The following is a 229,143-nucleotide window of genomic DNA, read 5'->3' on the forward strand; positions in this document are numbered from 1 at the left end:
GATGATCTCCGAGACCTGCATGACGTCGAGCAGGGCGGCGACACGCGGCATCACGTTCTTGAAGCGCGAGGTCGCCGGCGCGACGATCGCGTCATAGCCGGAAGCCAGCGACACGACCAGCGCGGCCAGCGGCTCGGCGAGATCGTGCGCGTAGAGGTCGCCATCGGCGAGCAGCACCTTCTTGACGCCGGCAAGCTTGGCGGCGGCATCCGCCGCGGTCTTGGCGTTCTGGCCGGCCACCAGCACCTCGACGTCCGCGCCGAGCGCGGCAGCCGCGGTGAGGGCCTTGTTGGTCGCATCCTTCAACGACGCATTGTCGTGTTCGGCAATCAGAAGCGTCGTCATCAGAGCACCCCGGCTTCGTTCTTGAGTTTCGACACCAGCTCGGCGACGTCCTTGACCTTGACGCCCGCCTTGCGGCCTGCCGGTTCAGTCGTCTTGAGAACCTCGAGACGCGCTGCGACATCGACGCCGTAATCGGCGACGGTCTTCTCCGCGATCGGCTTCTTCTTGGCCTTCATGATGTTCGGCAGCGAGGCATAGCGCGGCTCGTTGAGGCGGAGATCGGTGGTGACGATCGCCGGTCCCTTCAGCTTCACCGTCTGCAGGCCGCCGTCGACCTCGCGGGTGACCTTGAAGTCGCTTCCTTCGACCTCGAGCTTGGAGGCGAAGGTCGCCTGCGACCAGCCGAGCAGCGCAGCCAGCATCTGGCCGGTCTGGTTCGAATCGTCGTCGATCGCCTGCTTGCCGAGGATGATAAGGCCCGGCTGCTCTTCTTCGGCGACCTTCTTCAGGATCTTGGCGACCGCGAGCGGCTCGAGCGTGCCTTCGGCCTTCACCAGGAAGCCGCGATCGGCGCCCATGGCAAGACCGGTGCGGATCGTCTCCGACGCCTGCGCCGGTCCAATGGAGACCACCACGACTTCGGTCGCCTTGCCGGCTTCCTTGAGGCGCAACGCTTCCTCGACCGCGATTTCGTCGAACGGATTCATCGACATCTTGACGTTGGCGAGTTCAACGCCCGATCCATCGCCCTTGACGCGGACCTTGACGTTGTAATCGACCACCCGCTTTACCGGCACCAAGACCTTCATCGAGTAGCCTCCATTTGGAAAGCTTCGATAAGTTCCATAAAAGAACTTGTCAAGGGGACACTCGCTCCGCGAGCAGGGCGGTTCGGCGCCGGATCGCATGCACATCGTGCAGCTTATTCATTTCTGACTAGGCGCTGCTCGCAATACGCGGCTCGACCAGGTGGCAGGAAACCCAACTACTTCTCACCCTAAGTTCATCTTCGGAAGATAGATCCCTTCGTCATGCGCGATGAGTGGATTCAAGCTTCCGAGGAACCCACGAGGTGGACGTTGGAGCAGCGAACTTTGTATCCGGATCGGTCTAACCAGGAGACCAGAGAGAGATCTCAAAACTTCGGCTCGGTCATCGCCGCATTTGGATCTGACGACCTCGGGAGAATGGCCGACACATTGGCGATCGGCATCGCCATCGAGATGGAGCCGGCAACATGGGAACGCATCCGGACACCCGCCGAGTCTGCGCGATCAGCGGTCCTGAACATTCCGGGCGTCCCGGCCTCCATTGAGATCGAGCCGTCAGGGAGGCTGCGTCCGCTTCGCCAGCACGGCGTCCCGGTAGGTGAAGATATCGACAAGCTCATGATTTCTGAAGGCTTGCGGAGCCGGCTACATGGTCTCAGAGCGAAAAGCGGAGATATCGCTTTAGATCTGCTCGCGCCATTCATTCTTCCGGGGCGCTTTCCGTCTAGGGCAGAGTTCCAGTCCGTATTCAGATGGGCGCCTCTCATCGAATTGTTGGCATATGCGTTGGCAACGCGTTATCTGACGGCTCTGGAAGACCTACGTGAGCGCGCGAGGGCTGACGCCAATTCCGGGTTCGGTGCCGGTAAATGCTACTGCGCAATAGCTCATGTTATTGCTCATTTCGTTCTGATGAGCAGCGACGCTCCTGAATACCGGTTGGCTGAAGCGGCCAGATCATCGACGTTGAACGGATGGTCTCCTAGCTTGGGATTAACGCGAGCGCGCACGGTATGGTCGGCGGCGGCCGGAGCGAAGTTGGCGGTCGCGTTCGGACCGACTGCCTTGGAATGTTATCTCAGGACGTTGGCCACCGCGCATCACGCCTTTCGGATCTTTGACGCTCTCTTTGGCTTGACTGCTATCGCGCTCGGCCATGATCACGCGCGTGAAGAGGTACTGCAGGCTATTACACGTCACGCGCAGATGGTCGGCGACCGCTCTGTCGACGACATCGATTGCGTGACGCTTGCTTTTCGATCCGCGATCGAAGTGTTGAAATGGCGCACCGGCGAACACTCGCCTGTAGCCGCGCTCGATCGCCTTGGCTGGAGCCGTGATCACGAGGGAGATGGCCTTGCTTCGCCGCCGGCCTTCCGTCTCGATCCAACCGAGACCGCGCCGAATGGCATGATGCTCGGCTTCAGCGCGCTTCCAGCGATCTTAAGGGCCTCCCCGGCTCAGCATTATCCAAGATCGAAAGCGAGAGTTTACCGGCTCAAGCTCCGTGAAACGGAGATGCTGCAGATTGCGAGACGAGGCTGGCTTCTGCAACCCACCGAATAACCGATAAAAAAGCCGGCTGCTTTCGCAGCCGGCTTAAGTAGTCCGAGCCAGATCTCGCCGTCTCCTGGACCGGACCGGGAGATGCGGCAATAAGACATCGAGATGACGGCTAAGTCAATTCTAAAAAAGAACTATTGAGCTCGAACCTCCGGCGAGTAGGCCGACCCCCGCGAGGGCATTATGGCTCCGGCTTGCGACCATGTTTTGTCATTTCGGGAAGCAGGCGCCGAAGGCCTTCAGGAGTTTGAGAGGACCCTTCAATCGAATCTTTCTCTGTGCGAGCGCCAGCACCACCGAGAGCTGACCATTCAACGTCTTCAGCCAAGCCGCTGAGTCCGCCTGAATGCGCAAGTCCGGGCTCCCAATGAGGCCGTCGGTAACGGTCAGCTTCTGATTTTTGATAACCACCGTGGCCTCCTTGGGCTCTTGGCCTGTGAAGACGAAGTGGTAGGTGGCATTCAAGCCCTTAGCCCTGTTACGCTGGAAGGTAAGCCCCATTCCGAAGAGAAATGCGCCGATACTCGAGGCCCGGGCACTAGAGCGTACGAACCGAAGCGTCTTGTGCGGGAACATCTTCGCGGCGTGACTTGCAGCATCGGAATCCCGGACGACATAGAGCGGCTCGACTTTGTCCTGTAACGGTTTGACGATCGTTTCCACGTGGGCTTTGCGGTCTGACAAGTAGCCGGCCATGATGTCTTCACCGGCAGGACAAACCGCAACGCAATAGGCAGCATTGTAGTTGGGGCCGTACGACAGGCTCTGCCAGCGCTTTACTGTTTCTGCCAGCGGTTGGCGTTCACGGTAGTCCTTGGCGGACTTCGCGTCCGCGATGTCCTCGATCCATTGCGCGAATCCCCCCATGAACTGCTGGTAGTTGTGGTTGAGACAGGAAGAAAAATCGAAATATCCATCTGGCTTGATCGCGCCGACCGGACAAGCGACGACGCAGAGCCTGCACTCGAAGCAGGGATTGTAGTCGAGTGGTTTCGACGGCGCTTCTATGTCGAGATCGACCAGCACGGTGCCCAGAAGGATGAAGCTGCCGAATTTTGGATGGATGACGCTGCGATGGATGCCGCGCTTTCCAACGCCGGCAGCTTCGGCAATCAGCTTGTGCGAGACGACCCATCCCCGTTCCGGGTATTTATCGAACTCCATGGGGAATGCCATCGGAGGATTCATCGCCGAGATGCCCATGTCTTCCAGCCGTCGAACCAGCTCGCGCGCGATATCATCGACCTCGTGAGAAATCTTGTGGAACTCGTTGTTGGACGCCGAACGCGCGGGCGAACGGATGGGAGAACGATTCATCCTGCTCACGATACTCACCGCCAATCGCGCCCCCGCGAATGCCCGTCGCGCGTGAACCGCTTCGTCCTTTACGAGGGGGTCATCGAGGCTGACGATGCCGCAATCATCTGCACCACATTCCATGACCAATGCCTTCAAAGCTTCTAGGCTAAGGGATGTGGGCGGTGCCGGAGGGTTGAGGCGGATGCGTTCGGCGATCGGGTGATCTTTAAGGCCCGCCATGCTGGTCTCCTTGATTTGAAGGATGCGTCTGCCCGCGCGGTGAAGGAAAACTATTAAGGGCATATGAGACTATCATTGGTGATGCAGGCACGTAAACTGCCATTTCAACGAGGTTTGCTTGGCGATTTGATGCTAATGGTCTGGAGCACCGACCCTGCCACCAAGGAAACCTGAACTTGGCACGACGTTCGATTCCGATAAGCGATTTTCCTCAGAACTGCACTTGCAGCCAGCTCAGGCGGGCGGCGCGACGTGTATCTCGCTATTACGATCTCTGGCTTGCCGGTACCGGGCTCAAGTCAACCCAGTATAGCCTGCTGGGCTTCCTCGCTTCGGAAGGTCCGATGACGATGGCCAACCTTGCTGACATCATGACCATGGATCGAGCGACTGTTGGCCACAATCTCCGGCCCCTGGAGCGCGATGGGTTTCTCAAGATAAGGGTGAGCGATCAGGATCGGCGGGTGCGGGAAGTTGCAATCACGGCTCGCGGACAGGAGACGTTGTTCGCGGCGCATCCGGCCTGGCAAAAGGCGAGAGCGGGATTCGAAGCGGCGTTTGGGGTGCGCGAGGCCGGACACCTCCGTGAACTCATGGCGCGAGTGATCGATGCTCCGCTGCCGGAAGTTGGTTCGAAACAAACAATGTCCGGTTCTTCTGGACGACGGAGACATCGGAAGGTTAGCTGATGGGTATTCCGTGGAACGGCTCTGCCGACGCGCCGGCCGGTGCATCCGACTAGATAGGATTGCCCGGTTCACGATCGGTTTCCGCGCACTCTAGAGGAGCGCGTTGTGGGCATATGCGAGGCTGAGGGCGATCCAGCCTTCGGCATTGGCCCTTGGTACGCGACCCCCGGATATCCTCGACGATTGGCGATGTCCCGAATGCGGAGCACTGAGGGTCGCTTTCACTTCGAAGTTGAGTCTGCGGGGACGAATGGCGCTAAGGTCACCTCGGTTCACGCTGCCCATGTGCGTCGGACTATTCACCTGTGACGAAATGCAATTCGAATTTGAATTGGCGGAAGGACCCGTAAAGCACTAGTCATTATCAGTAAAATCAATAGCGAAGGCGAAACACGGATTCTCGCCTGGTCCATGGTTCGCCGAACTCGTGGGTGGACTGCCAGTTGTCAATTTGCCAGCAATGGCTCGGACGCTCACATGAATACCGATCGCCGAAACGAAATGCCGCCTGGCTTCATTAGACGAAGTTGGACCGCCGTTGCCGTCTTCCTGCGGGGTTTCGAGTCAGACTACACGGAGACCGACTACATTCTTGAGCGTATCTCCCGGCTTGAGCGCGATCTTGCCGAGTTCAAGCGAAGTCTTTCCGAGAAGGACGCCGCCACATTGCAGGGCGGCCTCTCGTTGAAAAAATTGCAAGGCGAGTCCTGAAAAGTTTCACGTCCCATCGACGGCAATGCGAGCAATGCAAAGACGAACGTCGAGTGGAACACGCAGCTAAAATGGGCAGCGTCATTAGATCGAAGACGGTTTCGTTTCCATCAGGAAGCGCGAGCGCGCGATGCCTGTCGAGTTAAGGCATCAGAGTCTGCCAGCCGAAGCGCCGCGAGAGACAAGTAGATCACTCTCCGCGTCTTTCGAAACTACAGGAGCCATTCGAAATGCAGTTGATCGTCAACAGTATGCGCTACGATCTGGATGTCGAACCGGAAATGCCGCTCCTTTGGGTACTCCGAGACGAGCTCGGCATCACAGGGCCGAAGTACGGGTGCGGGGCGGGGCTTTGCGGTGCATGCACCGTTCATATCGAGGGCGAGGCGGTTCGCTCCTGCTCGATCAACGCTGGTGAAGTACGCGGTAGCATCACGACAATCGAGGGCCTGGGCACTCCCGCAAACCCGCACATTGTTCAGCAGGCTTGGATCGAGCACCAGGTTGCACAGTGCGGCTATTGTCAGTCCGGCCAAATGATGACTGCAGCCGCTTTTCTGTCGAAAACTCCTGATCCGTCAGACTCCCAAATCGCTGACGCCATGGACGGAAATCTCTGCCGATGCGGAACCTACACACGCATCCACAGCGCCGTCAGAACGGCAGCCCAGATGGTGAGGGGGAAATAGCGTGGCGCGGCTCAAGACAATTGCAAGACGCACGTTCCTAATCGGCTCCGCTGCGATCGCCGGTGGCGTCGCCTTCGGCTATTACCGATTGCGCCAGGATCCTCCCAATCCGCTGCTCAAGGGTCTCAAGGCCGGGGAAGCCGCGATCACTCCCTACGTCCGCGTCGACGCAAAGGGCGTTACGCTCATCACTCCGCGCGCCGACAAGGGCCAAGGCTCGTATTCCATCCAGGCTCATCTGATTGCCGAAGAGCTCGACGTGGATCCGCACAAGGTTCGCCTCGATCCCGGTCCACCAAGTCCGGCCTACTTCAACAGCCGGGTGATGGACGACAGCCTGCCGTTCTCTACCATCGACGATGGCATGATGGCGCGCGGGGCGCGGGGAGGGGGCGAAGTGTTGAGCCGCGTTCTCGGTATGCAGATCACGGGGGGCTCGTCCACTGTACCCGACGGCTATCAAAAACTCCGCATGGCGGGCGCGGTCGCGCGCGAGACTTTGAAGGAGGCGGCGGCCAGAAGGTCGGGGGTGTCACGGTCGCAATTGAAGACCAAGGATGGTCAGGTGATCTTGCCCGATGGCAAGTCCCTCACTTACGCGGAACTAGCCGTTGAGGCAGCGCAGCTTGCACCGGTTACGGATGTCACGCTCCGGCCGGAACAGGAGTGGCGCTACATCGGCAAGAAGATGCGCCGGATCGATATCGTCGCCAAGTCCACAGGTACTCAACAGTACGGCATCGATATTCGTCCGGACCGGATCGTGTACGCCACCCTCCGCACCAACCCCGGCATGGGAGGCACGATCAAGCGATATGATGCCTCCAGCGCGGAGAAGATGAGAGGCGTCAAAAAGATCGTCCCGATCAAGGATGGTGTGGGCGTGATCGCCGATAATACCTGGAGAGCCTTTCAAGCTGCGGCCGCTATCAAGATCGAATGGAACGATCCTCCTTATCCGGCCGACTCGGCTGGAATGTGGAAGGTGCTGGAGAATTCATTCTCCAAAGACCAGCAGGACAGCCGGCTTCGCAATGACGGAGACGTCGACAAGGCGTTGGCTGGCTCGTCCAAGCCGATTGAGGCGGAGTATCGGACTCCATATCTGGCCCACGCGCCGCTCGAGCCCATGAATGCGGTCGTACTCTACACGAAAGAGCGGCTCGACATCTGGACGGGAACGCAGATCCCGGTCTTCCTTCAGGGGCATGCGGCAAAGCTGACGCGACTGCCGGAAGAGAAGATCTACGTGCACGCTCAGCCGATGGGCGGCAGCTTTGGGGCACGACTCGACGACACCTATGCGTTGCAGGCCATCGAACTCGCGATGGCCATGGAAGGCGTCCCAGTCAAGATGATCTGGAGCCGTGAAGAGAACATGGCGCACGACTATCCGCGCCCCATTCAGCTCTCGCGCGCAAAAGGGACGGTTCGCGATGGCATGGTCGAGAGCATGAGCATCGATGTGGCTGGCCAATCGATGGGAGCCTCCTGGTTTAACCGGTTGCAAGCGCCCGTTCCTCCCGGGCCCGATACTTCCAGCGTCAACGGCATCTGGGATCAACCTTTCGCCATACCGAACTTCCGCGTGACGGGCTATCGGGCGAAGGAAATGGTGCCAGTCAGCCCGTGGCGATCCGTTGGAGCCTCCGGCAATGGCTTCCACCATGCTTCCTTCCTGGACGAATTGATCCATGCCGCGGGTGCGGATCCGATGGCCGAACTCATTCGTCTCTGCAATCATGAGCCTTCCAAGAAAGTACTGCATGCCCTGCAAGAAATTTCCGATTGGAAAGGCTCGCGTATTGGCGACCAGCGAGCTCGCGGCGTAGCGTTGATACTGGCCTTCGGCGTGCCAATGGCTCAAATCGTCGAGGTGAGCGACACTCCTCAGGGTATCAAAATCGATAAGGTATTTGCCGTTTGCGATGTAGGGCGCGTTCTGGATCCGGTCAATTTCGAAGCGCAGATGCGGGGGGGCATCATCTGGGCCTTGGGCCATGCCATGAACTGCGAGCTGACCTACGAAAACTTTGCGCCGATCCAGACCAACTTTCATCTATTCGAGGCCATGAGATTCCATCAGGTGCCGCAAATCGTCGTCAAGGGATTGGAGCTTGGGGGTGACGTGCGTGGAATCGGCGAACCGCCAGTCCCACCGGCCGCACCTGCTCTCGCCAACGCAATTTTCGCTCTTACTGGAAAGCGCGTGCGCGAACTGCCACTAAACAAGAGCGTCACGTTCGCGTGACACCCCAATTCATGAGCGAGTCTGGGCGTCGGCCACCAGCGCGCCCCGAGGGGGCGTGCACGGTGGGTTATCACCGCTATAGATCGCGCTTAGCCCCATTGTCGTAAGCACGTTAAGGAGTTCCCATGCACCTCACGGGAGGATGTGCCTGTCAAAGCATCCGCTACGAATGCACCGAGGCACCGATCGTGCAGTTGCTTTGTCACTGCCGCGCCTGCCAATACGCAACTGGGAGCGCATTTGCAGCGATCATGATGGTGGCCGCCGATAAATTCAGCTTCCTCAAAGATGAGCCATCTTGTCACGAGGTCATTGGCGGTACCGGGCGCAAATTTCGCCGTGGCTTCTGTCCAAAGTGCGGCAGTCCTGTGACCTTGCATTGGACGGAAGTGCCGACCGTTCAGATGATTCAAGTTGGCAGTCTCGATGATCCATCTCGATTTGAACCACAGACTGAGATTTGGCTTTCGAGCGGCTATTCTTGGCACTCCACCAATCCGCAAGCGGAGAAGTTCAAAAAGGGTACAATAACCATCCTGGATCGCCTCGATGCTTATTTCGCAATCCGCGGGCGTGCTGAATGGTGGAATGACAGAGTATGACCCCGGCCGGGAGGGATAAATGTCCTAACGAAGGCTGGTTCCGCATCGTGGCGAGCCAAGCCGTTGTGTCAGTAGGATGGTAAGGAGTCGAAGGTGCTCTGTCTAGGGCCGGCGTTGGAAGCGGCGACGGACAATGCAGTGTTCTAAAGCGACGGTTGCGACTTCCTGCGCTGCTCGGTCTCGCGGTTGCGCGATACGATCGCAACGCTCCCGCATCATTGACTTGGCGACGGATTCCCGGCCTCAGCGTACCAGACGCTCCACCGCGATCGCGGTCGCTTCGCCGCCGCCGATGCAGAGCGCTGCGACACCGCGCTTGAGGTTCTGTGCCTCGAGCGCATGCAGCAGCGTCACGATCAGCCGTGCGCCGGTGGCGCCGATGGGATGGCCGAGCGCGCAGGCCCCGCCATTGATGTTCAGCTTGTCCCGGGGAATGCCGAGATCGCGCTGCGCCGCCATCGCCACCACGGCGAAGGCCTCGTTGATCTCGAACAGATCGACATCGCCGGCGCTCCAGCCGACCTTGTCGAGCAGCTTGCGGATCGCCGGGATCGGGGCCGTCGTGAACCACTGCGGCTCCTGGCTATGGGTGGCGTGGCCCTTGATCTCGGCGATGGCGGGCAAGCCGTTACGATCCGCGAGCGAGCGCTTGGTCAGCACGAGCGCAGCAGCGCCGTCGGCATTGGCGGAGGAGGCCGCCGGCGTGATGGCGCCGTTGGCGCGGAACACCGGCTTCAGGCCCGGGATCTTGGCGGGATCGACCTTCAGCGGATGCTCGTCATTGGCGATGACGCGGGGCCCCGCCTTCTCGGTCAGCGTGATTGGCGCGATCTCAGCCTTGAACGCTCCGCCCTCGACCGCCTTACGGGCGCGGCTCAGCGTCTCCATCGCATAGGCGTCCTGGTCCTTGCGGGTGAACTGGTAGGCTTCTGAGGTCGCCTCCCCGAAATCGCCCATGGAGCGGCCGGTCTCGTAGGCGTCCTCGAGACCGTCCATCATCATGTGGTCGATAATGCGATCGTGGCCGGCGCGATAGCCGCCGCGTGCCTTCGCCAGCAGATATGGCGCGTTGCTCATGCTCTCCATGCCGCCGGAGACGACGATTTCGGCCGAGCCGGCGCGAATGATGTCGTGGGCCAGCATGGTCGCCTTCATGCCGGAACCGCAGACCTTGTTGACGGTAGTGGCGCCGGTGGCGTCCGGCAGGCCCGCACTACGCGCCGCCTGGCGCGCCGGTGCCTGGCCCTGGCCGGCCGCGAGCACGCAGCCCATGAAGACCTCGTCGACCTTCTCCGGGGCGAGCTTCGCGCGTTCCAGCGCCGCATTGATCACATGCGATCCGAGCTTGTGCGCGGCCAGCGCCGACAGTTCGCCCATGAAGCGGCCAAGCGGGGTGCGGGCAGCGGAGAGGATGACGACGGGATCGGCGATTTCGGCCATGAAGATGCTCCTCGCTACTCAATGTTGACTGACGGTCATCATATGATGTGTCGAACGAATTGCAATGCACCTGTCCTCGGCGCTCTCAACACCTCTTAAGGCTGCATGCGCCCCCTCCGGCGGCGGCATTTCACCCTTGAATAGGGTCGGCACAAGATTGATGTGGCCCGCTTGGGAAGCGCACTGTCAACTCGTCAGAAAGAACGCGGCCTTGGCGACGAGGTCGGAGTTTGCCGCGTCTGGAGGAGACAAATGAGCGATCAAAAGCGCCCATCGGGCCGGATCCGCACAGAAGTGCATGGTCGCATCCTCAAGATCATCATCGACAATCCAGCGAAGAAGAACTCGTTCACACCCGCCATGATGGTGGAAATGTCGAATGCCATGACGCTGCTGGACAGAAACGACGATTATTGGGCGGGCGTCGTTTGCGCAGAAGGAGCCGACTTCACGTCAGGTCTCGACATGCCCAAGTTCTTCGGCCCGAACGCCGAGAAAATTGATACTTCGCCGAGCAACATCGATGCATTTGCGCTCAAGGGGCGATGCTGCAAGCCGATCGTGACAGCAGTGCAGGGCATCGTCTATACGATCGGCATCGAAATGATGCTCGCCGGAGATATCGTTGTCGCAGCTTCGGACAGCAGGTTCTGCCAGATGGAGGCAAAGCGTGGAATTGCGCCTCTCGGCGGCGCTCACTTCCGATTCCTGACGCGCGCAGGTTGGGGCGACGCAATGTATCACCTCTTCCTCTGCGACGAGTTCGATGCTGAGCGGGCGCATGCGATTGGCCTCGTGCAGGAAGTTGTCAAGCCTGGAAGCCAGATCGATCGGGCCATGGACCTGGCACAGATGATCGCGAAGAATGCACCCCTAGGAGTACAGGTCACAAAACGAGCCGCATTGAAGTATGTCGAAGCGGCCGAGCGAGATGCGATCGACTACATCCCGAAGATCAAGGACCGCGTCCTCGGTAGCGAGGATATGATGGAAGGCATCCAATCCTTCATCGAACGTCGTCCAGCCGTTTTCCGCGGAAAATAATAAGCGCGGGCGAGGGAGGTTGAAAAGCCCTTTAGAACAAGTTGCAGCGCAACGATGATCGATGCTCGTGAGACTTTCGGTGGAACTTGGCCTTTTCAACCTCACTTCTTCGAAGGAGGCGGTTTCCGGATGCATTATGTCGACGAGGGAAGTGGCGATCCTATCGTCTGCCTGCACGGTGAGCCGACGTGGGGCTATCTCTATCGTCGCTTTATCCCGCCGCTCGCGGCTTCACATAGGGTGATCGTTCCCGACCATATGGGTTTCGGCAAGAGCGAGACGCCTCCAGATCGGGAGTATTCGCTGAGAGCGCACGTCGAGAACTTCACCAAATTGGTTGAAGCGCTCGATCTTACGAACATCACGCTCGTGATCCAGGACTGGGGCGGGCTGATCGGTTCAGCGTTCGCGCTACGCAATCCCGATCGCATCAAGCGGCTGTTTTTGCTCAATACAGTTACTGGCTACGGCAATGTTTCTCCGGGGCTGACGCCGTGGTTGCAGTTCGTCCTCAATCATCACAGGGCTGGAACGCTCTCGGAAGTGCTCGGGCACCTGGACGTCAACATCCTCAGCGTCATGAAGACTCAAGGCCTGGAGAATCTCTCCGTCGTCAATGCCGATTGGCTTGCGGCCTACGGGTCACCATTTACGACAAAGCAAGAGTGCCTTGGAGCGATCGCTTTTCCGCTCGATGCTCTTCTCGGCGTAATCCGGCCGTACCTCGAGGAGGGCTGTCCTCTCATTGACAATCTGAAGTCCAAGCCGGCCATGCTCGCAGTCGGGATAAAGGACCGCGCCATCGCGCCGCACACGCAGATCGCTGATTTCAGCGCGATTTGGCCGGGGAGGCCGATCATAAAAATCCCGAACGCGGGACACTTTAGTCAGGAAGACGCGCCCGATACCGTGATTGCGCTGATCGAGCTCTTCATTGCCAGTACCTGACGACTTGCTCAAGTGTCGGCCGTTCAGTTCTAGGCAGTAAGTTCGATTATAGAAGTAACTTGCTGGCTCGGTGCGTGGCGGCATCGCGGCCAGATTGACCCACGAATCAGCTTCAGGAGATCGTGTCGCAGATGCCAAATCACAGGAATGCTTGACGAGTTCTAAAAAAGAACGGTATATGTTCGGTCAGACCTCAAGCCGTCACTTGGTCGGCGCTGATCCGGCGACCGGCAGGCGAGCGTGCAAAGTAGAAGGTCAAGCAACACACTGGCGTGCCCCGACAGGCGCGTGGGGAGGACGATCGATGATAGCGAAATGGAAAATCGCGATAGCTCTAGCTGTGCTCTTGGGCAGCCCCGCGTCCGCGGCGGAAGAGCCCGGCATTTCCGAAACTGAAATCAAGATCGGAGGGGTTTTCCCCTTCAGCGGACCGGCGTCGTCGATCGGACTCGTGGGCAAGGGCCTTATCGCCTATATCCAATCCCTGAACGACCGTGGCGGCGTAAACGGCCGCAAGATCAACTACATCGCCTACGATGACTCATACAGTCCGCCCAAGGCGGTGGAGCACGTGCGCAAGCTGGTCGAGAGCGACGAAGTGTCTTTCGTGTTCGGCCAACTCGGTACGCCCGGCATCTCGGCCACGGCCAAGTATCTCAGGGCGAAAGGGGTACCCAGCCTCGCAATCGTCAGCGGCTCATCCAAGTTCACGGACGTCGCGAACTATCCGCTGACGACGACTGGTCTCGTCAGTTACGATACCGAAGGGAAGATCTACGCCAAGTACCTGACCAAGGCGCTTCCCAACGCAAAGTACGCGATTCTCTACCAGAACGACGACCTCGGTAAGGACTACGTCAACGCCTTCAAGACATATCTCGGGGTCGAGTACGATCGAAAGGTCGTGACCGCCTCATACGAGGTAACCGAACCGACGATCGACTCCCAGATCACGAATCTCAAAAGTTCGGGCGCCGAGGCTCTCGTGATCGCTGGGACACCGAAGTTTGCAGCGCAGGCGATCAGGCAAGCCTCGGTGATCGGATGGAAGGCGACCATCATCATCAACTTTCCTTCTGCATCTGTTGGTGGCACGCTCGCGCCGGCCGGTCTCGACAAGTCGGTTGGCGTGATCGCCGGCACAACCTACAAAGACGTCGGAGACGAGACGTGGAAGAACGATCCCGGCATGCAAGCCTTTAAGAGCTTCTTCGAGAAGTATCTGTCCGGCGCCGACATCACCAACGGAAGTTATTTGGTCGGATACCAGCAGGGAATTCTGCTCGAGCAGATACTCAAGCAATGCGGCAACGACCTGTCCCGCAAGAATATCCTGGCGCAGGCAAAGAACCTCAGGAACGTCATAGTCCCCGTCGCATTGCCAGGAATCGACGTCAACACTAGCGAAAACTCGAACATGATGTGGACGCAAATGCGGCTGCAGCGCTGGACCGGAACGACCTATCAGTTGTTTGGCGACGTGCTTGACGCGAAGTCCGATTAGTCGATCGCGCAGAACATTGGAAAACGGCGCGTGATTGGATGCGCCGCCGACCTCCTAAGCCAAGTCGTCCGTACGAGACCGCAAGATTGTCGGCAAATCAGAAGCCTAATCACACCCGAGTGTGCGGGACGGCGCTACTGCCATGGGATCTTCTTCAATGTCAATGAACGCACCTGTATTCGCACCCAAAGAGGTCTCTCTGCAGCGTCGGAGCGACGGTACGCTTATCTTGAGCTCGCCGATCGAGCTGGGGGAGTGCGACTGGCGTATCACTGACTTCCTGCCGAGATGGGCGAAAGCCGCACCCAACCGCATTTTCTTGGCTCAACGCAATCCAGCCGGCGGATGGGACGAGATCACATATAGCCAGGCCTGGTCCCTGGTCCAGGCGGTTGGTCAAAGCCTGATCGAAATAGATGCGAAGCCTTCAGACAGCCTCGCCATCCTCTCCGGAAATTCCATAGAGAACGCGGTGATGTCTTTCGCCGCAATGTCCATCGGCATGGTTTCTGCACCAATCTCGCCGAACTACACGTTGATGCCCGGAGGCCTAGCACGGCTGAAGGATATCGCAGAGGTGCTGCGTCCGAAGTTCGTGTTCGTTCAAAATGGACGCGATTTCTCGGCTGCCCGATCCATTCCGGAACTGAAAGCCGCAAGCTGGATCAGCGTCGACGGTGCTCCCGAAACGGTGCGCTATTCCGACCTAACTGAGAAGAGGAGCAGCTATGAAGGCTTCGAGCGCGCGTCCCGCTCTGCATCTTGCGATTCCGTCGCGAAGGTCCTCTTCACGTCGGGCTCGACGGGCCTCCCCAAGGGTGTCCTGAATACTCACCGCATGATGGCGAGCGCTCTACAAATGGGCAGCTTGCTGGTAGCCCCGTCCGAAGCGCCTGTCCAGGTCGAGTGGATGCCATGGCATCACACCATGGGAAGCAACGTAATCCTCCACGGCATACTCAAGAATGGCGGGACGCTCTACATCGACGACGGCCGGCCGTTGCCGCAGCTCTTTCACAAGACGCTCCTCAATCTCCAGGAGGTTTCACCGACCGCGATGTTCAACGTGCCGGCCGGATATAATTTCCTTTGCGACGCGATCGAGAAAGATTCCGAGCTTGGCGCGCATATTTTGAAGCGGCTGGATAGGATAAGTTACGCCGGCGCAGCCATCTCGCAGAACACGCTCGAGCGCCTATATCGGTTGACGTCATCGATCACCGGCCGACGAATTCCTGTCATGTCCGGCTATGGTACGACGGAAACCGCTCCAACGATCAGTACGACCCATTGGGCTACCGATCGACCCGGGGAAATCGGCCTACCGGCGCCCGGTTTGCAGCTCAAGCTGCTTCCCGTTTCCGATACCTACGAGGTGCGGGTCAAAGGTCCCAACGTCACGCCGGGTTATCTCGGTCGGCCGGATTTGACGGAGCAAGCCTTCGACGAAGAAGGCTTCTATCGCATCGGTGACACAGTGTCGTTCATGGACCCCGAGAAACCGGAATCGGGACTTCGCTTTACGGGTAGGATTTCGGAAAACTTCAAGCTCGCGAACGGGACCTGGGTATCGATCGGGAGCATGCGCGCCGCGATCTTGGCAGCTACCCGCGGCGTGCTAACGGATGTGGTGATTGCGGGCGAAAACAGAGAATACTGCGGTTTGCTTTGCTGGCTGAACCCGACGGAGGCGGCGCGGATCTCTTCGCAGCCGTCTTCCGACCTGGCCAGCGATCCCGTCGTCGTGCAGTTCCTCAAGGACCGGCTTCAAGAATACAACCGGACGGTTGGCAGCAGCGAAAATGCTCATTCGTTCCTACTGCTCAAGGAGCCGCCGTCGATTGCCGCCGGAGAAATCACCGACAAGGCATACGTCAATCAACGCGCCGTCTTGAAGTGCCGGTCGGACCAGGTCGAAACTCTCTACTGCTCCACTCCGACCCCAGGCGTGATCCGGGTTTGAGCCCTCACTCATCGAGCACCGAACCGGTGGGCATGGAGGCTGATCGCAGTGAAGCGGTCGGCTCCTCGGCAGCCGCCTGGCGGGCTCCATAGGACAGGGGCGATCAGGCTGCTTTGCGGCGCGCTTTGGGTTTTGGGGCCGGTGCTTCCTTTTGCGCGAGGGGGCGGCTGGCACCCGGGCCAGGATGCGTATGGACCTCTTTGGCCAAAACCGGCTCGCCACACTCGGAGCAAACCATGACGGGGTCGAAGTCCTTACCGCAATTGCGATGCTGATGCAGAAGCGGCCGGCCGCGTACATCGACCATGTGAGTGTCGCCCCAATGGACGATCGCCATCATAATCGGATAGAGATCGAGGCCTTTCTGGGTCAGGATGTACTCGTGACGCTTCGGCGATTCCTGGTAGGGGACTCGGCGGAGAATGCCTTGCCGGACAAGCTTCTTCAGCCGTTCGGCAAGCAGATGCCGCGTGATACCCAGCGCGGACTGGAATCCCTCGAAGCGGCGGGTACGCAGGAAGCATTCGCGCAGGATAAGCAGCGTCCATCGGTCGCCGATGACTCCGATAGTTCTGGCCATCGAACATGGCTCTTCCTCAAGTTCTTTCCACTTCATCCACGGTCTCCAATAACTCCAGCATTCTCCTACGAATCTGCGGAGAAGCGACAAGTCATACCATTCTAGATAGGTACTGATCCCCAAACAATAGCTCCCCGGCAAAATCGACCAAATCGCCGCAGTATCAGTTTGACAGTTCAAAAAAAGAACTGTAAATCTTTCTCACAATCTTCGAATTTGTCCGGAGGAGGCCGATATGACCCCGAAAGTAGAGTTCCTGTTCGATTTCGGTAGCCCGAACGCCTATTTGGCCGAGGTCGCGATCCCAAGCATCGAACAGCGCACCGGGGTGAAATTCGAGTACGTCCCGATCCTTCTTGGCGGCATCTACAAGGCCACCGGAAACATGTCGCCCTTCGATTCTCTGCGTGGAATCAAGAACAAGCCGGAGTACCAGGCGCTCGAGACGCAGCGGTTTATTCGCCGCCATAACGTGACGAAATTTCGCACGAACCTCTTCTTCCCGGTCAATACCCTCATGTTGATGCGCTGTGCGGTTGCTGCGCAGTTCGAGGGGGTATTCGAGTCCTATTTCCGGGCGGCCTATCATCATATGTGGGAAGAGCCGAAGAAGATGGATGACCCTGAGGTTTTCCGGAGCGCGTTCATCTCTTCGGGCATCGATATCGATCGCGTGGCAAAGCGCGCACAGGATGACGACGTGAAGAAGAAGCTCATCGAGCTGACGAACGACGCTGTGAGCCGGGGCGCGTTCGGCTCGCCGACTTTCTTCGTCGGCAAGGAAATGTTCTTCGGAAAGGACCAGTTGCGGGACGTGGAGGAGTCCATTGTCGAACAATCCGCCGGGGCTATATCCAAGGCTAAGTGATATTTGGATCGAAGTCTGGCGATCATGAATGAGATTCGCCGCTGACCGTGCTCGGCAGTCAGGCTGGTATTCCAGTTACAGTTTGAGGTCGGAGCGTTGCTCGCGTTGCGACCTCGAAGCGCCAACGTCAAATATCAATTGACGAGTTCTAAAAAAGAACGCTATGTACTTTCCATGATGCCGAGAGCGCGTCGATGACGTGGTTCGGCGGGCTCACGGCAAATAGTTCGCGAGCGACGTATAACCTCACAGGGAGCACGCCCGTGCAGAAAAGAAACGCAACCGCTGCTGTCATCGGCGCCGGCGATTTCATCGGCGGCGAGATCGCCAAGAAATTTGCAGCAGAAGGCTTCACGGTCTTCGCCGGCCGTCGCAACGGCGAAAAGCTGGCTCCACTCGTCAAGGACATCGAGGCAGCCGGCGGAGAGATCCACGCCCGTTCGCTCGACGCTCGCAAGGAAGACGAGATCGTCTCCTTCCTGAATGATGCAGACAAGCACGCGCCGCTGGAAGTCTGCATCTTCAACATCGGTGCGAACGTCAACTTCCCAATTCTCGAAACCACTGAGCGCGTTTTCCGCAAGGTCTGGGAAATGGCCTGCTATTCCGGCTTCCTGGCCGGCCGTGAGGCGGCTCGGCTAATGGTGCCGCGCGGGGCTGGCAATATCTTCTTTACTGGAGCGACCGCCTCACTCCGCGGCGGCAGCGGTTATGCCGCCTTTGCGAGCGCCAAATTTGGTCTTCGCGCGGTCGCGCAAGCAATGGCCCGCGAGCTTGGCCCGAAGAATATCCACGTCGCGCATCTGATCATCGATTCCGGCGTGGATACCGAATGGGTTCGGCAGCGGCGGCTGGAGGCGCTCGGGCCCAACGCGCTGGATGATCCGGATGCGTTGATGCCGCCGTCCTCCGTCGCCGCATCCTATTGGCAGCTCTATCAGCAGCCGAAAAGCGCATGGACGTTCGAGCTGGAGATTCGTCCCTTCGGCGAGAAGTGGTGAGGAGCAAATAGGATGGAGCTGGCGCTTTCTCCTGAAGATGCAGCATTTCGTGACGAGGTGCGCGCCTTCATCGCGGAAAACTATCCGGCGGAAATGCGCGTTCCGAACCCGGAGACCGACCTGACGAAAGAGCAATCGCTGCTCTGGCATCGCATTCTGCACAAGAAGGGTTGGATCGCGCCTCTCTGGCCCAAGGAGTACGGCGGGCCCGGCTGGTCGATCACCCGCCGCTTCATCTTCGAACAGGAGACCAGCCGCGCCGGCACGCTGCCGCCATTGGCATTCAGCGTCACCATGGTCGGTCCGGTGATCTATACGTTCGGCAATGAGGCCCAGAAGAAGAAGTTTCTTCCGCGTATTCTGTCGGGCGAAGACTGGTGGTGCCAGGGCTATTCCGAGCCGGGCTCCGGCTCGGACCTCGCAACCGTCCGTACCAAGGCCGTGCGCGACGGCGATCACTATATCGTCAATGGCCACAAGACGTGGACCACACTCGCTCAGCACGCGGACTGGATCTTCTGCTTGGTGCGGACCGATCCGAATGCGAAGCCACAATCCGGCATCTCCTTCCTGCTGATCGACATGAAGTCGCCGGGCGTCACCGTGCGGCCGATCATCACCATCGACGGGAGCCACGAGGTCAACGACGTTTTTCTGGAGAACGTTCGTGTCCCAGCCGAAAACCTGATCGGCGAGGAAAACAAGGGGTGGACCTACGCCAAGTTCCTTCTCGGCAACGAACGAACCAGCATGGCCGGCATCGGTCGGTCAACGCGCTACATCAACAAACTGAAGCAAATCGTTGAAGCCGAGGTCCCGTCCGACGATCCGATGCATCTCGACTTCCAGCGCGAGATCGCCCTCGTCGAACTCGACGTACTGGCGCTCGAGGCGACCGAGCTGCGTGTCGTGGCTCAGATGGCGCGCGGCATCGATCCTGGACCGGCCGCATCGTTGTTCAAGATCCGCGGCACCGAGATTTTCCAGAGGATCACCGAATTGACCCATCGCGCGATCGGCAGTTGCGGGCTCGCGCTTCGGGAGCAGCCGGTCAGCGCCAATCACTTCATGCCCGGTCACGAGTACGGGCACACAGCTGCGGAAAAGTACCTGAACTCTCGCAAGCTCAGCATCTACGGCGGGTCGAACGAGATTCAGCGCAACATCATCGCAAAAGCTGTGCTTGGTCTCTAGCCAGAGTATCGAGAGGGTCGGATGGACATTCAGTTTACGGAAGAGCAGGAACTGCTGCGATCCAGCATCCAGCGCCTGCTGCGCGATCAGTATGATTTTGAGGCGCGCCGCAAGATAGTCGCCGACGAACAAGGTTTTAGTCACAGGCAATGGGCGGCGTTTGCCGAACTCGGCCTGCTGGCTGCACCGTTCGCGGAAGATGCGGGTGGTCTCGGCGGCGGCCCGCTGTCGACCATGATCATCGCGCATGAATTCGGGCGCCATCTCGTCGTCGAGCCGTTCGTCGAAACGGTGGTGCTGGCCGGCGGCCTGATCGAACGACTAGGCGATACCGTGCAGAAGCAAGCCTTCATCCCCGACATCGTCGACGGCAAGAAGATATGGACGCTGGCCTGGACAGAGAAGGGTGGCCGGTTCGATCTCGCAGACGTGACGACGACCGCGCGACGTGAGAGCGATGACTATGTCCTGAGCGGCGGAAAGACGGCGGTGATTGCGGCGCCCTGGGCCGATTACCTTGTCGTTTCCGCGCGCACCTCGGGGAGCCGAAAGGACCACGGTGGCGTCAGTCTGTTTGTGGTCGACCGCCGCGCCGCCGGCGTTGATCTGCAGAGCTTCAAAACGATCGACGGCCGTCGCGCCGCCGAGATCAGTCTGCGCAATGTCCGCGGACAGTTGCTTGGCAAGGAAGGCGAGGGCTTAGCAGCGCTGGAGGCGTGCCGCGATCGCGCCATCGGTGCGCTCTGCGCAGAAGCGGTCGGCGCCATGGGAGAGCTGAATTCCGCCACACTGGAATACTCGAAGACGCGCAAGCAGTTCGGTACCACCATCGGTTCATTCCAGGTGCTGCAGCACCGGATGGTCGACATGTTCATCGCCCATCAGGAGGCGCTCTCCCTGATGCAGCATCTCAATCTCAGCATCAGCGGCGGAGAAGCCGGGCTCTCGCGGCTCGCTTCCGGCGCCAAGACGAAGATCGGCTATGCGGCCAAGTTCGTCGCCGACCAGGCTGTGCAGCTGCATGGCGGCATGGGCATGACCGACGAGCTCAATGTCGGCCACTATTTCAAGCGCATCTCTTCCATCAACATCCAGTTCGGCGACCCCGCGTTCCACGTCCTACGCTATGCACGCTTTGGCGCGGCCGCGTGAGAAAAGAGGCAAAATATGACGACTGAAGCAGTAATCATTTCGACCGCGCGTACCGCCGTCGGCAAAGCCTACCGTGGATCCCTCAACAACACGGAGGGGCCGACCATGGCCGGTCACGTCATGGCCGAGGCGGTGAAGCGCGCCGGCATCGCGCCGGGCGAGGTCGAAGACGTGGTGATGGGCTGCGCCATGCAGCAAGGCACCATGGTGATGAACGTGGCCCGTAAGGGGGCGATCCGCGCGGGCATGCCGGTGACTGTCGCCGGGACGACGATTGATCGGCAATGCGCCTCAGGCCTGCAGGCGATCGCCGTGGCGGCACGTTCCGTGATGCTTGATGGCGTTGACATCGCGATCGGCGGCGGCATCGAATCGATCAGCCTGGTGCAGAACGAGCACATGAACAAGTTTCACATGGTCGACGATGAATTGATGGCCATGAAGCCGGACATATACATGTCGATGCTCGAGACCGCAGAGACCGTCGCCGAGCGCTACAAGATCGGCCGCGACAAGCAGGATGAATACAGCCTCGAGAGCCAGCGCCGTGTCGGAGCTGCTCTGCAGAGCGGCCGGTTCGACGAGGAGATCGTTCCGATCACGACGAAAATGGCGCTCGTCAACAAGGAGACCAAGCAGGTCTCCTATGAACAGGTGACCCTCACCAAGGATGAGGGCCCGCGTCCCGATACGACCGCCGAAGGCCTCGCCAAGATCAAGCCGGTGTTCGAGGGCAAAACCATCAGCGCAGGCAATGCGAGCCAGCTTTCGGACGGTGCTTCGGCATGCGTGATCATGAGCGATAAGATCGCGGCCAAGAAGGGGCTCAAACCGCTCGGTATCTTCCGGGGCTTCGTTGCCGCGGGCGTCGAGCCGGACGAGATGGGAATTGGCCCGGTCGTGGCGATCCCCCGCCTGCTGAAGCGTCACAATCTGAAGATCGACGACATCGATCTCTGGGAGCTCAACGAGGCTTATGCCGTTCAGGTGATCTATTGCCGCGACAAGCTCGGCATCGACCCGAACAAGCTCAACGTCAATGGAGGCTCGATTGCGATGGGGCACCCCTATGGCATGACCGGCGCGCGCCTCACTGGCCACCTTCTGATCGAGGGACGGCGCCGAAAGGCAAAGTACGGCGTCGTAACCATGTGCATCGGTGGCGGCATGGGCGCGGCGGGCCTTTTCGAAATCATCCATTGAACGGAACTGCGGGAGATCATCGTGAAGACAGCGATTACTGAACTGTTCGGTATCGAACATCCGATTATTCAGGGCGGGATGCACTACGTCGGGTTCGCCGAACTCGCAGCAGCCGTGTCGAACGCCGGCGGCCTCGGCCTCATTACCGGCCTGACCCAGAAGACGCCCGAGCTGCTCGCCAAGGAGATCGCGCGCTGTCGCGACATGACGGACAAGCCGTTCGGCGTCAATCTCACCTTCCTGCCGAGCTTCACCGCGCCGCCCTATCCCGAGTATATCGCCGCGATCAAGGAAGGTGGCGTCAAGGCGGTCGAGACTGCTGGCCGTAGCCCGGAAGAGTACATGCCGGCGCTGAAGGCCGCCGGCATCAAGGTGATCCACAAATGCACCTCGGTGCGGCATTCGCTGAAGGCCGAGAAGATCGGCTGCGACGCGGTCAGTGTCGATGGCTTCGAGTGCGGCGGTCATCCCGGTGAGGACGACATTCCCAATATGATCCTGCTGCCTCGTGCGGCCGATGAGCTCAAGATCCCGTTCGTCGCGTCGGGCGGCATGGCGGATGCGCGCAGCCTCGTCGCGGCTCTTTCCATGGGGGCGGCGGGCATGAACATGGGCACCCGCTTCGTCGCCACCAAGGAGGCGCCCGTCCACGACAACGTGAAGCAAGCACTGGTCAAGGCGACCGAGCTCGACACCGTTCTCGTCATGCGCGCGCTGCGCAACACCGAGCGCGTGTTGAAGAACAAGGGCGTCACCGAGCTGATCGAGATCGAGCGCGAGAAGGGCGCGAGCCTGAAGATCGAGGATATTCTCGACCAGGTTGCCGGCGTTTACCCGAAGGTGATGTTGGAGGGCGCCATGGATGCTGGCGCCTGGAGCTGCGGCATGGTGGTCGGGCTGATCAACGATATTCCGACCGTCAAGGAGTTGATCGATCGCATCATGGATGGCGCCGAACGCATCATCCGGCAGCGGCTGACGGGCTTCCTCGACGGTGTGAGCGCGGGTTCCGTCCCGGCACGCGCGATCGCCTGACGCTTCTGAGGAAGTAAAGGGTTAGATTAGATGGACGGGACGCTCAATATCGTGAGCGTCCTGTCACCCTTTATCTTGTTCCATGTTCTTCCGTCACGCCGACCGCTGAAAGACGTGCAAGCCTGAGAGACAAACTCCGGATGCGCGGGGCACTTGACCCTAGAGATGACGGACGCGGAGTTTACCCCCGAACCGCCAAATGACGCATCGGATAGTGCTCGTAGTGGCCGGCGCCGTTCTTCACGATGGGATCCTGCGCGGTAATCGCTTCGATGCTCTCATCGTCGGCGACCTGGTAGAGCGACACGCCATAGCCGCCATTCGGATCCATAACTGGACCGTGCGCGACGACTATTCCTTTGGCGAGCAGATCGTCCAAGAAAGCTCCATGCTGCTTCATCCACTTTGCTTCGTCGGCCGTCATCGTCGTCAGAAAATCGGCGCGCGGCGGAATGAATTTACAGAGGTAAGCCTTCATGTCGGGCTCCAAGCCAAAGATTGGCGACGTCCTTCGATGTGTGGATAGTTACCAGGACCTGCGGCCGAATTGGGCATTGTCGCTATCAAGCAGCAAGTCGCTCTCGTTAGATATACATAACTTCCCGATTGGACCAGCCCAACACAAGTCTCTTGCATCGGGACCTGTCATATCGGTGCTGTTCAATCCATCGGTGGACCGGCCGCAAGGATATCATTCAAAGGCGTTTGCGATCTCAGCCGCCTCCTAACCCTTCGTCGAATAAAAGTCCGCGTGGCGCAGAACGAAATCGTAAACGGTAAGCGGTGGCTTGCCCGTGATCATTTCGACATCCGATGTCAATCTGTCGTATCGATTCTGCTGTTTGAGGAGAGCCATCGTCGCCAGATGGGAAAGCGCATGGGGAGGCAATTTTCCGCTGTCCTCCAACTGCTTGCGCCAAGGCTCCCAGGGAACGTTGACATAAGTGATCGGGCTTCCCAGGGCCCTGGAGAACTCTTCGGCAACTCCGTTCATGTCCTGTGACTTGGGCCCGGTCAGTTCATAGATCTTGCCGATATGCGGGGCTGGATCTTCGAGGATGGTTGCGATCACCCGCGCAACGTCTTCACTTGCGATCGGCGACGTCTTCCCGTTTCCGAAAGGCAGACGAATTTGCCCATGATCGCGGATGGAGATCGCGGAAAGTCGAAGGAAGAAGGTGTCCAGGAATGCCGTGGGGCGGACATGTACGACCGGTAGGCCGGACCAATTCAATGCCTGTTCCGCGAGCCAGTGCAGCTTTTGCTGTGGGCTGTCGGTGGTCGAATTAATGCTCATCTGCGATACGGTCATCTGAGAGATGTTCACGAACGCACTGACCTTGTGGTGTTTCGCGACGGCCGCGGCGTTCACGGTCGCCTCCAGATATGAAGGTGAAACGGCCATACCAAAGTAGACCCGCTCGCAACCTTCGATCGCTCGATGCATCGCATGCAGGTCGAGAAGATCGCCAACGACGATCTCAACCCCCAAATTAGCCAGCTTGGCCGATCGAGCGTCCTCACTGCGGACGAGGGCTCGTACTTTCGAGCCCCTTTCGGCCAGCAGCTTGCAGGCAACATGGCCAATGGTTCCGGCGGCGCCGGTGATCAAGATGGGGGACTGCATGGGTACTCCTCGTGTTGCTGCGGCAAGCTCAGGACGAGTGCGCAACTCGATGTTCCAACGACAGCAATTGTTGCAATTCGCCGGACTGGAACATTTCCGTGACGATGTCACAGCCGCCAACGAATTCGCCGCGCACGTAGAGTTGCGGAATCGTTGGCCAGTCCGAATACGCCTTGATTCCCTGCCGCAACTCATCGGACTGGTAGATGTCGTGCGATTTGTACGTAGCGCCCAGATGATCGAGGATACGAACAACCTGCGCCGAGAATCCGCAGGCCGGCGAACTCGGCGATCCCTTCATGAATAGCACGATATCGTTCGCATTGACCTCGCTGCTTATGAACTCCGCGATCGTCATCCGTCTTCTCCTGCCGTCTGCCCGTCCAAAATCGATATAATCTGGGGAGAACGAAAAGCGCGCCGGCGACATGCGCTTTACGATCAACGTGTGTGGTCAGCCTGGAGTGATCTCTCGCGAATCCGGCTAAGCCTCCCGAAACGACCAAGGGATGTCACTTTAGTTTTAATAGAAAGTCAATATCAAAAAGGAACTATGGTATTGCGGTTTCGGCGCTAATATCGTCGCTCGGACAACCGAGGCGTGGCGCACATGGCGGACAGGTCGAGGCTGCAAAGGCAGTCCCTACAGGGAGGAGTAAACGTGGACCGTTTTTGGCTGGGGAATTATCCTGTCGGAGTTCCGGCGGATATCGACGCTGATCAATTTCCGTCATTGATCGAGATGTTCGAAGAGAGCTTTGCGAAATTTGGAGATCGTAAAGCGGCGATCTGCATGGACAAGGCAATCACCTACCGCGAGCTCGACGAGATGTCGGCTGCAATCGGGGCTTACCTGCAGAGCAAAGGCCTGGCGAAGGGGAGTCGGGTTGCTGTGATGATGCCGAACGTCCTCCAAAATCCGATCGCTGGCGTGGCAGCCTTGCGTGCAGGCTGCGCGGTCGTAAACGTGAATCCTCTCTACACGCCTCGAGAACTCGAGCATCAGTTGAACGATTCGGGCGCGGAGGCGATTTTCATCCTAGAGAACTTTGCTGCGACCTTGGAGAAGGTGCTGCCAAGAACGAACGTAAGGCACATCGTCATCTGTTCGATGGGAGAGTTGCTCGGTCCGAAGGGTCTTTTCGTAAACTTTGTCGTTCGCAAGGTGAAGAAGATGGTCCCTGCCTATGCGCTGCCGAACTCCGTCTCGTTCAACGCGGCACTGTCGGCGGGTCGAATGACGAAGCTGAGGAGACCTGATATCGGTCCGCACGACGTTGCGTTCCTGCAATACACAGGAGGCACCACCGGCGTCTCGAAAGGAGCGACCTTGCTCCATCACAATATGGTGGCCAACGTTCTTCAGATTTGCGCCTGGAGCGAGCCTGCCTTCCGCAGCGTTCCCGCAAGACAGGCTTTGCTGACGGTTTGCGCGCTGCCGCTGTATCATATCTTCGCGCTTACCGTTTGCTTCTTGTTCTCCGTGCGAGTCGGCGGCGTCAATCTTCTGATCGTAAACCCGCGGGACATCGATGGCTTCGTCAAGGAGCTCCGCAAATACAAGATTCACAGTTTCCCGGCCGTCAACACGCTGTTCAACGGGCTCCTGCGGCATCCCGACTTCAAGAACGTGGATTTTTCACAGTTGCGGATGGCAATCGGCGGAGGAATGGCAACGCAAAAGGCTGTCGCGGACAAGTGGCTTGCGGTGACTGGCTGTGTCCTTTCCGAAGGCTACGGGCTTTCCGAGACCTCACCGACGCTGACGGCCACGTTGCCGACCATGACGGAGTTCTCCGGCACGATCGGTTTGCCGCTTCCATCGACCTATATCTCGATCCGTGACGACGACGGAAACGAGGTCCCGATCGGTGAAGCCGGCGAGATCTGCGGAAAAGGACCTCAGGTGATGTCCGGCTACTGGAATAGGCCCGATGAGACCGTCCGGGTAATGACTCCTGACGGGTTCTTCCGAACCGGTGACATCGGCGTCATGTCGGTCGACGGATTCACCAAGATCGTGGACCGTAAGAAGGATATGATCATCGTTTCCGGCTTCAACGTGTATCCGAGCGAGGTGGAAGCGGTGATATCGAGCCACGCGGGGGTGCTGGAGTGTGCCGCAATCGGCGTGCCGGACGTGAAATCGACCGAGGCGGTGAAAGTTTTTGTTGTTCGTGCCGACCCCCAGCTGACGGCGGAGGAACTCGTCAGATTTGCCGGGACCCAGTTGACAGCATACAAGGTACCGAAGCTGATCGAGTTCAGGTCTGAACTGCCGAAGAGCAATGTCGGGAAGATCTTGCGCCGCGAGCTGAGGGATGAAGTGCAGGTCAGCGGCGGGCCGCAGATTTCATAACAGCACGCGCGAAGAATCGCACGGGGACAAAGAGGACGAACAATCGTTGGGCGCGGTCGGGATCGCAAGCCCCTGGCCCGCGACGTTGGAGCTGCAGCCGTGCCTGCGAGCCTAATCATGCGAGGTGGGGCCCGCAGATCATGGCACTCGGCGCAGTTTCAATTCCGGTAATATTGACTATATTTGGACAAGTTAAGGATTCTGGGACCTCATTTTGGATGGCAAGAAAGAGCCTCGACGTAACTTGTCCGGTAGCCCGAACGCTCGACATCGTCGGCGCGCGGTGGACGCTGCTCATCATCAGGGACTTGCTTCCCGGCACCATGCGCTTTCAGGATCTTCAGGAGCGTCTGCCCCGCATGGCTCCCAATGTGCTCTCCGATCGCTTGAAGGTACTTGAGGAACACGGCCTCGTACGCCGCGAATTTTATAGCGATCATCCTCCCAGGGCTGCCTATACCCTGACAGATCCGGGTCGCGAGCTCGGCGTCATCGTGTTGGCTCTCGGTCGATGGGGCCTGCGGCACCTCGGCGGGAAATTGAGCCCCGGTCTGCAGCACGATGAGTGCTTTCGTCACCTGCAGCAGGCCTCCCAGGCCTTGATCCGCCGTCCGGTGCAACGCGTGAAATCCGCTGGCAAGTCGGCGGCGAAGACACCGAGAGGCGCAAGGGATTAAGGCGCCAGCCACCGTGCGAGTCGCCCGGGATGTAACTTCAGAAAGAATTCGTCGCGGTCAGGCTTTACCGCCGGCGTCGAGGAGCCGGGGCGATCGCTCCAAAGACCATCTGAAGCTCTTCGGAGCGCGTCCGAGCAGATGTTCGAGCTCGCCGGTGACGGCCTCATACCGTCCAGTCGCGGCCAGGTCGCATCGGTGCAATAGGGGTTCAAGCTCATGCTGAAGTAGACCCGGCGGCAGCCCTCCAGGGGCTGCCGGAACATCAGCGACGTTGAGCATCTCCCACAAACACGTTGGCGCCCAGCTGCCGAAGAGCTTGCGCCCTCGTCGTCCTTATGTAGGAAGGGCACGCACCGGATACTTCTTCTCGATGAGCAAATTGATCATCGTTTTGCTGATGGAGCCAACGTCTCCGCCGGCGCCGGTAACTTTGGACATCGACGCTTCCTTTTGGAGGATGTGACTGGGCGTTCTTTGAACCGAAAGGCAGGCGCGCGCGGCCCCTTGAGGCCATCAGCTCCTGAGAAAAGGCAGAATGTGGCCCAAAACCACCTCGGGTTTTTCAAGATGCAGGAAATGGCCGACACCGGGCATGACGACGCGTTCGAAGCCTTTCGTGAATGCTGCAGCCATGTCTTCGCTAAGCCGCGCCGACATGCAGCCGTCGTCCTCCCCGTGCAGATAGAGGGTTGGGACAGCGATCGGGCCGTTCGCGCGAGCTTCGAGGGCCTGGGCTTCCGCTTCGGGGGCCGGGGTAAACAATTGCCTGTAGTAGGCGAGCGTCTGGGGCACGACTCCAGGCTGTCTGAACGTGTCGATCAACGCCGTGCGATCCGAAGCCGGCATCTTGTAGCCGGGCGACCACTCCCGCCAAAGCCGATCGAGGAAGGCGAAGTCGTTGAGCTGAACGGCCGGCTCGGCAAAACGCGTATGGAAGAAGAACATGTACCAGCTTCGTCGCTGTTGATCACCGTCGGCCACGAACGCCTGCGGCAAGCCTTTCCCATAGGGGACCGCTAACCCTACAAGCTTGTGGATCCGCGACGCATCGAGACTTGCGGCGGAGTAGGCCGCCCGTGCTCCGAAATCGTGACCGATGACATAGGCCTGTTCGAAGCCCAAGGCTTCGATAAGGGCGAGGACGTCCTGCCCAATCGCAGCGGCCCGGTAGGATCCGTCGGGCGCAGCGCCCCCGGCCCAAAATCCGCGCAGCGCCGGAGCAACGGCCCGATATCCCTCCCGCGCGAGACGGCCCAAGACGTAAACCCAGCTTTGCGAATGATCTGGAAATCCGTGCAGGCATAGCACCAGTGGCCCATCGCCGGCTTCGAGGACCGGAAACTCCAGCCCGTTGGCCCGAACAACTCGCTTGCGGATTTCCGCCGGCTCAAACTTCTGGCCCGTTTGCACCGGAGCACCGGGGCGGTCGGGCCAAGGTGCAGCAGTCTTTGTCATGGTCAGGCCTCGCGAAATATGAATGATATCTATCATCCAGAGCTGGAGGTACGTAATTCAGTATTGAATAGGCATGGCAGCAGGTTTGCCGTATTGGGCTGTATCGGCTTGATTTACAATGAGCTGGAGTCGCGATTGGACCGGTGATGGCCCACACGGGCGCGGGAGTCTTGGCCGCAAATGATCGATTGGCCAGTCGCTCGTTGATGGCGAGACATTATGCGATACGAGAAAGGTCATAGAGCCGGAACGTCGGCTCGTATCGTTGAGCGCGCTTCGGCTCATATCCGCGAGCGGGGAATCGAAAGCATTAAGGTCGCAGGGCTCATGAAGTCTGCCGGTCTGACGCACGGCGGCTTCTATCTCCATTTCAAATCTCGTCGTGATCTGATCGAAAGAGCTTTCGCCCGGGCCATGGACGGATCGGTGCAGCAATGGCGGAAGGCGGCCGATCGCTCGAATCCCGGCGAACGTCTTTTGAGCATCGTCGACTACTACCTCACGGACCGACACCGTGACGATATCGCAAACGGTTGCGCGCTTCCCGCGCTTGGTGCCGAGGTCACGCGGGCCGGCGTAGGCATCAAAAGGGCTTTTTCAAGTGGCCTGAGAGAGATGATCGACGTTCTGTCGGAGGACGTGAACGGACCATCGAAGCGAGAAGCGATAGCCATTGTGTCCGAGATCGTGGGTGCCTTGCTGTTGGCACGGGCGGTGGATCAACCGGAACTCTCCTCGGAGATAATGAGCGTAGCTCGCGAATACGTCCTGGGCAAAGAGGTGCAGGTCCTCGGAACCGCGAAGGGGCAGGGTAAAGCCTCGGCACGAACTAAGAGCCCGAATGCGAAGAGGCCGCTGAAGCGCGAGAAATCGAAGCATCTGGCGTGAAGAAGATCCACAAGGCCTGTGTTGCGGAGTCGGCGAATTCGGCACTGTGCAAATACGCCGGGTAGACTTGGACAGAACTCGCTTTAGATTAAACGCCCAGCTTCCGTGAATCAGTCTCCAATGCCTTGGCCACGGCCTTCAGCCATTTGTGGACAGCTTTGATTTTTTCGGACGAGCCGTCGACCTTCCGATGAGTGAAGTAGAAGTCCCTCAGCGCTATGCCTTTCGAGCCCCATTGCGCCATGACTGTAAGGGCGCCGCTGCTTACCAGCGGTGCGACCAAGGGAAAAGGCGCCAGTACTACGCCAATCGAGGACCTGGCCATCTGTATCGCCGTCAAGAGGCTGTCGCCGACTAGGTCCGGTTCCTTGGTAGCGACTTGCGGTTCGTACTCCTCGAACCATCTTCGCCAAAGGTCTGGCGCCGTAGCGAACTTTATCAATGGCAGCTTCGTCAGATCTTCCGGATGTTGGATTGGGGCGAAGCGATCCAAGAGCTTCGGGTCCACGCATGGGGCGGCCCGGGATCTAAGCAGCCTATGGTAGGTCAGAGTGCCGAACGGGGGCTCGCCGAATTGGACTGCGGCGTCGATATTGTCTCTCTCGAAATCGACCAGCGTATTCTTGGCCTCAAGCCTGAGATCGAGTCCCGGATTATCAATACGGAATTTCTCAAGGTAGGGCAGCGCCGCAAACATCGCGAATGTCGGCGTCACGCTGACACGGACAATAGGGCCGCGCTTTTGATCTTCCAGGAGGTCGCCGGCGCGAAAAAGTTCGTCGAAGGAGCTAAGCACAGCGCTGGCATAAATCGCGCCGCTTTCGGTGAATTCGATGCTCCGGCCGCTGCGCCGGACGAGTTGAACGCCAAAGTGCCCCTCCAGCGTACGAATTTGGTGGCTGATCGCAGAAGGCGTGAGGTTCAGGCTTTCCGAAGCAAGCTTAACGCTGCCTGACCGCGCGAGAGCCTCGAACGCACGAAGGCTTGCCAAAGGAGGAAGGGCTGATTGGGTTTTCGACATTTCTGCAGTGAGCCAGATTCAACGATCCACAATCGATTTCAATTGTCTTTGCGCTGCTTGCTGCCAGTCTAGTAGCAGCAGCGGATACCCGATAGCTGAACCTAAACCCTTATCAGCGCGGCGTCGAACAATTCCCGTCACTGTGCCGCGGACCTTGCGCGGTATATTGAATACGAAGGCAACACGATGAACGAGCATCACCTGCAGGACCAACACGCTGGAGCCGTAACGAAGATGCGTGCGGGGCTGCCACAGCCTCCCGTCTTCAAGACACTGGCTGAAGAGAGGCAGCACAGGAAGGAGCGACTGGCTGCGGGACTGAGGCTCTTTGCGAAGTTCGGTTTCGACGAGGGGGTCGCGGGCCACATCACCGTGCGTGACCCGGAGTTCACTGACACGTTCTGGGTGAATGGCTTCGGGATGAGCTTCGCTTTGATAAAGGCGTCGGATCTCATTCGGGTCAATCACAAAGGCGACGTCGTCGAGGGCGATCAACCGGTCAATGCGGCTGCTTTCGCGATTCACGCAAGTGTTCATGCGGCTCGTCCCGATTCGATCGGTGCGGCGCATTCACACTCAACGTATGGCCGGGCGTTCTCAACGTTGGCGCGGAAACTGGAGCCGATCACGCAGGACGCCTGCGCGTTCTACAACGACCATGCTCTCTACGAAGATTACGGTGGCGTGGCAGTCGAAGTGGACGAAGGCCAGCAAATCGCCAAGGCGCTGGGGTCGCACAAGGCGGCTATCTTGCAGAACCATGGATTGTTGACCGTGGGACAGAGCGTGGATGAGGCGGTCTGGTGGTTCATCACGATGGAGCGGTCGTGCCAGGTTCAGCTGCTGGCCGAGGCGGCGGCGGCGCGAACCGGCCAGGCTCTCAAGGTCATTCCCGAAGCATCAGCAAAACAGGCTTTCGCCATCCTCGGTGCTCCAAGGACAGGGTGGTTTCAATTCCAGACCCTGTATTCGAAGATCGTAAAAGAACAGCCGGATCTGCTCAACTGAGATGCCGGCCAGCAATAGTCTTGTTCGGAGGGATCGCATGAACGTCCAAACTTCCCCTGGAAAAGTCGGCCAGAATGCTCTGGTCGCGGAAGAGCGGCTGGTCCGTGAGGATCTCGCTGCGCTGTATCATGTGTTTTTTGATCTAGGCTGGTGCGAACACATCTACAATCACATCACGGCTCGCGTGCCGGGTCCCGACAAGCACTTTCTGATCAATTCATTCGGGCTGGCGTACAACGAAGTCACAGCTTCCAATCTCATCAAGATCGATCTTGATGGGAAAAAAGTTGCGGACGTTGCGGGTCGTGTCAACGCGCCGGGCTTCACGATCCATTCCTCGGTTCATGCCGCGCGCGATGACGCCCATTTCATTGCTCACACGCACACGACGGCCGGTGTAGCCGTTGCGTGCACGGAAGAGGGGCTCTCGCCTCACACCTTTTACGGTGCGATGCTCTACGGGCAAATTGCGTATCACGATTTCGAGGGCATTTCGACGGATCTCGGCGAGCGCGAGCGCCTCGTCAAATCGCTCGGCAACAAGAACTACATGATCCTGAGGCATCACGGTCTTCTGACCTGCGGTAGGACTGCCGCGGAGGCGCTGTTCCGAATGACGATCCTGCAACGCGCCTGCGAGGTGCAGCTCGCAGCTGCAACGTTCGGGAAGGGCTGGCGGCCTTTGCCAGAAGAGATACTGCACCGTACGACGCGTCAGATGCAGAGCGAGGTTGCGAAGGGCTTCGACGAGAAAACCTCCTTTGGGCAAGATTCGTTCGAGGCTTATCGCCGCGCACTGGACGCAAAGGGTTCGCGTTACAGGGATTAAGAGCGGCACCTGCGCGGTTCGCCGGCTGCGGCCGGCTTCTCGCACCGCGAGAATCAGACGGCAGTCATTATCCGACACGCCTAACGCGATCTCCCGCGCGAGAGGACCATCGGATATTGGCTGAAGACAGCCGGGACTGGCCAAAGCCGTGTCTCAAAATGTGCGCAACCCGCCGCCAGTTGCGGGGCGCCGAACGGAAACGCCATTTGACGCCGAGCGCGTCTCATTGTGGGGAAGTACGATGTGGCAGAAGAGAGTCGTTCTCGCGATGCTGATGCTTGCAACCGCGCCGGTGTCGCTTGCGCAGAAGGCGGTAGCCGAGGATCCAGTCGGGGTTACTGCATCGGAGATCAGGGTCGGCGCGACGTTTCCTTTCAGTGGTCCTGCCTCGGCCCTCGGCAATGTAGGCAAGGCATTGATGGCCTATGTCGAGTTCATCAATGACAAGGGCGGCGTTAACGGTCGCAAGATCAAACTGATAGCGCTCGACGATGCGTATTCGCCGAGCAAATCTGTCGAACAGACCCGCAAGTTGGTGGAAAGCGAGGAGGTCGCATTTCTGTTCAGCCCGCTTGGAACCGCAAGCATTTCTGCGAACGTGAAATACGCCAACACCAAAAAGGTGCCGCACCTCTTTGTCCTCTCAGGCGCCAACAAATTCACCAATCATGCCGAGTATCCTTACACCACGACCGGCCTTCCGAGCTACGACACCGAGGGTAAGGTGTACGCGAAATTCATAACTGAAAAGATGCCGGGTTCGCGCATCGCCATACTCTATCAGAATGATGACCTGGGGAAAGATTTTGTCGGCGCGTTCCGCTCCTACATGAATGACGATTTCGACAAACTTGTCGTGACAAAATCCTACGAAGCGGCTGATCCGACCGTCGACTCTCAGGTCGTGTCGCTCAAGAGCTCGGGAGCAGAAGCGTTCTTTATCGCCGGGTCGCCCAAGTTCACCGCGCAGGCCCTCCGTAGAAGCCGCGAGATCGGCTGGAGTCCGCTGACGGTCATTGTCAATTCAACCACCTCCGTTGCTGGTACTCTTGCGGCGGCGGGACTCGACAACGCCAGGGGGGTGGTATCAAGCACGTTCCTGAAGGATCCGATGGACCCAACATGGGAGCAGGATCCCGGGGTAAAAAGCTATCGCGCGTTTCTCGCCAAGTACATCCCTGCCGCTGATGTCGCGGAGACGCTTTATGTTGCCGGTGTCGTCCAGGGTGAAATACTCCAGAAGATTCTCGAGCAGTGTGGCAATGACCTGACGCGCGAAAACATAATGAAGCAGGCGCTAAACTTGAGAAACTTCTCTCCTTCGTTAGCTCTCCCAGGCAGCGCCATCAACACCAGCATGAACAATAACCAGGCGTGGAGATCGCTTCAGTTCGAGAGTTTCAACGGCAAAAGCTGGGTTCCCTTCGGAAAGCCCGTCGGCGCCGCGGACTAGGCGCGCCCGTCGGCATCCCACTGAGCCCCTGCTTTCGGCGCTGACGATGCGAGCGCTCGGATCCTGCCTCGGCCCTAGACGACGATCCTTCACCTTCAAGAGGAGATGAATTTTGCGGATACTGGTAATCGGAGCCGGAGCTCTGGGCGGATATTTTGGCGCGAGGCTTCTGGCAGCAGGGCGCGACGTCACGTTCCTGGTAAGGCCCAAACGCGCGGAGGCGCTCGCGAGAGCCGGGCTGGTGATCAAGAGCAAGGTTGGCGATCTGCATCTACCCGCGCCTCCGACCGTCACGTCCGAACGGCTCAACGGCCAATATGATCTCATCATTGTGAGCTGCAAGGCCTACGATCTCGACGGCGCGATGGAGTCGTTTGCCCCCGCGGTGGGCAAAAGCTCGATCATCATACCTCTGCTGAATGGCTTGCGTCATCTCGACGTGCTGAACGCCCGGTTCGATGAGAAGAGCGTGTTCGGCGGTCAGTGTGCCATCTCAGCGGCGCTTTCTGCCGACGGCGCGATTTTGCACATGACGGATCTGCACACGCTAAGCTTTGGCGAGCAGACGAAGACGCGATCTGAACGTCGGGCCGAGATCGTCGATGCGTTGTCGGGTGCCGGCTTCGACGCTGAGCATAGCGACAACATTCTGCAGGCCATGTGGGAAAAGTGGGTGATGATCGCCACCACCGCCGGCTCGACATGCTTGATGCGCGCGTCGATTGGGGACATCGTAGCTGCCGGCGCATCCGGCGTGGTGATGCGGTTGCTCGACGAGGCCAGCGCGATCGCGGCCAAGCAGGGGTTTGAACCACGTCCAGCCTACATAGAGCGCGTGCGTTCCATTCTCACAACGCCTGGCTCTCCACTCATGGCCTCCATGGTGCGCGATATAGAGCGCGGAGCCCGGACCGAGGGCGATCATATTCTCGGTGATCTGCTTGGCCGCGTCCCCGCAGGCGAGCTCCCGATTCTCCTAAGCACCGCCTATGCCCATGTGAAGGCGTACGAAGCGCGTCAGGTTCGCGAGGCCGCTTCTCGATAACGATGCGATCGGGGGACGGGGCTGAAAGGATGCAGTTGTTGCGGCTAAGACAGCGCGGATTGTCCCGGGCGATTTGGAGCAGCCATGCCAATAACGAATGTCCAGGATTTTCGACGGCTGGCAAAAGGCCGCATTCCTCGCGCGATATTCGAGTATGGCGATGGTGGATCATACGATGAAGTCACGTTGCGCGCCAACAGGGACGATCTGGAGACCCTGCGCTTTCGACAACGCGTCATGATGGACGTGTCCGGACGTTCGCTTCGGACGCGGATTGTCGGCGAAGATCGGAGTATGCCGCTCATCATTGCGCCGACGGGCCTCGGCGGGCTCTTCTATGCCGACGGTGAAATACATGGTGCTCTGGCGGCCGAGGAAGCCGGAATTCCGTTTTGCCTGAGCACCATGTCGATCTGTTCCATTGAGGACGTTCGCAGCGCTGTCCGTGACCCGTTCTGGTTTCAACTCTATGTCATGCGGGACCGCGGCTTTACGCGCTCTCTGCTGGAGCGCGCTGCCGCTGCAAAATGTTCGGCGCTTGTTTTGACCGTCGACCTTCAGGTCGGTGGCCAGCGGCACCGGGACATCAAGAATGGCTTGAGTGTTCCTCCAAGAGTGACGCTACGAAATGCGTTCGATGTCGCTTCAAAGCCGCAATGGGCATTGAGCGTGCTCATGGGAAAGCGGCGATCATTCGGAAACCTGCAAAGCGCTCCGTCCAGCAAGGACGGCTTGGCCTCGCTGGCCCGGTGGGTGTCCGACCAGTTTGATCCGTCGTTGACGTGGGATGACGTAGGCTGGATTCGCAGCATGTGGTCGGGGAAGCTGATCATCAAGGGAGTGCTTGACGAATACGACGCGCGCCAGGCCGTATCGTGTGGCGCGGATGCGATTGTTGTGTCCAACCACGGCGGCCGGCAACTCGATGGCACGGATTCGTCGATCGGTGCGCTGCCTTCCATCGTCGATGCGGTCGGAGGCACGACCGAGGTCATGTTCGACGGCGGTATTCGGTCGGGCCAGGACATACTCAAGGCGCTGGCGCTCGGAGCTCGCGCCTGCATGATCGGGCGGGCATATCTCTATGCTCTGGCATGCGGCGGAAAGAGGCAGGTTACGTCCATGCTTGAGATTCTCCGCAAGGAACTCGACACGACGATGGCTCTGACCGGCGTACAGGACGTAACGACGGTGACATCCGACATCCTTCTCCGCCGCAGGGACGGCAGCTTCGTCGGGGAGCGCTGAGCGCGTATCTTCGCCACCAGCGCAGCGGTGGTTCTAAAAAGTGGCACCGGCAAGGAGAGGTCGGCGTGGCTGATTATGGCGACTACCAGTTTGAAATCTATCGTTCGGGCTCGCACGGGGTGCTGCCGAAACTTCCGGTCGATTTTCGTGAGCTCGAGCGCCGGGCTCATGCCGCAATGCCACCGTGGGTCGTATCCTATGTGGCGGGTGGCTGCGGGAACGAGCATACGCAGAATGTCAACGTAGCTGCTTTTGAACGCTGGGGTTTGATCCCACGCATGTTCGTAGGTGCTGCGAAGCGCGACCTGTCGGTTAATCTCTTTGGAATGCAGCTTCCGACACCGTTATTTCTGTGCCCGATTGGCGTCATTGGTTTGTGCGCACAGGATGGGCGCGGTGATATTGCGACGGCAACGGCCGCATGCAGGCTTGGCGTGCCCATGATTGCATCGACCTTGAGCAACGCTCCGCTCGAACAGGTTGCTGCGGAACTCGGCGAGACGACTGGCTTATTTCAGCTCTATACGCCTACCGATCGTGCGCTTGCCGAGAGCCTGGTTCACCGGGCTGAGGTCGCCGGCTTCAAGGGGATCGTTGTGACGTTGGACACGTGGGTGACCGGGTGGCGTCCACGCGATCTCAATCAGGCCAATTTCCCTCAGCTCCGTGGGCATGCCCTCGCCAACTATTTTTCGGACCCTGTATTTCGCGGCAGTCTCGCAAAGCCGCCCGAGAGCGACGTTGCCGCTGCTATCATGAAGTGGGGGACGATCTTCGGACATCCTCTGACCTGGGATGATCTTCCGTGGTTGCGCTCGCTGACGAAACTGCCCTTGATCGTGAAGGGCATTTGTCATCCCGACGACGCGCGACGTGCCATCGACGTTGGCGTCGATGGCATCTATTGTTCAAACCACGGCGGCCGCCAGGCAAACGGCGGCATCGCGGCGGTGGACCTGCTGCCCGGCATCGTTAGAGCCTCCGGCAACACACCCGTTCTTTTTGACTCGGGAATTCGCTCAGGCACGGATGTTGTCAAGGCTCTGGCCTTGGGCGCCACCGCCGTCGGCATCGGCCGGCCGTATGCCTATGGGCTCGCGCTCGACGGCGTCGAGGGCATCGTTCACGTGCTGCGATGCATCTTGGCCGAGGCGGACTTGCTGATGGCCGTCGATGGATACCCTCGCATCGCCGATCTTCTGCCGTCGGCGCTCGTGCCGGTCGGCTGATTAGCCCGCGAGGGACTTCAGGAGGGCCGTCTGAGTAGCATCTGGAGCTTCCTCGCACATGAAGTGACCTGCCTCGACGGCTTCTCCCGTGACCTGCGTCGCCCAATGTTTCCAGACGATCAGCGGCTGGGCGCCCGAAGCGGCGATGCCACGGCTTCCCCAGATGACATGAACGGGCGTTGTAATCTTCCTCCCGGCATCAAGATCGCTCTTGTCATGGTCGAAGTCTGCATAGGCGCCGGCGCGGTAGTCTTCGCAAAGGCCATGCACGCGTTCCGGATCGCGCAACGCGCTGAGATAGTGTTCTACGGCCCGGGAATCGAAACCCTCCGCGAACACGGGGCCGAAGTATCCGTCCGGGTCTCGCGAGATCAGCGTCTCGGGTAAAGGATGAGGCTGAGCGAGAAACGTCCAGTGATAGATGCGAAGCGCCGAAAGACGGCTGAGATTCGTCCAGTAATTGTAAGTAGGCAATATGTCGAGGACGACAAGTCGCGAAAGGCGCTCGGGATGATCGAGCGCCAAACGATAGCCGACGCGTCCTCCCCGGTCATGGCCTACTAAAGAGAAGTGCGAGTGGCCGAGACTTTCCATCACCTCGACCATCGTTCGGGCCATTGCTCGTTTCGTGTAAGGCGTATGGTTTGCGTCGGTCTTGGGAACGTCTGACACGCCGTATCCCGGAAGATCAGCGATGACGAGCGAAAACCGTTCTGCGAGTGTCGGCGCCAAATGATGCCACATCACATGGGTTTGAGGAAATCCATGCAACAGCAGAAGAGGCGGCCCTTTACCGCCAACCCGCGCAAAGATGCGCCCTGATCCTGTTTCGGCATACACCGAATCAAACCCGGGAAACAAATCAATGGGAGCAGTCATCGTTACTCCGTCCTTAGAGATAAGAGTGGCTCCTGGGTATGCGGGACAAGGCTTGCATAGACTTAGCGCAAGCCGAATCTTTGCCGATCGCACGCACCTCAGCCATAAAGATCGCGTAAACCGGTTCGGTTAAGCGGCCATTCGCAGCAGATCGACAATATCCGCTTCGCTCTTGAACGGCCGCGGATTGGTCTGGACGAAGCGGTGATTGATCGCAATCTTGCTGATCTTCTCGAACTTGTCTTCACCGACGCCGACGTCGGCCAGACGCGTAGGCAGTCCGAGGGCTTTCACGAAACCGGCAAAGGCATCTCCAGCTTCCATATCAGGGCTGCCGAGGGCGGCTGCCAGGCGCTTCTGCGCATCCTCTGTAAAGGACTTATTGTACCGAAGCAGGCTAGGCATGATGACGGGCGTACAGTAATAGTGAGGAACATCGAAAGTGCCGCCAAGCACGTGCCCGATGCCGTGGCTTGCCCCCATCGGAACGCGTGCTTGCAGACCGAAGGCGGCCAGCCATGAGCCTTGTTGCGATTGACGTCGCGCTTCCATGTCATTCGGGTGCTGCAAGGTGCGGAGCATACCCTCGCGCAAAAGACGGATGCCCGCCAGGACCACTTCATCCGCCAATGGCGTGCCCGCCGGCGAGCACAGGGCTTCGATGCCGTGATCCATCGAGCGTGTCCCGGAGCCCATCCATAGGTTCATGGGCGTATGAAGGCTGAGGTCGGGATCAAGGATGACCGCCACGGGTGACATCTGTGGGTGGAAGAATATCTGCTTCAGCTTGGTGCGCTCGTCCGTGACGAGCGCACCGGCATTGTACTCGCCGCCATTCAGCGTCGACGGCACTGCGATCTGCCGCACTGTGGGCGCACGGAATGGAGAGATGGGCACGCCAGGCCCCATAACGAACGGGTCGAAGCCTGCCTCATCGAAAATGTTGTGTTCCATGGCCATGATGACGATCTTCGCGAGGTCGACCGCAGAACCTCCGCCCACAGCTACCACCAGATCAGCATGCGCCTCCTTCGCTTGACGCGCGACCTCTGCGGCCTGTCTACGGGTGGTGTGCTGCGCGATCCCGTCGAAGGTTGTTACATGCTTGTTGCCGAGCGCGCGGCGGATCTTTTCGATCTCGTCGGTCTTGGTATTCAAGGTGCGGCTCACCAGGAGGAAAACGCGATTGGCAATCAGCCGCACCGCTTCATCGTTCAAAGCCTCGGCTGCGGACTTGCCGTACACCACACGATCGATGTCAGGAAAGTTGTGTATCCCAACCTTGCGCATTTGTTTCCCCACGACAGTTTTTGAATATAAGTCACTTTAGTATTAATAGTTACGAGGCGCAACGGCCATCTTTTCTGGCACCCAATCGAGCTCGGTTCTTCCGGTCGTCGGCGTCATCCTGACGGAAGGCAACCATTCTGACGCGCGTGCGCAAGGTCGATCGGCCAACCCGCGCTTCGAGAAAGCCGGGCTTGGCCAGAACATGCAGCTTCTCAGTTCGCTGCCATAGAAGGCCGCTCGTCCGGTCGAGGATGGCGAGCGCAGCTCCCACCGCGACTTGAAATAGCGACGATGCACTGTTCGAGCGTATCGAAACTGCATTTCCGTATGGCTGACGAATAGTCCTGGAGACAGTATCCAGAGGCGTCTGTTGAGACGGCCGGCGCGACGCTCAGGTAGTCTGCGCCAGCGAGCCCGACGAGGGCCATCGAAAGGAGGGTGAATAGCTTGCTCAAAAGTCGTCTCCACTCAGGCAGTCATTTTTCTTGCGCGACGGGGGACGGCGCGCTTTCGCAGGCCGCCTCGCAGAATCCGGCCTTTCGGTGATTCATGAGTCTGCGAGACCCCTATTCGGCAGCCATTGCCGGTTGTGCATGCGCTTCTTCCGTCGTCTCCGCATGCGTCCCATCTGCGGCCGGCTTGATCCGGAACCAGGTGGCATAGAGCGCCGGCAGAAACAGCAGGATCAGAACCGTTCCGACCGCGGTGCCACCGATCAGCGTGTAGGCCATCGAGCCCCAGAAGACGGAATGCGTGAGCGGGATGAAGGCCAGGACGGCAGCAAGCGCCGTGAGGATCACGGGCCTCGTGCGTTGCACCGTGGCCTCAATGACGGCATGATAGTCGTCAAGTCCGGCGGCAAGGTTCTCCTTGATCTGTTCGGTCAGAATCAGAGTGTTGCGCATCAGGATGCCCGCCAGTCCGATCAGGCCCAGAATCGCGTTGAAGCCGAACGGCTGGTTGAAGAGGAGCAATGCCGGCACGACACCGACGAGGCCGAGCGGTCCGGTCAGGACAACCATCGCCATCGTCGAGAACGATCGCACCTGCAGCATGACGACGATCAGCATGGCAGCGATCATGACCGGGAAGATTTTGCCCAACGCAGTATTGGCCTTGGTTGCCTCCTCGATCGATCCGCCCAGCTCGATACGATAGCCGGCCGGAAGGGATGCGATCAGCGGCTGGAGGGCCGTCTTGATCTCCTTGGAGACCTCCGGAGGCTGGGTCGCCTCGTTGATATCCGAGCGTATCGTGACGACAGGGGTGCGATCGCGGCGCTTCATAATCGGCTCTTCAAGCCGGATTTCCGAATGGCCGACTTGGTCGAGCGGAATTGAACGGCCGTCCCGGCTCATCAACGAGAAATCCGCCAGACGCGCCGGATCCAGCCGCTCGCCACCGGCGCTGCGTGCCACGATCGGGACATTGCGGATGTCCTCGCGAACCTGCGTCACGGCGATGCCGGTGAGCAGGAACTGGAGTTGACGTCCCACCTCCGCCGGAGAGAGGCTGATGAGGTTCAGTCGATCCTGATCCGGTATGAAGCGCAGCACGGGCGTGCGATTACCCCAATCGCGATTTGCCTGCCGCACATCGGGAACGCCACGCATGATTTCGAGGGCCTTCTGAGAGATGGCGTACAATTGTGTCGGATCCGGTCCCATCACACGAAACTCCACCGGGAACGGCGTATAGGGTCCGAACACGAGCTGGGTGACGCGCACATTGGCCTCAGGCGCGAGCCCCAGTGACACGGTCTGGCGGAGCCGGTGCTTCAACGCCTCGCGTGCCTGTGCGTCAGGCGTCAGGACGACGATCTTCGCGAAGGCCGGATCGGGCAGCTCGGGCGCCATCGCGAAGAAGAAGCGGGGCGCGCCCTGACCGACATAACTTGTGATGATCTTGGCCTCGGATTGATCGTGCAGCCAGCCCTCGATTTTTTCGACGGTGGCCGTCGTTGTCTCGATGCTGGTGCCTTCCGGCAGGCGAACCTCCACCAGCACTTCCGGGCGATCGGAGGTCGGGAAGAACTGCTGCTTGACGCCACCCATGCCGACTACGGAAAGCGCGAAGGCGATGCCGACGATGCTGCAGGTCAGGAATTTATGCCGGACGGCGAGGGTGATGAGGCCTCGCAGGCGCTGATAGTTGGGCGTGCCGTAAATCGCTTGATGGCCGCCTTCGACCGGCTTGATGGCGGGCAGCATCTTGACGCCGAGGTACGGCGTGAAGATCACAGCGACGATCCAGGAGACGATGAGGGCGAACCCCACGACCCAGAAGATGTTGCCGGCGTATTCGCCCGCGGTCGAGCGCGCAAAACCAACCGGCAGGAAGCCCGCGATCGTCACGAGCGTTCCGGACAGCATCGGCGCCGCGGTGTGGCTCCACGCATAGGCCGCCGCCGAGATGCGGTCCATGCCCTCTTCCATCTTCACCACCATCACCTCGATCGCGATGATGGCGTCGTCGACGAGCAGACCGAGCGCGAGGATCAAAGCGCCGAGAGTGATGCGGTCGAAGAACCGGCCGGTTTCAAGCATGATAAGGAACACGACGGCGAGCGTCAGGGGCACGGCCGCCGCCACGACGATGCCGACGCGCCAGCCGAGGCTGAGCAGGCTCACCAGCAGCACCACGCCTAGCGCCATCGCGAACTTCATCATGAATTCGTCGACCGCCGAGGTGATGTTGACAGCCTGGTCGCTGACCTTGGCGAGGCTCATCCCGAGCGGCAGTGTCCCGGCAATCGCTGCGGACCTCTCCTCCAGCGCCTTGCCGAGAGCCAGACCATTCCAGCCCTCCTGCATCACCGCCGCGAGCATGATGGTGGGCTCGCCCTGGTGCCTGATGATATAGGTGGGTGGATCCTCGTAGCCGCGGCGCACCTCGGCAATGTCGGACAGCTTCAGCGTCCGCCCGGCAGCGACGATCGGGGTGTCGGCGATCGCCTGGACGCTGTCATAGGCGCCATCGACCCGGATGAAGACTTGCGGTCCCTTGGTGTCAATCGAGCCCGCCGGGGTCAAAGTGTTCTGCCGCTGCAACGCGGCAACGATATCCGTTGCCGATACGCCGAGCGTTGCCAGCTTGACGTAGGAAAACTCGACGAAGATCTGTTCGGGACGCTCGCCGAGGATATTGATCTTCTTGACGCCGGGCACGTGAAGAAGATCCTGGCGGATGGTCTCGGCTTGCCTGGCGAGTTCGCGCATCGGCATGCCCTTGGCCTTGAGGGCATAAAGGGCGAAGCTCACGTCGGAATATTCGTCGTTGACGAAGGGGCCGAGCACGCCAGAGGGCAGCTTGCGCGCTTCATCTCCCAGCTTCTTGCGGGCCTGGTAGAATTCTTCCTGCACGCTCGATGGCGGCGTGCTGTCTTTCAGCGTCACGGTCATGTAGGCGTAACCAGGCCGCGTCGTCGTCTCCACCCGATCGTACCAGGTCAGTTCTTGAATCCGCTTCTCCAGGGGGTCGGCGACCTGGTCCTGCATCTCCCGGGCGGTCGCGCCCGGCCAAACCGTCGTGACCGTCAGGGTCTTGATGGTGAAGGATGGATCCTCGGCCCGCCCGAGCATGAAGAAGGCATAGGCGCCAGCGGCTGCCAGCAGGAGGATGAAGAACAGGGTGACAGCCCGTTCGCGAACGGCGAGGGCGGAGAGATTGAAGCTCATCACTTGCTCCCGCTGTCCGAGGCGGTCCTGACGCGAGCGCCCTCGTGCAGAAGATGAGCGCCCAGGGAAACAATCTGGTCACCAGACTTCGATCCGGAGATAACGGCCGTTTCGCTGGTCACGCGCAAAAGCTTGACGGGCTGCAGGCGTACGGTCGAGGTCGCGCTGTCGAAGACCCACACGCCCGTCGTTCTGCCGTCGTCGAGCACGGCTCCCAGCGGCACCTGGACTTCCGGCTGATGATCCTGGCTTGCAAGCCGAATGGTGACCGTCGCGCCAAGCGGCGCCGCGGCGGCATCGCCATCGAGCACGTAGCGGGCCTCATAAGTGCGGGTCTGGGGATCGGCGGAATCCGACAACTGGCGCAGGTGCGCGGTAAAGCGGCGCCCATCGCTCCCATACAAGCTCGCCTCGGCGAGTGATCCGATCGCCGGCCGGGTCGTTTCGGGAAGCGCCACCACAGCTTCGCGAGGGCCGGACTGCGCAAGCCGAACGACCGTTTGGCCGGCGGACACCACTTGGCCGGGCTCACCAAGTGTTTGGGTGACTGTTCCGTCCGCGTCCGCCACCAGGATGGAATAGGTCGCCTGGTTTTCGGCCACTCCTGCTTCGGCTTCGGCCGCGGCGAGTTGCGCCTTGGCGGTGTCCGATGCGGCCTTCGCCTGCTCGTAGCGTTGCTTTGACGTCCATCCGTCGTTCACCAGATTGGCGTAGCGCCGCTCGTCGGCGTCGGTCTGAACGACAACCGCACGCGCAGCGACGACCGCGTTGCGCTTTGCTGCGACCGCCAGACGCAGATCGGTTTCGTCGATCCGCATCAGCGGCTGGCCGGATTTGACCTGCTCGCCGACATTCACGAGTCGTTCGACGATCTTTCCGGCCACGCGAAACCCGAGATTGCTTTCCACGCGCGCGCCGACGGTCCCGGTGAAACCACGTTCAGATCCGCTGACCCGCGTGGCCGTCACCAGGCGGACCATCGGGGGCTCCTGCCTCGGATCGCTGACCGCGGAGGCTTCATGAGAGGGAATCGCAAGAGCAACGAAGGTCGCCACCCCCGCTGGGACCAGAATTCCGGCCAGCACTGCAACACCCCTCATCATGACCGTCTCCTTCGGATTTTAGATTTCATACGACATCTATATGGAAGTTAGATTTCAATCGCAATCTAATTTTAAGGGATAACGGGAACGTGATCCCGGAAACCGGGATCTTCGCTGTGCGGCGGTCAATCCGGCCGCCCGGATTGATAGATTGCAGTTGAACTCTATATTGGATATAGAAGTCGAACGAAATCCAAATGGAGACCTACGATGCGAGTGAGTCGCACTCAGGCGGCCGAGAACCGCCAAACGGTGATCAATGTGGCCAGTCGACTGTTCAGGGAGCGCGGCTTTGATGGCATCGGTCTCAAGGATCTGATGAAGGGGGCGGGACTCACCCAAGGCGCTTTCTACAAGCAGTTCGCCTCAAAGGAGGATCTGGCGGTGGAGGCGTCCAGGCGCGCATTGGAAAGCGCGTCCGGCCGATGGTCAGACGCGGCCGCGGCACATCCTGACGATCCACTCGGAGCGGTGATTGCGTTCTACCTCAGTGGCGACCATTGCGAAGAGAAGATGGATGGCTGTCCGATCGTGGCGCTCGGCTCGGATGCCGCCCGACAGGGCCCCGAGGTCAAGGCGGAATTCGAAGCGGGAATCAAAGCGCATCTCGACGTACTGGACCGCTTTCTCGCCGAAACTGGCGACGAGGCCTCCCGCAGCAAGGCGATGGCCATTCTCGCGACGATGGTCGGCGCGGTGACGCTATCGCGCGTGATCAACGACCCCAGTCTGGCTCAGGGCGTTCTGGATGCAGCGGCGAAACAGGTTCGAGACGCCGCTGCCGCTTGAAAGGATGGGCCGGTGTTCGGATTGAGAATTCGCCCGATCCCATTCGCTGACCAAACTAGAGAGAGTGCGATATCGAAAGAAGCAACGGACAACTTCGCCGGAAAATGGGCGCTGGTCACGGGCGCGTCTAGTGGCCTCGGCCTTGAATTCGCGGATCTCCTGGCGGCGCAGAAGGTCAATCTCGTATTGGCGGCCCGACGGCTTAAGCCGATGGAAAAGCTTGCCTCCGATCTTCGCAGCAAATACGGGGTGGACGTGCTGGTCGAGGCGATCAATCTTGCCGGGCGCGGCGCGGCAAGCCGCCTGAAAAGCAGTCTCGAGGCGAGGTCGGTGATGATCGACATCTTGGTGAACAATGCCGGATTCGGCTTGCACGGCGATTTTTTGGAGACGCCGATTGAGCAGACTGCGAACATGATCCAGCTCAACATCACCACGCTCACAGAGCTCACCCATCTTTTCGGCCGCGACATGGCTCAGCGGCGATCCGGACATATCCTTCTCATCGCCAGCCTTCTGGCCTTACAGGCCGTTCCCAGCTATGCGGCCTATGCGGCGACCAAGGCTTATGTGCTGGCCTTTGGCGAGGCTCTGCATGACGAACTCCGCCCGCATGGTGTGGTCGTTACTAGTCTCTGCCCAGGGCACACCGCGACGGGATTCGATGCGGCAGCCGGCGCAACCGCAACGGCCATGCTGCGCCTCCTCACCATGAAGCCGCGTCCGGTCGCCGCGAGCGGCATTCGGGCGCTCATGCAAGGAAAGGCCATGGTGATTGCCGGCCTGTCGAACAAGATGGCTGCCTTTTCAAATCGTCTGGCGCCGCGATCCATGCAAAGGGCCACGATGAAGAGAATAATGGACGCCTAACGCCTGGAGCGACTGCATGTAGGCACTTATCGATCCGTGTTCTACGCACGTGTTTTCGAAGAGCGCCGCCGAACGGGTTCGTTAGACCCCGCACACGCCCCCGACCAGCGCAGTCGAATCATCCGGAAGATCAATCGATCCCACTCCAAAAATTCCAAAACAGAACTTCTGTCATAGTGTCTCCGAAAATACTTCTATTACCAAAGCTCACAGAAGCATCATTGACGGTTCTTATTTGAAACTGTATAAAGATTTGGCTCTAGCGGGGATCGCTGGGAGCAAGACTCGTGGGGAGCTGTAAGCACTCCTTGGCAAAATGAGCCATCCAAGAATTCGCCGAAGCGGGGGGAATGATGTTCGTCGATAGGCGCACTTCGAGTCGCAACTGCGAGATCGATCGCGCGCACCGAAAATCGCTGCGATAGCGAGCCTGGAGCGCAAATGGCGATCGACGTTCTTTTCCGGCCTTTCACGTACAAGGGGCTGAACCTACCAAATCGCGTCGTCATGGCGCCGATGACCCGATCGTTCTCTCCAAATGGCATTGTTACCGAAGACGTTGCGCAGTACTACCGCCGCCGGGCCGAAGGCGCGGTCGGACTTATCATTTCCGAGGGGACGGGGGTTGATCGCCCCGCCTCTTTGAACGACCCGAACGTCCCTCGGTTTCACGGCGCACAGGAGCTCGCCGGCTGGCGTCGCGTCGTGGATGAAGTCCACGATGCCGGTGGACTGATGGCGCCTCAGCTTTGGCACGTGGGCGCCGTCCGCACGCGCGAAAAGAACTGGCAGCCTCCAGGCGCCTACGACAGCCCTTCGGGACTTTCGCGACCTGACAAGAGTCCGGGCGTTCCGATGAGCGACGAGGACATTGCGGACGCCATTCGGGCTTTCGCGGATGCCGCTCTTGCCGCCAAGCGCTCGAATTTCGATGCTGTCGAGCTGCATGGAGCGCACGGCTATCTGATCGACCAGTTTTTCTGGGAAGGGACCAATCGCAGGGAAGATGCGTATGGCGGCAGAAACCTTCCCGGGAGGGCGCGTTTTGCCGCCGATATCGTGCGCGCGGTGCGTAAGTCGGTCGGCCCTGAGTTTCCGATATTGCTTCGGATCAGCCAGTGGAAGCAGCAGGACTTCGCCGTGAAGCTTACCAGCACGCCGAACGAATTAGAGGCGTGGTTGATGCCTCTGCGTGAAGCCGGCGTTGACATTCTTCACTGCTCGCAACGGCGCTTCTGGGAGGCGGAGTTCGAGGGCTCGGATCTGAACTTCGCCGGGTGGGCAAAAAAGGTGACGGGCTTGCCAACGATTTCGGTCGGCTCAGTCGGGCTGACGGGTGAGTTCATCGCCGCATACGGCGGAGAGCGTTCGCGGCCGGCATCCCTGGACGAACTGGTCCGTCGTCTGGACCGAGAGGAATTCGATCTCGTGGCCGTCGGCCGGGCGCTTCTTCAGGACCCGCAATGGCTTTTGAAGGTGCGTGACGGACGAGCCGATGAGCTGATGGCTTTCGATCGGTCTGCCTTTGCGACCTTGAGCTGAACGTCGAAACACGTTGATGGCTGTGTAGAGCAGGCAAGGATTGGAGGAGATGCGCAAGCTGCGGCATCGAATCCCAAAAAATAATGACGCAATCAGGAGGGGAAAATGCACGAGAAGCGGAGGGGATCGGATAGCCGTTGTCGTTGCGACGCGTGGTCGCCCACCAAGTCGCTGAACGGCAAAGGCGAGACGAGCTGATGCAGGCGCATTTCGGGCAGGGGACATCGCCCCTGCTCGCCGTTCGCGACGTCAGCGTCGTGTTCGGCGGCATCATCGCGCTCAACGGCGTGTCCTTTGACATGCACAAGGGCCAGATCCTCGGATTGATCGGCCCCAACGGCGCCGGCAAGACCACGCTGTTCAACTGCCTCTCCCGCCTCTACCAGCCGTCGTCCGGCGACATCCTGATGGAAGGCACGAGCATCCTGAAGCGGCCGCCTCACCGGATCGCGGAGATCGGCATCGGCCGCACCTTCCAGAACGTGGCGCTGTTTCCGAACCTCTCGGTGATGGACAATGTCCGCGTCGGCACCCATGCCCGCACCTCCAGCGACATCATCAGTGACTCGCTGCGCCTCGCCTGGATTCGCCGCAGCGAGAGCAGCGTGAACAAGAAGGTGCACGAGATCCTCGCCTATCTCGATCTCGAGGAGGTCGCTCACACCACCGTCTCCGGCCTGCCCTTCGGCACGCAGAAGCGCGTCGAATTGGCGCGGGCGCTGGCAGCGGACCCGAAGATCCTGCTGCTCGACGAGCCCGCCGGCGGTCTCAACCATGAAGAGGTGTACATCCTCGGCGACCTCATTCGCCGCATCCGCGACGACCGCGGCATGACGGTGCTGCTGGTCGAGCATCACATGGGCCTCGTGATGTCGATCGCCGACCACGTCGTCGCGCTGAACTTCGGCAAGAAGCTCGCGGAAGGCACGCCCGCCCAGGTGCAGGCGGACCCCGATGTCATCAAGGCCTATCTCGGGAGCAAGGACCAATGACGACGCTGCTCAACGTCAAGGACCTGCGCGCCTATTACGGTCAGGTCCAGGCGCTCCATGGCCTCTCCTTCTCGCTCAACGAAGGCTCGCTGACGACGCTGCTGGGCGCCAACGGCGCCGGCAAGACCACGACGCTGCGCGCGATCTGCAACATGGTGCGCTCCACCGGCGGCATCGAGTTCGACGGCAAGCCGCTGAACAACAAATCAACCGAAAGCATCGTCCGCTTCGGCATCGCCCATGTGCCGCAGGGCCGCGGCACCTTCTCCACCATGACGGTGGAGGAGAATCTCCAGCTCGGGGCCATCACCCGCAAGGACAATGCCGGCATCATCTCCGACATCGAGCGCATGTATGCGCACTTCCCAGTCTTGAAGCAGCGGCATACCCAGCAGGCCGGCACGCTCTCCGGCGGCGAGCAGCAGATGCTCGCGGTTGCGCGCGCGCTGATGCTACGACCGCGGCTGATGCTGCTGGACGAGCCGTCCTTTGGCCTGGCGCCACTCGTCGTGCGCGACCTGTTCGGCATCCTCGGCAAGATCAATCGCGAGGACAAGGTGTCGATCCTGGTGGTCGAACAGAACGCCCAGCTCGCGCTCGAGCTCGCCGACCAGGCCTATGTGATCGAGACCGGCCGCATCGTGATGTCGGGCAATGCCAAGGACATCGCGAACAACGAAGAAATCCGCAAATCCTATCTGGGTTACTGAGGTGGGATGATGGCAACGACCTATCCGCGCGCGCCGTACACCTCTCCCCAGCGGGGAGAGGTCGGATTGCTTCGGCGCGCAATTGCGCGCCTGAGCAATCCGGGTGAGGGGCCGCAGCTCCAACGAGAGACCGTAACCCCTCACCCGCGCCTTCGGCGCGACCTCTCCCAAAGGGAGAGGTGGACCGCCGATGCCGACGCAGTTCTATCCAAATTGGGCAAGGTTTAGGGAGCCGGCACGATGGAGCTTTTTACCAACCAGGTGCTGGCCGGCATTGCCACCGGTGCGATCTACGCCTGTATGGCGCTCGCCGTGGTCATGATCTACCAGGCGATCGACCATCTCAATTTCGCGCAGGGCGAGATGGCGATGTTCTCGACCTTCATCTCCTGGCAGCTGATGCAATGGGGCGTGCCCTATTGGGGCGCCTTCGTCATCACACTGGTGCTGGCCTTCATCGGCGGCATCGCGATCGAACGCATCCTGTTCAAGCCGCTTGCGAAGGCGCCTGTCCTGACCAACGTCGCCGGCTTCATCGCGCTGTTTGCGATCATCAACTCGTCGGCCGGCCTGATCTGGGACTTCACCATCAAGCAATATCCGACCCCGTTCGGCTCCGCGCCGTTCCTCGGCAGCCAGCTGATCTCGACCCACCAAGCCGGCATGATCGGCGTCACCCTGCTGCTGCTGCTCGGCCTCTATTTCTTCTTCCAGTACACCCTCATCGGCCTTGCGATGCGGGCAGCCGCCTCCGTGCCTGAATCGGCGCGCCTGGTCGGCATCAACACGAGCTGGATGATTGCGCTCGGCTGGGGCATGGCCACCGCGATCGGCGCGATCGCCGGCATGCTGATTGCCCCGGTCGTGTTCCTCGAGCCCAACATGATGGGCGGCGTGCTGATCTACGGCTTTGCCGCAGCCGTGCTCGGCGGTTTGACCAGCCCGTTCGGCGCCGTGGTCGGCGGCTTCCTGGTCGGCATCTTCGAGAACCTCGCCGGCACCTACATCCCCGGCGTCGGCAACGAGCTGAAACTCCCGATCGCGCTCGCGCTGATCATCTCCGTCCTGGTCGTCAAACCCGCTGGTCTGTTCGGCCGGCACATCGTCAAGCGAGTTTGATCATGAGCGCTGCTGAAGAAGTCGTTGAAGGCCACCAGGCGGTCGAGGCCGTTCCGAAGCGGGCCATGACGCTCGGCATGGGCACTTCGCTGGTAGTGCTCGCGGCGCTCATCATCGCGCCCGTCTTCGTCAAGAACTTCATCATCTTTCAGATGACGATGCTGCTGATCTACGGGCTCGCGGTGCTGGCGCTGAACATCCTGACCGGCGGAAGCGGCCAGTTCTCGCTTGGCCAGAGCGCGTTCTACGCGGTCGGCGCCTATACGACCGCGGTGCTGATGGAGCACTTCAACGTCAATTACGCGCTGACCTTGCCGATCGCCGGCGTGGTCTGCTTCGGCTTCGGCTTCCTGTTCGGGCAGCCCGCGCTGCGGCTCTCGGGCGTCTATCTCGCGCTCGCGACTTTCGCGCTCGCCACCGCCATGCCGCAGCTTTTGAAGCTGAACTTTCTCGAGCACTGGACCGGCGGCGTGCAGGGCCTCGTCGTCACCAAGCCGGACGCGCCGTTCGGCCTGAAGATGTCGCAGGACATGTGGCTGTACTATTTCACGCTCGTGGTCGTGATCGGGATCTACATCCTCGCGGTGAACCTGCTGCGCTCGCGCTCGGGCCGCGCCTTCATGGCGATCCGCGACAACGAGATCGCGGCCTCTGCCATGGGCGTCGACGTCGCGCTCTACAAGACGCTCGCCTTCGGCGTCTCGGCCGCCATCACCGGTGTCGCCGGCTCGCTCGGCGCCATCGCGGTGCAGTTCGTCGCGCCCGACAGCTACACCATCACGCTCGCAATCTCGCTGTTCCTCGGCATGGTCGTCGGCGGCGTCGGCTGGCTGCCCGGCTCGTTCGTCGGTGCGACCTTCATCATCTTCGTGCCGAACATGGCCGAGAGTATCTCCAAGGGCCTCTCCGGCGCGGTGTTCGGCGTGCTGCTGTTCCTCGTCATCTATCTCGTGCCGCATGGCGCAAGGCAGATCGCACTTCATGTTAAAAGAAAGTCTTGGCAACGAAAGAATGACCAGGACGGACCAACGGGGTGATTAATCACAAGCAATTGAAATTCGTCACGGTCTAATGCTCTCTTGAAACTCCGGAGTAGGAAATGGTCGAAGTCAGTCGATTGTCTCGAATTCGCAGCGGGGCGAGATGAAGAAGGCCGAGCGCCAGCGGAAGACGTTCTGAAGAATTGACGGCTTAGGCTAGAATAGGATTTGCGCGATCCATGACATTCATTCTTTCGCCGATTGCCGGCGTCCGGTTTGCGGGACAACGTGAGCCATTCTACATTCAAGAATTTCATAATGATAACTTCAAAGAAGCAGTTACCGGAATGCGGCATAATTGGGTGTGGCGAGTGCTTGATGGGTATGGCGCGAGTGCCGGGCTACTTCGATTTTGAATCATCGCCATGAGATGGCAGCCGCGAGCGGGCTTCAATACGCGGGGGCGACAAGTTTTTTCATGCACCTCTGGATTTCGGCCAACTATGCCGGCGACCGACTCTTTTTTCCGAATGTCGTAAGGGCTATCGGCCAGGCTCACATCATCGCCCGATGACGATCCGGGTATGCTGCTGGGGCTTCGGATATTTTCAACATGATGTGATACGGTCGGAACGGGACGCCCTCCACAGATCACCAAGCGAGAACAGTTTCACTCCAACACCATCGGACAGTGGGTGAACGCCGGCAGGCCGGAGGTGCATGACCGATTGGACGCATTGACCTGGTACTTCATGGCCCACGGCGTCACCGACCCGGTCGTCGCCGCTCACAAGGCAGCCATCGCGATCGGGACCGTGGTGAAACGGGAGGCCCTCGTCATGGCGTTCAGCGACACCTTTGCCGTGGTGGGATTCGCGCTGCTGGTGGCGATCGCCATCCTGCTGACTCGCAAGGTCGCTAACGTGGCTGGTGTCGCCCCACTGATCGGACCCGTAGGCAGCTTGCCAAGTCCGAAAGCATCGCGGGCAGTCCTACCCACGGTCGGAGCCCAACAGGCTACGCAGGGCTCTGAGAGCGCTCTTGACCCCGGCCACAACGGGGCAGGCTTGCGGCCCGCAGGAAGGTCATGAGCCCCGTCTTTTGTCCGGGCTCACCTCCATATGTTCTACCAGCTCCCAAGCCGCCGTGGGCCTCGCGCTTCACCGGACATCGGGCATTCTCCCATTTTCGTCGCCATTTGCGATCCCCTCCATGATGGTCCGAAATGCAGCGTCCAGCGGCTCCAGCCCAACCTTTTCGGCCAGCAACAAGCCGTCGATCGATAACATCGTAATTCCGTGAAGAAGCGACCAGCACGCCGTTGCTTGATCGCGGACCGCCCGTCGACGGAATGCACCCTCTGACTGACCGCGCTGCAGGACATCCGTGACCGTATCGAGCACGCCGATTGCATTCTCACTGAGGTGAACGTCGCTCCGGTTGACGCCCTCCGCGCCGAACATCAGTCGATAAAGGGCGGGATTGTCGGTACCGAAATCGACATAGGCGCGCGCCATGGGCAACAGCGCCGCGCGCGGGTCCCCTCCAGCGTTTGACCTTGCCTTAATCAACGCGATGCGCAGCTGATCGAATCCGATCATTGCCAGTGCCGTCAGCAGCGCCGCCTTGTCAGGGAAGTGCTTGTACGGGGCCGCGTGGCTGACACCCGCACGCCGCGCGATCTCCCGCAATGTGAACTGCCAGTTCTGCTCTTCTCGCATCACCCCCAGGGCGGTCTCGATGAGGGTGCGGCGAAGGTCGCCATGATGATACCGACGTTCAGGCGCTGCCTCTGTCACGTTGATGTTTTCCCTGTAAACATATGTTGACACCGCCAACTTTGGGGATTAGATGAAGGCCATGTTTCTCGTGCCTACATTGGGATCACCATGAATACAACGCCAAAAATCGCCAATGCCGAACAGCTCAGGCTGTTGCTTGAAGCGCAGCGCTCCGCATTCTTGCGGGATGGTTCTCCTTCACTCGCCCAACGTCGTGCCGATCTCAGCAAGCTGAGACAGGCACTGATCGATCGTCGTGACGCCATCCAGGCGGCCCTCGATTTCGATTTTGGCCATCGTTCCCGGCATGAGACGGCGATCATGGAAATCTTGGGCGTTGTCGGCGGAATCGATTATCTACGCAGCAACCTGCGCCGGTTCATGCGGCCTGAGCGGCGACACATGCCCCTCCACATGCAATTCGGCAAGGCTTGGATCGAGTATCAGCCGCTCGGTGTGGTCGGCGTCATCTCGCCGTGGAACTACCCCGTCAACCTGTCGCTGATGCCGGTGGTCACCGCCATCGCCGCGGGTAACCGCGTCATGCTCAAACCATCGAAATTCACCCCTGCGACCAACGCCGTGCTCGCGTCGATGCTCAGCGAGCTGTTCGCCGAAGAACAAGTCGCCATTGTCAACGGCGACGGCTCCGCATTCTCCGCCCTGCCGTTCGATCACCTCGTCTTCACCGGAAGCCCCGCGGTGGGACGGGCGGTGATGAAGGCGGCGAGCGAGAACCTCGTCCCCGTCACCCTCGAACTCGGCGGCAAGTCTCCGACCATCGTCGCCAAGGGCAGTGTGCAGGACCGCACTGTGTCCGCCATCGTCTGGGGGAAGCTCCTTAGCGGCGGGCAGACCTGCATCGCTCCCGACTACGCCTTGGTGCAGGAATCCGAGGTCGACACCTTCATCGCAAGCTATGACAAACTGGTGAAGGCCGCTTACCCCGATGGCCCGACCAGCGAGGACTACACCTCGATTGTCAACGACCAGCAATATTCGACGCTGATCGACTTGATCGACGACGCGCGCGCCCACGGTGCACGGATCGTGGAGGTCGGACACCGGCCCGGCGACGCTGCCCGTCGTCTTCACACCCTTGCACCGACCATCGTGCTTGGCGTCACCGACGAGATGAAGATCGCGCACGAGGAGATCTTCGGTCCCATCCTGCCGATCTTCGGCTACGGCAATATCGAGGACGCCATCGACTACGTGAACGCACGGCCCCGACCACTCGCACTCTACTATTTCGGCGACGACGACGCTGACCGACGCAAGGTGCTCGACCGCACGACGTCGGGCAACGTCACGATCAACGACACCATCATGCATGTCGCGCAGGATGATCTGCCGTTCGGTGGCGTTGGCGTCAGCGGTATCGGCGCATATCACGGCATCGAAGGCTTCAAGCGTTTGAGCCACGCCAAGGGCATCTACGAGCAGCACCGATGGAATTTCGTGAAACTCCTCCGCCCGCCATTCGGGAAGCTGGCGGATCGCGTTCTGAGTGTCATGTTGCGGTGACACGCTCGAATATCTTCACTCGCCCTTGACCCCAAGGCGATCGGCCCTCGGGGTATGCCCAGACAATTGATAGGAAAACAAATGCAACATACGGCTGATTCGAAAACAAAAATCTCGGTTGCGAAAAACTTGGATGGCGTCTCCGGTAAACGCGCCCTGATCACTGGCGCATCAAGCGGCCTTGGCCTCGAATTTGCCGAACTGCTGGCGGCGCAGAAGGTCAATCTCGTGCTCGCAGCCCGGCGACGAGAGCCGATGGAAAAGCTCGCCGCCGAACTTCGCCGGAAGCATGGCGTCGATATCGTCATCGAACCAATCGATCTTGCCGCTCCCGGCGCTGCTGCCCGTTTGAAAAGCAGCCTGGACGAGAAGTCGATACAGATCGATATCCTGGTCAACAATGCCGGGTACGGGTTGCACGGCGCGTTTTTGGAAACGCCGATCGAGCGCACCACCGATATGATTCAGCTCAACATCACAGCGATCACCGAACTAAGCTATACCTTCGGGCGCGACATGGCAGCCAGGGGATCCGGCCAGATCCTTCTTATTGCGAGTCTCTTGGGACTGCAGCCCGTTCCCTCCTTTGCTGCCTACGCAGCCACAAAGTCCTATGTGTTGGCCTTTGGAGAAGCCCTGCATGACGAACTTCGTCCGAAAGGTGTGGTCGTCACCAGTCTTTGCCCAGGGCACACCGAAACGGGATTCGACGCAGCGGCCGGCGCTCCAGTCTCGCCAATGCTACGCCTTCTGACGATGAAGCCCCGTCCAGTCGCCGAAAGCGGTCTCCGAGCGCTTTCGCGGGGGAAAGCGTCCGTGGTCGCCGGGGTCTTGAACAAGCTCATTGCGTTCTCAAACCGCCTGACGCCGCGTGCGATGCAGCGGGCCACCATGAAAGCAATTCTGGATCCATAGACTTGGTAACGGTGGCCGCTCCACCGTCCGCCATCGCCAGCAGATCATCGCGACACCAGAGCAGAGCAGTTTCAAAAACCGAGCGCACCATGGACGAACCAGTTCCTGTTCGAGAAACTCAAACCCAGTACGAGACGCTGCCCAAAGAGCGGCAGCCAGCTTCTAAGTCCGCAGGGCGCGTTCCGGCCATCATCGTTGCGACCGTCGCTGCAGCCGTCATCACTCTCTCGATCTACTATCTGTTGCGACCGGTACCGCTGCTCGTGCAAGGTGAGGTCGATGCGACGCGGCTTGATATTGCTGCGCGCGTGGACGGGCGTGCCAAAGAAATAGCTGTGGAGCGCGGCCAGAATGTCCCTGCGGGGGCCGTACTGGTGCGCATCGACAATCCTGAAACGATAGCCAAACAAGCACAAATGACAGCCGCTAAGGTTGTCGCTGATACTCAGCTTGCCAACATTCTCGTCGGGACCCGGGTAGAAGTCCTTGCTGCCAAGAAAGCCGCGCTCGAGCGCGCGCAGGCGGCACAGGTGCTGGCGCAAAAGACGTTCGACCGCGTCCAGACTTTGACCGGGCAGGGCAATGCACCGCAGGCGCGCCTCGACCAGGCCACCGACAATCTGCATGAAAGCGAACGGGCCGTCGATCAAGCCAACTCGTCATACAATCAGGCGGTCAACGGCTACACCCGGGAGGAACGCGAGATTGCCAGGGCCAATGTCGAAAAGGCAAAGGCAGATATTCAGGCCGTGCAATCCATCGTCGACCAGATGACCGTGTACGCTCCCGTCGCATCACAAGTGTATCAGCGCAATGTGGAGCCGGGTGAATATGTGTCGCCAGGGGTGCCACTGCTCACTCTGATCGATTTGGCCGACGTTTGGATTCATTTTGATCTTCGCGAGGACCTCGTGAAAACCGTGAAGGTCGGTGATCGCTTCGATGTGCGAATTCCAGCCCTCGGTGACCGCCTCGTAACCGTCGAAGTCAAGCTGATCGCGACAAAGGGGGAATACGCGAGCTGGCGCGCCACCCGGGCCACGGGTGACTTCGATTTGCGGACATTTGCGATCCGGGCTTATCCAGTCACCTCGGTCCCGGAACTGCGGCCGGGCATGAGCGCCTATCTTGACTGGCGGTCGCGCCAATGACGGCCGCGCCGAGACCCGGATTCCTGCTAGTCGTAAGGCGTGAATGCCAATGGTTGCTCAGGGATCGTGTGGCGCTGATATTGATCCTCGGCGTGCCGCTGTTTGCGTTCATTGTCCTCACCACGGTCTTCAGTCATCCGGTGATCCGCGGGCTTGGAGTCTCGATCGTCGACGAGGATCGATCAGACGCGTCGCGAGCTCTGGTGGAGTACGTCGCGGCATCCCCGAGCCTGCACATCGTCGATCGCTCTGGTGATCTTTCGATGGCAGCGAGAGATATCCGGTCTGGGAACGCCATCGCCGCCATCTACATTCCGGCGAATTTCGAGCGCGACCTTAAGGCCGACCGCCGACCAAAAGTCGTCGGGTTCTACAACCAGCAGTTCCTGACCGCTGCGGGCACTGCAGCATCGGGCCTCAGCGATACGCTGTCTGCGGCTGTGGCTGCTGCCGCTCAAGGCAACCGGGCCGCGCCTGCGCCCGTCAGCGTCGGATCGTTGAGTGGCGAGACGATCGCGCTCGTCAATCCGCAAAAGAACTACGCGCAGTTCCTGCTCCGCGCCTTGCTGCCGACTATCATTCACGTGGTGATCACGCTCGCTGCGGGCTATTCGGTGGGCAGTGAGTTTCGTCGGCGAGATACGCGAGCCTGGCTTGAAAGCGCCGGGGGCAATCCGGTCATCGCGCTTGTCGGCAAGCTCGCGCCTTTGTTTGTGATCTTTCTCTTCATCATGCTGTCAGAGGTATTTGTTCTGGAAGGGATTTTGCAGATTCCCTTCAGGGGCGACCTGCCGATGACCGTTGCCGCCGGATCCTTGCTGACCGTCGGCTGCTTGGCCCTGGGAGCACTGCTGCAACTTCTGACGCTCGATCTTGCAACGGGGCTTGGTATCGCGGGTGTCATTGTCTCGCCCGCATTCGGTTACGCAGGAGTAGGCTTTCCGATCCTCGCAATGAACGCGTTCGCCCAGGTCTGGAGCGCGATCCTGCCGCTACGCTGGTACATGGCGGTCTTGTTGGGGCAGGCAGCGCGCGGGCTGCCCGTCCAGGACTCGGCACGTCCGCTTGCCATGCTCGGTGGACTGGCCGCGATTTATGTCGCGCTGGCATTGCTACGCATGAGCGCGCTGCAACGGCAGCAACGATTTGCGGCCGTCGTCCCTCCCGAGGCAGAGGAGATCGCGACTTCGCCTTGCGGGGTTGGCGGCGCCTTCGTGGCTGAATGGCGACGCGTGCTCGGCACCCGAGCCGCGTTCAGCCTGCTTTTCATTGCACCGCTGCTCTACGGCGCCTACTATCCGCAGCCCTATCTCAACCAGATCCTTCGAAAGCTTCCAATCGCGGTCGTGGACAACGACATGACCGAGCTGAGTAGGCGGATCGTCGAGACCCTGGATGCGAGCGGAGCATTGAGTGTTGCGCAGCGCGCGCGTACACTGGCCGAGGCGCGAGCTGCAATTGACAGCGGCAAAGCGTTGGCGGCCGTCGAAATCCCGCCGGGCACCGAGCGGGATGTGCTCAAGGGCATATCCGCTCATGTTCCGATCTATGCGGATGCGACCTACCTCTTCTTGTTCAGGTCGACCTCGAGTGGTGTCTCCACGGCCATCGGCGCATTGACCTCCGAGCTCGTCGCGCGGGGCGTGCGGTCCGACGGAAGCTTTGCGAAAGTCAAGTTGGCAAGTGTGAGCCCGGCCGACGTCCTGCTGCAGCCGGTCTTCAATCCGGTGGGGGGGTATGCGAGCTACATCGTTCCGGCCGCCTTTATCCTGATCTTGCAGCAGACGCTTCTGATCGGCGCGGCGATGCTGACGGGCGCCGCCTTGACGCAAGGCGGTAGTGCATTTGCGGGCGTGTTCGGCCGCGGCATTGCTCACGTGACGCTTTGCCTGCCTGCGGTCGCGCTCTATCTGATCGTGTTGCCGCGGTTCTACGGCTTTTCGACGCTGGGTGATCTGGGGCAGCTGTTCGCCTTGGCCTCGGTGTTCCTACTGGCTACGAGCTTTCTGGGACAGGCGGTCGGAGCCTGGTTCACGCGTCCGGAAAATGCGACCATCATTCTGCTCGCGACCAGCCTGCCCCAATTTTTTACCACCGGATTCGCATGGCCACGCGAAGCAATCCCAGCTGCAACCACAGCACTGGGGCGCGTTTTCCCGGCGGATTTCGCCATCGATGGGCTCGTCCGCAGCAACCAGCTGGGCGCCAGCGTCTGGGAGGTCTCTCGCGATTGGATGGGACTTTGGTGTCTGGTTCTCGTCTATTTCGTGTTGGCTGTCATCTCGGCGTTTGCCGTGAAACGGAGGCTGGTTCATGGGCAGGCCTGAGCGCATTGCGGCCGTTGCGGTCGGAGTCACCCTCGTTGCGGGCGTTCTGATCTGTTCCTCGCGAAGCTGGGGAGCGGAGGCTCCAATTGTCGGAGTCGTTCGCGCCACCGAGGTTCGCGTAGAGCCGGAGGTGACTGGTCAGCTCGCCTCCATTGCCGTTGCGACGGGCGCCCATGTGCACGCCGGCGATATCGTGGCCAGGCTTTCGGCGATCGAATTGATAGCGCAAGTCGAGCAGGCGCGCGCCGCATTCGCGGAAGCAGCGGCCTCCCGCAACAATACTTATGCCGGCGTACGCCGTGAGCAGATTGACTGGTTGCAGGACGAAATCAACAAGGCGAAAGCACGCCTGGAATATTCGGAAGTGCAGCTTACGAGGGCCGCCACGCTGGCGCGTCAAAGCTTCGAGACGCAGCAGGCGCTCGATCAATCCGAAAACGATGCGGCCGCTGCGCGCGCCGACGTTGAAGAGGCGCAGGCCAACTATGATGCTGCGGTCGCCGGCCCCACCAAGGAGGAGCGCGCCATTGCGGACGCGCACGTCAAGGCGGCAGCCGCAGCTCTTGCGGTGCTTGAACGACATCTGGACAAGACCATTCTGCGCGCGCCCGCCGACGGCACTGTGGGCGTCATCGCTGCCGAGGTCGGCGAGAACGTGCGTGCCGGTCAACCGATCCTCATGATCGAGGCGATCGGCAAGCAATGGCTATCGTTCAATGTGCGCGAAGATGACCTTCGCGGGTTAACCGTCGGCGAAAAGGTTCATTTCGCGCGTCACGGCGGCGCCCGACCCACCAAAGGCCTCGTTACCGAGTTGCGGCCGCTCGGCGCATTTGCAACCTGGCAGGCGGAGAGGGTCACTGGCGATCACGACCGCAATACTCTGCGCCTGCGGCTCGACCCGCAGGAGAATCCTTCAGGGCTCGAGCCTGGTATGACGGTCTGGATTGAGCGTTGACGAAGCTGGTACGTACCCGTTCGCCGCCGCCGAATACTCCGTCCAATCGTCCGGGCGCTACGATATGAGTTCAAAATAGGAATTGATCCGCAGGCCGATGGATTGCCCTAGCTGGACGAAATAAATTGCATTCAGCTGATGAATGCCTTCTTCCATCCGAATATGATCGAGCACTGCGTTGATGCGGCGAAGGCATTGAAGCAAACATGCGCGAACGAATTCGCTTCATTCTAAAAGCTCCTGGCAAGTCCGAGCAGGCAGCGTGCGGTATTCAGGCGTGACGCATGGGTTCTCCCGTGAGTAAATCCAGGTACGCTGCCGTCTTTGACAAGATAGAACCTTGGATGGCGGATCGGGCTGCAGCGCGGTGCTGCTACTCTTAGGCTTCCTACATTGAGGCTTGAGAGGCAGGCGCGATCGGGCCATTGGCTGGGAGAGAAGACCGTTGGTGCCCACGTGCTGAGATGAAACAGCTTGTACATAAACGAGCATTCATTGCGGGGAACGGACCACCTCGCCTCCGAGTTGCGCCACGACCCAATCTGCAAAAGCTCGCACCGCCGATCTCTGTCGGCTGGCGCGCGGATAGATCAAGCGGTGACCGACATAGCGGATATCGTTGGCGCATCCCGCCAATGGAGCCACCAATCGCCCGCTCGCCAGTTCGCGTTCGGCCAGAAGAGTTGATTCTAACGCCACGCCCAAACCTTCGGCAGCCGTCGCGATCGCAAGAAAGCTGCGATCGAATCTCATGCCGTGGAGCGCGGGGGCTTCCAATCCGTTGGCAGTGAACCATTGGTGCCACTGCACCTGCTTCACATCAGAGCGGATCAGTGTCTGATCGAGGAGATCGGCAGGCTTCCCGATCGACTTTGCGAGCGCAGGGGAGCAGAGTGGGGTGACCGTCTCCTCGGGGAGAGGGACAATTTCGACGCCTTCCGCGCGCGGCGGACCGTAGACGATATCGATATCGAAATCATCGTTGCTGAAGCGCGCATAATCCGTGCTTGCGGCGAGCCGAACTTCCAGCTTCGGATACTTTGCGAGAAACTGCGCGAGCCGCGGTGCCAGCCATTGCGCGGCAAAGCTCGGCGCGGAATGAACGCGTACTAATTGCGGTCCGCGCGCGGCAACTTCCTCCAGTCCGCGGCGGAGCTGATCGAACGCCGCTCCCGTGTGACGCATCAGATTCTCGCCCGCCGGCGTGAGCCGCACGGAGCGCGCGCTGCGCTCGAACAGAACGGTCCGAAGCGTGCCTTCGAGCTTTCGGATCGCATGACTGACCGCACTCGGCGTCAGGTGAAGCTCATTCGCAGCATCGCGAAACGATCCGGTGCGGGCAGCGGCTTCAAAAGCGCGAATTGCGGAAATGGGGATGTTCGACAACATACCATAAGTGAACCAGATTCATCGATCCGTGACAACTGTGCGCTTGTCCATTGGGCTTCCCCGGGTCATTCCTGATCCGGCCAAGAAAGAACAATTACGGGAGGAATCGATGCTGCTCACCGGTAAGACGGCCATCATTTCGGGCGCGGCCTCGCCGCGCGGGATCGGGCTTGCCACGGCCCGGCGGTTTGCCGCCGAGGGGGCCCGGGTCGCGATCCTGGACATCGACGCTGGCGCGGCAGCCGAAGCTGCAGCGTCGCTGGGAAAAGCCCACATCGGACTCCGCTGCGACGTCGCCGACAAATCGTCTTGCGAACAGGCGGTCGCTCGCGCGCTCGAAGCGTTCGCAAGCGTGGATATACTCATCAACAATGCCGGCATCACCCAACCGGTCAAGCTCCTCGACATTTCGGCGGCCGATTGGGATCGCATCCAGGACGTCAATCTGAAAGGGGTTCTATTCCTCTCCCAGGCCGTGATCCCCCATATGCGCGGACGGAAATCCGGGTCGATTGCCTGCATGTCGTCGGTCTCGGCCCAGCGGGGCGGTGGAATCTTTGGCGGCCCACACTATTCGGCTGCCAAAGCCGGCGTGCTGGGTCTAGCCAAGGCCATGGCCCGTGAATTCGGTCCGGACGGCATCCGCGTCAATTGCGTCACGCCCGGACTGATCGGCACCGATATCACCGCCGGCAAGCTGACCGACGAGATGAGGGCGAAAATCCTGGAAGGTATTCCGCTTAATCGTCTCGGCACGGCAGAAGACGTCGCAGGCATCTACACCTTCCTGGCCTCGGATCTATCTGCCTACGTCACTGGCGCGGTGATCGACGTCAATGGCGGCATGCTCATCCACTGAGGCGAGACAAGGTCTAGATCAATGGAAACCTCTACCAAGACGCTGACTAATGCGCCGACCCTCGCGGATCGGGCCTACAACGTTCGCCGCAATGCACTGCGCATGGGCGAAGTCCAGGGCCAGGGCTATATCGCGCAGGCGCTTGATATCTCCGACGTTCTCGCTGTGGCTTACTTTCACGCGATGCGCTACCGGCCTGACGATCCGTCATGGGAGGGGCGTGACCGCTTCCTGCTCTCCAACGGGCACTACGCGATCGCACTCTACGCGGCCTTGATCGAGGCGGGGATCGTTCCCGAAGAAGAACTTGAAACCTACGGAAGCGATGAGAGCCGCTTGCCAATGTCGGGCATGGCCTCTTACACGCCCGGAATGGAAATGTCGGGCGGCTCGCTCGGACTTGGGCTCAGCATTGCGGTCGGCATGGGCCTGGGACTGAAGCGCAAGAAATCCGACGCGCGGGTATACACCTTGTTCTCCGACGGGGAGCTCGATGAGGGCTCGGTTTGGGAAGCCATCCAGTCGGCGGGCCACTACAAGCTCGACAATCTGATCGGCATCGTCGACGTCAACAATCAACAGGCGGACGGTCCTTCAACGCAGGTGATGGCGTTCGAGCCGCTGGTCGATAAGCTTCAGGCTTTCGGCTGGTTCGTGCAGCGCGTCGATGGCAACGATCTCGGAGCAGTCGTTGCCGCGTTCGACGCCGCCAAGTCTCATCCCGAGCCAAAGCCCCGGATGATCGTCGCCGACACGCTGATGGGCAAGGGTGTTCCCTTCCTGGAGCAGCGCGAGAAGAACCATTTCATCCGCGTCGAGCAGCACGAATGGCAGCTTGCGCTGGCTGCGCTGGAATCCGGGAGGCAGGCATGAAGACCGTCAGATCAGCATCCCAGGCGGGCAAGCCGCGCCTGACCACCTCGGCCATGATCGCTTCGATCGCGTCTGAGGGGCAGAAGACGAAACCGGCACCGTTTGGGCACGCGCTCGTCGAACTCGCGCGCAGCCGCCCCGATGTGGTCGGCATGACGGCCGACCTCGGTAAGTACACCGATCTGCACATCTTCGCGAAGGAATTTCCGGACCGCTATTACCAGATGGGCATGGCCGAGCAGCTTTTGTTCGGCGCGGCCTCCGGTCTTGCCGCTGAAGGCTTCATGCCGTTCGCAACCACCTACGCGGTGTTCGCTTCGCGCCGCGCCTACGACTTCATCCACCAGACCATCGCGGAGGAAGACCGCAATGTGAAGATCGTCTGTGCATTGCCCGGCCTGACGTCGGGCTATGGTCCGAGCCATCAGGCCGCGGAGGATATCGCCCTGTTCCGCGCGATGCCCAACATGACGGTCATCGATCCCTGCGATGCCTATGAAATCGAGCAGCTGGTGCCCGCGATCGCGGCGCATCAGGGGCCGGTCTACATGCGCCTGCTGCGGGGTCAGGTGCCGGTCGTGCTGGACGAATACGACTACAAGTTCGAGCTCGGCAAGGCCAAGCTGATCCGTGACGGGAAGGACGTCCTGATCATCTCATCCGGCATCATGACCATGCGCGCGCTCGAGGCCGTGCAGGCCCTAACAAACGACCACATCGAGGCGGCAGTGCTCCACGTTCCGACCATCAAGCCGCTCGACGCCGAGACGATCCTGCGTGAAGCCGGCAAATCAGGCCGCCTGGTCGTCGTGGCCGAAAACCACACGACGATCGGCGGTCTGGGCGAGGCGGTCGCCGCACTCCTAATGCGTTCAGGGGTCCATCCGCCTTTCCGCCAGATTGCATTGCCGGACGAATTTCTTGACGCCGGCGCACTCCCGACGCTGCACGACCGCTACGGCATTTCCGCCGCCGAGGTCGCAAGGCAGATCAAGCAGTGGCTTTAGCGCACCGGCACTAAGCGCCAGTCAGGCCAAATCAGAGTGAATAGTTCCACCCGCTGCATGTTGCGGCGGGCGAGCGATGGCTGTTGCCCGAATGCGGGCGGTCGAAGAGCCGGACAGCTGAAACCAGCGCAGGCTCATGCAGCCGGCACAACGTCAAATACAGGATCAGGAGGAAAACATGACTGCCTCGAAGCCCGGAGACATCAGCCGCCGTTCGCTTTTGCTCGCCGCAAGCGCCGTGCCTCTCTGCGGGATTCTGACCCGTCCCGCGTCTGCCGCCGAGTTCGTCTACAAGTTCGCCACCGGCCAGGATCCGACCCATCCGGTGAATATCCGCGCGCAGGAGGCGATCGACCGAATCCGCGAAGCAACCAGCGGCCGGCTGGAGATCCGGCTGTTTCCGGCGAATCAGCTCGGTTCCGACACCGAGCTCCTGACCCAGGTTCGCAGCGGCGGCGTCGAGTTCTTCAATCAATCGTCCTCGATCCTTGCCACCCTGGTGCCCAGCGCCGGCATCGTGAACACGGGCTTCGCGTTTGCCGACTACGACAGCGTATGGAAGGCAATGGACGGTGACCTCGGCACCTATATCCGGGCCCAGATTGCCAAGACGCCGATCATGGCGGTGTCGAAGGCCTGGGACAATGGCTTTCGCCAGGTGACCTCGTCAGGCCGCGAGATCCGCACCCCGGATGATCTGAAGAATTTCCAGATCCGCGTCCCGCCCGCGCCGCTGCTCACCTCGCTCTTCAAGGCGCTCGGCGCCGGGCCGACGCCGATCAACTTCAACGAGGTTTACTCCGCGCTGCAGACCAAGGTCGTCGACGGCCAGGAGAATCCGTTGCCAATCATCGCGACCGCGCGGCTCTATGAGGTGCAGAGCACGTGCAGCCTGACGGGGCACGTCTGGGACGGCTACTGGATCCTCGGTAACAAGCGCGCCTTCGAGCGCCTGCCCAAGGACGTGCAGGAGATCGTGACGCGCGAGCTCGATCGCTCCGCGGTCGATCAGCGCGCCGACATCGCAAAGCTCAGCCAGTCGCTGCGCAACGATCTCTCGGCCAAGGGTCTCAAATTCATTGACGTCGATCGCGCCGCCTTCCGCCAGGCCCTGTCCAAAACCAGCTTCTACGCCGACTGGAAAGCCAAGTTTGGCGAGGAGGCATGGTCGCAGCTCGAAAAAGCGGCGGGCCGGCTATCATGACTAGCGTGAGCCATCCGCCCCACGTCGATGCTGGTGTCGCGGCCAGCGCCCCGCAGGCAGGCCGGCGCAGTTGGGTGAAAACCGCGAACACGGTGCTTGGTCATGTCGTGGCGGTCCCGGCAGCACTGCTCGTGCTGGCGGAGATCGCTGTGCTGTCTGCCGGCATCGTGGGGCGATACGTCTTCCGCTCGCCGATCATCTGGTCCGACGAGCTTGCCGGCATTCTCTTCCTCTGGCTCGCCATGTTCGGTTCCGTGATCGCGTTCCAGCGCGGCGAACACATGCGGATGACGGCCATCGTCGGCGTTCTCAGTGCGGAAGTTCGCGCGTTCCTGGATGTCGTCGCGGCCGCAGCATCGCTGGCATTTCTTGCGCTCGTTGTCTGGCCGGCCTATGAATTTGCCGCGGACGAGGCGTTCGTCACGACGCCGGCGCTCGAGATCGTCAACAGCTGGCGCGCGGCGGCGCTACCGATCGGCATCGGCTTGATGCTGATCGCAGCAGTTCTCCGGCTGATCCGCATCGCGAGCCTGCGCAACCTGCTGGTTTCGGTTGCGATCGTCGCAGGCATCCTCGCGACGTTCGTTCTGCTCGCTCCTGTCTTGAAGCCGCTCGGAAATCTGAATCTTCTGATCTTCTTCGTATTCGTTGTCGGCGCAATGGTCTTTGCGGCCGTCCCGATCGCCTTCGCATTCGGTCTCGCCACCGTCGGCTATCTCGCTCTCACAACTACCACGCCCGACGTGGTTATGGTCGGACGAATGGACGAGGGCATGAGCCACCTGATCCTGCTCGCCGTGCCCCTTTTCGTCTTTCTCGGACTTCTGATCGAGATGACGGGCATGGCGCGGGCCATGGTCAGCTTCCTGGCGAGCCTCTTGGGCCACGTACGTGGCGGCCTGCACTATGTGCTGGTGGGAGCGATGTATCTGGTCTCGGGCATCTCGGGCTCCAAGGCGGCGGATATGGCGGCGGTCGCTCCGGTGTTGTTTCCCGAGATGCGACAGCGGGGGGCCAAACCTGGCGATCTCGTCGCGCTCCTGGCCGCAACCGGCGCGCAGACCGAGACGATTCCGCCCTCGCTAGTCCTGATCACGATCGGCTCGGTCACCGGCGTGTCGATTTCGGCGCTCTTCACTGGTGGGTTGCTCCCGGGCGTGGTGCTCGCGGTCATGCTCGCGGCCGTGGTGTGGTGGCGATACCGCCGCGAGGACCTGTCTCACGTCAAACGGGCTACCGCCCGGCAAATCGGGCGGGCCTTTGTCATCGCGATACCTGCTATCGCACTGCCGTTCGTGATCCGCACGGCGGTGGTCGAGGGCGTTGCGACGGCAACGGAAGTATCGACGATCGGCATCCTGTACTCGGTTTGCGCAGGTCTGTTCATCTACCGTCAGTTCGATTGGCGTCGCATCTATCCGATGCTGGTCGAGACAGCCTCGCTGTCAGGGGCGATTCTGCTTATCATCGGCGCGGCGACAGGCATGGCCTGGGCGCTGACCCAGTCGGGATTTTCTGCCTCTCTGGCCAAATTCATGACCAGCCTTCCCGGCGGGGTCCCTATCTTCCTGGCGGTCACAATCGTGACCTTCGTGATCCTGGGCAGCGTGCTGGAGGGGATTCCGGCCATCGTCCTGTTCGGCCCGCTGCTGTTCCCGATCGCGCGGCAGGTCGGGGTGCACGATGTCCACTACGCAATGGTGGTCGTCCTCGCCATGGGCATCGGACTGTTCGCGCCGCCATTCGGGGTCGGTTACTACGCGGCCTGTGCCATCAGCCGCATCAACCCGGATGAGGGTATGAAACCGATCGTGGGCTATATGATCGCGCTCCTGATCGGCACGCTGATCGTTGCCGCCGTGCCCTGGCTCTCGATCGGCTTCCTTTGATGTATTGGCGAGAAGCCTTAGGAGGTTCTGCCGCGTCGGCCCTGCCGCTTCTCACGGTGCGGCTTCTCTGCAGTCGTAACTCTCTGCCGCGCTCCTATTGCCCCCGACATAGTGTGGATAGTTGGGGTAACGGCACATCGGACGGGACGCCTTCAGAGCAAAGGGCGGCGTGGCTTCCTTCACCGTCTGGATCAGCGCGTCGGCCGGCGCGATGCCGTCGGCGGCCCAATGGTCGAGTGGGTCGAGCAAGTCGACCGTGGTTGGGATCGCGGTGCCGTCCGGTACGGTTGCACCATGGCCGGTGTGGGTCGAGCCAGGCGAAAGATAGAGGCGCGCCGAGGCGTCGACAGTGGCCTGACCGAGCTTGGCCACGACCGACTTGAAATAATCGATACCGGCGAGCGGGCTCTGCGCAAGGTCGGCCAGATTCTCGCGCATGATCAGCTTGCCGCCATGGGCGAAGAACGCCGACAAATCAGGATTCGTGGAATCGAGCAGCTTCGAGACCTCCTCGACGCGGGCACGAAACTTTTCGGGACGATAGCTTCGCACGTCGAACTTGTTATCTCGCGCAATTATGAAACGCACGGCATTCGCGCTGTAGATCCACTGTTGCGAGGCCGTAGCGACATCAACGGGGTCGGTCGGCGGCGCCGCACCGACAACCCACCGCTCCATGGTCGATCTTTCGGGGTCAGGTGTAGTCTCGTTGCCATAAAGCCACTGCGGATAAGCAGTGATGCCGTTCGCCATCGGAAACGGGAAGGGATGCGGCGCATGCACCGCCTCGATGGAAGCAATCTGCTGGTCCGACAGGCAGGTGTCACCCGTATCTGTTCCGCCGGAGCAGCGCAATGCGGCCAGATTCACCTTGGGTTGGCAGGCGAATGAGTTGCTGACGATGCCGTCGCGCAGGCCATCGAGTTCGTCGCAAGCCTCCATCACGAACTTCGCCAGCGTCTTGGTCTTCGCCGGATTGAGCCAGCCGCCCTCGAACTGCGGCAGGACGTTCGGGATGTAGGACTGGAACAGCATGGACAACTGCACTACCGGCACGACGCTGACGACGCCGTCATAATCGACCGGAAAGCGCTGGGCCATGGTGAGTCCTTCGCGGCCACCTTCCGAACCACCGAAGTAGTAGATCCTCGTCGGCCGCTTGCGATAGAGCAGTTCGCTCAGCACTACGGCGACGTCGCGCACCTTCTTGTATGATGCATAAGCATAGTTGGTTAGCATCTCGTCGTTGAGAGCGAACTTACCGATCGAGTCGCGAGGAAAGCTCGAAGCTTGATGGCCGGAATCGGTGCCGACCGTCGCATAGCCACGCGCAAGCGGTAGGAGATCGTCGGGCGCTGCATCGCGGAGGGGCGCCAGGCCGGTGATCAAGCTTCCATTGTAGCCGCCGCCGCCATATTGCAATAGCTTGCCGTTCCAGGCGGCCGGCAGATTGAGCTCGAAATTGATCAGCTGCGCCGTCGGATCAACCGGGGCGATGGTGCCGAGTACCTTGCAAAAGTCGGGCGACTTCGCCTGCGCTGCTGCCGGCACGAAGCTTACAGAGGCGACGCTGGCGTTCCCGCTGGGAAGACCGATCAATGTGGCTGGAATGGTGCGATCGGCGAGTCCTATGCAGCCGTCCTGAAATGCCTCGCCGGCCACCGAAGGTTCGCCGGTCAGCAGCACAAGGAGCGGGCCAAGCGCCAGCCTGAAAGCAGCGGCCGATCGGAGCCGCCTTGCGCGAGCAGGGTGGCCGTTGCTTCTGCATATCATGAGTTCACTTCCTAGCGGTTTTTCTGTTTCGTGAAGCCGGACGCACTCGAAAATCTCCCGCGAAGATGCCAACCTGTCAAATGTCTGAGATGGGCTCAAAATGGTGTTTTTGTCGGACCGCTCAAAGCGTGGCGGTAATGGCGAATTGAATTCTTGAGGCCGCTGCGTCGAGCAGTACTCTGTGGATTGCGCCTAATGCCGTCGATCCACCACACGACTTGGCGTACAAAGCCGTTCGGAGGCACTTGCGCTGCGGGAGCCCTCCCTTAGGCGAACCTTGGCAAATGCAATGGCAGCCCATCGCAAGACATGTCGATCTCCTCGACCTGGCCCTTGCCGACCTCAGTGACGCGTAGCTTCCTGCCTTCGAGCGCAAAGGCACAGTTCGTAGGCTGCGGTCCGTCCAGGATCAGGCGATCGACAACCTCACCCCGCCGGTTTAGCACCGTAACGTTCTTCTGGTTGTAGACCGTGCAATAGAGCCGGCAGTCGGTTCCGAAGGCCATCCCGTCCGGCCCTTTGAAGTCCGGATTGGAATCCGGCTGCAGCACGTTGCCGAAGACGACGCGTTTCGGCACTGTCTCGCCAAGCACGTCATATCGGTAGATCTCGCCGGTAAACGATGCGTTGGCGTAGAGGTGGTTGTCAGGACCGAAGGCAATGCCGTTGGTGAAGCGTATTTTGCGATCGAGCACCCGGAGCACCTTCATGGCTGCCGGATCGATCTCGTACACACGGCCGTCCCAGTCGAGATCCATATAACCATGGACGAAGGCCTGACCGTTGATGAAATCCTCGGCGGCCATTCCGGAGTCGGTCATGTAGAGCAGTCCGTTCGGACCAAAGCAGAGGTCGTTCGGAAACAGAAAGCGATCCGCGCCTTCGCCCTGCATGCGCCGGATCTCGTTGCCGCTTTCGTCAATGCAAATCAGCGCCCGGAGGCCCGCTTCCGCGATCCAGATGCGGCCGTGGCCGTCGGTCGTCAGTCCATTCGGACGGCCACCCGTGGTTCGGATGAGGCGGCGATTGCCGCGAGGATCGAGCCGCGTGACGCAAAGGGTCGACGCGGACATCTCCGTGACATACATCGAGCCGTCGGGCAAGCACACCGGACCCTCCGGCGCGCCAATTCCGGTTGCAAACAGTCTCGACGCCATTCATCCCTCCTGTTCTCGAATCTTGCTCTCGTTATGCGATGACCAGGCCGCTGGCCGGATCAATCAACACCACGCGATTGAGGTCGATGGCGAGATCGATCCGCTCGCCATGGCTGCTGACGTCGTGCGCCTGCAGCTCGGCAACGGCATCGACGCCGCCGATCCTGATGGTGGTGAAGGTGCGTGTCCCCGTTGGCTGAATGAGATCGGCAGTGGCCGAATAGGAGACCACGCCATCGCGCAACGGCCCGCCGGCCCGACTGAAGTGCTGGGGCCGAATGCCGACGAGAATGTCTCGCCCATCCATACTGGCCAGAGGCCTCGCCTTCGCGCTCGGAAGCGTCAGTTCACCGCCGGACTGAAACACCACGGCTGCCTCGGGACCGTTTGTCTTGAGGGTTGCCGGGATGAGGTTGATCGAGGGAGAGCCGAGAAAGCCGGCGACGAACCCTGTGCGCGGCTGCTCGAAGAGCTCGAGCGGAGCGCCCTGCTGCTCGATTTTTCCGTCACGCAGCAGCACGATGCGGTCGGCCAGCGTCATCGCCTCGACCTGGTCATGGGTAACGTAGATCATGGTCGTCGTGATCTCGTGATGCAGGCGTTTGATCTCGGTGCGCATCTCGTCGCGCAACTGAGCGTCGAGATTCGAGAGCGGTTCGTCGAACAGGAACAGGTCGGCCTTGCGGACGATGGCGCGGCCGATGGCGACGCGCTGACGCTGTCCACCGGAGAGCTGCCGCGGATAGCGCTGCAGAAAATTGCCGATGCCGAGCATCTCGGCGGCTTCACTAACCCGCTTCCTGATCTCGATCTCGGGAGTCTTGCGGGCGCGCAGACCGAAGGCGATGTTCTCGCTGACGGTCAGATAGGGGTAGAGCGCATAGTTCTGAAACACCATCGCGATATTGCGCTCGCGCGGGCGCAGATCGTTGACCACCGCGCCTCCGATGGTGATCGCCCCACCATCCGGATCCTCGAGGCCGGCGATGGTTCGCAAGAGAGTGCTCTTGCCGCAGCCGGACGGCCCCACCAGCACAGCGAATTCGCCATCGGCGATGGTGAGATCAATCCCCCGGACCGCATGCACGTTGCCGTAATATTTGTGTACTCCGGACAGCTTGACGTCAGCCACTCCGCTCTCCCTAACCCTTGACTGCGCCCAGCGAGACGCCGCGCACGAGATAGCGCTGCATCACCGAGACTGCGACGAAGATCGGCAACGTCCCCAGGACCGACATCGCCGCGATCTTTGCCCAGAAATTCGATTGGCCGCCGAAATAGTGCGTCAGCATGACCGGAAAGGTGATGACCTCGGTGCGCGTGAGCACGAGCGCGAACAGAAAGTCGTTCCAGGCGAACACGAAGGTGAAGACCGACGTCGCCATCAGGCCGGGGCGAACCATCGGGAAAACGACCTTCCAGATCACCTCCCATCGATTGAGGCCATCAACCAGCGCGCTCTCCTCGAGCTCCAGCGGAACGTCGACGATGTAGCCGCGCATCATCCAGATCACGTAGGGGAGATTGAATGCGGTGTAGAGGAGGATCAGCCCGAAATAGCCGTCGACGAGGCCGAAATACACGTAGATCAGGAAGATCGGGAAGACGACAGCGATCGGCGGGATCATGCGCTGGGAGATGATCCACATCGCGAGGTTCTCGCCGCCGGTGCCGAACCTGGCGAGGCTGTAGGCGCAGAGCGTCCCGAGAACGATTGCGACGCCGGAGCTGACGCCGGCGACAATCACGCTGTTCAGGATCGCCAGGACGTCGCCATCCCTGAACAGGACATAATAGTTCGAGAATTGGATCTGCCCGGGAATCCACAACGGCGGAACGTGATAGATCTCGTCCGGTGTCTTGAACGAAATCATGAACAACCAATAGACCGGAAACAGGAACAGCAGAGTCACGATGCCGGCGCCGAGATAGCGGACGGCAAGAATGCGGGCTTTTCTGGCCGGAAGCCTGCCGATCCTCATCGCGCGAGCTCCATGCGCTTAAGGACCAGGGTCGTGATCAGCGTCAGCAGCGCAATCACCAGGAAAGAAATCGCGGCCGTGTAGCTGGTCTCGAATTGCGAGAAGCCCTGCACATAGGTGTAGAGCGAGATGGTCTCGGTCATCGAGCCCGGCCCGCCTTCGGTGAGGGCCCAGATAATGTCGAAGATGCGGACGAGATCGAGGCCGCGGATCAGGCAGGCGACGGCGATCACCGGCGCGATCGCCGGCAGAACGATCGCGCGAAGCACGCGCAGGTACGACGCCCCATCGATCTCCGCGGCCTCGAGCTGCGACTGGTCCACATTCGACAGCGCGGCGAGCAGCAGCAGGAACATAAACGGCGACCACTGCCAGACCTCGCAGATGATGATCGCCGGATAGACGTAGGAGGGATTGACGGTCCAAAGGATCCGCACCGGCTCACCGGCGAAGAAACTCAGAATCTGGCCAATCGGGCCGAAGCGGACGTCGAACATCAGACGCCAGGTCGCGCCCGCGACGATCGGCGAGATCACCGTCGGGAGCACCAGCAGCGCGACGAAGATCTGCCGACCTGGCATGCGATCGATGAAGAGCTGCGCCATTAGGAAGCCGACCAGCAGCTCCAAGGGGAGGGCGATCGCGGTGATGATGGTGGTGTGACCGAGCGAAGCCCAGAGGCGGGTATCCCTGAACAGCTCCGCATAGTTCAAGAGGCCAACGAAGGAGGTGTCGTTCTCGGTCATCGTGATGCGCTGGAAGCTCACGATCAGCGAGTAGATCAGAGGAAACAGGCCGACCAGGAGAAGGATCAGAATAGCCGGGGCGACGATGAGATAAGGCAGGCGATCCTCGAGCATGCGCCCGAAGCGGCTGGGGCGGCGTTGCTCGGCAGCTTTGAAACTTGCGGAAAGCGTCATCATCAGTCCGGGAAGCAGCTGCACGGGAGGGCGATGCCTCCCGCGCGGCGTCCAAAAGCAACTATTGCGGGTAGGCGCCGGGCTTTGCGGCCCAGACCTTGTAGACGGCTTTCTGGTTCTCGATGCCGACCTTCTCGGTGATCGCGTCGAATTGTTGCGCCATGCGATCGAGAATGGCCTTGGGATCTTCGCCGGCCCACAGGCTCGAAATCGCCTTGGTCATCGCCTCGTCGTACTTGTCCTGCTGCAGCAGCGAGAGATCGAGCAGGCCCTTCTCGCCGGATGTCTTGATCGTATCGAGATAGGCTGGAGCGTCAGGCCAGAGCGCGCGGTATTTCTCGCTCGCGTAGTGCGAGAGGCGGAACGGATCGCGCAGCGTATAGGGAAGCTGGACGCGCTCGAGGCTGGTCTTCTTGCTGTTCAGCCACTGGATGAAGAGATACGCAGCCTCCTTGTTCTTGCTGGTGGCCGAAACCGACAAGTCGAAGCCGACGCCGAGCTCGGGACGACCGAGAGGCGTGAGCGCGTAGCCGACCTTGCCGGCGACCTGCGATTTCGGCACCCACTTCAAAGCTTCCTCGCCCGAGCCATAGCCCGCGGCCCATCGGCCGTAGGGCGGCCAGGAGATCGTCATGGCGGTCGTGCCCTGAAGGAACGCAGCGAGATTGTCGACGAAATTCCACTGCTCGACGCCCGGAGGCATGAACTTGTTTTCCGCCAGCATCTGCTTGAACACCTTGAGGCCGACCTCGCCATTCACCGCGGCCTTCATGGTGTCGGCATTGAAGAACTTGCCGCCCTCCATGCGGAAGCGCTCCTGGAACATGTATTGCGGATAGGGCGCGGTGCGGAAGAATCCGGCGCCGTAGACCTTCGGCGCCATCTTGTCGGTGATGAACTGGCCGATCTCGTCGAACTGTTTCCAGTCCGTTGGCGGCGCAAGCTCGTAGCCGAACTTGGCCTTGAACGCGTCCTTCATCTTCGGATCGTCGAAGATGTCCTTCCGGTAATAGAGCAACATCACGTCGCCATCGTCCGGGAAGCCATAGATCTTCCCGTCATACTGCATCTGGTTGTCACGGTAGGCGGCCGCGACGTCCTGCAACTCGTCGCGATAACCGAACTTGTCGACATACTTGTCGAGAGGTTCGAGCGCGCCTGCGCGCGCCAAGTCAGGCATCCAGGACGGAATAACGTTCAGTGCGTCATAGGCGCCGGCGCCGGATTTAAAATCCTGCATGATCTTGGTGAACATCTGGTCGGTCGGCACCTCGACCACCTTCACCTTGATGCCGGTGAGCTTCTCCCATTGCGGGCCCGAATAGTTCAACGGATCGAGCGATTGGAGGCCGGCTTCCCAGACGATGCTGATGGTCGTGCCCGCGTACTTCTTCGCGGCTTCGACCGCGGTGTCGGCCGCATCCTTGTCGGCGGCCTGCGCCGCGGCAGTAGTCAGCGCAAGGAGCGCGGCCGCGCCGGCAACTCTTCTGAAGTTCATCCCTTCCTCCTCCTCTTTCAAGCGTTCGAAGACCACAAGTCAGCTTTGGAGCGCTCGTCCCGTAATTCTTCGCCACTCACTCAGCGTGGACGGCCAGGGGTCGTACCAGCACGGACGGGCGGCCGAACAAATCGATCGAATCTATTTGAGGGTTGCCGCGCAGACGCGTCGCCAAGTCGAAGGCCGTCCTGCCAGAAATTCGTTGCGCGATTTGGCTTCGTTGAAGCGCACATCCTCCCCAAAACGCTCAAGAGCTCTCATTTTGGTGATAATCTTCGTTGTGCGGGAACTGCTCGACAAATGAGAAGTTTGCAAGCATCGGTGAGCTGTGTTCACCTGTGCGTCGCTGCCTTTCAGGTCTGGTCCACTCCGCTACCGCAATCTTTCTCGCGCGGCCGATGCAGCTCAGAGGTGTTGGGCGTCTACCCATCTCGGGCATACAAACTAGATTCGGCCATCGCTTCAGTGCAGGGGGCGCTCACTCTCACCGGAGATGAAAAGCACCCACCCGATTGGCAGTTCGACGTTCAACCCTCCACCTCAGTCCGGATAGAGCCCACCCGCCGCTCGGAACGCCTTCAAGAGCGCTTCGGACCACATCGCCATGGCCTTGGCCTTCTCCGGGATGCGCTGCGCCTGGAAATATCAGCGCTTTCCGATGCTCCCGACGCGGTCGAGCTCGTCTCTGCGATCGTCTGGGATCTCGTGGCCGATCACCAGCGATGCCGTGCCCGGCGGCAGGTCCGTGTGGTCGAGGATATGAAGTCGCCGAGTGTGGAACGAATGATGTGCATGGAAATGGCGGGATACCGCGCAGAACATCCCGATGGTTGCCCTGGCGAAGGCCTCTCATGCTGTGCAGGTGATTTGCGAGTGCGGATCCCGAGACGGGACTGTCGCCATTGCTCATCACCCGGGAGGCGAACACTCCTTGCTCGCGCGCTTGATCTTATTCTTCTTACGTTCTTTCGCCGCCTTTTTCCAGTCACGCATGCAGCAGTCGATGATATGGAGGCACAACGGCGGCATTGGCAGCGTGAACTCGTTCTGCGCCTTAATGACGTCGGCCTGCCAGGTGGCGAGCCCCCAGCCAGCTTCGCCGTTCGGATCCCGATAATGCACGTCATCGAGCGCGATCCACGTGGCCGAGCCGCCGCGGTGCCCCGTCAATGCCTTCCAACACAAGCCCCAGCGCCTAGAAGGAGACACGCGCGTTCCCGGCACGAGAGGCGCAGAAGCGCTGGTGTTGCCAAGGTCGTCAACGTGATGTCGTTCGTCGTCGACGACGGCCTTTCGGAAGCGGCCAAAGGAGTTGCCGCCGGGATCTGCGCCCACATGCAGGAATTGGTAGACCTGCATGATGTTTCGATGTCGGGCCGCCTTGGTATCGAGGACGATCTTTTGCAGGATCTCAGCGACAAGGGTGCGCATCCTTCCTTTGGCACGCGCGACCGCAAACTTCGCGGGCCCGACCGGGGCGCAAGCCGCCTGGGATGTGACGATCGGCTTTGTCGCCGTCGTCCCGCGGACTGCAGCTCAAAGAGCTGTATTATATCCCGCGGGGGGGCAGGTTTGCCTAGGGCCAGTTCGCGGCTTGCAGCACTGTTAGAGCAGCATTGCGGCTGCTAGTGGTGGTTCGGAGTCATCCAATCAATTTCTGAAATGCGGCCAGATCCTCAGGAAGCAGGCAGACGCATTGCGCCGGCGAGTTGGACTGAACCTCTCCGTTCACACGTTCCCGGCGACAAGAACACTCTGTCGTTCACCATCTTCCCGAATACCGATCCAGCGCGGTGAATTCCTGCCGCTCGATGTCGATGTCGCGCTGATAGATCTCGGCTCTGAGGAAGCGTAGCTCTGCCTCCAAGTCCTCCTCGTCGATGTCCAGGTACCAGGACTTCGGACGGCCGTCGGCACCGTCGCTCCAACGGTAATTGCGGCGTTTCAGGATGTCCTTTAGCTGGAAGGGGGACTGCAACGCCCAGATCCGCACGGTCTTGCGACGCGCCTGCTCGAGCAGAACGGACAACACCGTGGCGGACGCGCGCGGCAAGGTTTGGCTGAGCAACGCCACGAGTGCGTCGCAGTCGTCGGTCGCCCGATGGGCGTCGTAGAACAGGCCGCATCGCGCCAGAAGGTGCTCGAGCTTCGCTCCGGAGAAGCCGTGCTCCTTCCAGGGGAGGCCGGTTGCGGTGCAGGCCCAAGGCTTGTGCACGAAAATCGGCCAGAACCGTTCGGCAATTCTCCGGTCGAACGAAGCGTTGTGCGCAGCAATTATTTGAGCGTTTTCGACGAATCGAACGACCGCCTCTGCGTCGATAATTTTGCCATCCACCATGGCGTCGGTGATGCCGGTCAGCTCGACGATCTCCGGAGCGATCGGGTGGGAGGGTTGCTGGAATGCCTGGAAGACATCGACGACGCCGAGAACGCGGTCGTCGGCCGAATAGGCGAATTTGACCATGGCGAGTTCGATGACCTCGTCGCGCGCGACGTCGAGACCGGTCGTTTCGACGTCGATGGCGATGCCGATCCTCACGCAACCGTCTGGCCGCAGGTTCGCGGGATACGGCACGAGGCGGCGCAGCACCCTGTAGCGGCCCGTCGCTTCGAGCTGCTTCGCCAGTTCTTCGTTCATACCGGTCGGTATCGTCTCTTCTTTTCGGTTGTACATCGTCTGGTTACCGGATCGCGGGATCGGAGACCGTGGCGTCGCCGTCCTGGATTGACGACGCGGAGGTCCGCGGGAGGACGCTTGCCACGAAAGCGGACTCAAGCGGGTGCCTTGCGACGATGGCATCGATCTCGCCGCGATCGAGATAGCCCGCGGAAAAAAGCGCCTGAGCCAGTGCGTCCAGCGAACGCCGATTGCGTTCGAGGAGGGCGAGCGTTTTTGCGTAAGCTCTCTTCAGGGTCTCGTTGGTAGCCGATCGGAGAGGCTCCGTCATGAGCAGATAACCGTCGTTGAGATCGTCTTCGGCGAGCGTCACGAGGCCAAGGCATCCGAAGCCATATGACGTTTCCATCCGCAACGCGAGGTTGGTCGCTCTGGCAAGATCGCTCCGAGCGGAAGGCCCGCCGGAGCCGGTCGTCGTTTCGGCGAACTTCAACTGCTCGGCCGCGCGGCCGGCGAGGATAGTCGCGAGCAGATCCTCGAGGTGCGCCCGGGTCGGCACCTGCGGCTTGGCCGCCGACGTCTCGGCGTAGCCGCCGTTGCCGTCGATCGAGAGCGATTTCGGCATGCCGATCCCCAGGGCCATATGTGCGATGGCATGGCCGCTCTCGTGATAGGCAACGCGCCAGCGTAGATCGTCGGGCCAGTCGGGCTCTCCGTCCCGAACCGCATCGACGAGGTCCTTTACGGTCAAAGCTCGCTTATCCTTGCGCGCCGCCTCCCGGGCGATGCGAACCCACTTCTCCACGTCGGCGCCGGTGCGTCCACGCGCGGCAAGGGCGGCTTCACGCAGGTCTGCGCCGGCGCAGTCCGATCCGAGATGCGTGCGGAAGATGCCGACCAGACCCGGCATATCCGGCAATCCGATCTCGATGTGATGGTCGAGCCTTCCTGCGCGGACCAACGCGGGGTCCAGACGCGCCGGATCGTTGCAGGAGGCGATCAAGAAGACGCCTTCCGTCTGTTCGAACCCATCGATCATTTCCAGGACGGTGTTCACGATCGCCGTCCACCACGCATCGTGGTCACGACCTCCGCGTGCGGGTATTGAGTTGCACTCGTCAAGATAGATGATGCACGGCTTACGCCGCGCGGCCTCGAAGAAGGTCTCGCGGATCGCGGCGGTGACGTCGCCGAGGTGCCCGGTCTTATGTGCCTGCCAGGCGGCATAGGACGTCGCTATGAAGCTCACGTTCCCGGAAAGCTCCCGGCACAGCGCGCGGGCCAGCGAAGTCTTGCCAGTGCCGGGCGGCCCGCTGAGCAGCAGCCCACGGGGGCATTGGTGCCAAGGCCTCGTCCCGGCGAGATACTCGCGCATCGTCTCCGCCACCTGCATGCAATAGACCTTCGCCTGTCCGAGCCCGGAAAGCTCGGACAACCGCGGACCGGCGTCGATCGGGATCTCGACGAGACGCTGCAGGCGAGCCAGCGAGCGTTCCGCGGACAAGTCCTCCCGCACCGCGATCGCGAGGTCGTTGACGCCGATGCGCCGGCTCGTGGACTCGTCGATCGAGGCTGGCCGATTGCCGGTCACGGCCTCGATGACGCCGGCCACCACGTCGGCGTCGATAGGGGGAACGACGATGCGGTGTTCGGCGATCCGCAGCAGCGCACGAGGCAGCCGATCGCCGGGCCGCGCGATCCCGATCACCGCGCATCGCAGCCTCATCGCGGCCGCGACCGCCTCGTCGTCCTGCGTGGTGACCTTCGATTTGCCGCTATCTGTGAACACGACGACGGAGCTGGTCGCCGGCGAGGAGCGAAAGCGGTCGGCTAGATCGTCGCCGTCGATGAGGGTCGCATCGCTCGCCAACAGCATGCGCAGCATGCTCCTGATCGGCTTCACCAGATCCGGATCGGCCACCTGAATGATGGCGACCATATCGGGCGCCGTCAGCTTGGCGAGGATGTCACGCGAGTTTTCGAACGCACGCCCGAGCAGGATGGCCGACGCCGCTGCATCGGGGGATGGAGGGCGCGATTTCGTGCGGCGACGGGCGTGGTCGCGGTCTTCGTCGGGCAATTGACTTTCGTCGTCCTCGACCGCCGGGAGTTCGCCGGCGAGCCGGGAGAAACCGGCACCGTTGCGCAGTTGATCGAGAAAGGTCTCGGCGAGGGGACGAGAGGAAGCGGCGAGGGATTGCAGGCTCATGCCGGATCCTCGCACGTGCCGGAATTGGCCTTGTTGCTGGGCGCATCGGCCGCGAGCCAGGCGTCTTCGTCGAGGTGCTCGCCCGAGAGCAACTTGGCAGCGAAGGCTCCGCTCCTGCACCGGAATCCGAGTTGCAGCGTCATCTTGTCCTTGGCGCCCGGGACTGCGCCGACCCATTTCTCGGCCTCCATCAGCTCGCGCCGCCTCCGATGATCGTCCGAGAGACCGCCCCGCGTCCGCCGCGCGTAGTCGGCGCCCGGCAACACGTAGAAGCTGCCATTCCACCGGTAGGCGTCCGCCTTCAGTTCACGATGCGAGAGGCGGAAGCGATCGCCTTCGCGCGGTACGGCGATGGCTTCCGTCTCGCTCATCACCACCATCTCGTCGAGGTCCGCGGTCACCGACAGCCTGTGCCGGATGGTCGTAGGAGTGCGCCGGGCATCGTCGATGCAGGTGAAGCCGGCCGCGTGCAGCAGCATCTCCGCATGGCCAACGAGCTGCTCTGCCTCGGCGCGTACACGAAGGCCGCCTCCATAGGGCCTTGCCGAGTTGAGGAGCTTGATATTCAGGTCGGTGCAGATTTGGATGAAGCGGGCTTCGATGTACGACGCCATGACCTTGTCGAGCGTCCCCCCGTCGGCGGTCAGGATGTAGATCTGCGTCGTGCCCTTGATCTCCGGGGGAAGCCTGTCGCCCCACCTGCGCTCCTTGTCGCTGTGGCCGAAATACGGCGGCTGGTTGGAACCCGGCGCAGGGTCAGCGATCGCGTAGACGACGTAGGCGGCCGGATCCAGGAACGCGCGGAGGCGGCCGGCGTCGGTATAGGGGCCGGCGAACAGCGACAGCCGCGACCCCCAGGACTCGATTCGACGCAGGCCAGCGGGGGGGCCGTCCAGATAGATCGTCGTGGCGGCGAACGGACGCTCGAGAGCGTAGGGCGCAGGATCGTTTCGCCCGGAGACGGCGATCTCGTTGGGGAAAGAAGACTGTACGGGCGGTTTCACCGGATCGGCCTCGTCTTGCTGGAGTGGATGTTCGTCATTGATAGATGTCACTTAAGTGACACGTGACACATATGGCTATGTGCCACATAAGTGTCAAGTGACACATAAGGGACATTTGCTTCCGCGCTCGCTCATTAGCCTTCAGCCGGTGTATGGTTAACTCGCAATTCGATTCGGAGCGGGCCGTGGCCGACAAGATTCCCTCCGGGCGCATGATAAGAGCCGCCCGTGGGCTATTGGGGATGGAGCAGAGGGATCTGGCCAGCGAGGCCGGCGTCGACCGGCGCACGATCGCGCGGCTCGAGGCCGAAACCGACCCTCCGAGCAATCCTTTGCGGATCTGGACTTATGAGCAGGTGCGCGACGTTCTGAAGAAGCGCGGCATCATGTTCCTGCATCCGAACAAGTCCCACGGCGAAGGCGTGGCGCTGAAGAACTGAATTTCTGCCGATTAGGCCGGTGGTTGAGCCTGTTTCTTGGCCTTGCCCTCTCGCATGGTTTCGCGCCAGTCCAGCTTGATGACCTGTCGGACGTTCCGGACCTCAGCGGGATCGGCCGTCGGCACCACCCTCTTGCAGGAAGCCGCATTGGCGCGGGCGTAATGAGTGCTCGCCGTCTCGTCGCTTACGTGCCCGGAAAGCGCTGCGATGATGGCCAGGGCCTCCAGCCGTTCGGCTGGGCTTTGACCTTTTCGAACGTAGAAGGCCTTCCAGGCGGCGATGGCGACGTGGCGGGCCGAGTACAAGGTCGGCCACTCGTTGCGGCGGGGCCACAGCGCTCGCGTGATCTCCCAAAGGGCGTGACCGATCGTGTTAAGACGGCGATCGTAGCCGACGTCCCGGGCGATCTCGATCCAGGCGAGGATGTCCTGCACGACTTCGGGCTCCAACTCTTCCCAATACAAGGTCCGGACCGGTCCGTGGGCGCGGCCGTTCGTGGCCTTGGCGTTCTCGACGACGAGCATCCATCGATAGCCGTCGCGGGTGGACTTGCCGAAGCGAGCGCGAGGCCATTCGCAGGGGCGCAGGCCCGTTGTCACCCCTGCCTTGAAGTATAGGACCAGGTCGATCGCGCCCTCCGTCTGCTTGGCCAACGCTGCGTGTCTGATCCGCATCAGGTCCTTCTCGGTCGGCGACTTGTCCTTGGTGCGCGACGTCACCGGCTTCTTCTCCTTCTCGGGAGCCGGCTTCTCATGCTTGAGCCGCTCGATCTCGGTCTTGATTTCCTTGGCGACGGTCTCGCCGACGAGAATGGCTCTGTTCTCCAGCGTGCTGACGACGGCGCTGCGGACGACGCGCCACGAGTTTGCGAGATAATCGCCCTTCTTGCTGATGACGAAATCGACGAGCATGGTCGGCGTCAGGTCGATGGTGTCCGCCCGCTGTCCCGTCGCCTTCGCGAGTTCGCGTTGCGCCGCCGCCGCGAGCTGCCGGCAGCGACGCGCGTAGGCCTTCTTGGTGCCGGGAGATTGTGTCGGCGAGGAAGAGTCTTTCGGCTTCGACATGTTCACCTACCAGTGCAGCCGGTCGCGCACGGCGGCGGCATGACGACGGAGCGCGCCGAGGCGCAGAAGAAGGGGAGCGAGCCCGAGGCGATGCTCGAGCTCGCCGAGGAAGATCAGCGCGTAGAGGCGGCGCCGCGGAAGCAGGCAGGTCACCGCGGCGTGCGGAGGCCGGCGATGGAGGCGGTAGTGCTTCCTGATTCGAGCTTCGGCCCGGCGCTGCAGCGCCGGCGCCTGGGATTCGATCGCGGCCAGACGCTGCAGAAATCTAGCTCGTCGGGTCCGCATCCGTGCCCGCCAGAACCTGCAGCATCTCGCTCTCGGCCTTCATCCAGAACGCCGCCACGTGCGCCTGGAAGGCGCGCACCAGGCAGCGGTTCTCGCTTCCGAACCGCCGCCTCAGCGCGGCCGGCTCCATGTTGATGACCTCGTGCATGGTCAGGCCCGCAGCCTGACAGGCCTGCCAGCTCTCGCCGGCGACCGCCGGCACCTTGATGACAGGCAGGTCTTTCGCCGCTTTCATGAGATCCCTGAAGACGCGCTTCTCTTCGGTTCCGTCCACGAAGCCGAAGGCGCCGTTACGGCGGTTGAGCGCCAGCGCGATGTGGAGGCCGGGCGCGATGTCCTGGGTCAATTCGATCAGTTCGCGCGCCTGAGCCATCCGGTCGGTCAGGGCCGTCGTGGTCACCACGCTGAGACCCTGCATGCCCAGATCCGAGAGCTGAGCATCGAACTGCGTCGCCGCGTAGATCTGGGCACGCAACTGGGAAAGGCCGCCGCCCCAGTCCAGAACGATCACCTGACGTGCCTCGTCGAGAGCTGCCTGCTCCATGATCTCGAAAACCGGCCGAAGCACGGCTGCCTCCGCACCTGCGAGCCTTGCAGCCGCTGCGAAATTCTCCGTGTCGATGTGGACGACGTCGCCCGACTGTCGCGACCGGGCCGCCTTGGATTCGATGCGGATGAACCTGATCGGGATGCCGAACTGGGCGAGCAGCTGCTTCGTGAAATCCGCCAGCGTCGACTTGCCGACGTGGGAGGCGACCGAGACGAACTCGATGAAGCGATACGCGGGTACGAACTCGGTGACGGCGGTCGATGTCTTTGGGGCGTCGAGAGTGATTGTGTCGGGCATTTAGTCCTCCATGGCGCGAGCGAGAAAGTCGATCTGCCGATCTCGGTGGTCGGAGCGGCGGACTGCGGGCGGCTCGGGGCCCGAAGAGGAGACCTGCGTGCCAACTACCAGGTCGGCGTCGCTCGGCATGACGGCCCGCGGCGGCGCGGTTTGGCTTGCGGCGACGAGGTCGGGCTCGGGATCACCGTCATCGTCGTGCCGGCCCCGGAGTTTCGAAATGGGAGATCGACCGAGGGCGCGAACGGGAGGCGGCGTTCGGGTGCGGGGCGGTGAGGAGCGAGAGTTGCCCTTGCCCTTGGACTTGGGCTTGACGCCGGCCCGGCTGATTGCCGACGACAGCGTGGCCGCGGTCAGTGATGCGCCGCCCGGCCCCGTAATGCCGCAAAGGCGGAGGACCTCGACCAGGTCGGCGTGGGTGGCGTGGTAGTCGCGCCGAAGCCGAACCAGCAGCACCAAATGATCGTCGACGATCTGCTGGGTCTGAGCGCGGCCGAACGGACCGCGGCCGATTTCTCGGATCTCATCGAGTTCCTGCCGGATGTCCGGGGGCAGGGCGTCGAGGCATTCCCGAAGCTCCGGCTCGGTCATGATCCCACCTCGCCGAAACGGTCCGTCGGCCCGTGCACGACAGGGCGGCGCAGGCGCGGGCCCCCTTGATTCGCATTTGCACGCAATCTGCACGCAGCGCCGTCCATCGCCGCGGATTTCGGAAAACCGTGGGGGTGTGCAGTCGTGTTAAGTCGTTGAAAGTGCGTGCAGTGGTGGAAGAGCCGGTGCGTTCGGGACGCAGGGGTCGCAGGTTCGAATCCTGCCACTCCGACCAAATTTCATTGAGGTTTTTCGTCGGATTTCGACCCTCGGTCAAGTTGACCACCGTTTCGGCCACTGAAACGTGCTGGGCCCTTTTGACTGATCGCGGACGATTTTGAGAGAAAGCTTATCAGTCTGCCGTGGGGAACCAATCGCTGGAAGTTTTCGAGGGTTAAACATACGCGCCGACTCGACATCCCTCGGCCCAATCGCCTGTTTCTGACTTTGCTCTTGTTGCCTCAGTTCAGCTTGGGCTAGTTCGCCTCGCTCCATGATGGAGCTTCTACCAGGCCTTGTGATTGGTCGGCTGACCTGAAACACCAGCTTGGTTCTTTTTGCAGAGCCGTTGTGCGCCGTTTGAGTCTGGCGGTCGCCGGCTGCTCACCGTTCAGTATCACTGATCGTGGGTTCGACTCCCGCTCTCTCCGTGCGCAAAACTGCGATTTCATGCGTTCCTGTGCGCTTGAATTAGCCTTGTACCGAATACTTGTTCGGTTTGAGGGATGCTGCCAGTCAAAAGAATCCAGCCGCCCGGTACGCGAGATGCCGCGGCGCTCGCGTGCGGGGCAAAGAAGGCTTCGCTGGCTTCGTTCTCCATCCGGCCAGAAGCCGAGGACGGGCATCTATGCACTCTCGCGCATTGTGATCTGAATGGGCAGAATGAGGTTGCGCGGCTCCCTCGCGCTGGTTCGATCCGCGAGCGCGTCAAGCACCGCTTGTGCGGTACGTTGACCGATCGCATGTGCATCGATGCTCACCGTCGTGATGCCGGGATGTGACACGCGCGCCACCTCGAAGTCGCCGAACCCTGCGACCGCAAGGGTTTCCGGGACAGAAATCGCCCTGGACCGGCACGCCATGATCACGCCGAAGGCGAGCGGGTCGGACACGCAGATGATCAAGTCGCTGTCCGGCCATTCTGACAGCACCAGGTCCAATCCGGCCGCGCCGTCCGACATGGTCGCTGGCGGCCGTATGATGTTCGAGAGCCGCGGCTCCAGTCCCAATTCCGCTATGGCAGCGAGATAACCCGCGCGGCGGGCTGCGCCGCGCGTGCCCTCGTCGTCTCGTTCTCCCAGAAAGACGATCCGGCGATAACCTTTCTCCGCCAGCGCCCGCACGAAATCATGCATCGCTTGCGTATTCGAGAACCCGACGCTTCTCCCGATCGGTTTCTTCGGCAGGTCCCACATCTCGAAGACTGGGATTTTGGCCCGGTGGAGCATGGCACGCGTTGCCTTTGTGTGCCCGTCATTCGTCAGCACGATCGCCTCAGGCTTTCTGCGCAGCATCGCCGTCACGAGCGCTTCTTCCTTAACGGCATCGTAGTTGGTGTATCCGAGCAGAAGCTGCAATCCTCTCGCTTCGAACTCGGTCGACAGCGCCTGCGCCGTCTCGCTGAAATGAGGATTGTTGAGCGAGGGGATCAGCGCGGCGACGAAACGGGACCGTCGCGAGGACAGGCTGCCAGCGGTCTGATCGGGCACGTAGCCGAGAGCTGCGACGGCCTTGAGAACGGCAGCGCGCGTGTCGGGCGCCACGGACGTGTCCCGTCGCAGCGCACGCGAGACCGTCATGCTGGAGACGCCGAGTGCGTTCGCCACGTCCCGCATGCGCATAGAATCCTGGTGCCGCTCGGCTTTTCCGCCTCCGTCCATGTCGCGTTCACAGCCTCTTGCGCGGCGCATCTGCGCACTGTATACAGTGTTATCGATAACAATATGAGGATGCCCCTTTTCGCGGGCGAACTCAAGGACCGAGGAAATGCCGAGCATCCAAATCAAGGGTCTTCAAAAGCGCTTCGGCGCGCTGTCCGTGATCGATGGCCTTGATCTCGATATGGCCGACAAGGAATTCACGGTGCTCGTCGGTCCGTCCGGATGCGGCAAGTCGACGACGCTGCGCATGGTCGCCGGACTGGAGGATGCCTCCGGGGGCGAGATCTGGATCGGCAATCGTGAGGTCAGCCGGCTCGATCCGAAAGATCGCGACATCGCCATGGTCTTCCAGGACTACGCCCTGTACCCGCACATGGACGTCGCGAGGAACATGTCGTTCGCGCTGCGTCTTGCGCGCTACCCGAAAGCCGAGATCGATGCGCGGGTGACGCGCGTCGCCGAGCTGCTGTCGATCTCGCATTTGCTGTCGCGCAAGCCCCGCGAACTCTCCGGAGGCCAGCGTCAGCGCGTGGCGATGGGGCGCGCGCTGGTCAAGGACGCATCGGTTTTCCTGTTCGACGAGCCGCTGTCCAATCTCGACGCCAAGCTCCGCAGTCAGATGCGCGCCGAGCTCGCGTTGATGCGCAAGCGGGTCGAGAAGAACATGATTTACGTGACCCACGACCAGATCGAGGCCATGACACTTGGTGACCGCATCGTGGTGATGCACGGCGGCAAGATCCAGCAGCAGGGTTCGCCGTCCGATCTCTATCGGCGGCCCGCCAATCTCTTTGTCGCGGGCTTCATCGGCTCGCCGCCCATGAACGTGCTGCGGGGCGAACTGTCCGAGGCAGGCGGCCGTCTTTGCGTCCGCGGCAGCGGGTTCGATCTGGCGCTGCCGGACCAGCGTGGTGCGGCCTTGGCCGGGCGGCGCGATCGCGCGGTGATCGTCGGCTTGCGACCGTCCTCCATTCGTAGCGGTGCGACCCAGGATGGCGCCTCCAGCCTCTCGGTGAATATCCGGCTTGCCGAGTATGTCGGCGCTCACTCCGTCCTGATTGCCGATTGCGGCGGCGAAGCCGTCACCATCGAGGTCAATTCCGAGTCGCCCTTTGCGAGCGAGGGCGCCGCGCAGTTCTGGGTCGAACCCGAGAGCATTCACCTGTTCGACCCGGTGACGGAAGCCGCCATCTGAATTCAAAAAATAGATTTACGAGGGAGCAATCATGATCACGCGACGCGACGGACTGAAGGGAATGACGGCGGCAGCCCTGTCCACGGCGCTGTGGCCATCGGCAAGCCGAGCCAATCCCTATACGCGCTTCAAGGGAACGACCCTCGTCGTCAACTTCCCGGCGCATCCGCATTATGATGCCGTGAAGAAGGTGCTTCCGCAATTCACGGCCGAAACCGGCATCAAGGTCGAGCTCGACGAGTTGCAGTACATGCGGATGCATGACAAGCAACTGCTGGAGATGTCGAAGCCCGGCGGCGGTGACTACGATCTGATCGCCTATGTCGTGTTCTGGAAGTCGGAGTACGCCAACAAGGGGCTCATCGAGGAACTCGGACCTCTGTTCCAGAAAGAAGGCCTCGCGCTTCCGGACTACGACTTCTCGGATTTGATACCCGGCTATGTCGAGAATATCGGGCTCGTCGGTGGTCCGAAGGGCTATCTCGCCGGCCCCGGTGCCAAGCTCTATGGCGTTCCCTTCGGAGCCGAGACCTCCGTGCTCGGTTATCGCAAGGACATCTTCGAGAAGCACGGGCTCAAGGTGCCCGAGAACTATAGCGAGCTGGAGACACTGCTGACGAAGATTCCCGAGCTCGAAAAGGGCATGGGGGCCTTGTCATCCCGAGGCCAAACCGGGGCCATGGTGACCCATGCCTACGCGCTTCACCTCAATCCGCTGGGCAGCCGCTTCTTCGATAGCAACTGGCAGCCCACCTTCAACAACCCGCGCGGCGTTCAGGCGGCCACACTCCTGAAAAAGATCATCGACACCGGCCCCGAGGGCGGCGCTTCGTTCGGTTTCGATGACATGAAGAACGCCTTTCTTCAGGGGCGCTCGGCGATGTTTCTCGATTCGATCGCGGTCGCGGGCGAGGCTGATGACCCCGCGAAGTCGAAGATCGCGGGCAAGGTCGGTTGGGCGGTCCACCCCTATGGGGTCCGCCGCTCGTCGCAATCCGGCGGCTTCGGGATCGCGATCCCGAAGAACGCGGCCAACAAGGAAGCTGCGTTTCTGCTGATGCAATGGCTGACGTCGAAGAAAGCCGACCAGGCGATTGCCGCGGCAGGCGGCTCGCCCTCGCGCATGTCGACCTACCGCGACGCTGATCTTCAGGCGCGCTATCCGCAATACAAAGTCTTCGCAGAGGCGCTTCTCTACGCCGATCCCGACTGGCGGCCCATCATCAACGAATGGAATGAGCTCGCCGGCTCGGTGATCGGGGTGGCGCTCGGCGACATCGTCACCGGCCAGAAATCGCCTCAGGCCGCGCTCGACGACATCGTGCCGCGGGTGAAGGCCATCATGGAGCGCGGCGGCTACTACGCGTCAAACGGATCCAGGTGATGCAATTGTCTGACGGCTTCGAAGGGAAGTTGATGCCGGCCGGCGCAACCGCGGGGGCGGCCGTTCCAACGCCATTGCGCGGAACGGCCAAATATCTGCCGCTCCGAAAGGCGCTCAATCGCGCCGCCCCTTACGTCTTCATCGCACCGGCCGCAATCATCACAACGCTGGCGCTTGCCTATCCAATGCTCCAGTCCGTATGGCTCTCGTTTCGTGACTGGTCGCTCGGGACGCCGCTCGGCCAATCGCGTTTCGTTGGCCTCGCCAATTACGAGTGGTTGCTGCACGATCCGAATTTCTGGGCGTCGGCGGCGGTGACGTTGACCTTCGCCTTTGCCGTCGTGGTCGTGGAGGTCCTCCTGGGCGTGATGCTCGCCATCCTGCTGGACCGCGAGCTCCGCTTCGTGTCGCTGTTCCGGACGATCTTCATCCTGCCGATGATGGTGGCGCCGATCGTCGTCGGACTGGTCTGGCGTTACATGTACAACGAGCAGTTCGGGACATTCGCGCACCTGCTGAAGGCGCTCGGGTTCGCGCCGGTGCCGTGGCTGTCCTCCCCGAAGCTTGCCCTGATCTCCGTGATCATCGCCGACGTCTGGCAATGGACTCCCTTCATCTTCATCCTATCGCTAGCCGCTCTGCAGTCGCTGCCGGCGTCCGCCCTCGAAGCGGCACGGATCGACGGCGCGACCCATTGGCAGATGGTCTGGCATATCAAGGTGCCGCTGATGATGCCGGTGATTGCCGTGGCCGCTCTGCTGCGCCTCATCGACGCCTTCAAGGTGCTGGAGGTGATCTACATTCTGACCGAAGGTGGTCCAGGCCTGTCGACCGAGATCATGTCGCTTCACATCTACAAGACCGCTTTCGTCAGCCAGCAACTCGGCCAGGCTGCAGCGCTGTCGAACATGCTGCTTCTGATCGTGCTGGCGTTGACCGTGATCTTCGCTGCGCTCACCGCTGTACGACAGCGTCGCGAGAAGCTGGCGGCGGCTCGCCGATGAAGGATTAACGGGAAACATGTCCATGACTTCGTCCTCGATCCGCCGTGCGACGCCGGCCAGCTACGCGATCGTGTTCGTATTGGCACTGGTCGCGCTCGGTCCGATCCTGGTGATGCTGACGACCTCGCTGAAGCTCAAGACCCAGATCTTTGGCGAGGGGGCTTCGTTCTTCTTCATGCCGACCTTGCAGAATTATGATGCGGTCCTGTCGGACGGCCAGAACGTCAGATACCTGACGAACTCGCTGATCGTCGCCTGCGTCTCGACGATCCTGACGCTCGGTTTCGGTTGCACGGCAGCGTACGCCATCGTGCGGTTTCGCTTTCTTGGCCGCGACGTCGCATCGACGGCGACCTTGCTGATGCGCATGGTGCCGCCGGCTGTTCTGACGGTGCCGGTCTTCACCATCTGGACCTATCAGTACGGCCTGAACAACACGCTCACCGGCGTGATCCTGGTTTATACCGGTCTCAATCTTCCATTCGTGATCTGGATCTTGCAGAGCTTTCTCGTCCAGGTGCCGCGACAGCTCGAAGAGGCGGCGAGGATGGACGGCGCCAATCCGTATCAGATCTTCTTCATGGTGGTGCTGCCGCTGATCAAGCCGGGCCTTGCTGCGGCTGCGATCTTCACATTCCGGATTGCCTGGAATGAATTCATCCTGGGCCTGGTGCTGACCAATCGCTTTACCCGGACGATGCCCGTCAAGGTGTCGCTCTTCATCAATGAGCACAATATCGAGTGGGGACAGATCATGGCGGTCGGGGCGTTGATCGCGATTCCTCCGCTCGTCTTTACCTTCATGGCGTCGCGACAGATCATTACGGGCATGACCGCCGGAGCGGTGAAGGGTTAGGGCCATGGTCGAATGGCTGCTGGCTCCCATCGACGCCGGCCGGGCACATCTCGTCGATGGCGCGCTCGCCTGGCATGGCCGGTTCATGGTCGCGGCGTGGGGCCTTCTCCTGCCGCTCGGCGTTCTCGTGGCGCGCTTCTTCAAGGTCCTGCCATGGCAGGACTGGCCGCGAGAAACCGACAATCGACTCTGGTGGCATGCGCATCTCTGGCTGCAATACTCCGGCGGAATATTGATGCTGGCCGGATTGAGCACCTTGATGGTCGGTCATGGTTGGCACGGCATCGCCCATCCGCACGCGTTGCTTGGCTACCTTGTGCTGGCTTTGGGGGCTGTTCAATTCGCCGCCGGCTGGCTGCGGGGCTCGAAGGGCGGGCCGACGGCCGCAATTCTCCGCGGTGATCACTATGACATGACATCGCGTCGGCGAATTTTCGAGTATCTTCACAAGAGCCTCGGCTACATCGCTCTCTTGCTGGCCTGCGCCGCCATCCTGTCCGGTCTCTGGCTGGCGAATGCGCCGCGATGGATGTGGTTGGTGATCCTTGGCTGGTGGGCATTGTTGGGGACGATGTTTGTGATCCTGCAGAGACAGGGGCGCGCCATAGACACCTATCAGGCGATCTGGGGGCCGGATCTCGACCATCCCGGCAACCTCGCTCGGCCGATCGGCTGGAGCGTGCGACGCTTGCCGCTCACCAATCCACCGGAGAATCAAGGTTGATGCTCGATTTCATCTCCCATGATCCGCGCTTCAATGCGCTCGTGATCGGCCATGCGAAGCTAGAGAAACTGTGGACGGGCTGCCGCTGGGCGGAAGGCCCCGCCTACTTCCCGGCGGGCCGTTACCTCGTCTGGTCCGATATCCCGAACAACCGGATGATGCGTTTCGACGAGACGGATGGCTCGGTCTCCGCTTTCCGGCAGCCCTCCAACAATTCCAATGGCAACACGACGGATCGGGAAGGGCGGCTCGTCACCTGCGAGCATCTGACGCGACGCGTGACGCGCACCGAGCACGATGGCTCCATCACGGTGCTCGCCGACCAATGGCAGGACAGGCGGCTCAACTCTCCCAACGATGTGGTCGTGAAGTCCGACGGATCGATCTGGTTCACCGATCCGAGCTACGGGATCGAGAGCGACTATGAAGGCGAGGCGGCGGAGGCGGAGCAGGAGGGCTGCTTCGTCTACCGTATCGACCCGCGAAGCGGAGCGGTGGATGCGGTCATCCGCGATCGGGTGCGGCCGAACGGCCTGGCTTTCGCGCCGGACGAGCGACAACTCTTTGTCGTCGACACCGGCGCTTCTCACGTGCCCGGGCTGCCGGTCACGATCCATGCCTATTCCGTGGATGGCGAAGGACGCAGCCTCGGGCCGCCGCGCCTGTTTGCGACCTGTCCTGAGGGCTTCTTCGACGGCTTCCGCGTCGATAGTGCGGGCAATGTCTGGACGTCCGCTGGGACCAATGTGTTCTGCTATGCGCCGGATGGTACCCATCTGGGCACGATCCCGGTCGGCGAGATCGTCGCCAACGTTTGCTTCGGCGGGCCAAAGCGCAATCGGCTCTACATCTGTGGTCAGACCTCGCTGTACGCCATCTATCTGAAGGTGCGCGGAGCAGTGTGATGTCCGAAACCCTCGCAATCGTCGAAAAGAGCGCGCATCGGCTGGCGTTTTATGATCTCGCGGAAGGTCGGCTGGTCGACACGATCGACCTGCCTGAATTCCCGCATGAGATCGCGCTCAGTCCCGATGGCCGCACTGGCTTCATCGGTCATTACGGCGCTTGGAACTCCGCGGATCCGCGCCGCGGAGGCTCTGAGGTGTTCGTGATCGACCTACGCGAGCGGCGGCTGGCACATACCATCGACTTGCGTCCGTTTCGCCGGCTGCACGGCCTGCAATGCGACGCCCGCGGCCGCCTGTTCGTGCTGGCCGAAGCCGACGACATGCTGTGCGTGGTGGAAAATCCACAAACCGATGCGCGGCCGGACCGCGCCGTTCGAACCGGCGGCGTGAAGGGTCATCTGGTCGCTGTCACGCGCGACGGCGAGACGGCGTTCTGCTCCAACCTGCTGTCGCATTCGATCACAAAGGTGGCGCCGTTCAGCGCGGAGACTGTGCCGGTGGCGATCGAGCCCGGCCTGAGGCCCGAAGGATTGTGCCTGTCCGCGGACGAGAAACGCCTCTATGTGCTCAACCGCGGCGATGGCTCGCTCGTCGAGATCGACACCGCAACGTGCAAGATCGTGCGGAAAACCTCGATCCGCGGGGAGGGCACCCGAATCTATCGCAACGGTGCCGAGCGGCTGCTGCTGGCGAGCTATATTGACGAGAGCATTTCGATCCTGGAACGGGCGACGTTGCGCGAGATCGGCTATTTGCGCCTTGGCGGCCGGGCCACCGCGGCCTCGCTCCATCCCGAGCGGCGCGAAGCCTACGTATCGCTGGAAAACGATCAACTCGTTCGCGTCGATCTCGTCAACTTCACGGAGATCGGCCGCTTTGCCACCGGGCGCGAGCCGGATCTGTCGGTACTGGTCCGATGCTGACGCGCGGCGCGGGTGAAGGGCGGTGGGCGAGCCGCCATCCTACAGCGTGTCTTTGACCCGCAACAGCGTCTGATCCATGTGGCGGCCCATCACCTCGGCAAGCGCATTCCCGTCACGTTCCGTGAGCGCCTTGATCATCTCCTCATGTTCGGCAACGGCGCCGGCCCATTTCGTGGGCTCCTGATTGCCGAGATAGCGGATGCGCTTCAATCTCGCCTGGATCAGCCCGTGCAGATCGGCAATGACCGGATTGCCACCAAGCCGCACCAGCTCGGAATGAATCTCCTGATTGAGCTTGTAGTAGCTGAGACGATCGCGCTTCCTGTACTCCTGCACCATGGTCTTGTGCACCTTCACGAGCGCCTTGATCTCCGCATCGGTCGCATTCGTGCACGCGGCCCTGGCGGCGGACATCTCGAACAGCTTGATGGTCTCCAGCATGTTCGCGACGTCGGTGCGGGTGAAGCGCCGGACCACCGCGCCCTTGCTCGTGACCAACTCGATCAGTCCTTCGCCGGCGAGCGTCTTGATTGCTTCGCGCAGCGGCGTGCGCGAGACGCCGAGACGCGCGCCAAGCTCGGTCTCGTTGATCCGCGTGCCGGCCTCCAGCACACCTTCGATGATCATGTCGCGCAAGCGAGGAAGCACTTCGCCGTGGAGCGTGCGCTTGTGAATCGGCTCCACGTGATCAGTGGTCTGTTGGGCCATGGCTAAACTCGATGGATTTGATTCAGCGATCCCGCGTTAGACCCCGGGATGCAGAAAACCTCAAGGGAAACACGCATTTAGTCCACTATATACTGTGCTCAGGGGGTGGGACATGGATTTGTCATCAGACGTATTGCCACACCTGTCATCTTATGCTTATTCTACATAGAAAGTACTGCATACAGTATAAACTGTGGGGAGGATAGGTATGTCAGGCCGCGGGAGCGGCGCGGACACCGCGCTCATACGCTTCGATGGCATCGTCAAGCGGTTCGGCGGCACGCTCGCGCTGCGCGGCGTGACGCTCGATCTCCGCCCGGGCGAGATCCTGGCGCTGCTCGGCGAGAACGGCGCCGGCAAATCCACCCTCATCAAGACACTGGCCGGCATCGTCGAGCCGACTGAAGGGGCCATCCACTATCGCGGCGCGCCCTATCGCCATCGGCCGCCGAAATTCGGCGAGCGCCAGCCGGTTGCGTTCATCCATCAGGACCTCGGTCTGATCGATTGGATGACCATCGCCGAGAACATCTCGCTTGCGCTCGGCTATCCCCGGCGCCGTGGTTGCATCGACTGGCGTGCCGCCGAGCGGGCGACCGCCGAAGCGCTGGCGCAGGTGGATTGCCCGCTCGACCCGACCATGCGCGTGCGTGACCTGACGCGCACGGAGAAATCGCTGGTGGCGATCGCGCGCGCCCTTGCCGTGAAATCCGACGTGTTGGTGCTGGACGAGCCGTCGGCATCGTTGCCGGCCGACGAGGTGCATCGGCTGTTCGCGGCGTTGCGCCCGCTGAAGGCGCGCGGCGTCGGCATGATCTACGTCTCGCACCGCCTCGACGAGGTGTTCGAGATCGCCGACCGCATCGCGGTGCTGCGCGATGGGTCGCTGGTCGGCGAGCGCAACGTTGCGGAGACGACCCCGGAGGAACTGGTCTCGCTGATCGTCGGCAAGACCCTCGAGCGTTTCCAGGGATCGCCGCGCTCCGGCGAGCGCGTGACGCGCCTTGCGGCGCGTGGCCTCGCGGTCGAGGGCGCAGGTCCCGTCGATTTCACCATCGCCACCTCGGAAATCGTCGGTCTCGTCGGCTTGCGCGGCGCCGGTCACGAGCGGATCGGCCGCGCGTTGTTCGGCGCCATGGCGCATCACGGTGACATTCTGCTCGACGGCGAGCCGTTGGCGCTGAACGAGCCCGCGGATGCGATGCGCGCCGGCATCGGCCTGATCGCCCGCGACCGTGTCGACGAGTCGACCGCGGCCGGGCTCTCGATCCGCGAGAACACCTTCCTCAATCCGCTGGCGATGGGCCGGAAGCTGTCGTCGCTGCTGACGCCGCGCCAGGAAGCGCGCAACGCCTATGAGATTGGCGTGCGCGTCGGCCTGCGGCCGAATGCGCCGGATCTCGCCATCGAAGCGCTGTCGGGCGGCAACCAGCAGAAAGTCGTGGTGGGGCGCTGGCTCACCATCGGCGGCAAGGTGCTGATCGCCGAGGATCCGACCGCCGGCGTCGATGTCGGGGCGAAGGCCGAGATCTACCGGCTGCTCGACGAGGCGCTCGCGACCGGGCTGTGCGTCGTCGTCGTCTCCACCGATTTCGAGGAGGTCGCGCGGCTTTGCCACCGCGCCCTGGTGTTCTCGCGCGGCCAGATCGTTGCCGAGCTTGCGGACGGCGACATCACCATCGAGCGGCTGATTCACGCCGCCTCGGTTTCCGCGCACGCAGCTTGAGGGAGAAGGAAGTGGCGTCATCAATCAAATCCACGGCGCTGGAGCCGACCCGTTTCGAACTGGCGAAGGCCACCCGGCTCGAGCAAGTCAAGCGCCTCGCGCCGGTCTACGGCCTCGTCATCCTGGCGGTGCTGCTTGCGATCCTGTTCTCGATCCTGCTGCCCGCGACCTTTCCGACGATGATCAATCTGCGCTCGATCATCGGCGACAAGGCGATCATTGCCATCCTGTCGCTCGCGGTGATGATCCCGATGGTCACCGGCAAGATCGACCTCACCGTCGGTTACGGCATCGTGCTGTGGCACATCCTCGCCATCTCGCTGCAGACCCAGTTCGGCTTTCCGTGGCCGCTCGCCGTGCTGACCGTGCTGCTGCTCGGTGCCTGCGTCGGCTTTCTCAACGGCGTGTTGGTCGAGATCGCCCAGATCGATTCGTTCATCGCGACGCTTGGTACCGGCACCATTCTCTATGCCGGCGCGATGTGGCACTCGCAGGGACGGCAGGTGGTCGGGGTCGCGGCCGACGGCTTCTATGCCCTCGCCGGATCGTTTTTTCTCGATCTGCCGGTCACGGGCTACTACGTGCTCGGTCTTTCGCTGACGCTCTGGATTGTGCTCGAGTACCTGCCGATCGGCCGCTACTTCTATGCCATCGGCGCCAATCCGAAGGCGGCTGCGCTCAACGGCATTCCGGTGCGCCGTTTCACCGTCGTTGCGTTCGTGTCCTCGGGCCTGCTCACCGCGTTCGCCGGCGTGCTGCTGGCATCGCGGCTGCGCATCGGCCAGGCGAGCGTTGGCCTCGAATACCTGCTGCCGGCGCTGGTCGGCGCGTTCCTTGGATCGACGACGATCAAGCCTGGCCGCGTCAACGTCTGGGGCACCATCGTCGGCGTCGCGATCCTCGCTATCGGCATCTCGGGTATCCAGCAGTTCGGCGCGTCGTTCTTCGTCGAACCACTGTTCAACGGCGTCACCTTGCTGGTCGCTATCGGCATTGCCGGCTACGCGCAGCGGCGGCGTGGTGCCGGGTCCGCGCGCGTGCCAGTGCAAGACCCTTCGACACGTTCCACTACAACAACCAGGGGAGAATGAAACATGACGAAGACGATATTGCTGGCGAGCGTCTGCGTGCTCGCCATCACGGCGACGGCAGTCCGTGCCGATGACTACGTGGACATGGCGACGAAGAAGGCCGCGGCGGCGACGGGCCGCGCCGACAAGTGGGACGGGCCGACGACGGGTCCGAAGGCTGCGCCGGGCAAGACCATCGTGTTCGTCGCCGGCGATCTCAAAAATGGCGGCATTCTCGGCGCCTCGGAGGGCGTCAAGGAAGCGGCGAAGGCGGCGGGCTGGAAAGTCACCGTCATCGACGGGCAGGGAACGGTGTCCGCACGTACCGCCGCGATGAACCAGGCGCTGACGCTCAAGCCCGACGGCATTGTCGTCGGCGGCTTCGACACCAAGGAGCAACAGGTCGCATTCGACGCGGCGGCGAAAGCCGGCGCCATCGTCGTCGGTTGGCATTCCGGTACCAAGCCGGGGCCGGAGCCGGAAGCCGGCATCTACGCCAACGTGACGACGTCGCCGCAGGACGTGTCGGAGACCGCGGCGTACCAGGCGATTGCCGATTCCGGCGGCAAGGCCGGCGTCATCATCTTCACCGACACGCAGTATGAGATCGCCGTGTTCAAGGCGCGGGCCATGGAGGCGGCCATCAAGAAATGCGGCGGCTGCACCGTGCTCGAATTCGTCGATTCCCCGATCGCCGAAAGTTCGCAGCGCATGCCGCAGCTGACGACGACGCTGCTGCAGAAGTACGGCGCGAAATGGACCCACTCGCTCGCCATCAACGATCTGTATTTCGATTTCATGGGACCCTCGCTCGCGGGTGCAGGCATGAAGGGCGACGGCGCGCCCAAGGCGATCTCTGCGGGTGACGGTTCGGAATCGGCATTCCAGCGCATCCGCGCCAAGCAGTATCAGGCCGGCACCGTGCCCGAGCCGCTCAACGAGCAGGGCTGGCAACTGGTCGATGAGCTCAATCGCGCGTTCAACAAGCAGCCATGGTCGGGGTTCGTCTCCGGGATCCATCTGGTGACGGCGAGCAACATCGCCTACGACGGCGGCCCAAAGAACGTCTTCGATCCCGACAACGGCTATCGCGATCACTACAAGACGATCTGGGGTGTGAAGTAGGACAGGAGGGCGCCCCGGATTTCGTCCGGGGCGTCCTTCCGGCGGCGCGGGATTCGCGAAACCTGGCTTGAACAAGCCCTTCACGCCCCAGACTCCGCCTCGTCAAACTGTATACTGCATGTAGCATACTTGACGGACGGCCTGCGTCTGGCTACACGTCGGGACATGCTTTCGAATGTGAGGACTCAAATGGACGTCGCCACTGCACCGAGCCCACTTCGCCCCCGTATCGCGCTTGCGATGGGCGACCCGGCCGGCATCGCCCCGGAGCTGACCGCGCGGTTGCTCGCAGATCGCGAGGTCACCTCCGCGGCGCAGCTCCTCGTCATCGGCGATCGTCGCGTGCTGGACGAGGGCGCGCGTGTCGCCGGCGTGACCCCCGATCTCGTCCATGCCATTAGCGAGGACAGCATTCCCGCGGTACACGAGCGGCCGGTGCTGCTCGACCTCGGCCATCTCGATCCAAAGAAAGTTCCGGTCGGTCAGATCTCGATGGCCGGCGGAAGCTTCGCGCTCCAGAACTTCAAAAGCGCGCTGAAGCTGGCGAGCGCGGGGCGCGTTGACGTCGTCACCTTCACTCCCTTCAACAAGGCGGCGATGCGGCTGGTGCATCCGGGCTACGAAGACGAGATCGTGTTCGTCACCGAGATGCTGGACTTCAAGGGCGTTGCCAGCGAATTCAACATCCTTCCGCAGCTGTGGAATGCCCGCGTCACGTCCCACGTCCCGATCTCCGGGGTTGCGTCCCTGATCACCGGCGAGGGCATTCTGCGTGGATTGCGCCTGACCAACGAGGCGATGAAGGACGGTGGATTCGCAGCGCCTCGAATTGCAGTCGCCGGTCTCAACCCGCATGCGGGGGATGGCGGCAATTTCGGTCGCGAGGAGATCGACGTGATCGAACCGATCCTCGCCGTCGCGCGCAGCGAAGGCATCAACTGCCACGGACCGCTGCCGCCCGACACGGTCTTTGTGCGGGCCCGCAAGGGTGAGTTCGACGCCGTCCTGACCATGTACCACGACCAGGGCCAGATCGCGATGAAGCTGATCGGCTTCGATCAGGGCGTCACGCTGCTCGGAGGCTTCCCGTTTCCGCTGCTCACGCCGGCGCATGGCTCGGCCTACGACATCGCCGGCAAGGGTCTCGCCGACCCCGGCGCGAGCCGTGCCGCGCTGTTGCTCGCGGCGCGCATGGGCGCACAGCGCCGGCGCGCGGCGGTCGCTGCCTGACGCGGAACAGCGGCGTCCGCCGCAGTTCGACTCCGTTACATCGTCCCAGAGGACATCGAGCCATGAGTGAAGCCAAACCGGCGGTCGCCTTTCTCGGCATCGGGCTGATGGGCGGGCCGCAGGCGCGCAACCTCCTGAAAGCCGGCTTTGCCGTTACGGCCTGGAATCGGTCGATCGCGAAAGCCGAGGCACTGATCCCGCATGGCGCGCGCGTCGCGGCGTCGGCGGCAGATGCGGTGCGCGAGGCCGATATCGTCGTGATTATGCTGGAGAACGGTCTGGTCGTGGCGGGCGTGCTGTTCGAGCAAGGCGTCATGCAGGCACTCAAGCCGGGATCGGTCGTGATCGATATGAGTTCGATCAAGCCGGCGGAAGCCAAGGAGCATGCGCTCAAGCTCGCCGAACGGGGCGTTGCGCATCTCGATGCGCCGGTGTCGGGCGGCACGATCGGCGCCGAGCAGGGGACGCTCGCGATCATGGCCGGCGGCGACGCGGGCGCCTTTGCAAAGGCTGAATTCGTGCTGCGTGCGATGGGCCGCCCGGTCCATGTCGGGCCCGCCGGCGCCGGCCAGTTCGCCAAGCTCGCCAACCAGGTGATCGTCGGCGTCACCATCGGCGCTGTCGCCGAAGCCCTGATGCTGGCGCAGCAGGGGGGCGCCGATCCGGCCAAGGTGCGCGAAGCCTTGCGCGGCGGCTTTGCGGAAAGCCGTATTCTCGACCTGCACGCGCAACGCATGATCGAGCGTGATTTCGTCACCAAGGGCCGGTCGGTGACGCATCTGAAGGACCTCGACAATGCGCTCGATGCGGCGAGTCGCCTCGATATCGCGGCGGTCCCCTTTACCGCGCTGACGGCCGATCTGTTTCGCGGCCTGTTGGCCAATGCCGGCGATCTCGATCACAGCGGCCTGATCGTCGAGCTTGAACGGCGCAACGGCATCGCCGCCTGATCGCTGCTGCTTCGCTGGAGACGATGATGACCTCGAAAACCACCCGCCGCAGCCAGGCCTGGTTCGGCCGGCAAGACAAGATGGGCTTCTACTATCGCTCGTTCCTGAAGAACAGCGGTGCGCCGCAGGATCAGTTCGACGGCCGCCCGGTGATCGGCATCTGCAACACCTGGTCCGAGCTCAATCCCTGCAACGCGCATTTCCGGACCATCGCGGAGCATGTCCGCCTCGGCGTACTCGATGCTGGCGGCTTTCCGCTCGAGTTTCCCGTCTCCTCGCTCGGCGAAGTGACGATGCGGCCGACCGCGATGCTGTTCCGCAACCTCGCCTCAATGGATGTGGAAGAGGGCATCCGCGCGCATCCACTGGACGGTGTGGTGCTGCTGATGGGCTGTGACAAGACCACGCCGGCACTGCTGATGGGGGCGGCCAGCGCCGACCTGCCGACCATCGGCGTGTCGGGTGGCCCGCAACTGCGCGGCATGTACCAGGGCCGCGCCATCGGCTCCGGCACCAACATCATCTCCATGAGCGAGCAGTTGCGCGCCGGCGAGATCACGCTCGAGGAGTTTCATGAGGCCGAGAGCGCGATGAACCGCTCCAGCGGCCACTGCATGACCATGGGCACCGCCTCCAGCATGGCCTCGATGGTGGAGGCGCTCGGTGTCGGCCTGCCGGGCAATGCCGCGATCCCCGCGGTCGACGCACGCCGCAACAACCTCGCGCGTATGGCAGGGCGGCGCATCGTCAGCATGGTCGAGGAAGACCTGGTGCTGTCGAAGATCCTGATGCGGCCGGCGTTCGAGAACGCCATCCGCACGCTGGCTGCGATCGGCGGGTCGACCAATGCGGTGGTGCATCTGCTCGCCATCGCGGGCCGCATCGGCGTCGAACTCACGCTGGACGATTTCGACCACCTCGGACGTGACGTGCATTGCCTCGTCGATTTGATGCCGTCGGGACGCTTCCTGATGGAAGACTTCTACTACGCCGGCGGCTTGCCGGCGGTGCTGCGCGCGCTCGGCGAGAAGGGGATCCTGCACAAGGACGCGCCGACGGTGAACGGGACGACGATCTGGGACAATGTGAAGGACGCGCCCTGCTGGAACCGCGAGGTGATCACTCCGTTCGAGGCGCCGTTCAAGCCCGATGCCGGCATCGCCATCCTGCGCGGCAACCTCGCGCCCGACGGTGCCGTGATCAAGCCGTCGGCGGCGTCGCCCGAGCTGATGAAGCACACCGGTCGCGCCGTTGTGTTTGAATCGATCGAGGACCTGCACCACCGGATCGACGATGACGATCTCGACATCGATGCGAGCTGTATCATGGTGCTCAAGCATTGCGGACCGAAGGGTTATCCCGGCATGGCAGAGGTCGGCAACATGCCGCTGCCGCGCAAGCTGCTGCGCCAGGGCGTACGCGACATGGTCCGGATCTCCGATGCGCGCATGTCCGGCACCGCCTACGGCACGGTGGTGCTGCATGTCGCGCCGGAGGCCTCTGCTGGCGGCCCGCTGGCGCTGGTTGAGAACGGCGATCTGATCATGCTCGACGTTGTCGCGCGGCAGCTGCATCTGCACGTCGACGAGGCGACGTTGCGCGCCCGCCGTGCGGCCTGGACGCCGCCGGCGCCCCATGCCGATCGCGGTTATGCAAAACTCTACATCGATCATGTGCTGCAGGCCGACCGTGGCGCCGACCTGGACTTCCTGGTCGGCAAATCCGGCTCGCCGGTACCGCGCGACAATCACTAGTTCTTCGGAAACGCCCCATGATAACCACAACACAACGACCCTATCGCGGTGTCTTTCCGGTCGCGCCAACCATCTTTGACGAGCGCGGCAATCTGGATCTCGATGGTCAGCGTCGCTGCATCGACTTCATGATCGACGCCGGCTCAAACGGCATCTGCATCCTGGCGAATTTCTCCGAGCAGTTCCTGCTGACCGACGCCGAGCGCGACAGCGTGATGCATGCGGTGCTCGAGCACGTCGCCGGCCGGGTGCCGGTCATCGTCACGACGACGCATTTCAGCTCGGTGGTGTGCGCCTCGCGCAGTCGGCAAGCCGAGGAGGCCGGCGCCGCCATGGTGATGGTGATGCCGCCCTATCATGGCGCCACGTTCCGTGTGCCTGAGGCCAGCATCTACGAGTTCTATCGAACGGTCTCGGATGCGATCCGGATTCCCATCATGATCCAGGATGCGCCGGTCGCAGGTACGCCGCTGTCGGTCGACCTGCTGGCGCGGATGGCGAAGGAACTCGCCAATGTCAGCTACTTCAAGATCGAGGTGCCGATGGCCGCCGCCAAGCTCCGCAGCCTGATCGCCGCGGGCGGCAGCGTCGTCGAGGGACCATGGGACGGTGAAGAGGCGATCACGCTGATGGCCGATCTCGATGCCGGGGCGACCGGCGCCATGACCGGCGGTGGCTATCCCGATGGCATCCGCCAGATCGTCGATCCCTATCTCGCCGGCCGCCGCGAGGAGGCCACGGCGGCGTATGCGCGCTGGCTGCCGCTGATCAATTACGAGAACCGCCAGAGCGGGCTGAACGCGTGCAAGGTGTTGATGCAGGAGGGCGGCGTGATCCGTTCGGAAGCGGTGCGCCATCCGCTGCAGCCTCTGCACCCGGCCACCCGCGCCGGCCTCATTGAAATCGCCCGCCAGCTCGATCCCCTCGTGCTGCGTTGGGGCCATTGATCCCGCAAGGAACCGGACATGTCTGAACTGCACAAGAACTTCATCGGCGACGAATGGGTCGGCGGCAGCAAGGTCACGCGCAACATCAACCCTTCTGATACCAACGATGTGGTCGGCGAATACGCCCAGGCCGATGCGGCGCAGGCGGCGCACGCCATCGCTGCGGCCAAGGCCGCCGCGCCCGGCTGGTCGCGCTCCACGCCGCAGGAACGTCATGACGCCCTGAAGAAGATTTCCGACGAGATCATGGCGCGCAAGGAGGAACTCGGCGAGCTGCTGGCGCGCGAGGAGGGCAAGACGCGGCCTGAAGGCATCGGCGAGGTCGCCCGCGCCGGCCAGATCTTCGATTTCTTCGCCGGCGAGGCGCTGCGGCTGGTCGGCGAGAAGGTGCCGAGTGTGCGGCCCGGTATCGACGTCGAGATGACCCGTGAGGCCGTCGGCGTCGTCGGCATCATCTCGCCGTGGAATTTCCCGATCGCAATCCCCGCCTGGAAGATCGCGCCGGCGCTGTGCTACGGCAATGCCGTCGTGTTCAAGCCGGCCGATCTGGTGCCGGGCTCCGCGCATGCGCTCGCCGAGATCATCGCGCGCTCGGGATTGCCGAAGGGCGTGTTCAACCTGGTGATGGGCCGCGGCTCCGTGGTCGGCGAGGCGTTCCTCGCCAGCCGCGACGTCGACGCGATCACGTTCACCGGCTCGGTCTCGACCGGCCGCAAGGTGGCGAGCGCCTGTGTGGCGCGGATGGCCAAGTTCCAGCTCGAGATGGGCGGCAAGAATCCGCTGGTGGTGCTCGACGACGCCGACCTCAAGATCGCTGTCGAATGCGCAGTCAATGGCGCCTTCTTCTCCACCGGCCAGCGCTGCACTGCTTCGTCGCGGCTGATCGTCACGCAAGGCATCCACGATCGCTTCGTCGATGCCATGGTCGAGCGCATGAAGAGCCTCGTGGTCGACGATGCCTGCAAGGCTGGTACCCATATCGGGCCGGTGGTCGATCAGAACCAACTCGACCAGGACCTCTCCTACATCAACATCGGGCGTGACGAGGGCGCCAAGCTCGTGCAGGGCGGTGAACTGGTCAGTCGCGAGACGCCGGGCTTCTATCTCACGCCGGTGCTGTTCACCGAAGCTCACAACAACATGCGCATCTCGCGCGAAGAGATCTTCGGACCGGTCGCGTCGGTGATCCGGGTCAAGGACTACGAGGAGGCGCTGGCGGCCGCAAACGACACCGAGTTCGGTCTCGCTTCGGGCATCTGCACCACCAGCCTGAAATACGCCACCCACTACAAGCGCAATGCAGAGGCTGGCATGGTGATGGTCAACCTGCCGACGGCGGGCGTCGACTATCACGTGCCGTTCGGCGGCCGCAAGGGATCGAGCTACGGTCCGCGCGAGCAGGGCCGGTATGCGGCCGAGTTCTACACGACGGTGAAGACGGCCTACACGGCACCGTAGAGCATCGAGACCATTCGAGAATGCTGCTCGATGCTGCCACCACCGAATGCGCCGCGATGCCGGGAGGCAAAACCCCATTTCCGGCGTAGCTCAAATGGCAGGTTTGGCCTGGCCGGCGCATGCCGCGTTGCCCACGTTGTCGGGGATCCCAGGAGCCATATTCCAGGCTGGATGAGAGCAACTGAAAGCCTCGAGCCATGAATTTGTCGTCTGCCGGATAACCGCGGGTTATTCACCCGGATGATGATGGTCCATTCAACTTTCAATTGGACTGGGAAAGCGGTCTTGCGCACTTATGACGCCGGGACCGTTGGCGCATGCGGCGCGGTCTCGCAGTAGCTCCTTGGGGCCGTCATATGAAGCTCGCTTTGCTGAGGTTTTCCGTCAAAACCTGCGTCGAAAATCCGTCGACATATCCCGCCTGACGCGCAGCTCGACCTGGCGCGGCGAGATCCGTGATCATCGGTCCGGCGCTGACGATGCGATCTGGCCGCCTCGAAGGTCCGCGGCGTGACTAGATCGTCCAGTCGCCACATCGATGACAGGCAAACGAGTGCCGCATTTGACGGCAAGCAGATCGTAATTTTGTAGCGCCAATGGGGATGGAACAATGACGGTGGAGGCGGGACGCGAACCAATCGCCCTTGAGCACGGGCGTGATGCGCTTCAGGCTACCCTGGAGAAAGCAAAGTGGCGGATCGTCCCGTTCCTGTTTCTGTGCTTTGTGGTCAATTATGTTGACCGGTCGAATGTGGGGTTGGCGAAGCTTCATTTTCAGAACGAGTTGGGATTCAGCGATGCCGTTTATGGCCTTGGCGTCTCGTTCTTCTTCGTTGGCTTCCTGCTTTTCGAGGTCCCCAGCAATCTTCTGCTCGCCCGGATCGGCGCCCGCAAGACGCTCTCTCGCATCATGGTTCTTTGGGGCCTTGCGTCGATAGCGCTGATGATCGTCAAGACGCCATTTGAATTCTATCTGGCGAGATTCCTTGTCGGCGTCTTTGAAGCAGGCTTCGTGCCGGGCGTCCTCTACTATTTGTCTCAGTGGTTTCCCAGCACTCAGCGCGCGCGCATTACGTCCATGTTCATGGTCGCGCTGCCCATTTCAGGCATCATGAGCAATCCCTTGTCTGGTTGGCTGATGAGCAGCATGAACGGCTTTCATGGTCTCGCCGGCTGGCAATGGCTGTTTCTTGTCGAGGGCTTGCCTTCGGTGATCCTCGGTAGCTTTGCCTTCCTCTATCTGTCCGACACGCCCGAGACTTCGAGCTGGCTTGACGATAAGGAGAAGCGTGACTTGGCCGGCGTGATGGAGCGGGACCGGAATTCAATCCCGAGAACCGATCACAGCTTCGTTCAGAGCCTGCGGGACGTCCGCATCTATGGATTTGCGTTCTGCGTGTTCACGCAGTTCTGCGTGGTTATCGTCTTCGCGTACTGGGGACCCACCATCCTGAGGGGATCGGGTGTCAAAGACGTTACCCAACTCGGTCTCCTGAACACCATCCCGTTCCTCGTCAGCATGGCTCTCATGCTGCTCGCCGGTTGGCATTCTGATCGCAAGATGGAGCGGCCCCGACATGCAGCTTGTGGGCAGGCGCTAACCGTGGCGGGTTTGATATTGTTACCGGTGAGTTACGGCAGTCCCACGCTGACCATTGCATGCCTTGCTGCGCTCGCGTCAGGTCACTACGTGTTTTGGTCCGTCTTCTGGACGATCCCGCCAACGTACCTGTCGCGGTCGGCCGCTCCGGGGGGCATTGCGCTCATCAACAGCTTGGGCGCAACCGGTGGGTTCTTTGCTTCCAACTTTCTGGGCTGGATCGAGACATCGACGGGAACGCTGACCTTGGGTTTCTACTCGATTGCCGTGCTGGCTGCGCTAGGCGCGCTCACCCTTTTGCTCGTAGCTCCGAAACTTGAGGGACGGCGGGTTGGCCGCTAACGAATTCGAGCTTGGATAGGTTTGCCGGCATATCGCAATGCCCATCATGCGCACGATATGCTGGATGACCTATCTTTTCTGACCAGCAGGTTTTGCACCGTGATGCTCCCGTGCAGGCGGTTTGGTCCTGGGTTCGTTCGCCTTGCGGGAAGGAGGCGTCGAAGGCGGCGGCACAGCCAGACTGGCCGGCACTTTCGCGGACTCGCGCAACATATCGACGAACGCCTCGGCGGCAGGGGAGAGAGAGCGGCCGTCCCGGGTGATGACGGCGACGGAACGCAGAATTTGAGGGTTTTGGAGCGGCCGGACGCCAATAGATGGATCGGTCAGCACTTCAACGCATTCGGGCAGGATGGCTACGCCCAAGCCGACCCGAACCAGAGCCAGTGCAGTCCCTGCATAGGCGACCTCGTAGGCCGGCGCCAACGAGTGGCCGGCTTGAGAAAAGCCATCCTCGGTCAAATCGCGGAAGATGCTGTCGCGGTTGAGCGAGATCACCGGCAGGCCGATGAGGTCGCGCCAGTTGAGTTGCGCCAACTCACCGATCGGATGGCCCCGCGGATAGACGGCCACCAGCGGCTCCTGGAACAGCGGCTTCCATTGCAGCCCAGGCTCCCACTCGCGGAAACTGCCTACGCCGAGATCGGCTCCGCCGCTTCGGACTTGCATCAAGACCTGTTCAGGCAAGGAATCTTTCAGGTGCACCGCGATGGTCGGAAAGCGGGTCTTGAATTCGGCGATTACCTCGACGAGGAAAGTGGTCGCGAGAATGTAAGGGGCGGCAATTACGACCTTGCCGCGTTGCTTTGCGCCCAGGTCCGCCACATTGGCGAGCGTCGCATCGAGATCGTCCAGCAGCCGTTCGGCGCTGCTCATCAGCTCCAGTCCGGCCGCGGTCAACTCGACCTTCCGGGTGGAGCGCTCGATCAGCTGGACCTGCAGGTTTTCCTCGAGCTGACGGATGAGCAGACTTAGCGCGGATTGGGTCAGGTGCAGACGCTCTGCCGCTTTCGTGAAGCTCTTCAGCTGAGTCACGAAGACGAAGGCACGCAGCTGGCGCACGGTCACATTCATTGGGAAAGTTCATAAATCCAGCAGATAAACTCGTTTGCACTATAGGTTCGCTCTGCGCCACACACAACGCCGATGCCTTCGGAAGATCGGCCGCCATTCTCAGGTCTTCCCGTCGCACACAACAGAACGAAACGGTCGGGGAGAGTGACGTGGTTGCGCGGGCAAGCGAAGCTGAGTGCATTCCGGATTACACAGCGCAGGTGGAGGATGTCGCCTTCGCCAAGGTGGCCTGGAGGCTGCTTCCGATACTTGTCGTTGCGTTCACCTTGAATTTCCTCGACCGCACCAACGTCGGTGTGGCGGCACTGACGATGAACGAAGACGTCGGATTGAGCGCCTCGCAATTCGGCCTCGGCTCCGGGCTGTTCTTCCTGGGCTATTGCCTGTTCGACGTGCCCAGCAATTTGCTGCTGTATCGTTTCGGCGCTCGGATCTGGCTCTCACGCATCATGTTGACGTGGGGTATTGTGTCCGCCGCAACCATCTTCGTCACCGGGCCGTACAGCTTCTATCTTGTTCGTTTTCTGCTTGGCATTGCCGAGGCAGGATTTTTCCCTGGGGTGGCGTTCTATCTCTCCGCCTGGTTTCCCAAGGCCAGCCGCGCGAAGATCCTGACCTGGTTCCTGGTCGCCATTCCTGCCTCATCGCTGATCGGCAGTCCGTTGTCGGGCTTGCTGCTGGAAATGGACGGCGTCGCCGGGCTGGCCGGCTGGAAATGGCTGCTCGTCATCGAGGCATTGCCGACAATCGTGGTCGGTCTGCTTCTCCTGAAGGCGCTGGCGGACGGACCGGAGAAAGCCAAGTGGCTGACCGGCGCGGAACGATTGGCAATCGTGAGGCGCTTGGACAACGAGCGATCCGAGCAGGCACATCATTCTCTTCACAGGCTGATGCCGGCTCTCAGAGATATCAGGGTGCTCTTGCTTGCCGGGGTTTTCCTCGCGCTTTCGATCGGCTCGTTCGGTGTTCAGATCTGGCTACCCCTGATCATCAAGCATGAGCAGCAGCATTTCTCCAACCTGATGATCGGCTTCATCAGCGCGATTCCGTTCCTGTTCGCTACCGCCGCGATGGTGATCTGGGCCGTCATCGGCAGCCGCCGCGGCAGCATGGCGGGCAATGTGATCATCACTTGCGTGTTGGCTTCGATCGGATTCGCGGGCGCGCTGATCCCGGGTTCGTTCCTGCTCTCCATGACCGGAATCACGATCGCCCTGATCGGGATGAACGCCTCCCGTGGTTTCTTCTGGGCGATCCCGTCGCAGTTCTTGACCGGCGTCGCAGCCGCCGGCGGCATCGCCTTCATCAACATGGTTGGCGTTGCGGGCGGCTTCATCGGACCGTGGCTGATGGGATCGCTGAAAGATCTCACCGGCTCCTTCGAGGTCGGCCTGGCGGGGCTGGGTGGCTCTCTGCTGATCGCGGCGATGCTGGTCGTCGTGCTGAAACGGCGATTGCAGAGCGACTAGCCGAGGGTGCAATCGTTGATGAGTTTACCCAATCATTCGATTGGAATTACTCGTTTGTATCAAGGTTCGCGGGCGCTTCTAATGAGCACAAAGGCGCAGCAGCCGGCACGAGGAAACGACATGGACCGACGTCAGTGTTTTGCGGCGATGCTGCTTGCAGCGACTGCCGCCATCGCGCCCGCAGCCTGGGCGCAGGACAGCTACCCCTCGCGCCTGGTCAAGGTGGTCGTCGGCTTTCCGGCCGGAAGTGCCACCGATGTTGCAGCCCGTGCCGTCGCCGAAGCGCTGGCCCGCCGGCTCGGCCAGCCCTTCATCATCGACAACCGGCCCGGCGCAGCAAGCAACATCGCGGCCAAGGCCGTTGCGACGTCTGCTCCCGACGGCCACACGCTGTTCGTGGGAACGGTCGCGAACACCATCAATGCGGCATTCCCCAACACCGGTTTCCCCGACCCGGCGAAGGATTTTGTCGCGGTCACCCTGATCGGCAGCATGCCGAACGTGCTGGTGGTGAACCCCTCGCTCGGCGTTGCATCGGTCGACCAGCTGGTTCGTGCGGCGAAAGCGAAGCCGGGTCAGATCACGTTCGCCTCCTCGGGCCACGGCACGTCGCCCCATTTGTCGGGTGAGCTGTTCTCCTCCATGGCCGGCATCAAGATGCTGCACGTGCCGTACCGCGGCAGCACCCCGGCCGTGACGGACCTGCTCGGCGGTCAGGTGCAGGTGATGTTCTCGCCGGTCTCCAGCGTGTTGCCGCATGTTCGTGCGGGGACTTTGAAGGCGCTGGCGACGACGGGCGCGAAGCGGACCGCACTCGCACCCGATTTGCCGACCTTGCAAGAGCTGGGCTTCAAGGACTTCGAAAGCTCGGTGTGGTTCGGTTTCCTCCTGCCCGCGGGAGCGCCGTCTGGCGTGGTCGCGAAGCTCCAGGCCGCTACGCATGCTGCGCTCGGCCAACCGGATGTCCAGAACTTTTTCGGCACCCAGGGGATCGAGGTCATCACGTCCACGCCCGACGAGTTCGCTCAATACATCCGCAGCGAAACGGACAAATGGCGCAACGTCATCCAGACCGCTGGCATCACCCGCGAATAACCGTTCAACGAAGGAGATTTCATATGGCCACGCTGCGAGCCGCGGAGTGCCGCGAGTTCATCCAGGCCGTCACCGAAAAGGCAGCCGAAATGGGCGTTCCGATCTCGGTCGCGATCGTTGGGCCCGAGGGGCACCTGATTGCCCTGGAGCGCATGGACGACGCCGGCTTCATCACACCCGACACGGCGCGCGCCAAGGCGTTCACCGTCGCCGCCTTCCGATCGATGAGTCCGCGCTTCTCCGACGGGGTTGTCATCCAGCAGTGGTTCAAGGAACGCAACCCTCAGATGCTGATGAACGCTGCGGTATTTACCAATGGCCAGGTCGTCGCCTCAGGCGGCTGTGCGCCGGTTTTCAAGGGCTCCAAGATGGTCGGTGCCTACGGCATTAGTGGTGCCACTGGCGACCAGGACGAAGAGATCGGTCAGTACGCGCGCGCGAAGGTGGGTTGGGCCCACAAGCCCGAACACGACACCACTCCCGAGAGCGTCAAGCGGCATGTCAACGAGATCTACGCCAAGGTGGGTCTCGGCGACCGTTCCCTTTGACCATCGCGAAAGACAACGCCATGTCCACATCTTCCATCGATATAGCCGGCGCAGCGCGCTCCCTGCGCGACGCTGCGCGCACGGGAATTGCCATTGCTCCGCTGCGCGAGACATTCCCACAGATAACGGCGGCCGACGCCTATGCGGTTCAGCGCATGAACACCGAGCATCGCGTGAGCGAGCAGGGGGCGCGCATCGTCGGCTGCAAGATCGGGCTGACGGCGAGAGCGGTGCAGGCGCAGCTTGGCGTCGATCAGCCCGACTTCGGAATGCTGTTTGACGATATGGGGTTCGGTGACGCAGAGCCGGTGTCGATGCGAGGACTGCAGCAGCCCAGGATCGAGGCGGAGGTCGCGTTCGTTCTTGGGCGTGACCTGGACATGGAGAAGCCGGGCCACGCAGACGTTATCCAGGCCATCGATCATTTGCTGCCTGCCCTCGAGATCGTCGGCAGCCGCATCGCAAACTGGAACATCCGCTTTGTCGACACGGTGGCGGACAACGCCTCTTCCAGCGCTTACGTGCTTGGGAGCATGCCGAAGAGGTTGTCTGACGTTGATCTCCGGCTGTGTGGCATGGTGATGACGCGGCGCGGCGAGCCCGTGTCCGTCGGCGCCGGCGCGGCGTGCATGGGCAACCCGCTCAATGCAGTGGTCTGGCTTGCCCGCACGATGGCTGCTCTGGGGCAACCGCTTCGCGCCGGTCACCTGGTGCTTTCCGGCGCGCTGGGACCCATGGTCGCCGTCAGCGCAGGCGACGTCTTCGAAACGCACATCAATGGTTTGGGCTGCGTTAAAGCTGTGTTTGAGGCTGATCTGGCGGGAAGGCAACTCACATGATCCGGGTGGACGAATTGGCCGAGCGGCTGGACAGTGCCGCGCGCGACTCTCGTGAGGTCGCGCAGATCGACCCCGAAGGAAAGATGTCGCTGGAGGATGCTTACGCGATCCAGCGTACGTCCATCCAACGGCGCGTGTCCCGCGGCGCGCGACGCGCCGGCGTGAAGATGGGATTCACGAGCCGTGCCAAGATGGTCCAGATGGGCATTGGCGACGTCATCTGGGGCCGTCTGACCGACGATATGCAGATCGAGGAAGGCATGGCAACCTCGTTCGCCCGCTTCGTGCATCCGCGCGCAGAGCCGGAAATCGCGTTCGTGCTGAAGAAGCCGCTGGCGGGCCATGTCACTGCCGCTGAAGCGCTCGCCAGCGTAGAAGCGGTCGCGCCTGCGCTCGAGGTCATCGATTCCCGTTATCAGGACTTCAAGTTCACGCTGCCCGACGTGATCGCCGACAACGCATCATCCAGCGGTTTCGTTGTTGGGCCGTGGTGCAACCCGCGCGACGACTTCAGCAATCTCGGCCTCACCATGAGCATCGACGGCCGTGTCGTCCAGGTGGGATCGACGGCGGCGATCCTTGGTCATCCGCTTCGCTCGCTGGTCGCCGCTGCACGCCTGTCTGAGGCTGCCGGCGAGCCGCTACAGGCGGGCTGGGTGGTGATGGCCGGCGGCGCGACGCCGGCGGAGTGGCTGCAACCGGGCCAGTATATCTCCATCGAGATGGAGAGGCTGGGCAGCGCCGGCTTCCATATGCAGGCGTGAGCGACGCCCGTCACAAGATCGCAAGTCATGGACATGAGCAGCATATGAACGACAAAGTCAAAGCCGCGATCATCGGGTCCGGCAACATCGGCACCGATCTGATGATCAAGCTGATGCGGCACGCCAAACATCTCGAAATGGGTGCGATGGTAGGCGTGGATCCCCAGTCGGACGGTCTCGCGCGTGCCAGGCGCCTCAACGTTCCGACCACCGCCGACGGTATCGACGGACTACTCAAGTTGAACGCGTTCGAGGACATCGATGTCGTCTTTGACGCCACTTCGGCGGGCGCTCACCGACATCACAATGAGGTGCTGCAGCGTCTGGGCGCCCAGGTGATCGACCTCACCCCCGCGGCCATCGGCCCTTACGTGATTCCGGCGATCAACCTGGAGGCCGAGAACGCCTCCAACATGAACATGGTGACCTGCGGCGGACAGGCCACGATCCCGATCGTCGCCGCCGTGTCGCGCGTTGCAAAAGTTCATTACGCGGAGATCGTGGCGTCGATTTCGAGCAAGTCGGCCGGGCCGGGCACGCGCGCCAATATCGATGAGTTCACCGAAACGACGCGCGCGGCGATCGAAAAACTCGGCGGTGCCGAACGCGGCAAAGCCGTCATCGTGCTGAACCCCGCTGAACCGCCGCTCATGATGCGCAACACGGTGTTCGTGCTCTCCGAACTCGCGGAGCCGGCCGCGATCGAGGCCAGCATCGTCGAGATGGTCGCGCGCGTGCAGACCTATGTGCCGGGCTATCGGCTCAAGCAGCAGGTGCAGTTCGATATCATCCCGCCGGCTGAGCCGTTCAACGTGCCGAAGCTTGGGCCTCGGCATGGGTTGAAGATTTCCGTATTCCTCGAGGTCGAGGGTGCGGCACACTACCTGCCTTCCTACGCCGGCAACCTGGACATCATGACTTCGGCGGCCCTGGCCTGCGGCGACATGATGGCGCGCCGGCGCATTGAGGCGGGCATTGCACGCGGGTTGAAGCAAACGGCGTGAGTCCGGGCGAACCATCGAGGAGTATCGGCATGAGCAAGAAGCTCTATATCTCGGACGTGACGCTGCGCGACGGCAGCCACGCGATCGGCCATCAGTACAGCATCGCGCAGGTGAAGGCGATCTCCGCAGCGCTGGATGCCGCCGGTGTCGACAGCATCGAGGTGGCGCACGGCGACGGCCTCGAAGGGTCCAGCTTCAATTACGGTTTTGGAGCGCACACTGACGTTGAGTGGATCTCGGCCGTCGCTGAAACCGTCAAGAAGGCAAAGGTTGCCACGCTGCTCCTGCCCGGCATCGGAACCACCCACGATCTGAGCCGGGCCTATGACGCCGGCGCGCGCGTTGTGCGCGTAGCGACGCACTGCACCGAAGCAGACGTGTCACGTCAGCATCTGGAATATGCGCGCGAGTTGGGCATGGACCCGGTGGGCTTTCTGATGATGAGCCACATGACGACGCCGCAGAAGCTCGCAGAGCAGGCCAGGCTGATGGAGAGCTATGGCGCGACTTGCGTCTATGTCGTCGACTCGGGCGGAGCACTCAATCCGAACGACGTGCGGGACCGCTTTCGGGCATTCAAGGAGGTGCTGAAGCCCGAAACACAGACGGGCATCCACGCTCATCACAACCTCAGCCTGGGCGTCGCCAATTCGATCGCTGCTGTGGAGGAAGGGGCTGACCGCGTCGACGCCAGCCTGGCCGGCATGGGCGCCGGAGCGGGGAACGCGCCACTAGAAGTGTTCATCGCCGCGGCCGAGCGCATGGGCTGGAATCACGGCACGGACCTGTATGCCCTGATGGATGCGGCAGACGACCTTGTGCGGCCCCTGCAGGACCGGCCGGTGCGCGTCGACCGTGAGACGCTGTCGCTCGGATACGCCGGCGTGTACTCGAGCTTCCTGCGTCACGCGGAAACCGCAGCACGCAAGTACGGACTGAACACGGTCGACATCCTGGTCGAGCTAGGCAAACGCAAAATGGTCGGCGGTCAGGAGGACATGATCGTCGATGTGGCACTGGATCTGCTGAAGTCCGTCCAACATGAACGCACGCAGCAGAGCCTCTGATTCATGGGGCGGCCTGAGCGTCCTGTATTGAAGCTGGCGAATCAAACACCCCGGAGGAAACCAAGATGCACCTGTTGTCGCGCGCGCTAGTCTATCTTGGCGTCCTCGTCGCAGTTTGCGCTACGGCCGAGACCGCGTCGGCCGCATCTCTTGGCGGGCCGCTGAACCTGGCCGACGAAGGCATGTTCTTCGTCAACGGAACGGCTGTGCCCTCTTCGCATCCGGGCGCCTCCCCGGCGGGGCCTTCGAAGCCCGGCATGGTGACGGTCAACCAGATGTACGTGCACTATCGGATCCCGGCCCAACTCGCCAGCCCGACGCCGATCGTGCTCGTGCATGGCGGCGGGCTGACCGGCATGAGCTACGAGACCACTCCGGATGGCCGCGAGGGCTGGGCGACCTACCTGGCACGCAAAGGCTACGCGGTTTACGTCGTGGATACACCCGGCCGCGGTCGCTCGGGGTTCAACGCAACGGCGATCAACCAGGCAAAGGCCGAGTCCAGCGTCGCTCCACTGCCGAACAACGTGCTCATGGTGACAAGCGAGCTTGCGTGGCCGCTCTTTCGCTTCGGGCCGGCATACGGCACGGCGTATCCGGACACCCAGTTCCCGATCGAGGCGTTCGGCGCCTTCGGCTCGCAAGGTGTTCCGTTCGGAGAAGCGACGCTCGAAGGAGGTACGATGGCAACCGCCCCTCAAGCTCTTGCAGCGCTCCTCGACAAGATCGGTCCGGCCGTGGTTGTCGTTCATTCTCTCGCCGGCCCCTTTGCGGATGCGCTCGTCGCGATGCGACCGCGTCTGGTCAAGGCCGTCGTCAACATCGAAGGTGCACAGGCCATCGTCCCCACCGAGACCCAGATCGAGGCCTACCGAGGCATTCCGGTCCTCGAGCTGTTCGGCGATCACCTGGACTCTCCTGTGTTCACCGGCCGCCCTCGCTACGAAGGCCGCAAGGCCGTCGTGGAGCGCATCAACAAGCAGCAGGAAGGCAGGGCCACGCTCGTCCGGCTTCCCGACGTGGGTATCAAGGGCAATTCCCACATGATGATGCAGGACAAAAACAATCTTCAGGTAGCGGATTTTGTGCTCGGCTGGATCGCGAGCAACGCCGAGTGATGTCTGGAATCGGCCCCGTGGCCCGTGGGATCATGTGAAAAATCCCATCACGCGATCATATGAGTTGCGCAGATGAGCTCGCATGGCTTCTGCAGCAGCCTCCGGGTCACGACGCTCGATGGCGTCGATGATGGCATCGTGCTGAGCGAAGGAAAAATAGTCGCCGGGCGGCCCCGGCAATCGGACGCCGAGCTTGTCGACGACCGACGCGCGCACACTGTCGACGATGCGCTGTAGAACGGAGATCAGCCTGTTTCCGGAAGCGCGTGCGATGAGTTCGTGTAACTGCGCGTTTCTCGCCCTGTAGTCGGCCCAACCATCCGAAGCGCGGATGTCCTGTGCCACGGATCTCATTTCCTCGATCTGCTCCTGACTTGCGTTGATGGCGGCCAGGCGTGCTGCTTCGGGCTCAACGGCAAGGCGAGCTTCCATCGCATCGCGCGGACTCGTCACGCGTCTCAGCGCGGAGACGTCCGGCATCGCGTCGGCAAGCTGCGGCCTGACGAAGGTGCCGCTTCCTACCTTGCGTATCAGCCTGCCCTCGAGCTCGAGCCGGGCGAGAACTTTTCTCACCTCGTTACGGCTTACCGCCCAATCCTTGGCGAGTTGGCGTTCAGCCGGAAGCCGACCTCCTGGGGCGCTCGCCAGATATTGCTCAAGTTGGTCGATCATCTGCGCTCCTTCGCAACCAATTACGACCATTCATCACATCAGTGTCAATTGACAGTCAGGATAGGTTCGATACCAATTCCAACCATAAGCGACGTATATGCGCCAAAGATAGCAAATTGGTCAACCAATTGCGATGGGAGCGTCGGAGGAAGAATGACCGAGTTCGATCGAGCGCTCCGGCGGAGAACAATCATCAAATCGGTGACCACGACTTTCGTTGTCGGAGCGCTGGCCAATACGCTGTCGGCCGCACGGTCGTCCGCGGATGATGCCGCTGCGGCAGCGATCTGGAGCAGCGAATATTGGGCGAGGAAGGGCGACATTCCTCTCTGGATGTTCCGAAAGCGACTGGGGGCGCCGAAAGCAGGCGAAGCACCGCGTCCGGTCCTCTTCTTCGTGCATGGGTCGTCGGTGAGTTCGCGGGCCTTCGATCTGACTGTCCCGGGTAGGGGCGAGTACTCGGTCATGAACGAATTCGCCCGATATGGTTTCGACTGCTGGACCATGGACCACGAGAACTACGGCAAGTCAGGACGGACGTCCGGAAACTCCGACATCGCGAGCGGGGTTGAAGATCTCAAGGCCGCAATGGATGTCGTGTCCCGCGAAACCGGGCTTATGAAGTGCCATGTCCTCGGAGAGTCCTCGGGCGCATTGAGGGCGGGAGCCTATGCGATGGTCGCGCCCGAGCGCGTCGATCGTCTGGTCCTGACCGCCTTTACCTACAAGGGGGTGGGGGCACCGACATTGGTCGAACGCGCCAAACGCCTCGACTATCTGCGTTCGCACAATCTGCGCAAGCGCGATCGGGACGAGATCTTTTCGATCGCCACGAGAGACAAGCCCGGCACCAGCGATCCTGCTGTGATCGAAGCGCTCGCCGACGTCGAGCTGCAATTCGGGGATCAGATTCCGACGGGTACCTACCTGGATATGGTCACCAAATTGCCGGTGGTGCAGCCCGAGAAGGTGCTGGCGCCCGTGCTGCTGGTGCGCGGCGAGTACGATGGCATTTCCTCACTCGCCGATCTCCAGGATTTCTTCGGCCGGCTGCCGAACGGCGATCGCCAGATTGCGATCGTTCCCGGTGCCGCCCATTCGGTGACATTGGCGATCAACCGGACGGCATTCTGGCACATCGCGCGCGCATTCCTGACCATGCCGACACCGCATGCGACCTAGCCGAGCTGCAGGTCGCGTCCCCTCCGTTCTGCGTTCAATTTGTGAAGGACAACACATGAGCAGCAATCTGACCCCGGAAGAACTCGCCGCGTTGATGCCTTCAGAACTCTGCCAGTACCCAACGCCGATCCCGACCCAGATCGTCTCCAGCGACGAATTCTATCCCGACCCGCAGAACGAACGGCAGCGCGAGGTCGAGGCGCGGCTGCTCGCAATGGCCGACGATCTCGGCGGCAAGCAGGGGCTGGACCGCCGCCGCTTCTTCCAGACCGCGGCCGGCATGGCGGCCTCGTTTGTGGCGATGAACCAGGTCTATGGCCCGCTGTTCGACGTGACGCCGGCGGAAGCCGCGACGCCCGCGATGGCGCAGGAGCGCGCCAATGGATTGAAAGACCAGTTCATCATGGACATGCACACGCATTTCCTGCGCGACGACACCCGCATCATGGGCTTCGTGGAGATGCGTAAAGCCGTGGGCAAGGCCGGCTGGAACAAGCAGCTCTCCGACCACGAGCAGACCATCGAGGACCTCAAGTTCAACAACTACAAGAAGGAGATGTTTCTCGACTCCGACACCAAGATCGCGCTGATCTCGTCGGCCCCGTCAGATATCGAGCAGGACTGGTTCCTGACCAATGAGCAGATGGCCGACGCACGCAAGAAAGTGAACGATGAAGCGGGCTCCCGACGCTTGTTCTGTCATGCCATCTTCACGCCCGGCCAGCCCGGCTGGCTCGACAAGCTCGATGCGGCGCTGGCGCTGAAGCCCGAGTCCTGCAAGGGCTACACGATCGGCGACAACACGCACAAGGAGATCAGCCGCTACCCCTGGCGCATGGACGACGAGAAAGTTGCCTACAAGGGCTATGAGAAGATGGTGAAGGCGGGCATCAAGAATGTCTGCGTCCACAAGGGCCTGTTTCCGCCGGGGATCGAGAAGCAGTATCCGAATTTGCGCGGCTTCGCCGACGTCTCCGATGTCGGCCAGGCGGCAAAGGACTGGCCGCAGCTCAACTTCGTGATCTATCACTCGGCCTATCGTCATGTCGGCGGCGATCCAAAGGTCGCGCTCGCCGAGTTCGAGCGCACCGGCCGCATCGCCTGGACCTCTGACCTCGCCGACATCCCGGCGCAATATGGCGTCAGCAACGTCTATGGCGACGTCGGGCAATTGTTCGCCACCACGCTGGTGGCAGAGCCCAATGTCTGCGCGGCGCTGATGGGCACGTTGATCAAGGGCCTCGGCGTCGATCACATCTGCTGGGGCACCGACGCGCTGTGGACCGGCGCACCGCAATGGCAGATCGAGGGATTGCGGCGGCTGGAGATCCCCGAAGCGATGCAGAAGAAGTTCGGCTACGCGCCGCTCGGCGCTGCCGATGGCCCGGTGAAGACCGCGATCTTCGGCGACAACAATGCCCGGCTGTACAACATCCAGCCCAAGCGCGCAATGCTGGAACTGAAGGGCGACCGTTTTGCGGCGATGAAGGCGGAGTACGAGAGAAACGGGCCGGAGCCGTCGAACATGCGTTACGGCTATGTGGTGCCGGGCAAGCCGATCGATCATGCGGTGTTCGCTTAGCGATTGTGCTGCGCCGGTCGGGTATGGGCAGCTCATGGTCCGCGCGACGCTGGCCGCCGGGACGCCGAGCACGCCCGACTCGGTGTCCATTACCGATCACGAGGCCGCGGCAGCTCTTCGTCTCATCGCAGGGCCCGGCGCGAAGGCCGAAGCCTTGCCGTGGAAGCATGCGCGGCTTGCGCTGATCTCGCTCTCGGACCTCTCGAACCCGATGCTTGGCCTGCTCGAGTCGGGAGCGCGCTTGAACGTCGTGCCTCTGACCAGTGCGACGGTCATGCTTGGGACCACGGTCGTGGCGATCGCGCTGCTCAAGAGCTTCGCCGAAAGCTTCAAAAAAGGTCACGGTGGCGTCGCGTGCGGTGACGATCGCGTTACCGCCGTCGGCGCAGCAGGCTATGGCGCAGCGAGGAAGAACAGCAATTGAAGGACCAGGGTCGATGCCGATAGGTGCCGCCGCCATCCGATGATCCGCAATGTCGGGGATCGTCGCGCAAGCTGCGATCACCGGCTTGTGGTTCGACTGGCGTCGCCATTGCGGCAATATGTCCTGGTCGCGCCATTCAATTCCGTCTCTTGATCGCGGACGTTGCGAGAGCAGCGCGACGAGAGCAAGAGGGCATCGGTCTTTCGATGCGGCGCGGCCGCATCTTCGGCGCCCTCCAAAAGAAAACTCACGGAAACGCAACAGGCAGGTCTCGCGGAGCGATCCGCGTAACGGTCTCGACCGGAGTCGGGATAGTCGTGCCGTCGTGCCTTTGGGCATGCGCCACAGCTTCCCACCCGTGACCGCTGCGCCTGGAAGCTTGTTTTATCAGTGATGGCAGAACGCCCGGCTGGTCTTACCAACCAAACTCGCGGGCGCGGAGTGTCCATGGGGATTGTTCGTTTTGCGCTGAGATTTCCGCACACGTTCTATGTAGTCGCGGCGCTGGTCCTGTTTCTGGGCGTGGTCAGCGTGCGGCAAATGCCGACGGATATCTTTCCGGAGATCAACATTCCGGTGGTGACGGTGATCTGGAGCTACACCGGCCTGAGCACGCCCGAGATGGAGCAGCGCGTCACCACCTACAGCCAGTATTCGATCTCTTCCAACGTCAACGGCATCAAGAACATCGAGGCGCAGACGCTGGCCGGCCTGTCGGTGCAGAAGATCTACTTCCAGCCCGACGTCAATCTCGACCTCGCCATCTCGCAGATCGTCTCGGCGACCAATTCGATCCGCGCGCTGATGCCGCCCGGCATCCAGCCACCCGTCGTGGTGCAGTTCAACGCCTCGAGCGTCCCCGTGCTGCAGATCAGCCTGAGCTCGGATACTTTGAGCGAACAACAGCTCTACGACTACGGCATCTACCGCATCCGCCAGCAACTCGCGCCAATCGCCGGGATCACGCTGCCGACGCCGGCCGGCGGCAAGTACCGACAGATCATGGTGGACGTCGATCCCGACAAGCTGACCGCCAAGGGACTGACGCCACTCGACGTGGTCAACGCCGTCAATGCGCAGAACCTGACCTTGCCGGCCGGCACCGCCAAGTTCGGAAGCACCCAATATGTCGTCCGCACCAACGCGACGCCGGGCTCGATCGACGATCTCAACAATATCCCGATCAAGGTGGTGAACGGGGCAACCATCTTCGTGAAGGACGTCGGTCAAGTGCATGACGGCTGGCTGGTGCAGCAGAACGTCGTGCGCGAGAACGGGCGGCGCTCGGTGCTGCTCTCCATCATCAAGAACGGCAATGCCTCGACCTTGAGCGTGGTCAATGCCGTGCACAAGGCGCTGCAGGCGGCGCGCGCCGCTGCGCCTCCCGGCATGGAGATCAACGAGCTGTTCGACCAGTCGGTGTTCGTGAAGGACTCTGTCGAGGGTGTGCTGCGCGAAGGCGCGATCGCGGCCGCGCTGACCGCGCTGATGATCCTCTTGTTCCTGGGCTCGTGGCGGTCGACCGTCGTGGTCATGGTCTCGATCCCGCTGTCGATCCTGGCCTCGCTGATCGTGCTCTATTTCATGGGGGAGACGCTGAACACCATGACGCTTGGCGGCCTCGCGCTCGCGGTGGGCATCCTGGTCGACGACTCGACCGTCACGCTCGAGAACACCCACCGCCTGCTCACCGAAGAAGGCCTGCCGCTGCCGCAGGCGACGTTGCACGGCGCGGCGGGGATCGCGGTGCCAACGCTGGTCTCGACGCTCGCGATCTCCTGCGTGTTCACCTCAGTCGTGTTCCTGGAGGGGCCGGCAAAATACCTGTTCACGCCACTCGGGCTTGCGGTGGTGTTCGCCATGCTCGCCTCCTATGGCTTCTCCCGGACGCTGACGCCGATCATCATCGGCCTGCTGCTCAAGGGCGAGCATCACGGCCCGTCCGACGGCTCGCCGAAAGGTTTCTTCGCGCGCTTCCATGCCGGTTTCGAGCGCGGCTTCGAGGCGATGCGGCATTCCTATTCGCGCTCGCTGCGGGAGCTCCTGACTCATCCCTTCATCCTGCCGGCTGGCATGGTGGCGGTGCTGGCGCTCGGCATCGTGCTCTATCCGATGGTCGGTCGCGAGTTCTTCCCGGTCATCGACGGCGGCCAGATCCAGCTCCATGTCCGCGCCCCCGCCGGCAGCCGGATCGAGAACACCGAGCGCGTCTTCCAGGACGTCGAGAACAAGATCCGCGAGGTCATCCCCGACAGCGAGCGAGAGCTCGTCGTCGACAATATCGGCCTGCCGGCGCGGTCCTATAACCTCGCCTTCAGCGACGGCTCGACCATCGGCGTCAATGACGGCGCGATACTGATCTCGTTGAAGGAGGGCCACCGGCCTACGCCGGAATATGTGCGCAAGCTGCGCGAGGTGCTGCCGGCGTCATTCCCTGGCGTGACCTTCTACTTCCAGGCCGCCGATATCGTCACGCAGATCCTCAATTTCGGCCTGCCGGCGCAGATCGACGTCCGCACCGTCGGCTACGACCGCGCCAACAATCTGCGTGCCGCAAGGGAGTTGCGCGGGCGCATTGCTGCGATCGCCGGCGTAGCGGACGCGCATCTGCAGCAGGAGGTTGACGCGCCGGCGTTCCTTGCCGACATTGACCGGAGCCGCGCAGCGCAGCTCGGGCTCAATGCCAGCACCATTGCAACCAACGTCAACGTGTCCCTGAGCTCGTCGGAGCAGGTGACACCGAACTTCTGGACCGATCCGAAATCCGGTATTCCCTACTTTCTCGCGGTGCAGACGCCGGAGAGCAAGATTGCGTCCCTCAACGACCTTGCCAACACGCCGATCTCAACGTCGCTGGCGTCAGCGCAGACCGATACGTCGATCCCGGGGCTGCTCAGCAATGTCGCGACCTTCAGGCGCGCGAGCATTCCGACCAATTCCAATCAGGCCAACGTGCAGCCGGTCTATGAGGTCTATGCCAGCGTGCAAGGCCGCGATCTCGGCGGCGTGGCCGGCGAGATCAGCAGGATCGTCGCCGACGTGCAGAAGGAGCTGAAGCCCGGCAACACCATCCAGGTGATCGGGCAGATCCAGAGCATGGACGCTGCCTTCGTCGATCTCGGCATCGGGCTCCTGTTCGCCGCCGTGTTCGTCTACATGCTGATGGTCGTGAACTACCAGAATTTCGGCGATCCCTTCGTCGTCATTCTGGCGTTGCCGGCCACGCTATGCGGCATCGTGACCATGCTCTTCATCACCGGAACGACGCTGAACGTGCCCTCGCTGATGGGGGCAATCATGGCGGTCGGAGTCGCCTCCGCGAACTCCATCCTGCTGGTGACGTTTGCGCGCGAGCAGCAGCTCGCCGGCAAGAGCGCGTTCGAGGCGGCGATCGACGCCGGTCACACCCGCATCCGGCCAGTCCTGATGACGGCGGCCGCCATGATCGTCGGCATGATCCCGATGGCGATCGGCGGCGCCGGCGAGGAGCAGAATGCCGCGCTCGCGCGTGCCGTCATCGGCGGGCTGTTGTTTGCGACGCCAACGACATTGCTGGTCGTGCCCTACCTCTTCGCCATGCTGCGCAAGGGCAATGACGGCAAGAAACATCACGGAGTATTTGAGGAGGTGCTGGAATGAACTACAACGGTCCCATCAACACCGGAGCGGCCACCGAGACAGACCGCGTCAACGACACACCGGCGCCTGTCGTGCAAAAAAGGGGGCGTCGAGGGCGGCTGATGCTGCTCGGCGTCGTGGTGGTTTTCACCGGTTCGCTGACATCGGGTGCCTGGAACCATCTGACGCAATATCGCCTCACCGCGGTTGCAGCCGAAGCTGAACGCAATCTCGTTCCGCAGGTCCGCCTCGCGGCCGTCGCAGCGAGCGGCGAGACCCAGGTGGTGCGGCTGCCCGCAACCACGTCGGCGTTTGCCAGTGCCAACATCTTTGCCCGCGCCTCCGGCTATGTCGGCAAGCGGGAGGTCGATATCGGCGACCGCGTCAAGGCTGGGCAACTTCTGGCGGAGATCGTCGCGCCGGAGCTCGACCACCAGATCGCGCAGGCCGAAGCCACGCTCGCGCAGCTCAAATTCGCGCTGCAGCAGGCCGAGGCCAACCGCGAGCTGGCCAAGGTAACTTGGGACCGCGACCGGCCGCTGGTCGACAAGGGCTGGGTCACCGGGCAGCAAGGCACGATCGACCAGCAGAACTTGAAGGCGCAGGAGGCCGCCGTCCAGGTCGCGCAGGCCAACGTAACGGCCGAGGAGGCGCAGGTGCAGGTGCTGCATCAGCAGAAGGTCTATCAGCAGGTGGTCGCGCCGTTCGACGGCGTCATCACCCAGCGCAATATCGATGTCGGCAGCCTGGTGCAGGCGGACGCGACCTCCGGAACCTTCATGTTCAACCTGATGCAGGGCAACGTCATCCGCACCCAGGTGTTCGTGCCGCAAGACCAGGCTTTTGGCCTCGAGCCGGGCATCGAGGCCGTGGTGCACGTGCCTGAAATTCCCGACCGCAGCTTCCCCGGAAAGGTGACGCGGATAGCAGATGCGATCCAGCCGGGCTCTCGCACGCTTTTGGCGGAGATCGATATCCCCAACCCGGACGGCGCACTGAAGCCGGGCATCTACTGCACCATCGAGCTGCACATCCCGCGCAAGTCACCGAGCTTCCAGATCTCCGCCGACGCCATCATCTTCAATGAAGGCGGCACGCAGGTTGCCGTGGTCGAGAACGGCGTGGTGCATCTGCGCAAGGTCAATGTGGTGCGCGACTTCGGGCAAAGGGTCGACATCGATCGCGGCGTCAAGGCGGGCGATGAGGTGATCCTCAATCCCCCGGTCGATCTCGCCGAGGGCAGCAAGGTCAAGCCTCGTCGACCGACCGCGCAGCAGATGTCGTGAGCGACGAGGGTGTAATCGCCTGGCGAAGAGGTGGCGATCCCGATCTTCAGACCCCTGTCCAGCCTGGAGTTCGCATCCTGTTCACTGAAGGACAGGTCCGCCATGAAAGGATATCGCGACGAAGGCGCGATATCCTTTCAGCAAGATTCATGAAAACGTACGCCGAATGTGATGCTTCAAGAGGAGCCGCTCGGAAGGCCGGGCTTGTCCATGGCGACCGCGACACCGAAGATGATCAGTCCGCCCAGGGCCAGGACGGCTCCGGCAAGTCCCGTAGAGGCGACGCCGAAACCTGCTGCAATCGCTGCGCCGCCGAGAGCGGCGCCGATTGCATTGGCGAGATTGATCGCGCAACCGTTCAACATGGCGCCAAGCGATTGGGCCTGGCCGGCAACGTCAATGAGGCGGATCTGGAGTGCAGGCACGAGGGCGATGCTGACCAAGCCCGCCACGAAGATATTGGCGAGAAGAGCCAGGAGATTGTGCAGGCTGAAGTAAACCAGTGCATAGGTTGCGACGTTGAGAAGCAGCAGCCCGCCAAGGGCTTGCATGACCCCACGATCGGCCATCCAGGCGCCGACAAAGTTGCCAAAGAACATGCCTACGCCTATCACGCAAAGGGCCAGCGGTAGCGTGGAGGGCTGGGCGTGGGTCACTTCGGCCAGCGCTGGCGCCAGATAAGTGTAGGCCGAAAAGAGGCCTCCGAGCCCGACAGCGCCCATGCCCAGCGTCAGCCACACCTGCAGCCTGGTTAGTGCGCCGAGTTCGCGCCGCGCACTGGCGTCGCGCGCCGCCGGCAATTCAGGAAGGGTTGCGCGGCATAATCCGCCGGCGATCAGGCCCAGCATCGCAAGCCCGATGTAAGTCGCCTGCCAACCGAGCTTCTCCCCAATCCAGCTTCCGAGAGGCGCGCCGATCAGATTGGCGAGGCTGATACCCATCATCACGCGCGCCATAGCCTGTGCGCGTTTGCCGGGATGAGCCATATGGGCGGCCACCAGCACGGCAACGCCGAAGTAGGCACCGTGTGGCAAGCCTGACACAAAGCGGGCGGCCACGAGGGAGCCATAGTGACCGGCGAGTGCCGTCGCAAGGTTACCGAGAATAAAGAAGCCCAAGAGACTTACCAGCAATGTGCGGCGTGACGCCTTCGCGGCGATGGCAGCAATCGACGGCACGCCGACGACGACCCCGATCGCATAAGCGCTGACGAATTCACCTGCCTCCGGAATGCTCGCGTGGGTCTGGCGGGCCATTTCGGGAAGCAACCCCATCGATGCGAATTCTGAGGTTCCGAGGGCGAACGCCCCCAGAATGAGGGCAAATTCCGCCGCCACTCCCCTCCAAAACCGAGGTGCGCGCGAACTCGTCCGATCTATTGATGTGCTTGAAGTCATCTCTGCTCCGCTGAGTTAGACTCACCGGTCTAGCCACAAAGCGGAGAGCGAGTGAATTGCGAGTAACGGAATGGACCTTTCGCAGTCTCTGAACAATCACCAAAAAACGGTTCGTTCATTCACGGCATACGATCATCGGCGCCGCCTGCTTGATAGGCACATCCAAGAAGATTGCCGGCTAGCCCTATGTCGGTCATGGCGATGCGCTGACGGCAAAGACTATGCGGTCGACGGCGACTGGGCGTCCCGTCCGGAACGCTCAATGGCGTCCCACCTTGCCGGCAGCTTGTTCTCTCGCATGAATGACAAGAATGCATCCAGCGGCGCGGGATTTTGTCGTCGGCTGGGATAGAACAGATAGATTCCGGTGATCGGCGAGCACCAGTCAGCGAGTATCGGTACCATCGTTCCGCGTTGCACTTGCTCGTGCACTAAAACTCTGGGCAGCAGGCCAATGCCTGCTCCGTGCTCGACTGCCGTTGCGAGAACCCGAAGGTCATTCGCAACGAAGTGCATGCCTATCGCTGGCGCCGCTTTCTGATCTTGACGGTGCAGAATCCATGGTCGGATCGTGCCATCGTAGGACGAACGCAGCCGTACGCAGCGATGGTTGCAAAGGTCCTCGGGCGCCTGTGGCGTCCTGCGCTGTGCCACGTATTGGGGGGAGGCAAACAGAAATTCCCCGAACGGTCCGACCAAACGCTGCGTGATCATGTCCTTTTCGATTCTGTCGCCCAATTGAACGCCGGCGTCGATCCGATTCGAGACGAGATCGAGGTGAAGATCGTCCACAAGCATTTCAAGCTCGATATCCGGATACGTGGCCATGAACTGCCCAATCAACGGTCCCACAATCAATGTTGCAGCTGTTCGGGACACGACAATGCGCAAACGCCCTCCAGGACTTTTTCGGAATCGGGTCAAGCCATCGAGTGCCGTTTCCAACCCCTGAAAGACCGGCCCGAGCTCGGCGAGTAGCTGATTGCCTGCCTCCGTCAGCGAAACGCTCTTCGTCGTTCGCGCCAGAAGTCTCACGCCAAGCTTTTCCTCCAGGCCCTTCAAGGTCTGGCTAATGCTAGCCAGGGAGACATTGAGGGCGGCCGCCGCGCGCGTAAAGTTCAACTGGCGCGCCACCTCCGCGAACATGGCGAGTTCGCGGAATTCTGGTCGTTGCATGTCTCGATCCTCCATGTGCACCGGAGGGTGTCACATGGTCGCCGTTCGTGAACAAGTGCGTGGCCGCTCACCAACACGGCATCGGGGGCGTTCGATGGATCGGAAGTCGAGAACGCGCGCATGCTTGCCGCCAGCTCCAAATTGAACGGGCTCGGTGGTCTCGGCATGCCAACGCGATACCACAGGCACGTCGGTACAGATCGACGGCGCGCGCTCCGCGGATTTGGACAGCAGAGCGGTCAAATCGGACGTCAACAGAGTCAGAGTGGCTGCTATTCCCGGACGCGCTGCGATGACTGCATCGTTCTGGCGGGGGATCGTTCGCTTTCCGTCGGAGGTGGGCTTGACAGGTTTCTCTTGGGAATATAATGCAAACGTTAGCATAAGAAAATTGCTGCGTATTTTGGCATTTGAGCCATCAAAGAACAAACGTTAGCGCAAATCGCAGCAGAGCCAAAGCAGAGCCGTACCACATGAGCCAAAGCGTCCTCGTCCTCGTCGGAAGTGCACGTAAGACTTCCATCAATCTCAAGCTCGCAAGGGCGCTGGTCCGTTTGGCCCCGCAAGGACTGCAGTTCGATTTTGCCGCACTCCACGACCTGCCGCTCTTCAATCAGGATCACGAGCAAGACATGCCATCGGAAGTGCTGCGGGTGCGGCGGCAGATCGAGGCGGCGCGCGGGTTGCTGTTCGTGACGCCGGAGCACAACCGCTCCATCCCGTCCCTGCTGAAGAACGTCATTGATTGGGCCTCGCGTCCATATGGCAGGAGCCTGTGGTCGAGAAAGCCGGCCGCCATTGCGGGAGCCTCGGTCGGAGCGATCGGTACCGCGGTTGCGCAGGCGCATCTGCGTTCAATGCTCGGCTATCTCGACGTTCCGACCCTTGGCCAGCCCGAGGTCTGCCTCCGAGTCACCGAAGGGCTGATCAGCGACGAAGGCGAGATCGAGAACGAAGGTACGCGAGCCTTCCTGCAGTCGTTCATGGCCAAATACGCCGAATGGGTCGCCGGGTTTGAGAGAAGCCGCCTGGCAAGCTGATGGCAATCGGAAGGCTTGCAATTGGCAACGATACGGGGATGGCAGAGAAAAGATGATCACTGCTTCGCATAAGCCGGCATTTCAATGGGACGATCCGCTTCTGCTCAATGCCCAGTTGACGGAAGATGAGCGGGCGGTCTGCGATTCCGCGCGCGCCTACAGCCAGAAGCAGTTGCGTGCGCGCATGCCCGAGGCCTTCCGAGCGGAACAAACCGACCCCGCGATCTTTCGCGAGATGGGGGAGTTGGGCCTGCTCGGCGTGACAATCCCGGAGGCCTATGGCGGGGCCGGCTTGAACTATGTCTGTTACGGCCTGGTCGCCCGCGAGGTCGAACGGGTGGATTCGGGGTATCGCTCGATGATGAGCGTGCAAAGCTCGCTCGTCATGGTGCCGATCAGCGAATTCGGGACAGAGGTGCAGAAGCAGAAGTATCTTCCGAAACTCTCGAGCGGCGAACTGATCGGCTGCTTCGGCCTGACGGAGCCAAATCATGGCTCGGATCCGGGAAGCATGGCGACGCGCGCCCGGAAAGTCGCCGGCGGCTATTCGATCTCCGGATCGAAGATGTGGATCACCAACAGCCCCATCGCGGACGTCTTTGTCGTCTGGGCCAAGGATGACGCGGGCGATATCAGAGGTTTCGTGCTCGAGAAAGGCTGGAAGGGGCTGTCGGCGCCGGCGATCCACGGCAAGGTCGGTTTGCGCAGCAGCGTCACCGGCGAGATCGTCTTGGACCAGGTTTTCTGTCCGGAGGAGAACGCGTTCCCCGAGGTTCGCGGCCTCAAAGGGCCGTTCACCTGCCTGAACAGCGCGCGCTACGGCATCGCGTGGGGCGCGCTCGGGGCTGCCGAGGACTGCTACGTGACGGCGCGCCAGTACGTGATGGATCGAAAGCAGTTCGGAAAGCCGCTTGCCGCCAATCAACTGATCCAGAAGAAGCTGGCCGACATGCTCGCCGAAATCTCGCTCGGGATTCAAGGCTGCCTTCGCCTTGGGCGCATGAAGGACGAGGGAATCGCGGCAGTGGAAATCACCAGCATCATGAAGCGCAATTCCTGCGGCAAGGCGCTCGAGATCGCGCGCGCCGCGCGCGACATGCTCGGCGGCAATGGCATCAGCGATGAGTTCGGCGTTGCGCGCCATCTGGTGAATCTGGAGGTGGTGAACACCTACGAAGGAACCCATGATGTGCACGCCCTCATCCTGGGGCGCGCCATCACCGGCATTGCGGCGTTCTAGTCCGATGACCGCGGCCTCCAACAATTCGGGAGCGCTGGCCCGCCTGCGGGTGCTTGATCTGTCGCGCGTGCTCGCCGGGCCATGGTCAGGGCAGCTGCTGGCAGATCTGGGAGCCGACGTCGTCAAGATCGAGCGGCCGGAGAGCGGTGACGACACGCGGTCATGGGGGCCGCCCTGGCTCAGGGATGTCGAGGGCCAGGAGACGTCGGAAGCCGCCTACTATCTTTGCGCCAACCGCAACAAGAGATCCGTCACCGCCGATCTCAATCACCCGGATGGCCGACGCATCGTGCAGCGGCTTGCTGCCGGTGCGGACGTCGTCATCGAAAACTTCAAGGTCGACGGGCTGCGGCAATATGGTTTGGACTATGAAAGCCTGAAGCGCGATAATCAGCGGCTGATCTATTGCTCGATCACCGGCTTCGGCCAGACCGGGCCCTACGCGGCGCGGCCTGGCTACGATTTCCTGATCCAGGGCATGGGCGGATTGATGGACCTGACCGGCTTGCCCGACGGTGCCAACGGAGGCGGTCCGGTGAAAGTCGGCGTGGCATTGGTCGATGTCATGACCGGTCTCTATGCCACGGTTGCGATCCTGTCGGCGTTGGCGCACCGCGAGCGCAGCGGCCACGGCCAGCACATCGATCTGGCCCTGCTCGATGTCCAGGTCGCGACCCTTGCCAACCAGGCGTCGAATTTTCTGGTCGGCGGCCAGCGGCCGCAGCGTCTCGGCAACGCCCATCCGAACATCGTGCCCTATCAGGATTTTCCGACCGCGGACGGCCACATGATCATCGCGGTCGGCAACGATCGCCAGTTCGTCAAGCTGTGTGCCGTGCTGGATCGGCCCGCATGGTCCGCCGACGCCCGCTTCGCAGCCAATCCCCAACGCGTTGCCAACCGCGACGTGCTGGTGGAATTGATGCGCGGCGTCACCGTGACGCGGATGACCGATGCCTGGGTGTCGGCGATGGACGCTGCCGGCGTGCCGTGCGGTCCGATCAACAGCGTCGAGCGCGTGTTCGAGAATCCGCAGGTCCGGTCCCGCGGCACGCGCATCGAAATGGATCACCCGCTGGGAGGCGTCGTGCCGCTGGTCGCCAATCCGATTCGCCTGTCGGCGACGCCGGTCGCGTATCGGTTCGCTCCGCCGGTGCTCGGGCAGCATACCGAGGACGTGCTGCAATCATGGCTCGGCGTCGATTCGTCGGAACTCGCCGCGCTTCGCGCGAGCCGCGCGGTGTAGCACGGGCGTTGGTCAACCGGCTTGGGAGGGCTGGATACGATGCTGTCGTTAGTGTTGGACGCTCCTGCCATATCGCGATCCGGATCGCATTCGAGCCCAATATCTCGTGCAAACGTTGTGCGATTGCGCCGGGCTGACGTCGCGCCTATGCTATCGTCATCACGCGGCATCTTCCGTGCCCTTCGCCTGAAAGAGACGTTCGGCAAGCTCATGGTCACCATCAAGGACATCGCAGCCCGCTTGCAAGTGTCGCCGTCGACGGTCGGGCGCGCGCTGGCGGATGACCCCCGCATCAGCAGTTCGATGAAGCAGAAGGTCAACGACGTCGCAAACGAGATCGGCTACGTCGCCAACCGGGCCGCGCGCATCATGCGCGGCGTCTCCAGCAACCTCGTCGGTCTGGTCGTTCCGGATATCCGCAACAGCTTCTATGCGACGATCGCGCACGCGCTGTCGAAATGTCTGGAGGAGGCGGGCTACCAATTGACGCTTTCGGAGACCGACGATGACCGGATGACCGAGCTGCGTCACATTCGCGAACTGACCAGCGCGAATGTCGCCGGCGTCATCATCGTGCCCAGCGCCAAGCCGCATCCGGATACGGTCCGTCTCTTGAAGGCCATTCCGCACATCCAGCTGCTGCGAAAGATCTCCGGCCTGGGAGAGCAGTGGTTCGGAATGGACGATACGGCGGCGATGCATGAGGCAACGAGGCACCTTGTTCAATTGGGGCATCGCCGCATCGGCTATGTCGGTGGCCTCGCCGAGCTGCCGACCGGCGCCGCGCGACTGCATGGATATCGCAGTGCGATTGGCAATCCGTCCGCGAAGAATGACGGTCTGGTGGAGCTCGGGCCGCCATCCTCGATGGAGTTTGGCAGAGAAGCGTTGCGCCGGCTGCTGGCCCTGCCCAAGCCGCCCTCGGCCGTCGTCATCGGCTCCGTTCAGATCACCCAAGGTGTTCTCGAAGAGCTGCATTTGAGGGGCGTGTCGGTGCCCCGGCAACTTTCCGTCGTCGGCTTCGGAGATGAACTCGGTTTTCGCTGGTGGGGCCCGGGCCTGACCACGATCAGCCTGCCGGTATCGGAGCTGGCGACGGCAAGCGGGCTCTGGTTCGTCCATCAGATCAAGCAGAAATCGGTGAACGCCGCCCCATACAGCTCCATCTCGCCACCGACGCTGATCGTGCGGGGCAGCACCGCTGAATTTTCGCGTGCGCCGGCTGGCCGCGCCGCGAAGGGAATGCCCGCATCCGCGGACTGATGAATCCGGCGGGACGTGAGCCTGCTTGCACTGCCAATATAGCGATGGGTTTTCGACCATGAACGCCACTGTGCTGCTGACCGATTATGCGTGGCCTGACGATTCCATCGAACGGGGAATCGTTGAAGGCGCAGGTATGCGCCTCATCAGCGGTCCGTCGACGCCTGCGTCTGCCGAAGCGATCGATGCACTTGCGTTGGAGCATCAGCCTGCCGCCATCATGACGTGCTGGGCGCCGGTATCGGCCAACGCCATCGCGGCCTCTGCCGGGCTCAAGATCGTGGCGAGGCTCGGGGTTGGGCTCGACAATATCGCAGTCGACGCTGCGACCGGTCGCGGCATATGGGTTACCAATGTGCCCGATTATTGTGTCGAGGAAGTCTCCGATCATGCCGTCGGCTTTGCGCTCGCCTGGACCCGCGGGATCGCCCTGTTCGATCGTGACGTGCGTGCCGGTCGCTGGGATCCCGCCGGCGCAAAGCTTCGCCGCTTGTCGGAACTGACCTGCGGCATCATTGGGTTTGGGCGCATCGGTCGCGCCACCGCGCGCAAGCTCGCCGCGTTCGGCTGTCGCATGCTCGCGTTCGATCCCCACCTGACTGCCGCGCCTTCCGATGTGCAGCCGGTCAGTCTGGAATCCCTGCTGGCGCAGAGCGACGTCGTCGTCGTGCACGCGCCACTGACCGATGCGACGCGTCATCTCATCGATCGCGAACGCATCGCCTTGATGCGTCCCGGAAGCCTTCTGATCAATGTCAGTCGCGGCGGGGTGGTCGACACCGACGCGGTCATCGAAGCGCTCGAGGGCGGGACGATTTCGGGCGCCGCGCTCGACGTTCTCGAGACGGAGCCGAACGTGCCGCCTCGGCTGCTTGCCCAGCCGGGTGCGATCATCACGCCGCACGTCGCGTTTTCGTCGGATGCCTCCTTGCGTGAACTTCGCACGAGGGCGGCCGAAGAGGTCGTCCGCGTCCTCAGCGGCCAGAAGCCGCAACAGCCGCGCAACGCCCCCGTTCCGCGCAATGGCGGGGTGCCGGCATGAGCAGCGCGAGCGGTCCCGTCGAAACCGTCTTTGGAGCCAGTCCCGATCCGAAGCTTGATGCCTTTCTGGTCTCGAAGGGGCTTGCCCGCGCCGACGAAACCGCGCGCTGGTCCGCCCTCGCGGGCGGTGTGTCCTCCGACATCTGGCGCGCCGACTTGCCCGGCCGCTCGCTCTGCGTGAAGCGGGCGCTGGCGAAGCTGAAAGTCTCCGCCGATTGGCAGGCGCCGGTTTCGCGCAACGCCTACGAATGGGCGTGGATGCAGTTCGCCGTGGAGCACTGTCCCGACAATGTCCCGCGGCCGCTGGCCCACGATCCGGAAGCGGGCCTGTTTGCGATGTCGTTTCTCGAGCCCGCGCAGCATCACGTCTGGAAGGACCAGTTGCTGGCCGGGGAGGTCTCAAGCAAAACGGCCTCAGCTGTCGGCCGGCTGGTGGGACGCTTGCATGCCGCGAGTGCGGGCCAGGCGCAAGTGGCGAAGGCGTTCGATACAAGCGACAACTTCTATGCCCTGCGCATCGAGCCATACCTGATCGCGACGGCGCGCGTGCGTGCGCCGGTCGCCGGCCGGTTGACTGAACTGGCCGAGCGGACGATCGGTGCGCAAATCGCGCTGGTGCACGGGGACGTCAGCCCGAAAAACATCCTGGTCGGTCCGCGTGGACCGGTGCTGCTCGATGCGGAGTGCGCCTGGTTCGGCGATCCGGCGTTCGATCTGGCATTCTGCCTCAACCACCTGCTTCTGAAGTGCCTGCTTTCCGGGGCGCCGCGCGACGAATTGATGTCCGCGTTTGCGGCGCTCGCCGAATCGTATTGCGCAGAGATCAATTGGGAAGCGCGCGAGACGCTGGAAGCCCGTGCCGCCGCCTTGCTGCCGGCGCTCCTGCTGGCGCGGGTCGACGGCAAGTCGCCGGTGGAATATCTCACCGACGAGCAACAGCGGGATCATGTCCGCTCGTTTGCGGTCCCGCTGCTGCAGCAGCCTGCAACTCGCGTGGTCAATATCGGCGAGCGCTGGCTTGAATCATTTCGCTGAGCGCGTTAGCTCCGTTGAAGCGAGGCGGGAATGATCGTTTCAGGCGTGCTCTGCCTTCACGTCGTTGCGCAGCACGCCGATTCCGGGAATCTCGACCTCGATCGCGTCGCCGACCTGGATGGGACCCACGCCGGCCGGCGTGCCGGTCATGATCACGTCACCCGGCAGCAGGGTCATGAACCGGCTCAGATAGGCGATGGTCGCGGGGACCGGGAAAACCAGGTCCGCAGTGCTCGCATCCTGGCGGACCGTGCCGTTGACGCGCGTGATGACACGCAGGCTTGACGGATCGAGCCCGGTGACGATCGCCGGTCCCAGCGGGGCGAATGTGTCATATCCCTTGCCGGCGAGCAGGCATCCGAAGGCGCTCTCGCGACGCTGGACGACACGGTCGCTGACGTCATTGCCGCAGGTGTAGCCAAACACGTGGTCGAGCGCGTCAGCTTCGGAAATGTAACGGCCCTGCTTGCCGATGATGACCGTCAGCTCGCCTTCGAAATGAACGATCTCGCCATCGTGCGGGTAGACGATCGAATCGTCGTGGCCGATCACGGCGGTGCTCGGTTTCATGAACAGAACGGGTGCCTGCGGATCGGCTTTGCCCGTCTCCTGCGAATGGGCCCGGTAATTGTAGGCGAGGCCGAACACGCGGGGCCGATCGACTGGCGCGAGGATGCGCGCGTCGGCAAGCCTGTCCGCATTCCCCGTCCGGTGGAGGCCGTCGAATGGCGAGCCTTCCAAACGGCTGATGGTGGATCGGTTGCTTTCAAGGATCCCGTAATACGCCCGCCCGTCCAGAGCGTATCTGACGATGTGCATGATCATCCTCGCCTCAGTTTTGATCTGTGCTAACGTTAGCTATGATCAATCGGTGCGGTCAAGGGCTGCTTTTCTTGGGCGCAGATATTAATCGAGTTGACAAACTGCGTTCCGATGTGCAAACGTTAGCATAACGGCAGGTCGCTTTACGAAGCGGGCCGGCGCTTGTCGCCGGCGTTGCCGGGGTGGAAATCAGAGGGCGGGATGAGCTTTACGTTGCTCGCGCAGTCGACAATCGGAGGCGTGCTGCTCGGCGGCATCTACGGATTGCTGGCCCTGGGGCTCAGCTTGAGCTGGGGGTTGCTGCGCCTGGTCAATCTCAGTCATTTCGCGCTCGCGTTCCTCGCCGCCTATGTCGGCTATGGCCTTGGCACGAGATTCGGATGGCCGATCTGGATGTCCGGGCTGGCGATCCTGCCTGCGTTCTTTCTGATCGGCATCGCGCTCCACGCGGTGTTCGTCCGCTTCAAGGTCGGCGAATTTGCATCGATGCTTGTGACTTTCGGTCTGACGGTTCTCATTGAATCGTTCATCCAGTGGGTCTGGTCGGCCGACTACCTCAAATATGAGACAGGCTACACGCAGGACACGCTCCGGCTCGGCTCGCTCTACATTCCGCTGCTGGAGCTGGTCGCGTTCGGCTTCGCGGTGGCGCTCGCGCTCGGTGCCTGGCTCGGCTTGAACCGGACGATGCTTGGCAAAGCGTTGCGCGCTGCTGCCCAGGATGGGCCGGTTGCCGCGGCATTCGGCATCAACGCCGCCGGGCTGTCATATCTGCTCGCCGGCCTTTGTGCGGCGTCGGCAGGAGTCGCCGGCGTATTCATCGCGCTCACCTCGACGCTCGCGCCGTCGCAAATCGAGGCCTGGATCGGCGTCATCTTCGCGGTGGTGATTATTGGAGGATTGGCGAACCCGCTCGGCGCGCTTGCCGCCGGTGTGCTGGTCGGCGTCTCCGAGGCGGTGACCATGGCGCTGGTCAATCCGGCCTGGGCGCCGCTGGTCGCGTTTTCGATCCTGATTGCTCTCTTGCTGTGGAAGCCGCGATGGCTCTGATTGAGAAAAGTGCTCGCGTAGCTCTCCCGGCCGCGATGCTGCTGCTGGTGCTGCTGCCGTTTACCGGTATCGCGGATTTCTACCTGTCATATCTCTACGTCGTCTGCTTCTGGGCAGCGCTCGCCACCAGCTGGGGCATCCTGAGCGGCTACACCGGCTACTGGAGCTTTGGCCACGCCGCGTTCTTTGGCGCCGGGGTCTATACGACCGCGACGCTTTGCGGAAAGTTCGGGGTGCCGTTCCTTCTGACCGTTCCGCTGGCCGCCGCCGTCGCAGCGCTTCTCGCCGTGGTGATCGGGCTGGTGGTGTTCCGCAACAAGGGGCTGCGCGGGGAGTTCTTTGCGCTGCTGACGCTGTCGGTCACCTTCGTCCTTGCCGCGATCATCTCGAACACGTCGATCGACGGTGGCGCCGGCATCTATCTGAGCAAAGTCGCGTTACCTCAGATCGCGCCCTCCGTGTCCGGTTCGATCTATTTGATGGGACTGCTGCTCGCCGCGACCGCACTGCTTGTGTCCCGCCAAATCCTTCGCTCGCGGCTCGGCGAAGGACTGCTCGCGATCCATGACGACGAGGACGTTGCTGAAGTGAAGGGGGTTCCGGCGCTTCGCTACAAGCTGATCGCCTTCGCCGTCTCGTCGGCGATTGCGGGAGCCGCGGGATCGATCCAGGCGGTGTATGTCGGATATGTCACAGTCGGCGAGACGTTCTCGGTCACCGTGCCTCTCTACGTCGTGCTGATGAGCATTCTCGGCGGTGCGCGGCACTGGGCCGGGCCCGCGATCGGCGCGACGCTGATCACGGTGGCGCAGAGCCTGGTTGTCGGCGGCGGGCATGCCGAGCTTGGTCGGGCGGTCGTCGCGCTGTTGCTGATCGTGGTGATCCTGACGATCCCGCAGGGCATCGCGCCCCGGCTGTTGCGGCTGTTCTCGCGGCGCGGCGCGGAGCCGCAGGGCACGGGTGTTCAGCAACTGCGCCTGGTCGATACGAAATCCGATGAAGCGGCAATTGTTGGCGGCAAGGTGATCCTGGAATGCCGGGCTGTCGCGAAATCCTTCGGCGGCATTCGGGCGCTGCGCGGCGTCGACCTTCGGGTCAACGAAGGCGAGATCCTCGCGCTGGTCGGTCCGAACGGATCGGGAAAGTCGACGTTGATCAACATGATCAGCGGCCACTTCAGATTGACGGCGGGCCGCATCGAGCTGGACGGCGCCGTTATCTCCGGCCTGCCGCCGCACGAAATCGCCCGATGTGGCGTGGCGCGGACCTATCAGATCCCGCGCCTGTTCGACAACATGACGGTGTTCGAGAACGTGCGGCTGTGCGCCGGATTCAGCGGCGCCGGCAAGGAAACGCCCGACGATGCGGCGCGGCGATGGCTCGCCTTCATCGGATTGTCGGAGAAGGCGGACCTGCTGCCGCCTGCGCTGAACCTGCATCAGCGCAAGTTCCTCGAATTCGCGCGCGCGCTTGCTGCACAGCCGCGTCTGTTGCTGCTGGACGAAGTGCTGTGCGGATTGACGCCGCCGGAGGTCGACCAGGCGGTGGCGATGATCCGCAAGATCAGGGCCGGCGGCACCACCATCATCTTCGTCGAGCACCTGATGCGGGCGGTGGTCGCGCTTGCCGACCGGATCGCCGTGCTCGATCAGGGGACGCTGCTCGCGTTGGGGCCGCCGCGCGAAACGATGCAGGATCCGCGCGTCATCAGCGCCTATCTCGGGACTCCCCATGCTGCTTGAGGTCCGCAATCTCCAGGTGAAGTACGGTGACGCGCCCGCGATATGGGATGCCACGCTCGCCGTCGGCGCCGGCCGGATCGTGTCGGTGGTCGGGCCCAACGGGGCAGGCAAGAGCACGCTGATCAACGCCATCGCGGGTCTGCTGCGGCCGAGCCGGGGCGAAATCCTGATCGATGGCGTCGACACGGCGCGCGTTCCAGCCTACCGCGTCTGCGATCACGGCGTCGCCATCGTTCCGGAGGGGCGGCGCCTGTTCACGCAGATGACGGTCATGGACAACCTCGAGCTCGGCAGTTACCGCGCGGGCGCGCAGGCCTCGCGCGCGGAGGCATTGAACGAGGTGTTCTCGCTGTTCCCGGTCCTGAAGGAGCGGAGTAACCAGGTTTCAGGTTCGATGTCCGGCGGCCAGCAGCAGATGGTGGCGATCGGTCGCGCCCTGATGGCGAGGCCGCGGCTCCTGTTGATGGACGAGCCCTCGCTCGGCCTGTCGCCGGCGGTCGTTGAGGATATGTTCCGGATCATTCGTGCGATCAACGAACGCGGGGTGGCGGTGTTGCTGGTCGAACAGAACATCACCAAGGCACTCGAGCTCGCCCATCATGCCTATGTGATCGAGGACGGACGTATCGTCACCGCGGGAGATCCGGCCCTGCTGCTCAACGATCCCCAGATTCGAGAGGCTTATCTTGGTGTCTGACCTGCAAGAGAATGGCTTCCCCGTCGCGGTTCGCCGGATCGTCACCCATCACGATAACGTCGGGAAAGCCGATGTGATGCTCGACGGCGTGCCGCCGCGCACGGACGTGTTTCAGCACATTCCCGGCATGGTCTCGCGCCTGATTTGGGCGACCGCGCAGACGGCAGTCGTGCCCGCTGCCGGCATCGACCCCACCACGTCGGTGACAAGCATTGCTCCGGGGCCGGGAGAAACCCGCTTTCTGGTCGTCACGTTTCCGCCGGACAGCGTGTTCGCGGCGCCGGACTTCGATCCGGCCGCGGCAGTCGAAGAGAACCTCCGCCTCAATCCTGGCCTCGCCGAACGTTTCGAGCCCGACGGCATGCACGCGACCGACACCGTCGACTACGGTATCGTGCTCGACGGCGAGATCTGGCTGGAACTCGATGACGGGCGCCAGACATGCCTGCGCAAGCACGATGTCGTCGTGCAGAACGGCACGCGCCACGCATGGCGCAACAAGAGCGAGCGCGCGGCGACGCTTGCTTTCGTCCTTGTCGGCGCGCGCCGAGCGGCGTTACCGAAACCCAATACGCGATAAGAACCAACAAAATTGAAGAACAGGAACTTGAAATGACTGACACAACCATCGCGCGGGTGCATGGGCGTCGCGTCTGGGATTCCCGGGGGCGGCCGACGGTCGAGGTCGAGGTGACGCTCGCTTGCGGAGCAACCGGACGTGCCACTGCGCCGGCCGGCGCCTCGACCGGCAGCGGCGAAGCGCTCGAACTGCGCGACGGTGGACCGGCGTTCGGCGGTCTCGGCGTGAACAAGGCGCTGGCGTCGATCAATGGCGAGATCGCCAAGGCGTTGGCCGATCAGGATGCATGCGATCAACTCGGGCTTGATGAGAAGCTGGTCGCGCTTGACGGCACGCCGAACCGAAGCCGGCTCGGCGGGAACGCGATCGTCGCGACCTCGATGGCCCTGCTGCACGCGGCGGCCGCGGCGAGCCGGCAGCCGGTTTGGCGCTACCTCGCCAAAGGTGGAGCGGTCCGTCTGCCGCTGCCCGAGATTCAGATCTTTGGCGGCGGCGCACACGCGGCGCGGCGCGTCGACGTGCAGGATTTCATGATCATGTGCCCCGCGGCCTGCAGCTTCAGCGAAGCGCTCGAATGGACCGCGGAAGTCTACCGGGCGGCCGGTGTGCTGATGAAGAAGACCGGCAAGCTGCAGGGCGTCGCCGACGAGGGCGGCTACTGGCCGGCTTTTACCAGCAATGAAGAAGCACTCGATACCCTGATGCGGGCCATCCAGGATGCAGGACTGCGGCCGGGAGCCGAGGTCGGGATCTCGCTGGATATCGCCGCATCCGAGTTCGGCGAGGGCGGATACTACGTCCTGGCCCTCGACGGCCGACGTCTCGACACCGGCGCATTGATTGACATGCTGGGCGGGTGGCTCGATGCCTATCCGATCCTGTCGATCGAGGACCCGGTGGCTGAGGACGATCCGCAAGGCTTTCGCGCCTTCACCGGTCAATACGGGGCGCGGTGCCAAATCATCGGCGACGACTTCCTCGTCACCAATGCTGGGCGCGTCGCGGCAGCGGCGGCCGAAGCCAGCACCAATGCGGTTTTGATCAAGCCGAATCAGGCCGGTACGATCAGCGAAACGCATGCGGCGCTGCTTGCGGGCAGGAAAGCCGGCTTCGGCACCATCGTCTCCGCGCGGTCGGGCGAGACGGAAGACGTCACAATCGCACACCTTTCCGTGGGGTGGGATGCGGGTCAGCTCAAAGTGGGTTCATTCTCCCGCTCCGAGCGCATGGCCAAGTGGAACGAGGTCCTGCGAATTGAGGAGCAGCTTGGGACGGAGGCGAAGTTCAGCGGCTGGTCTGCATTGCCGTTTCGGGGTTCTCCTTTGCTCGAATCCGGCGATCGAACATTTGGGAACTGAAACCTGTCCGTTTGGTGTCTGAGCCGGATCGTCGCCTGATGCCGCCTTTTGGGCGGCCAGGATATTTCGACCTGTTCGCGAGGCGTTTCACGACAGCGGAAGCTCCCAATACGGCGGCTTCCCGAAGGCGTTCCGAAAGTGGCTGACGAAGCTGCGCACCTGGCGAGATTGCGATAGTTGCGGAGCCCAGACGAAACTGATGTCGCGCGGCTCCAAATCGCTGTCGATGCGCCAATTTGGCAGAAGCGGCACCAACTGCCTGCCAGCCAGGAATTCATTGACGGTCCAGTTCGCAATCAGGGCTACGCCCATGCCGCGAACTGCGGCATCAACAAGAACGTCGGAATAGTTGGACGCCAGCGGTCCTGACACCTTTTTCGCAACGTAGCTTTTTCCCGACCAGCAGTGCCAGATGCCCGTGGGGGCGAGCCGCGTGTGAACCAGGCACTGATGATTTGAAAGGTCCTCGGGATGCCTGATCGCGCTCTTGGTGGCGAGATAGGCCGGCGAAGCGCACAGGACGCGACGCTGTTTCGCGATCCGTGCCGCAACGAGCCACTGATCCGGAAGGTGGCCTATCCTTATTGCCAAATCGACGTCTTCGCGAATGACGTCGACCCTCTCGTCGCTCAGGATGAGGCGGATATCGATTGAGGGGTTCTTCCGCCTGAACTCCTGCAGGTGCGGGAGAATATGCTTCCTCCCGAAATAAGGCGGCGTCGCCACGCGCAACAATCGCGGAGCGCCGCTGGCAGATCTGATTTGATCCATCAGGATATCTGCCGCCCGGAGCACGTCTTGTCCGGATTCGATCAGAATTCTTCCGACGTCGCTGGGCGCGATCGTGCGTGTCGTTCGCTTGAAAAGGCTCACCTCCAGGGTCGCTTCCAACGCAACGAGCTGGCGCGATAACGCCGATTGCGAAAGACCCAACGCGGCTGCCGCATCGGTTATCGAGCCGTGCTTGTGTATGGCGAGAACCAGTTCGATGCAGGCAAGAAGCTCGGACTTCTGTCGGTAGGCTTCGGCGGCAGTGGAGTGCTTCCTCATCGGGTCCGCTCCCTATGGGCAAAACGCTGTCCAGCGCGCTCCGCGATCACCCTCCCATTAATGCAGGATACGCATAAATGTAAATCGTCCTTGCGAGTGGAATCGTGCCCCGGTTTCCGGCAGTCTCATCATTCGTCCACCGAAGAACCAGAACGCGCTGGAGCAAGTGCGCAAGAGAGATGCGGTACGGGAGAAGCCGTTTGAACGGAATTCCAGGCCACGATCCGGCCGCTGCGATCGAGGCACCGGAAGCGCAAACGTTTGCACTAATCTGCCTTGCGTTCGCTTTGCCATGGTTCTCCGCTGAGGCGCTCGCTGAGCTGTTGATAAAAGCGTCTCGAGGCCCATGAGGGTTTGAAAATTCCTCGACAGCGTCTGTTGACAATCCGCGAACTTCTGAGCCAATATGCTAACGTTAGCACAAAATTTGATGGGAAGGTCCAAGGTCTTCATGCTTCCGTCCGTAAACCTGCGTCCGCCGTTCAATGTCACGCGCGCCAGCCACGTGGTCCTGCACGTGGCCGACCTCGCGAGGAGCAGGGATTTCTACGTCAAGATCGCCGGGCTCGTCGTCTCCGATGAAGACGACGGCGTCTGCTATCTGCGCGGTCTTGCGGAAGCCTGTCACCACAGCCTCGTGCTGGTTCGGTCAGGCAAGGGCGCGACCTGCAAGCGGATTGGAATGCGCGTGTTCTTCGACGAGGAGCTGGAGCTTGCCTATCAATTCTTCAGAGCGCGCCAGCTCCCGGTCGAATGGGCCGAGGTACCGCACCAGGGGCGGACGTTGCATGTCGAGGATCCTGCCGGGACCAAGATCGAGCTCTGCGCGCGCATGGAAACGCGCCCGCGGCTGCATCTGAAGCGCGAGATCTTCGCGGGCGCCCAGGCGCAGTCCCTGGATCACTACCAGCTGCTCGCGCCCGACGCGTTCGCGCTGTGCGGCTTCTATGGCGAGCTCGGCTTCCGGGCCTCGGAATATCTCGCGCATGGCGACAAGCTGCTCGGCTCGTTCATGTACCGCAAGGGCACTGTGCTCGACCTCGCTGTTGTCGAAGGGCAGGGCCCGCGGCTGCACCACTTTGCGTATCTGGTGCCGGGAGCCGATCACATCTTTGCGGCGTGCGATCTCGCCGGAAACTACGGTCTTGCTGATTGCGTCGAGCGTGGGCCCGGCCGCCACGGACCGGGCGGCGTGCTGTTCGTCTATCTGCGCGATCCGGATGGGCATCGGATCGAGCTGTTCACCGACCACTATCGGACCATCGACATCGAGATCGAACCGGTGCGCTGGGAGGCGGCATCGCTCAGCACCCGCGCGCACTGGGGATTGCCGGCACCCGCACGATGGTACTTCGAGGCGACCAACTTCGAAGGCGTGCCGGTCGTCGATCCCGCCGTACGACCAAGCCCGGAAACACTCGAGAGCTATGCTCAAAAGCTCTCGTCACAAAATTGAATGCGACAAGGAAAATAGCGCGATGGCAAGGGTCAAATATCTTCAGGCGGCCGATCTCGGCGAAGAAGGCAAGCCGCTGTGGGAGCGTCTCCAACGCGAGCGCAAGGTGCCGACGGCGAACATCTTCACGGCGCTGGCGCATGCGCCTCAAATTCTCGATCAGTTCCTGTCCTATGCCAATGCGATGCGAGGGGCGAAGCTCAGCCCGAAATTGCGCGAGATGGCGATCCTGACCGTCGGGCACTGCACGGCCTCCGAATACGAGATCGCCCATCACCAATCGCACGGGTTGAAGGCGGGGATCAGCCCGGAGCACCTCAAACAGATCGACAAATTCGACACCTCGCCGCTGTTCAGCACCGAGGAACGCGCGGTCATGGAGTTCGCCAGGGAATCCACCCTGCGCGTCGATGTGAGCGATGCCACCTGGAATCGCCTGACGGCCTTTCTGAGCGAGCGCGAGCTCGTCGAATTGGTGCTGACGGTCGCCTGGTACAACTCCGGGGTCCGCATCATGGGGGCGCTCGCGATCGAGCTGGAAGAGGGCTACCGCTGAGCGGACGTACGAGAGCCGCCGTGTCCGGCGGGAACATCAAAACAAAGACTGGAGGGAGGGGACCCCAATGACATATTCGCCGATGCGACTTCGACGCAGAACATTCCTGGCTGGCGCGGGCTCACTCGCGATGTCGCTCGCCCTGCCGGCACTTGCCGACCAGGGCGCAGGCCCGATCAGGGTCGGGCAGACGCTTCCCCTGACCGGACCGCTCGCGTCGGTCGGCAGTATCCACAGGCTGGCCGTCGAGGTGTTCGTCGACACGATCAACGAGCGGGGCGGGCTGTTGGGACGCAAGCTGGAGGTCGTCCTGCTCGACGACCAGTCGCAGCCGGCGAATGCGCGCACGCTGTATGAACGGCTGATCACCGCCGACAAGGTCGATCTGCTGATGGGGCCATACGGCACGAGCGCGATCATTGCGGCGATGGGCGTCGCGCAGCGGTTCGGAAAGCTGCTGATCCAGAGCAGCCTCGGAGATCCGAAGCTCGCACCCTACGAGATGCAGTTCCCCGTGCTTCCGTTGGGGCCCGATCCTTTCCGTGCCGATACCGAAGTCGTGCTCGACGCCTACGCGGCGACGCGCGAGCCGCCGAAGACGATCGCTTTCGTCACCAGCAAGTTTCCTTCCGCGCTGGAGCTTGCGAAAGGAGGCCAGGAAGTCGCGCTCAAGCGCGACATGAAGGTCCAGATGTTCCTCGAATACGAATTCGGCACCCGCGACTTCGGCGGAATCGCGGCGCGCATCAAGGATGCCAATCCCGACCTGCTATGGTCCGGCGCGATCGGACTGGAAGCGACCCAGTTGCTCGATGCGATGGCCCGCATCGACTACAAGCCGCGGCGTCAGTTCTATCTGTTTCCCGCGCCGGGACCGACCGTCGTCAACCCGAATGCGAACGGTCTCACGAGCCTGACCTGGTTCGAGGACCATGAGCCCTTCACGAAGAACGGCGGCGCGGCGAAGTTCGTTGCGCTCTACACGGAGCGCGCGAAGGCCTCCGGCCTGCCCTGGCCGCGCGCGGAGTCGCAGGCTGCGGCCGAGTTCGCCGCCTGGCAGATCCTGGAGGCCGCCGCGACCGCGGTCGGGCAGGTCAACGACAAGGCCATGGCCGCCTGGCTGAAGACCAATTCGGTCAACACGGTTCTCGGCGTCCGGAGCTTCGAGGGCCAGTTCAACACCGGTCCGGCGAGCACCAAGCTCAGGCAGGTCCAGGACGGCAAGTGGGTCACCGTCTGGCCTGCCGGCTTCCGGCCGCCCGAAGCCGACATGATTGCTCCGTGACAACGGGCACCACCGAAACCGCTAACGTATAAGGAAGCTCTCTCATGGAACGGACGATGGTCGCAGCGAGGCTGCACGCGCTTGGGCAACCGATGTCGCTTGACACGATCCCGGTGCCGAAGCCCCGGCCAACCGACGTGCTGGCGCGCGTCAAGGCATGCGGCATCGTCCCCAACATGGCGAACGTCATCAACAATTGGCCGACCTGGTTTCCGCATCAGCCGCTGCCAAAATTTCCGGCCGTATTCGGGCTGGATCCGGCTGGCGTCGTCGAGGAAGTCGGTGAGGCCGTCATCAACGTCAAGGCCGGCGACCGCGTTTATGTGAGCCCGCTGCGCTCCTGCGGATCCTGCAAAGCCTGCCGCGCCGGCCAGCGCAGCCATTGTCGCTATTTCACGCTGAACGGATATTTCAGCACGAGCAGGGACGGCCAGCGCATCTTCGATCTGTATCCGTACGGCGGCTTCAGCGAATACATGACCGCCCCCGAATACGCGATCGTCAACCTCCCGGACAACCTGAGCTTCGAGCAGGCGGGACGGTTCGGCTATCTCGGCACGTCCTACGGCGCGCTGAAGAATGCCGGAGCAGGTCCGGGCCAGGTCGCGCTGATCGACGGCATCACCGGAACGCTGGGCGTCGCGGCCACTGTGCTCGGCCTCGCCATGGGCGTATCGCGAATTCTCGGCACCGGCCGCGACGAGCAGCTGCTGAGCCGCGTCAAGGCGATCGCGCCCGGCCGCATCGAGGTGATGTCGCTCGGCAGCGGCTCCAGCGGCGAGTGGGCCAAGGCATTGACCGGCGGCGAGGGCGTCGATTTCGTCATCAGCGCGCTCGGCGCCAAGGCGCCTGCGGCCACCATGGTCGACTCGATGAAGGGAGTCCGTCGCGGCGGCAAGGTCGTCAACGTGGGCGGCGTGGCTGAAGACCTCCCGATCGATGTCAAGTGGCTGATGGACGAGCAGGTCCAACTGATCGGCTCGAACTGGTTCACGACCGCGCAGGGGCAGGAGATGGCGGAGATGGTGCGCTCTGGGACCATCGATCTGTCCTATCTCGAGCACCGGCGCTTTCCGCTCGCGCGCGTCAACGAAGCGATCTCGGGCTTGAAGGACCGCGACGGCGGATTCAGCAACTACGTCGTCATTCCATGAAACGACATGCCGTGGGCCGGGTGACCCGCGGCGTGCCCCTTGACTGTCTGCAGATGCGGCGCGGAGCGCCGTGGATGGGAGGGTGCCGTGCAAAGCATGAGGGCAGGTTCGGCAAGAATTGAAGCGGCGCGACCAAGGCGGGATTCCATGATCTGGATGCGGTGGCCCCAACACGAGTTGTACAGCCTTCAGTTCATGCGCATCCTTCAATTTGCCGAGTCCGGGGCCAGCACCGTCCGCGAATGCTACCTGGCCGCGGAGCAAATCCGGCCGGGCGACAGCGATAGCTGGTACTGCGCGTGGAAGCGGTTCGCGGACGACAATCGCGCGAGCGCGCAGCGGATGATGGGCGAGGGACATGTCCGGCTCGCCCGGGACATGTTCCTCAGAGCGAGCGCGTATTATCGATCGGCGGAACTGTTTCTCGCGGACTACGATCAGCGGCGGCGGCGCGTCCTCGATGCCATGGAGGATTGCTCGCTGCAATACCTGCGCTGTCTCGACCCGGCGGCGGAGCGCGTCGACATCCGGCATGCCGATGAGTCGATTGCGGGCTATTTCATTCCCGGTGCGAACGGCGCACGCAAGCGGCCGGCGGTGATATGTGTCGACGGGGCGGGAGAGCCGAAGGACGGACATCTGTTCCGGATCGCGGCTCGCGCAATCAGCCGTGGCCTGTCGCTGCTCCTGATCGATCTGCCCTGGCCGATGGGCCAAGCCCCGCGTGGTTTCGACGCCGACAGGTACGGGGTCGAAACCGCGATCAGCACGTGCGTCGACTATCTCATGGCGCGCGCCGACGTCGATGAAAAGCGAATCGCAATCTACGGCGATGGACTGGGTGCGTCATATGCAGCGCGCGCGGCAAGCCTCGATACGCGATTTGCGGCCGCAGTATGCGACGGCGGGCTGTTCGACAGCAGCTACGGTCATTCCGTGCTGGGGTCCTTTGCCGGGCAGCCGCTCGGCCGGACGCTCGACCGGGGAGTGCTCCACGGGATTGCGCGCAATATCGCCTGTCCGTTCCTGATCACGATCAACTGGGACTGCCTGCCCGATACCGACGCCGCGATGAAGTTGTTCGGCTATTGCCGGTCGTCGGGCATTTGCGCCGACCTGGAGCCCTCGTTGCTGAACGAGCAGCTTCCCGATCGACGGACCTGGATCGAGCCTGATCGGAACTTCATCCTCGACTGGATCACTTTGAAGTTGGCGGAGCGGCACCAGAGCGGAGCGGTACGGCATGCCGACATTTGACGAAAGGCTGTTCTCGGCAAAGTCGCGCGCACGCTATGCGTGGCGCTCGGCTGCGGTTCAGGCATCCACCGAAGCCCGCAGCGCGCGTTCCGAGTTTTTCCGGATGATCGCCAGCGTTGCATTCAGATTCGTCAGGCTCCGCGCGTCGACGTTCTCAAGAATGATTCCGTTGAGCGCCTCGCGCTGGTCCGACAATTTCTGGATCTCGGCGCGAGCCCTGGCCGTGAGCGACATCAGAACAAGCCTGCCATCAATCGGCGATGGCTTTCGCGACAGCAGGCCGGCCTTCTCCAAATGCTTCGTGTGCATTGCGACGAACGTGGCGTGGGTGCGGAGCTTGGTTGCGACGTCCACGCCGGAAACTCCGCCGCCCTGGTTGAGATCCTCGATGGCCATCAGGATCAGCCATTGGGCTTCACTGACTCCGAGTTGCTCCGCCCAGGTTTTTCGGATGTCTCCGAGCAGCGAGCCTATCTCCAGCACATTCCAGACGAAGTCCGTCATTGCTGCATCAAGCTGTTTCCCGACCATTGCGAATTCCGATCGTGTTGCTGTCCGGACCGTCGGCGGCTGTTTCGATTCAAGCCATGCTACGGCTTGATGACCGTCAAAAGCTAGTCTGAAAACTCGGCTTGCGCGTGGCAATTAGGCAACATCTTCACGAATTGTAATAACGAAGAAAAATAACGAATTTAATTCATGAATTAAATGCACTAAAGGAATCCGAGCGGACAATGAAGAAGAACCGGAAATTCGGCGATGTCCTGTTTGACGCACCTTAGTGGAGGATTGAAATGCCGTTTCGTTCAAATATCGGAGCTCTTGTCGTTGCATTCTCGATGATCGGGAGCTTTGCCCCCGGCCATGCAGCGGACGTCGACGAACTGCCGGCCAAGGCGACGCCCAAGCCCGTGGCGCCGGTGCCGTTCTTCTATGTCAACGACAACAGGCTCACCTATGCCTACATGCCGAATGGCACCGATCCCGGTGTTACGGCGTCGACCGCGAAGCAGGCCTACGCCTTCACCCATTTCGACGCCTGGGCGTACGGAACCAACCTGATCAACCTCGCTCTCTACAAGTCGGATCACAACGATCCCGCCGCGCCCTGCACGCCGACCGGCAGAACCGGCTGCGCCGGCGCAAGCGACTTCTACGGCTTCATCCGCAGCACGTTCGGTTTCAACGAGATCTTCAACACCAAGGCGTTCACCGTCGGTCCGCTGCGGAACGTTTCGCTTGAGGTGGGCGCCGACGCCGGTGTGGAGAATAACCCGCTGGCGCCAGCCAAGCGATCGGGCGTGATCGGCCTGATGTTCGCGTTCGATCTGCCCTACAAGGGCTTCTTCAACGTGGCGCCGCTCTATTACAAGGAGACCAACCACAGCTCCTTCCTGCCGGCGCCGTCCGACGGCACTTTGGATTTCCGCGGCACGTGGGCGCTCGAGACGAACTACTACATGGATCTCGGCTTCCTGCCCGCGAACATGCAGTTCTGGTCGATCAGCGGTCGTGCCGCCTGGTACGGACCGAAGGGACCCGGCACCAGCGTCCCAGGGACGGTCAACAGGACAACCGAATTCAACAGCGAGCCCATCCGTCTGACGCTCGATGCCAGCAAGGCGGTCTGGGGCGACAAGTATTCGCACTTTGTCGATGTCTGGGTGGCCTATCGGTACTGGAAGAACAAGTTCGGTCTCGACAATAACCTCTCGCCCTCGTGCACCGGTAGGTTTGTCGGCAGTTGCGTCGAGTCTTCGGTGTACTCGGGCGTTACCGTGAAGTTCTGACGTCCGGCGCCGTCACAATCGTACGCTGCGCGCAGACATCTCCGGCAATGCCCTGCCGGAGATGTCGATCTGCCGGGCGTGAGAGGAGGTTGCCATGCTGACTCGTCAATTCTCGCGGCGGTTGCCGCGGAGGGGCTGGATTCGTGCCGGAGCCGTCTGGCTTTTTTGGGCGATCGCTCTTGCTGGAGCGAGTGGTCCGGCCGGCGCCGACGAGCGTCAGGTTCAGCGCGGAAAATATCTGGTTGGAATCGTGGGCTGCGGTGATTGCCATACGCCGGGCCACTTCTTCGGGAAGCCGGATCTCGGCCGCGCTCTCAGCGGCTCCGAGGTTGGTTTTGAAATCCCGCAGCTTGGTGTGTTCTACGGTTCAAACCTGACGCCGGACAAGGAGACAGGCCTCGGGAACTGGTCGGTTGCCGAAATCGTCACGGCGTTCACCAAGGGCATCACCCCGGACAAGCGAGAACTGTCGCCGGCAATGCCGTGGCGGGGATTCTCGGAAATGACGGCAGCGGATGCCTATTCGATTGCCGAGTATCTGAAGACGCTGAAGCCGGTCAAGAACGCGGTGCCCGGTCCGTTTGGACCCACGGAGAAACCCACGTCCTTCGTGATGAAGATCATTCCGCCCTCGAACTAGCTGATATTTGTTCGCGGGTCGATTCAAGTCCAGCCGCCTGCACTAGCTTTGGTACCCAGTTGGTGTCACGAAACACCAGTCCGAGCCGTAGCTCGATTGACGGGTTTTGGTCCAGGAGAAACGAAAATTCCTTGTCTATCAATGGGGGTTGACTGACACTCTCTCCGTCACGCCTCGATCTTGCACACCAGTTCGCGAATTTGCGCGATGCCTCTATGCCTGATGGTGGTCGCCCGAAGTGCGCGCCCTGTCCCTTTACGAAGCCGGCAAATTTGTGAAAGAACGAGCCGAGGCCCCGCGGCGGATCCTGGAGCGGTCAGTAGTGTCATTGCAGCTTTGGCTTTCATTTGCAGCGGCGTCAGCCGCAGTGGTGGCGATTCCCGGCCCGACCGTGTTCCTGATCGTGACGCACGCCGCGAGCCAGGGCTATCGCATCGCCGTCCCGATGATCGTGGGCTCAGCCTTGGGCGGTACCGTCGCGATGACGCTCGCGATGGCCGGGCTGGGTGCTCTTCTGATGTCTTCGGCTTTGCTGCTGACCATCCTCAAGCTCGTCGGTGCGGCCTACTTCATTTGCATCGGCATCAAGATGTGGCGTGCCGATCCAGGCGGGATGAAGAAGGTCGTCGCGGAGTCTCAAACCAGCGCATGGAAAGCCTTCTGCCACGCCTTCGCGGTGACCGCATTGAACCCCAAAGGCATCGCCTTCTTCCTCCTGTTCCTGCCGGCCTTCGTCGACAGTCAGGCGCCCTACGTCCCTCAGGCTTTGATCCTGATCTCAACGATGGTGATGATCGGCATCATCAATGATGGACTCTACGCGGCCTTCGCACTCCAGTTGCGCCGGCAGGTACAGCGGACGTCGATGGTTCGCCGGATCAACAAGGCCGGTGAGGTGATCCTTGTCAGCCTCGGCATTGTGACGGCGGTTCATCGTTCCGGCTGACCCGGCAGACGGCCGACCGGCGCGCCGTCATTGCTTCCTCGCCGGGCCTCCACAATGAGATCGACGACATGACGCGCTACGCGCGAAGGCGGGCGTGCAAGCTGCGGTCTTGACGCGCTCCAATGGAGTTCCGGGGCTGCCTTGTCGCGCCAAATCCCTGCAAATCATTGAGATTACTAGAAATATCAAGTGATAAATCATGCTCAATATTTGAGCAAGACAAAAGAAATATACTGTATATTGTTATGGCGACCGAACGGGAAGATCGCACGGGGGCCGGCGACCGTTGTCGACGCTGAGTCTGCATCATCGTCCGTCGCCCCGGCGAAAGGTCGAAATTCGTCTTGTCCAACGAGGTCAGGAGCAGCGCCATGAGCGACACGTCGACGATCTCCAAGCGCGCGTTCTGCTCCCTGCTGCTCGGCATTCCATCGCTGGCGATTCTCGGCGGCGCGGCGACTGCGCAGGACTCGCATGCGCTCAGCATCGCATTCCCGACCGACGTCCAAAGCTGGGATCCGACGGCAGTCACGTTCCCTGCCGGCCAGTCCATCTTCAAATGCGTTTTCGATTCACCGCTGCACTATGGGCCGGACCAAAAACTGATGGGTCGCCAGATCCGTGAACACCGATGGATCAGCGACGACAACACACGCCTCGAAATCTCGCTGCACGACGGCATCCTGTTCCACGACTCCACGCCACTCACGATGGAGGATGTTCGCTACAGCTGGATCGAGCGTCCCCGGACCAACCGGAAGCTCAGCATTGCCGGCATGATGAATCCAAAGCTCAGGGGCATGACGTGAAAGCCATCCTCGATCGCACTATCGCTCGCATGGCGCATTCGCCGCGGATCGCAGCAGGTGTGACTGTTGCTTCCACTCCGGCGCCGCAGTCTCGGATCGAGAGCTGTCCGAAGCCCCTCACCCAGCAGATTGAATCCCAGGACCGTGACGAAGATCGCAATCACCGGCAGCACGATTAAGATTCTGGTGTCGCATATGCTGAAGAATGCAGTGCTTCCGACCATCACCGTGATCGGCGCGCAGTTCGGGTTCCTGTTTGGCGGAACTCTCCTGGTGCGTGTCGCTGCGTGACGTCAGCCTGACCTATCGGTCGCGTCGCGGCTTCCTCGGACTGCAGAGATCGTCATTTGATGCAGTCAAGTCTGCGACCTTCTCGGTCCGCCGCGGCGAAATGGTCGGGATCGTTGGAGAGAGCGGCAGCGGCAAGACCTCGATCGGCCGTCTGATCGTTGGTCTTGAGCGGCCGTCGTCCGGCAGCATTGTGGTCGAGGGCGACCGGGATCAAGGGATCCTGCATCTGACGCGACGCGACGTGCAGATGATCTTCCAGGATCCGCAGGCAGCGCTCAATCCGCGGCGGAGCGTCCTCCGTCTCCTGACTCAGGCGCTCGAGGCGACCGGCACGACGCCGTCCGCAGAGCGGCGCCGGATCGCCGAACGGCTGTTGCAGGAGACGGGACTCCCGCGGGACTGCCTGCATCGCTTTCCGGCCGAGCTGTCGGGTGGGCAGAAGCAGCGGGTCAATATCGGTCGCGCGCTGTGCGCCATGCCGCAGATCGTGGTCGCGGATGAAATCGTCTCCGGCCTCGATGTCTCGGTCCAGGCCCATATTCTCAATCTGCTGCTCGAGCTCAATCGCCGCCATCGGATCACGATCATTCTGATCAGCCACGATCTGGCGGTGGTGCGATATCTCTGCGCCCGTTCGCTGTTCATGTACCGGGGCGAGATCGTCGAGGAGGGCGCGACTGACGTGGTCTTCGAACACCCGCATCATCCCTATACGAAGGCGCTGCTGGCGGCCGTCCCGCCGGAAACCGCGGAAATCGCGCGGCCACAGCTTGCTGCGAGCATCGTGCAATGAGAATATCAATCTTCGATTTTACCCCTGTCATATCGGGCTCCAGATGAAAGCGATTCGTAGGGCTGTGCCCGAGCCAAAGATGGCCAAGTCGAAGAGCCTTCGCGAGAAGGTCTACGATATCTATCGCGAGCGCATCGGCACCGGCCAGATCACGCATGACGACCGCATGGTCGACATGGAGATTGCGGCCGAGCTCGGCATTTCCCGCATGCCGGTCCGGGAGGCGTTGATGCAGCTCGTTCACGAAGGGATGCTCGAGAGCTCGTCACGCGGCTTTGTGCTGCGGAGATTTTCCGATTTCGAGATCGAGGAGATATTCGAGATCAGGAATTTGCTGGAGCCGGTGGCAGCGTCGCGAGCGGCGTCGAACATGACGGACGCCGTGCTTCAGCAGTTGGAAGGTGTATTGAAGAAATGCCGGCGCGCATCCGAGACGGGCGAGATTGCGAAATTCATCGTCACCAACGCCGAGTTCAGGAACACCTGGCTTCGGCAGGTGACCAACAGTCAGCTCGTCGCCGCGATCACGACCTATGTCGATCACGTGCAGGCCGTGCGCCTGGCGACACTGCAGCGCGTGGCGGTTCGCAACGACGTGCTTGAACTGATGCAGGCTCTGCTGGAGGCGTTTCGGACGCGCAACGCGGCAAAGGCGGCCGCTGTGATCGAGCGCGCGCTCGGCAACGCGCTTGATGCCTTCCGACACGAGCGCGAGCATTCGTCCACGGCAAGAAAGGTGTCCTGAGCTCACTGCACCCGCTGCGCCCCCTTGACACCGGTGCGCGTTCTAAAACAATATACTGTATATTATTTGGAGTGAGCTATGTCGCTACCCAATCCGATGGCTTCGTCTGCGGAATCCAGCTTCAAGCTCGGCGTCTTCTCGGCCAATGCGGACCGCGGCAGCGCGTTCACGACCGTGCCGGAGGCCTGGACCGCCGAATGGACCGATTGTCTTCAAGCTGCACAGATCGCCGATCGCGGCGGCTTCGATTTCTTCCTGCCGATCGGACGCTGGCGCGGCTATGGCGGCTCGACCCGCGTGCGCGAGCATTCATTCGAGACCTTCACCTTCGCGGCCGGGTTGGCATCGGTGACCTCCCGGATCGCGCTCTTCATGACGGTGCATGTCCCGCTGCTGCATCCGCTCTACGCCGCCAAGGCGCTCGCGACGGTCGATCACATCAGTCGGGGTCGGGCCGGCCTGAACATCGTGTGCGGCTGGAACCCCGACGAATTCGGCATGTTCGGTGTGACGCTGGTCGATGATGCCTACGTCCAGGCCAGGGAATGGCTCGACGTGATCGTGAACACCTACAACAGCGACGCGCCGCTCGACTTCGCAGGGAAGTATTATCAGTTGAAGGACGCCGTCAGCCGTCCGGCCTCGCTGCAGCGGCCGCGGCCGGTGACGATGAATGCTGCGTTCGGTCCGGCCGGGCGAGATTTCGCGGCCCAGCATTGCGACCATCTGTTCACCAGCTTCACCGATCTCGATGTCGCCAGGGGACATGTGCGCGACATCCGCGACCGTGCCGATCGCTTCGGTCGATCTGTCGGCATCTTCACCGTGGCGCATGTCGTGTGCCGCGAAACCGATGCCGAAGCTGAAGACTTCTACGACTACTATTCGCGCCGGAATGTCGACGAGGCGGCCGTCGACTATCACATGAGGCAGAAGAAGAACTTCAGCCAGAGCCACGAAGACGATGCGTTTCGGCTCTACAGGCAGCGCTTCGCGGCCGGCACGGGAAGCTATCCGCTGGTCGGCTCGCCGCGGACAATCGTCGATGAGCTCTCGAAAATCGCAGGCATCGGCTACAACGGCGCTGCGCTGTCATTCGTGAACTACAGGAGTGAACTGCCGTTCTTCTGCGAGCAGGTCATTCCCAGAATGAAGGAGGCCGGCCTGTGAGCGGGACCTCCATGGCAGGGCCATATGCCGCCGCTGGGACACAGGCGTTGCCCAACGATGTCCTCGCCGCGGGATCGGGCCTGTTCAAGGCTGGCATGCGGCGCCTGACCGGCGGTGTCGCGATCGTGACGGCAAGGGGATCTGACGGAAGCCTGGTCGGAATGACGGTAACGTCGGTGTGTTCCCTGACTGCAGAGCCTCCGATGCTCCTCGTCTGTGCCAACAAGACGGGATCCTTTGCAAGCCATGCGCAGCGTGGGGCAGCATTCTGCGTCAACCTGCTTTCGGCTGACGACGAAGAGGTTGCCCGTGCCTGTGCCGGAATGACCAGCCAATCCCGTGAAGATCGCTTCGACGGGGAGCATTGGCGAACCGGCGCCGACGGCACGCCGATCCTGCTGACCGCGCTTGCGCGGTTTCATTGCGTCGTCAGCGATCTGGTTCCTGCATCGACCCATCTGCTGACGATCGGCCGCGTCTGGGATGTGCATCTCGGTCATAGCGGCGGCGCCGCGCTCGCCTACCGCGAGGGGCAATTCATCAAAGTTCAATAGGACCCAGCGCGCAGACGCTTTGGTTCCAACGAAGGTGAGTCGGACAGAGGTCTCATGTCGATTTCGTGGTTTTGTCAGTGGCAGGCGCCGAGTGACGCAGGTTTGGGGCCTGCCAGCCAGCAGGCCCTGGTATCGCTGCTCGAGCGATGCCCGGGCTTGAGCAAGGGGCATATCCTGATGCCGGCATCGGCGCATGACCCCTACTATGCCGATATCTCGGACTCGCCGCGTCTGGTGTTGCATCTTGAGTTTGGCGAGATCCTCGCCCTCGAACGATGCCTGAAGCTGGACGGGCATCTCGCGCCGTTGGCGCGGGGTGATCTGCTGCCCGAGTTGACGGATGCCGTCGTTTCCCATCAGGCCTTCCTTGGCCGGCAATATCCCGTGCCGGATGCCAGGCTCGACGCCGCGAATGGCCGCCCCCTAACTTACCTCGTCGAATATCCGGGGACGGCTGCGGATCAGAACGCGTGGCACGCTTTCTATGTGTCGCACCATCCGCAGATCATGGCGAAATTCCCCGGTATTCGTCGCATCGAAATCTTCACGCCGGCGGTGGTGATCTCCGAACTGCCGCTGGTGGCCCGCACGGCCATGCAGCGCAACATCACCGTGTTCGATTCCGCCGATGCGATGAACGCCGCGATGCTGTCGCCGGTCCGCGACGAGATGCGGCGGGACTTCATGAATTTCCCGCCGTTCGAGGGCGGCAATACGCACTATCCCTTTCACACGCTTACCGTTGTGCCGTCATCATGACCGGTCCCGTGATCGACGCAATTGGAGATCTCGCTGGGATCGCCGAACGTCGTGCCGAACTCGCGGCTGCTGCCGAGCGCAATGCCGCGATTGGTGCGGCGCTGAGGGACGCATTTCCCGCTTCCGAACGTACCGTGCCGCGCATGCTGAGTCGCCAGGCGGAGCGCTATGGATCGCGAACGCTCCTGATTTGCGGCGAGCAGTCATGGAGCTTTGCCGAAGTGGCCGAGCAGGTGCCCCGTTGGGCCGCAATGCTCCAATCAGCCGGGATCGCGGCCGGCGATCGTGTGGCGTTGATCTGCGGCAACCGGTTCGAGTTCATGCCGCTCCTTCTCGGCTGTGCGTGGCTTGGCGCGGTCGCTGTAACCATCAATACCGCCTCGCGCGGTTTCCAGCTCCAGCACATCCTCCGAAATTCGGGCGCGCGCTTGCTGTGCATCGAGGCGTCGTTGCTGGCCGTCCTCGACACGATCGACCTGAGCGTGCTTGCGGTCGAGCGGATCTTTGTGATCGGAGAAGCGAGCTCTGATGGTGCCGACAACAAGCCGGGGATCGAGGCGCTGCCTGCTCCGAGCCTTCCGGTGCTACCCATGGCCGTGGGCCCCGGAGACACGCTCGCTGTCCTCTATACGTCAGGGACGACGGGCCTCTCCAAGGGGGTCTGCTGTCCGCATGCGCAATACTTCTGGTGGGGCCTCTACACCGGGCGACAGATCGGAGTATGCGAGGGGGATGTGTTGCACACCACGCTGCCGCTGTTCCACACCAACGCCCTGAATGCCTTCTTTCAGGCCCTCTTGTATGGAGCGACGCTTGTCGTCGCGGAGCGCTTCTCCGTGTCGCGGTTCTGGGAGGCGCTTGAAGCAAGCCGTGCCACCATCACCTATGTGCTGGGCGCGATGGTGCCGATGCTGCTCTCGCGGCCCCCATCATTGTCGGAGCGGTCGCATCGCGTGCGTGCCGCGCTTGCACCGGGTGTGCCGGCGGATTTCCATGCGCCGTTCGTCGAGCGCACCGGGGTGGTCTTGCTGGACGGCTATGGTGCGACCGAGAGCAATGCGGTGATCGGCACCGATGCTTTGACGTCGCGCCCCGGCTGGATGGGGTGCGTCGTGGACGGATTCGAGGCGCGAGTCGTCGACGACAACGATGCGCCGGTCGCCGATGGCGAGCCGGGCGAATTGTTGCTTCGTGCACATGAGCCCTTCGCCTTTGCGATCGGATATTTTGCGATGCCCGAGCAGACCTGCGCTGCGTGGCGGAATCTGTGGCTGCATACGGGCGACCGGGTGGTGCGCTCGCCGGACGGATATTTCCGCTTCGTCGACCGGATGAAGGATTCCATTCGCCGGCGCGGCGAGAACATCTCGTCATTCGAAGTCGAACAGGTGCTGCTGTCGCATCCTGCGATCGCGATGGCGGCGGTCTTTCCGGTTCGTTCCGAGCTGGCCGAAGACGAAGTCATGGCGGTTCTCGTGCGGAAGGACGGCGCTGAGGTTTCCGAAGAGCAATTGATCCGGCATTGCGAGCGGCGCATGCCCTATTTCAGCGTGCCGCGCTACATCGAATTCGCCGGCGAGCTGCCGAAGACCGAAAACGGCAAGATCCAGAAATTCAGACTGCGTGAACGCGGCCGGTCGGACACCACCTGGGATCGTGAGGTGGCAGGTGTCGTGGTGCGGCGCTGACAAGCCCGGGGAGGATGCAAGCGCGATGGATTTCGACGGCGCGGTGATTGCGAGTGCAATCGAGGTGCCTTACCGCCGCAAGCCCTCCGGCGTGACCACGATGTCGCTGCTTGCCGACGCGTTTGCGGCACTCCTCAACGATTCTGGGCTGCCTGCCGAGCGCATCGACGGTCTGGCAGTCTCGTCCTTCACCCTGAAGCCCGACCACGCAATCGACATCGCCTGGCGCCTTGGTCTCAGGCTTCGCTGGGTCATGGAGGATACCAATGGCGGCGCGAGCGGCATCAACATGCTGCAGCACGCGCTTCGTGCGGTTCAATGCGGCGATGCCACCAACGTGGCGATCCTTGCCGCGGATCATTTGAGCGAGGCCGCGCTTCTGCATCTGAATGACAATTACAACGCGGTCGTGCGGGACCATCTCGCACCATTGCCGTTCGGCGGTCCGAACGGACTGTTCTCCTTCGTGACCCAGGCGCAGATGCGCCGGGAGCGTCTCGAACCGGTCGACTATGCGCGCGTCTGCATCGCCCAGCGGGAGTGGGCCGCGCTCAATCCGAATGCCGTGTACAGGACGCCGTTATCCGTCAAGGACTATCTCAACGCCCAGCCGGTCGCGCCGCCGCTTGGTCGCTATGACTGCGTACCCGTCGTCTCCGGCGCCGACGGCCTGCTGGTCTCGCGAGAGGACGGCAGGCGCGGCCGCGGTGTCCGGGTTCGCGCGCTCCACGCTCTGCACAATTACGATCAGCAGATGGGTGATGGTCTCGAAACCGGCCTGCTGCTGGTCGCCGACGACCTCTGGCGACAGGCGGGTCTCGCTCCCGACGACATGGATATCGCCTGCGTGTACGACGACTATCCCGTGATGGTCCTGGCGCAGCTTCGCGATCTCGGACTGATGGGCGGAATGTCGATGAAGAGCTTCGTCGCCGAACGGTTGTCGACACGGAGCTTGCCCGTCAACACGTCCGGCGGGCAATTATCGGCCGGGCAGGCAGGCGCGGCGGGTGGTCTGCATGGCCTTGTCGAGGCTGTCACCCAGCTCCGCGGTGCCGCCGGCGCGCGGCAGGTCGCGGATGCCAGGCGCGCCGTCGTTTCCGGCTATGGGATGATGGAGTATCGCTACTGCCTGTGCGCGAACGCCGTTGTGCTGGAGCGTGCGCCATGAGCGTTGCGGTGCAAATCTGCAGGTCCTGCCGAACGCAGTTCTTCCCGCCGCGGCTGCGCTGCGCGTGCTGTCAGGCCTGTGCGTTCGACGAGGCGCTGGTCCGGACGGCCGTGATCGAAGACATCACGACGATTCGAACGAGGCGCCCGGATGATGCGTCGCGCGGATATCTGGCGCTGGTCGTGACCGAGCGGAACTTGCGGTTGCTGGCGCGCCTCGACCGCTGCTGTTCCCCCGGCGCACAGGTTCGATTGCAGGTCGCGGCCGACGGGGCCATCGCAGCCTTTGCCGAAGGCGGGGCCGATCCGTGCGGAGGTGATGATGGCGGATCGCCGGCGTAAAGGCGGGCTCACCGATCGCCGCGGAGCAGTCTCACTGCTCGACCTTGATCCTGGCAGCCGCGACCACGTCCTTCCACATCGCGGTGTCCAGCGTGATCTTGTTGGCGAGCGCAGCGGCACCGTCGCCGAGAACGTCGACGCCGGCGGCGGAAAGCCGGTGATGCATCCGTCAACGCGGAAACGACGGCCTTTTCGAGGCTCGCTCGCAGTGCGTCCGGCGTGTCTTTTGCTGCGAGGATTGCAAACCATGCGCTGGTGTCGAAGTCGGGCAGGCCGGATTCCGCGATGGTCGGCACGTCAGGCAGCAGCGGGCTGCGCGTCGACGACGTCACGGCGATCGCGCGCAGAGTGCCGGCCCTGATCTGCTCCAGCACCGAGGGAAGATTGTCGAACATCACCTGGACCTGGCCGCCGATCAGATCCGTCACGGCCGGCGCGCTGCCCTTGTACGGCACGTGAAGCAGGTCGATGCCGGTGCGCATCTTGAACAGCTCGCCGTTCAGATGTCCGTTCGAGCCGATGCCCTGCGAGGCGTAGCTGAGCGTGCCTGGCCGGGCTTTCGCCGCAGCGATCAAGTCGCTGACGCTCTTGGCCGGCACCGACGGATGCACGACCAGCACGTTGGTGACCTGGCCGGTGCGCGTGATCGGTGCGAGGTCGCGGCCGACGTCATAACCCAGATTGGGAAACACCGTCGGATTGACCGTCAACGCGCTCGAGGCGACCGCGAGCAGCGTGTGCCCATCGGCCGGCGCGCGGGTGACTGCCCGTATCCCGATCGTGCCGTTCGCACCCGGCCGGTTTTCGACGATCACCGGCTGCGACCAGATCTGGCCGAGCTTCTGGGCAATGGCACGGGCGATGATGTCGCTGGTCCCGCCGGCCTGATAGGGCGAGATGATCGTGACCTGGTGCGTGGGAAAGGACTGGGCGAGTGCCGGCAGGGCGCCGCCGAGCAGGACGCCGAGAAGGATCAAGGTGCGGGCGGCAGTCACGGTCGTGTCTCTCTTGTGCGAGGGGATGATCCCGCGTCGCAAGCTGCAGCGCGGGAGAAACTAACATGGGAGGACGCGCTTCTACTGCGGCAAGATGGGTGCCTCGGGCAGGAAGCCGGGACGATAGATCTGTTCGGCTGTCAGCTTCTCACCGGCGATGTCGACGTTCTTGTTCATGAAGTCGACGGTTCTCTTCATCTTGTCCAAGGACACGGTGCCGAAGCCGTTCTTCTCGACGTCGGGCGTGATGGCCACGCGCTTCAGGATGTTCAGCTCCTCGACGATGATCTCCGGGTTCAGCGCTTTCACATACTGGATCTCGACCTGCGCGGCCTCTTCCGGATGCGCGAGGGCGTATTGCCAGCCGCGCAGGGCGGCGCGAACGAATTTTTTCACGACGTCGGGATTCTTGCCGAGATACTCCTCGGTGGTGCCGATCGAGTTCGAATAGATATCGAGACCATAGTCGCCGAGGAACAGGCAGCGCGGCTTGGCATCGGTGACGGCGCGGCGGATGGCCGGCTCGCTCATGGCGAACTGGTCGATCGAGGCCACCTTGTGCGCGGCCAGCATCGGCACGCGCGAGGCGGCATCGATGTTCACGATCTTCAGCGTCTTGCTGTCGACGCCGTTCATTTCCATGAAAGCCTGGACGATCCGCGGCAGGAACGATGCGGTGCTCGAGCCGAATTCGAGATTCGCGAGCTGCTTCGGCTCGGTGATATTGGCGCCGGGATCGAGGCTGAAGACGCAGTAGGGCGGGCGCTGATAGTTGACCGCAACGATCTTGATCGCACCTCCCGCGGCGCCGGAAGCCACCAGGCTCGGAATGTCGATGAAGCCGATGTCGGCAATGCCGGAGACCACCGAGCGGATCGCATCCGCGGTACCCTTCGACGGCAGGATGGTGACGTTGAGGCCTTCCTCTTTGAAGTAGCCCTTGCCGAGCGCGACGTACCACGGCGCGTGCCGGCCGAGGCTGATGAAGTCGAGGATGAATTTGACGTCGCGCTCCTGCGCCTTGGCCGCCGAGCCGAACGTGAGACCGGCGCTGAGCACCAGCGCGGCAAGTGTCTTGAAGACCGACATTTTCACTCTCTCCTGAACAACGGGCGCCCCGCAGAAACGACGATTTGGCCGAGAAAAGCCCGGTCAGACGCCTCTTGACTGATAAAATATCATAAGATATTTCAGATGATATTGAAAGCCGCAAAGATGCGCAATGGCCGGGTCACAAGGGTGGCAGGGCGTCGCATCCCGAGGCAGGGCGCCTCTCCGCGCGTCAAAGCGGAGCGGCGTGGTGGCGGGCGTTTCTCGAGGCGCGCGTCCGGTGTGTTGAGCGAGCGGAGCTGATGGCATTCGGAACGATCAAGAGCGTCCGCAAGGTGTTCCCGGTTGGCGAGCTTGGATCGCGGGCGACCGAGCCGGTGGTGGCGCTCGACGATGCGAGCTTTGCCTTTGAGCGCGGCGAGCTCGTTGCGCTGCTCGGGCCGTCGGGCTGCGGCAAGACGACGTTGCTGCGCATCGTTGCCGGCCTGATCGCCAAGACGTCGGGTTCGGTGACCATCGATGGTCGCGAAATCGATGGTCCGCTCGGCGATTACGGCTTCGTGTTTCAGGCGCCGAGCCTGATGCCGTGGCGCACGGTGATCGACAATGTGCTGTTCCCGATGGAGATCCTGAAGCGAAGCGACCGGGCGGCGCGGGCGCGCGCGGCCGAGCTTCTGGAACTGGTCGGCCTGTCGAGCTTCCACCATGCGCGGCCGCACCAGCTCTCAGGCGGCATGCAGCAGCGTGTTGCCCTGTGCCGCGCGCTGATCCATCGCCCGAACCTGCTGCTGATGGACGAGCCGTTTGGCGCGCTCGACGAGCTGACGCGCCTTGAGATGAACGATCTCTTGCTGCGCATCCGCAAGGAGACCGGTGCGACGGTCCTGTTCGTGACCCATTCGATCTCGGAAGCGGTCTATCTGGCCGACCAGGTCATCGTGTTCAGCCGTCGGCCGGCGCGGGTATCGCAGCAGATCCGGATTTCGCTGCCCTATCCACGCAGCCAGGCGGTGCGCTTTACGCCGGCTTTCACGCAGGCCGAGCGCGCGGCGAGCGAAGCGCTCGGCATCGTGCCGCATCTCGAGGCGGTGGCATCATGACCGCGCGCTCGCTGACCCGCATCATCTATCCGTTGGCCGGCCTGGTGCTGCTCGTCATTGTCTGGGCACTGATTTGCCGGATCGGGCGGTTGTCCGTGGTCGTGCTGCCGCCTCCGGACAAGGTGCTTTACGCCTTCGTTGCCAATCTTGGGCTGCTGTTCGAGGAGAGCCTGGTGACGCTGAAGGAGACGGTCTACGGCTTCGCACTTGCGGTTGCGCTCGGCTTGCCGATGGCGGTCGCGGTGGCCAAGTCGCGCACGCTCAATCTGATGTTCTATCCGCTGCTGGTGGCGCTGCAGTCGGTGCCCAAGGTCGCGCTGGCGCCGATCATCCTGGTGTGGCTCGGTCCCGATCTGCAGTCCAAGCTCGCCATTGCCTGGCTGGTCGCCTTCTTTCCGATCGTGGTCGACACCGCAGCGGGCCTGCGCGCGACACCGAAGGAACTGCTGGAGCTTGCGCACAGCCTGAAGGCTTCGCGCATGCAGATCCTGTTTAAAGTGCAGTTTCCTGCCTCACTTCCCTTCGTGATGACCGGCGCTAAGGTTGCGATTACGCTCGCCGTCATCGGCGCGGTGATCGGCGAGTTCGTGGGGTCGAGCGAGGGGCTCGGCTTTTTGCTGCTCACCGCAACCTCGCAGCTCGATACGCCCTTGGCCTTTGCGGCCTTGTTCGCTCTATCGATCCTCGGTCTTCTCGTTTATCTCGCTGTCGAGGGTGTCGAATTGCTGATCGCGCCCTGGCTGCCGCCGGCGGCCGAACGGCACTAGGGAGCGAGACGTGGTCAAGAAGGTCAAGAAAACCGGACGGCAGGGAGAAGAGGCGAAGGGCAAGACCCGCGCCGCGTCGCGTTCGAAGCCTGCGGTCGCACCCGCAGCGGCGCAGAAAGCCGGGTCGTTGGTCGATCGTGCCTATGAGGAGATCAAGGAGCGGATCATCACCGTATTCTTCCTGCCGGGCCAGTATCTCAACGAGGGCGCGATCTGCGCGCTGCTCGGGCTAGGCCGCACGCCGGTGCATCAGGCGCTGCATCGGCTCGCGGCCGACGGTCTGGTCGAGATCATGCCGCGAAAGGGCGTGATCGTGCTGCCCGACAGTATCGCCGAGATCATCAAGATTCTCGATTCGCGCATGGCGGTCGAGCCGGAGCTCGCGCGCTATGCGGCCCAACACGCCACGCCGGAAACCGCGGCCGAGCTCGAAGCGCTGGCCAAGTTCAAGAAGGTCGACGACAGCGTCTCCGACATCGACGGCTTCACCATCAGCGATCGCGCCTTCCATCGCAAGATCGGCGAGATCTCCGGCAATCAGGTGATGGCGGAATTTGCCCGCAATCTGCACGAACGATCGTGGCGCTACTGGTATCTGCATTTGTGGCAGACCCTCGATATCGAGGCGAGCAATCTCCAGCATATGGCGATCGCCAACGCCGTCACAGCCGGTGACGAAGAGGCCGCGGCGCAGGCGATGCGCGAGCACATTTCGAGCCTCAGGCACCGTCTGTCGCAAATCCAGGGCGCCCGCGGCGGCGCCCACGTTGATCGCTCCAGTTCCATAAAGAGAGACAGCTAATATGACCACATTGCCCCAAATGCCCGCCGAGATGCCCAAGCTTGAAGAAGTGCTGATCAAGAGCGACGAGCTGACGTGGCGGCCGAAGTCACTCAAGGGTGTCTACGAGAAGGTTCTTTGGCGGGACGAGGGGACGGGCGCGTCGATCTGCCTGATCAAGTTCGACAAGGGCACCAGCATTCCCCAACCGCATCTGCATGCATCGAACCAGTTCATGTTCGTGCTGAAAGGGCACTACGAATACAAGCACAATGGTCTCGTGCTGCGTGACGGCTCGTTCTACTGGAATCCGAAAGGAAACGTGCACGGTCCGACCATCGCCCATGAAGAGACCATCGTGGTCGAGATCTATGACGGCCCGCATTATCCGCAGCGTCCGAGCTGGTACGACAACGACGAGGATGCGCGCTGATGTCGGTCGGCACGCCAGCAGCGACGGCGTCCTTCTCGATCCAGGCTGCCGATCTCGCCAGGGTGACGGCAGCGATGTTTGCCGCAGCGGGCGTCGCGCCAGATGTGGCCGACGTCGTGGCCGAGGATCTCGTTGCGGCCGATGTCGAGGGCGTGCCTTCGCATGGCGTGATGCTGGTACCGATGTATCTCGATCGGCTGGCGCAACACTCGGTGTCGACCTCTGCTGTCGGCAAGGTGGTGTCGGAGCGCGACGGCGCCGTCGTGCTGGATGCGAGAAATGCATTGGGGCAGCCGATCGCGCGGCAAGCCTTGCAACTCGCAGTCGACAAGGCCCGACAGTTTGGCGTTGCCGTCGTGACCGTGAAGAACGCCTTTCATTTCGGAACCGCCGGGCGATACGCGCGGCTGATGGCTGATCTCGGTTGCGTCGGGATCGTGATGTCCAACACGCGTCCCTTGATGCCGGCACCGGGAGGTGCCGAGGCGCTGGTCGGCAATAATCCGGTCGCGATCGCCGTACCGACGCAAGGACCGTTTCAGGCGGAGACCGATCTTGCATTGAGTGCGACCGCGATGGGCAAGGTTCGCCTTGCCGCAGCGGCAGGCCGCTCGATCCCGGAAGGATGGGCCGCCGATTCCGATGGCGCGCCGACCACCGACCCGCAGGCGGCGATCAAGGGCATGTTGCTGCCGGCGGCCGGACCGAAGGGATTTGGGCTGGCCTTCATGGTCGACATGCTCTGCGGAGGACTCTCCGGTGGCGCAGTCGGCGCCGAGGTCAAACCGCTCTATGGCAATTCGCAGGTGTCCTACGGTTGCAGTCAATTGTTTCTCGCGATCAATGTCGGTCATTTTCCCGACGGTGGCGAATTCGGCGACCGTGTCGCCACTCAGATCGCGCGCGTATCGGAATCCAGGCGCGCACCCGGCACTGCGCGCGTCTACGCACCGGGTGAACTCGCATTTGCGACGCGTGAGAGCAGCGGTGGCGCCTGCCGGCTCAGTGCGGAAACGGTTCGCAGTCTGATCGACGCGGGCCGGAAGCTCGGAATTCTCCTCGACGATAACCTTGCCATGCAGAAGGGCTGAAAAACATGAAACAGGAAGTCTCCAGCGACAAGCTCCGCAAGCCCAATGGGCATTTCTCCCAGGCCACGACGGTTGAAGCCCGCGGCAAGCTCGTCTTCATTTCCGGCATGACGGCGCGATGCCCGGATGGATCGATTGCGGGGATCGGCGACGTCAGCGTGCAGACGCGGCAGGTCTGCGAGAACGTCAAGGCCGCCGTCGAAGCGGCCGGCGGTACCCTGGCCGACGTCGTGCGGGTGGATGTCTATGTTCGCAACATGGAGCACTTCGACGCCATCCACGCCGTGCGCCGCGAGTACTTCAAGCCGCCGCTGCCGGCCTCGACCATGGTCGAGATCTGCAAGATGACCTCGCCGGACTATCTGATCGAGATCAACGCGATTGCGGTACTGCCGAACGGTTGAGCGGAAGGTCGAGATGCGATTTGTCAGCCTTGTCTATGACGGGATCGACCGCGTCGGTGTTATCGAGGACGCCGAAGTCCTGCTGCTGCCCACGAAGATCGGCGATCTCGTCGACCTGATCGCGGCCGGCGAAACACCGGCCAAGGCCGTTGCCGCCGTGCGTGGCATGGGCAGATTGCCGCGCGTGCCGCTTGAGGGCGCCAGGCTGCTCGCGCCGATCAGGCGTTATCGTCGCGACGTCCTCTGCATCGGCTGGAACTACTGGGATCATTTCGAGGAAGGTCGCGGCAAGCGCGAAGGACAGGAGGTCGACAAGCCGAAGGCGCCGACCTTCTTCACCAAGAGTCCCGACACAGTGATCGGTCCCAACGATGATATCGCCTTTGATACGCGGATCTCTGCGAAATGGGATTATGAGGCTGAACTCGCGCTCGTGATCGGCAAGCCGGGCCGCAGCATTCCGACAAGCCGCGCGCTCGACCATGTCTTCGGCTATTGCCTCGCCAACGACGTCTCGCAGCGTGATCTGCAGCGGCGTCACGGTGGGCAATGGCTGAAAGGCAAGAGCATCGACGGGACCATGCCGATCGGCCCCTATCTGGTCACGCCTGACGAGCTTGATCTCCCCAACATCCGTCTCGAAAGCGTCCTGAACGGCGAGGTCATGCAGAGCGCGCTGGTCAAGCAGATGGCATTTCCGATCGCCGAGCTGATCGCCGAATTGTCGTTCGGCATGACCTTGCACCCCGGCGACGTGATTCTCACCGGAACGCCTGCAGGAGTCGGCAATGCGCGCGAGCCGCAGGTGTTCATGCAGGCAGGCGATGAGATCGTCGTGCGCGGCAGCGGGCTTGGCGAATTGCGCAATCGCCTCGTCGTGCATGATCTGTACGGCCTGTCGGATATTCCGGCGATGGATGCTGTCTCATGAGAGCGGTCTTCTACGCGGATGGTGACGTGGTCGTCATCACCGGCGGCGCAAATGGCATCGGGCGCGCCTTGGCCAAGGCGGCGGCCGTGTCCGGCGCCCGGGTGGTTGTCTGTGATGTCGATCTTCCGGCCATGGAGACGCTGGCGCGGGAGGATTCCCGGATCGTCGGACGCAGGCTCAATGTTGGTGACCGCGATGAGGTCCTCTCCACGCTTGCCGGCATCGAACGCGACTTCGGTCGCATCGACGGTCTGGTCTGCGGCGCGGCGATCCAGCCGCGCACCACCGTGCAAGCCATGGATCCGGCGGAGTGGCAGCGGGTCCTCGACATCAATCTGAACGGCGTGGTCTGGTGCTATCAGGCGGTGATCGCAGGCATGATCGCGCGCCGTCGCGGCAGCATCGTCGCTTTTTCCTCGGGGCTCGCGCACCAGGGCTGGCCGCAAGCCTCCGCGTATGCCGCGACCAAGGGGGCCCTGATTGCCTTTGCCAAGAGTGCGGCAAAGGAAGTGGCTGCCCATCGCGTGCGGTTCAATCTGATCGCCCCCGGCGTGATCGACACGCCACAATATCGGGCGGCAAATGCCGGGAGCGACGACGCAAGCTGGCGCGCGTCCACCGGCGTCGGCGCGCCGGAAGACGTGGTGGGGCCGCTGCTGTTCCTGCTGTCGGATGCTGCTACAATGACGTCCTCGCTGGTGAGCCGCGACTTCGCCTACCCCACGCAGGCATAGTGGAGAACGGGCATATGAAACCGGTCATGATCGTTGGTGCCGGTCCCGTCGGACTAACGACCGCGCTGGCGCTGCATTTCTACGGCTTGCCGTTCCTGCTGTTCGAGGAGGACCAAACGCTCTCGCGGGACACCAAGGCCGGGACGATTCTCACGCGGACGCTCGAAACCTTCCGCCGCTATAGTGTTGCAGACGAGGTCCTTGCCAGGGCGTTGCGGGTCGAGGACATCGGCGGCATCGATCTTGCGACCAACGAGCCGACCATGTCGGTGAGGACCGCGCTACTGTCGGACGATACGCGGTACCCCTTCGTGATCAACCTGCCGCAGCATCATCTCGAGCCGATCTTGAGCGAGGCGCTTGAAAAACGTCAGCCGGGTGCGCTGCATCTCAATCATCGTCTCAACGGATTCCAGCAGACGCCCGATGGCGTGACGGCGACGTTCGAGACCCCCGACGGGCCCCGGCAGGTCGAAGGGTCGTACCTGCTGGCCTGCGACGGCGGCCGCAGCACGGTGCGTGGGCAACTCGATATCCCGGTCGAGGGCTTGTCGCTCGACGTGCGCTACATGCTGGTCGATCTCAAGCTCGATCTCGACGTCGCAAATCCGCGCGACTATCCGTACCTCGCCTATTTCTCCGATCCCGACGAATGGATGATCCTGGTGCGCCAGCCGCACTGCTGGCGCTTCCTCTATCCGCTGGCGCCGGGCGCCGAGCCGCCAAGCCACGACGAATTCGCGGCCAAGGTGCGTCGCTTCATCGGCGAAGTCGACAGCCTTGAGGTGATCAACACCGTCGTCTACCGGGTGCATCATCGGATCGCGTCCGAATGGCGGCGTGGCCGCATCTTCCTGATGGGGGACGCCGCGCATCTGATCACACCGATGTGGGCACTCGGGCTCAATACGGGAATCCTGGATACGATCAGCCTGCCATGGCGTCTTGCCTGGGTTGCACGCGGCTGGGCAAGCGACGCGCTGCTCGACGGCTATGCGCGCGAGCAGCGGCCGCTTGCCATTCATGGCTCCGGCGAAATGGCCGAAGTTGCGCGGAAGTACATGGGCGGGGAAGGCGATGTCGGCGCCATCATGTCGGGAAGCGGTTGGGGTATCGCTGCGACCCGAACCCTGCTGGGCGTCAGGCTAGGCACGGACGAGAGCGCGCAATGGTCCATGGTCAAGCATGACCGCGGACCGCTGCTGGTCGGTGACCGCATGCCGGACTTCCAACTCCATGGCGGCAATGGTCGGCCTTGCCGGTTGCACGATCTCGTCGATGATCGCTTCGTGGCGCTCTACTTCACCGACGCGCGCCGGCGGCCGTCGATCCCGCACAACCGTCCCGGGCTGGCGCATTTCGTGGTGTCGCGCTGGGATGCCCCACTCGATTCGGGCCTGCGTGCGCAATCGCTGCTCGATGTCGGCGATCGGTTGCTGATGCGAATCGGCTGCCCTCCGGAGACGCTCGTTCTGGTGCGTCCCGACGACCACGTCGCAGCCATCATGCCGATACGGGAAGGGCGCGCTCTGGAACTGTATCAGGCAATTGTCGGCAAGGACGTGAGCCCGGCGGTGGGGCAGGACGCATGACACCGATCCCTCTCGATATCCATACCCATCAAGTGCCGATCGATGTCGACGCGCTCGCTGAGCTGGAGGGCGTCTCCTGGGATGCCGCGGCGAACGCGTTGCTGGTCGACGGCCACAAGATCGGCATACGCTCGCTGTTTCAGCCGGACGCGCTGATTGCCTGGCTGGATACCAGCGGGATCGCGAAGGCCTGGATCTCGGCGCCGCCGCCGCTCTATCGGCAGCAGCTCGCGGAGCAGGACGCGGCACGCTGGGTGCAGTATGTCAACCAGGGGCTCGCTGCCATTGCCCGGCGTCACACCGGTCGATTGACTGCGCTGCCACATCTGCCGATCGAGCATCCGAACCTCGCGGCCGACATCGCCGTGCGGGAGATTGCGGATGGCGGCCGGCGGTTCAGCGCGCCATCCGGTGGCCCCGGATGCATGCTGAGCGACCCGCGCTATGACGCGCTCTGGCACGCGCTGAACGGGGCGGGCGCTTTCGTGCTGGTCCATCCCGGCGAGTGCGACGACGCGCGGCTGCAGCCATTCTATCTGTCCAACCTGCTCGGCAATCCCTATGAGACCACCGTCGCGATCGCGCATCTCGTGTTCGGCGGCGTGACGGCGCGGTATCCCGACATCACCTTCTGCTTCGCGCATGGCGGCGGCGCGGCCGCGATGCTCGCCGGACGGTTCGAGCAGGGCTTTCGCACCGATCGTCCAGGAATCGATACGGCCTTGCCGTCGCCGCGGACCGCGCTTCGGAATTTGACGGTCGATTGCGTGATCCACGATTCCGACGCCTTGCGGCTTGCCCAGACAGTGTTCGGCCCTGACCGGATCCTGTTCGGGTCAGACTGGCCTTTCCCGATGGGCCTGATGCGCCCCCACGAGCAACTCGCATCGCTGAGCAAGACCGAACGCGAGCGAATTCTTGGTGCCAACGCGGCCAGATTTTCTGGCAACGAGTCAGACTGACGGAGCATGACATGACGGAAGCCGCGTTCGACCCCCAGATGCCGCTTGGACCGATTGGAGACGAAATCCTGTTCGAGAACGAGCATGTCCGGGTCTGGGGTCTCACACTCGATCCCGGCGAGCGGCAGCCGTGGCACCGTCACGATCTGGCCTATCTCGTGATTCCGCTGACCGACGGTGACAACGAGATGCATTTCGCCGACGGCCGTCGCAAGCCGACCAAGGAGACGCCCGGTACCGCACTGTGGCGCGAACCCGGCATTCCGCACGAGCTCTACAACCGCAGCAGCTGGCGTTATCGCAACGTCCTCGTCGAACTCAAGATTCCAACCGTTGCCCAGGCGCCAGCCGCCTCCTGACCGTGCCGTCGTGAACGTCCAAGTGAAGGACGCCAGACGTGCTTCAGTGCTTGTATGGCGGCAGTCTTGCTCATTCTCGCGCCGGAAAAATCTCCCACCGTGATGCGAACCTGAAGTTCGTTCAACCATGCGGGTCCCGATGAAGTGCCGCTCGCGATCTTGCTACAATGTCAGTCCTCAATGCCTCGAAGGGTATCGATCCGATCGATCAGCGGCCCAGCTCGGGCGGCCACCCGCGCTGGGCCATTCCTCACGGAACGAGGCCAGCATGATCCAGCGCGCCAATACAAGGACGGGTGGAGCGGAAAGCGATACCATCATCTCAACGCGGGGCACAAAGGAGATGGGTATCGCCGCGAGACACCCATCCGAAGCCTCCTTTGTTCCGGCCGCTCAACCGGCCTTTGCGGCCGGAACGGCCGCCTGAACGCCTGCCAGGGCGGCCTGCAGCGCGGCTTCCTTGGTGTGGTCGAGCGAGGTCTTCAGCACCTTGCCGCCTTCGCCCTTCAGTCCTTCGAGAACCTTGTCGGCGGTCACCTTGCGCACCAGCACGAACAGGGCGGCCGTCCCGGGCTCGATGGCGGCCGCGGTCTGCTTCATCCATTTGTCGTCGATGCCGACATCGGTCAGATATCCGCCCAGGGTGCCCGAGGCAGCGCCGAGGGCTGCACCGGCGAGCGGCATCAGGAAGATCAAGCCGATCAATGTTCCCCAGAACGTGCCTGACACGGCGCCCGCCGCCGTGGTGTTGATGAGCTGGTTGAGCTTGATGTTCCCCTGCGTATCCTTCACCGCGATCACGGCGTCGCCGAGTTCGATCAGATAATCCTTCTGCATCGCCAGCAATTTCTGGCGAACCTGTTCGGCTTTCGCTTCGGTGGGAAAGGCGATGACGACGAGTTCACTCATGGCAATCCTCCTGCTTCGGCGGCCTTCATGCCAACCGCGCAATCGTGAGGCTTGATCTACATCAAGCTTTCCCGATCGGACGTCGTGCAGTTTGACCGCGCCACATCATTCGTTGAGGAGGACTTGCCATGCTTCGTAGCATCCTCGCCGCCCTGGCCATTCTGGTTCTGACCACGGTCTGCCTGATACCCGATGATGCCTATGCCCGCCGTGGAGGAGGCGGCGGCGGATACCGAGGCGGAGGAGGCGGGTTCCATGGCGGCGGCGGCATGCGCGCCGGCGGCATGCATGTCGCTGGCGGAAGATATGGTGGTGCGTATCGCGGCGGTGTGCGGCCCTCACACCCGATCGCGGGCCGCCCGATTGCCGGTCGTCCCGGTTATGGGGGCCGCCCGATTGCAGGGCGTCCGGGCTATCCCGGTTACGGCTACGGTGGCTACCGTCCAGGCTGGGGCTATGGCGCTGCCGCTGCCGGTGCTGCCGCTCTCGGCGCTTATGGGGCCTATGGCTACTATCAGAACCAGGGCTGCTACTACGACCAGTACGGTCAGAGGGTCTGTCCGAATTACCCGTATCAGTATTGATGCGGTCGGCCGAACGGGCCGGGGGCGCCCGTTCGGATTGCCTGACGGTTCATGAAGCGAGCTTACGGCTGGGGTGGCCGCGCCCAGGGCGCGGCCACAGAGCTCGCTGCCTGCGCGCTGCTGCGTGACCTGCCGGTGAGGCACCGGCCGTCAGAGCCATGCCGCTCGCAACGACATCAATCTGAAAAAGATCAGTCGGCCCTGCCGGGTCACGCAGGCGCATTTTGCCGCCCGACGTCGATCGCGCGTCGCCGCGACCGGTCAACGCAGCCCTGACTTTCGTAAATCAGCAAAATAACATCACGTTAGGTTTGGAGCATAACACGGTATTTGTGTTAATTACGTCGACCTCTATCCTGCGGTTGCTTTTCGAAATGTCTCGCTATCGCGGCGAATGTGGTGCGTCATCCGGGGATGACGCTCCGTTCGGATCGCCGCCCAACAACCAAAGAAGCCGTCCAACGGCCATCAGCAACATTCGTGGGAGGAATTGCAATGACGGGTGCTCAGACGGCCCACCATGCGGGCCAATCCAAGAAAGCGGCGGCGAGCGGTTGGATCGGATCCGCGCTCGAATATTACGACTTCTTCATCTACGCGACTGCGGCCTCGCTGATCTTTCCGCAGATCTTCTTTCCCTCGGACAATCCGACGGTGGCGATCGTCGCCTCGCTCGCGACCTACGGCGTCGGCTATGTCGCCCGCCCGATCGGCGCCTTCGTGCTCGGGCACTGGGGCGACACCCACGGCCGCAAGACGGTGCTGATCGTCTGCATGTTCCTGATGGGCATCTCGACCATGCTGGTCGGGCTGCTGCCGACCTACCAGCAGGTCGGCATGCTCGCGCCGGTGCTGCTCGTGATCCTGCGCCTGATCCAGGGCTTTGCGGTGGCGGGTGAAATCTCCGGCGCCAGCTCGATGATCCTCGAGCACGCACCGTTCGGACGGCGCGGCTTCTATGCGAGCTTCACGCTGCAGGGCGTGCAGGCCGGCCAGATCCTGGCGGCCGCCGTGTTCCTGCCGCTCGCGCACTACATGCCGACCGAGGCCTTCAACAGCTGGGGCTGGCGGATTCCGTTCCTGCTCTCCTTCTTCGTCATCGTCGCCGGCTACATCATCCGCCGCGAGGTCGATGAAACCCCGGCCTTCGCCGAGGAGAACAAGCAGGGCAACGTTCCGAAAGCCCCCATCATCCAGGCGTTCAAGCTGAACTGGCAGGACATGCTCCGTGTGGTCTGCATGGCCTTGATGAACGTCATCCCCGTCGTCGCCACCATCTTCGGCGCCGCCTATGCCGTGCAGCCGGCCTACGGGATCGGCTTCTCCAAGGACGTCTATCTCTGGATCCCCGTGCTCGGCAACATGCTCGCCGTGTTCGTGATCCCGTTCGTCGGCAATCTCTCCGACAAGGTCGGCCGCAAGCCGCCGATCATCGTCGGCGCGCTGCTCTCGGGCCTGCTCGCATTCGGCTATCTCTATGCGATCAGCATCAAGAACGTGCCGCTGGCGATCTTCATGTCGCTGTTGATGTGGGGCGTCGTCTATCAGGGCTACAATGCGATCTTCCCGAGCTTCTATCCGGAGCTGTTCCCGACCCGGACCCGCGTCTCGGCAATGGCGATCTCGCAGAATGTCGGCACCACCATCACCGCGCTGCTGCCGGCGCTGTTCGCCACCGTCGCGCCTCCCGGCTCGACCAGCATCCCGCTCACCGTCGGCGCCATCGCCTTCGGCATCACCGTGATCTCGGCGGTGGCCGCGATCTCGGCCCGGGAAACCTTCCGCCTCAACATCGACGATCTCGGCAATCCCGACGCGGTGCCGATGGCCAAGGCGGACTACGAGCGGAAGCGCGCCGAGGTCGCGGGCAATGTCGGTGTGGCTCACGCCCGAGCGTGAGGGAAGTCAGCGAAACTGCCGCCTCCTTACAGGAGGCGGCAGCAAGTCCCGACACTGAAGAATGGGTGAGGCGACATGACCCCCGAAGCAGAATTCCACCAGCGCGATCGTGACATTCATCCGCCGGCATCGACGCCGGTCTACAAGACCAGCGTGCTGCGCTCGCCACGCATTCCGTTGTGGTCGCTGCAGAACTCGCTGTCCGAGGTGACGGGCCCGGCGTTCACGCCGGCGGAGCTCGGGCCGCTCGACAATGATCTCGTGCGCAACTACGCCAGGCAGGGCGAGCCGATCGGCGAGCAGACCATCGTCCACGGCTATGTGCTCGACGGCAACGGCCGTCCCGTGCCGAACACGCTGGTCGAGGTGTGGCAGGCCAATGCCGGCGGCCGTTACCGCCACCGCAACGACACCTACATCGCGCCGATCGATCCGAATTTCGGCGGCTGCGGCCGGATGCTGACGGACGAGAACGGCTACTATTACTTCCGCACTATCAAGCCGGGCGCCTATCCGTTCCGCAACCGCATCAACAGCTGGCGTCCCGCGCATATCCATTTCTCGGTGTTCGGCACCGGCTTCGTGCAGCGGCTGATCACCCAGATGTATTTCGAGGGCGATCCGCTGATCCCGTACGATTCCATCATCGCGACGATCCCGGACAAGACCGCGGCGGATCGGCTGACCGCAAAGCTCGATCTCAACGCGTCCCGGCCGCTGGAGTGCCTGGCCTATCGCTTCGACATTGTGCTGCGCGGACGCCGCCAGACCTTGTTCGAAAACAGACTGCAGGGAGGTTAGCATGACGCCCACCCCGTTCACGCTGTCCTATTTGCCGGAAACGCCGTCGCAGACCGCGGGTCCCTACGTGCATATCGGGCTGATCCCGAGCCAGGCCGGCTTCGAGATCTTCGAGAACAATTTCGGTGGCGATATCGCCGGTCCCGACGTCGCCGGCGAGCGCATCATCATCGAGGGACGCATTTTCGACGGCGCGGGTCATATCGCCAAGGATGTGCTGGTCGAGACCTGGCAGGCCAATGCCGCGGGCCGCTACAACCATCCGGCCGACCGCCAGGACAAGCCGCTCGATCCCGCCTTCCGCGGTTGGGCGCGCACCGGCACCAATTTCGAGACCGGGCTCTACACGATCCGCACCATCAAGCCGGGCCCGGTGGCCGGCCGCAAGGGCCGCAAGACCATGGCGCCGCATGTCAGCTTCTGGCTGGCAGCGCGCGGCATCAATATCGGGCTGGCCACGCGGATGTATTTCGGCGATGAGGAGGCGGCGAATTCCGACGATCCCGTGCTCGGTATCATCGAGCAGCCGGAGCGGCGGAAGACGCTGATCGCGCCGCGAAGCGAGCGCGACGGGGCCATCGTCTACACGTTCGACATCCACTTGCAGGGTGAGCGGGAGACGGTGTTCTTCGACGTCTAGTCACAACGAGAAGGAAGCAACCAATGGCGACAGAACCGAACACCGCGCTCGACAGCCGCATCGTCTACGTGCTCAACGGCCCGAACCTCAATCTGCTCGGCAAGCGCCAGCCGCATATCTACGGTTACGAGACGCTGGCCGATGTCGAGGCCGATTGCCGCAAGCTCGCGGCCGAGCTGGGGCTGGAGATCCGCTTCCATCAGTCGAACCGCGAATACGAGATCATCGACTGGATCCATGAGGCGCGCGAGACGGCCTGCGGCATCGTGATCAACCCGGCCGCGTTCACCCATACGTCGGTCGCGATCCTCGATGCGCTCAACACGTTCGAGGGCGTGGTGGTCGAGGTGCATATCTCGAACGTGCACAAGCGCGAGGAATTCCGCCATCACTCCTACGTCTCGCTGCGCGCCGACGGTGTGATCGCGGGGCTCGGTACCCAGGGGTACAATCTGGCGCTGCGGCGTGTCGCGCATCTGCGGGACAAGGCGCGGGCATCGAAAGGCTAGCAGGAGAGACGGCGATGGCGATCAGCGGACACACCAAAATCATCGCGCATCTCGGCTATCCGACCGAGAGCTTCAAGGCGCCCCTGATCTACAATCCCTATTTCGACAAACACGCGATCGATGCCGTCGTCGTGCCCATGGGCTGCAAGGCGGAGGACTATCCCGCCTTCCTCAAGCTGGTGTTCAAACTGTCCAACATCCACGGCGCGCTGGTGACGATGCCGCACAAGATCACCACCATCGGGCTGCTGGACGAGGTCATGACGACGGCGAAGGTCGCGGGCTCCTGCAACGCGGTGCGGCTCGGCTCCGACGGCAGGCTGGTCGGCGACATGTTCGACGGCGAGGGCTTTGTGCGCGGCGTGCTGCGCAAAGGTCGCGTGCTCAGGGGCGCGCGGGCGCTGGTGGTCGGCAGCGGCGGCGTTGGCTCGGCGATCGTGGCGTCGCTCGCCAAGGCTGGCGTCGCCGAGCTTGCGCTGTTCGACGCCTATCCGGCGTCGATGAACAGCCTCGCGGAGCGGCTGCGCACGCATTATCCGCAACTGAAGATCACGGTCGGATCGAAGGATCCTGATGGATTCGACATCGTCGTCAATGCGACGCCGCTCGGCATGAAGGACGGCGATGCCTTGCCGATGGACGTGGAGCGGATCGCGCGGTCAGCGTTGGTCGGAGAAGTCGTGATGAAGCAAGAGATCACGCCATTCCTCGCCGCGGCGCGCGCGCGGGGCTGCGAGATCCAGATCGGCACCGACATGCTGTTCGAGCAGATCCCGGCCTATCTGGAGTTCTTCGGCTTCCGCACTACGACAGCGGACGAACTGCGCGAAGTCGCGCAGATCAAGTACTAGGACGTGAACTCGTTAACGCGCAGCCACAGCCGGATTGACGCGAGTTGGACGAACGCGAGGCCGTCGGCAGCGAGACGCCTAGATCGGCCTTGAGCCCCCGCGCCGATCACCGTAGAGTTGAAGACCTGCAAGCCAGCGGCGAGTTGCGAGCTCAAAGTAGGGAAATGGCTCGCCTCCAAAACTGAGAATGGCTCTTCCTATTGGCCCCTTGAATAGGTGACATCATCATGGGCATGGGTTTGGACCGCAAACCGCAGGTACGACGGATGCCGCCGCCCTCGGAAAGTGTCGTTGCGAGCTGGTACGAGAACGCCAGTCTGCTCGATAGCTACAGCATTGACTTGAGTGCATCGGAACAATCGAGCATGCGCGAGCTGGCGACGCGGACGCTCGTCAATCCACCCGCGTGGCAAAAGGCGTTGATCGCGCTGCGCGACGCCATCGTTACGCCCTTTGGCATCAAAACCTCCGATACGGTCAGAATCTCCCGGGACAGCCAAGAACGGGTGGACTTCTTCCCGGTGCACTGGGAGGGCAAGGACGAAATTGTGCTCGGTGCAGATGACCGACACCTGGATTTCCGGCTATCTCTGCTCCGACGCCATTCTCCAACCGGCACGTTGCTCATCGCGACAACGGTCGTGCATACCCACAATGCCCTGGGCTTCACCTATCTCAACGCGATCAGGCTCTTTCATCACCTGGTGGTCAGGGCCAACCTGGCACGCTGCGCACAAACACAACTGCAGTAGGGCAGAAACCTCCGGATCATGCTCTAGTATTTCGCGTCCTCCAGCCCGCAGAACGGATCGACCGGGCTGTTGCGATTCCAGGAACCGCGGCCCATCAGCAGATCGACGACTGCGGCCTGCATCGTGTCGATGGTGCAATAGGCGTTGATGTAGGTCGGTACCCGCGGCGCGTCGTAGAGGTGGTAGGGATAGCCGAACGAGATCATCGCGGTCGGGATGTCGTGCCAGTAGCGCCGCATCGCGCCGACGAAATCGCCCCCGATCCGCGCCCAGTCGAGGAAGACGCGGCCGCGGGTCAGCAAGGTCTCCTCGCCGAGCAGATACAGCACGAGGTCGAAATCGGCGGGTGAGGCGACCGGCTGCTGGGTCTGCACCGTCACCTCAAAGCCTTCGGCGGCCAGCATCTCCGGCAACTTGAACGCCAGCGGCGCGCCATGCATCGGGCTGATGATGCCGCCCGAGATCACAAGCACGCGTCGGTGCCGCGCCGGATTGAGCGGCAACAGGTTCTGCGTGTCCTTGACCAGGGTCGGCGCACGCCGCAGCGCGGCCTCTGCGATCGCCGCGTCGGACGCCCGCGCGAGCGTCCCGACCGGTCGCGTGGCCTCGTGCAGACCAAGTGCCGCCTTCAACCCCAGTACGCGCAACACCGCATCCTCGAACCGTGCGTGCGGCAGGCTGCCGTCCTCGACCGCGGCCTGCACCGCCGCCATGTCCTGCTCGGGCGCGCGGGTGAACAGGATCATGTCGCATCCGCCTGCGATCATCTGCGGCTTTGCGGATCGCGCCGTGCACCAGGAGGTGACGCCGGCCATCTCGCTGGCGTCGGAGACGATCAGGCCGTTGAAGCCCAGCCGGTTGCGCAAGAGCTCGATGTTGAGAAGCTTGCTCAGCGAGGCCGGACGGAAGGCCTCGACGCCGGCGTCAGGCAGCTGCGCCCTGGCGAAGGCGGGCAGCGCAATGTGGGCCGACATGATGGACAGCACGCCGGCGTCGATCGCGTCGCGATAGAGCCGGCCGAACGTCGCCTCCCATTCGTCCATCGACAGCGGATTGATCGTGGTGACGAGGTGCTGGTCGCGGTCGTCAAAGCCTTCGCCGGGCCAGTGCTTGGCGGTCGCGGCGACCTTGTGCCGCTGCAGCACCTCGATGTGAGCCCGTGCGTGGCGACGGACTGTCTCGACATCGCTGCCAAAACTGCGCGTGCCGACGATCGAGCTGCGGAAGGCGTGATTGATGTCTATCACCGGCGTGAACGACCAGTTGACGCCGATCGCGGCCGCTTCCTCGGCAATGATGCGCGAGATCTCGGCCGTCACCTCGACGTCATCGATCGCCGCGAGCGCCAGCGGGTTCGGCAGCTCCGTGCCGAACGGCAGGCTCATCCGCGAGCCCTCCAGGTCGGCGCTGACCAGCAGAGGCACCTTTGCGGCCGCCTGCGCCGCCGCGATCCGGGAGCGCTCGGCCTCGCCATCGGGCTCGAAGTAGCGGGTGATCCCGCCGGGGCGCAATCGCGCCAGCCGCTCGAGCTCGTCGGGATCGTTGCCACGGGACAGCAGATTGAACAGCTGGCCGACCTTGTCCGGCAGGCTGAGCGCCCGACAGGTGGTCTCGACCCAGGCGAGGGCGCTGGTGTCGAGATTGAACGGGGCCTGCGCGAGAAAGGATGTGTTCATGTCATGGCTTTGCGGAAGGGAGGGTGGACTGAACCTAGCATCCGCCGGACGCCGCGGCTACGCGCCGGAAGGCGCCTGACGACGCTGCAGCGCGCGCTGCGTCGGACAGAACCGAGCGAGAATGTGTGAAGCGCTTCATATTCTGCGGTGCGATTCGATCTTATCAACGCAGAGTTGAATGCATCGGCTCTGCCGCGCAGCGCGGCATTTTCGACCTTGACAATTAAAGGTTGTGGATATCCACTTCGATGATGCAGTTAGGTTTTTCTTTGACTCGGTGAGGATCGACGGCGGCAGGCGACACGCGAGGCGGGGCCCGATCCTGATCAGGGCCCAGGTCGAGCCGGAGTTGCTGCAATCTTCCGGACTATTGTTGTTCAGCTTTTAAGAAAAATTTTCGAGACGAGAACGAATTGTCGTTCGCAGGGCGGGGAAGATTGGTCCGCCACGTCGCAGGGAGGGAGCGGTGCGCAATCTTCGTCTGCTTGCAATCAGCGTCAGCGGTGCTTTGGGAGTCGTCGGTTTGGGAGTCGTCGGCTTGCTGAGTGGGGCGGCCTTGGCCGGCTCGCCGCCCAACAGCGACACGATCAACCCACCGGTTTCGAGCTGCAACGTGACGCCGGACACCGACAGATCGAAGACGCCGCCGGTGGCGACGCCGATCACCAAGGACCTGCTCACCTCGGGGCAGCCCTGCCAGCAGAATGTCAGCACGAAGGGGCTGGTCACGAGCGGGCCGGGGCCTGAGATGGCCAACCTGCAGCGCGGTTTCGACTTCTATTCCTGGCTCACCTTCATTGCGATGAACTCTCCGGCGGACGGCAAGGTCATCGGCCAAGGTCCGCGGCCCGGCGGTGACGCGAGCACCAAATGGGAGGACCTGCAGAACTTTCGGCCGCTTGCCGATGTGATGCTGGGCAATGGCGACAAGCCCGTCTGGGGCACCCGCAATGTGCCGGACGCCTGCAAGCCGCTGGATGGTCCAGGCAAGATCATCTTCCAGATCGGCGAAGAGGCCTTCAACCAGCCGTTCAAGACCGGCCCGCTGATCGATCAGGACGGCAATTATGCGCTGTTCGACATTCTGATGAACAAGCCGATGTTCGACTACATCGTCGACAATGGACTCTACAGCAAGCAGGGCCAACAAGGGTTCGGCGACACCGTTGAATTCCCGACCGGCAGCAATCCGGGGAAGGATCCGAATGGAAATCCGGTCCCGGGACGCATGGGCGCGATCATGCTCAAGGTGTCCTACCGCATTCTCGATCCGGTCAAGAACGCGAATCTGATCAGCCGGTTTCACACGGTCGACGCCCTGATCTATTTTCCAGGGCCGCCGGCGACCAAGCAGCCCAAGGCCTGTGTCGAGAAGAAGCTCGGGCTGGTCGGCTTCCACGTCGGCCACAAGACGAACTTCGCGCCGCAATGGGTGTGGACCTCGTTCGAGCACGTCAGCAACGCGCCCGATGCGACGGAGGTCGCGAGCGGCAATCTGTTGCCGCGCTACAATTTCTTCAGCGCGCTGTGCAAGCCGAATTGCCCGGCGAAGAACGATACGCCTCCGCAGCCTTGGGATCCCGACACCAGTCTGAAGTTCAAGGCCGACTACAGAAGCCAGGTGGTCAGGGAGAAGATGATCCCGGGCTTCGTCCAGCAAGAAGTGACGGACCTGAACAAGCCGTTCCGCGCAACCCTGAAGGGCTCGGTCTGGGAAAACTACATGCTGCTCGCCACGCAATGGCCGAGCGATCACGCCAGCAAGACCGATCCGCTCGGCGCGCCGGCGCCAACCTATCTGGCGAACACGACGCTCGAGACCTACAGCCAGGGACGAGTCCCGCTGGCGTCGTCCAGCTGCATGGCGTGCCACGGCAACGCGACCACGCAGCATGTGCCGGCGACGGCGTCTGACTTCACCTTCATCCTGGAGAAAGCGCAGAAGGCGCAGTGACAAAGCGGCACACACCGCCGCTGTGTCGGATGATAGCTCGGTCGATTCTCAATCGGCCAGCCGCAGGCAAGCCCCCGGAGGATATCGTGACCGATCTCACTCGACGAAAAATGCTCGGTGTTGCTGCGGCGGGAGCGGTGACTTCGCTCTCGACATCAGCCGAAGCGGCCGCGCCCGCTACGCCGCCCGCGGCAAGTCCGCTGCCCAATCAGGACGACTTGCGAGCGTTTGTTGCGCTGTCCTCGGTGCTGACCGGAATCGCGGTCCTCAAACTGGCGCCGACGGTCGATCCCATTCAGGTCAAGAACCAGTATTTCGACGCGGCAAAGGCCGACCCGGCTTTCCCGACCTTGCTGCAGATGGTTCGTAGCGATCCGGACCCGAAGAATCCGGTCGCGACCGCGACCAAGGTCATGAACGATCCGAAGCTCAAATTTCTCGGACGGAGCATCATCCTCGCCTGGTATCTCGGCGCCTGGTACGACCCAAAGAACCTTGAGACCTACAACCAGCCGGGTGACCACCCGTTTCCGCTTAATCCCGTGAAGGTTATCTCGGGTACGGCCTATACGCAGGGTTGGACCTGGCGCGTCGCGCAGGCGCATCCCATGGGCTACAGCGAGCTGCGCTACGGATACTGGGCCGAAGATCCGCTGAAGCTCGATGCTTACATCGCCTGATAGGGAGCTCCGAACATGTGCGCCGCGAGAATGCCGGATCCCGATGTTGTGATTGTTGGCTCCGGCATTGCCGGTGCACTGATCGCCAAGGTGCTGGCGACAGCCGGCAAGAGAGTTCTGATTCTTGAGGCGGGCGAGCAATTGCCGCCCGATATCAACGGCTACATGAATCGCTTTCTCAACGCGACCGCGAAGGTGCCAGAGAGCCCATATCCGCCGGAGCTTTTCGACGCAAAAGGCCTGGTCGACCCCAGCACCGTGAATGCCGGTCGTCCGACCGTGCTTAGCCTGGGAGCAAGATACAGATTCGGCGATTGGCAAGATCCCAAGCAAGCCTATTTGATCCAGCAGGGACCACTCCCCTTTGCCAGCACCTATGAGCGCATCAATGGCGGCACCTCACGGCATTGGCTCGGGACCAGCCTGCGCTTCCTGCCAAGCGACTTCGAAATGAAGACGCGGTTCAACCGCTTCGTCGACTGGCCGATCAAATACAGCCATCTGGAAGAGTGGTACGGCAAGGCCGAGCATGAGATTGGCGTCTCTGCCGATGTCGCGGATCAGTCCTATCTCGATATCGGCTTCAGCTCGGGCTATTCCTATCCGATGCCGAAGATCGTAATGTCGAAGGTCGACGCTGCGGTCGAGGCCGGGTTGTCCGGCCTGAAGATCTCCGCTCACGGACTCGACGACGTCAAATGGGCGGTAGCGAGCACGCCGGCCGCGCGCAACTCGCAACCCTATCAGAACCGCCGGGTTTGCGCCGGCAATACCAACTGCATTCCGATCTGCCCGATCCAGGCCAAATACGATCCGAGCGTTACGCTGGCCGACGCGCTGCGGACGGGCCGTGTCGATATCATGTACAAGACCGTGGCCTCGAAGGTCCAGGTCGACGAGAGCGGTCGCGTCAGTGGCATCGAATGGATCCGCTATCAGGACGAAAAGGGACCGCCGGTCGAACGCGGCAGTGTGACGGGAAACAAGAAGGTCTATATCCTGGCAGGCAATGCCATCGAGACGCCGCGACTGCTCCTGATGTCGACGAGCGAGCGGACCCCCGAGGGCGTGGCGAACCGCAAGGACGGCAAGGGCTTCGTCGGCAAATACCTGATGGACCATCCGCTCTATCTGGCCTGGGCGCTCGCGCCGAAGCCGGTTTGGGGTTATCGCGGTCCGCTGTCGACGGCCGGCATCGAGATTTGCCGCGACGGCAAGTTCCGCAGCGACCGCGGCGCATTCCGAATCGAGATCGGCAATGAGGGATGGAATTTTGCGCTAGGTGATCCCCACACGACCACCGTCGATTTCGTTAACGGGATCAATTTCAGCGGTCTCAATGGGGGCAAGTCGGACGACCCCAAGAGGGGCGAACCGAAGGCGTTGTTCGGCAGTCAGCTGGCGGACACCCTCAACGACAAATTAGCGCGCCAATTCCGTCTCGGCTTCTTGATCGAACAGTCGCCGGACGCCGGCAACAGAGTGACGGTGTCGGACCAATTCAAGGACCATCTGGGACTGAAGCGTCCGCAGATCAGCTACAACCTGTCCGAATACACCAAGCAGGGGCTGGCCGCGGCGAAGGACACCGCATCCGCTATTTTCAAGAACATGGGGGCCGACGAGTTCACCACAAAGCCCAACGCCGACGATCCCAGTACTTTTGAATGGCCGCAAGGCAGCACGGAGCGCATCAAATATTACGGCGCCGGACATCTGGTCGGCACCCACCGCATGGGCACCAGCGTGAACGATTCGGTCGTTGATGACATGCAGCGCTCATGGGACCACAAGAATCTATATTTGGTCGGCAGCGGCAGTTTCCCGACGGTTGCGACGGCAAATCCGACCTTGACGCTCGCGGCATTGTGTCTGCGAACGGCCGACGACATCGTCAAGAACTTCCCGAACCTGTGACGAGGCAAGAGGGCGGTGCAGCGACATGCATGGTTCTGATGTGAATACTGCCCAACGCAGCCGCGCCGGATGGCGTTCCGGCCGGCTGCGATCAGCGCTTGCCACCACCGCGCTCGTTGCAGCGCTGACAACGTTCGGAGCGGTGGCCGTCCGCGCTGACGATTGTCCGGCGAAACGCGAGCCGCGGATTCCGCCATCGGAACAGCCGGTGCTCAATATCGACAAGCACAAGAAGCAGTTGCTGGCGTATCAGGCCGGCAATTACGCCGACGATATTGCGCTCGTGATCGCCGACGCGCGCGCCTATGTCGAGCGCCGCGCCGATCAGGTCAAGATGCCCGCCGTGGTGCTCGACATCGACGAGACGTCGCTCAGCAATTGGGAAAACGTCAAGGAGAACAATTTCGGCTTCATCAAGAGCGGCCCGTGCACGCAGGAGCCGAACATGGCGTGCGGCTTCGACGAATGGATTCGCATGGCGGTGGCGCCGGCGATCGAGCCGACGCGAACCCTGTTCAATGCGATGCGCGCCCGGAATATCTCGATCTTCTTCATCACCGGCCGCCGCAACAGCCAGCGTGACGCGACCCTGATCAATCTCGATCACGCCGGATTCGAGGGCTGGACCAGGCTCGTCACCCGTCCCGACGCTGACGGCGGCTCGATCGTGCCGTTCAAGAGCGGCGAACGCGCCAAGATCGCTGCCGCCGGCTACACCATCATTGCCACGATCGGCGACCAGCAAAGCGACATCGATGGCGGCTTCGCCGAATGCGGCTTCAAATTGCCGAACCCGTTCTATTTCATCGATTGAGACGCTGCCCGGTGCCGCGCCGGGGCAAGCAAGGCCTGCTTCGGAGTCTCGAGAGAATGCTGGGAGCCCTGCAATGAGCGACGACAACAAGGTCAACCGGCGCGACTTCATCGCGACCACGACGGCGGCCGCGGGGGCCGCAAGCGCGCTCGGCGCAGCCGTCTCAGTGCCGGCGTCGGCGCAGTCCCTGCTGGCGCCGCCGCCCGGCTTCGACACCCAAAAGCCGCTGATCGAGAACTGGAACCGGCAGCTCGGCGACCTCGTCGACGTGACCACAGGGCTGCGGCGGGATGCGCCGGAGCTCGGCGATCCCGCGATGCGGGACCGGCACAAGATCTTCTGCTACCTCCTGATGAAGCTGATCGTCCGGTTCTGGAACGGCAACAAGAGGGGCCCGCTCGGCAGCTATCCGCTGCGGCAAGCGCAGCTCGATCGTCCGCAGCTGCCGGAAAAGCCGCAGCGCTATCGCGGCGAGATGATGGCCAATCCCGGGGGCTTGCGCGTCAACTGGGATCGCTATCTCGGCCACAACATCGCCTGCATCGCGGTCGACGGCAACGGCGAGATCATCGACTTCGATTTCAACCACAACGACTTCTTCCGCAGCTCTGCCGAGCACGCGGAGTCGCGCATGGTGCGCCGGCTGTTCAGCCTCACCGACGTGTTCGACGGCTGGAAGACCGGCAGGAAGCTCAGCGACAAGCCGCACATCGCCTCGCTCAATGACGTCACGCTCTATACGTCGCTGGAATCCTGCGCGCAGTGCTCGGGCGTGATGTCGCTCGCCGGCGTCAGGCAGATCATCTATCTGCAGAACGACTTCACCGCCTACAAGATCGGCAACATCATGTACAATCTGGCCAATCGCGGTGCGGGCGTGGATTCGCGCGGCGATCCCATCCTGGACTGGAAGGGCAAGCCGGTGCCGAGCCTGCCGGGCGCGCCGATTCCGATCGCGGGATCGGAAATCCAGCTCGATGAGTTCAAGAAGCTCAACGATGCCAACATGGCCTTCGCCCGCGACATCCTTGCTGCAAAGGCCGCCAACAATCTGAACGGAGCGTTCTTCGTTCCGGACAACGGCAAGCCCGATTTCGATCCGTCGATCACCTCGTTCCTGTGCACCGACGTGGCGCTGAAGATCTTCCAGGACGGCGCCGCCAGGCTCGACACGCTGACCCTCGATCCCGCCTCGCGCGATTGGAGGTTCCCGGACAAGCCAGACAACAAGCAAATCCTCACCAATCAGGATTGCCTCGACAAGGCGAAAGAGTTTTTCAAATACGCCGATATCGAGGGCTATCGCGGCTCGCCGCACAAGCTCTAGCCGGACGCCTCGTTGACCTCCCGCGGTCCGCGGGGACGTGCTGCTGCTCCATTGACGTTTCCGGGCCGAAACACGACATATCCTGTTCCGAAGACCGAGGAACAGGATATGAACGCGCCGTCAGTGATCGACCCCGCCGCCCCGCCGTCCACCAGCGAGGTCGTGCGCTGGCTGATCCACGACACGCGCGACGAGCGCTTCATCGACAACATCTTCGCCGAGATGTGCAACCGGCTGCAGCAGGCAGGCATTCCGATCAAGCGGGCGTCGCTGCATCTGTTGATCCAGCATCCGCAATGGCTCGGCGCCCGGATGATGTGGAGCGACGGGATGAATGAGGCCGAGATTTCGCGGGTCGATTTCGATGTCCGCGAGCGATCCGAATATATCGGCAGTCCCATCAACGAACTTCAGGAAGGGGCCGCCGAGTTGCGCGAGCATCTCACCGGTGATCCCGCGCATGGCCGCAAGCACGCGGTCTATGACGAGATGCGGGCGAAGGGGCTGACCGACTATGTGGCCTGGCCGATGTACCACACGCTCGGCAAACGTCATTTCGTGACGTTTGCGACCGACCGGCCCGGCGGCTTCGCGCCTGAGCAACTCGCCGGCCTCCAGGGCTTGCTGCCGGTGCTGGCGCTGGTCAGCGAGATCCGGATGAAGAACCGCCTGGCGCGGACGCTGCTGGAGACCTATGTCGGCTCACATGCCGGCGAGTTGATCCTGGCCGGCGCCACCCGGCGCGGCAGCGGCACCACGGTGCGCGCCGCGATCATGATCTGCGATCTCAGAGACTTCACCCGCATCTCCGACAATTGGCCGCGCGACGACGTGATCGATCTCCTCAACGGCTATTTCGATGCGATGTCGGAGCCGGTGACGCGCCACGGCGGCGAGATATTGAAATTCATCGGCGACGGCATGCTCGCGATCTTCCCGCTCGAGCAGAAGAATGCATGTGCCAACATGCTGCGTGCGGTGTCCGAAGCCCGTCAGGCCATGATTGCGCTGAACGAGAAGAACGCCGAGCTCGGCCGCGAGCCGCTCAACTACGGCATCGGCATCCATGTCGGCGACGTCATGTATGGCAATATCGGCTCGCAGAGCCGGCTCGACTTCACGGTGATCGGCCCCGCCGTCAACATGGCTTCTCGCATGGAAGCGCTGACCAAGCAACTCGGCAAGCCGGTGCTGCTGTCACGCGCCTTCGCCGACATCGTCAAGGACGATTTCGAGCTCGAGCATGTCGGCGAGCACAAGGTGCGTGGCTTCAGCGACCCGATCGAGCTGTTCGCGTATCAGGGGTGACCGACGCGGTCCGCGTCAGAGGACAACGTCCCGGTTGACGTTCTTGTACAGGAGATAGACCGATTGGCTGTGGCCGGTCGGATAGTATTGCTGCGGACAGAACGATCCCATCCAGATGAAATCATCAACCCAGATTTCGTGCCAGCTATCGCCAAGGTAATATAAGCCCTGGCCCTCGAGCATCAGCAGTCCGTGCTCCATGATGTGGGTCTCGACGGCCGGGAAGCAGACGCCGGGTTCGAAGAACATCAAATTCATCTCGAAATCGAACCGCAGGTCGCCCGTGGGTATCAGGTGCTTGAAGCCGCGCCCCTGCAGTCCGGTGTGATTGGTCACCGGCATGGATTGATGTTGAGCGACGATGGCCGGCGGCGTCGCGATGCCCTCGACCACCTCATAGCGCTTCTTGAGCGCGGTGATGCGCGCGGGTCCCGCGGGATGGCAGCGCATCGTGAAGGCGACGCCGGGCGGAACATAGGCAAAGCCGCCTTCGGTCAGCGTGGTCGGGGGTTCGGTGCCGATGCGGATGTCGACGGCGCCTGCCACGACGTAGAAGAAGTGCTGCAGGTCCACGCAGATCGGCTGGACCGTGCCGCCGGAGGGCTCGATCTCCAGCATGAATTGGGCAAATTCGGCGCCGAGCGACGGGGCTGCCAGAAAACGTACGGTCGTCGACGTCCACGCGGGCAGCCGGCTGATCAACACGCCTTCGGGCGGGATGAACGCGAAGTTGCGGCCGACAACGGCGCGGCTATGGCCGATCGCGCCGGGACGAACGATACCGGGGCGGGCGGGCAGGTCGGTCGGGTGCATCAGAGAGTCCTCGGGTGAGTTCGCAACGCCAGGGCGGCATGCGCAGCGCCGGTGAAAAACCGGACCGCCCGCGACGCAGGCGAATACGGTCTGGTCTGTACCGGATTGCTTGGCTTGTTAGACGAGAGCGTCCTACACCGCAACGACAGCCGGCCGAAGCCCAAGAAGTCGGCAAGACGCTCTAAGATTCGTCGTGGAAGGAAAGTCATGGCGCCGCGAGCTTCAGCTCAAGCGGCAGCTTGCAGCGGCGCAGGCGATCTCGGACGATCGTTCGTCGTCGTTTTCGCCTGCGCCGCAGACCGCGCTTACATTGCAGCGTTCGGTTGGCGGAACGCCGCTTCCATCTCGCGACGCACCCGCACCGCGAGGCTGTCCGGATCGTATTCGACGTCCGACCATTTCAGGCGCTGGCCCTGCTCGATGTCACCCTTGAGCTTGACCTGGTGGGCGAGACCGAGCGGCAGGTAGCCTTCCTTGAGGGAGGCATCGGCCGGGGTCTGCTTGCCCCAGACGCAGAAGCCGCCTTCGCCGTCGAGCATCTCGCCGGCCTTCAGCTTGCGCTTGGCGGTCGCGACCACGTCCGAGTTGAACATGATCGGCGCGCCGGTCGGCTCCTTGCGCAACGCGGCTGACGCAACGGAGATGCCGAGCTCGAGCCCGATCATGTGGATCGGACGGTACAGCGAAGCATATTTGCCGGTCTTGTCCGGCAGCATGCTGTATTCGCGGAAGCACTCTTCCGAATAGGCGCTGTCGGTCTCGAACACGACATAGGTGCCCATCACCAGGCTCTGCGGCACGTCGGTGCCGTCGCGATAAACCGAGGACGTGACCTCGGTGACACCAGATCTCTCCAGCATGCCGCCGTCGGATTTCGGTTTGCAGATCTCGGCGTGCTCGAAGCGGGTGGCGGGCGGAAAGGACAGGCCCTCGCTCTGCGCATGCAACCCGGTCGCATTGCACACCGCGGTCATCTCGATGCCCGACTTGGTGCCGTCGACGAACGAGTTGAACATCTTCGGATTGATCGAGTTGCGATCCTTGATCTTCATGTATTTGTCGAGGATGTCCCAGACCGTATCCGGCGTCGACTGATGATAGGTCGGGTGGTAGCGCGTGCCCTTGCCGGCGGCGACGACCTTGAAGCCGGCCGCGCGCGCCCAGTCGACGTGATCGGCGATCAGCGCCGGCTGGTCGCCCCAGGCCAGCGAGTAGACGACGCCGGCCTGCTTCGCCTTGCGTGCCAGGATCGGGCCTGCGACCGCATCGGCCTCGACATTGACCATCACGATGTGCTTGCCGTTCTCGATCGCCTTCATCGCAAAGCGGATGCCGGCGCCGGGATCGCCGGTCGCCTCGATGATCACCTCGATCGCGGGATGGGTGATCAGGGAGTCCGCGTTGTCGGTGACGATGGTGCGGCCGTGCTTCAGCGCATCGTCGATCGTGGCAGCCGCATACTGTTCCTCGGGCCAGCAGCCGAGCTTGAGCTGCGAGCGGGCGCGCGCGGTGTTCAGATCGGCGACGCCGACGAGGTGCATGCCGTCGGTCTGGCGCACTTGCGACAGGAACATCAGGCCGAACTTTCCGGCGCCGATCAGGCCAATGGTGACCGGCTTGCCGGCCGCCTTGCGCTCCAGCAGCATGCGATGGAGATTCATCTGGATTTCCTTAAGGGTTCCTCGGGTGATGGCGATCGTTGCGGCCGTGAGGTCCGGCCGTGCTCGCCTTGCGAGGAAAACCTAGGCAGCGAAGAATCCGAGGGCAATTCAGATTATCTGCCGCGACGATGTAGACGCGCTAAACAATCCGCCGATGTTGCTGCTCACTCCACGCGTCGCGCTCACTGCGCAGCCAGTCGAGAAAGGTCCGGGTCTTGCGGTGGCGCAGATGGCCGTGCGGGCAGACGATCCACTGCGTGGTCAGCGTGACCTCCGGCGGGTTCTTCACCGGGCAGACCAGGCGGCCGTCGCGCAACTCGCGCCAGGCCAGCAACTCGCTATCGAGGCAAATACCGAGGCCGTCGACGGCGGCATCGATCGCCATATGGCTGCGGTCGAACAGCACGCGCTTCCAGCGCTCGGTCGGTTCGATGCCGGCCTCAGTGAACCAGCGTGGCCATTGCATCTGCGATTTCACCGAATGGATCAGCCGCTGCTTGAGCAGGTCCTGGGCTTCGAGGCTGCCCGCCGCGAAAGAGGAGGGCGCGCAGAGCGGAAAGAAGCGTTCCTTGCCGAGGCTTTCGACGAACAGGCCGGGCCAGCCGCCCTCGCCATGGCGGATCTCGATATCGACATTCTCCTTGCGGAAGTCGGTGGGCTCGTTGGTGCCGTCGAGCCGCAATTCGATGTCTGGATTGGCGTCGACGAAGCTCGCGAGCCGCGGCAGCAGCCATTTGCTCGACACGCTGGGGGCGGCCCGCACCGTCAAGGTGGTGGCGGAGCGGATGCCGCGGACATGCTGGGTCACGTCGGTGACGTGCTCGATCTCGCGGCTGATCATCTCGAAATAGCGCTCGCCGGCTTCCGTCAGCGTGATGTTGCGGCCGACGCGGGAGGTCAGCGCGGTGCCGAGATGCAGCTCCAGCGCCTGGATCTGCTGGCTGACCGCCGAGGGCGTCACCCGCAATTCGTCCGCCGCACGGGAAATCGAGCCCGCGCGCGCCACCGCGTGGAAGACGATGATGGCGCGGAACGGTATCTGCATCGGGAAACCTTTTAGGCCAGCTAAAGTGGCGGCGAATATAATTCAATTGTCGCCCATGACCAGCGATCTAGGCTTCATCCTCAAGGCAACCCGCGACAGACGGGGCTGACGAGGAAACTGGACGGCGCTGGACGCCGGTCCGCCCGGGGGAAGGAACGCAAGGCAAGGCCTTTCACCAGACAAAGCGATTTGGACGACCCCGCCAGCGCGATCGCGCCGGCGGCAACGAACACGCGCGCCCAAACGGCGCTGCACCAGAGGGGAGGACTGTCGATGTCGGGCAAGCTGATTTCACGCCGCAATTTCGTGGTCGCGGCGGCGGCTGTACCATTGGTCACGATCCGCACCAGGCCTGCGCGGGCGGCCGAATTCGAATACAAGCTCGCCACCGGCCAGTCCCTGACGCAGCCGATCAACACCCGCCTCGACCAGGCCGTGAAGCGGATCAAGGAGGCGAGCGGCGGGCGGCTGGAGATCAAGTTCTTCCCGGCCTCGCAGCTCGGCTCGGACACCGATCTGCTGACCCAGATCCGCAGCGGCGGCGTCGATTTCCTCAACATTGCCGGCTCCGTGCTGTCGACGGTCGCGCCGGTTGCCGGCATCGCCAATGTCGGCTTTGCGTTCTCCGACTACAGCCAGGTCTGGAGTGCGATGGACGGCGATCTCGGCAGGTTGATCGCAGCCCAGATCGAGAAGACCGGCGCGCTCGTGATGGCCAAGCCCGCCGACAACACGTTCCGGCAGATCTCCTCGTTCACAAAGCCGATCAAGACGCCGGCCGATCTCGCTGGCTATCGCATTCGCGTGCCGGTGTCGCCGATCTTCACCTCGCTGTTCAAGTCGCTCGGCGCCAACCCGACCTCGATCAACTTCAACGAATTGTACACGGCGCTGCAGACCCATCTGGTCGACGGCCAGGAGAACGGCCTCGTCACCATCGAGGCCGGCAAGATCTACGAGGTGCAGAAGTACATCTCCGAGACCAACCACATCTGGGATCCGTTCTTCATTCTCGGCAACCGTCGCTCGGTGAAGGCGCTGCCCGATGATCTGCAGGCGCTGGTCCGCAAGGAGTTCGACCAGGCCGCGCTGGAGCAGCGCGCCGACACCGCCAAGCTCAACACGACCTTGAAGGATCAGCTGGTCGCCAAGGGTATTACCTTCGAGGCTTCCGACAAGGAGGCGTTCCGCAAGGGACTGTCGGCCGCCGGCTTCTACAAGGAATGGCGCGGCAAGTTCGGCGAGGACAATTGGAAGATCCTGGAGGCCGCCGCCGGGGCGCTGGCATGAGCGCCGCCGTCGGCATGCCGGAGACCGTGACGCTCGGCGGCGCGGCATCCGTGAGGGGACGCTGGCTGGAGCAGGCGCTGCGCTGGCTGGTCGAGATTCCCGCCGCGATCGCCGTCGTCGCCGAGGTCATCATCCTCTTTGCCGGCATCGTCGCGCGCGGCATCTTCCACAAGCCGATCATCTGGTCGGACGAGTTGGCCTCTATCCTGTTCCTTTGGCTCGCGATGCTCGGCAGCGCGATTGCCGTGCAGCGCTCGGCGCATATGCGCCTGACCTTCTTCACGTCGTATCTGTCGCCGCGCGCCGAGGCCTGGGCCTCGACGCTCGCCGCCGGCGGCGTCGCGCTGTTCCTGGCGATCATCCTGCATCCGGCGCTGGATTATGTGGAGGACCAGGCGTTCGTCGAGACGCCGGCGCTCGGCTGGTCCGGCATGGTCCGCGCTGCGGCGATCCCGGTCGGCTGCATCATCGCGCTCGCCAGCATCTGCCTCACGCTGGTCAAACGCTCGGCGAGAGACCTGTTGGCCGTGGCCGTGCTGTTCGCCGCGATTGCCGGCGCGCTCTATCTCGCAGGTCCCTCGCTGAAGCCGCTCGGCAACTGGAACCTGCTGATCTTCTTCGTCGGGCTGCTCGGCTGTGCCGTGATGGCCGGCGTGCCGATCGCGTTTTCGTTCTGCCTGGCGACCGTCGCCTTCCTGCTCACGACCACGCGGACGCCGCTCCTGGTCGTGGTCGGGCGGATCGACGAGGGCATGAGCTCGCTGATCCTGCTCGCGGTGCCGTTGTTCGTGCTGCTCGGACAAATGGTCGAGCAGACCGGCATGGCGCGCGTGATGGTCAACTTCCTCGCCTCCGTGCTCGGCCATGTCAGGGGCGGGCTGTCCTATGTGATGCTCGGCGCAATGCTGCTGGTCTCGGGCATCTCCGGTTCCAAGACCGCCGACATGGCGGCGATCGCGCCGGTGCTGTTTCCCGAGATGCGCAAGCGCGGCATGAAGGATGGCGAGTTGGTGTCGCTGCTGGCGGCATCTGGCGCGATGAGCGAGACCATTCCGCCGTCGATCGTGCTGATCGCGATCGCCTCCGTCACCGGCGTCTCAATCGCAGCGCTATTCACCGCCGGTATCCTGCCCGGCATCGTGCTGGCCATCGTGCTCGCTTTCGTCGCGCGCTACCGCGCGGGCACCGAGGAGAACGCTGCGCTCAAGGTCGCGCGAGCGCCGATGTCGGTCGTGGTGAAGACCTTGTGGGTGGCGTTGCCGGCGCTGACGCTCCCGTTCCTGATTCGCAGCGCGGTGGTCGAGGGCTATGCGACCGCGACCGAAGTGTCGACCATCGGCATTGCCTATTGCCTCCTGCTCGGCCTGATCATCTATCGCGGCAGCCTGTCGTGGAAGAACGTGCTGCCGATGCTGGTGCAGACGGCCTCGCTCTCCGGCTCGATCCTGTTCATCGTGGGCGCCGCGAGCGCAATGGCCTGGGCGCTGGCGCAGTCCGGCTTCTCGCATGATCTGGCGGCGCGGATGGCCGGCGTGCCCGGCGGCGCCTGGGGCTTCCTGCTGATCTCCGTCGTCGCCTTCATCGTGCTCGGTAGCGTGCTGGAGGGGATTCCCGCCATCGTGCTGTTCGGCCCGCTGCTGTTCCCGGTCGCAGCCACGTTCGGCATCAACGAGGTGCATTATGCGATGGTGGTGATCCTGGCGATGGGCCTCGGCCTGTTCGCCCCGCCCTTCGGCCTCTGCTATTACGCCGCCTGCAGCATCGGCGGCGTGTCGCCGGATGCCGGCATGCGCCGGATCTGGATCTATCTGGCCTGGCTGTTCCTCGGGCTGTTGCTGATCACCTTCGTGCCGTGGATCTCGCTGGTGTTCCTGTGAGATCGACGCCGGCGTCGCAGTCGCGATGCCGGCGCGCGCACAGGTGACGAGTTCCCAGGCAATCTCAGGACATCGCGAGGCTGACGGCCGCGGAACTGATCGTGCCGGCGCTTTGGCCGTCGCGCGCCATCGATTCGATCGCGGTCCAGTTTTCGCGGAAGATCTTCGTCGCTTCGTTGGCATTGTCGGCCTGGATGGTCAGGCTGCAGGCGCGCCGCGTGCCGTTGCTGGCGAGCTGGAAGTAGAAAACGTACCCGCTGTTGTTGAGTTCGCCCGAAAACTGTCCCGGCATGGAGGCTCTTTCCCAGTTGTTGTCGTCCTGCGGCCCACACGCGCAGGATCATGCCTCGATGCGGCACGTTTGTGTTGTGACGATTCCTATTCGACGCGACAGCGCATTTTGTCGGCGAGTGTTGCCGGGATTCAACACGCGCGACGTACGGCGAGCGTTCTAGCTCGCCTGCTTCATCGCCCCGGCCGGGCGATCGCCGAACGGCGAGTCGTAGAGCCAGGCCATCTTATCGCAGAACTGTTCGAGGCTGGTGTCGCGCATCAGCTGGTTCCGCAGGCGCGCATGCACGCCGGCCGGATGATAGACATGGGTGCCGAGCTCGCGCGCCCCGAGCTGGACCCGCGCGGTACGGAGCAGCCTGATGCCGCGATAATGTTCCAGCGCGCGCTCGGGCGCGTCACGCATCGCAGCCAGTTGTTCCGCGAGCCAGACCGCATCCTCCAGCGCCATGCAGGCGCCTTGCGCGAAATATTGCAGCATCGGATGCGCGGCATCGCCGAGCAGGACGACGCGGCCGTCGATCCAGCGATCGGTGGGATCGCGGTCCGAGGTCACCCAGGCCTTCCAGTCCTTGCCGTGGTGGATGATCGCCTTGGCGCGCGGATGGATATCCCTGAAACCTTCCATCACCTCGTCATGGCTGACGGGTCTGGCGGCAAACACCTCCTTCGGATCGTTGTGGCAGGTGATGGCGAGGTTGAATACCTTCCAGCCTGACAGCGGATAATGCACGAGGTGGCATTTGGCGCCGGCCCACAGGGTCGCCGCGTTCCAGCGCAAATCTTCCGGCATCTGCTCCGCCGGAATCACGGAGCGATAGGTGGTGTGCCCGGCGACCCGCGGCGCGCCGTCATTGACCATCTGCTGGCGGATCCGGGAGCGCAGGCCATCGGCGCCAACCAGCAGGCTGCCCACGACGCGTTCGCCGGATTTCAACAGCGCGATGACTTGCGCGCCGTCCTGCTCATAGCCGGTGACGTCGCAATCAACCCGCAGCGTGACGTTGGCGTGCGCCTCGCAGGCACGCACGAAGATGCCGTGGAGATCACCGCGATGAACCACCGCATAGGGGTTGCCGAAGCGGCGGCGGAAATAGCTGGTGAGATCGATACTGGTGATCTCTTCCGCCGAGATGGCGTCCATCAGGCGCAGCTGGTCGATGAAGACGGCGACCGAGCGGGCGGCGTCGCCGACCTTCAGGCGATCGAAGGCGTGGAAGGCGTTCGGCCCGAGCTGGATGCCGGCGCCGATCTCTTCATAGCGCGGCGCGCGCTCCAGCACGGTGACGTGAAATCCGTTCTGCGCGAGTGCGAGCGCTGCGGCGAGGCCGCCGATGCCGCCGCCGGCGATGAGGATAGGCTGTTCCGACATGTTCCCTCCGTCATGTTGAGGTCCCCCGCGCCGTGCGTGGACGGCTTTTCTCGGGGGGCCGCTCCTTGGTCTGTGCCTGTTTCGGCTTGATCAGTTTTTCGATTTCGCCGCTCTCGATCTCGGCTTCGATGCGGTCGAGATTTTCGTAGAGCGCGCCGAGCACGGCCTTCAGCGCGGCCGCCTCTTTCTTGGCCAGCGTGCCGGTCGCGACCTCTTCATAGTAGGCGGCGACCGGCATGAAGCGGTCATAGAGCTCGCGGCCGGCGTCGGTCAGCTCGACCTGCAGGCTGCGCTGATCGTTGGCGGGGCGTTCGCGCGAGACGAGGCCAGTCTTGTGCATGTCGGCGACCAGCCGCGACAGCGTCGACAGATCGGCCGAGGTCAGCGTGCTCAATTCGACCAGGCGAAGCGGGCGCGCCTGCTCGGCCAGCGCCGCCAGCACCCGGTACATCGGAAGCGTCAGCCCTTCCTTGCGGACGACCTGGACGAACAGGTCGCCCATCCTTATGCCCACTCTGGCCAGCAAATAGGGCAGCGAATTCGATAGTCGATACATGGATTTATCCCCACAGCGTCGGTGTGCTGTGGGCTTAGCCATGCTTGCTCGCGTCGGCAATAGTTGCATCTGATTTAGTTGCAAATGATATAATTCCATTGACAAGTGTTTTGAAACGGAGTGTTCTGCTTGTCAAGATGGACAAGCCAAGGCGCTTGAAGTTGAGGCGCTTGAAGACAAGACACCCGAAGACAAGGTGAGGACACGAATGCAGGGAAAGATCGCGCTGGAAGAGCACTTCGCGCTGGAAGAAACACTGAAGGACAGCGCTGGCTTCGCGCCGGCCGACGATTGGGTCGAGCTCAAGGGACGGCTGCTCGACATCCAGGAGCGGCGCTTGCGGGAGATGGATGCCAACGGCATCGAACTCATGTTGCTCTCGCTGAATGCTCCGGCGGTGCAGGCGATTCCCGATCGCGGCCGCGCAACGGAGCTGTCACAGCGTGCCAATGATTATCTCGCCGAGCAGGTGGCGCGGCGGCCGCAGCGCTTCCAGGGCCTGGCCGCGCTGCCGATGCAGGATCCCGACGCTGCGGCGCGCGAGCTCGATCGCTGCGTGACGTCGCTCGGCTTCCGCGGCGCGCTGGTCAACGGCTTCAGTGAGCTCGCAGGCACCGACGGCGCGCTCTATTACGACCGCAGGGAGTTCTGGCCGTTCTGGTCCGAGGTCGAGCGGCTCGACGTGCCCTTCTATCTGCACCCGCGCAATCCGCTGGCGAAGGATGCCGCGATCTATGAGGGCCATCGCTGGCTGATGGGACCGACCTGGGCGTTCGGGCAGGAGACGGCTGTGCACGCGCTGCGCCTGATGGGCTCGGGCCTATTCGATGCCTATCCGCGCCTGCAGATCATTCTCGGCCACATGGGCGAGGGCCTGCCGTATTCGATCTGGCGGGTCGACAATCACAACAAGTGGATGCGCGCCCAGAACGTCTATCCGGCCAAGCGCAAGATCGCCGATTACTTCCGCGAGAATTTCTACATCACGACCTCGGGCAATTTCCGCACGCAGGCCCTGATCGACGCGATGCTGGAGATCGGCGCCGACCGCATCCTGTTCTCGGCCGACTGGCCATTCGAGAACATCGATCACGCCGCCGCCTGGTTCGACGTGGCGACGATCGCCGAAGGCGACCGCTTCAAGATCGGTCGCGAGAACGCGCGGACGCTGTTCAAGCTCTAATCATCTCAATCTGCCGCAGAGCAGACCATTTTGACATCGGAGGGAAACCATGGGCACTTCGTCTGAGATTGACGTTCATGAGGAGCTTGCCGGCGCGGCGATCAGCCCGTCGCACAAGGTCCTCGGCATTCTCATCACCCTGATCACGCTGTTTGACGGCTACGACACCTTCAATCCGGCCTACGTCATTCATTATGTGATGCAGCCGTGGGGACTGGTGCCGAGCCAGGCGGGGCTGCTGGTCAGCTCCGGCCTGGTCGGTTTCCTGTTCGGTGCGATCGGGCACGGCATGGTCGCCGACCGGTTCGGCCGCCGCGGCACGCTGCTCGCGGGTCTGTGGATCGTCAACGTCTTCACGCTCCTGACGGCGCTGTTCGCCCATGACTTCCTGAGCTTCTGCGGCCTGCGCTTCGTCACCGGGCTCGGCCTCGGCGTGCTGCTGCCGCTCGGCACCACCTACATCAACGAGCTGGCACCGCGCCGTGTCAGCAACACGTTCTCGCTGTGGGGCGTCTCGCTCGGCTGGTCGCTGGGCGGCGTGTTCGCAGGCCTCGTCGGTGTCTACCTGACGCCGCTCTATGGCTGGCCGGTGCTGTACTGGCTTGGGGCGATGTCGATCCCGCTGACGCTGGTCGTGCATGCGGTGCTGCCGGAGAGCCCGAAATTCCTCGCCGCCCGTGGGCGTAGCGATGAACTGCGTGCGCTGCTGGCGCGGCTGCGGCCGGAGCGCGCCGAGCTTTATCGCAACGCGACCTTCCGTGCGGCCGCCGGTGAGGTGACGCGCAACACGGTCAGTGCTTTGCTCAGCCCGCGCTACCGGCGCGTCTCGCTCACGATCTGGATCACGGCGTTCCTCAGCCTGTTCGCGATCTTCGGCCTCACCGGCTGGATCCCGACCGTCATGATCAAGCGCGGCGAGACCTTTGCCGCATCCTTCGGCTTCGGCGCGCTGATGCAGGCGACGTCCTTCCTCGGCGGCTTGACGCTGGCGATGCTGGCCGACCGGAAGCTCGGCCTGGTGCCGCGCTATCTCTCGGCATGGTGGGTGTTTGGCGGCGGTGCGGTGCTTGCGCTGGTGTTCGTCAGCGGCCACGGCTTCAACCTCGCGATCGTCGCGATCGCCGGCTTCTGCATCATCGGCGCGCAGCACGTGCTGAACAATTTTACTGCCAGCTCCTACGAGACCGATTTCCGCGCCTCCGGCGTCGGCATGGAGCTCGGCGTCGGCCGCGTCGGCGCGATCCTCGGCCCTTATGTGATCGGGCTGTTGCAGCAGGCCACCGGCGGTCCCGACGTCGTGTTCTGGGCGATCGGCGGTGCGGCGATCGTCGCGGCGCTTGCGATCGGATCGCTGGGCCCGGCCTCGGCCAATCCTTCGACGGCGACCGGTGCGGCGCTGCCGGAACAGGAGACGCTCCGTGCGTGATTTCGACGAACGCAACATCACGGATGCCGTCATCGACAGCATGGCCGGTACGTCGGATGCGCGGCTGAAGACCGTCATGACGAGCCTGGTTCGTCATCTGCACGACTTCGTCCGCGACGTCGAACTCTCCTTCGACGAATGGAATCAGGCGATCGAATTCCTGACCCGGACCGGGCAGACCTGCACCGATACGCGGCAGGAATTCATCCTGCTGTCGGATACGCTCGGTGTCTCCATGCTGGTGGATGCGATCAATCATCGCATGCCTGAGGGGGCGACCGAGACGACCGTGCTGGGTCCGTTCTTCGTCGCCGCCGCGCCGGACCTGCCGTCCGGCGCCGACATTTCCGATGGCATGGGCGGCGAGCCACTTGAAGTCAGCGGCACGGTGTGCTCGGCGGACGGCGTTCCGCTTGATGATGCGACCGTCGATGTCTGGCAGGCCGACGACGACGGCTATTACGACGTGCAGCAGCCCGAACGCGACTCATTCGTGCTGCGCGCGCGCTTCAGGACCGATCGGGAAGGGCGCTTCGCCTTCACCTCGATCATGCCGGCGTTCTATCCGATTCCGGATGATGGTCCGGTCGGTGACATGTTGCAGGCGCTCGGCCGTCATCCCAACCGTCCCGCGCATATCCACTTCATGATTTCAGCTGCGGGTCATGAGACGCTGATCACGCATCTGTTCGATGCCGAAAGTCCGTATCTGGATTCGGACGCCGTGTTCGGCGTGAAGAACTCGCTGATCGCTCAATTTGCGAGGAGTGAGCGCGCAGGCGAGCAGCGGCGCACGCTCAGCTACAGGTTCGGCCTGAAACCGCTGCCATCGCAGCGACCGTAACGCTCATCAAAGGAGATACACGATGTCCGGTTCCACCGAGGTCGCGGGTCGCGATCAGTCCACGCAGCTGTCCGCTTCGCTCGTTATGCTGTTTGCGCGGCTCGCGGTCGCGCCGCTGTTCCTCTACAGCGGGATCGGCAAGGTGATGGCGTTCACGACGACCGCCGGGCGTCTCGGTGGCGCTGACGGCATCGGCGCGTTTCTCGCAGGCGGCGCGATTGCGGTTGAGCTCGGATGCGGTGTGGCGCTGATCCTCGGCCTGTTCGCGCGACAGGCAGCGGTTGCGCTGTTCCTGTTCACGATCGCGGCGACGCTGATGTTCCACAATTTCTGGGCCGCGCCGGACGCACAGGTCGTGATGCAGACGATCAACTTCCTGAAGAATCTCGGCCTGCTCGGCGCGCTGGCGCTGATCGCAGTCTACGGGCCGGGCGCCTATTCGCTGAATGCGGCCATCAAGAGCGGCGCCTGAATTTTCAGGCAGGGAGCAGTTCGGCGAGGAAAAAGCTATTCCTCGTCGCTGCCGGGCGTCCGGCGCAGCATGAAATGGCCGAACGCGGAGGCGATCGGCTTGGTTGGATCGTCCTGCCAGGCCTGCGCCTCGAAGGCGACGATGCGCCGGCCCTGCTTGACGATCGACACTTTTGCGAAACTGTCGAGCGCGCGGCCGGAGCGCAGATAATTGATCGTCAGCCCGATCGGCTTCGGCGGCGCCGCCGCGCCGAGCTCGCGCGTGACGCCGACGATCGCGGTCGTCTCCAGGAATGCGCCGGTCATGCCGCCGTGAATCGCCGGCAGGATCGGATTGCCGATGATCTTGGGCGAGAACGGCATCACCAGCGTGCCGTCGTCGCCATCGCGGATGCCGAGCCAGCGCGCGAACGGGCTGTGGGGGAAGATGCCGTTGACATCGTCGGGCGCCTCCAGCGTCGAATTCGGGCCGGGATTGGTGCGGCGGTCGCTCAGCATGTTGGTCCGGTTGGCGCCGATCATGAAGCAGCCGGTGGCAGTCGCGACCGGATCGTCCTCGGACTCCTGATAGGCCGTGGAGCGCACGAAGGCGATCGAGCGGGTGACGCGGGTGCAGACCGAATGCGCCCTGATCGCAAGGCCCGGCGTCGCCGGTTTCTGGTAGTCGATGCGCAGATCCAGCGTTGCGATGGCGCGGGTGCCGTCGAGTGCGAGCTGCACCGCCATGCCGCAGCTCTCGTCCAGCATCGCGGTGACGACGCCGCCATGCAGCACGCCGGTCTCGGTGTCGCCGACGAAGACGGGACGATAGGGCAGGCTCGACCAGGCCTCGCCGGGCTCGGCGCGGTCCATCTGCAGGCCGCTGATATGGCCGTAGTCGGAACGGCGGGCCACGATCGCCTTGGCTAGCTCTTCGAACGGCAGGGGTTTGTTGGGTGCTTCGGACATGGGTTGGTTCTAGACCAATGCGGCGGCGCGGGCAAAGCGACCGATGTCGAATCGGCAATGATCCATGCCGGGAATGTGATGGTTTGCTGCCTGGAGGTCGTCTACGGTCGTGGCCAAGGAAGAAGCCACGGAGGACATCATGCGGAGAGGTCAGGCATCGATATGGGCGGCGGCGCTGGCGCTTGCGGCCCTGCAAATCGCATCACCTCTCCGCGCGGAAACCTTGCCGGTCGGTCCGCTGGTCGGCGACCAGATGCTGTCGCCGTTCTACGTCTGGAGCAAGGATTTGCCGTCGCGCGCCGGCGTGATGCTGCGCGAGGAGCCGATGCCGGCGCAGCCGGAGATCAGCCACGCCGCGACCGCCAGCCGGATCCTCTACACCTCCGATGACGTGCGCTGGCATTCCGGCATCGTGCCGGTGAGCGGCACGCTCTACCTTCCCAAGGGCGACTCGCCCCCGGGCGGCTGGCCGCTGGTGGCCTGGGCGCACGGCACGCTCGGCGTTTCCGATCGCTGTGCCCCGTCATGGACCGGACACAAGCCGCGCGATGCCACCTATATCGACCGCTGGCTGGCCAGCGGTTTCGCGGTGGTCGCGACCGACTATCAGGGCCTCGGCGGGCCTGGCCCGCACACCTATCTGAACTGGGAGGCCGAGGGCCGCTCGGTGCTCGATGCCGTGCGCGCGGCGCTGTCGTCGCAATCCGGCAAGCTCGCGCAAAAGGTGTTCGTCACCGGACAGTCGCAAGGCTCGGGCGCGGCGCTCGGCGCCACCCGGATTGCGCCGTCCTATGCGCCCGACGTGCCGTTGCTCGCGACCGTCGCGACCGGCGTCGTCTCGACATTTCCGGACGGTCCGTACAAGGCACCGCTGCGCATCGAATCGCCGATCTATATCTCGCTGCTGATGCTCGGCGGCGCGCTGCCGGACGGCGCACCTTCTGTCGATAGTCTCGTCAGCGACAAGGGCAAGCCGATCCTGACGGCGGCGCGCGAAGCCTGCACCGGCGAGATGCGCGCGGTTGCGCATAAGGATGGCATCACCGCTGATAACGTCTATGTCGAGCCGATGGCGAAGGTCGAGGCATCGCTGACGCCGGTGACCAACATGTCGATGGTACGTCTTCCGGTGCCGGTGCTGCTCGGCACCGGCCTCGCCGACAGAACGCTGGTGCCGCGCCGGCAATATGGCGCGGTGGCTGCGCTGTGCGCCGGCGGGAGCGATGTGGTCTGGAAGACCTATCCTGGCGCGACCCATAATGGCGGCCTCAACGCGGCCTTCCCGGATGCGCTCGCTTTCTTCCGCGACGCGCTCGCCGGCAACAAGCCGCAGAGCAATTGCGGCGCGATCAGCGCACCCGACGCGCCGGGCAAGGCGGCGGAGGGAATTCCGTTCAACGATTGAGGTGAAGCGCGTTAGTCGATTGCCGCCATCGCATCAACGTCGGTCCACAGATGAGAAGAAGCCCCGGAGACATCTCCGGGGCTTTGTCAGTTGGACGGGAGGAAAGAGACGTCAGGATCAGTATTTGGCGACGACCGGTCCGCCGAACTTGTAGTTCAGGCCGAGGCGGACGATGTTCGAGCGGATGTCGACCGAATGGGTGTAGACGTTGCTCGGGTAGGCAATCGCCGGAACGAATGCGGCGAGGTTGGTGCTGGTCACCGTGCTGCGGCCGAGATCGACATAGAGATATTCGGCCTTGAGCGACCAGCCGTTGCCGACGGCATATTCGCTGCCGACGCCGGCGGTCCAGCCGACGCGGGTGTCGCGGATGGCGGCGGACTCGGTCGCAGCCGCGAACGTGTCGGTGAAGTTGAAGTTGGCCTTCACGTCGGCGATCGCGACGCCGCCGGTGGCGTAGAGCAGCCAGTTCGGGGTGGCGAGCACGCCGAGGCGGCCGCGGATCGTGGCGAGCCAGTCCGACGACACCGAAGAGTTGACGGTGAAGGTGGTGGGAGCGCAGCAGGGATAGACGGCCGAGCCGGTCGCGCTGCCCTTGAAGCCGAAATAATTGATGTCACCCTCGATGCCGAGGACAACGCGATCGACTTGCCAGTTATAGCCGGCCGTGAAGCCGCCGGTCACGCTGGAGCTGTTGACGTTCTGCGCGCCGACTGCGGCAATGGCCGGGACGCTGCTCGGGGCAAAGTAGCCGACCGGTGAGTGCACGGTCGAGGTGGTCGGATCCGCGCTGCCCCACGCGCCGCCGACATTGCCGCCGATATAGAAGCCGGTCCAGCTGTAGACAGGCGCCATCACGGGCGCCTTGGTGTAGGCAGGCGCCATGTCGGCGGCGAGCGCGGATGCCGTGCCGAACAGAGCCAAAGAAAGCGCCAGAGCGAGTTTCTTCATTTTTGTCTCCATGCCCACGCACGACCGATGTTTGCGTCCGAAGCGCCGTGGTCGTAAGGGCGGCGGCGCAGCACCGGGAATAAACTGCGCAGGAGACATCGTCTTGCACTGGGGAGCACCGGGGTTGGACCCCGCTGCAATGAGGCGGGATGTTCCGGAGATGTTGCCGATCGGCCACGCCTGCTGCGGGCTCAGTCGCCGCCGCGATGGCGCAGCGGCACGTCGCCGTAGCGGCGGCGGAAGCAGCGGTTGAAGTAGGACGCCTCGTTGAAGCCGCAGGCGAGCGCGATGTCGCTGACCTTGAGGTGATCGTTGCGACGATCGGCCAGCATGCGGCGCGCCTTCTGCAGCCGGAGTTCGAGCACGCGCTCGGAAAAATTCACGCCGGTCTCGCGCAGCAACTGCTGCACATAGCTCGCCGACACGCCGATCTTGGCGGCGATGATCTGCACCGAGAGGGCGGGGTCGGCGAAACCCTGGCCGATCGCCCGCAGCACCTCGCCGCAGCGCGTGCCGCGAAGCCCGCGCAGCCGCGCCACTGCGACGGTGTCGCCGGCGCTGCGCAGCGCCAGCGCCACCAGATCGCACACGGTCGCCTCGACATGCTCGGTCAGGATCGGATCGTCGGTGAGGCCGCCGGGCTCGAGCAGCATCCCGACATAATGATTCAGATGCATCAGCATGGGTGCTGCGCCATCCAGCGCCGAGCCGGTGAGGCCGTCGATATCGGGGACCAGCCGCTGCAGCATGGATAGCGGGATGCCGATACTCGCCCAGCTTTGCGCGCCGCGGCAGGCGAACGGTTCGGTGCCGCTGAACAGCAGCGCCCGGCCGCCTGCGATCGCCTCGTCACGCCCGGATTGGGAGAAGACGAATTCGGCCGCGGCCAGGTTGAAGCTGAGGAAGTAGCGGGCCTGCGGAAGCGCTGTCACCTGCTCGGCGGTGCGGATGATGGAATGCATCGAGCCACGGAAGCGGACCAGCAGCAGGTCCCGCACCGCCGCGAAATCCCAACGTCCCCGGAACGGGCCGGGATCGAGATGCGCGAGATCGGTGGCGCCGAGCCAGTCGCAGAAGGCCTCACGCCAGAGATTGAAGCGCGTGCGATCATCCAGATGATCCGGAAGATCGTCTGTCGTCACCGTCAATTTTCGCATGATTTTTCATTGCGCCGGCCGGGACCCCGGAGGGCGGGCAGGCGATGGTCCCATCTGTCATCCGGCGGGCCGGGATGGCCGCCATCCATGTCTTGGTCGGTCCCTTCGCAATTCCGGTTCGATTTCCGCTATACAGCGCCAACCCCATTGTTCCCCTGCTTGAGGCCGTATCCCATGACCGTTCCGACCGTCTCACCCCAGGACATCCGCCGCGCGCTGCTGCTGCGCCGGGAGATCGCGCTGCTGGATGTCAGGCACGAAGCGGAATTTGCCACCGGCCATCCGCTGTTCGCTGCCAACATGGCGGCCGGCCGCATCGCGCTGGAAGCCGCCGTCCGCTTGCCGCGCAAGGACGTGCCTGTTGTGCTGTATGACGACGGTGAGGGCCTGGTCACCGCCGCGGCCGCGCAGTTGAAGGAACTTGGTTATACCGATGTGCGCGCGCTGGCAGGCGGGCTGCAGGCCTGGCGGTCGGCCGGCTACGAGGTGTTCGAGGACGTCAATTCCTACGCCAAGGCGTTCGGCGAGCTGGTCGAGGCGCGCCGCCACACGCCGTCGCTGAGCGCGGACGAGGTGGCGAAGCTGATCGCGGAAAAGGCCAACATCAGGATTCTCGACGTCCGCCGCTTCGACGAATATGCCACCATGAACATCCCGGGCTCGGTCAGCGTGCCCGGCGCGGAGCTGGTGCTGCGCGCCGGCCGCGCCGCGCCCGATCCCGACACCACCATCATCGTCAATTGCGCCGGCCGCACCCGCTCGATCATCGGCACGCAGTCGCTGATCAATGCCGGGCTGCCGAACAAGGTGCGCGCGCTGCGCAACGGCACGATCGGCTGGACGCTGGCCAAGCACGACCTCGCGCATGGCGCGAGCACGCGCGGCGACATCGGCCTGTTCGACGGCGCCGGCGACAATGCGCGCGATGTCGCCTACCGCGCCGGCGTTTGCCGCATCGGCATGGATGAACTTGCGGCCTTGCAGGCTGACGGCGCTCGCACGCTCTATCGCTTCGATGTGCGCGACGCCGAGGAGTATGCGGCCGGACATCTTGCGGGCTTCCGCCACTATGCCGGCGGCCAGCTGGTGCAGGAGATCGATATGGCAGCATCGGTGCGCGGCGCGCGGATCGTGCTGACCGACGACAGGAATGTCCGCGCGGAGATGACGGCGTCCTGGCTCGCGCAAATGGGCTGGGACGTCTATGTGCTCGACGGCGGCTATGACGGCGCGCTGGAGGTGGGGCCGCCGCAGGTCCTGCCGAAGCCAGATCCGGCCCACCGCTACCGCCGGCCCTATGAAGGCACGGACGTCGCCGAGAAGGCAATGCAGGCCTATCTCGACTGGGAATACGGTCTGGTCGAGCAGCTGCGCCGCGACGGGACCCACGGCTTTTATGTGATCTGAGGCCGGCTGCCAGCTTGCGGACATCGCGCGGCCGTGGCGGGTATCGAACGCCCGGCAGCGGAAGCAGCGCGCGTGACCTGGTCAAGCTGCTGTAGACGCTGGCGGAGGTTAGGAGCCGTCAAGTCGTCGCTGCGCTCCTCGCAATGATGGTGATTCAGTTCTGGCCGAACGCCTCGTAGACCAGCTTCTTGAAGGCGGGCGTGATGCGGCTGCGCTCGTTCTGGGTCTGCTCGAGCATGACGTAGACCATGTCGAGCTTGGGATCGACGCCGAAATAGGTACCGCTGCCGCTGTCCCATTTCAGCTCGCCGATGAGACCTGCCGCCGGCGGTTTGGCGTTGCCGGGATCGGTGCGCATCGCGATGCCGTAGCCGTAACCAAAGCCATCGCCGGGAAAGTACCAGTAGTCGCGGCCGACGCCGGAGCCTGGGCCGATATGATCCGCCGTCATGTCCTTGAACGCGGCGGGACTGAGATAGCGCCTGCCGTCGATCTCGCCGCCATTGAGCAGCATCTGCGCAAAGCGCGCGTAGTCGAGCACGGTCGACACCAGCCCGCCGCCGCCGGATTCCCATTCGGGATGGGCGCGGCGATCGCGCTCGGCATCGAGCAGGATGGTGTCCGTCGGCAGCGGCTCGGCCAGCCGCGTGCGTATCTCGGTGTCGTCGAGCACGTATTTGGTATCCTTCAATCCCATCGGATCGAAGATGCGCTCCTTCTCGAACTGATAGAGCGTCTTGCCTGCGATGATCTCGATGACGCGGCCGAGCACGTCGGTGGAATGGCCGTAACGCCACAGCGTGCCGGGCTGGCGCGACAGCGGCAGCTTTGCCAGCCGCGCGACGAACTCCTTGTTGTCGAACTTGCCGTCGAACAGATGGCCCTGCCTGTAAATGTGCTGCACCCATTGTGCGCCGATATATTCATAGGTGATGCCCGAGGTGTGGCGCATGATGTCCTCGATGGTGATCGGGCGGACCGGCGGCTCCAGATCGAGCTTGCTGAGATCGTTCTCGTTGGGCGGCTCGATGCCGACCTTCACGTCGGCGAAGGCCGGGATGTATTTCGACAGCGGATCGTTCGGCGACAGTTTGCCTTCGTCGACCAGCATCATCGCGGCGACGCTAGTGATCGGCTTGGTCATCGAATGCAGCGCGAAGATCGTGTCCGTCGTCATCGGCTTCTTCGCCTTGACGTCGCGCATGCCGAATGTCTTGAGGTAAACCGGCTTGCCGTGCTGCTGGATCAGGATGACAGCGCCGGGCAGCCGGCCGCTCGAGACCTCCTCGTTGAAGAACGCGGTGATGCGCTCGAGCTTTTCCGGCGAGGGCGAGGGGATATCGGCGGCACAGGCCGAGCTGATGGCGCCAAGGGCGATGCCCACCAGCATGGCGGCGCGAACGGAGCGCATGACGACGGACGCCATGTTGCCGGCCGGATCAAATTTCCATGACATGGCGAACAGCCCCGACGTCGTGATGCGCTGGGAAAGTTTTAGCGCGATGGCCGCGGCCGATACAGTGCTTTCCGTTGGCCGGCATCTGCAACGAATGTCGCAGGTCAGACGATCTGCGTCGCCCCCACCGGCGTGCGCACCGCGTTCGAGAGCACCTGCAGCGCCTGGGCGAGCTCGGCGCGGTTGCGTGCGGCGCCGAGCGAGACGCGCAGGCCGCGGGGGACGGCGCTGCCGGCGGCAAATGCATCCTCGCCGACGACGGCCAGGCCGTTGCGCATCAGATGTGACAGCAGGTCGGTGCCGTCGAAATGTTTGGGCAGCGGCATCCAGATATGGTGGCTCGCCGGCCGCGCGGCGAAGGTCACGCCCTTCAGGAAGCGCGCGGCGAGCTGCTGTCGCGCGGCGGCTTCGTTGCGGATGGCGCGGATGATCTCGGCAGCGACGCCGGATTTCAGCCACTGCGTGACCAGCGCGACCATCAGCGAGGGCGGCATCTGCATGGTGGCCTGCAGCCCCGCGCGCACCGCCTGCTCGGCGGCGAGGTCGGGCGCCAGCAGATAGGCGACGCGCAGCGCCGGCGCGATGCACTTTGCAATGCTGGCGGCGTAATAGGTACGCTCGGGGATCAGCGTCGCGATCGGCGCGGCCTGCGGTTCGAGCGGACCATAGACGTCGTCTTCAATCAGCACGCTGTCGCGCTTGCGGATGATATCAGCGATGGCCTTGCGCCTGATCGCACTCATCGTCGCCGTGGTCGGGTTCTGCTGCGTCGGCACCAGATAGACCGCCTTCGGCTTGTGCTTGCGAATGGCCTCGTCCAGCGCGTCGGGCCGCGCGCCTTCGTGGTCCATGGCGACGCCGATCAGGCGGACGTTGAGTCGGGCTGCTGCGGCCTTCACGCCGGGGAAGGTGAGCGCTTCCGTCACAACGACGTCGCCGGGCGAGGTTAGCGCGAGCAGCGCGTTGAAGATGATCGCCTGCGAGCCGGGATAGACGACGATGCGATTGGCTTCGGCGTGCGGCAAGCGTGGTTGCAGCCACGCGGCTGCAGTCTCGCGCTCGTCATGCGTGCCGCCGGGACGTGAATAGCTGAGGAACGCGCTGAAGCCGGCGTGCTCGCGGATCGTGGCCAGACCCTGCGCGATGCGCAGGTCGAGATTGGCCTCGACCGGCTGCGGCGGCAGGTTCATCGAGAGATCGATGTTGAGCGTTACAGGCAGATCGGCTGCGGCGCGTGCGGTCGTCTCGGAGACGAACGTGCCCTGGCCGACGCGGGCATCCAGCAACCCGCGCCGCCGCGCTTCGCCATAGGCGCGCGTCACCGTGGTGAGGTCGATGTCGAGCGCAGTTGCGAGCGCGCGATGGGTCGGCAGCCGTTGGCCCCGCACCAGCCGTCCGCTGGCGATATCGGCGGCGAGCGCGTCGACGATGCGGACGAACATCGGGCCCTGGAATTCGGAAACTGTAGGGATCCAATCCATGCAATTTAGCCAATTGTCTTTGATTGTAGGCATCATGAGACATATTGTATGGATCAATTAATCAGTCAAGGATGACGATCATGTCCAGCCCGGTTTCCCTTGCCCAAGCGATGTGGCGCGGTTTCACCATGAAGTGCCCGCATTGCGGCGAAGGCCATCTGTTCGGCCGCTTCCTGAAAGTGGCGGATCATTGCGAAGTTTGCGGCGAGGATTTCACCCCGCAGCGTGCCGACGACTTTCCCGCCTATCTGGTGATCGTCGTGGTCGGCCACATCGTGGTGCCGGCGATGCTGTCGCTGGAAATGGCCTACGCGCCGCCGGCCTGGCTGCAACTCGCAATCTGGATCCCGGTCACGCTGTTCAGCGCGCTCGCGCTTCTGCAGCCGACCAAGGGCGCGATTGTCGGGCTGCAGTGGCAGTTGGGGATGGAAGGGTTTGCCGCATCGAGGCAACGGAGCGGCGGCACCGCAGTCGCGATCCGTAGGGCGGGTTAGCGTTAGCGTAACCCGCCGCGTTGCACGGCACGAAGATGGTGGATTACGCCTGCGGCTAATCCACCCTACGCATCAAAATCACACAGGCTTGTGATGCGGCACGAACAGCCGGCCCTTTTCGGTCACGGCGATCACGGCGAGCGAGGCCAGCGTGCAGAGGAAGAAGCCGGTCGCGAACGGCAACAGCGTGCCGTCATAGTCCTGGCCGATGGTCATGCCGATGCCGATCCCGAGCAGGGTCGTGATCGTGCCGTACAGCGAGGAGGCGGTGCCGGCGATCTTGCCCTGCGGCTCCATCGCGAGCGCGGTGAAGTTTGCCATCATCAGGCCGAAGGCGAACATCATCAGCGCCGACAGCGCCAAGAACAGCGGCAGCGACAGCGTATCGGTCTTCACTGCGACCAGCAGCGCGCCGGCGACCACGGCAAATCCTGATATCGCGGCGTGCGAGATCACGCGCATGCCGACGCGGTGGACGATGCGCGAATTGAGGAAGCCTGCAATCGCAACGCCGATCGCGACTGCCGCAAACGCCAGCGGGAAATAGTGGCCGAGCTTGAACACTTCGGTAAAAATCTGCTGCGAGGAGAACACGAAGGCGAACAGCGAGCCCTGCACGCCGCCGGCAGCGAGCGCGTAGCCGATGGTCTGGCGCGTGGTGATGGTCTGGCGGAACGCCGACAGCACCTCCGGGATCGCGAGCGACTTGCGCAGCTCGACCGGCAGCGTCTCCGGCATGCGCAGCGCGCTCCAGGCGAGCGCAATCACGCCATAGATCATCAGCACGACGAAGATGCCGCGCCAGTGCGTCAGGAGCAGCACGGCCTGCCCGAACGACGGCGCGATCACGGGCACCGCGATGAACACCATCATCGCCAGCGACATCACGCTCGCCATGCGGCGGCCGGCGTAGCAGTCGCGCACGATCGAGGTCGCGATCACCCGCGTCGCCGCGGTGCCGAGGCCCTGCAGCGCGCGCGCCAGCAGCAATGTCTCGAACGAGGGCGCCGCGATCGCGAGCAGGCCGGCGATGCAGTACACGCCCATGCCGCCGAGCAGCACCGGACGGCGGCCGAACCGATCCGATAGCGGACCCATCACGAACTGGCCGACGCCGAAGCCGACCAGAAAGATCGACAGCACCATCTGCGGCCGGTTGGCATCGGCGATGGCAAACGCGGATTTGATGTTGGGCAGCGCCGGCAACATCATGTCCATGGCAAGCGGGTTCAGCGCCATGATCGACGCGATCACCACAACGAATTCGGGGAAGCCCATCGGGCGATGGCCTGAGGAAACCCAGGCGTCGGCATTGATTTCAGACACGTGCACCTCTTGCGAGGCCGCAATGTAGCGGCTTCGCTGCGATGCACAATGCGCGTTTCGGGATGGGTGGTGGTCGGCGAGGGCTGAGGTAACGCGATGAGGGGCGCGATCACGCGTCCGTGACGCCGAGCATCGCCTTCAATTTCATCACGGCGCTGTCCGGTGTGGTCAGCACCGGCCTGCCGGTGGTCTGCGCGACAGCGTCGGCGGCGGGCGCCATGCTGTATTGGGCGAGCGCGATCAGGTCGCAATCGCGCAGATCCTTCGCGGCCTCCACCACCAGGCGATCATGGGTGGCGCGGTCGCCGGCGTCGAGCGCGGCCAGCGCACCTTCGGCGAGTTTCGGCACCAGCTGGATCGAGGACGGGAATTCCGGCGGCATCGATTGCAAGGTCGGCGGGAATGTCGAGAGCAGGCCGACCTTGCGGCCCTTTGCGGCCGCCTGCTCGATCATCGCCTCGTTCGGCTTCAGCACCGGCATCGGTGCGTGCGCTCGCGCGACCGCCTCGATGCAGGGGCCGAAGGCGGAGCAGGTGAAGAGGATGCCGTCGGCGCCGGTGCTGGTGGCATAGCGGCCGATGGTGAGGAAGCGCTCGGTCATCGCGTCCGTCAGCTTGCCGTCGCGCGCGAGATCGGCGGAGAGAGAATCGTCGAGCAGGTTCATCAGCCGCGCCTGCGGCCAGAATTTTGCGAAGGCTGCCTCGATCGGCACGATCGAGTGTTTCAGGGCGTGGATCAGGGCAATGCGCATGGGAAGCTCTATCGTCGTAACAATCTGCCGTAGGGTGGGCAAAGCGCCTTGTCCGTCGTACCTCACCACGAGCGAAGGCGGAAGCGTGCCCACCATCGCGAGCACGCCGTAGATGGTGGGCACGTCGCTTGCGCTCCTTTGCCTACCCTACGCTTTTCGCGAACGTCCTTACTTGAACGGAATCGCGTACATCAGGCCACCCTTGCTCCAGGTGCCGTTGAGGCCGCGCTCGAGCTTGAGCGGGCTCGTCTTGCCGACGTTGCGCTCGAAGATCTCGCCGTAATTGCCGCCGGCCTTGATCGCGCCGACCAGCCATTTGTTGTCGAGGCCGAGCCGCGAGCCGAGATCGCCGGAGGCGCCGAGCAGGCGCTGGATCGCGGGTGTCTGCGACTTCGCCATTTCGTCGACATTGGCTTGCGTCACGCCGAGCTCTTCGGCCTCGACCAGGCCGTAATGCAGCCAGGTGATGATGTCGCTCCAGACCTCATCGCCGTTGCGGGTGAACGGGCCGAGCGGCTCCTTGCTGATGGTCTGCGGCAGCACGACATAGTCGTCGGCCTTGGGAGCTGCGGTCGCGACCGCGCCGGCGAGCGCGGAGGCGTCCTGGGTCATGGCATCGCAGCGGCCGCCGAAAAAGGTCTGGTACATGGTGTCGACGCGGTCGAACACCAGCGGCTTCCAGTCGATGCCGTTGGCGCGGCCGTAATCGCCGAGCGTCACCTCATGCGTGGTGCCCTGGGCGACGCAGACGGTCGCGCCCTTCAGCTCCTTGATGTCCTTGACGCCGATGTCCTTCTTCACCACAAAACCCTGGCCGTCGTAGAAATTGACCGGTCCCTGCCGCAACCCCTGCGTGGTGCCGCGAAGGAAAGTCTGGGTCGAGTTGCGGTAGAGCACGTCGATCTCGCCGGACTGCAGCGCCGTGAACCGGTTCTGCGCGGTCAGTGCGACGTAACGCACCTTGTTGGGATCGCCGAGCACGCCGGCGGCGAGCGCGCGGCAATAGTCGACGTCGAGACCCTTGTAATTGCCCTGCGAGTCCGGTGCCGAGAAGCCGGCAAAACCGGCGCTGACGCCGCATATCAGCGTGCCCCGCTGCTTGACCGTGTCGAGCGTCGCTGCGCCTGCGGTTGCCACGCCTGCGACAAGCAAGGTTGCAGTCAGTATTCCCCTGTACATTTGCACTCCTCCTCTAGTGACCAACACTCTTCAACGCATTGTCGACGGCTGCCCCCAGCCGCTCGACGATCATGTCGATATGCTCCGCTGTCGAAATGTAGGGCGGCGCCAGCAGCACATGGTCGCCGCTCTGACCGTCGGCGGTGCCGCCCGACGGATAACAGCCGAGGCCGCCGGCGAAGGCCGCGGCCTTGATGCGCTGATGCAGCTTCAGCTTGGGATCGAACGGCTGCCGCTTGCTGCGGTCGGCGACCAGTTCGATCGCCCAGAACAGGCCGCGGCCCCTGATGTCGCCGACATGGCGGTGATTGCCGAAGCGTTCGACGAGGCGCTGCTCAAGCTGCTTGCCGCGCTCCTTGACCTGGTCGAGCAGCTTTTCCTCGCTGATGACCTTCTGCACTTCGAGCGCGGCGGCGCAGGCGAGGGGATGGGCCAGATAGGTGTGGCCGTGCTGGAACGCGCCGGAGCCGCTCCGCACGGTGTCGACGATGGTGGCGCTTGCGAGCATCGCGCCGATCGGCTGATAGCCGCCGCCGAGACCCTTGGCGATCGCCTGGATGTCGGGCGCGATGCCTTCCTGCTCCCACGCATGCAGCGTGCCGGTGCGGCCCATGCCGCACATGACCTCGTCGAGGATCAGCAGCGCGCCGTGGCGGGTGCAGATCTCGCGCACCGCCTTGAAGTAGCCTTCCGGCGGCGGCACGCAGCCGGCGGTGGCGCCGACCACGGGCTCGGCGATGAAGGCTGCGACCGTATCGGGGCCGAGCCGCTGGAATTCAGCTTCGAGTTCGACAGCGAGGCGGGCGACAAAGCCGGAGTCCGATTCATCGTCGCGCTTCTCGTGATAGGCAAAGGCCGGCGTGACATGGCTGAACGATGGCGACAGCAGCGGCGCATAGGGCTCGCGGCGCCAGGCATTGCCGCCGGCCGACAGTGCGCCCAGCGTGTTGCCGTGATAGCTCTGGCGGCGCGCGATGAAGCGGGCGCGCTTCGGCTCGCCGCGCTCGATGTGATATTGCCGCGCCAGCTTGATCGAGGCCTCGATCGCCTCCGAGCCACCGCTGACGAAATAGGCGTAGGCCAATCCGCCCGGCTCGTGGCCGACCAGACGCTCGGCGAGTTCTTCGGCCGGTGCGGAGGAGAAGAAGCTGGTGTGCGCATAGGCGAGCGTCGAGGCCTGCTTGGCGATCGCGCCGAGGATGCGCGGATGCTGATGGCCAAGGCAGGACACCGCGGCGCCGCCGGAGGAATCCAGGATGCGGCGGCCGTCCTCCGCGATCAGCCAGACGCCTTCACCGCCGATCGCTTTCGGCGGCGTCTCGCGCAGGCTGCGGTGCATCACGCGGCTCTTGGGGGCGCCCATGATACCTATCCTTTCTCGGCAAAATATTGCGACATCTCGGCAAGCCGGTCTTCGGTCTGTTCCAGCTTGCGCTTGGCGGCCGCGCCACCCAGCGTGAAGGTGACGGCGGCCAGCGACTGCGCGATCGCTATCGCGCCGGTGAGGCTCGGGAAGAAGCCGGGCGAGGTCGCGGCTTCATACAGCAGCAAATGATCGGCGCCCTCGGCCATCGGCGCGCTGATCGTATCGGCGATGGCGATCAGCGTGGCGCGGGCATGATGTGCGGCGCGGGCCGACAGCACGCTCGCGGTGGAGTAGGGCGCAAAGCCGATCACCACGACGGCATCGCCAGCGCGGAACGCGCCATGGTCGAGATCGTCGGGACCGGCGCCGCCGACCAGTTGCACCGCATCGGGACGGAACAGGCGAAGCTGGTAGTTCAGGAGCTCCGCGACGCTGCGGCAGCTGCGAAAGCCGGCGATCCAGATCCTATCCGCGCTGTGCAGCACGCGCGCGGCATCTGCGATTGCAGTGGACGAGATGCGGCCAAGGCCGGCGGCTTCCGCCTCCAGCTTCTCGTTGATCAGCGTGACATCGGCATTCGGCCCGGCGCGGCGGCCCTTGGTGCGGGCGGAGAAAGGCGAGGCCTGCGTCGGCCGGCGCGCTTCGGTGAGTGCGGCGCGCAATTCGTCCCAGCCGGAATAGCCGATCGCCTTGGCAAGACGGGTGAAGGCGGCGGGATCGGCGCCGGCGACCGCCGCGAGCTCGCGCATCGAGCGGGTGGTCGCGTCGTAGTCATTGGCTGCGACAAATCGGCCAACCTCCTGCAAGCGCATCGGCAGCGACGGCAATGCGCTGCACAATTCGCCGAGCGGCGATCGATTGGGCGATGGTTTCGGCTCAGCCTGGGCCATGAAACATATGTTGCATGAATCCGTATTTGGTGCAACATATGAAACGCGCACGCCGCGCATGGCAGACGATCGCTTTCACGGGGGATACTGCGTGTGACGAGTTCGACGCCGAAACGTCCGCCCCAACGTCCCTGGCGCCTGTCGCTCGACGATCCGCGCGTCGCCGGCATCTTCTGGCAGATCGTGGTGGTCGGCATTGCGGTCGCGATCGTTGCCTGGCTGGGGTGGAACGCCGCCCACAATCTCTCGGCCCGCCGCATCTCCACCGGCTTCGCGTTCCTCGGCCGCGAGGCCGGCATGCCGATCGCCGACAGCTGGATCGATTACAACCCGAAGAACACCTATCTGCGCGCCTTCATCGTCGGCATCGTCAACACGCTGCGCGTCGCCGTGATCGGCATCGTGCTCGCGACCGTGCTCGGCACGTTGATGGGCATTGCGCGGCTGTCGTCGAACTGGCTGCTGTCGCGGTTTGCCGCCGTCTATGTCGAAGTGCTGCGCGACCTGCCGCTGCTGCTGCAGCTGCTGTTCTGGTACGTGCTGATGCAGGGGCTGCCAGCAGCGCGCCAGGCCTGGAGGCCGATCGAGGGCGTGTTCCTGTCGAACCGCGGCCTGATCATCCCGTCGATCCCGTTCGGTGACGCGAATTGGTGGGTGCTGCTCGCGCTGATCATTGGTCTCGCCGTGTTCTATGTCGTGCGGCGGCGGTTGATCGCGCAGCAGATGCTGGACGGCAGGCCGCGGCCGGCGTGGCCCTATGCGCTGGGCCTCGTGATCGCACTGCCGGTGGTCGTCTCGATCATCGCAGGCGCGCGCTGGAGCATCGCGCTGCCGGAGCTGCGCGGCTTCAACTTCGTCGGCGGGTGGACGCTGGCACCGGAATATTTCGCGCTATTGATCGCGCTCGTCACCTACACCTCGGCCTTCATCGCCGAGATCGTGCGCAGCGGCATCCAGGCGGTGCCGAAGGGGCAATCGGAAGCTGCCAAGGCGCTGGGGTTGAAGCGCGGCTTCGTGCTCCGGCACATCGTGCTGCCGCAGGCGCTGCGCGTCATCATCCCACCGATGACCAGCCAGTATCTGAACCTGACCAAGAACTCCTCGCTCGCTGTCGCGGTCGGCTATCAGGACATCGTCTCGGTCGCCAACACGACGTTGAACCAGACCGGGCAGGCGATCGAGGCGATTGCGCTGATCATGCTGGTGTTCCTCACCATCAGCCTCGGCATCAGTTTCTTCATGAACTGGTACAATGCGCGGATCGCGCTGGTGGAGCGCTGACATGACCTCCATCGCCCACACGCCCGAAGATCCGCTGCCCCTGGGCCGGCCGCGCGCCAGGCGCACGCTCGGCGGCATGATCGTCGCCTGGCTGCGCGTCAATCTGTTCGCGACGGTCCCCTCGGGCATCATCACCCTGCTGATGCTGTTCGTGCTCGGCAAGGCCGCTATCGGCCTGTGGCAATGGGGTTTTGCCAACGCGGTGTGGTTCACGTCAGGCAATGACAGCGCCGCCTGCCGCGCCGTGCGCGGGATCGGCGCCTGCTGGGCGGTGATCCCGGAAAAGTACCGCTTCATCCTGTTCGGCACCTATCCATTCGCTGAGCAATGGCGGCCGGCGCTGGCGGTTCTGATCTTCATCGCGCTGTTCGTCGTCTCCAGCCGCCGCAGTTTCTGGCGCAAGGAGCTGGTGCTGCTCTGGGCCGTGTCGCTGTTCGTGATTGGCCTTCTGATGTGGGGCGGCCTGTTCGGCATGTCCTACGTCTCGCAGGACCGCTGGGGCGGACTGCCGGTGACGCTGATCCTGGCGACCTTCGGGCTCGCCTTTGGTTTCCCGCTCGGCATTCTCGTCGCGCTCGGCCGCCGCTCGAAATTGCCGGCGATCCGCTCGCTCTGCGTGCTCTATGTCGAACTGATCCGCGGCGTGCCGCTGATCAGCCTTCTGTTCATGGCGAGCGTGATGTTCCCGCTGTTCATGCCCGATGGCGTCAATATCGACAAGCTGTTGCGTGCGCAGATTGCCTTCATCCTCTATGCCGGCGCCTATCTCGCCGAAGTCGTGCGCGGCGGCCTGCAGGCGGTGCCGCGCGGGCAATATGAGGCCGCCGACGCGCTCGGCCTGTCCTACTGGAAGAAGAACGTGCTGATCGTGCTGCCGCAGGCGATCCGCCACGTCATCCCGCCCTTGGTCAATACCTTCATCGCCTTCTTCAAGGACACCAGCCTGGTCCTGATCATCGGCATCTTCGACCTGCTGACGACGGCAAAGACCGCGATCATCGATCCGGCCTGGCAGCAATTCAGTGTCGAGGTCTATGTCTTCGTCGGCGTGATCTACTTTGTGTTTTGCTTTGCGATGTCGCGCTACAGCCGCAGCCTCGAAGCGCAGGCGCCGCGGTGATTGCATTGTAGGATGGGTGGAGCGCAGCGATACCCATCACTTTCGTGCCGCGTCGTGAGGTGATGGGTATCGCTGCGCTCCACCCGTCCCTGCGGAATCTTTTTCATCAACAAAGCGTGTGACGCGGCTGCGCTTTCTTGACAGGCTTTGCGGTACAAGTTTCCCTGCAGCGGTTCATTTGAATCCTGGCTGGGACGGCACGTGGACAACGAACCAAATCTCAGACGGCGTGATCTGCTGGCGTTGATCGGCACGGTGGCCGGCTCGTCGGCGATGTATCACGCCATGACGAGCCTCGGTTTCGCGTCCGAGTCCGCCTACAGGGGGCCGGTCAAGCTCGAAGGGAATGCCAAGGGCGCCTCCGTGCTGATCCTCGGCGCGGGGCTCGCCGGCATGACCGCCGCGCTGGAACTGCGCAAGGCCGGCTACAAGGTCCAGATCCTCGAGTTCAACAGCCGCGCCGGCGGCCGCAACTGGACCATCCGCGGCGGCGATGTCGTCACCGAGCTCGGCGGCTTCAAGCAGAAGTGCGAGTTCGAGCAGGGGCTCTATATCAACCCCGGTCCGTGGCGAATTCCCTACCACCACCGCGCGCTGCTCGATTACTGCCGGCGGCTCAACGTGACGCTGGAGCCCTTCATCCAGCTCAACCACAATGCCTATCTGCATGCGGCACGCGCCTTCGACGGCAAGCCGCAGCGCATCCGCAGCGTCAAGGCCGATTTTCAGGGCGGTGTGTCTGAGCTGCTCGCCAGGGTCACGCAGCAGGGCAAGCTCGACGAGACCGTGTCGAAGGAGGATCAGGAGATCCTGCTGCAGTCGCTGCGCGCCTGGGGCGCGCTCGATCGCGACCACAAATACAATGCCAATCTGATCTCGGCCGAGTTCCGCGGTTATGCGCGCGATCCCGGCGGCGGGCTCACTGCCGATCCGCTGCCGAGCGAGCCGGTCGGCCTTTCCGAGATCTTGCGCTCGCGTCTGTGGCGCTATCTGCAAGCCTTTGCACGTTACAATTTCCAGACCACGATGTTCCAGCCGGTCGGCGGCATGGACGCGATCGGCAAGGCTTTCGCGCGTGAAGTTGGCGAGGTCATTCGCTATAACGCCAGGGTGACGCAGATCCAGCAGAACGGCTCTGGCGTCACCGTCAGCTATGTCGACGCGGCGAAACCATCGATCGTGCAGCAGGCCACCGCCGACTGGTGCATCTGCACCATCCCGCTGTCGATCCTGAGCCAGTTGCCGCTCGACGTCTCCGGTCCGATGAAGAACGCGATCGAGGCGGTGCCCTATGCCGGCTCGGTGAAGATCGGCCTGCAGTTCAAGCGGCGGTTCTGGGAGGAGGACGAGGCGATCTATGGCGGCATCAGCTTTACCGATCTGCCGATCCGCCAGATCGCCTATCCGAATTACGGCTTCAACCGCTCCGGCCGCGGCATCCTGCTCGGCGCCTATCTGTTCGAGGGTGCCAATTCCTATGAGTTCACCGCGATGTCGCCGGCCGAGCGGGTGGCGAGCGCGGTCGAGTTCGGCGCCATGATCCATCCGCAATACAAGCACGAGTTCGAGAACGGCGTCGCGGTTGCCTGGCACCGCGTGCCGTTCACGCTCGGCTGCAGCGGCGAGTGGAGCGATGCGGCGCGCACCCAGCATTACCGCAATCTCTGCCAGATCGACGGCCGCATCGTGCTGGCGGGCGAGCACGCCTCCGACCTGCCGGCCTGGCAGGAGGGCGCGATCCTTTCTGCGCTGGACGCGATCGGGCGGCTGCATGAACGCGTGGTGAAGACATGATGACGACGGCGAAGACATCTGGTGTCGTCATGCTGGCCCTGCTGTCGACGACGGTGGCGCTCGCCGAGGACAACCCGGCGAGCAAACGCACCTTCAGCTCGGGCTATCGCTTCGTCGAGATGACCGGGGAAGAGCTGTTCGCCAATGTCTGCCAGGGCTGCCACATGCCGGATGCGCTGGGCGCGAGCGGCGCCGGCACCTATCCGTCGCTCGCGGCCAACAAGAATCTGGAATCGCCGGGCTATCCGATCGGACTGATCGTCAACGGCCGCCGCGGCATGCCGCCCTTCGGCGACATGATGACCGATGGTCAGGTCGCCGCCGTTGTGAATTATGTGCGGACGCATTTCGGCAACAATTTTACGGATGCCGTAACTGCCAGGGACGTGCAGGACGTCCGCCGCTAACACTTTTGTTTGAGCATGATCTTTTCGGAAAACCGCTTCACACTTTTCCGGATCATGCTGTGCCATCAGGGGAGGGGACGATGAAATCAGGACCGTTCGTGCTGGGTGTTGCGCTGTCGATGCTCGCAAGCGCGGCCAGCGCCGAGGTGATCCGGCATCCGATCCCGAACTCGACCTTCCCGATCGCGCAGGCCGTCACCGTAACGGCCGGCACCACCACGGTCTATGTCAGCGGCCAGGTGCCGCCTGTCGTCAACAAGGATGCCGATCCGCAAGGGGTGGCCGCCTTTGGCGACGTCAAGACCCAGACCGTCGGCGTGCTCAACCGCATCAAGGCCATCCTGGAGGGCCAGGGCCTCGGCATGGGTGACGTCGTCAAGATGCAGGTGTTTTTGGTGCATACGCCGGCGGCGCCGATGGACTTCAAGGCCTTCATGGAAGGCTACACGCAGTTCTTCGGCGGCAGCCAGCCGAATTTGCCGACGCGTTCCGTGCTTGGCGTCGCCTCGCTCGCCAATCCCGGCTTCCTGGTCGAGATCGAGGTGATCGCGGCCAAGGACGCCAAATAGCAGCGGCCAAATCGTCAGGGCTCCCGCGCGCAAAATCGGGGGCCCGGCGTCTTGCCAAAGCACGCGCCGCCTGTCTGAATTCGTCTCCCTTGGCCGCGATTTCGGAGAGAGCAAGATGCTGACGAGAACGAAAACGAAATTCCGTCCGCTGCTGCTCTCGGCTGCGCTCGGTTCCGCGTTGTTCGCGACCGCAGCCTCGGCTGAAGGACTGACCGAGCAGCAGCAATTCGCCCGCGACATCTACAAGGAGCTGGTCGAGATCAACACGGTCACCGCGACCGGCGACACCCAGAAGGCGGCCGAGGCGATGGCTGCACGGCTCCGTGCCGCGGGCTTCCCCGACAGCGACGTGCACGTGTTCTCGCCGGCGCCACGCAAGGGCAATCTGGTGGCGCGGCTGCGCGGCTCCGGCGCGCGCAAGCCGATCCTGCTGGTCGCGCATATCGACGTCGTGCCGGCCAATCGCGAGGACTGGTCGGTCGACCCGTTCAAGCTCACCGAGCAGGACGGCTATTTCTACGGCCGCGGCAGCGGCGACGACAAATACATGGCGGCCGCGCACATCACCAATCTGATCCGCTACAAGAAGGAAGGCTACAAGCCCGACCGCGACATCATCGTGGCGCTGGAGACTGACGAGGAGATCCTCGACAGCAACGCGCTCGGCATCCAGTGGCTGATCAAGAACCACCGCGACCTCATCGACGCCGAGTTCGCGCTCAACGAAGGTGGTGGCGTCGGCCTCAAGGACGGCAAGGCGATCCGCAACACCGTGCAGACCAGCGAGAAGGTCTCGATCGGCTATTTGCTCTCGGTAAAGAACAGGGGCGGGCACTCTTCGCTGCCGCGCAAGGACAATGCGATCTACCGTCTCGCCGAAGGCCTGGTGCGGCTGTCCAACTATCATTTCCCGGTCAATCTCAACGAGACGACGCGGGTCTATTTCACCCGCATGGCCGAGATCGAGAGCAAGCCAAACGCGGACGACATCCGCGCGATCCTGGCGGCGCAGCCGGATCCGGCGGCCGCCGCGCGGCTGTCGGAAAACACCGGCTACAATGCGCAGCTCCGCACCACCTGCGTCGCGACCATGCTGGAGGGCGGCCATGCCATCAACGCGCTGCCGCAGCTTGCGACCGCCAAGGTCAACTGCCGGATCTTGCCCGGTGAGCCCGTCGACGGCGTCCGGGCGACGCTGGAGCGTGTGCTCGCCGACAAGGAGATCGAGATCGCGCCGACCGGCAAGGCGGTGTTGAGCGATCCGTCGCCGCTCAACGAGGAGATCATCGGCTCGATCGAAAAGCTCTCGAAGGAATTCTGGCCGACTGCCACGATCATCCCGGTCATGAGCACGGGCGCCACCGATGGCAGCTATCTGCGGAACGCCGGGATTCCGACCTATGGCCATTCCGGGCTCGCCGGCGATGTCGACGACAACCGCGCCCATGGCAAGGACGAGCGCGTGCTGGTGAAATCGTTCTACGAAGGCGAGGAGTATCTCTATCGCCTGGTCAAGATGCTGGCGGGCGGCAAGTGATGGCAGACAAGGCAAGGACGAAGATCGCGGTCGCGGGGCTCGGCGCGATCGGTACGGATGTCGTGAAAGCGCTCGATCAGGGCATTGAGGGCCTGACGCTGGTGGCGGTCTCGGCGCAGAACGCCGACAAGCATCGCGGCTGGGTCTCCGCGCTGAAGTCCGCGCCAAAGCTTGTTACGATCGAGGAGCTCGCTGAGATCGCCGACATCGTGGTCGAATGCGCGCCGGCCAAGGTCGTTCGCTCCATCGTCGCCCCCGTGGTCGAGCGCGGCAAGACGGCGGTGGTGCTGAGCGTCGGCGCGCTGCTGCAGAACGAGGACCTCGTCGATATCGCCCGGCGCAATGGCGGCCAGATCATCGTGCCGACCGGGGCGCTGATCGGGCTCGACGCCGTCACGGCCGCGGCTGTCGGCACCATCCATTCGGCAAAACTGGTCACGCGAAAACCGGTCGCGGGCCTCGTCGGCGCGCCGCATCTGATCGAGAACAACATTGAGATCGAGGGCATCACCGAGCCGTTGCGCATTTTCGAAGGCAGCGCGCGCGATGCCGCAAAAGGCTTTCCGGCCAATCTCAACGTCGCGGTCGCGCTGTCGCTCGCCGGCATCGGCCCTGACCGGACGCGGGTCGAGATCTGGGCCGATCCGACCGTGACGCGCAATACCCACCGCATCGAGGTCGATTCCGACTCCGCACGCTTCTCGATGACAATCGAGAACATCCCCTCGGAAAATCCCAAGACCGGCCGCATCACCGCCTTGTCGGTGATCGCGTCCTTGCGCAAGCTGCGGGCGTCGCTGCGGATCGGGACGTGAGGTCATGAAAATCCGGTCTGACGATCTTCTTCTCATCATCGACGTGCAGAACGATTTCTGCCCGGGTGGCGCGCTGGCGGTGGCGGATGGCGATGCGGTGGTGCCTGTCATCAACCGGCTCGCTACGCAATTCGATCACGTGGTGCTGACGCAGGACTGGCACCCCGTTGGCCATGGTTCCTTCGCGAGCTCGCATCCGGGCGCCGCGCCGTTCTCCTCCGTCACCATGCCCTATGGGCCGCAGACGCTGTGGCCGGATCACTGCATCCAGGGGACCTCGGGCGCGGCGTTCCATCCGCAGCTGGTCACCGACAAGGCTGAGCTGGTGATCCGCAAGGGCTTTCGCGGCGCGATCGATTCGTATTCGGCCTTCTTCGAGAATGATCGCGCCACGCCGACCGGGCTCGCCGGCTATTTGCGCGAGCGCGGGCTGAAGCGCGTCGTGATGGCCGGGCTTGCGACCGACTATTGCGTCAATTACTCCGCGCTGGATGCGCGGCGGCTCGGCTTCGAGACCGCGGTGGTGATGGCCGGCTGCCGCGCCATCGATCTCCAGGGATCGCTGGCTGTGGCGACGGAAGGCATGCGCGCCGCCGGCGTGACGTTGCTTGACGATATCGCTTGAGGCATCGGCAAAAACCGTTGTTTTGACTGGGCTTTTGCTTTAATCCGCAAGCGTTGACGGTCGTTTGCTGGCGGAGATTTCGTGGCGGGACAGGTATTGCGGATTGGCACGCGCAAGAGCGCGATGGCGCTGGCGCAGACCGAGGAGGTCGCGCGGCTCTTGCGCGCGGTCGCGCCAAAACTTGCCGTCGACGTCGTCAAGTTCGAAACCCGCGGCGACCAGGACCAGACCAGCAAGCTGCTGCGCCATGGCGGCAAGGGTGGCGCCTTCGTCGCCGAGATTCGCGACGCGATGCGCGCAGGTAGCCTGCAGGCCGCGATGCATTCGCTGAAGGATGTGCCGGGCAACGAGGAGACGCCGGGCCTGGTGCTCGCCGCAATGCTGGCGCGCGATGCCGCCAATGACGCGTTGGTGCTGCGGCCCGGCCTGTCGCTCGAAACCTTTCGCAGCCATCGCGGCAAGGGTTTTATGATCGGCACCAACGCGGTGCGCCGCGCGGCCTATCTGCGCCGGCTGTTTCCGGAAGCGACCGTGATCCACTACCGCGGCGCCGCCGACACGCGGATTGCAAAACTCGATCGCGGCGACAAGCAGCGGCTGCCCGGCGGCGGTGAGGTCGGACCTGCGGACGCGCTGGTGATGGCGCGCTCCGGTCTCGAGCGCATCGGCATGACCGCGCGCATCGTGCATGATTTCTCCGTCGACGAGATGCTGCCCGCCGTCGGCCAGGGTATCGTTGCGGTGGAATGCGTCGAGACCGATTGGGCGACGCGCGGCCGGCTTGCCGCGATCGACAATGCAGCAGCGCGGCTCAGCGCCGAGGCCGAGCGCGAGGTGCTGTGGGTGCTCAACGGCCACTGCAACTCGCCGATCGCCGGCCACGCGACGCGCGCCGGCAACGAGATCACGCTGCGCGCCTCGGTGCTGGATGAAGCCGGTGACCGCTTCATCGAGGTGACGCGGAAGGGCCCGGCGGATCGCCCGCGCGAGCTCGGCCGCGCGGTGGGCATGGAGCTGCTCGACAAGGGCGCGGCGGAGATCATCGCGCGGACGCGGCCGGAGGAGTAGGTCACTGTCGTCCCGGCGAAGGCCTATCCACGTCGTCCTGGCGAAAGCCAGGACCCATTACCACGAATGGTCGTTGTGGCGCGACGCTGGGGCCGCGATCTTTTCCAATAATTGGATTCGGTGGTTATGGGTCCCCTGGCTTTCGCCAGGACGACGGGGGAGAGTTACGCCCGCAATGGCCAGCTGCCGATGATGCGGAATCGCGCTGTGCTGCTATCCTGCTTGAACAGCGCAATCCGATCGATCGCAAGCCGGCCAATCCCCGTCTCGGCAAACCGCTCCCGCAACCACGTCACGATCGGGCTGCGGCGCTCGTCGTTCAGCCGCCCTGTCAGCGTCATGTGGAAGCGGAATTCTTCCATCACATACGGATAGCCCCAGCTGTCGAGATAGTCGCATTGTCGCGCCGAAAGTCTTGCGGGATTGCGGCGGGCGCGATCTTCCGGCGTCAGCGCAGCGCGGAAGGAATCGAAATCGCGCGTGCAGTCAGCGGCGAGTTGCTGCAGGTCGTCGGACGGTTTCGCCGGGATCACCGCGATGAAGCCGCTGATGGCGTCGACGACCGGATCGATGACGGGTATTCGCCGCGGGTGGCCGGCGAAGGATTCGCAGGTTGCAATCAACTCGGCTTCTGTCTTGCTATCAGCCAATGCCATCGGCGCCTTCAGCGTGGCATGAAAGCCGTATTTGCGGGGATCGGCGGTCACCGCGTGCCAGTCGGGCGTGACGCCGGCGGGGAAGGCAACATCGTCGCCTGACACCGCGTCGTAGCCGAGCATCGTCGAACCGAATCGGTGCAGCGCGCTGTCCGATGATGGCGCGTAGTAGATTGCGTAGCGTGGGTACCCTGCCATGGCGCCAGAATAGAAAAGTCTCAGGCCGCCGCAACCGTCTTGCGCGCGGGCGATGCCTGCACGAGACGCGTGGCGTCGGTGAGATGCACCAGCCGGCCCGCTGCGATCACGGCGACGATGCGCGGCCGCAGCGGCAGCTTGTCGTCGACGACCACGATGTCGGCGCGCTGGCCGCTCAAGAGCGTGCCGCGATCGGCGAGCCCGGCCGCCCGCGCCGGTGCGGACGAGATCAGGTCCCAGGCTTTTGCCAGCGGCAGCGTGCCGTCGGCATCGAGCCGGAACGCGGCGAGCAGTGGCGCCGGATAATAATAGTCGGAGGCCAGCACCGAGCAGAGACCCTTTCTGACCATGTCGGAGGCCTTGGTCCAGCCGGTGTGGCTGCCGCCGCGCACGACGTTGGGGGCGCCGAACACGATGAAGTCGCCGCCCGCGGCCGCCTCGCGCGCGGTCTCCTTGTTGACCGGGAATTCGGCGATGCCGACGCCCTGCGTCCGAAAAGACTTGCGCATCGCCGGGCTGTTGTCGTCATGCGACAGCATCCGCACACCGGCCTCGCGCGCAGCCGTCGCAAGGCGGGCGATCGACTCCGGCACGTCATGGGCGCGCGCGACCACGTGCTCGACCAGCCGGTCGAACGCATCGTCTGTCAGCCCGGTGCGCTCGACCATGCGGCTGCGCTTCTGCGGCTTTGCCAGATTGGCGACCGTGGAATCCATGTGGTCGTTGAAGGCGAACAGGTCGATGCGGCCTTCGGCGAGCCACTGGGTGATCTCGGCCTCGGCGTCGAGATTGTAGGTCTCGTGGCGCAGATGGAAGCGGGTGTCGGCGGCAAGCTGCGGCCGCATCGCCTCGATCGCGTCGAGCAGCGCACGGGCATTCTCGGCGCTGCGCAGGCCCGGCTCCCACGACCAGGTGGTGGCGTGGAACACGGTGGTGATGCCGTTGGCGATCGCCTGGCGGTCGCTGTCGACAAGCGCGACGTCGATCGGGAGGTCGACGCCGGGCCGCGGCATCATCTGCCGCTCGAAGGCATCGCCATGGATGTCGACAATGCCGGGCATCACGAGCAACCCCGTGGCGTCGATGTGCAGCGCGGCCCGCTCGTGATCGTCGCCGATGAGACCGATGTCGCGGCCGGCGGTGCGCAGCGAGGTCTCGACCAGCGCGCCGTCGATCAGCGCACGTCCGCCTTCAATGACGATCTCGGTCATAGCGCTGCACTCCGCTTGTTGCCGTGAGACGTGGCTGCGTCGCCCGCGGCTTCGTATTTGTCAAGGAAGTCCTCGACGGAAAGCCTCCGGAAGTCGGGCAAGGCACGGCGCAAGATTTCGTGATCCCAATCCCACCAGGCGAGGTTGGTGAGACGCGCGGCGATGTCTTCCGGAAAGCGCCGCTTGATCACCCGCGCCGGATTGCCGCCGACGATGGTGTAGGCCGGCACGTCCTTGGTCACGACGGCGCCGGCGGCGACCACCGCGCCGGTGCCGATATTGCGGCCGGGCAGGATGATCGCGCCATGGCCGATCCAGACGTCGTGGCCGATCTGCACATGATGCGCGCGCCGCCAGTCGAAGAAATCGGCGTCGTCAGGCTCGCCGTCGAAATAGGCACTGGCACGGTAGGTGAAATGCGCCTGCGTCGCGCGGTGCATCGGGTGATTGCCCGGATTGATCCGCGTCATCGCCGCGATCGAGCAGAACTTGCCGATCGTCGTATAGGTGATCTGGCTGTCGTTCACGACGTAGGAATAGTCGTCCATGCTGACTTCGAGCAGGATGGTTCGCGCGCCGACCTCGGTATAGGTGCCGAGCTTGCTCTCGCGCACGGAGGCGGTCGGGTCGATGGTCGGGACCACGCTGAGTTTCTTGCCGGCCATCTGTGCCTCCGGATGCGACTTTTGACGAAGTCGGCCCGTCATCAGGGCGATTGATGACAGCAGCATGACGATGCGATGACGGCCAACAGCGTGTGGATGATCGTCGCACCGCAGCGCATCCGTCACACAACTGTTAAGCATGGGGAATAGCGGTGACCCAACGTGGACGCCGTGGAGCATGGCATGCTGGTGGTGGAAGGTCTGACGTGCCGCTTCGGCACCAAAGCCGCAGTCGACAATGCGTCATTCTCCGTTGCGCCGGGCAGCTTCGTCGGCGTCATCGGCCGCTCCGGCGCCGGCAAGTCGACCCTGCTGCGGATGATCAACCGTCTCGCCGATCCGACCGACGGCCGCATCCTGTTCGAGGGCACCGACGTCACCGCGCTGCGCGGCAAGGAGCTTCGGCAGTGGCGGGCGCGCTCGGCGATGATCTTCCAGCAGTTCAATCTGGTCGGCCGGCTCGACGTGCTGACCAATGTGCTGATGGGCCGGCTCGCCAACATTCCCGCCTGGCGCTCGCTGGCGCAGATCTGGCCGGATGAGGACAAGGCGCTGGCGATGTCCGCGCTCGAGCAGTTCGACATCGCCCAGCTCGCGGCGCAGCGTGCCGACCAGCTCTCCGGCGGCCAGCAGCAGCGCGTCGCGATCGCGCGTGCGCTGGTGCAGGAGCCCGATGTGATCCTCGCCGACGAGCCGATCGCCTCGCTCGATCCGCGCAACACCAAGATCGTGATGGATGCGCTGCTGCGCATCAACAAGCATTTCGGCATCACCGTGCTCTGCAACCTGCATTCGCTGGATCTGGCGCGAACTTACTGCGACCGCCTGATCGGCATGGCGGCGGGCCGCGTGGTGTTCGACGGCGCGCCGGCTGCGTTGACGGACCACATCGCGCGCGAGCTTTACGATCTCGAGGCCAATGACGTCATCGGCGCGGCACCGTTGCCGGTGCCCGAGGCGGCATCCGTTCCCGCACTCGGCACGGCCGCGGCGGCGTAGGTCACGCGTATTTCCGACAGGGGCGGCCGGGCGTGTTCGACCGGCCACAAAGGCGTACTCACAGAGAGGGCTAATCATGATCACTCGTCGCATCATCCTGGCCGGCGCTGCTGCGCTGGCATTCACCGGCTCCGCTGCAGCGGAAGACTGGAAGGCAAAATATCCGGAGCTCACTTTCGCTGTCGTGCCGGCCGAGAACGCTTCCGGCGTCACCGAGCGCTGGGCGCCCTTCATCAGCTATCTGTCCAAGGAACTCGGCGTGAAGGTCACGCTGCGGATCGCCAATGACTACGCCGCCGTGATTGAAGGCCAGCGTGCCGGCAACATCCAGATCGCGAGCTACGGCTCGGCCTCGTTCGCCCGCGCCCGCCTGACCGGCGTGAAGACCGACGCCTTCGCCAACGACATCAACGCCGACGGCTCGACCGGCTACTACTCGGTGTTCTTCGTCAAGGCCAACAGCCCGGCCAAGAGCATCGACGATCTGAAGGGCAAGAATCTCGGCCTGGTCGATCCGAACTCGACCTCCGGCAACAACGTGCCGCGCTTCGAGCTCGACAAGATCGGCATTCCCGATGCCGACGCCTATTTCGGCAAGGTCGTGTTCACCGGCAGCCACGAGAACGCCATGCTGGCGCTGGCGCAGGGCACCGTCGACGTCGCCGCCAACCAGTGGACCAACGACGACGATTCCACGCTGGCGCAGATGCTGACCAAGGGCATGCTGAAGAATGCCGATGGCTCGGCGATGAAGAAGGACGACTTCCGGATCATCCACAAGTCGGCGCCGATCATCAACGGCCCCTACGCCTATAACTCGGAGCTGCCCGAGGACCTGAAGGCCGCGATCGCAAAGGCCTTCTTTGACGCACCGGCCAAGGACAAGGTCGCATTCGAGCGTCTCTCGGACGGGCAGAAGAAGGGCTTCAATTCGGCCACCACCAAGGATTGGGATGGCACTATCGCGCTGATCAAGTTCGTCGACAATCTGCGCAAGAAGAAAGCGAGCTGATCGCACGACGGAAGTCCATTGGGCCGGGTTGATCACCCGGCCCTTTTGTCGTCCAGGCTTCAACGCGACAGGCTCTGATCGATGGCATCAGGCGTATCCATTCTTCCCGCGCCACAGCTGGCGGTGCTGAACGAGGCCTACCGCAAGGCGGTTGCGCGCAAGCGGCTGAAGGTGACGATCGCCGCCGCTGTGTTCTGCGCGGCGCTCCTGATCGCAGTGTTCGGCGCCGAGGTGAATCTGCGCACGCTGTTCACCTATTTCGGCAACTTCGTCAGCTATTTCGACCGCATCCTCACCCTCGACAGCGGCGCGCGGGTCTGGACCGATCCGCTCGAATGGTTTTGGGGCTGGAAGAAATGGCTCCGGATGCTCGGCGAGACGCTCCTGATCAGCTATGTCGGCACGCTGGCGGGCGCGACCGCGGCGTTTGCGCTGAATTTCTTTGCCGCGCAGAACACCTCGCCCGGGCCGTTTCTGTGCTTTGCGATCCGCCGCCTGCTCGAATTCGCCCGCACTGTGCCCGGCATCGTCTTCGCCCTGATCTTCGTCATCGCTTTCGGTCTTGGCCCGATGGCCGGTGTGCTGGCGATCGCGATCCACACCGCCGGCGCGCTCGGCAAACTGTTCGCCGAGATCGTCGAGAATGCCGACATGAAGCCGGTCGAGGGCATCCGCTCCACCGGCGCGAGCTGGCTGTCCTGCATGCGGTTTGCGATCCTGCCGCAGGTCTCGGCGGGCTACATCAGCTACGCGCTGCTGCGCTTCGAGATCAACGTCCGCGAGGCCTCGGTGATGGGCTTTGTGGGCGCCGGCGGCATCGGGCAGGAGCTCGTGGTCGCGATCCGCAAGTTCTACTACTCCGATGTCAGCGCGATCCTGGTGACGATCATCATCACCGTCTTCATCATCGACATCACCACCGGCTGGCTGCGCGGCCGCTTGTTCGGCAAGGAGGCGCGCGGATGAGCCAGATGACGCGACCGGACACATCGGAACTCCGCGAAAAATACCCCGATCTGTTCGACCGGCCCGCCGCGGCGCGGCTGGCAACGCCGGTGATGATCTTGGCTGCCTTGGCGATCTTCGTGTTCGGCCTGGTCGATCTCGACTTCTCGCCGGGCAAGCTCATTTCGGGCATCAGCCAGCTCGGCTGGATCACCATGATGATGATCCCGCCCGATCTCGGCGCCTCACTGCCGCTTTACCTGAAGGCGCTCGGCGAGACCTTGTCGATCGCGCTGCTCGGCACCACGCTCGCCGCGATCCTGGCGCTGCCGGTCAGCCTGCTGGCGGCGCGCAACATCATCCCGACCAATCTCATCCGCTTCCCGATCCGCCGCTTCCTGGATTCGATCCGCGGCGTCGATGTGCTGATCTGGGCACTGGTCTGGATCAACGTCGTCGGCCTCGGCCCGTTCGCCGGCGTGCTCGCGATCATGGTGTCGGATTTCGGCGCGTTCGGAAAGCTGTTCTCGGAAGCGATCGAGGCCGCCGACAGGAAGCAGGTCGAAGGCATCCGCGCTTCCGGCGGCAGCGCCCTGCATGAGATTCGGTTCGGCCTGATGCCGCAGGTGCTGCCGGTCATCGCCGGCCAGGTGCTCTATTTCATCGAATCGAACACGCGCTCGGCCAGCATCATCGGCATCGTCGGCGCCGGCGGCATCGGCCTGCAACTGGCGGAGCAGATCCGCGTGCTGGAATGGCAGAAGGTGTCCTTCCTGGTGCTGATGATCCTGGTCGCGGTCGCCGCGATCGATTTCATCTCGACCAAGCTGCGCTTTGCGATCATCGGGAAGCGAGCGGTGGCGTAGTTCGTTTTCGAGCCGCTTGCTCCGAATCCCTTCTCCCCTTGTGGGAGAAGGTGGCGCGCAGCGCCGGATGAGGGGTATGTATCTGCGAACTCAGAAGCTGATGTGTTCGCGGAGACATACCCCTCACCCGGATCGCATCTGGCGATGCGATCCGACCTCTCC

General features: G+C 62.7%; 213 protein-coding genes (1 of these 213 running past the window's edge). 149 read left to right on the top strand and 64 right to left on the bottom strand.

Annotation, left to right across the window (positions count from 1 at the left end):
* Both JQ604_RS03030 and JQ604_RS03035 read right to left on the bottom strand, forming a co-directional pair.
* On the bottom strand, window positions 1-345 hold the 5' end (the start) of the coding sequence (locus JQ604_RS03030) for an electron transfer flavoprotein subunit alpha/FixB family protein (RefSeq protein ID WP_212352863.1). Its footprint begins 591 nt before the window's first position; the window shows 345 of its 936 coding nt (coding positions 1-345); it begins with the start codon at window positions 343-345; its stop codon lies beyond the left edge, outside the window.
* On the bottom strand, window positions 345-1,094 hold the full coding sequence (locus tag JQ604_RS03035) for an electron transfer flavoprotein subunit beta/FixA family protein (RefSeq protein ID WP_212352865.1): 750 nt from the start codon (window positions 1,092-1,094) through the stop codon (window positions 345-347). The genes JQ604_RS03030 and JQ604_RS03035 overlap by 1 nt, the downstream gene beginning before the upstream one ends.
* 378 nt (window positions 1,095-1,472) lie before the next feature.
* On the opposite strand from JQ604_RS03035, the gene JQ604_RS03040 reads away from it, so the two are divergent.
* Window positions 1,473-2,621 (top strand): hypothetical protein, encoded by a 1,149-nt coding sequence (locus JQ604_RS03040; protein ID WP_212352867.1) that lies wholly within the window; start codon window positions 1,473-1,475, stop codon window positions 2,619-2,621.
* 207 nt (window positions 2,622-2,828) lie between these two features.
* Here JQ604_RS03040 and JQ604_RS03045 read toward each other — a convergent pair whose 3' ends face one another.
* Complete coding sequence (locus JQ604_RS03045; RefSeq protein ID WP_212352868.1) at window positions 2,829-4,157, bottom strand: SCP2 sterol-binding domain-containing protein; 1,329 nt, start codon at window positions 4,155-4,157, stop codon at window positions 2,829-2,831.
* A 176-nt stretch (window positions 4,158-4,333) separates the two neighbouring features.
* Here JQ604_RS03045 and JQ604_RS03050 point away from each other — a divergent pair, with 176 nt between their 5' ends.
* The 5 genes from JQ604_RS03050 (at window position 4,334) to JQ604_RS03070 (ending at window position 9,099) form a co-directional block, all read left to right on the top strand.
* The gene (locus tag JQ604_RS03050; RefSeq protein WP_212352869.1) at window positions 4,334-4,846 is read left to right on the top strand and encodes a MarR family winged helix-turn-helix transcriptional regulator; all 513 of its coding nucleotides are present in this window, start codon (window positions 4,334-4,336) and stop codon (window positions 4,844-4,846) included.
* A 477-nt stretch (window positions 4,847-5,323) separates the two neighbouring features.
* Window positions 5,324-5,557 carry a hypothetical protein gene (locus JQ604_RS03055; RefSeq protein WP_212352870.1) on the top strand — a complete coding sequence of 78 codons (234 nt, stop codon included), beginning with the start codon at window positions 5,324-5,326 and terminating at the stop codon, window positions 5,555-5,557.
* Window positions 5,558-5,787: 230 nt separating this feature from the next.
* A complete protein-coding gene (locus tag JQ604_RS03060) occupies window positions 5,788-6,246 on the top strand; it encodes a (2Fe-2S)-binding protein (RefSeq protein ID WP_212352871.1) in 459 nt (152 codons plus the stop codon).
* A gap of 1 nt (window position 6,247) precedes the next feature.
* Entirely contained in the window at window positions 6,248-8,497 is a 2,250-nt protein-coding gene (locus JQ604_RS41995) for a xanthine dehydrogenase family protein molybdopterin-binding subunit (protein ID WP_212352872.1), read from the top strand.
* Between the two features lie 125 nt (window positions 8,498-8,622).
* Window positions 8,623-9,099, top strand: coding sequence for a GFA family protein (locus JQ604_RS03070; RefSeq protein WP_212352873.1), 477 nt, complete (start codon window positions 8,623-8,625; stop codon window positions 9,097-9,099).
* 243 nt (window positions 9,100-9,342) lie between these two features.
* Here the strand turns inward: JQ604_RS03070 and JQ604_RS03075 are convergent, their stop codons facing one another.
* On the bottom strand, window positions 9,343-10,539 hold the full coding sequence (locus tag JQ604_RS03075; RefSeq protein ID WP_212352874.1) for an acetyl-CoA C-acyltransferase: 1,197 nt from the start codon (window positions 10,537-10,539) through the stop codon (window positions 9,343-9,345).
* Window positions 10,540-10,791: 252 nt separating this feature from the next.
* Here JQ604_RS03075 and JQ604_RS03080 point away from each other — a divergent pair, with 252 nt between their 5' ends.
* The 4 genes from JQ604_RS03080 to JQ604_RS03095 all read left to right on the top strand — a co-directional run bounded on the left by JQ604_RS03080 (window position 10,792) and on the right by JQ604_RS03095 (window position 15,998).
* A complete protein-coding gene (locus tag JQ604_RS03080; RefSeq protein ID WP_212352876.1) occupies window positions 10,792-11,583 on the top strand; it encodes a crotonase/enoyl-CoA hydratase family protein in 792 nt (263 codons plus the stop codon).
* A gap of 54 nt (window positions 11,584-11,637) precedes the next feature.
* Window positions 11,638-12,531 carry an alpha/beta fold hydrolase gene (locus tag JQ604_RS03085; RefSeq protein ID WP_212352884.1) on the top strand — a complete coding sequence of 298 codons (894 nt, stop codon included), beginning with the start codon at window positions 11,638-11,640 and terminating at the stop codon, window positions 12,529-12,531.
* 304 nt (window positions 12,532-12,835) lie between these two features.
* On the top strand, window positions 12,836-14,035 hold the full coding sequence (locus JQ604_RS03090) for an ABC transporter substrate-binding protein (protein WP_212352886.1): 1,200 nt from the start codon (window positions 12,836-12,838) through the stop codon (window positions 14,033-14,035).
* Window positions 14,036-14,192: 157 nt separating this feature from the next.
* Window positions 14,193-15,998, top strand: coding sequence for an AMP-binding protein (locus JQ604_RS03095; RefSeq protein ID WP_249157971.1), 1,806 nt, complete (start codon window positions 14,193-14,195; stop codon window positions 15,996-15,998).
* Between the two features lie 103 nt (window positions 15,999-16,101).
* Here JQ604_RS03095 and JQ604_RS03100 read toward each other — a convergent pair whose 3' ends face one another.
* Complete coding sequence (locus tag JQ604_RS03100) at window positions 16,102-16,614, bottom strand: winged helix-turn-helix transcriptional regulator (protein WP_212352890.1); 513 nt, start codon at window positions 16,612-16,614, stop codon at window positions 16,102-16,104.
* 199 nt (window positions 16,615-16,813) lie between these two features.
* On the opposite strand from JQ604_RS03100, the gene JQ604_RS03105 reads away from it, so the two are divergent.
* The 6 genes from JQ604_RS03105 to JQ604_RS03130 all read left to right on the top strand — a co-directional run bounded on the left by JQ604_RS03105 (window position 16,814) and on the right by JQ604_RS03130 (window position 23,031).
* Complete coding sequence (locus JQ604_RS03105; protein ID WP_212352891.1) at window positions 16,814-17,446, top strand: 2-hydroxychromene-2-carboxylate isomerase; 633 nt, start codon at window positions 16,814-16,816, stop codon at window positions 17,444-17,446.
* A gap of 263 nt (window positions 17,447-17,709) precedes the next feature.
* A complete protein-coding gene (locus tag JQ604_RS03110; RefSeq protein ID WP_212353855.1) occupies window positions 17,710-18,447 on the top strand; it encodes an SDR family oxidoreductase in 738 nt (245 codons plus the stop codon).
* Between the two features lie 12 nt (window positions 18,448-18,459).
* Window positions 18,460-19,641, top strand: a complete 1,182-nt coding sequence (locus tag JQ604_RS03115) for an acyl-CoA dehydrogenase family protein (protein ID WP_212352892.1) — start codon at window positions 18,460-18,462, stop codon at window positions 19,639-19,641.
* 21 nt (window positions 19,642-19,662) lie between these two features.
* Window positions 19,663-20,793: an acyl-CoA dehydrogenase family protein gene (locus tag JQ604_RS03120; protein WP_212352893.1), complete on the top strand. Its 1,131-nt coding sequence runs from the start codon at window positions 19,663-19,665 to the stop codon at window positions 20,791-20,793.
* 15 nt (window positions 20,794-20,808) lie between these two features.
* A complete protein-coding gene (locus JQ604_RS03125; protein WP_212352894.1) occupies window positions 20,809-21,996 on the top strand; it encodes an acetyl-CoA C-acyltransferase in 1,188 nt (395 codons plus the stop codon).
* A gap of 21 nt (window positions 21,997-22,017) precedes the next feature.
* Window positions 22,018-23,031, top strand: coding sequence for an NAD(P)H-dependent flavin oxidoreductase (locus tag JQ604_RS03130; RefSeq protein ID WP_212352895.1), 1,014 nt, complete (start codon window positions 22,018-22,020; stop codon window positions 23,029-23,031).
* 181 nt (window positions 23,032-23,212) lie between these two features.
* On the opposite strand, the gene JQ604_RS03135 is transcribed toward JQ604_RS03130, so the two are convergent.
* The 3 genes from JQ604_RS03135 to grxD form a co-directional block, all read right to left on the bottom strand.
* A complete protein-coding gene (locus JQ604_RS03135; protein WP_212352896.1) occupies window positions 23,213-23,509 on the bottom strand; it encodes a YciI family protein in 297 nt (98 codons plus the stop codon).
* Between the two features lie 246 nt (window positions 23,510-23,755).
* A complete protein-coding gene (locus JQ604_RS03140) occupies window positions 23,756-24,658 on the bottom strand; it encodes an SDR family NAD(P)-dependent oxidoreductase (RefSeq protein WP_212352897.1) in 903 nt (300 codons plus the stop codon).
* 28 nt (window positions 24,659-24,686) lie between these two features.
* Window positions 24,687-25,016 carry a Grx4 family monothiol glutaredoxin gene (grxD, locus tag JQ604_RS03145; protein ID WP_212352899.1) on the bottom strand — a complete coding sequence of 110 codons (330 nt, stop codon included), beginning with the start codon at window positions 25,014-25,016 and terminating at the stop codon, window positions 24,687-24,689.
* 303 nt (window positions 25,017-25,319) lie between these two features.
* Here grxD and JQ604_RS03150 point away from each other — a divergent pair, with 303 nt between their 5' ends.
* Entirely contained in the window at window positions 25,320-27,017 is a 1,698-nt protein-coding gene (locus JQ604_RS03150) for a long-chain-fatty-acid--CoA ligase (protein WP_212352901.1), read from the top strand.
* 323 nt (window positions 27,018-27,340) lie between these two features.
* On the top strand, window positions 27,341-27,694 hold the full coding sequence (locus JQ604_RS42090) for a winged helix-turn-helix transcriptional regulator (RefSeq protein ID WP_433996225.1): 354 nt from the start codon (window positions 27,341-27,343) through the stop codon (window positions 27,692-27,694).
* A 513-nt stretch (window positions 27,695-28,207) separates the two neighbouring features.
* On the opposite strand, the gene JQ604_RS03160 is transcribed toward JQ604_RS42090, so the two are convergent.
* Window positions 28,208-29,149, bottom strand: a complete 942-nt coding sequence (locus JQ604_RS03160) for an alpha/beta fold hydrolase (protein ID WP_212352904.1) — start codon at window positions 29,147-29,149, stop codon at window positions 28,208-28,210.
* Between the two features lie 219 nt (window positions 29,150-29,368).
* Between JQ604_RS03160 and JQ604_RS03165 the strand changes: the two genes are divergently transcribed.
* Entirely contained in the window at window positions 29,369-30,037 is a 669-nt protein-coding gene (locus JQ604_RS03165) for a TetR/AcrR family transcriptional regulator (RefSeq protein WP_212352906.1), read from the top strand.
* Window positions 30,038-30,125: 88 nt separating this feature from the next.
* Here JQ604_RS03165 and JQ604_RS03170 read toward each other — a convergent pair whose 3' ends face one another.
* Window positions 30,126-31,058 carry a LysR substrate-binding domain-containing protein gene (locus JQ604_RS03170; RefSeq protein WP_212352908.1) on the bottom strand — a complete coding sequence of 311 codons (933 nt, stop codon included), beginning with the start codon at window positions 31,056-31,058 and terminating at the stop codon, window positions 30,126-30,128.
* Between the two features lie 186 nt (window positions 31,059-31,244).
* On the opposite strand from JQ604_RS03170, the gene JQ604_RS03175 reads away from it, so the two are divergent.
* The 6 genes from JQ604_RS03175 (at window position 31,245) to JQ604_RS03200 (ending at window position 37,870) form a co-directional block, all read left to right on the top strand.
* Entirely contained in the window at window positions 31,245-32,066 is an 822-nt protein-coding gene (locus JQ604_RS03175) for a class II aldolase/adducin family protein (protein ID WP_212352910.1), read from the top strand.
* A gap of 37 nt (window positions 32,067-32,103) precedes the next feature.
* Complete coding sequence (locus JQ604_RS03180; protein ID WP_212352912.1) at window positions 32,104-32,895, top strand: class II aldolase/adducin family protein; 792 nt, start codon at window positions 32,104-32,106, stop codon at window positions 32,893-32,895.
* A 241-nt stretch (window positions 32,896-33,136) separates the two neighbouring features.
* Window positions 33,137-34,348, top strand: a complete 1,212-nt coding sequence (locus JQ604_RS03185; RefSeq protein ID WP_249157974.1) for an ABC transporter substrate-binding protein — start codon at window positions 33,137-33,139, stop codon at window positions 34,346-34,348.
* A gap of 112 nt (window positions 34,349-34,460) precedes the next feature.
* A complete protein-coding gene (locus tag JQ604_RS03190; RefSeq protein ID WP_212352914.1) occupies window positions 34,461-35,393 on the top strand; it encodes a ketopantoate reductase family protein in 933 nt (310 codons plus the stop codon).
* A gap of 84 nt (window positions 35,394-35,477) precedes the next feature.
* The gene (locus JQ604_RS03195; protein WP_212352916.1) at window positions 35,478-36,641 is read left to right on the top strand and encodes an alpha-hydroxy acid oxidase; all 1,164 of its coding nucleotides are present in this window, start codon (window positions 35,478-35,480) and stop codon (window positions 36,639-36,641) included.
* 65 nt (window positions 36,642-36,706) lie between these two features.
* Window positions 36,707-37,870, top strand: a complete 1,164-nt coding sequence (locus JQ604_RS03200) for a lactate 2-monooxygenase (RefSeq protein WP_212352917.1) — start codon at window positions 36,707-36,709, stop codon at window positions 37,868-37,870.
* Here JQ604_RS03200 and JQ604_RS03205 read toward each other — a convergent pair whose 3' ends face one another.
* From JQ604_RS03205 to JQ604_RS03225, 5 genes are all read right to left on the bottom strand, one after another.
* The gene (locus JQ604_RS03205; protein ID WP_212352919.1) at window positions 37,871-38,749 is read right to left on the bottom strand and encodes an alpha/beta fold hydrolase; all 879 of its coding nucleotides are present in this window, start codon (window positions 38,747-38,749) and stop codon (window positions 37,871-37,873) included. It abuts the gene before it with no gap.
* A 129-nt stretch (window positions 38,750-38,878) separates the two neighbouring features.
* On the bottom strand, window positions 38,879-40,039 hold the full coding sequence (locus tag JQ604_RS03210) for an iron-containing alcohol dehydrogenase (RefSeq protein WP_212352921.1): 1,161 nt from the start codon (window positions 40,037-40,039) through the stop codon (window positions 38,879-38,881).
* A 212-nt stretch (window positions 40,040-40,251) separates the two neighbouring features.
* Entirely contained in the window at window positions 40,252-40,467 is a 216-nt protein-coding gene (locus tag JQ604_RS03215) for a DUF3551 domain-containing protein (protein ID WP_249158009.1), read from the bottom strand.
* A 138-nt stretch (window positions 40,468-40,605) separates the two neighbouring features.
* Window positions 40,606-43,716 carry an efflux RND transporter permease subunit gene (locus tag JQ604_RS03220; RefSeq protein WP_212352924.1) on the bottom strand — a complete coding sequence of 1,037 codons (3,111 nt, stop codon included), beginning with the start codon at window positions 43,714-43,716 and terminating at the stop codon, window positions 40,606-40,608.
* A complete protein-coding gene (locus JQ604_RS03225; protein WP_212352926.1) occupies window positions 43,716-44,819 on the bottom strand; it encodes an efflux RND transporter periplasmic adaptor subunit in 1,104 nt (367 codons plus the stop codon). The genes JQ604_RS03220 and JQ604_RS03225 overlap by 1 nt, the downstream gene beginning before the upstream one ends.
* 210 nt (window positions 44,820-45,029) lie before the next feature.
* On the opposite strand from JQ604_RS03225, the gene JQ604_RS03230 reads away from it, so the two are divergent.
* The 9 genes from JQ604_RS03230 to JQ604_RS03270 all read left to right on the top strand — a co-directional run bounded on the left by JQ604_RS03230 (window position 45,030) and on the right by JQ604_RS03270 (window position 52,912).
* Window positions 45,030-45,608, top strand: coding sequence for a TetR/AcrR family transcriptional regulator (locus JQ604_RS03230; RefSeq protein ID WP_212352928.1), 579 nt, complete (start codon window positions 45,030-45,032; stop codon window positions 45,606-45,608).
* 69 nt (window positions 45,609-45,677) lie between these two features.
* Window positions 45,678-46,478: an SDR family NAD(P)-dependent oxidoreductase gene (locus JQ604_RS03235; protein WP_212353858.1), complete on the top strand. Its 801-nt coding sequence runs from the start codon at window positions 45,678-45,680 to the stop codon at window positions 46,476-46,478.
* 441 nt (window positions 46,479-46,919) lie between these two features.
* Complete coding sequence (locus JQ604_RS03240; protein WP_212352929.1) at window positions 46,920-48,020, top strand: NADH:flavin oxidoreductase; 1,101 nt, start codon at window positions 46,920-46,922, stop codon at window positions 48,018-48,020.
* Between the two features lie 197 nt (window positions 48,021-48,217).
* Window positions 48,218-49,012, top strand: a complete 795-nt coding sequence (locus tag JQ604_RS03245; RefSeq protein ID WP_212352930.1) for an ABC transporter ATP-binding protein — start codon at window positions 48,218-48,220, stop codon at window positions 49,010-49,012.
* The gene (locus tag JQ604_RS03250; RefSeq protein ID WP_212352931.1) at window positions 49,009-49,722 is read left to right on the top strand and encodes an ABC transporter ATP-binding protein; all 714 of its coding nucleotides are present in this window, start codon (window positions 49,009-49,011) and stop codon (window positions 49,720-49,722) included. Before JQ604_RS03245 ends, JQ604_RS03250 begins: the two co-directional genes overlap by 4 nt.
* Window positions 49,723-49,962: 240 nt before the next feature.
* Window positions 49,963-50,841 (top strand): branched-chain amino acid ABC transporter permease, encoded by an 879-nt coding sequence (locus JQ604_RS03255; RefSeq protein WP_212352932.1) that lies wholly within the window; start codon window positions 49,963-49,965, stop codon window positions 50,839-50,841.
* A gap of 2 nt (window positions 50,842-50,843) precedes the next feature.
* Window positions 50,844-51,878 carry a branched-chain amino acid ABC transporter permease gene (locus tag JQ604_RS03260; RefSeq protein WP_212352933.1) on the top strand — a complete coding sequence of 345 codons (1,035 nt, stop codon included), beginning with the start codon at window positions 50,844-50,846 and terminating at the stop codon, window positions 51,876-51,878.
* A 182-nt stretch (window positions 51,879-52,060) separates the two neighbouring features.
* Window positions 52,061-52,237, top strand: a complete 177-nt coding sequence (locus JQ604_RS03265) for a hypothetical protein (RefSeq protein ID WP_212352934.1) — start codon at window positions 52,061-52,063, stop codon at window positions 52,235-52,237.
* A 312-nt stretch (window positions 52,238-52,549) separates the two neighbouring features.
* Window positions 52,550-52,912: a hypothetical protein gene (locus tag JQ604_RS03270; RefSeq protein ID WP_212352936.1), complete on the top strand. Its 363-nt coding sequence runs from the start codon at window positions 52,550-52,552 to the stop codon at window positions 52,910-52,912.
* Window positions 52,913-52,981: 69 nt separating this feature from the next.
* Here the strand turns inward: JQ604_RS03270 and JQ604_RS03275 are convergent, their stop codons facing one another.
* Window positions 52,982-53,620 (bottom strand): TetR/AcrR family transcriptional regulator, encoded by a 639-nt coding sequence (locus tag JQ604_RS03275; RefSeq protein ID WP_349631042.1) that lies wholly within the window; start codon window positions 53,618-53,620, stop codon window positions 52,982-52,984.
* Window positions 53,621-53,710: 90 nt separating this feature from the next.
* On the opposite strand from JQ604_RS03275, the gene JQ604_RS03280 reads away from it, so the two are divergent.
* The 5 genes from JQ604_RS03280 to JQ604_RS03300 all read left to right on the top strand — a co-directional run bounded on the left by JQ604_RS03280 (window position 53,711) and on the right by JQ604_RS03300 (window position 60,480).
* Window positions 53,711-55,129 (top strand): coniferyl aldehyde dehydrogenase, encoded by a 1,419-nt coding sequence (locus JQ604_RS03280; RefSeq protein ID WP_212352938.1) that lies wholly within the window; start codon window positions 53,711-53,713, stop codon window positions 55,127-55,129.
* An 81-nt stretch (window positions 55,130-55,210) separates the two neighbouring features.
* Window positions 55,211-56,044, top strand: a complete 834-nt coding sequence (locus JQ604_RS03285; protein WP_212352940.1) for an SDR family NAD(P)-dependent oxidoreductase — start codon at window positions 55,211-55,213, stop codon at window positions 56,042-56,044.
* An 89-nt stretch (window positions 56,045-56,133) separates the two neighbouring features.
* Window positions 56,134-57,195: an HlyD family secretion protein gene (locus tag JQ604_RS03290; RefSeq protein WP_212352942.1), complete on the top strand. Its 1,062-nt coding sequence runs from the start codon at window positions 56,134-56,136 to the stop codon at window positions 57,193-57,195.
* Between the two features lie 68 nt (window positions 57,196-57,263).
* Window positions 57,264-59,522: an ABC transporter permease gene (locus tag JQ604_RS03295; protein WP_349631043.1), complete on the top strand. Its 2,259-nt coding sequence runs from the start codon at window positions 57,264-57,266 to the stop codon at window positions 59,520-59,522.
* The gene (locus JQ604_RS03300; RefSeq protein WP_212352944.1) at window positions 59,509-60,480 is read left to right on the top strand and encodes an HlyD family secretion protein; all 972 of its coding nucleotides are present in this window, start codon (window positions 59,509-59,511) and stop codon (window positions 60,478-60,480) included. The genes JQ604_RS03295 and JQ604_RS03300 overlap by 14 nt, the downstream gene beginning before the upstream one ends.
* A gap of 492 nt (window positions 60,481-60,972) precedes the next feature.
* On the opposite strand, the gene JQ604_RS03305 is transcribed toward JQ604_RS03300, so the two are convergent.
* Window positions 60,973-61,869, bottom strand: coding sequence for a LysR substrate-binding domain-containing protein (locus tag JQ604_RS03305; RefSeq protein WP_212352945.1), 897 nt, complete (start codon window positions 61,867-61,869; stop codon window positions 60,973-60,975).
* 109 nt (window positions 61,870-61,978) lie between these two features.
* On the opposite strand from JQ604_RS03305, the gene JQ604_RS03310 reads away from it, so the two are divergent.
* The 5 genes from JQ604_RS03310 to JQ604_RS03330 all read left to right on the top strand — a co-directional run bounded on the left by JQ604_RS03310 (window position 61,979) and on the right by JQ604_RS03330 (window position 67,701).
* Window positions 61,979-62,728: an SDR family NAD(P)-dependent oxidoreductase gene (locus JQ604_RS03310; protein WP_212352946.1), complete on the top strand. Its 750-nt coding sequence runs from the start codon at window positions 61,979-61,981 to the stop codon at window positions 62,726-62,728.
* A gap of 21 nt (window positions 62,729-62,749) precedes the next feature.
* Window positions 62,750-63,601 carry a transketolase gene (locus JQ604_RS03315; RefSeq protein ID WP_212352947.1) on the top strand — a complete coding sequence of 284 codons (852 nt, stop codon included), beginning with the start codon at window positions 62,750-62,752 and terminating at the stop codon, window positions 63,599-63,601.
* Window positions 63,598-64,608, top strand: a complete 1,011-nt coding sequence (locus JQ604_RS03320; protein ID WP_212352948.1) for a transketolase family protein — start codon at window positions 63,598-63,600, stop codon at window positions 64,606-64,608. The genes JQ604_RS03315 and JQ604_RS03320 overlap by 4 nt, the downstream gene beginning before the upstream one ends.
* Before the next feature lie 178 nt (window positions 64,609-64,786).
* Window positions 64,787-65,812, top strand: a complete 1,026-nt coding sequence (locus JQ604_RS03325) for a TRAP transporter substrate-binding protein (protein WP_212352949.1) — start codon at window positions 64,787-64,789, stop codon at window positions 65,810-65,812.
* Window positions 65,809-67,701, top strand: coding sequence for a TRAP transporter large permease (locus tag JQ604_RS03330; RefSeq protein WP_212353862.1), 1,893 nt, complete (start codon window positions 65,809-65,811; stop codon window positions 67,699-67,701). Before JQ604_RS03325 ends, JQ604_RS03330 begins: the two co-directional genes overlap by 4 nt.
* 51 nt (window positions 67,702-67,752) lie before the next feature.
* Here the strand turns inward: JQ604_RS03330 and JQ604_RS03335 are convergent, their stop codons facing one another.
* The 10 genes from JQ604_RS03335 to JQ604_RS03380 all read right to left on the bottom strand — a co-directional run bounded on the left by JQ604_RS03335 (window position 67,753) and on the right by JQ604_RS03380 (window position 80,861).
* Window positions 67,753-69,387 (bottom strand): tannase/feruloyl esterase family alpha/beta hydrolase, encoded by a 1,635-nt coding sequence (locus JQ604_RS03335; protein WP_212352950.1) that lies wholly within the window; start codon window positions 69,385-69,387, stop codon window positions 67,753-67,755.
* Between the two features lie 353 nt (window positions 69,388-69,740).
* Entirely contained in the window at window positions 69,741-70,583 is an 843-nt protein-coding gene (locus JQ604_RS03340; RefSeq protein ID WP_349631053.1) for an SMP-30/gluconolactonase/LRE family protein, read from the bottom strand.
* A gap of 79 nt (window positions 70,584-70,662) precedes the next feature.
* Window positions 70,663-71,763: an ABC transporter ATP-binding protein gene (locus JQ604_RS03345; RefSeq protein ID WP_212352953.1), complete on the bottom strand. Its 1,101-nt coding sequence runs from the start codon at window positions 71,761-71,763 to the stop codon at window positions 70,663-70,665.
* A 10-nt stretch (window positions 71,764-71,773) separates the two neighbouring features.
* On the bottom strand, window positions 71,774-72,613 hold the full coding sequence (locus JQ604_RS03350; RefSeq protein WP_212352956.1) for a carbohydrate ABC transporter permease: 840 nt from the start codon (window positions 72,611-72,613) through the stop codon (window positions 71,774-71,776).
* Window positions 72,610-73,557 (bottom strand): carbohydrate ABC transporter permease, encoded by a 948-nt coding sequence (locus JQ604_RS03355; protein WP_212352959.1) that lies wholly within the window; start codon window positions 73,555-73,557, stop codon window positions 72,610-72,612. Before JQ604_RS03355 ends, JQ604_RS03350 begins: the two co-directional genes overlap by 4 nt.
* A 37-nt stretch (window positions 73,558-73,594) precedes the next feature.
* Window positions 73,595-75,031: an ABC transporter substrate-binding protein gene (locus JQ604_RS03360; RefSeq protein ID WP_212352962.1), complete on the bottom strand. Its 1,437-nt coding sequence runs from the start codon at window positions 75,029-75,031 to the stop codon at window positions 73,595-73,597.
* Window positions 75,032-75,940: 909 nt separating this feature from the next.
* On the bottom strand, window positions 75,941-76,462 hold the full coding sequence (locus JQ604_RS03365) for a hypothetical protein (protein ID WP_212352965.1): 522 nt from the start codon (window positions 76,460-76,462) through the stop codon (window positions 75,941-75,943).
* 331 nt (window positions 76,463-76,793) lie between these two features.
* Window positions 76,794-77,705: a 3'-5' exonuclease gene (locus tag JQ604_RS03370; protein WP_212352967.1), complete on the bottom strand. Its 912-nt coding sequence runs from the start codon at window positions 77,703-77,705 to the stop codon at window positions 76,794-76,796.
* 7 nt (window positions 77,706-77,712) lie between these two features.
* Complete coding sequence (locus JQ604_RS03375; protein ID WP_212352969.1) at window positions 77,713-79,857, bottom strand: AAA family ATPase; 2,145 nt, start codon at window positions 79,855-79,857, stop codon at window positions 77,713-77,715.
* The gene (locus JQ604_RS03380) at window positions 79,854-80,861 is read right to left on the bottom strand and encodes a hypothetical protein (RefSeq protein ID WP_212352983.1); all 1,008 of its coding nucleotides are present in this window, start codon (window positions 80,859-80,861) and stop codon (window positions 79,854-79,856) included. The genes JQ604_RS03375 and JQ604_RS03380 overlap by 4 nt, the downstream gene beginning before the upstream one ends.
* Window positions 80,862-81,046: 185 nt before the next feature.
* Here JQ604_RS03380 and JQ604_RS03385 point away from each other — a divergent pair, with 185 nt between their 5' ends.
* Window positions 81,047-81,301, top strand: coding sequence for a helix-turn-helix transcriptional regulator (locus JQ604_RS03385; RefSeq protein ID WP_036030044.1), 255 nt, complete (start codon window positions 81,047-81,049; stop codon window positions 81,299-81,301).
* An 11-nt stretch (window positions 81,302-81,312) separates the two neighbouring features.
* On the opposite strand, the gene JQ604_RS03390 is transcribed toward JQ604_RS03385, so the two are convergent.
* From JQ604_RS03390 to JQ604_RS03410, 5 genes are all read right to left on the bottom strand, one after another.
* Window positions 81,313-82,365, bottom strand: a complete 1,053-nt coding sequence (locus JQ604_RS03390; protein ID WP_212352986.1) for a hypothetical protein — start codon at window positions 82,363-82,365, stop codon at window positions 81,313-81,315.
* Between the two features lie 6 nt (window positions 82,366-82,371).
* On the bottom strand, window positions 82,372-82,650 hold the full coding sequence (locus JQ604_RS03395) for a hypothetical protein (protein ID WP_210161453.1): 279 nt from the start codon (window positions 82,648-82,650) through the stop codon (window positions 82,372-82,374).
* A complete protein-coding gene (locus tag JQ604_RS03400) occupies window positions 82,631-83,497 on the bottom strand; it encodes a hypothetical protein (protein WP_212352990.1) in 867 nt (288 codons plus the stop codon). The genes JQ604_RS03395 and JQ604_RS03400 overlap by 20 nt, the downstream gene beginning before the upstream one ends.
* On the bottom strand, window positions 83,498-84,085 hold the full coding sequence (locus JQ604_RS03405) for a hypothetical protein (protein ID WP_212352992.1): 588 nt from the start codon (window positions 84,083-84,085) through the stop codon (window positions 83,498-83,500).
* A gap of 845 nt (window positions 84,086-84,930) precedes the next feature.
* Entirely contained in the window at window positions 84,931-86,082 is a 1,152-nt protein-coding gene (locus JQ604_RS03410) for a LacI family DNA-binding transcriptional regulator (protein ID WP_212352993.1), read from the bottom strand.
* On the opposite strand from JQ604_RS03410, the gene JQ604_RS03415 reads away from it, so the two are divergent.
* From JQ604_RS03415 to JQ604_RS03445, 7 genes are read left to right on the top strand one after another with little or no spacing between them, the layout of a single operon-like run.
* Window positions 86,072-87,160, top strand: coding sequence for an ABC transporter ATP-binding protein (locus JQ604_RS03415; RefSeq protein WP_212352995.1), 1,089 nt, complete (start codon window positions 86,072-86,074; stop codon window positions 87,158-87,160). The two genes, JQ604_RS03410 and JQ604_RS03415, sit on opposite strands and share 11 nt — an antisense overlap.
* Before the next feature lie 31 nt (window positions 87,161-87,191).
* On the top strand, window positions 87,192-88,544 hold the full coding sequence (locus JQ604_RS03420) for an extracellular solute-binding protein (protein WP_249157977.1): 1,353 nt from the start codon (window positions 87,192-87,194) through the stop codon (window positions 88,542-88,544).
* Window positions 88,544-89,548: a carbohydrate ABC transporter permease gene (locus JQ604_RS03425; RefSeq protein ID WP_249157978.1), complete on the top strand. Its 1,005-nt coding sequence runs from the start codon at window positions 88,544-88,546 to the stop codon at window positions 89,546-89,548. The genes JQ604_RS03420 and JQ604_RS03425 overlap by 1 nt, the downstream gene beginning before the upstream one ends.
* Before the next feature lie 16 nt (window positions 89,549-89,564).
* Window positions 89,565-90,404, top strand: coding sequence for a carbohydrate ABC transporter permease (locus JQ604_RS03430; RefSeq protein WP_249157979.1), 840 nt, complete (start codon window positions 89,565-89,567; stop codon window positions 90,402-90,404).
* A gap of 4 nt (window positions 90,405-90,408) precedes the next feature.
* Window positions 90,409-91,128 (top strand): cytochrome b561 domain-containing protein, encoded by a 720-nt coding sequence (locus JQ604_RS03435; RefSeq protein ID WP_212352997.1) that lies wholly within the window; start codon window positions 90,409-90,411, stop codon window positions 91,126-91,128.
* Entirely contained in the window at window positions 91,128-92,033 is a 906-nt protein-coding gene (locus JQ604_RS03440) for an SMP-30/gluconolactonase/LRE family protein (protein WP_212352999.1), read from the top strand. The genes JQ604_RS03435 and JQ604_RS03440 overlap by 1 nt, the downstream gene beginning before the upstream one ends.
* Window positions 92,033-92,959 carry a YncE family protein gene (locus tag JQ604_RS03445; protein WP_212353001.1) on the top strand — a complete coding sequence of 309 codons (927 nt, stop codon included), beginning with the start codon at window positions 92,033-92,035 and terminating at the stop codon, window positions 92,957-92,959. Before JQ604_RS03440 ends, JQ604_RS03445 begins: the two co-directional genes overlap by 1 nt.
* 39 nt (window positions 92,960-92,998) lie before the next feature.
* Here JQ604_RS03445 and JQ604_RS03450 read toward each other — a convergent pair whose 3' ends face one another.
* The gene (locus JQ604_RS03450) at window positions 92,999-93,667 is read right to left on the bottom strand and encodes a GntR family transcriptional regulator (protein ID WP_212353004.1); all 669 of its coding nucleotides are present in this window, start codon (window positions 93,665-93,667) and stop codon (window positions 92,999-93,001) included.
* 208 nt (window positions 93,668-93,875) lie between these two features.
* Here JQ604_RS03450 and JQ604_RS03455 point away from each other — a divergent pair, with 208 nt between their 5' ends.
* The 9 genes from JQ604_RS03455 to JQ604_RS03495 all read left to right on the top strand — a co-directional run bounded on the left by JQ604_RS03455 (window position 93,876) and on the right by JQ604_RS03495 (window position 105,869).
* Window positions 93,876-95,393 carry a sugar ABC transporter ATP-binding protein gene (locus JQ604_RS03455; protein WP_212353007.1) on the top strand — a complete coding sequence of 506 codons (1,518 nt, stop codon included), beginning with the start codon at window positions 93,876-93,878 and terminating at the stop codon, window positions 95,391-95,393.
* 11 nt (window positions 95,394-95,404) lie between these two features.
* Complete coding sequence (locus tag JQ604_RS03460) at window positions 95,405-96,484, top strand: ABC transporter permease (RefSeq protein ID WP_212353011.1); 1,080 nt, start codon at window positions 95,405-95,407, stop codon at window positions 96,482-96,484.
* Window positions 96,485-96,487: 3 nt separating this feature from the next.
* Window positions 96,488-97,588: an ABC transporter substrate-binding protein gene (locus JQ604_RS03465; RefSeq protein WP_212353014.1), complete on the top strand. Its 1,101-nt coding sequence runs from the start codon at window positions 96,488-96,490 to the stop codon at window positions 97,586-97,588.
* Window positions 97,589-97,777: 189 nt separating this feature from the next.
* Window positions 97,778-98,818, top strand: a complete 1,041-nt coding sequence (locus tag JQ604_RS03470; protein ID WP_212353017.1) for a 4-hydroxythreonine-4-phosphate dehydrogenase PdxA — start codon at window positions 97,778-97,780, stop codon at window positions 98,816-98,818.
* Between the two features lie 62 nt (window positions 98,819-98,880).
* Window positions 98,881-99,768, top strand: a complete 888-nt coding sequence (locus JQ604_RS03475; RefSeq protein WP_212353020.1) for an NAD(P)-dependent oxidoreductase — start codon at window positions 98,881-98,883, stop codon at window positions 99,766-99,768.
* 26 nt (window positions 99,769-99,794) lie between these two features.
* The gene (locus tag JQ604_RS03480) at window positions 99,795-101,522 is read left to right on the top strand and encodes an IlvD/Edd family dehydratase (RefSeq protein WP_433996221.1); all 1,728 of its coding nucleotides are present in this window, start codon (window positions 99,795-99,797) and stop codon (window positions 101,520-101,522) included.
* A 17-nt stretch (window positions 101,523-101,539) separates the two neighbouring features.
* Window positions 101,540-102,469 carry a dihydrodipicolinate synthase family protein gene (locus JQ604_RS03485; RefSeq protein ID WP_212353026.1) on the top strand — a complete coding sequence of 310 codons (930 nt, stop codon included), beginning with the start codon at window positions 101,540-101,542 and terminating at the stop codon, window positions 102,467-102,469.
* A gap of 18 nt (window positions 102,470-102,487) precedes the next feature.
* Window positions 102,488-103,927, top strand: a complete 1,440-nt coding sequence (locus JQ604_RS03490) for an aldehyde dehydrogenase family protein (protein WP_212353029.1) — start codon at window positions 102,488-102,490, stop codon at window positions 103,925-103,927.
* A gap of 610 nt (window positions 103,928-104,537) precedes the next feature.
* The gene (locus tag JQ604_RS03495; protein ID WP_212353032.1) at window positions 104,538-105,869 is read left to right on the top strand and encodes an MFS transporter; all 1,332 of its coding nucleotides are present in this window, start codon (window positions 104,538-104,540) and stop codon (window positions 105,867-105,869) included.
* Between the two features lie 69 nt (window positions 105,870-105,938).
* Here JQ604_RS03495 and JQ604_RS03500 read toward each other — a convergent pair whose 3' ends face one another.
* Window positions 105,939-106,943, bottom strand: coding sequence for a LysR family transcriptional regulator (locus tag JQ604_RS03500; protein WP_212353035.1), 1,005 nt, complete (start codon window positions 106,941-106,943; stop codon window positions 105,939-105,941).
* On the opposite strand from JQ604_RS03500, the gene JQ604_RS03505 reads away from it, so the two are divergent.
* From JQ604_RS03505 to JQ604_RS03540, 8 genes are all read left to right on the top strand, one after another.
* Entirely contained in the window at window positions 106,943-108,412 is a 1,470-nt protein-coding gene (locus JQ604_RS03505; RefSeq protein ID WP_212353038.1) for an MFS transporter, read from the top strand. The genes JQ604_RS03500 and JQ604_RS03505 overlap by 1 nt on opposite strands.
* Window positions 108,413-108,532: 120 nt before the next feature.
* Window positions 108,533-109,507: a tripartite tricarboxylate transporter substrate binding protein gene (locus JQ604_RS03510; protein WP_212353041.1), complete on the top strand. Its 975-nt coding sequence runs from the start codon at window positions 108,533-108,535 to the stop codon at window positions 109,505-109,507.
* Window positions 109,508-109,530: 23 nt separating this feature from the next.
* Window positions 109,531-110,055: a GlcG/HbpS family heme-binding protein gene (locus JQ604_RS03515; RefSeq protein ID WP_212353057.1), complete on the top strand. Its 525-nt coding sequence runs from the start codon at window positions 109,531-109,533 to the stop codon at window positions 110,053-110,055.
* Complete coding sequence (mhpD, locus tag JQ604_RS03520) at window positions 110,052-110,894, top strand: 2-keto-4-pentenoate hydratase (RefSeq protein WP_283817950.1); 843 nt, start codon at window positions 110,052-110,054, stop codon at window positions 110,892-110,894. The genes JQ604_RS03515 and mhpD overlap by 4 nt, the downstream gene beginning before the upstream one ends.
* Window positions 110,891-111,658, top strand: a complete 768-nt coding sequence (locus tag JQ604_RS03525; protein ID WP_212353060.1) for a 2-keto-4-pentenoate hydratase — start codon at window positions 110,891-110,893, stop codon at window positions 111,656-111,658. The genes mhpD and JQ604_RS03525 overlap by 4 nt, the downstream gene beginning before the upstream one ends.
* A gap of 44 nt (window positions 111,659-111,702) precedes the next feature.
* A complete protein-coding gene (locus tag JQ604_RS03530) occupies window positions 111,703-112,662 on the top strand; it encodes an acetaldehyde dehydrogenase (acetylating) (protein ID WP_212353063.1) in 960 nt (319 codons plus the stop codon).
* 29 nt (window positions 112,663-112,691) lie between these two features.
* Window positions 112,692-113,729, top strand: a complete 1,038-nt coding sequence (gene dmpG, locus JQ604_RS03535; RefSeq protein ID WP_212353066.1) for a 4-hydroxy-2-oxovalerate aldolase — start codon at window positions 112,692-112,694, stop codon at window positions 113,727-113,729.
* Between the two features lie 65 nt (window positions 113,730-113,794).
* On the top strand, window positions 113,795-114,847 hold the full coding sequence (locus JQ604_RS03540; protein ID WP_212353069.1) for an alpha/beta fold hydrolase: 1,053 nt from the start codon (window positions 113,795-113,797) through the stop codon (window positions 114,845-114,847).
* 30 nt (window positions 114,848-114,877) lie between these two features.
* Here the strand turns inward: JQ604_RS03540 and JQ604_RS03545 are convergent, their stop codons facing one another.
* Window positions 114,878-115,519 (bottom strand): FadR/GntR family transcriptional regulator, encoded by a 642-nt coding sequence (locus JQ604_RS03545; RefSeq protein ID WP_212353072.1) that lies wholly within the window; start codon window positions 115,517-115,519, stop codon window positions 114,878-114,880.
* Between the two features lie 153 nt (window positions 115,520-115,672).
* On the opposite strand from JQ604_RS03545, the gene JQ604_RS03550 reads away from it, so the two are divergent.
* From JQ604_RS03550 to JQ604_RS03570, 5 genes are all read left to right on the top strand, one after another.
* A complete protein-coding gene (locus JQ604_RS03550) occupies window positions 115,673-116,701 on the top strand; it encodes an alpha/beta hydrolase (protein ID WP_212353075.1) in 1,029 nt (342 codons plus the stop codon).
* A gap of 55 nt (window positions 116,702-116,756) precedes the next feature.
* The gene (locus JQ604_RS03555) at window positions 116,757-118,283 is read left to right on the top strand and encodes an amidohydrolase family protein (RefSeq protein WP_212353078.1); all 1,527 of its coding nucleotides are present in this window, start codon (window positions 116,757-116,759) and stop codon (window positions 118,281-118,283) included.
* A 34-nt stretch (window positions 118,284-118,317) separates the two neighbouring features.
* Entirely contained in the window at window positions 118,318-118,707 is a 390-nt protein-coding gene (locus tag JQ604_RS03560) for a hypothetical protein (protein WP_212353081.1), read from the top strand.
* A 447-nt stretch (window positions 118,708-119,154) separates the two neighbouring features.
* Window positions 119,155-122,346, top strand: a complete 3,192-nt coding sequence (locus JQ604_RS03565; RefSeq protein ID WP_212353084.1) for an efflux RND transporter permease subunit — start codon at window positions 119,155-119,157, stop codon at window positions 122,344-122,346.
* Window positions 122,343-123,611, top strand: coding sequence for an efflux RND transporter periplasmic adaptor subunit (locus JQ604_RS03570; RefSeq protein WP_212353087.1), 1,269 nt, complete (start codon window positions 122,343-122,345; stop codon window positions 123,609-123,611). Before JQ604_RS03565 ends, JQ604_RS03570 begins: the two co-directional genes overlap by 4 nt.
* Before the next feature lie 176 nt (window positions 123,612-123,787).
* Here JQ604_RS03570 and JQ604_RS03575 read toward each other — a convergent pair whose 3' ends face one another.
* The gene (locus tag JQ604_RS03575) at window positions 123,788-124,948 is read right to left on the bottom strand and encodes an MFS transporter (RefSeq protein ID WP_349631045.1); all 1,161 of its coding nucleotides are present in this window, start codon (window positions 124,946-124,948) and stop codon (window positions 123,788-123,790) included.
* Between the two features lie 279 nt (window positions 124,949-125,227).
* The gene (locus tag JQ604_RS03580) at window positions 125,228-126,184 is read right to left on the bottom strand and encodes a LysR family transcriptional regulator (RefSeq protein WP_212353091.1); all 957 of its coding nucleotides are present in this window, start codon (window positions 126,182-126,184) and stop codon (window positions 125,228-125,230) included.
* A gap of 473 nt (window positions 126,185-126,657) precedes the next feature.
* Here JQ604_RS03580 and JQ604_RS03585 point away from each other — a divergent pair, with 473 nt between their 5' ends.
* The 6 genes from JQ604_RS03585 to JQ604_RS03610 all read left to right on the top strand — a co-directional run bounded on the left by JQ604_RS03585 (window position 126,658) and on the right by JQ604_RS03610 (window position 133,049).
* The gene (locus JQ604_RS03585; RefSeq protein ID WP_212353093.1) at window positions 126,658-127,224 is read left to right on the top strand and encodes an NADPH-dependent FMN reductase; all 567 of its coding nucleotides are present in this window, start codon (window positions 126,658-126,660) and stop codon (window positions 127,222-127,224) included.
* 52 nt (window positions 127,225-127,276) lie between these two features.
* Window positions 127,277-128,464 carry an acyl-CoA dehydrogenase gene (locus JQ604_RS03590; RefSeq protein WP_212353871.1) on the top strand — a complete coding sequence of 396 codons (1,188 nt, stop codon included), beginning with the start codon at window positions 127,277-127,279 and terminating at the stop codon, window positions 128,462-128,464.
* Window positions 128,465-128,468: 4 nt separating this feature from the next.
* Entirely contained in the window at window positions 128,469-129,710 is a 1,242-nt protein-coding gene (locus JQ604_RS03595) for a CaiB/BaiF CoA transferase family protein (protein ID WP_212353096.1), read from the top strand.
* Between the two features lie 210 nt (window positions 129,711-129,920).
* Window positions 129,921-130,973 carry a LacI family DNA-binding transcriptional regulator gene (locus JQ604_RS03600; protein WP_212353106.1) on the top strand — a complete coding sequence of 351 codons (1,053 nt, stop codon included), beginning with the start codon at window positions 129,921-129,923 and terminating at the stop codon, window positions 130,971-130,973.
* 70 nt (window positions 130,974-131,043) lie between these two features.
* On the top strand, window positions 131,044-132,015 hold the full coding sequence (locus JQ604_RS03605; protein ID WP_349631046.1) for a C-terminal binding protein: 972 nt from the start codon (window positions 131,044-131,046) through the stop codon (window positions 132,013-132,015).
* Window positions 132,012-133,049 carry a phosphotransferase family protein gene (locus tag JQ604_RS03610; protein WP_212353110.1) on the top strand — a complete coding sequence of 346 codons (1,038 nt, stop codon included), beginning with the start codon at window positions 132,012-132,014 and terminating at the stop codon, window positions 133,047-133,049. The genes JQ604_RS03605 and JQ604_RS03610 overlap by 4 nt, the downstream gene beginning before the upstream one ends.
* 39 nt (window positions 133,050-133,088) lie before the next feature.
* On the opposite strand, the gene JQ604_RS03615 is transcribed toward JQ604_RS03610, so the two are convergent.
* Complete coding sequence (locus JQ604_RS03615; RefSeq protein ID WP_212353113.1) at window positions 133,089-133,868, bottom strand: fumarylacetoacetate hydrolase family protein; 780 nt, start codon at window positions 133,866-133,868, stop codon at window positions 133,089-133,091.
* Between the two features lie 204 nt (window positions 133,869-134,072).
* On the opposite strand from JQ604_RS03615, the gene JQ604_RS03620 reads away from it, so the two are divergent.
* From JQ604_RS03620 to eno, 5 genes are read left to right on the top strand one after another with little or no spacing between them, the layout of a single operon-like run.
* Window positions 134,073-134,921 carry a branched-chain amino acid ABC transporter permease gene (locus tag JQ604_RS03620; protein ID WP_212353116.1) on the top strand — a complete coding sequence of 283 codons (849 nt, stop codon included), beginning with the start codon at window positions 134,073-134,075 and terminating at the stop codon, window positions 134,919-134,921.
* Window positions 134,912-136,663 carry a branched-chain amino acid ABC transporter ATP-binding protein/permease gene (locus JQ604_RS03625; RefSeq protein ID WP_249157981.1) on the top strand — a complete coding sequence of 584 codons (1,752 nt, stop codon included), beginning with the start codon at window positions 134,912-134,914 and terminating at the stop codon, window positions 136,661-136,663. The genes JQ604_RS03620 and JQ604_RS03625 overlap by 10 nt, the downstream gene beginning before the upstream one ends.
* Entirely contained in the window at window positions 136,653-137,360 is a 708-nt protein-coding gene (locus JQ604_RS03630; RefSeq protein ID WP_212353119.1) for an ABC transporter ATP-binding protein, read from the top strand. Before JQ604_RS03625 ends, JQ604_RS03630 begins: the two co-directional genes overlap by 11 nt.
* A complete protein-coding gene (locus tag JQ604_RS03635; protein WP_349631054.1) occupies window positions 137,353-137,940 on the top strand; it encodes a cupin domain-containing protein in 588 nt (195 codons plus the stop codon). The genes JQ604_RS03630 and JQ604_RS03635 overlap by 8 nt, the downstream gene beginning before the upstream one ends.
* 32 nt (window positions 137,941-137,972) lie before the next feature.
* Window positions 137,973-139,298: a phosphopyruvate hydratase gene (gene eno, locus JQ604_RS03640; RefSeq protein ID WP_212353122.1), complete on the top strand. Its 1,326-nt coding sequence runs from the start codon at window positions 137,973-137,975 to the stop codon at window positions 139,296-139,298.
* Window positions 139,299-139,385: 87 nt separating this feature from the next.
* Here the strand turns inward: eno and JQ604_RS03645 are convergent, their stop codons facing one another.
* On the bottom strand, window positions 139,386-140,348 hold the full coding sequence (locus tag JQ604_RS03645) for a LysR family transcriptional regulator (protein ID WP_212353125.1): 963 nt from the start codon (window positions 140,346-140,348) through the stop codon (window positions 139,386-139,388).
* Window positions 140,349-140,799: 451 nt separating this feature from the next.
* Here JQ604_RS03645 and JQ604_RS03650 point away from each other — a divergent pair, with 451 nt between their 5' ends.
* The 5 genes from JQ604_RS03650 to JQ604_RS03670 all read left to right on the top strand — a co-directional run bounded on the left by JQ604_RS03650 (window position 140,800) and on the right by JQ604_RS03670 (window position 146,056).
* Window positions 140,800-141,804 (top strand): VOC family protein, encoded by a 1,005-nt coding sequence (locus JQ604_RS03650; RefSeq protein WP_212353128.1) that lies wholly within the window; start codon window positions 140,800-140,802, stop codon window positions 141,802-141,804.
* Between the two features lie 22 nt (window positions 141,805-141,826).
* On the top strand, window positions 141,827-142,360 hold the full coding sequence (locus JQ604_RS03655; protein ID WP_212353131.1) for a carboxymuconolactone decarboxylase family protein: 534 nt from the start codon (window positions 141,827-141,829) through the stop codon (window positions 142,358-142,360).
* Between the two features lie 67 nt (window positions 142,361-142,427).
* A complete protein-coding gene (locus JQ604_RS03660; protein WP_212353134.1) occupies window positions 142,428-143,645 on the top strand; it encodes an amino acid ABC transporter substrate-binding protein in 1,218 nt (405 codons plus the stop codon).
* Window positions 143,646-143,701: 56 nt separating this feature from the next.
* Entirely contained in the window at window positions 143,702-144,799 is a 1,098-nt protein-coding gene (locus JQ604_RS03665) for an alcohol dehydrogenase catalytic domain-containing protein (protein WP_212353877.1), read from the top strand.
* A 147-nt stretch (window positions 144,800-144,946) separates the two neighbouring features.
* Window positions 144,947-146,056: a hypothetical protein gene (locus tag JQ604_RS03670; protein ID WP_212353137.1), complete on the top strand. Its 1,110-nt coding sequence runs from the start codon at window positions 144,947-144,949 to the stop codon at window positions 146,054-146,056.
* Window positions 146,057-146,113: 57 nt separating this feature from the next.
* On the opposite strand, the gene JQ604_RS03675 is transcribed toward JQ604_RS03670, so the two are convergent.
* Entirely contained in the window at window positions 146,114-146,587 is a 474-nt protein-coding gene (locus JQ604_RS03675) for a MarR family winged helix-turn-helix transcriptional regulator (RefSeq protein WP_212353140.1), read from the bottom strand.
* A gap of 263 nt (window positions 146,588-146,850) precedes the next feature.
* Here JQ604_RS03675 and JQ604_RS03680 point away from each other — a divergent pair, with 263 nt between their 5' ends.
* The 13 genes from JQ604_RS03680 to JQ604_RS03740 all read left to right on the top strand — a co-directional run bounded on the left by JQ604_RS03680 (window position 146,851) and on the right by JQ604_RS03740 (window position 157,753).
* The gene (locus tag JQ604_RS03680; RefSeq protein WP_212353143.1) at window positions 146,851-147,846 is read left to right on the top strand and encodes a hypothetical protein; all 996 of its coding nucleotides are present in this window, start codon (window positions 146,851-146,853) and stop codon (window positions 147,844-147,846) included.
* 94 nt (window positions 147,847-147,940) lie between these two features.
* Window positions 147,941-148,486, top strand: coding sequence for a cytochrome c (locus JQ604_RS03685; protein ID WP_249157983.1), 546 nt, complete (start codon window positions 147,941-147,943; stop codon window positions 148,484-148,486).
* Between the two features lie 238 nt (window positions 148,487-148,724).
* The gene (locus JQ604_RS03690) at window positions 148,725-149,432 is read left to right on the top strand and encodes a LysE family translocator (protein WP_212353146.1); all 708 of its coding nucleotides are present in this window, start codon (window positions 148,725-148,727) and stop codon (window positions 149,430-149,432) included.
* A gap of 371 nt (window positions 149,433-149,803) precedes the next feature.
* Window positions 149,804-150,241, top strand: coding sequence for a hypothetical protein (locus JQ604_RS03695; RefSeq protein WP_212353149.1), 438 nt, complete (start codon window positions 149,804-149,806; stop codon window positions 150,239-150,241).
* Between the two features lie 144 nt (window positions 150,242-150,385).
* Window positions 150,386-150,532: a hypothetical protein gene (locus JQ604_RS03700; protein WP_212353152.1), complete on the top strand. Its 147-nt coding sequence runs from the start codon at window positions 150,386-150,388 to the stop codon at window positions 150,530-150,532.
* On the top strand, window positions 150,519-151,325 hold the full coding sequence (locus JQ604_RS03705) for an ABC transporter ATP-binding protein (protein WP_212353155.1): 807 nt from the start codon (window positions 150,519-150,521) through the stop codon (window positions 151,323-151,325). Before JQ604_RS03700 ends, JQ604_RS03705 begins: the two co-directional genes overlap by 14 nt.
* A 79-nt stretch (window positions 151,326-151,404) precedes the next feature.
* Window positions 151,405-152,070, top strand: a complete 666-nt coding sequence (locus JQ604_RS03710; protein WP_212353158.1) for a GntR family transcriptional regulator — start codon at window positions 151,405-151,407, stop codon at window positions 152,068-152,070.
* 78 nt (window positions 152,071-152,148) lie between these two features.
* The gene (locus tag JQ604_RS03715; protein ID WP_212353160.1) at window positions 152,149-153,240 is read left to right on the top strand and encodes an LLM class flavin-dependent oxidoreductase; all 1,092 of its coding nucleotides are present in this window, start codon (window positions 152,149-152,151) and stop codon (window positions 153,238-153,240) included.
* 47 nt (window positions 153,241-153,287) lie between these two features.
* On the top strand, window positions 153,288-153,794 hold the full coding sequence (locus JQ604_RS03720) for a flavin reductase family protein (RefSeq protein ID WP_212353163.1): 507 nt from the start codon (window positions 153,288-153,290) through the stop codon (window positions 153,792-153,794).
* A 177-nt stretch (window positions 153,795-153,971) separates the two neighbouring features.
* The gene (locus JQ604_RS03725; protein WP_212353166.1) at window positions 153,972-154,553 is read left to right on the top strand and encodes a hypothetical protein; all 582 of its coding nucleotides are present in this window, start codon (window positions 153,972-153,974) and stop codon (window positions 154,551-154,553) included.
* Window positions 154,550-156,241 carry an ATP-dependent acyl-CoA ligase gene (locus JQ604_RS03730; RefSeq protein ID WP_212353169.1) on the top strand — a complete coding sequence of 564 codons (1,692 nt, stop codon included), beginning with the start codon at window positions 154,550-154,552 and terminating at the stop codon, window positions 156,239-156,241. Before JQ604_RS03725 ends, JQ604_RS03730 begins: the two co-directional genes overlap by 4 nt.
* A gap of 25 nt (window positions 156,242-156,266) precedes the next feature.
* Complete coding sequence (locus tag JQ604_RS03735) at window positions 156,267-157,412, top strand: thiolase family protein (RefSeq protein WP_212353172.1); 1,146 nt, start codon at window positions 156,267-156,269, stop codon at window positions 157,410-157,412.
* The gene (locus JQ604_RS03740) at window positions 157,409-157,753 is read left to right on the top strand and encodes a hypothetical protein (RefSeq protein WP_212353174.1); all 345 of its coding nucleotides are present in this window, start codon (window positions 157,409-157,411) and stop codon (window positions 157,751-157,753) included. The genes JQ604_RS03735 and JQ604_RS03740 overlap by 4 nt, the downstream gene beginning before the upstream one ends.
* An 8-nt stretch (window positions 157,754-157,761) precedes the next feature.
* Here JQ604_RS03740 and JQ604_RS03745 read toward each other — a convergent pair whose 3' ends face one another.
* Window positions 157,762-158,748, bottom strand: coding sequence for a Bug family tripartite tricarboxylate transporter substrate binding protein (locus JQ604_RS03745; RefSeq protein WP_212353176.1), 987 nt, complete (start codon window positions 158,746-158,748; stop codon window positions 157,762-157,764).
* 81 nt (window positions 158,749-158,829) lie between these two features.
* Window positions 158,830-159,837, bottom strand: a complete 1,008-nt coding sequence (locus JQ604_RS03750) for an ABC transporter substrate-binding protein (RefSeq protein WP_212353179.1) — start codon at window positions 159,835-159,837, stop codon at window positions 158,830-158,832.
* A 263-nt stretch (window positions 159,838-160,100) separates the two neighbouring features.
* Between JQ604_RS03750 and JQ604_RS03755 the strand changes: the two genes are divergently transcribed.
* From JQ604_RS03755 to JQ604_RS03805, 11 genes are read left to right on the top strand one after another with little or no spacing between them, the layout of a single operon-like run.
* Window positions 160,101-160,898: an ABC transporter ATP-binding protein gene (locus tag JQ604_RS03755; RefSeq protein ID WP_212353181.1), complete on the top strand. Its 798-nt coding sequence runs from the start codon at window positions 160,101-160,103 to the stop codon at window positions 160,896-160,898.
* Entirely contained in the window at window positions 160,895-161,665 is a 771-nt protein-coding gene (locus JQ604_RS03760; RefSeq protein WP_212353182.1) for an ABC transporter permease, read from the top strand. The genes JQ604_RS03755 and JQ604_RS03760 overlap by 4 nt, the downstream gene beginning before the upstream one ends.
* Before the next feature lie 10 nt (window positions 161,666-161,675).
* Entirely contained in the window at window positions 161,676-162,467 is a 792-nt protein-coding gene (locus tag JQ604_RS03765; protein WP_212353184.1) for a GntR family transcriptional regulator, read from the top strand.
* Between the two features lies 1 nt (window position 162,468).
* Window positions 162,469-162,879, top strand: a complete 411-nt coding sequence (locus JQ604_RS03770) for a cupin domain-containing protein (RefSeq protein ID WP_249157984.1) — start codon at window positions 162,469-162,471, stop codon at window positions 162,877-162,879.
* A complete protein-coding gene (locus JQ604_RS03775; protein ID WP_212353187.1) occupies window positions 162,879-163,970 on the top strand; it encodes an Ldh family oxidoreductase in 1,092 nt (363 codons plus the stop codon). Before JQ604_RS03770 ends, JQ604_RS03775 begins: the two co-directional genes overlap by 1 nt.
* Before the next feature lie 5 nt (window positions 163,971-163,975).
* Entirely contained in the window at window positions 163,976-164,374 is a 399-nt protein-coding gene (locus tag JQ604_RS03780; RefSeq protein WP_212353190.1) for a RidA family protein, read from the top strand.
* 13 nt (window positions 164,375-164,387) lie between these two features.
* The gene (locus JQ604_RS03785; RefSeq protein ID WP_212353193.1) at window positions 164,388-165,305 is read left to right on the top strand and encodes a fumarylacetoacetate hydrolase family protein; all 918 of its coding nucleotides are present in this window, start codon (window positions 164,388-164,390) and stop codon (window positions 165,303-165,305) included.
* Window positions 165,302-166,039, top strand: a complete 738-nt coding sequence (locus JQ604_RS03790) for an SDR family NAD(P)-dependent oxidoreductase (protein WP_212353196.1) — start codon at window positions 165,302-165,304, stop codon at window positions 166,037-166,039. Before JQ604_RS03785 ends, JQ604_RS03790 begins: the two co-directional genes overlap by 4 nt.
* Window positions 166,040-166,053: 14 nt before the next feature.
* On the top strand, window positions 166,054-167,631 hold the full coding sequence (locus tag JQ604_RS03795) for an FAD-dependent monooxygenase (protein WP_212353199.1): 1,578 nt from the start codon (window positions 166,054-166,056) through the stop codon (window positions 167,629-167,631).
* Window positions 167,628-168,593: an amidohydrolase family protein gene (locus JQ604_RS03800; RefSeq protein WP_212353202.1), complete on the top strand. Its 966-nt coding sequence runs from the start codon at window positions 167,628-167,630 to the stop codon at window positions 168,591-168,593. The genes JQ604_RS03795 and JQ604_RS03800 overlap by 4 nt, the downstream gene beginning before the upstream one ends.
* A gap of 11 nt (window positions 168,594-168,604) precedes the next feature.
* Window positions 168,605-168,952, top strand: coding sequence for an AraC family ligand binding domain-containing protein (locus tag JQ604_RS03805; RefSeq protein WP_212353205.1), 348 nt, complete (start codon window positions 168,605-168,607; stop codon window positions 168,950-168,952).
* 393 nt (window positions 168,953-169,345) lie between these two features.
* On the opposite strand, the gene JQ604_RS03810 is transcribed toward JQ604_RS03805, so the two are convergent.
* On the bottom strand, window positions 169,346-169,861 hold the full coding sequence (locus tag JQ604_RS03810; RefSeq protein ID WP_212353208.1) for a DUF1269 domain-containing protein: 516 nt from the start codon (window positions 169,859-169,861) through the stop codon (window positions 169,346-169,348).
* Window positions 169,862-169,989: 128 nt separating this feature from the next.
* On the opposite strand from JQ604_RS03810, the gene JQ604_RS03815 reads away from it, so the two are divergent.
* From JQ604_RS03815 to JQ604_RS03845, 7 genes are all read left to right on the top strand, one after another.
* A complete protein-coding gene (locus JQ604_RS03815) occupies window positions 169,990-170,445 on the top strand; it encodes a hypothetical protein (protein ID WP_212353211.1) in 456 nt (151 codons plus the stop codon).
* Between the two features lie 495 nt (window positions 170,446-170,940).
* The gene (locus tag JQ604_RS03820) at window positions 170,941-172,344 is read left to right on the top strand and encodes an MFS transporter (RefSeq protein ID WP_212353213.1); all 1,404 of its coding nucleotides are present in this window, start codon (window positions 170,941-170,943) and stop codon (window positions 172,342-172,344) included.
* 75 nt (window positions 172,345-172,419) lie between these two features.
* A complete protein-coding gene (gene pcaH / locus JQ604_RS03825) occupies window positions 172,420-173,145 on the top strand; it encodes a protocatechuate 3,4-dioxygenase subunit beta (protein WP_212353216.1) in 726 nt (241 codons plus the stop codon).
* A gap of 1 nt (window position 173,146) precedes the next feature.
* A complete protein-coding gene (pcaG, locus tag JQ604_RS03830) occupies window positions 173,147-173,785 on the top strand; it encodes a protocatechuate 3,4-dioxygenase subunit alpha (RefSeq protein ID WP_212353220.1) in 639 nt (212 codons plus the stop codon).
* A 23-nt stretch (window positions 173,786-173,808) separates the two neighbouring features.
* A complete protein-coding gene (gene aroQ, locus JQ604_RS03835; protein WP_212353223.1) occupies window positions 173,809-174,294 on the top strand; it encodes a type II 3-dehydroquinate dehydratase in 486 nt (161 codons plus the stop codon).
* Between the two features lie 14 nt (window positions 174,295-174,308).
* Window positions 174,309-175,145: a shikimate dehydrogenase family protein gene (locus tag JQ604_RS03840; RefSeq protein WP_212353226.1), complete on the top strand. Its 837-nt coding sequence runs from the start codon at window positions 174,309-174,311 to the stop codon at window positions 175,143-175,145.
* Window positions 175,146-175,372: 227 nt separating this feature from the next.
* On the top strand, window positions 175,373-175,897 hold the full coding sequence (locus JQ604_RS03845; protein ID WP_212353229.1) for a DUF2867 domain-containing protein: 525 nt from the start codon (window positions 175,373-175,375) through the stop codon (window positions 175,895-175,897).
* A 23-nt stretch (window positions 175,898-175,920) separates the two neighbouring features.
* Here the strand turns inward: JQ604_RS03845 and JQ604_RS03850 are convergent, their stop codons facing one another.
* Both JQ604_RS03850 and JQ604_RS03855 read right to left on the bottom strand, forming a co-directional pair.
* Window positions 175,921-177,573: a glycoside hydrolase family 3 protein gene (locus JQ604_RS03850; protein WP_212353232.1), complete on the bottom strand. Its 1,653-nt coding sequence runs from the start codon at window positions 177,571-177,573 to the stop codon at window positions 175,921-175,923.
* A 384-nt stretch (window positions 177,574-177,957) separates the two neighbouring features.
* Window positions 177,958-178,242, bottom strand: a complete 285-nt coding sequence (locus JQ604_RS03855; protein WP_212353235.1) for a hypothetical protein — start codon at window positions 178,240-178,242, stop codon at window positions 177,958-177,960.
* Here JQ604_RS03855 and JQ604_RS03860 point away from each other — a divergent pair.
* From JQ604_RS03860 to JQ604_RS03885, 6 genes are all read left to right on the top strand, one after another.
* Window positions 178,223-179,527, top strand: a complete 1,305-nt coding sequence (locus JQ604_RS03860; protein ID WP_212353238.1) for a hypothetical protein — start codon at window positions 178,223-178,225, stop codon at window positions 179,525-179,527. The genes JQ604_RS03855 and JQ604_RS03860 overlap by 20 nt on opposite strands.
* 86 nt (window positions 179,528-179,613) lie before the next feature.
* Entirely contained in the window at window positions 179,614-180,207 is a 594-nt protein-coding gene (locus tag JQ604_RS03865; protein ID WP_212353240.1) for a sugar dehydrogenase complex small subunit, read from the top strand.
* 15 nt (window positions 180,208-180,222) lie between these two features.
* Window positions 180,223-182,124, top strand: coding sequence for a GMC family oxidoreductase (locus JQ604_RS03870; RefSeq protein WP_212353243.1), 1,902 nt, complete (start codon window positions 180,223-180,225; stop codon window positions 182,122-182,124).
* Window positions 182,125-182,149: 25 nt separating this feature from the next.
* Window positions 182,150-182,938: an HAD family acid phosphatase gene (locus tag JQ604_RS03875; protein ID WP_212353246.1), complete on the top strand. Its 789-nt coding sequence runs from the start codon at window positions 182,150-182,152 to the stop codon at window positions 182,936-182,938.
* Between the two features lie 73 nt (window positions 182,939-183,011).
* Complete coding sequence (locus JQ604_RS03880) at window positions 183,012-184,265, top strand: hypothetical protein (RefSeq protein ID WP_212353248.1); 1,254 nt, start codon at window positions 183,012-183,014, stop codon at window positions 184,263-184,265.
* Window positions 184,266-184,373: 108 nt separating this feature from the next.
* Window positions 184,374-185,573, top strand: a complete 1,200-nt coding sequence (locus JQ604_RS03885; protein ID WP_212353251.1) for an adenylate/guanylate cyclase domain-containing protein — start codon at window positions 184,374-184,376, stop codon at window positions 185,571-185,573.
* Between the two features lie 15 nt (window positions 185,574-185,588).
* On the opposite strand, the gene allE is transcribed toward JQ604_RS03885, so the two are convergent.
* From allE to JQ604_RS03900, 3 genes are all read right to left on the bottom strand, one after another.
* Window positions 185,589-186,386, bottom strand: a complete 798-nt coding sequence (gene allE / locus JQ604_RS03890) for a (S)-ureidoglycine aminohydrolase (protein WP_212353254.1) — start codon at window positions 186,384-186,386, stop codon at window positions 185,589-185,591.
* A gap of 305 nt (window positions 186,387-186,691) precedes the next feature.
* Window positions 186,692-188,047, bottom strand: a complete 1,356-nt coding sequence (locus JQ604_RS03895) for an NAD(P)H-dependent oxidoreductase (protein WP_212353257.1) — start codon at window positions 188,045-188,047, stop codon at window positions 186,692-186,694.
* 139 nt (window positions 188,048-188,186) lie between these two features.
* Complete coding sequence (locus JQ604_RS03900; RefSeq protein ID WP_212353260.1) at window positions 188,187-189,092, bottom strand: LysR substrate-binding domain-containing protein; 906 nt, start codon at window positions 189,090-189,092, stop codon at window positions 188,187-188,189.
* Window positions 189,093-189,365: 273 nt separating this feature from the next.
* Between JQ604_RS03900 and JQ604_RS03905 the strand changes: the two genes are divergently transcribed.
* Window positions 189,366-190,382: a TRAP transporter substrate-binding protein gene (locus tag JQ604_RS03905; protein ID WP_212353263.1), complete on the top strand. Its 1,017-nt coding sequence runs from the start codon at window positions 189,366-189,368 to the stop codon at window positions 190,380-190,382.
* 14 nt (window positions 190,383-190,396) lie between these two features.
* On the top strand, window positions 190,397-192,259 hold the full coding sequence (locus JQ604_RS03910) for a TRAP transporter large permease (RefSeq protein WP_212353883.1): 1,863 nt from the start codon (window positions 190,397-190,399) through the stop codon (window positions 192,257-192,259).
* A 64-nt stretch (window positions 192,260-192,323) separates the two neighbouring features.
* Here the strand turns inward: JQ604_RS03910 and JQ604_RS03915 are convergent, their stop codons facing one another.
* From JQ604_RS03915 to JQ604_RS03925, 3 genes are all read right to left on the bottom strand, one after another.
* Window positions 192,324-192,551 (bottom strand): hypothetical protein, encoded by a 228-nt coding sequence (locus JQ604_RS03915; protein ID WP_212353266.1) that lies wholly within the window; start codon window positions 192,549-192,551, stop codon window positions 192,324-192,326.
* 159 nt (window positions 192,552-192,710) lie between these two features.
* Window positions 192,711-193,922, bottom strand: a complete 1,212-nt coding sequence (locus JQ604_RS03920; RefSeq protein WP_212353269.1) for a 3-hydroxybenzoate 6-monooxygenase — start codon at window positions 193,920-193,922, stop codon at window positions 192,711-192,713.
* A gap of 10 nt (window positions 193,923-193,932) precedes the next feature.
* Window positions 193,933-194,478 (bottom strand): MarR family winged helix-turn-helix transcriptional regulator, encoded by a 546-nt coding sequence (locus JQ604_RS03925; protein WP_212353271.1) that lies wholly within the window; start codon window positions 194,476-194,478, stop codon window positions 193,933-193,935.
* 208 nt (window positions 194,479-194,686) lie between these two features.
* Between JQ604_RS03925 and JQ604_RS03930 the strand changes: the two genes are divergently transcribed.
* From JQ604_RS03930 to JQ604_RS03945, 4 genes are read left to right on the top strand one after another with little or no spacing between them, the layout of a single operon-like run.
* Window positions 194,687-195,661 (top strand): amidohydrolase family protein, encoded by a 975-nt coding sequence (locus JQ604_RS03930; RefSeq protein WP_212353273.1) that lies wholly within the window; start codon window positions 194,687-194,689, stop codon window positions 195,659-195,661.
* A gap of 49 nt (window positions 195,662-195,710) precedes the next feature.
* Window positions 195,711-197,087 carry an MFS transporter gene (locus tag JQ604_RS03935; protein ID WP_212353275.1) on the top strand — a complete coding sequence of 459 codons (1,377 nt, stop codon included), beginning with the start codon at window positions 195,711-195,713 and terminating at the stop codon, window positions 197,085-197,087.
* Complete coding sequence (locus JQ604_RS03940) at window positions 197,080-197,931, top strand: intradiol ring-cleavage dioxygenase (RefSeq protein ID WP_212353277.1); 852 nt, start codon at window positions 197,080-197,082, stop codon at window positions 197,929-197,931. The genes JQ604_RS03935 and JQ604_RS03940 overlap by 8 nt, the downstream gene beginning before the upstream one ends.
* A 22-nt stretch (window positions 197,932-197,953) precedes the next feature.
* Complete coding sequence (locus tag JQ604_RS03945) at window positions 197,954-198,403, top strand: DoxX family protein (RefSeq protein ID WP_212353279.1); 450 nt, start codon at window positions 197,954-197,956, stop codon at window positions 198,401-198,403.
* Window positions 198,404-198,438: 35 nt separating this feature from the next.
* Here JQ604_RS03945 and JQ604_RS03950 read toward each other — a convergent pair whose 3' ends face one another.
* A complete protein-coding gene (locus JQ604_RS03950) occupies window positions 198,439-199,350 on the bottom strand; it encodes a hotdog domain-containing protein (RefSeq protein WP_212353281.1) in 912 nt (303 codons plus the stop codon).
* A gap of 139 nt (window positions 199,351-199,489) precedes the next feature.
* Here JQ604_RS03950 and JQ604_RS03955 point away from each other — a divergent pair, with 139 nt between their 5' ends.
* On the top strand, window positions 199,490-200,755 hold the full coding sequence (locus JQ604_RS03955) for a lipase family protein (RefSeq protein ID WP_212353283.1): 1,266 nt from the start codon (window positions 199,490-199,492) through the stop codon (window positions 200,753-200,755).
* A gap of 117 nt (window positions 200,756-200,872) precedes the next feature.
* Here JQ604_RS03955 and JQ604_RS03960 read toward each other — a convergent pair whose 3' ends face one another.
* Window positions 200,873-201,706 carry an outer membrane protein gene (locus tag JQ604_RS03960; protein ID WP_212353286.1) on the bottom strand — a complete coding sequence of 278 codons (834 nt, stop codon included), beginning with the start codon at window positions 201,704-201,706 and terminating at the stop codon, window positions 200,873-200,875.
* Between the two features lie 191 nt (window positions 201,707-201,897).
* A complete protein-coding gene (locus tag JQ604_RS03965; RefSeq protein WP_212353289.1) occupies window positions 201,898-202,863 on the bottom strand; it encodes a helix-turn-helix transcriptional regulator in 966 nt (321 codons plus the stop codon).
* Window positions 202,864-203,037: 174 nt separating this feature from the next.
* On the opposite strand from JQ604_RS03965, the gene JQ604_RS03970 reads away from it, so the two are divergent.
* Window positions 203,038-204,270 carry a rhodanese-like domain-containing protein gene (locus JQ604_RS03970; RefSeq protein WP_212353293.1) on the top strand — a complete coding sequence of 411 codons (1,233 nt, stop codon included), beginning with the start codon at window positions 203,038-203,040 and terminating at the stop codon, window positions 204,268-204,270.
* Window positions 204,271-204,424: 154 nt separating this feature from the next.
* Here JQ604_RS03970 and JQ604_RS03975 read toward each other — a convergent pair whose 3' ends face one another.
* Both JQ604_RS03975 and JQ604_RS03980 read right to left on the bottom strand, forming a co-directional pair.
* On the bottom strand, window positions 204,425-205,726 hold the full coding sequence (locus tag JQ604_RS03975) for a serine hydrolase domain-containing protein (RefSeq protein WP_433996222.1): 1,302 nt from the start codon (window positions 205,724-205,726) through the stop codon (window positions 204,425-204,427).
* A 104-nt stretch (window positions 205,727-205,830) separates the two neighbouring features.
* A complete protein-coding gene (locus tag JQ604_RS03980; RefSeq protein WP_212353296.1) occupies window positions 205,831-207,207 on the bottom strand; it encodes a PLP-dependent aminotransferase family protein in 1,377 nt (458 codons plus the stop codon).
* A gap of 80 nt (window positions 207,208-207,287) precedes the next feature.
* On the opposite strand from JQ604_RS03980, the gene JQ604_RS03985 reads away from it, so the two are divergent.
* On the top strand, window positions 207,288-207,701 hold the full coding sequence (locus JQ604_RS03985; RefSeq protein ID WP_249157985.1) for a DUF983 domain-containing protein: 414 nt from the start codon (window positions 207,288-207,290) through the stop codon (window positions 207,699-207,701).
* A gap of 78 nt (window positions 207,702-207,779) precedes the next feature.
* On the opposite strand, the gene JQ604_RS03990 is transcribed toward JQ604_RS03985, so the two are convergent.
* The 5 genes from JQ604_RS03990 to JQ604_RS04010 form a co-directional block, all read right to left on the bottom strand.
* Window positions 207,780-209,027: a multidrug effflux MFS transporter gene (locus JQ604_RS03990; RefSeq protein WP_212353299.1), complete on the bottom strand. Its 1,248-nt coding sequence runs from the start codon at window positions 209,025-209,027 to the stop codon at window positions 207,780-207,782.
* Between the two features lie 109 nt (window positions 209,028-209,136).
* Window positions 209,137-209,778 (bottom strand): aspartate/glutamate racemase family protein, encoded by a 642-nt coding sequence (locus JQ604_RS03995; RefSeq protein ID WP_212353302.1) that lies wholly within the window; start codon window positions 209,776-209,778, stop codon window positions 209,137-209,139.
* Window positions 209,779-209,946: 168 nt separating this feature from the next.
* Window positions 209,947-210,957, bottom strand: a complete 1,011-nt coding sequence (locus tag JQ604_RS04000; protein ID WP_212353305.1) for an amino acid ABC transporter substrate-binding protein — start codon at window positions 210,955-210,957, stop codon at window positions 209,947-209,949.
* Between the two features lie 13 nt (window positions 210,958-210,970).
* Window positions 210,971-212,320, bottom strand: coding sequence for an aspartate aminotransferase family protein (locus tag JQ604_RS04005; protein ID WP_212353307.1), 1,350 nt, complete (start codon window positions 212,318-212,320; stop codon window positions 210,971-210,973).
* Window positions 212,321-212,325: 5 nt separating this feature from the next.
* Complete coding sequence (locus JQ604_RS04010; RefSeq protein ID WP_212353310.1) at window positions 212,326-213,213, bottom strand: MurR/RpiR family transcriptional regulator; 888 nt, start codon at window positions 213,211-213,213, stop codon at window positions 212,326-212,328.
* A 93-nt stretch (window positions 213,214-213,306) separates the two neighbouring features.
* Here JQ604_RS04010 and JQ604_RS04015 point away from each other — a divergent pair, with 93 nt between their 5' ends.
* The 9 genes from JQ604_RS04015 to hemC all read left to right on the top strand — a co-directional run bounded on the left by JQ604_RS04015 (window position 213,307) and on the right by hemC (window position 222,429).
* On the top strand, window positions 213,307-214,494 hold the full coding sequence (locus JQ604_RS04015; RefSeq protein ID WP_212353313.1) for an amino acid ABC transporter permease: 1,188 nt from the start codon (window positions 213,307-213,309) through the stop codon (window positions 214,492-214,494).
* Between the two features lies 1 nt (window position 214,495).
* On the top strand, window positions 214,496-215,614 hold the full coding sequence (locus JQ604_RS04020) for an amino acid ABC transporter permease (protein WP_212353316.1): 1,119 nt from the start codon (window positions 214,496-214,498) through the stop codon (window positions 215,612-215,614).
* A 273-nt stretch (window positions 215,615-215,887) separates the two neighbouring features.
* Complete coding sequence (locus JQ604_RS04025) at window positions 215,888-217,408, top strand: flavin monoamine oxidase family protein (protein ID WP_249158026.1); 1,521 nt, start codon at window positions 215,888-215,890, stop codon at window positions 217,406-217,408.
* Window positions 217,408-217,815, top strand: a complete 408-nt coding sequence (locus JQ604_RS04030) for a c-type cytochrome (RefSeq protein WP_249157986.1) — start codon at window positions 217,408-217,410, stop codon at window positions 217,813-217,815. The genes JQ604_RS04025 and JQ604_RS04030 overlap by 1 nt, the downstream gene beginning before the upstream one ends.
* 80 nt (window positions 217,816-217,895) lie before the next feature.
* Window positions 217,896-218,384: a Rid family hydrolase gene (locus JQ604_RS04035; protein ID WP_212353325.1), complete on the top strand. Its 489-nt coding sequence runs from the start codon at window positions 217,896-217,898 to the stop codon at window positions 218,382-218,384.
* Window positions 218,385-218,499: 115 nt separating this feature from the next.
* The gene (locus tag JQ604_RS04040) at window positions 218,500-219,921 is read left to right on the top strand and encodes a M20/M25/M40 family metallo-hydrolase (protein ID WP_212353328.1); all 1,422 of its coding nucleotides are present in this window, start codon (window positions 218,500-218,502) and stop codon (window positions 219,919-219,921) included.
* Entirely contained in the window at window positions 219,921-220,736 is an 816-nt protein-coding gene (locus JQ604_RS04045) for an aspartate dehydrogenase (RefSeq protein ID WP_212353330.1), read from the top strand. The genes JQ604_RS04040 and JQ604_RS04045 overlap by 1 nt, the downstream gene beginning before the upstream one ends.
* A gap of 4 nt (window positions 220,737-220,740) precedes the next feature.
* The gene (gene pncA, locus JQ604_RS04050) at window positions 220,741-221,361 is read left to right on the top strand and encodes a bifunctional nicotinamidase/pyrazinamidase (protein WP_212353333.1); all 621 of its coding nucleotides are present in this window, start codon (window positions 220,741-220,743) and stop codon (window positions 221,359-221,361) included.
* An 81-nt stretch (window positions 221,362-221,442) separates the two neighbouring features.
* Window positions 221,443-222,429 (top strand): hydroxymethylbilane synthase, encoded by a 987-nt coding sequence (hemC, locus tag JQ604_RS04055; protein ID WP_349631047.1) that lies wholly within the window; start codon window positions 221,443-221,445, stop codon window positions 222,427-222,429.
* Between the two features lie 164 nt (window positions 222,430-222,593).
* Here hemC and JQ604_RS04060 read toward each other — a convergent pair whose 3' ends face one another.
* Genes JQ604_RS04060 through JQ604_RS04070 form a run of 3 tightly spaced genes read right to left on the bottom strand, consistent with a single transcriptional unit; the run spans window position 222,594 to window position 225,159 of the window.
* A complete protein-coding gene (locus JQ604_RS04060) occupies window positions 222,594-223,283 on the bottom strand; it encodes a DUF1045 domain-containing protein (protein WP_212353335.1) in 690 nt (229 codons plus the stop codon).
* Between the two features lie 20 nt (window positions 223,284-223,303).
* Entirely contained in the window at window positions 223,304-224,494 is a 1,191-nt protein-coding gene (locus tag JQ604_RS04065) for an alpha-D-ribose 1-methylphosphonate 5-triphosphate diphosphatase (protein WP_212353337.1), read from the bottom strand.
* Complete coding sequence (locus tag JQ604_RS04070; protein ID WP_212353339.1) at window positions 224,491-225,159, bottom strand: chloramphenicol acetyltransferase; 669 nt, start codon at window positions 225,157-225,159, stop codon at window positions 224,491-224,493. The genes JQ604_RS04065 and JQ604_RS04070 overlap by 4 nt, the downstream gene beginning before the upstream one ends.
* Window positions 225,160-225,342: 183 nt before the next feature.
* Between JQ604_RS04070 and phnC the strand changes: the two genes are divergently transcribed.
* From phnC to phnE (JQ604_RS04090), 4 genes are all read left to right on the top strand, one after another.
* Window positions 225,343-226,158 (top strand): phosphonate ABC transporter ATP-binding protein, encoded by an 816-nt coding sequence (gene phnC / locus JQ604_RS04075; RefSeq protein ID WP_212353892.1) that lies wholly within the window; start codon window positions 225,343-225,345, stop codon window positions 226,156-226,158.
* A gap of 76 nt (window positions 226,159-226,234) precedes the next feature.
* Entirely contained in the window at window positions 226,235-227,170 is a 936-nt protein-coding gene (gene phnD / locus JQ604_RS04080; RefSeq protein WP_212353340.1) for a phosphonate ABC transporter substrate-binding protein, read from the top strand.
* A gap of 81 nt (window positions 227,171-227,251) precedes the next feature.
* The gene (gene phnE, locus JQ604_RS04085) at window positions 227,252-228,136 is read left to right on the top strand and encodes a phosphonate ABC transporter, permease protein PhnE (protein ID WP_212353354.1); all 885 of its coding nucleotides are present in this window, start codon (window positions 227,252-227,254) and stop codon (window positions 228,134-228,136) included.
* Complete coding sequence (phnE, locus tag JQ604_RS04090; RefSeq protein ID WP_212353357.1) at window positions 228,133-228,981, top strand: phosphonate ABC transporter, permease protein PhnE; 849 nt, start codon at window positions 228,133-228,135, stop codon at window positions 228,979-228,981. The genes phnE (JQ604_RS04085) and phnE (JQ604_RS04090) overlap by 4 nt, the downstream gene beginning before the upstream one ends.
* Window positions 228,982-229,143 lie beyond the last annotated feature (162 nt).

Origin of the sequence: Bradyrhizobium jicamae (assembly GCF_018130695.1) — a bacterium.
In the GTDB taxonomy this organism is placed as follows: domain Bacteria; phylum Pseudomonadota; class Alphaproteobacteria; order Rhizobiales; family Xanthobacteraceae; genus Bradyrhizobium; species Bradyrhizobium jicamae_B.

Excerpts from the sequence above, each read along its gene's own strand:
- JQ604_RS03035 (WP_212352865.1), bottom strand. The coding sequence starts at position 1,094 with ATGAAGGTCTTGGTGCCGGTAAAGCGGGTGGTCGATTACAACGTCAAG.
- JQ604_RS03040 (WP_212352867.1), top strand. The coding sequence starts at position 1,473 with ATGGCCGACACATTGGCGATCGGCATCGCCATCGAGATGGAGCCGGCA.
- JQ604_RS03045 (WP_212352868.1), bottom strand. The coding sequence starts at position 4,157 with ATGGCGGGCCTTAAAGATCACCCGATCGCCGAACGCATCCGCCTCAAC.
- JQ604_RS03055 (WP_212352870.1), top strand. The coding sequence starts at position 5,324 with ATGAATACCGATCGCCGAAACGAAATGCCGCCTGGCTTCATTAGACGA.
- JQ604_RS03060 (WP_212352871.1), top strand. The coding sequence starts at position 5,788 with ATGCAGTTGATCGTCAACAGTATGCGCTACGATCTGGATGTCGAACCG.
- JQ604_RS03070 (WP_212352873.1), top strand. The coding sequence starts at position 8,623 with ATGCACCTCACGGGAGGATGTGCCTGTCAAAGCATCCGCTACGAATGC.
- JQ604_RS03075 (WP_212352874.1), bottom strand. The coding sequence starts at position 10,539 with ATGGCCGAAATCGCCGATCCCGTCGTCATCCTCTCCGCTGCCCGCACC.
- JQ604_RS03080 (WP_212352876.1), top strand. The coding sequence starts at position 10,792 with ATGAGCGATCAAAAGCGCCCATCGGGCCGGATCCGCACAGAAGTGCAT.
- JQ604_RS03085 (WP_212352884.1), top strand. The coding sequence starts at position 11,638 with ATGATCGATGCTCGTGAGACTTTCGGTGGAACTTGGCCTTTTCAACCT.
- JQ604_RS03090 (WP_212352886.1), top strand. The coding sequence starts at position 12,836 with ATGATAGCGAAATGGAAAATCGCGATAGCTCTAGCTGTGCTCTTGGGC.
- JQ604_RS03095 (WP_249157971.1), top strand. The coding sequence starts at position 14,193 with ATGTCAATGAACGCACCTGTATTCGCACCCAAAGAGGTCTCTCTGCAG.
- JQ604_RS03100 (WP_212352890.1), bottom strand. The coding sequence starts at position 16,614 with ATGAAGTGGAAAGAACTTGAGGAAGAGCCATGTTCGATGGCCAGAACT.
- JQ604_RS03105 (WP_212352891.1), top strand. The coding sequence starts at position 16,814 with ATGACCCCGAAAGTAGAGTTCCTGTTCGATTTCGGTAGCCCGAACGCC.
- JQ604_RS03115 (WP_212352892.1), top strand. The coding sequence starts at position 18,460 with ATGGAGCTGGCGCTTTCTCCTGAAGATGCAGCATTTCGTGACGAGGTG.
- JQ604_RS03120 (WP_212352893.1), top strand. The coding sequence starts at position 19,663 with ATGGACATTCAGTTTACGGAAGAGCAGGAACTGCTGCGATCCAGCATC.
- JQ604_RS03125 (WP_212352894.1), top strand. The coding sequence starts at position 20,809 with ATGACGACTGAAGCAGTAATCATTTCGACCGCGCGTACCGCCGTCGGC.
- JQ604_RS03135 (WP_212352896.1), bottom strand. The coding sequence starts at position 23,509 with ATGAAGGCTTACCTCTGTAAATTCATTCCGCCGCGCGCCGATTTTCTG.
- JQ604_RS03140 (WP_212352897.1), bottom strand. The coding sequence starts at position 24,658 with ATGCAGTCCCCCATCTTGATCACCGGCGCCGCCGGAACCATTGGCCAT.
- grxD (WP_212352899.1), bottom strand. The coding sequence starts at position 25,016 with ATGACGATCGCGGAGTTCATAAGCAGCGAGGTCAATGCGAACGATATC.
- JQ604_RS42090 (WP_433996225.1), top strand. The coding sequence starts at position 27,341 with ATGCGCTTTCAGGATCTTCAGGAGCGTCTGCCCCGCATGGCTCCCAAT.
- JQ604_RS03160 (WP_212352904.1), bottom strand. The coding sequence starts at position 29,149 with ATGACAAAGACTGCTGCACCTTGGCCCGACCGCCCCGGTGCTCCGGTG.
- JQ604_RS03165 (WP_212352906.1), top strand. The coding sequence starts at position 29,369 with ATGCGATACGAGAAAGGTCATAGAGCCGGAACGTCGGCTCGTATCGTT.
- JQ604_RS03170 (WP_212352908.1), bottom strand. The coding sequence starts at position 31,058 with ATGTCGAAAACCCAATCAGCCCTTCCTCCTTTGGCAAGCCTTCGTGCG.
- JQ604_RS03175 (WP_212352910.1), top strand. The coding sequence starts at position 31,245 with ATGAACGAGCATCACCTGCAGGACCAACACGCTGGAGCCGTAACGAAG.
- JQ604_RS03180 (WP_212352912.1), top strand. The coding sequence starts at position 32,104 with ATGAACGTCCAAACTTCCCCTGGAAAAGTCGGCCAGAATGCTCTGGTC.
- JQ604_RS03185 (WP_249157974.1), top strand. The coding sequence starts at position 33,137 with ATGTGGCAGAAGAGAGTCGTTCTCGCGATGCTGATGCTTGCAACCGCG.
- JQ604_RS03195 (WP_212352916.1), top strand. The coding sequence starts at position 35,478 with ATGCCAATAACGAATGTCCAGGATTTTCGACGGCTGGCAAAAGGCCGC.
- JQ604_RS03205 (WP_212352919.1), bottom strand. The coding sequence starts at position 38,749 with ATGACTGCTCCCATTGATTTGTTTCCCGGGTTTGATTCGGTGTATGCC.
- JQ604_RS03210 (WP_212352921.1), bottom strand. The coding sequence starts at position 40,039 with ATGCGCAAGGTTGGGATACACAACTTTCCTGACATCGATCGTGTGGTG.
- JQ604_RS03215 (WP_249158009.1), bottom strand. The coding sequence starts at position 40,467 with ATGGCCCTCGTCGGGCTCGCTGGCGCAGACTACCTGAGCGTCGCGCCG.
- JQ604_RS03220 (WP_212352924.1), bottom strand. The coding sequence starts at position 43,716 with ATGAGCTTCAATCTCTCCGCCCTCGCCGTTCGCGAACGGGCTGTCACC.
- JQ604_RS03225 (WP_212352926.1), bottom strand. The coding sequence starts at position 44,819 with ATGATGAGGGGTGTTGCAGTGCTGGCCGGAATTCTGGTCCCAGCGGGG.
- JQ604_RS03230 (WP_212352928.1), top strand. The coding sequence starts at position 45,030 with ATGCGAGTGAGTCGCACTCAGGCGGCCGAGAACCGCCAAACGGTGATC.
- JQ604_RS03240 (WP_212352929.1), top strand. The coding sequence starts at position 46,920 with ATGGCGATCGACGTTCTTTTCCGGCCTTTCACGTACAAGGGGCTGAAC.
- JQ604_RS03245 (WP_212352930.1), top strand. The coding sequence starts at position 48,218 with ATGCAGGCGCATTTCGGGCAGGGGACATCGCCCCTGCTCGCCGTTCGC.
- JQ604_RS03250 (WP_212352931.1), top strand. The coding sequence starts at position 49,009 with ATGACGACGCTGCTCAACGTCAAGGACCTGCGCGCCTATTACGGTCAG.
- JQ604_RS03255 (WP_212352932.1), top strand. The coding sequence starts at position 49,963 with ATGGAGCTTTTTACCAACCAGGTGCTGGCCGGCATTGCCACCGGTGCG.
- JQ604_RS03260 (WP_212352933.1), top strand. The coding sequence starts at position 50,844 with ATGAGCGCTGCTGAAGAAGTCGTTGAAGGCCACCAGGCGGTCGAGGCC.
- JQ604_RS03265 (WP_212352934.1), top strand. The coding sequence starts at position 52,061 with ATGACATTCATTCTTTCGCCGATTGCCGGCGTCCGGTTTGCGGGACAA.
- JQ604_RS03280 (WP_212352938.1), top strand. The coding sequence starts at position 53,711 with ATGAATACAACGCCAAAAATCGCCAATGCCGAACAGCTCAGGCTGTTG.
- JQ604_RS03285 (WP_212352940.1), top strand. The coding sequence starts at position 55,211 with ATGCAACATACGGCTGATTCGAAAACAAAAATCTCGGTTGCGAAAAAC.
- JQ604_RS03290 (WP_212352942.1), top strand. The coding sequence starts at position 56,134 with ATGGACGAACCAGTTCCTGTTCGAGAAACTCAAACCCAGTACGAGACG.
- JQ604_RS03300 (WP_212352944.1), top strand. The coding sequence starts at position 59,509 with ATGGGCAGGCCTGAGCGCATTGCGGCCGTTGCGGTCGGAGTCACCCTC.
- JQ604_RS03305 (WP_212352945.1), bottom strand. The coding sequence starts at position 61,869 with ATGTTGTCGAACATCCCCATTTCCGCAATTCGCGCTTTTGAAGCCGCT.
- JQ604_RS03310 (WP_212352946.1), top strand. The coding sequence starts at position 61,979 with ATGCTGCTCACCGGTAAGACGGCCATCATTTCGGGCGCGGCCTCGCCG.
- JQ604_RS03315 (WP_212352947.1), top strand. The coding sequence starts at position 62,750 with ATGGAAACCTCTACCAAGACGCTGACTAATGCGCCGACCCTCGCGGAT.
- JQ604_RS03320 (WP_212352948.1), top strand. The coding sequence starts at position 63,598 with ATGAAGACCGTCAGATCAGCATCCCAGGCGGGCAAGCCGCGCCTGACC.
- JQ604_RS03325 (WP_212352949.1), top strand. The coding sequence starts at position 64,787 with ATGACTGCCTCGAAGCCCGGAGACATCAGCCGCCGTTCGCTTTTGCTC.
- JQ604_RS03330 (WP_212353862.1), top strand. The coding sequence starts at position 65,809 with ATGACTAGCGTGAGCCATCCGCCCCACGTCGATGCTGGTGTCGCGGCC.
- JQ604_RS03350 (WP_212352956.1), bottom strand. The coding sequence starts at position 72,613 with ATGAGGATCGGCAGGCTTCCGGCCAGAAAAGCCCGCATTCTTGCCGTC.
- JQ604_RS03360 (WP_212352962.1), bottom strand. The coding sequence starts at position 75,031 with ATGAACTTCAGAAGAGTTGCCGGCGCGGCCGCGCTCCTTGCGCTGACT.
- JQ604_RS03365 (WP_212352965.1), bottom strand. The coding sequence starts at position 76,462 with ATGCGCACCCTTGTCGCTGAGATCCTGCAAAAGATCGTCCTCGATACC.
- JQ604_RS03370 (WP_212352967.1), bottom strand. The coding sequence starts at position 77,705 with ATGTACAACCGAAAAGAAGAGACGATACCGACCGGTATGAACGAAGAA.
- JQ604_RS03375 (WP_212352969.1), bottom strand. The coding sequence starts at position 79,857 with ATGAGCCTGCAATCCCTCGCCGCTTCCTCTCGTCCCCTCGCCGAGACC.
- JQ604_RS03390 (WP_212352986.1), bottom strand. The coding sequence starts at position 82,365 with ATGTCGAAGCCGAAAGACTCTTCCTCGCCGACACAATCTCCCGGCACC.
- JQ604_RS03395 (WP_210161453.1), bottom strand. The coding sequence starts at position 82,650 with ATGCGGACCCGACGAGCTAGATTTCTGCAGCGTCTGGCCGCGATCGAA.
- JQ604_RS03400 (WP_212352990.1), bottom strand. The coding sequence starts at position 83,497 with ATGCCCGACACAATCACTCTCGACGCCCCAAAGACATCGACCGCCGTC.
- JQ604_RS03405 (WP_212352992.1), bottom strand. The coding sequence starts at position 84,085 with ATGACCGAGCCGGAGCTTCGGGAATGCCTCGACGCCCTGCCCCCGGAC.
- JQ604_RS03415 (WP_212352995.1), top strand. The coding sequence starts at position 86,072 with ATGCCGAGCATCCAAATCAAGGGTCTTCAAAAGCGCTTCGGCGCGCTG.
- JQ604_RS03410 (WP_212352993.1), bottom strand. The coding sequence starts at position 86,082 with ATGCTCGGCATTTCCTCGGTCCTTGAGTTCGCCCGCGAAAAGGGGCAT.
- JQ604_RS03420 (WP_249157977.1), top strand. The coding sequence starts at position 87,192 with ATGATCACGCGACGCGACGGACTGAAGGGAATGACGGCGGCAGCCCTG.
- JQ604_RS03425 (WP_249157978.1), top strand. The coding sequence starts at position 88,544 with ATGCAATTGTCTGACGGCTTCGAAGGGAAGTTGATGCCGGCCGGCGCA.
- JQ604_RS03430 (WP_249157979.1), top strand. The coding sequence starts at position 89,565 with ATGTCCATGACTTCGTCCTCGATCCGCCGTGCGACGCCGGCCAGCTAC.
- JQ604_RS03435 (WP_212352997.1), top strand. The coding sequence starts at position 90,409 with ATGGTCGAATGGCTGCTGGCTCCCATCGACGCCGGCCGGGCACATCTC.
- JQ604_RS03440 (WP_212352999.1), top strand. The coding sequence starts at position 91,128 with ATGCTCGATTTCATCTCCCATGATCCGCGCTTCAATGCGCTCGTGATC.
- JQ604_RS03445 (WP_212353001.1), top strand. The coding sequence starts at position 92,033 with ATGTCCGAAACCCTCGCAATCGTCGAAAAGAGCGCGCATCGGCTGGCG.
- JQ604_RS03450 (WP_212353004.1), bottom strand. The coding sequence starts at position 93,667 with ATGGCCCAACAGACCACTGATCACGTGGAGCCGATTCACAAGCGCACG.
- JQ604_RS03455 (WP_212353007.1), top strand. The coding sequence starts at position 93,876 with ATGTCAGGCCGCGGGAGCGGCGCGGACACCGCGCTCATACGCTTCGAT.
- JQ604_RS03465 (WP_212353014.1), top strand. The coding sequence starts at position 96,488 with ATGACGAAGACGATATTGCTGGCGAGCGTCTGCGTGCTCGCCATCACG.
- JQ604_RS03470 (WP_212353017.1), top strand. The coding sequence starts at position 97,778 with ATGGACGTCGCCACTGCACCGAGCCCACTTCGCCCCCGTATCGCGCTT.
- JQ604_RS03475 (WP_212353020.1), top strand. The coding sequence starts at position 98,881 with ATGAGTGAAGCCAAACCGGCGGTCGCCTTTCTCGGCATCGGGCTGATG.
- JQ604_RS03480 (WP_433996221.1), top strand. The coding sequence starts at position 99,795 with ATGACCTCGAAAACCACCCGCCGCAGCCAGGCCTGGTTCGGCCGGCAA.
- JQ604_RS03485 (WP_212353026.1), top strand. The coding sequence starts at position 101,540 with ATGATAACCACAACACAACGACCCTATCGCGGTGTCTTTCCGGTCGCG.
- JQ604_RS03490 (WP_212353029.1), top strand. The coding sequence starts at position 102,488 with ATGTCTGAACTGCACAAGAACTTCATCGGCGACGAATGGGTCGGCGGC.
- JQ604_RS03495 (WP_212353032.1), top strand. The coding sequence starts at position 104,538 with ATGACGGTGGAGGCGGGACGCGAACCAATCGCCCTTGAGCACGGGCGT.
- JQ604_RS03500 (WP_212353035.1), bottom strand. The coding sequence starts at position 106,943 with ATGAATGTGACCGTGCGCCAGCTGCGTGCCTTCGTCTTCGTGACTCAG.
- JQ604_RS03510 (WP_212353041.1), top strand. The coding sequence starts at position 108,533 with ATGGACCGACGTCAGTGTTTTGCGGCGATGCTGCTTGCAGCGACTGCC.
- JQ604_RS03515 (WP_212353057.1), top strand. The coding sequence starts at position 109,531 with ATGGCCACGCTGCGAGCCGCGGAGTGCCGCGAGTTCATCCAGGCCGTC.
- JQ604_RS03525 (WP_212353060.1), top strand. The coding sequence starts at position 110,891 with ATGATCCGGGTGGACGAATTGGCCGAGCGGCTGGACAGTGCCGCGCGC.
- JQ604_RS03530 (WP_212353063.1), top strand. The coding sequence starts at position 111,703 with ATGAACGACAAAGTCAAAGCCGCGATCATCGGGTCCGGCAACATCGGC.
- dmpG (WP_212353066.1), top strand. The coding sequence starts at position 112,692 with ATGAGCAAGAAGCTCTATATCTCGGACGTGACGCTGCGCGACGGCAGC.
- JQ604_RS03540 (WP_212353069.1), top strand. The coding sequence starts at position 113,795 with ATGCACCTGTTGTCGCGCGCGCTAGTCTATCTTGGCGTCCTCGTCGCA.
- JQ604_RS03545 (WP_212353072.1), bottom strand. The coding sequence starts at position 115,519 with ATGATCGACCAACTTGAGCAATATCTGGCGAGCGCCCCAGGAGGTCGG.
- JQ604_RS03550 (WP_212353075.1), top strand. The coding sequence starts at position 115,673 with ATGACCGAGTTCGATCGAGCGCTCCGGCGGAGAACAATCATCAAATCG.
- JQ604_RS03555 (WP_212353078.1), top strand. The coding sequence starts at position 116,757 with ATGAGCAGCAATCTGACCCCGGAAGAACTCGCCGCGTTGATGCCTTCA.
- JQ604_RS03560 (WP_212353081.1), top strand. The coding sequence starts at position 118,318 with ATGGTCCGCGCGACGCTGGCCGCCGGGACGCCGAGCACGCCCGACTCG.
- JQ604_RS03565 (WP_212353084.1), top strand. The coding sequence starts at position 119,155 with ATGGGGATTGTTCGTTTTGCGCTGAGATTTCCGCACACGTTCTATGTA.
- JQ604_RS03570 (WP_212353087.1), top strand. The coding sequence starts at position 122,343 with ATGAACTACAACGGTCCCATCAACACCGGAGCGGCCACCGAGACAGAC.
- JQ604_RS03580 (WP_212353091.1), bottom strand. The coding sequence starts at position 126,184 with ATGCAACGACCAGAATTCCGCGAACTCGCCATGTTCGCGGAGGTGGCG.
- JQ604_RS03585 (WP_212353093.1), top strand. The coding sequence starts at position 126,658 with ATGAGCCAAAGCGTCCTCGTCCTCGTCGGAAGTGCACGTAAGACTTCC.
- JQ604_RS03590 (WP_212353871.1), top strand. The coding sequence starts at position 127,277 with ATGATCACTGCTTCGCATAAGCCGGCATTTCAATGGGACGATCCGCTT.
- JQ604_RS03595 (WP_212353096.1), top strand. The coding sequence starts at position 128,469 with ATGACCGCGGCCTCCAACAATTCGGGAGCGCTGGCCCGCCTGCGGGTG.
- JQ604_RS03600 (WP_212353106.1), top strand. The coding sequence starts at position 129,921 with ATGGTCACCATCAAGGACATCGCAGCCCGCTTGCAAGTGTCGCCGTCG.
- JQ604_RS03610 (WP_212353110.1), top strand. The coding sequence starts at position 132,012 with ATGAGCAGCGCGAGCGGTCCCGTCGAAACCGTCTTTGGAGCCAGTCCC.
- JQ604_RS03615 (WP_212353113.1), bottom strand. The coding sequence starts at position 133,868 with ATGCACATCGTCAGATACGCTCTGGACGGGCGGGCGTATTACGGGATC.
- JQ604_RS03620 (WP_212353116.1), top strand. The coding sequence starts at position 134,073 with ATGAGCTTTACGTTGCTCGCGCAGTCGACAATCGGAGGCGTGCTGCTC.
- JQ604_RS03625 (WP_249157981.1), top strand. The coding sequence starts at position 134,912 with ATGGCTCTGATTGAGAAAAGTGCTCGCGTAGCTCTCCCGGCCGCGATG.
- JQ604_RS03630 (WP_212353119.1), top strand. The coding sequence starts at position 136,653 with ATGCTGCTTGAGGTCCGCAATCTCCAGGTGAAGTACGGTGACGCGCCC.
- eno (WP_212353122.1), top strand. The coding sequence starts at position 137,973 with ATGACTGACACAACCATCGCGCGGGTGCATGGGCGTCGCGTCTGGGAT.
- JQ604_RS03645 (WP_212353125.1), bottom strand. The coding sequence starts at position 140,348 with ATGAGGAAGCACTCCACTGCCGCCGAAGCCTACCGACAGAAGTCCGAG.
- JQ604_RS03650 (WP_212353128.1), top strand. The coding sequence starts at position 140,800 with ATGCTTCCGTCCGTAAACCTGCGTCCGCCGTTCAATGTCACGCGCGCC.
- JQ604_RS03655 (WP_212353131.1), top strand. The coding sequence starts at position 141,827 with ATGGCAAGGGTCAAATATCTTCAGGCGGCCGATCTCGGCGAAGAAGGC.
- JQ604_RS03660 (WP_212353134.1), top strand. The coding sequence starts at position 142,428 with ATGACATATTCGCCGATGCGACTTCGACGCAGAACATTCCTGGCTGGC.
- JQ604_RS03665 (WP_212353877.1), top strand. The coding sequence starts at position 143,702 with ATGGTCGCAGCGAGGCTGCACGCGCTTGGGCAACCGATGTCGCTTGAC.
- JQ604_RS03670 (WP_212353137.1), top strand. The coding sequence starts at position 144,947 with ATGATCTGGATGCGGTGGCCCCAACACGAGTTGTACAGCCTTCAGTTC.
- JQ604_RS03675 (WP_212353140.1), bottom strand. The coding sequence starts at position 146,587 with ATGGTCGGGAAACAGCTTGATGCAGCAATGACGGACTTCGTCTGGAAT.
- JQ604_RS03680 (WP_212353143.1), top strand. The coding sequence starts at position 146,851 with ATGCCGTTTCGTTCAAATATCGGAGCTCTTGTCGTTGCATTCTCGATG.
- JQ604_RS03685 (WP_249157983.1), top strand. The coding sequence starts at position 147,941 with ATGCTGACTCGTCAATTCTCGCGGCGGTTGCCGCGGAGGGGCTGGATT.
- JQ604_RS03695 (WP_212353149.1), top strand. The coding sequence starts at position 149,804 with ATGAGCGACACGTCGACGATCTCCAAGCGCGCGTTCTGCTCCCTGCTG.
- JQ604_RS03710 (WP_212353158.1), top strand. The coding sequence starts at position 151,405 with ATGGCCAAGTCGAAGAGCCTTCGCGAGAAGGTCTACGATATCTATCGC.
- JQ604_RS03715 (WP_212353160.1), top strand. The coding sequence starts at position 152,149 with ATGTCGCTACCCAATCCGATGGCTTCGTCTGCGGAATCCAGCTTCAAG.
- JQ604_RS03725 (WP_212353166.1), top strand. The coding sequence starts at position 153,972 with ATGCCGGCATCGGCGCATGACCCCTACTATGCCGATATCTCGGACTCG.
- JQ604_RS03730 (WP_212353169.1), top strand. The coding sequence starts at position 154,550 with ATGACCGGTCCCGTGATCGACGCAATTGGAGATCTCGCTGGGATCGCC.
- JQ604_RS03735 (WP_212353172.1), top strand. The coding sequence starts at position 156,267 with ATGGATTTCGACGGCGCGGTGATTGCGAGTGCAATCGAGGTGCCTTAC.
- JQ604_RS03740 (WP_212353174.1), top strand. The coding sequence starts at position 157,409 with ATGAGCGTTGCGGTGCAAATCTGCAGGTCCTGCCGAACGCAGTTCTTC.
- JQ604_RS03750 (WP_212353179.1), bottom strand. The coding sequence starts at position 159,837 with ATGTCGGTCTTCAAGACACTTGCCGCGCTGGTGCTCAGCGCCGGTCTC.
- JQ604_RS03755 (WP_212353181.1), top strand. The coding sequence starts at position 160,101 with ATGGCATTCGGAACGATCAAGAGCGTCCGCAAGGTGTTCCCGGTTGGC.
- JQ604_RS03760 (WP_212353182.1), top strand. The coding sequence starts at position 160,895 with ATGACCGCGCGCTCGCTGACCCGCATCATCTATCCGTTGGCCGGCCTG.
- JQ604_RS03770 (WP_249157984.1), top strand. The coding sequence starts at position 162,469 with ATGACCACATTGCCCCAAATGCCCGCCGAGATGCCCAAGCTTGAAGAA.
- JQ604_RS03775 (WP_212353187.1), top strand. The coding sequence starts at position 162,879 with ATGTCGGTCGGCACGCCAGCAGCGACGGCGTCCTTCTCGATCCAGGCT.
- JQ604_RS03780 (WP_212353190.1), top strand. The coding sequence starts at position 163,976 with ATGAAACAGGAAGTCTCCAGCGACAAGCTCCGCAAGCCCAATGGGCAT.
- JQ604_RS03785 (WP_212353193.1), top strand. The coding sequence starts at position 164,388 with ATGCGATTTGTCAGCCTTGTCTATGACGGGATCGACCGCGTCGGTGTT.
- JQ604_RS03790 (WP_212353196.1), top strand. The coding sequence starts at position 165,302 with ATGAGAGCGGTCTTCTACGCGGATGGTGACGTGGTCGTCATCACCGGC.
- JQ604_RS03795 (WP_212353199.1), top strand. The coding sequence starts at position 166,054 with ATGAAACCGGTCATGATCGTTGGTGCCGGTCCCGTCGGACTAACGACC.
- JQ604_RS03800 (WP_212353202.1), top strand. The coding sequence starts at position 167,628 with ATGACACCGATCCCTCTCGATATCCATACCCATCAAGTGCCGATCGAT.
- JQ604_RS03805 (WP_212353205.1), top strand. The coding sequence starts at position 168,605 with ATGACGGAAGCCGCGTTCGACCCCCAGATGCCGCTTGGACCGATTGGA.
- JQ604_RS03810 (WP_212353208.1), bottom strand. The coding sequence starts at position 169,861 with ATGAGTGAACTCGTCGTCATCGCCTTTCCCACCGAAGCGAAAGCCGAA.
- JQ604_RS03815 (WP_212353211.1), top strand. The coding sequence starts at position 169,990 with ATGCTTCGTAGCATCCTCGCCGCCCTGGCCATTCTGGTTCTGACCACG.
- JQ604_RS03820 (WP_212353213.1), top strand. The coding sequence starts at position 170,941 with ATGACGGGTGCTCAGACGGCCCACCATGCGGGCCAATCCAAGAAAGCG.
- pcaH (WP_212353216.1), top strand. The coding sequence starts at position 172,420 with ATGACCCCCGAAGCAGAATTCCACCAGCGCGATCGTGACATTCATCCG.
- pcaG (WP_212353220.1), top strand. The coding sequence starts at position 173,147 with ATGACGCCCACCCCGTTCACGCTGTCCTATTTGCCGGAAACGCCGTCG.
- aroQ (WP_212353223.1), top strand. The coding sequence starts at position 173,809 with ATGGCGACAGAACCGAACACCGCGCTCGACAGCCGCATCGTCTACGTG.
- JQ604_RS03840 (WP_212353226.1), top strand. The coding sequence starts at position 174,309 with ATGGCGATCAGCGGACACACCAAAATCATCGCGCATCTCGGCTATCCG.
- JQ604_RS03845 (WP_212353229.1), top strand. The coding sequence starts at position 175,373 with ATGGGCATGGGTTTGGACCGCAAACCGCAGGTACGACGGATGCCGCCG.
- JQ604_RS03850 (WP_212353232.1), bottom strand. The coding sequence starts at position 177,573 with ATGAACACATCCTTTCTCGCGCAGGCCCCGTTCAATCTCGACACCAGC.
- JQ604_RS03870 (WP_212353243.1), top strand. The coding sequence starts at position 180,223 with ATGTGCGCCGCGAGAATGCCGGATCCCGATGTTGTGATTGTTGGCTCC.
- JQ604_RS03875 (WP_212353246.1), top strand. The coding sequence starts at position 182,150 with ATGCATGGTTCTGATGTGAATACTGCCCAACGCAGCCGCGCCGGATGG.
- JQ604_RS03880 (WP_212353248.1), top strand. The coding sequence starts at position 183,012 with ATGAGCGACGACAACAAGGTCAACCGGCGCGACTTCATCGCGACCACG.
- JQ604_RS03885 (WP_212353251.1), top strand. The coding sequence starts at position 184,374 with ATGAACGCGCCGTCAGTGATCGACCCCGCCGCCCCGCCGTCCACCAGC.
- allE (WP_212353254.1), bottom strand. The coding sequence starts at position 186,386 with ATGCACCCGACCGACCTGCCCGCCCGCCCCGGTATCGTTCGTCCCGGC.
- JQ604_RS03895 (WP_212353257.1), bottom strand. The coding sequence starts at position 188,047 with ATGAATCTCCATCGCATGCTGCTGGAGCGCAAGGCGGCCGGCAAGCCG.
- JQ604_RS03900 (WP_212353260.1), bottom strand. The coding sequence starts at position 189,092 with ATGCAGATACCGTTCCGCGCCATCATCGTCTTCCACGCGGTGGCGCGC.
- JQ604_RS03905 (WP_212353263.1), top strand. The coding sequence starts at position 189,366 with ATGTCGGGCAAGCTGATTTCACGCCGCAATTTCGTGGTCGCGGCGGCG.
- JQ604_RS03910 (WP_212353883.1), top strand. The coding sequence starts at position 190,397 with ATGCCGGAGACCGTGACGCTCGGCGGCGCGGCATCCGTGAGGGGACGC.
- JQ604_RS03915 (WP_212353266.1), bottom strand. The coding sequence starts at position 192,551 with ATGCCGGGACAGTTTTCGGGCGAACTCAACAACAGCGGGTACGTTTTC.
- JQ604_RS03920 (WP_212353269.1), bottom strand. The coding sequence starts at position 193,922 with ATGTCGGAACAGCCTATCCTCATCGCCGGCGGCGGCATCGGCGGCCTC.
- JQ604_RS03925 (WP_212353271.1), bottom strand. The coding sequence starts at position 194,478 with ATGTATCGACTATCGAATTCGCTGCCCTATTTGCTGGCCAGAGTGGGC.
- JQ604_RS03930 (WP_212353273.1), top strand. The coding sequence starts at position 194,687 with ATGCAGGGAAAGATCGCGCTGGAAGAGCACTTCGCGCTGGAAGAAACA.
- JQ604_RS03935 (WP_212353275.1), top strand. The coding sequence starts at position 195,711 with ATGGGCACTTCGTCTGAGATTGACGTTCATGAGGAGCTTGCCGGCGCG.
- JQ604_RS03945 (WP_212353279.1), top strand. The coding sequence starts at position 197,954 with ATGTCCGGTTCCACCGAGGTCGCGGGTCGCGATCAGTCCACGCAGCTG.
- JQ604_RS03950 (WP_212353281.1), bottom strand. The coding sequence starts at position 199,350 with ATGTCCGAAGCACCCAACAAACCCCTGCCGTTCGAAGAGCTAGCCAAG.
- JQ604_RS03955 (WP_212353283.1), top strand. The coding sequence starts at position 199,490 with ATGCGGAGAGGTCAGGCATCGATATGGGCGGCGGCGCTGGCGCTTGCG.
- JQ604_RS03960 (WP_212353286.1), bottom strand. The coding sequence starts at position 201,706 with ATGAAGAAACTCGCTCTGGCGCTTTCTTTGGCTCTGTTCGGCACGGCA.
- JQ604_RS03965 (WP_212353289.1), bottom strand. The coding sequence starts at position 202,863 with ATGCGAAAATTGACGGTGACGACAGACGATCTTCCGGATCATCTGGAT.
- JQ604_RS03970 (WP_212353293.1), top strand. The coding sequence starts at position 203,038 with ATGACCGTTCCGACCGTCTCACCCCAGGACATCCGCCGCGCGCTGCTG.
- JQ604_RS03975 (WP_433996222.1), bottom strand. The coding sequence starts at position 205,726 with ATGTCATGGAAATTTGATCCGGCCGGCAACATGGCGTCCGTCGTCATG.
- JQ604_RS03980 (WP_212353296.1), bottom strand. The coding sequence starts at position 207,207 with ATGGATTGGATCCCTACAGTTTCCGAATTCCAGGGCCCGATGTTCGTC.
- JQ604_RS03985 (WP_249157985.1), top strand. The coding sequence starts at position 207,288 with ATGTCCAGCCCGGTTTCCCTTGCCCAAGCGATGTGGCGCGGTTTCACC.
- JQ604_RS03995 (WP_212353302.1), bottom strand. The coding sequence starts at position 209,778 with ATGCGCATTGCCCTGATCCACGCCCTGAAACACTCGATCGTGCCGATC.
- JQ604_RS04000 (WP_212353305.1), bottom strand. The coding sequence starts at position 210,957 with ATGTACAGGGGAATACTGACTGCAACCTTGCTTGTCGCAGGCGTGGCA.
- JQ604_RS04005 (WP_212353307.1), bottom strand. The coding sequence starts at position 212,320 with ATGGGCGCCCCCAAGAGCCGCGTGATGCACCGCAGCCTGCGCGAGACG.
- JQ604_RS04010 (WP_212353310.1), bottom strand. The coding sequence starts at position 213,213 with ATGGCCCAGGCTGAGCCGAAACCATCGCCCAATCGATCGCCGCTCGGC.
- JQ604_RS04020 (WP_212353316.1), top strand. The coding sequence starts at position 214,496 with ATGACCTCCATCGCCCACACGCCCGAAGATCCGCTGCCCCTGGGCCGG.
- JQ604_RS04025 (WP_249158026.1), top strand. The coding sequence starts at position 215,888 with ATGTATCACGCCATGACGAGCCTCGGTTTCGCGTCCGAGTCCGCCTAC.
- JQ604_RS04030 (WP_249157986.1), top strand. The coding sequence starts at position 217,408 with ATGACGACGGCGAAGACATCTGGTGTCGTCATGCTGGCCCTGCTGTCG.
- JQ604_RS04035 (WP_212353325.1), top strand. The coding sequence starts at position 217,896 with ATGAAATCAGGACCGTTCGTGCTGGGTGTTGCGCTGTCGATGCTCGCA.
- JQ604_RS04040 (WP_212353328.1), top strand. The coding sequence starts at position 218,500 with ATGCTGACGAGAACGAAAACGAAATTCCGTCCGCTGCTGCTCTCGGCT.
- JQ604_RS04045 (WP_212353330.1), top strand. The coding sequence starts at position 219,921 with ATGGCAGACAAGGCAAGGACGAAGATCGCGGTCGCGGGGCTCGGCGCG.
- pncA (WP_212353333.1), top strand. The coding sequence starts at position 220,741 with ATGAAAATCCGGTCTGACGATCTTCTTCTCATCATCGACGTGCAGAAC.
- JQ604_RS04060 (WP_212353335.1), bottom strand. The coding sequence starts at position 223,283 with ATGGCAGGGTACCCACGCTACGCAATCTACTACGCGCCATCATCGGAC.
- JQ604_RS04065 (WP_212353337.1), bottom strand. The coding sequence starts at position 224,494 with ATGACCGAGATCGTCATTGAAGGCGGACGTGCGCTGATCGACGGCGCG.
- JQ604_RS04070 (WP_212353339.1), bottom strand. The coding sequence starts at position 225,159 with ATGGCCGGCAAGAAACTCAGCGTGGTCCCGACCATCGACCCGACCGCC.
- phnC (WP_212353892.1), top strand. The coding sequence starts at position 225,343 with ATGCTGGTGGTGGAAGGTCTGACGTGCCGCTTCGGCACCAAAGCCGCA.
- phnD (WP_212353340.1), top strand. The coding sequence starts at position 226,235 with ATGATCACTCGTCGCATCATCCTGGCCGGCGCTGCTGCGCTGGCATTC.
- phnE (WP_212353354.1), top strand. The coding sequence starts at position 227,252 with ATGGCATCAGGCGTATCCATTCTTCCCGCGCCACAGCTGGCGGTGCTG.
- phnE (WP_212353357.1), top strand. The coding sequence starts at position 228,133 with ATGAGCCAGATGACGCGACCGGACACATCGGAACTCCGCGAAAAATAC.